Annotated in this window: 232 protein-coding genes, 8 tRNA genes and 1 other RNA gene (2 of these 241 cut by a window edge); 66 read left to right on the top strand and 175 right to left on the bottom strand. The window is 70.0% G+C overall.

The genetic code is table 11. The features are described from left to right. Positions 1-658: the 5' portion of a bifunctional sugar phosphate isomerase/epimerase/4-hydroxyphenylpyruvate dioxygenase family protein gene (locus IFU19_RS04490; RefSeq protein ID WP_192013028.1), read on the bottom strand. 1,163 nt of this gene lie to the left of the window's left edge; 658 of the gene's 1,821 nt are visible here — the first part of the coding sequence; it begins with the start codon at positions 656-658; its stop codon lies off the left edge, out of view. A 50-nt stretch (positions 659-708) separates the two neighbouring features. On the opposite strand from IFU19_RS04490, the gene IFU19_RS04495 reads away from it, so the two are divergent. The 3 genes from IFU19_RS04495 to IFU19_RS04505 all read left to right on the top strand — a co-directional run bounded on the left by IFU19_RS04495 (position 709) and on the right by IFU19_RS04505 (position 4,192). Further along, positions 709-1,341, top strand: a complete 633-nt coding sequence (locus tag IFU19_RS04495; RefSeq protein ID WP_055837357.1) for a TetR/AcrR family transcriptional regulator — start codon at positions 709-711, stop codon at positions 1,339-1,341. Positions 1,342-1,953: 612 nt separating this feature from the next. Then, positions 1,954-2,859: a shikimate dehydrogenase gene (locus IFU19_RS04500; protein WP_191915112.1), complete on the top strand. Its 906-nt coding sequence runs from the start codon at positions 1,954-1,956 to the stop codon at positions 2,857-2,859. Between the two features lie 13 nt (positions 2,860-2,872). Further along, positions 2,873-4,192, top strand: a complete 1,320-nt coding sequence (locus IFU19_RS04505) for an MFS transporter (RefSeq protein ID WP_055837349.1) — start codon at positions 2,873-2,875, stop codon at positions 4,190-4,192. A 107-nt stretch (positions 4,193-4,299) separates the two neighbouring features. On the opposite strand, the gene IFU19_RS04510 is transcribed toward IFU19_RS04505, so the two are convergent. The 11 genes from IFU19_RS04510 to IFU19_RS04560 all read right to left on the bottom strand — a co-directional run bounded on the left by IFU19_RS04510 (position 4,300) and on the right by IFU19_RS04560 (position 16,313). Then, complete coding sequence (locus IFU19_RS04510) at positions 4,300-4,830, bottom strand: GNAT family N-acetyltransferase (protein WP_192013029.1); 531 nt, start codon at positions 4,828-4,830, stop codon at positions 4,300-4,302. Next, positions 4,827-5,903: a 3-dehydroquinate synthase gene (gene aroB, locus IFU19_RS04515; RefSeq protein ID WP_191915110.1), complete on the bottom strand. Its 1,077-nt coding sequence runs from the start codon at positions 5,901-5,903 to the stop codon at positions 4,827-4,829. The genes IFU19_RS04510 and aroB overlap by 4 nt, the downstream gene beginning before the upstream one ends. Then, positions 5,900-6,388, bottom strand: a complete 489-nt coding sequence (locus IFU19_RS04520; protein WP_055837939.1) for a shikimate kinase — start codon at positions 6,386-6,388, stop codon at positions 5,900-5,902. The genes aroB and IFU19_RS04520 overlap by 4 nt, the downstream gene beginning before the upstream one ends. 79 nt (positions 6,389-6,467) lie before the next feature. Then, on the bottom strand, positions 6,468-7,694 hold the full coding sequence (aroC, locus tag IFU19_RS04525; protein ID WP_055837339.1) for a chorismate synthase: 1,227 nt from the start codon (positions 7,692-7,694) through the stop codon (positions 6,468-6,470). A gap of 4 nt (positions 7,695-7,698) precedes the next feature. After that, a complete protein-coding gene (locus tag IFU19_RS04530) occupies positions 7,699-8,541 on the bottom strand; it encodes a shikimate dehydrogenase family protein (protein WP_191915108.1) in 843 nt (280 codons plus the stop codon). After that, complete coding sequence (mltG, locus tag IFU19_RS04535) at positions 8,535-10,385, bottom strand: endolytic transglycosylase MltG (RefSeq protein ID WP_192013030.1); 1,851 nt, start codon at positions 10,383-10,385, stop codon at positions 8,535-8,537. The genes IFU19_RS04530 and mltG overlap by 7 nt, the downstream gene beginning before the upstream one ends. Before the next feature lies 1 nt (position 10,386). Continuing rightward, positions 10,387-10,860 carry a Holliday junction resolvase RuvX gene (ruvX, locus tag IFU19_RS04540; protein WP_192013031.1) on the bottom strand — a complete coding sequence of 158 codons (474 nt, stop codon included), beginning with the start codon at positions 10,858-10,860 and terminating at the stop codon, positions 10,387-10,389. After that, positions 10,857-13,526: an alanine--tRNA ligase gene (alaS, locus tag IFU19_RS04545; RefSeq protein WP_191925657.1), complete on the bottom strand. Its 2,670-nt coding sequence runs from the start codon at positions 13,524-13,526 to the stop codon at positions 10,857-10,859. The genes ruvX and alaS overlap by 4 nt, the downstream gene beginning before the upstream one ends. 62 nt (positions 13,527-13,588) lie before the next feature. Next, positions 13,589-13,876: an ATPase gene (locus tag IFU19_RS04550; protein WP_192013032.1), complete on the bottom strand. Its 288-nt coding sequence runs from the start codon at positions 13,874-13,876 to the stop codon at positions 13,589-13,591. Positions 13,877-14,068: 192 nt separating this feature from the next. Further along, complete coding sequence (gene rpsD, locus IFU19_RS04555; RefSeq protein ID WP_055837326.1) at positions 14,069-14,698, bottom strand: 30S ribosomal protein S4; 630 nt, start codon at positions 14,696-14,698, stop codon at positions 14,069-14,071. A gap of 187 nt (positions 14,699-14,885) precedes the next feature. Further along, complete coding sequence (locus tag IFU19_RS04560; protein WP_156459430.1) at positions 14,886-16,313, bottom strand: replication-associated recombination protein A; 1,428 nt, start codon at positions 16,311-16,313, stop codon at positions 14,886-14,888. 143 nt (positions 16,314-16,456) lie between these two features. Between IFU19_RS04560 and IFU19_RS04565 the strand changes: the two genes are divergently transcribed. The 3 genes from IFU19_RS04565 to IFU19_RS04575 all read left to right on the top strand — a co-directional run bounded on the left by IFU19_RS04565 (position 16,457) and on the right by IFU19_RS04575 (position 19,304). Further along, complete coding sequence (locus IFU19_RS04565) at positions 16,457-16,735, top strand: dioxygenase (RefSeq protein WP_192013033.1); 279 nt, start codon at positions 16,457-16,459, stop codon at positions 16,733-16,735. 534 nt (positions 16,736-17,269) lie between these two features. Further along, positions 17,270-18,562, top strand: coding sequence for a DUF349 domain-containing protein (locus IFU19_RS04570; RefSeq protein WP_192013337.1), 1,293 nt, complete (start codon positions 17,270-17,272; stop codon positions 18,560-18,562). A 64-nt stretch (positions 18,563-18,626) separates the two neighbouring features. After that, positions 18,627-19,304 (top strand): hypothetical protein, encoded by a 678-nt coding sequence (locus IFU19_RS04575; protein WP_070407996.1) that lies wholly within the window; start codon positions 18,627-18,629, stop codon positions 19,302-19,304. Here IFU19_RS04575 and IFU19_RS04580 read toward each other — a convergent pair. From IFU19_RS04580 to pdxS, 10 genes are all read right to left on the bottom strand, one after another. Continuing rightward, positions 19,283-21,532 (bottom strand): RelA/SpoT family protein, encoded by a 2,250-nt coding sequence (locus IFU19_RS04580; protein WP_070407995.1) that lies wholly within the window; start codon positions 21,530-21,532, stop codon positions 19,283-19,285. The two genes, IFU19_RS04575 and IFU19_RS04580, sit on opposite strands and share 22 nt — an antisense overlap. 61 nt (positions 21,533-21,593) lie before the next feature. Continuing rightward, positions 21,594-22,580, bottom strand: a complete 987-nt coding sequence (gene secF / locus IFU19_RS04585; RefSeq protein WP_070407994.1) for a protein translocase subunit SecF — start codon at positions 22,578-22,580, stop codon at positions 21,594-21,596. Next, complete coding sequence (gene secD / locus IFU19_RS04590) at positions 22,580-24,286, bottom strand: protein translocase subunit SecD (RefSeq protein ID WP_055837311.1); 1,707 nt, start codon at positions 24,284-24,286, stop codon at positions 22,580-22,582. The genes secF and secD overlap by 1 nt, the downstream gene beginning before the upstream one ends. 50 nt (positions 24,287-24,336) lie before the next feature. Continuing rightward, positions 24,337-24,813 carry a preprotein translocase subunit YajC gene (locus IFU19_RS04595; protein ID WP_192013034.1) on the bottom strand — a complete coding sequence of 159 codons (477 nt, stop codon included), beginning with the start codon at positions 24,811-24,813 and terminating at the stop codon, positions 24,337-24,339. 80 nt (positions 24,814-24,893) lie between these two features. Continuing rightward, positions 24,894-25,940, bottom strand: a complete 1,047-nt coding sequence (gene ruvB, locus IFU19_RS04600) for a Holliday junction branch migration DNA helicase RuvB (RefSeq protein ID WP_055837305.1) — start codon at positions 25,938-25,940, stop codon at positions 24,894-24,896. Continuing rightward, a complete protein-coding gene (gene ruvA, locus IFU19_RS04605; protein ID WP_192013035.1) occupies positions 25,933-26,553 on the bottom strand; it encodes a Holliday junction branch migration protein RuvA in 621 nt (206 codons plus the stop codon). Before ruvA ends, ruvB begins: the two co-directional genes overlap by 8 nt. 9 nt (positions 26,554-26,562) lie before the next feature. Beyond that, complete coding sequence (gene ruvC / locus IFU19_RS04610; RefSeq protein ID WP_055940465.1) at positions 26,563-27,165, bottom strand: crossover junction endodeoxyribonuclease RuvC; 603 nt, start codon at positions 27,163-27,165, stop codon at positions 26,563-26,565. Positions 27,166-27,213: 48 nt separating this feature from the next. After that, positions 27,214-27,972 carry a YebC/PmpR family DNA-binding transcriptional regulator gene (locus IFU19_RS04615; RefSeq protein ID WP_055837296.1) on the bottom strand — a complete coding sequence of 253 codons (759 nt, stop codon included), beginning with the start codon at positions 27,970-27,972 and terminating at the stop codon, positions 27,214-27,216. A gap of 10 nt (positions 27,973-27,982) precedes the next feature. Further along, on the bottom strand, positions 27,983-28,600 hold the full coding sequence (pdxT, locus tag IFU19_RS04620) for a pyridoxal 5'-phosphate synthase glutaminase subunit PdxT (RefSeq protein ID WP_082516573.1): 618 nt from the start codon (positions 28,598-28,600) through the stop codon (positions 27,983-27,985). Further along, positions 28,590-29,474, bottom strand: coding sequence for a pyridoxal 5'-phosphate synthase lyase subunit PdxS (gene pdxS / locus IFU19_RS04625; protein ID WP_055837293.1), 885 nt, complete (start codon positions 29,472-29,474; stop codon positions 28,590-28,592). Before pdxS ends, pdxT begins: the two co-directional genes overlap by 11 nt. 96 nt (positions 29,475-29,570) lie before the next feature. On the opposite strand from pdxS, the gene IFU19_RS04630 reads away from it, so the two are divergent. Together IFU19_RS04630 and pdxY are read left to right on the top strand one after the other, a co-directional pair. Next, positions 29,571-30,926: an aminotransferase class I/II-fold pyridoxal phosphate-dependent enzyme gene (locus IFU19_RS04630; RefSeq protein ID WP_192013036.1), complete on the top strand. Its 1,356-nt coding sequence runs from the start codon at positions 29,571-29,573 to the stop codon at positions 30,924-30,926. Beyond that, positions 30,923-31,777: a pyridoxal kinase PdxY gene (gene pdxY, locus IFU19_RS04635; protein ID WP_192013037.1), complete on the top strand. Its 855-nt coding sequence runs from the start codon at positions 30,923-30,925 to the stop codon at positions 31,775-31,777. Before IFU19_RS04630 ends, pdxY begins: the two co-directional genes overlap by 4 nt. A gap of 62 nt (positions 31,778-31,839) precedes the next feature. On the opposite strand, the gene IFU19_RS04640 is transcribed toward pdxY, so the two are convergent. From IFU19_RS04640 to thrS, 3 genes are read right to left on the bottom strand one after another with little or no spacing between them, the layout of a single operon-like run. Then, on the bottom strand, positions 31,840-32,451 hold the full coding sequence (locus IFU19_RS04640) for a hypothetical protein (protein ID WP_192013038.1): 612 nt from the start codon (positions 32,449-32,451) through the stop codon (positions 31,840-31,842). A 56-nt stretch (positions 32,452-32,507) separates the two neighbouring features. After that, positions 32,508-33,074, bottom strand: a complete 567-nt coding sequence (locus tag IFU19_RS04645; protein WP_192013039.1) for an HIT domain-containing protein — start codon at positions 33,072-33,074, stop codon at positions 32,508-32,510. Further along, positions 33,071-35,056 (bottom strand): threonine--tRNA ligase, encoded by a 1,986-nt coding sequence (gene thrS / locus IFU19_RS04650; protein ID WP_192013040.1) that lies wholly within the window; start codon positions 35,054-35,056, stop codon positions 33,071-33,073. The genes IFU19_RS04645 and thrS overlap by 4 nt, the downstream gene beginning before the upstream one ends. An 82-nt stretch (positions 35,057-35,138) precedes the next feature. On the opposite strand from thrS, the gene IFU19_RS04655 reads away from it, so the two are divergent. Next, complete coding sequence (locus IFU19_RS04655; protein WP_191925665.1) at positions 35,139-36,290, top strand: SLC13 family permease; 1,152 nt, start codon at positions 35,139-35,141, stop codon at positions 36,288-36,290. Positions 36,291-36,293: 3 nt separating this feature from the next. Here the strand turns inward: IFU19_RS04655 and IFU19_RS04660 are convergent, their stop codons facing one another. The 3 genes from IFU19_RS04660 to IFU19_RS04670 form a co-directional block, all read right to left on the bottom strand. After that, complete coding sequence (locus IFU19_RS04660) at positions 36,294-36,686, bottom strand: TIGR03618 family F420-dependent PPOX class oxidoreductase (RefSeq protein ID WP_070407986.1); 393 nt, start codon at positions 36,684-36,686, stop codon at positions 36,294-36,296. A 39-nt stretch (positions 36,687-36,725) separates the two neighbouring features. Further along, a complete protein-coding gene (locus IFU19_RS04665; RefSeq protein WP_192013041.1) occupies positions 36,726-37,109 on the bottom strand; it encodes a DUF7882 family protein in 384 nt (127 codons plus the stop codon). A gap of 200 nt (positions 37,110-37,309) precedes the next feature. After that, positions 37,310-37,717, bottom strand: coding sequence for a PPOX class F420-dependent oxidoreductase (locus tag IFU19_RS04670; protein WP_070409789.1), 408 nt, complete (start codon positions 37,715-37,717; stop codon positions 37,310-37,312). A 150-nt stretch (positions 37,718-37,867) separates the two neighbouring features. Here IFU19_RS04670 and IFU19_RS04675 point away from each other — a divergent pair, with 150 nt between their 5' ends. Then, positions 37,868-38,050 (top strand): hypothetical protein, encoded by a 183-nt coding sequence (locus IFU19_RS04675; RefSeq protein ID WP_192013042.1) that lies wholly within the window; start codon positions 37,868-37,870, stop codon positions 38,048-38,050. A gap of 423 nt (positions 38,051-38,473) precedes the next feature. Continuing rightward, complete coding sequence (locus tag IFU19_RS04680) at positions 38,474-38,683, top strand: hypothetical protein (protein WP_192013043.1); 210 nt, start codon at positions 38,474-38,476, stop codon at positions 38,681-38,683. Positions 38,684-38,833: 150 nt separating this feature from the next. Here IFU19_RS04680 and IFU19_RS04685 read toward each other — a convergent pair. From IFU19_RS04685 to IFU19_RS04695, 3 genes are all read right to left on the bottom strand, one after another. Then, positions 38,834-38,905 (bottom strand) — tRNA-Val (locus tag IFU19_RS04685). A gap of 26 nt (positions 38,906-38,931) precedes the next feature. Beyond that, positions 38,932-39,002 (bottom strand) — tRNA-Cys (locus tag IFU19_RS04690). A gap of 65 nt (positions 39,003-39,067) precedes the next feature. Then, positions 39,068-39,139 (bottom strand) — tRNA-Gly (locus IFU19_RS04695). 163 nt (positions 39,140-39,302) lie between these two features. Between IFU19_RS04695 and IFU19_RS04700 the strand changes: the two genes are divergently transcribed. Continuing rightward, positions 39,303-39,375: transfer RNA gene (locus tag IFU19_RS04700), tRNA-Val, on the top strand. Positions 39,376-39,640: 265 nt separating this feature from the next. Beyond that, entirely contained in the window at positions 39,641-41,722 is a 2,082-nt protein-coding gene (locus tag IFU19_RS16990) for an SGNH hydrolase domain-containing protein (RefSeq protein WP_192013044.1), read from the top strand. A gap of 3 nt (positions 41,723-41,725) precedes the next feature. Here the strand turns inward: IFU19_RS16990 and IFU19_RS04710 are convergent, their stop codons facing one another. The 3 genes from IFU19_RS04710 to zapE form a co-directional block, all read right to left on the bottom strand. Next, positions 41,726-42,244: a type II toxin-antitoxin system PemK/MazF family toxin gene (locus tag IFU19_RS04710; protein ID WP_192013045.1), complete on the bottom strand. Its 519-nt coding sequence runs from the start codon at positions 42,242-42,244 to the stop codon at positions 41,726-41,728. A 72-nt stretch (positions 42,245-42,316) separates the two neighbouring features. Then, complete coding sequence (locus tag IFU19_RS04715) at positions 42,317-43,591, bottom strand: ammonium transporter (RefSeq protein ID WP_192013046.1); 1,275 nt, start codon at positions 43,589-43,591, stop codon at positions 42,317-42,319. Between the two features lie 166 nt (positions 43,592-43,757). Further along, positions 43,758-44,795 carry a cell division protein ZapE gene (zapE, locus tag IFU19_RS04720; RefSeq protein ID WP_192013047.1) on the bottom strand — a complete coding sequence of 346 codons (1,038 nt, stop codon included), beginning with the start codon at positions 44,793-44,795 and terminating at the stop codon, positions 43,758-43,760. 120 nt (positions 44,796-44,915) lie between these two features. Here zapE and IFU19_RS04725 point away from each other — a divergent pair, with 120 nt between their 5' ends. Both IFU19_RS04725 and IFU19_RS04730 read left to right on the top strand, forming a co-directional pair. Next, positions 44,916-45,818 (top strand): rhodanese-like domain-containing protein, encoded by a 903-nt coding sequence (locus IFU19_RS04725; RefSeq protein WP_192013048.1) that lies wholly within the window; start codon positions 44,916-44,918, stop codon positions 45,816-45,818. Positions 45,819-45,852: 34 nt separating this feature from the next. After that, complete coding sequence (locus tag IFU19_RS04730) at positions 45,853-46,293, top strand: SufE family protein (RefSeq protein WP_181015961.1); 441 nt, start codon at positions 45,853-45,855, stop codon at positions 46,291-46,293. 43 nt (positions 46,294-46,336) lie between these two features. Here IFU19_RS04730 and IFU19_RS04735 read toward each other — a convergent pair whose 3' ends face one another. Then, positions 46,337-47,554: an alpha/beta hydrolase family protein gene (locus tag IFU19_RS04735; protein ID WP_192013049.1), complete on the bottom strand. Its 1,218-nt coding sequence runs from the start codon at positions 47,552-47,554 to the stop codon at positions 46,337-46,339. Positions 47,555-47,579: 25 nt separating this feature from the next. Here IFU19_RS04735 and IFU19_RS04740 point away from each other — a divergent pair, with 25 nt between their 5' ends. The 4 genes from IFU19_RS04740 to IFU19_RS04755 all read left to right on the top strand — a co-directional run bounded on the left by IFU19_RS04740 (position 47,580) and on the right by IFU19_RS04755 (position 52,775). Beyond that, positions 47,580-48,170 (top strand): DUF3000 family protein, encoded by a 591-nt coding sequence (locus IFU19_RS04740; protein ID WP_192013050.1) that lies wholly within the window; start codon positions 47,580-47,582, stop codon positions 48,168-48,170. Next, positions 48,163-49,359, top strand: a complete 1,197-nt coding sequence (locus IFU19_RS04745) for an HRDC domain-containing protein (RefSeq protein ID WP_191915090.1) — start codon at positions 48,163-48,165, stop codon at positions 49,357-49,359. The genes IFU19_RS04740 and IFU19_RS04745 overlap by 8 nt, the downstream gene beginning before the upstream one ends. 72 nt (positions 49,360-49,431) lie before the next feature. After that, a complete protein-coding gene (locus IFU19_RS04750; RefSeq protein ID WP_192013051.1) occupies positions 49,432-50,640 on the top strand; it encodes an acetyl-CoA C-acyltransferase in 1,209 nt (402 codons plus the stop codon). Next, positions 50,637-52,775, top strand: a complete 2,139-nt coding sequence (locus IFU19_RS04755) for a 3-hydroxyacyl-CoA dehydrogenase NAD-binding domain-containing protein (protein WP_192013052.1) — start codon at positions 50,637-50,639, stop codon at positions 52,773-52,775. The genes IFU19_RS04750 and IFU19_RS04755 overlap by 4 nt, the downstream gene beginning before the upstream one ends. A gap of 176 nt (positions 52,776-52,951) precedes the next feature. Here IFU19_RS04755 and dxs read toward each other — a convergent pair whose 3' ends face one another. From dxs to dut, 5 genes are all read right to left on the bottom strand, one after another. Next, complete coding sequence (gene dxs / locus IFU19_RS04760) at positions 52,952-54,898, bottom strand: 1-deoxy-D-xylulose-5-phosphate synthase (RefSeq protein ID WP_191915087.1); 1,947 nt, start codon at positions 54,896-54,898, stop codon at positions 52,952-52,954. Between the two features lie 166 nt (positions 54,899-55,064). Further along, positions 55,065-57,905 (bottom strand): aconitate hydratase, encoded by a 2,841-nt coding sequence (locus IFU19_RS04765; RefSeq protein ID WP_055837237.1) that lies wholly within the window; start codon positions 57,903-57,905, stop codon positions 55,065-55,067. Between the two features lie 133 nt (positions 57,906-58,038). After that, a complete protein-coding gene (locus IFU19_RS04770) occupies positions 58,039-58,794 on the bottom strand; it encodes a DUF3159 domain-containing protein (protein ID WP_055837234.1) in 756 nt (251 codons plus the stop codon). Next, entirely contained in the window at positions 58,791-59,414 is a 624-nt protein-coding gene (locus tag IFU19_RS04775) for a DUF3710 domain-containing protein (protein ID WP_055940281.1), read from the bottom strand. Before IFU19_RS04775 ends, IFU19_RS04770 begins: the two co-directional genes overlap by 4 nt. Then, entirely contained in the window at positions 59,411-59,866 is a 456-nt protein-coding gene (gene dut / locus IFU19_RS04780; protein ID WP_191915085.1) for a dUTP diphosphatase, read from the bottom strand. Before dut ends, IFU19_RS04775 begins: the two co-directional genes overlap by 4 nt. Before the next feature lie 12 nt (positions 59,867-59,878). On the opposite strand from dut, the gene IFU19_RS04785 reads away from it, so the two are divergent. Further along, complete coding sequence (locus IFU19_RS04785) at positions 59,879-60,370, top strand: DUF3093 domain-containing protein (protein ID WP_055837225.1); 492 nt, start codon at positions 59,879-59,881, stop codon at positions 60,368-60,370. Here IFU19_RS04785 and IFU19_RS04790 read toward each other — a convergent pair. After that, on the bottom strand, positions 60,345-60,638 hold the full coding sequence (locus IFU19_RS04790; protein WP_055837222.1) for a DUF4193 domain-containing protein: 294 nt from the start codon (positions 60,636-60,638) through the stop codon (positions 60,345-60,347). The two genes, IFU19_RS04785 and IFU19_RS04790, sit on opposite strands and share 26 nt — an antisense overlap. 222 nt (positions 60,639-60,860) lie before the next feature. Here IFU19_RS04790 and sepH point away from each other — a divergent pair, with 222 nt between their 5' ends. Next, positions 60,861-61,898 carry a septation protein SepH gene (gene sepH, locus IFU19_RS04795; protein WP_192013053.1) on the top strand — a complete coding sequence of 346 codons (1,038 nt, stop codon included), beginning with the start codon at positions 60,861-60,863 and terminating at the stop codon, positions 61,896-61,898. Positions 61,899-61,968: 70 nt separating this feature from the next. On the opposite strand, the gene IFU19_RS04800 is transcribed toward sepH, so the two are convergent. Continuing rightward, complete coding sequence (locus IFU19_RS04800) at positions 61,969-63,096, bottom strand: alkaline phosphatase family protein (protein WP_192013054.1); 1,128 nt, start codon at positions 63,094-63,096, stop codon at positions 61,969-61,971. 70 nt (positions 63,097-63,166) lie between these two features. On the opposite strand from IFU19_RS04800, the gene IFU19_RS04805 reads away from it, so the two are divergent. Continuing rightward, positions 63,167-65,626: a DNA gyrase/topoisomerase IV subunit A gene (locus tag IFU19_RS04805; RefSeq protein ID WP_192013055.1), complete on the top strand. Its 2,460-nt coding sequence runs from the start codon at positions 63,167-63,169 to the stop codon at positions 65,624-65,626. A gap of 75 nt (positions 65,627-65,701) precedes the next feature. Here IFU19_RS04805 and IFU19_RS04810 read toward each other — a convergent pair whose 3' ends face one another. Beyond that, entirely contained in the window at positions 65,702-67,774 is a 2,073-nt protein-coding gene (locus tag IFU19_RS04810; protein ID WP_156458891.1) for a DNA gyrase/topoisomerase IV subunit B, read from the bottom strand. Between the two features lie 161 nt (positions 67,775-67,935). Here IFU19_RS04810 and IFU19_RS04815 point away from each other — a divergent pair, with 161 nt between their 5' ends. Further along, complete coding sequence (locus tag IFU19_RS04815; RefSeq protein ID WP_055837203.1) at positions 67,936-68,157, top strand: DUF7455 domain-containing protein; 222 nt, start codon at positions 67,936-67,938, stop codon at positions 68,155-68,157. A gap of 90 nt (positions 68,158-68,247) precedes the next feature. On the opposite strand, the gene IFU19_RS04820 is transcribed toward IFU19_RS04815, so the two are convergent. Continuing rightward, positions 68,248-69,291 carry an alanine racemase gene (locus IFU19_RS04820; protein WP_192013056.1) on the bottom strand — a complete coding sequence of 348 codons (1,044 nt, stop codon included), beginning with the start codon at positions 69,289-69,291 and terminating at the stop codon, positions 68,248-68,250. After that, positions 69,288-69,938 carry an alanine racemase C-terminal domain-containing protein gene (locus IFU19_RS04825; protein ID WP_192013057.1) on the bottom strand — a complete coding sequence of 217 codons (651 nt, stop codon included), beginning with the start codon at positions 69,936-69,938 and terminating at the stop codon, positions 69,288-69,290. Before IFU19_RS04825 ends, IFU19_RS04820 begins: the two co-directional genes overlap by 4 nt. Positions 69,939-69,983: 45 nt before the next feature. Here IFU19_RS04825 and IFU19_RS04830 point away from each other — a divergent pair, with 45 nt between their 5' ends. Next, the gene (locus IFU19_RS04830) at positions 69,984-71,006 is read left to right on the top strand and encodes a sugar-transfer associated ATP-grasp domain-containing protein (RefSeq protein ID WP_055837192.1); all 1,023 of its coding nucleotides are present in this window, start codon (positions 69,984-69,986) and stop codon (positions 71,004-71,006) included. Between the two features lie 137 nt (positions 71,007-71,143). On the opposite strand, the gene IFU19_RS04835 is transcribed toward IFU19_RS04830, so the two are convergent. The 3 genes from IFU19_RS04835 to IFU19_RS04845 all read right to left on the bottom strand — a co-directional run bounded on the left by IFU19_RS04835 (position 71,144) and on the right by IFU19_RS04845 (position 74,413). Continuing rightward, a complete protein-coding gene (locus IFU19_RS04835; protein ID WP_055837189.1) occupies positions 71,144-71,842 on the bottom strand; it encodes a coenzyme F420-0:L-glutamate ligase in 699 nt (232 codons plus the stop codon). After that, complete coding sequence (locus tag IFU19_RS04840) at positions 71,839-73,167, bottom strand: RNA polymerase sigma factor (RefSeq protein ID WP_055940294.1); 1,329 nt, start codon at positions 73,165-73,167, stop codon at positions 71,839-71,841. The genes IFU19_RS04835 and IFU19_RS04840 overlap by 4 nt, the downstream gene beginning before the upstream one ends. A 319-nt stretch (positions 73,168-73,486) precedes the next feature. Beyond that, positions 73,487-74,413 (bottom strand): PAC2 family protein, encoded by a 927-nt coding sequence (locus IFU19_RS04845; RefSeq protein ID WP_192013058.1) that lies wholly within the window; start codon positions 74,411-74,413, stop codon positions 73,487-73,489. 86 nt (positions 74,414-74,499) lie between these two features. On the opposite strand from IFU19_RS04845, the gene IFU19_RS04850 reads away from it, so the two are divergent. From IFU19_RS04850 to sucB, 3 genes are read left to right on the top strand one after another with little or no spacing between them, the layout of a single operon-like run. Continuing rightward, positions 74,500-75,966, top strand: a complete 1,467-nt coding sequence (locus IFU19_RS04850) for a leucyl aminopeptidase (RefSeq protein ID WP_070407972.1) — start codon at positions 74,500-74,502, stop codon at positions 75,964-75,966. After that, complete coding sequence (gene lpdA, locus IFU19_RS04855) at positions 75,963-77,336, top strand: dihydrolipoyl dehydrogenase (RefSeq protein WP_191915078.1); 1,374 nt, start codon at positions 75,963-75,965, stop codon at positions 77,334-77,336. Before IFU19_RS04850 ends, lpdA begins: the two co-directional genes overlap by 4 nt. A gap of 54 nt (positions 77,337-77,390) precedes the next feature. Then, on the top strand, positions 77,391-79,112 hold the full coding sequence (sucB, locus tag IFU19_RS04860; RefSeq protein WP_192013059.1) for a 2-oxoglutarate dehydrogenase, E2 component, dihydrolipoamide succinyltransferase: 1,722 nt from the start codon (positions 77,391-77,393) through the stop codon (positions 79,110-79,112). 17 nt (positions 79,113-79,129) lie between these two features. Here the strand turns inward: sucB and IFU19_RS04865 are convergent, their stop codons facing one another. After that, positions 79,130-80,134, bottom strand: coding sequence for a hypothetical protein (locus tag IFU19_RS04865; RefSeq protein WP_192013060.1), 1,005 nt, complete (start codon positions 80,132-80,134; stop codon positions 79,130-79,132). Positions 80,135-80,256: 122 nt separating this feature from the next. On the opposite strand from IFU19_RS04865, the gene IFU19_RS04870 reads away from it, so the two are divergent. Then, positions 80,257-80,967 carry a DUF4191 domain-containing protein gene (locus tag IFU19_RS04870; RefSeq protein ID WP_055837167.1) on the top strand — a complete coding sequence of 237 codons (711 nt, stop codon included), beginning with the start codon at positions 80,257-80,259 and terminating at the stop codon, positions 80,965-80,967. A gap of 44 nt (positions 80,968-81,011) precedes the next feature. Here the strand turns inward: IFU19_RS04870 and IFU19_RS04875 are convergent, their stop codons facing one another. Next, the gene (locus IFU19_RS04875; protein WP_055837162.1) at positions 81,012-81,470 is read right to left on the bottom strand and encodes an RDD family protein; all 459 of its coding nucleotides are present in this window, start codon (positions 81,468-81,470) and stop codon (positions 81,012-81,014) included. A 101-nt stretch (positions 81,471-81,571) separates the two neighbouring features. Between IFU19_RS04875 and glnA (IFU19_RS04880) the strand changes: the two genes are divergently transcribed. Beyond that, positions 81,572-82,996 carry a type I glutamate--ammonia ligase gene (glnA, locus tag IFU19_RS04880; protein ID WP_055837159.1) on the top strand — a complete coding sequence of 475 codons (1,425 nt, stop codon included), beginning with the start codon at positions 81,572-81,574 and terminating at the stop codon, positions 82,994-82,996. A gap of 93 nt (positions 82,997-83,089) precedes the next feature. Here glnA (IFU19_RS04880) and IFU19_RS04885 read toward each other — a convergent pair whose 3' ends face one another. Continuing rightward, a complete protein-coding gene (locus tag IFU19_RS04885; protein WP_192013061.1) occupies positions 83,090-84,052 on the bottom strand; it encodes a hypothetical protein in 963 nt (320 codons plus the stop codon). An 85-nt stretch (positions 84,053-84,137) separates the two neighbouring features. After that, positions 84,138-84,530, bottom strand: a complete 393-nt coding sequence (locus IFU19_RS04890) for a hypothetical protein (protein ID WP_055837153.1) — start codon at positions 84,528-84,530, stop codon at positions 84,138-84,140. A 162-nt stretch (positions 84,531-84,692) separates the two neighbouring features. Between IFU19_RS04890 and phoA the strand changes: the two genes are divergently transcribed. Beyond that, positions 84,693-86,594, top strand: a complete 1,902-nt coding sequence (phoA, locus tag IFU19_RS04895) for an alkaline phosphatase (RefSeq protein WP_192013062.1) — start codon at positions 84,693-84,695, stop codon at positions 86,592-86,594. Positions 86,595-86,668: 74 nt separating this feature from the next. Here phoA and IFU19_RS04900 read toward each other — a convergent pair whose 3' ends face one another. After that, on the bottom strand, positions 86,669-86,980 hold the full coding sequence (locus tag IFU19_RS04900; RefSeq protein ID WP_070407963.1) for a DUF2277 domain-containing protein: 312 nt from the start codon (positions 86,978-86,980) through the stop codon (positions 86,669-86,671). 116 nt (positions 86,981-87,096) lie between these two features. On the opposite strand from IFU19_RS04900, the gene IFU19_RS04905 reads away from it, so the two are divergent. Beyond that, the gene (locus IFU19_RS04905) at positions 87,097-88,791 is read left to right on the top strand and encodes a long-chain-fatty-acid--CoA ligase (protein ID WP_192013063.1); all 1,695 of its coding nucleotides are present in this window, start codon (positions 87,097-87,099) and stop codon (positions 88,789-88,791) included. Positions 88,792-88,845: 54 nt separating this feature from the next. On the opposite strand, the gene IFU19_RS04910 is transcribed toward IFU19_RS04905, so the two are convergent. Genes IFU19_RS04910 through IFU19_RS04920 form a run of 3 tightly spaced genes read right to left on the bottom strand, consistent with a single transcriptional unit; the run spans position 88,846 to position 93,424 of the window. Then, entirely contained in the window at positions 88,846-91,836 is a 2,991-nt protein-coding gene (locus IFU19_RS04910) for a bifunctional [glutamine synthetase] adenylyltransferase/[glutamine synthetase]-adenylyl-L-tyrosine phosphorylase (RefSeq protein ID WP_192013064.1), read from the bottom strand. Between the two features lie 11 nt (positions 91,837-91,847). Then, a complete protein-coding gene (glnA, locus tag IFU19_RS04915; protein ID WP_055837906.1) occupies positions 91,848-93,188 on the bottom strand; it encodes a type I glutamate--ammonia ligase in 1,341 nt (446 codons plus the stop codon). A gap of 26 nt (positions 93,189-93,214) precedes the next feature. Next, positions 93,215-93,424, bottom strand: coding sequence for a hypothetical protein (locus IFU19_RS04920; RefSeq protein ID WP_055837140.1), 210 nt, complete (start codon positions 93,422-93,424; stop codon positions 93,215-93,217). Positions 93,425-93,521: 97 nt separating this feature from the next. Here IFU19_RS04920 and ppgK point away from each other — a divergent pair, with 97 nt between their 5' ends. Continuing rightward, positions 93,522-94,307, top strand: coding sequence for a polyphosphate--glucose phosphotransferase (gene ppgK / locus IFU19_RS04925; protein WP_055837137.1), 786 nt, complete (start codon positions 93,522-93,524; stop codon positions 94,305-94,307). A 69-nt stretch (positions 94,308-94,376) separates the two neighbouring features. Further along, positions 94,377-94,778, top strand: coding sequence for a DUF732 domain-containing protein (locus IFU19_RS04930; RefSeq protein WP_192013065.1), 402 nt, complete (start codon positions 94,377-94,379; stop codon positions 94,776-94,778). 1,030 nt (positions 94,779-95,808) lie between these two features. On the opposite strand, the gene rnpB is transcribed toward IFU19_RS04930, so the two are convergent. The 3 genes from rnpB to IFU19_RS04945 form a co-directional block, all read right to left on the bottom strand. Then, positions 95,809-96,181: RNase P RNA component class A (rnpB, locus tag IFU19_RS04935), an RNA gene on the bottom strand. 85 nt (positions 96,182-96,266) lie between these two features. Next, positions 96,267-97,973 (bottom strand): bifunctional 3'-5' exonuclease/DNA polymerase, encoded by a 1,707-nt coding sequence (locus tag IFU19_RS04940; protein ID WP_192013066.1) that lies wholly within the window; start codon positions 97,971-97,973, stop codon positions 96,267-96,269. Between the two features lie 15 nt (positions 97,974-97,988). Continuing rightward, on the bottom strand, positions 97,989-98,717 hold the full coding sequence (locus IFU19_RS04945) for a zinc ribbon domain-containing protein (RefSeq protein ID WP_055837130.1): 729 nt from the start codon (positions 98,715-98,717) through the stop codon (positions 97,989-97,991). 94 nt (positions 98,718-98,811) lie between these two features. Here IFU19_RS04945 and IFU19_RS04950 point away from each other — a divergent pair. After that, a tRNA-Val gene (locus IFU19_RS04950) sits at positions 98,812-98,884 on the top strand. Between the two features lie 6 nt (positions 98,885-98,890). Here the strand turns inward: IFU19_RS04950 and IFU19_RS04955 are convergent. Further along, positions 98,891-99,586 carry a DUF1345 domain-containing protein gene (locus IFU19_RS04955; RefSeq protein WP_192013067.1) on the bottom strand — a complete coding sequence of 232 codons (696 nt, stop codon included), beginning with the start codon at positions 99,584-99,586 and terminating at the stop codon, positions 98,891-98,893. 206 nt (positions 99,587-99,792) lie between these two features. Here IFU19_RS04955 and aceE point away from each other — a divergent pair, with 206 nt between their 5' ends. The 6 genes from aceE to IFU19_RS04985 all read left to right on the top strand — a co-directional run bounded on the left by aceE (position 99,793) and on the right by IFU19_RS04985 (position 107,473). Further along, positions 99,793-102,519, top strand: coding sequence for a pyruvate dehydrogenase (acetyl-transferring), homodimeric type (gene aceE, locus IFU19_RS04960; protein WP_055837128.1), 2,727 nt, complete (start codon positions 99,793-99,795; stop codon positions 102,517-102,519). A gap of 157 nt (positions 102,520-102,676) precedes the next feature. After that, positions 102,677-103,846 carry a PucR family transcriptional regulator gene (locus IFU19_RS04965; RefSeq protein WP_055837903.1) on the top strand — a complete coding sequence of 390 codons (1,170 nt, stop codon included), beginning with the start codon at positions 102,677-102,679 and terminating at the stop codon, positions 103,844-103,846. A gap of 82 nt (positions 103,847-103,928) precedes the next feature. Next, entirely contained in the window at positions 103,929-104,849 is a 921-nt protein-coding gene (locus tag IFU19_RS04970) for an acyltransferase domain-containing protein (RefSeq protein WP_192013068.1), read from the top strand. After that, a complete protein-coding gene (locus tag IFU19_RS04975) occupies positions 104,846-105,850 on the top strand; it encodes a beta-ketoacyl-ACP synthase III (RefSeq protein WP_191915062.1) in 1,005 nt (334 codons plus the stop codon). The genes IFU19_RS04970 and IFU19_RS04975 overlap by 4 nt, the downstream gene beginning before the upstream one ends. 68 nt (positions 105,851-105,918) lie before the next feature. Continuing rightward, positions 105,919-106,167: an acyl carrier protein gene (locus IFU19_RS04980; RefSeq protein WP_022880558.1), complete on the top strand. Its 249-nt coding sequence runs from the start codon at positions 105,919-105,921 to the stop codon at positions 106,165-106,167. A 67-nt stretch (positions 106,168-106,234) separates the two neighbouring features. Further along, positions 106,235-107,473 carry a beta-ketoacyl-[acyl-carrier-protein] synthase family protein gene (locus IFU19_RS04985; protein ID WP_055837117.1) on the top strand — a complete coding sequence of 413 codons (1,239 nt, stop codon included), beginning with the start codon at positions 106,235-106,237 and terminating at the stop codon, positions 107,471-107,473. A gap of 140 nt (positions 107,474-107,613) precedes the next feature. Here IFU19_RS04985 and IFU19_RS04990 read toward each other — a convergent pair whose 3' ends face one another. From IFU19_RS04990 to IFU19_RS05000, 3 genes are all read right to left on the bottom strand, one after another. Then, the gene (locus IFU19_RS04990; RefSeq protein ID WP_055940363.1) at positions 107,614-108,117 is read right to left on the bottom strand and encodes a DUF3145 domain-containing protein; all 504 of its coding nucleotides are present in this window, start codon (positions 108,115-108,117) and stop codon (positions 107,614-107,616) included. A 171-nt stretch (positions 108,118-108,288) separates the two neighbouring features. After that, positions 108,289-109,083 carry a hypothetical protein gene (locus IFU19_RS04995; RefSeq protein WP_199858600.1) on the bottom strand — a complete coding sequence of 265 codons (795 nt, stop codon included), beginning with the start codon at positions 109,081-109,083 and terminating at the stop codon, positions 108,289-108,291. 192 nt (positions 109,084-109,275) lie between these two features. Continuing rightward, positions 109,276-109,836 carry a hypothetical protein gene (locus IFU19_RS05000; RefSeq protein WP_192013069.1) on the bottom strand — a complete coding sequence of 187 codons (561 nt, stop codon included), beginning with the start codon at positions 109,834-109,836 and terminating at the stop codon, positions 109,276-109,278. 145 nt (positions 109,837-109,981) lie between these two features. On the opposite strand from IFU19_RS05000, the gene IFU19_RS05005 reads away from it, so the two are divergent. Continuing rightward, entirely contained in the window at positions 109,982-110,656 is a 675-nt protein-coding gene (locus IFU19_RS05005; protein WP_192013070.1) for a response regulator transcription factor, read from the top strand. Further along, on the top strand, positions 110,653-112,071 hold the full coding sequence (locus tag IFU19_RS05010; protein ID WP_192013071.1) for an ATP-binding protein: 1,419 nt from the start codon (positions 110,653-110,655) through the stop codon (positions 112,069-112,071). Before IFU19_RS05005 ends, IFU19_RS05010 begins: the two co-directional genes overlap by 4 nt. A 59-nt stretch (positions 112,072-112,130) precedes the next feature. Here the strand turns inward: IFU19_RS05010 and IFU19_RS05015 are convergent, their stop codons facing one another. Beyond that, entirely contained in the window at positions 112,131-112,472 is a 342-nt protein-coding gene (locus IFU19_RS05015) for a DUF7882 family protein (RefSeq protein ID WP_070407949.1), read from the bottom strand. A gap of 232 nt (positions 112,473-112,704) precedes the next feature. On the opposite strand from IFU19_RS05015, the gene IFU19_RS05020 reads away from it, so the two are divergent. The 5 genes from IFU19_RS05020 (at position 112,705) to IFU19_RS05040 (ending at position 117,364) form a co-directional block, all read left to right on the top strand. Then, on the top strand, positions 112,705-113,103 hold the full coding sequence (locus IFU19_RS05020; protein WP_055837101.1) for a GntR family transcriptional regulator: 399 nt from the start codon (positions 112,705-112,707) through the stop codon (positions 113,101-113,103). Beyond that, positions 113,100-114,011, top strand: a complete 912-nt coding sequence (locus tag IFU19_RS05025; protein ID WP_055837098.1) for an ATP-binding cassette domain-containing protein — start codon at positions 113,100-113,102, stop codon at positions 114,009-114,011. The genes IFU19_RS05020 and IFU19_RS05025 overlap by 4 nt, the downstream gene beginning before the upstream one ends. Beyond that, a complete protein-coding gene (locus IFU19_RS05030; RefSeq protein WP_191915057.1) occupies positions 114,008-114,703 on the top strand; it encodes a hypothetical protein in 696 nt (231 codons plus the stop codon). Before IFU19_RS05025 ends, IFU19_RS05030 begins: the two co-directional genes overlap by 4 nt. Before the next feature lie 238 nt (positions 114,704-114,941). Beyond that, entirely contained in the window at positions 114,942-116,345 is a 1,404-nt protein-coding gene (locus tag IFU19_RS05035) for a hemolysin family protein (RefSeq protein WP_192013072.1), read from the top strand. Next, positions 116,342-117,364 (top strand): CNNM domain-containing protein, encoded by a 1,023-nt coding sequence (locus IFU19_RS05040; RefSeq protein ID WP_191915055.1) that lies wholly within the window; start codon positions 116,342-116,344, stop codon positions 117,362-117,364. The genes IFU19_RS05035 and IFU19_RS05040 overlap by 4 nt, the downstream gene beginning before the upstream one ends. Positions 117,365-117,708: 344 nt before the next feature. On the opposite strand, the gene IFU19_RS05045 is transcribed toward IFU19_RS05040, so the two are convergent. From IFU19_RS05045 to IFU19_RS05065, 5 genes are all read right to left on the bottom strand, one after another. Beyond that, the gene (locus IFU19_RS05045; protein WP_192013073.1) at positions 117,709-117,948 is read right to left on the bottom strand and encodes a DUF3263 domain-containing protein; all 240 of its coding nucleotides are present in this window, start codon (positions 117,946-117,948) and stop codon (positions 117,709-117,711) included. Positions 117,949-118,297: 349 nt separating this feature from the next. Next, positions 118,298-118,480: a hypothetical protein gene (locus IFU19_RS05050; protein ID WP_192013074.1), complete on the bottom strand. Its 183-nt coding sequence runs from the start codon at positions 118,478-118,480 to the stop codon at positions 118,298-118,300. A 72-nt stretch (positions 118,481-118,552) separates the two neighbouring features. Further along, the gene (locus IFU19_RS05055; RefSeq protein WP_192013075.1) at positions 118,553-118,744 is read right to left on the bottom strand and encodes a hypothetical protein; all 192 of its coding nucleotides are present in this window, start codon (positions 118,742-118,744) and stop codon (positions 118,553-118,555) included. 110 nt (positions 118,745-118,854) lie between these two features. Then, on the bottom strand, positions 118,855-120,963 hold the full coding sequence (locus tag IFU19_RS05060) for a hypothetical protein (RefSeq protein WP_192013076.1): 2,109 nt from the start codon (positions 120,961-120,963) through the stop codon (positions 118,855-118,857). Between the two features lies 1 nt (position 120,964). Then, positions 120,965-121,525 (bottom strand): hypothetical protein, encoded by a 561-nt coding sequence (locus tag IFU19_RS05065; RefSeq protein WP_192013077.1) that lies wholly within the window; start codon positions 121,523-121,525, stop codon positions 120,965-120,967. A gap of 53 nt (positions 121,526-121,578) precedes the next feature. On the opposite strand from IFU19_RS05065, the gene IFU19_RS05070 reads away from it, so the two are divergent. Beyond that, a complete protein-coding gene (locus IFU19_RS05070) occupies positions 121,579-121,977 on the top strand; it encodes a hypothetical protein (RefSeq protein ID WP_192013078.1) in 399 nt (132 codons plus the stop codon). A 92-nt stretch (positions 121,978-122,069) separates the two neighbouring features. Here IFU19_RS05070 and IFU19_RS05075 read toward each other — a convergent pair whose 3' ends face one another. From IFU19_RS05075 to IFU19_RS05105, 7 genes are all read right to left on the bottom strand, one after another. After that, on the bottom strand, positions 122,070-122,252 hold the full coding sequence (locus IFU19_RS05075) for a hypothetical protein (RefSeq protein ID WP_192013079.1): 183 nt from the start codon (positions 122,250-122,252) through the stop codon (positions 122,070-122,072). Between the two features lie 11 nt (positions 122,253-122,263). After that, positions 122,264-123,160, bottom strand: coding sequence for a hypothetical protein (locus IFU19_RS05080; protein ID WP_192013080.1), 897 nt, complete (start codon positions 123,158-123,160; stop codon positions 122,264-122,266). Beyond that, positions 123,157-123,594, bottom strand: coding sequence for a hypothetical protein (locus tag IFU19_RS05085; RefSeq protein ID WP_192013081.1), 438 nt, complete (start codon positions 123,592-123,594; stop codon positions 123,157-123,159). Before IFU19_RS05085 ends, IFU19_RS05080 begins: the two co-directional genes overlap by 4 nt. Positions 123,595-123,705: 111 nt before the next feature. Then, on the bottom strand, positions 123,706-124,242 hold the full coding sequence (locus IFU19_RS05090; RefSeq protein WP_199858601.1) for a holin: 537 nt from the start codon (positions 124,240-124,242) through the stop codon (positions 123,706-123,708). Positions 124,243-124,255: 13 nt separating this feature from the next. Next, complete coding sequence (locus IFU19_RS05095; protein ID WP_192013082.1) at positions 124,256-124,711, bottom strand: hypothetical protein; 456 nt, start codon at positions 124,709-124,711, stop codon at positions 124,256-124,258. Beyond that, positions 124,699-125,172, bottom strand: coding sequence for a hypothetical protein (locus IFU19_RS05100; protein WP_192013083.1), 474 nt, complete (start codon positions 125,170-125,172; stop codon positions 124,699-124,701). Before IFU19_RS05100 ends, IFU19_RS05095 begins: the two co-directional genes overlap by 13 nt. A 2-nt stretch (positions 125,173-125,174) precedes the next feature. Next, on the bottom strand, positions 125,175-125,963 hold the full coding sequence (locus tag IFU19_RS05105; protein ID WP_192013084.1) for a hypothetical protein: 789 nt from the start codon (positions 125,961-125,963) through the stop codon (positions 125,175-125,177). 56 nt (positions 125,964-126,019) lie between these two features. Here IFU19_RS05105 and IFU19_RS05110 point away from each other — a divergent pair, with 56 nt between their 5' ends. Both IFU19_RS05110 and IFU19_RS05115 read left to right on the top strand, forming a co-directional pair. After that, complete coding sequence (locus IFU19_RS05110) at positions 126,020-126,166, top strand: hypothetical protein (RefSeq protein WP_192013085.1); 147 nt, start codon at positions 126,020-126,022, stop codon at positions 126,164-126,166. Continuing rightward, a complete protein-coding gene (locus IFU19_RS05115; protein WP_192013086.1) occupies positions 126,163-126,576 on the top strand; it encodes a DUF732 domain-containing protein in 414 nt (137 codons plus the stop codon). Before IFU19_RS05110 ends, IFU19_RS05115 begins: the two co-directional genes overlap by 4 nt. On the opposite strand, the gene IFU19_RS05120 is transcribed toward IFU19_RS05115, so the two are convergent. The 54 genes from IFU19_RS05120 to IFU19_RS05385 form a co-directional block, all read right to left on the bottom strand. After that, positions 126,573-127,274: a polymer-forming cytoskeletal protein gene (locus tag IFU19_RS05120; RefSeq protein WP_192013087.1), complete on the bottom strand. Its 702-nt coding sequence runs from the start codon at positions 127,272-127,274 to the stop codon at positions 126,573-126,575. The genes IFU19_RS05115 and IFU19_RS05120 overlap by 4 nt on opposite strands. Next, positions 127,261-128,310: a hypothetical protein gene (locus IFU19_RS05125; RefSeq protein ID WP_192013088.1), complete on the bottom strand. Its 1,050-nt coding sequence runs from the start codon at positions 128,308-128,310 to the stop codon at positions 127,261-127,263. Before IFU19_RS05125 ends, IFU19_RS05120 begins: the two co-directional genes overlap by 14 nt. 9 nt (positions 128,311-128,319) lie before the next feature. Beyond that, complete coding sequence (locus tag IFU19_RS05130; RefSeq protein ID WP_192013089.1) at positions 128,320-129,087, bottom strand: hypothetical protein; 768 nt, start codon at positions 129,085-129,087, stop codon at positions 128,320-128,322. Further along, positions 129,084-131,873, bottom strand: coding sequence for a tape measure protein (locus IFU19_RS05135; RefSeq protein ID WP_192013090.1), 2,790 nt, complete (start codon positions 131,871-131,873; stop codon positions 129,084-129,086). The genes IFU19_RS05130 and IFU19_RS05135 overlap by 4 nt, the downstream gene beginning before the upstream one ends. A 17-nt stretch (positions 131,874-131,890) precedes the next feature. Further along, entirely contained in the window at positions 131,891-132,037 is a 147-nt protein-coding gene (locus IFU19_RS05140) for a hypothetical protein (protein ID WP_192013091.1), read from the bottom strand. Between the two features lie 161 nt (positions 132,038-132,198). Then, positions 132,199-132,612, bottom strand: coding sequence for a hypothetical protein (locus IFU19_RS05145; RefSeq protein ID WP_192013092.1), 414 nt, complete (start codon positions 132,610-132,612; stop codon positions 132,199-132,201). An 82-nt stretch (positions 132,613-132,694) separates the two neighbouring features. Beyond that, on the bottom strand, positions 132,695-133,507 hold the full coding sequence (locus tag IFU19_RS05150) for an IPT/TIG domain-containing protein (RefSeq protein WP_192013093.1): 813 nt from the start codon (positions 133,505-133,507) through the stop codon (positions 132,695-132,697). A 50-nt stretch (positions 133,508-133,557) separates the two neighbouring features. After that, positions 133,558-133,986 (bottom strand): hypothetical protein, encoded by a 429-nt coding sequence (locus IFU19_RS05155; protein ID WP_192013094.1) that lies wholly within the window; start codon positions 133,984-133,986, stop codon positions 133,558-133,560. Continuing rightward, a complete protein-coding gene (locus IFU19_RS05160) occupies positions 133,979-134,248 on the bottom strand; it encodes an HK97 gp10 family phage protein (RefSeq protein ID WP_192013095.1) in 270 nt (89 codons plus the stop codon). The genes IFU19_RS05155 and IFU19_RS05160 overlap by 8 nt, the downstream gene beginning before the upstream one ends. After that, positions 134,245-134,598 carry a hypothetical protein gene (locus tag IFU19_RS05165; protein WP_192013096.1) on the bottom strand — a complete coding sequence of 118 codons (354 nt, stop codon included), beginning with the start codon at positions 134,596-134,598 and terminating at the stop codon, positions 134,245-134,247. The genes IFU19_RS05160 and IFU19_RS05165 overlap by 4 nt, the downstream gene beginning before the upstream one ends. Further along, positions 134,595-134,963 (bottom strand): hypothetical protein, encoded by a 369-nt coding sequence (locus tag IFU19_RS05170; RefSeq protein ID WP_192013097.1) that lies wholly within the window; start codon positions 134,961-134,963, stop codon positions 134,595-134,597. The genes IFU19_RS05165 and IFU19_RS05170 overlap by 4 nt, the downstream gene beginning before the upstream one ends. A gap of 12 nt (positions 134,964-134,975) precedes the next feature. Next, entirely contained in the window at positions 134,976-135,419 is a 444-nt protein-coding gene (locus IFU19_RS05175) for a hypothetical protein (RefSeq protein WP_192013098.1), read from the bottom strand. Continuing rightward, the gene (locus IFU19_RS05180; protein WP_192013099.1) at positions 135,419-136,324 is read right to left on the bottom strand and encodes a major capsid protein; all 906 of its coding nucleotides are present in this window, start codon (positions 136,322-136,324) and stop codon (positions 135,419-135,421) included. The genes IFU19_RS05175 and IFU19_RS05180 overlap by 1 nt, the downstream gene beginning before the upstream one ends. Before the next feature lie 16 nt (positions 136,325-136,340). Beyond that, on the bottom strand, positions 136,341-136,721 hold the full coding sequence (locus IFU19_RS05185; RefSeq protein ID WP_192013100.1) for a capsid cement protein: 381 nt from the start codon (positions 136,719-136,721) through the stop codon (positions 136,341-136,343). Between the two features lie 11 nt (positions 136,722-136,732). Further along, positions 136,733-138,013 (bottom strand): head maturation protease, ClpP-related, encoded by a 1,281-nt coding sequence (locus IFU19_RS05190; RefSeq protein ID WP_192013101.1) that lies wholly within the window; start codon positions 138,011-138,013, stop codon positions 136,733-136,735. Further along, the gene (locus IFU19_RS05195; RefSeq protein WP_192013102.1) at positions 138,010-139,470 is read right to left on the bottom strand and encodes a phage portal protein family protein; all 1,461 of its coding nucleotides are present in this window, start codon (positions 139,468-139,470) and stop codon (positions 138,010-138,012) included. The genes IFU19_RS05190 and IFU19_RS05195 overlap by 4 nt, the downstream gene beginning before the upstream one ends. Positions 139,471-139,487: 17 nt before the next feature. Beyond that, positions 139,488-141,143 carry a terminase gene (locus IFU19_RS05200; protein ID WP_192013103.1) on the bottom strand — a complete coding sequence of 552 codons (1,656 nt, stop codon included), beginning with the start codon at positions 141,141-141,143 and terminating at the stop codon, positions 139,488-139,490. Beyond that, positions 141,097-141,726, bottom strand: a complete 630-nt coding sequence (locus IFU19_RS05205; protein ID WP_192013104.1) for a terminase small subunit — start codon at positions 141,724-141,726, stop codon at positions 141,097-141,099. The genes IFU19_RS05200 and IFU19_RS05205 overlap by 47 nt, the downstream gene beginning before the upstream one ends. Beyond that, positions 141,713-143,020: a DNA methyltransferase gene (locus IFU19_RS05210; protein WP_192013340.1), complete on the bottom strand. Its 1,308-nt coding sequence runs from the start codon at positions 143,018-143,020 to the stop codon at positions 141,713-141,715. Before IFU19_RS05210 ends, IFU19_RS05205 begins: the two co-directional genes overlap by 14 nt. A gap of 145 nt (positions 143,021-143,165) precedes the next feature. Beyond that, positions 143,166-143,519, bottom strand: coding sequence for a hypothetical protein (locus IFU19_RS05215; RefSeq protein ID WP_192013105.1), 354 nt, complete (start codon positions 143,517-143,519; stop codon positions 143,166-143,168). Further along, the gene (locus tag IFU19_RS05220) at positions 143,516-143,875 is read right to left on the bottom strand and encodes a hypothetical protein (protein WP_192013106.1); all 360 of its coding nucleotides are present in this window, start codon (positions 143,873-143,875) and stop codon (positions 143,516-143,518) included. The genes IFU19_RS05215 and IFU19_RS05220 overlap by 4 nt, the downstream gene beginning before the upstream one ends. 11 nt (positions 143,876-143,886) lie before the next feature. Beyond that, entirely contained in the window at positions 143,887-144,243 is a 357-nt protein-coding gene (locus IFU19_RS05225) for a hypothetical protein (RefSeq protein WP_199858603.1), read from the bottom strand. Positions 144,244-144,443: 200 nt separating this feature from the next. Next, positions 144,444-144,731 carry a hypothetical protein gene (locus IFU19_RS05230; RefSeq protein WP_192013107.1) on the bottom strand — a complete coding sequence of 96 codons (288 nt, stop codon included), beginning with the start codon at positions 144,729-144,731 and terminating at the stop codon, positions 144,444-144,446. Between the two features lie 254 nt (positions 144,732-144,985). Then, the gene (locus tag IFU19_RS05235; RefSeq protein WP_192013108.1) at positions 144,986-145,243 is read right to left on the bottom strand and encodes a hypothetical protein; all 258 of its coding nucleotides are present in this window, start codon (positions 145,241-145,243) and stop codon (positions 144,986-144,988) included. Then, on the bottom strand, positions 145,240-145,518 hold the full coding sequence (locus tag IFU19_RS05240) for a WhiB family transcriptional regulator (RefSeq protein ID WP_441004766.1): 279 nt from the start codon (positions 145,516-145,518) through the stop codon (positions 145,240-145,242). The genes IFU19_RS05235 and IFU19_RS05240 overlap by 4 nt, the downstream gene beginning before the upstream one ends. Before the next feature lie 214 nt (positions 145,519-145,732). Continuing rightward, positions 145,733-146,338 carry a hypothetical protein gene (locus IFU19_RS05245; protein WP_191925762.1) on the bottom strand — a complete coding sequence of 202 codons (606 nt, stop codon included), beginning with the start codon at positions 146,336-146,338 and terminating at the stop codon, positions 145,733-145,735. Continuing rightward, entirely contained in the window at positions 146,335-146,886 is a 552-nt protein-coding gene (locus IFU19_RS05250) for a hypothetical protein (protein WP_192013109.1), read from the bottom strand. The genes IFU19_RS05245 and IFU19_RS05250 overlap by 4 nt, the downstream gene beginning before the upstream one ends. 2 nt (positions 146,887-146,888) lie before the next feature. Continuing rightward, complete coding sequence (locus tag IFU19_RS05255; protein WP_192013110.1) at positions 146,889-147,077, bottom strand: hypothetical protein; 189 nt, start codon at positions 147,075-147,077, stop codon at positions 146,889-146,891. Continuing rightward, positions 147,074-147,313, bottom strand: a complete 240-nt coding sequence (locus IFU19_RS05260) for a helix-turn-helix domain-containing protein (RefSeq protein WP_192013111.1) — start codon at positions 147,311-147,313, stop codon at positions 147,074-147,076. Before IFU19_RS05260 ends, IFU19_RS05255 begins: the two co-directional genes overlap by 4 nt. Then, complete coding sequence (locus tag IFU19_RS05265) at positions 147,310-149,169, bottom strand: DNA cytosine methyltransferase (protein ID WP_192013112.1); 1,860 nt, start codon at positions 149,167-149,169, stop codon at positions 147,310-147,312. Before IFU19_RS05265 ends, IFU19_RS05260 begins: the two co-directional genes overlap by 4 nt. Then, on the bottom strand, positions 149,166-151,796 hold the full coding sequence (locus IFU19_RS05270) for a DNA methyltransferase (protein ID WP_192013113.1): 2,631 nt from the start codon (positions 151,794-151,796) through the stop codon (positions 149,166-149,168). The genes IFU19_RS05265 and IFU19_RS05270 overlap by 4 nt, the downstream gene beginning before the upstream one ends. Beyond that, entirely contained in the window at positions 151,793-152,059 is a 267-nt protein-coding gene (locus IFU19_RS05275; protein ID WP_192013114.1) for a glutaredoxin family protein, read from the bottom strand. Before IFU19_RS05275 ends, IFU19_RS05270 begins: the two co-directional genes overlap by 4 nt. Next, positions 152,056-152,310: a hypothetical protein gene (locus tag IFU19_RS05280; protein ID WP_192013115.1), complete on the bottom strand. Its 255-nt coding sequence runs from the start codon at positions 152,308-152,310 to the stop codon at positions 152,056-152,058. Before IFU19_RS05280 ends, IFU19_RS05275 begins: the two co-directional genes overlap by 4 nt. Continuing rightward, positions 152,307-152,567: a hypothetical protein gene (locus IFU19_RS05285; RefSeq protein ID WP_192013116.1), complete on the bottom strand. Its 261-nt coding sequence runs from the start codon at positions 152,565-152,567 to the stop codon at positions 152,307-152,309. The genes IFU19_RS05280 and IFU19_RS05285 overlap by 4 nt, the downstream gene beginning before the upstream one ends. After that, the gene (locus tag IFU19_RS05290; protein WP_192013117.1) at positions 152,564-152,887 is read right to left on the bottom strand and encodes a hypothetical protein; all 324 of its coding nucleotides are present in this window, start codon (positions 152,885-152,887) and stop codon (positions 152,564-152,566) included. The genes IFU19_RS05285 and IFU19_RS05290 overlap by 4 nt, the downstream gene beginning before the upstream one ends. Continuing rightward, positions 152,884-153,138: a hypothetical protein gene (locus tag IFU19_RS05295; protein WP_192013118.1), complete on the bottom strand. Its 255-nt coding sequence runs from the start codon at positions 153,136-153,138 to the stop codon at positions 152,884-152,886. Before IFU19_RS05295 ends, IFU19_RS05290 begins: the two co-directional genes overlap by 4 nt. A 2-nt stretch (positions 153,139-153,140) precedes the next feature. Continuing rightward, on the bottom strand, positions 153,141-153,527 hold the full coding sequence (locus IFU19_RS05300) for a single-stranded DNA-binding protein (protein ID WP_192013119.1): 387 nt from the start codon (positions 153,525-153,527) through the stop codon (positions 153,141-153,143). Next, positions 153,518-154,855: a replicative DNA helicase gene (locus IFU19_RS05305; RefSeq protein WP_192013120.1), complete on the bottom strand. Its 1,338-nt coding sequence runs from the start codon at positions 154,853-154,855 to the stop codon at positions 153,518-153,520. The genes IFU19_RS05300 and IFU19_RS05305 overlap by 10 nt, the downstream gene beginning before the upstream one ends. Beyond that, positions 154,848-155,216, bottom strand: a complete 369-nt coding sequence (locus IFU19_RS05310) for a hypothetical protein (RefSeq protein WP_192013121.1) — start codon at positions 155,214-155,216, stop codon at positions 154,848-154,850. Before IFU19_RS05310 ends, IFU19_RS05305 begins: the two co-directional genes overlap by 8 nt. Further along, entirely contained in the window at positions 155,213-155,986 is a 774-nt protein-coding gene (locus IFU19_RS05315; protein ID WP_192013122.1) for a hypothetical protein, read from the bottom strand. Before IFU19_RS05315 ends, IFU19_RS05310 begins: the two co-directional genes overlap by 4 nt. Continuing rightward, entirely contained in the window at positions 155,983-156,270 is a 288-nt protein-coding gene (locus IFU19_RS05320) for a hypothetical protein (RefSeq protein WP_192013123.1), read from the bottom strand. The genes IFU19_RS05315 and IFU19_RS05320 overlap by 4 nt, the downstream gene beginning before the upstream one ends. A gap of 119 nt (positions 156,271-156,389) precedes the next feature. Next, complete coding sequence (locus IFU19_RS05325; protein WP_192013124.1) at positions 156,390-156,872, bottom strand: hypothetical protein; 483 nt, start codon at positions 156,870-156,872, stop codon at positions 156,390-156,392. Further along, a complete protein-coding gene (locus tag IFU19_RS05330; RefSeq protein WP_192013125.1) occupies positions 156,869-157,243 on the bottom strand; it encodes a hypothetical protein in 375 nt (124 codons plus the stop codon). The genes IFU19_RS05325 and IFU19_RS05330 overlap by 4 nt, the downstream gene beginning before the upstream one ends. Continuing rightward, positions 157,240-158,148 (bottom strand): phage recombination protein Bet, encoded by a 909-nt coding sequence (gene bet, locus IFU19_RS05335; protein ID WP_192013126.1) that lies wholly within the window; start codon positions 158,146-158,148, stop codon positions 157,240-157,242. Before bet ends, IFU19_RS05330 begins: the two co-directional genes overlap by 4 nt. After that, entirely contained in the window at positions 158,145-159,206 is a 1,062-nt protein-coding gene (locus tag IFU19_RS05340) for a YqaJ viral recombinase family protein (RefSeq protein WP_192013127.1), read from the bottom strand. Before IFU19_RS05340 ends, bet begins: the two co-directional genes overlap by 4 nt. Beyond that, positions 159,203-159,658 carry a DUF7448 domain-containing protein gene (locus IFU19_RS05345; protein ID WP_192013128.1) on the bottom strand — a complete coding sequence of 152 codons (456 nt, stop codon included), beginning with the start codon at positions 159,656-159,658 and terminating at the stop codon, positions 159,203-159,205. The genes IFU19_RS05340 and IFU19_RS05345 overlap by 4 nt, the downstream gene beginning before the upstream one ends. Further along, positions 159,658-159,966 (bottom strand): hypothetical protein, encoded by a 309-nt coding sequence (locus IFU19_RS05350; protein WP_192013129.1) that lies wholly within the window; start codon positions 159,964-159,966, stop codon positions 159,658-159,660. Before IFU19_RS05350 ends, IFU19_RS05345 begins: the two co-directional genes overlap by 1 nt. Beyond that, positions 159,963-160,439 (bottom strand): RusA family crossover junction endodeoxyribonuclease, encoded by a 477-nt coding sequence (locus IFU19_RS05355; RefSeq protein WP_192013130.1) that lies wholly within the window; start codon positions 160,437-160,439, stop codon positions 159,963-159,965. The genes IFU19_RS05350 and IFU19_RS05355 overlap by 4 nt, the downstream gene beginning before the upstream one ends. Further along, a complete protein-coding gene (locus IFU19_RS05360; protein WP_192013131.1) occupies positions 160,436-160,633 on the bottom strand; it encodes a hypothetical protein in 198 nt (65 codons plus the stop codon). Before IFU19_RS05360 ends, IFU19_RS05355 begins: the two co-directional genes overlap by 4 nt. Before the next feature lie 105 nt (positions 160,634-160,738). Then, positions 160,739-160,993: a hypothetical protein gene (locus IFU19_RS05365; protein ID WP_192013132.1), complete on the bottom strand. Its 255-nt coding sequence runs from the start codon at positions 160,991-160,993 to the stop codon at positions 160,739-160,741. Then, the gene (locus IFU19_RS05370; protein WP_192013133.1) at positions 160,990-161,265 is read right to left on the bottom strand and encodes a hypothetical protein; all 276 of its coding nucleotides are present in this window, start codon (positions 161,263-161,265) and stop codon (positions 160,990-160,992) included. The genes IFU19_RS05365 and IFU19_RS05370 overlap by 4 nt, the downstream gene beginning before the upstream one ends. Then, positions 161,262-161,501 carry a hypothetical protein gene (locus IFU19_RS05375; RefSeq protein WP_192013134.1) on the bottom strand — a complete coding sequence of 80 codons (240 nt, stop codon included), beginning with the start codon at positions 161,499-161,501 and terminating at the stop codon, positions 161,262-161,264. Before IFU19_RS05375 ends, IFU19_RS05370 begins: the two co-directional genes overlap by 4 nt. Beyond that, the gene (locus IFU19_RS05380; RefSeq protein ID WP_192013135.1) at positions 161,498-161,746 is read right to left on the bottom strand and encodes a helix-turn-helix transcriptional regulator; all 249 of its coding nucleotides are present in this window, start codon (positions 161,744-161,746) and stop codon (positions 161,498-161,500) included. The genes IFU19_RS05375 and IFU19_RS05380 overlap by 4 nt, the downstream gene beginning before the upstream one ends. Next, positions 161,743-162,003, bottom strand: a complete 261-nt coding sequence (locus IFU19_RS05385; protein WP_191925785.1) for a helix-turn-helix domain-containing protein — start codon at positions 162,001-162,003, stop codon at positions 161,743-161,745. The genes IFU19_RS05380 and IFU19_RS05385 overlap by 4 nt, the downstream gene beginning before the upstream one ends. A gap of 89 nt (positions 162,004-162,092) precedes the next feature. Between IFU19_RS05385 and IFU19_RS05390 the strand changes: the two genes are divergently transcribed. The 3 genes from IFU19_RS05390 (at position 162,093) to IFU19_RS05400 (ending at position 164,275) form a co-directional block, all read left to right on the top strand. Continuing rightward, positions 162,093-162,596 carry a hypothetical protein gene (locus IFU19_RS05390; protein WP_192013136.1) on the top strand — a complete coding sequence of 168 codons (504 nt, stop codon included), beginning with the start codon at positions 162,093-162,095 and terminating at the stop codon, positions 162,594-162,596. Positions 162,597-162,615: 19 nt separating this feature from the next. Further along, the gene (locus IFU19_RS05395) at positions 162,616-163,041 is read left to right on the top strand and encodes an ImmA/IrrE family metallo-endopeptidase (RefSeq protein ID WP_342343390.1); all 426 of its coding nucleotides are present in this window, start codon (positions 162,616-162,618) and stop codon (positions 163,039-163,041) included. Positions 163,042-163,102: 61 nt separating this feature from the next. Next, a complete protein-coding gene (locus IFU19_RS05400; RefSeq protein WP_192013138.1) occupies positions 163,103-164,275 on the top strand; it encodes a tyrosine-type recombinase/integrase in 1,173 nt (390 codons plus the stop codon). A gap of 50 nt (positions 164,276-164,325) precedes the next feature. On the opposite strand, the gene IFU19_RS05405 is transcribed toward IFU19_RS05400, so the two are convergent. Together IFU19_RS05405 and IFU19_RS05410 are read right to left on the bottom strand one after the other, a co-directional pair. Continuing rightward, positions 164,326-164,399 (bottom strand) — tRNA-Ile (locus IFU19_RS05405). Positions 164,400-164,496: 97 nt separating this feature from the next. After that, the gene (locus IFU19_RS05410; protein ID WP_181015958.1) at positions 164,497-165,459 is read right to left on the bottom strand and encodes a DMT family transporter; all 963 of its coding nucleotides are present in this window, start codon (positions 165,457-165,459) and stop codon (positions 164,497-164,499) included. 41 nt (positions 165,460-165,500) lie between these two features. Between IFU19_RS05410 and def the strand changes: the two genes are divergently transcribed. Continuing rightward, positions 165,501-166,067 carry a peptide deformylase gene (gene def, locus IFU19_RS05415; RefSeq protein ID WP_192013139.1) on the top strand — a complete coding sequence of 189 codons (567 nt, stop codon included), beginning with the start codon at positions 165,501-165,503 and terminating at the stop codon, positions 166,065-166,067. Positions 166,068-166,082: 15 nt separating this feature from the next. On the opposite strand, the gene IFU19_RS05420 is transcribed toward def, so the two are convergent. From IFU19_RS05420 to recO, 12 genes are all read right to left on the bottom strand, one after another. Then, positions 166,083-167,387, bottom strand: coding sequence for a glutathionylspermidine synthase family protein (locus IFU19_RS05420; RefSeq protein WP_192013140.1), 1,305 nt, complete (start codon positions 167,385-167,387; stop codon positions 166,083-166,085). Beyond that, the gene (locus tag IFU19_RS05425; protein ID WP_055837084.1) at positions 167,387-167,761 is read right to left on the bottom strand and encodes a hypothetical protein; all 375 of its coding nucleotides are present in this window, start codon (positions 167,759-167,761) and stop codon (positions 167,387-167,389) included. The genes IFU19_RS05420 and IFU19_RS05425 overlap by 1 nt, the downstream gene beginning before the upstream one ends. A 117-nt stretch (positions 167,762-167,878) precedes the next feature. Continuing rightward, complete coding sequence (glsA, locus tag IFU19_RS05430) at positions 167,879-168,808, bottom strand: glutaminase A (protein WP_192013141.1); 930 nt, start codon at positions 168,806-168,808, stop codon at positions 167,879-167,881. Between the two features lie 37 nt (positions 168,809-168,845). After that, the gene (locus IFU19_RS16995) at positions 168,846-171,194 is read right to left on the bottom strand and encodes an acyltransferase family protein (RefSeq protein ID WP_192013142.1); all 2,349 of its coding nucleotides are present in this window, start codon (positions 171,192-171,194) and stop codon (positions 168,846-168,848) included. Positions 171,195-171,404: 210 nt separating this feature from the next. Further along, positions 171,405-171,477: transfer RNA gene (locus IFU19_RS05440), tRNA-Asn, on the bottom strand. A gap of 62 nt (positions 171,478-171,539) precedes the next feature. Continuing rightward, positions 171,540-172,313 (bottom strand): ATP-binding cassette domain-containing protein, encoded by a 774-nt coding sequence (locus IFU19_RS05445; protein ID WP_055837073.1) that lies wholly within the window; start codon positions 172,311-172,313, stop codon positions 171,540-171,542. Positions 172,314-172,359: 46 nt separating this feature from the next. Then, a complete protein-coding gene (gene dnaG, locus IFU19_RS05450; protein WP_055837070.1) occupies positions 172,360-174,213 on the bottom strand; it encodes a DNA primase in 1,854 nt (617 codons plus the stop codon). Further along, the gene (locus IFU19_RS05455; RefSeq protein WP_156784929.1) at positions 174,213-175,535 is read right to left on the bottom strand and encodes a deoxyguanosinetriphosphate triphosphohydrolase; all 1,323 of its coding nucleotides are present in this window, start codon (positions 175,533-175,535) and stop codon (positions 174,213-174,215) included. The genes dnaG and IFU19_RS05455 overlap by 1 nt, the downstream gene beginning before the upstream one ends. Before the next feature lies 1 nt (position 175,536). Further along, positions 175,537-176,703, bottom strand: a complete 1,167-nt coding sequence (gene dusB / locus IFU19_RS05460; protein ID WP_070407940.1) for a tRNA dihydrouridine synthase DusB — start codon at positions 176,701-176,703, stop codon at positions 175,537-175,539. Between the two features lie 80 nt (positions 176,704-176,783). Next, positions 176,784-177,467: a DsbA family oxidoreductase gene (locus tag IFU19_RS05465; protein ID WP_055837060.1), complete on the bottom strand. Its 684-nt coding sequence runs from the start codon at positions 177,465-177,467 to the stop codon at positions 176,784-176,786. A 57-nt stretch (positions 177,468-177,524) separates the two neighbouring features. After that, entirely contained in the window at positions 177,525-178,328 is an 804-nt protein-coding gene (locus tag IFU19_RS05470) for an isoprenyl transferase (protein ID WP_192013143.1), read from the bottom strand. Further along, positions 178,325-179,053, bottom strand: a complete 729-nt coding sequence (gene recO / locus IFU19_RS05475; RefSeq protein WP_192013144.1) for a DNA repair protein RecO — start codon at positions 179,051-179,053, stop codon at positions 178,325-178,327. Before recO ends, IFU19_RS05470 begins: the two co-directional genes overlap by 4 nt. 423 nt (positions 179,054-179,476) lie before the next feature. On the opposite strand from recO, the gene IFU19_RS05480 reads away from it, so the two are divergent. Next, positions 179,477-180,181: a trimeric intracellular cation channel family protein gene (locus IFU19_RS05480; protein ID WP_192013145.1), complete on the top strand. Its 705-nt coding sequence runs from the start codon at positions 179,477-179,479 to the stop codon at positions 180,179-180,181. 64 nt (positions 180,182-180,245) lie between these two features. Here the strand turns inward: IFU19_RS05480 and IFU19_RS05485 are convergent, their stop codons facing one another. From IFU19_RS05485 to lepA, 15 genes are all read right to left on the bottom strand, one after another. Beyond that, positions 180,246-181,028, bottom strand: a complete 783-nt coding sequence (locus tag IFU19_RS05485) for an MOSC domain-containing protein (protein WP_192013146.1) — start codon at positions 181,026-181,028, stop codon at positions 180,246-180,248. 41 nt (positions 181,029-181,069) lie between these two features. Continuing rightward, the gene (locus IFU19_RS05490) at positions 181,070-181,858 is read right to left on the bottom strand and encodes a methyltransferase domain-containing protein (RefSeq protein ID WP_192013147.1); all 789 of its coding nucleotides are present in this window, start codon (positions 181,856-181,858) and stop codon (positions 181,070-181,072) included. A gap of 23 nt (positions 181,859-181,881) precedes the next feature. Then, positions 181,882-183,642 (bottom strand): 2-isopropylmalate synthase, encoded by a 1,761-nt coding sequence (gene leuA / locus IFU19_RS05495; protein ID WP_055837043.1) that lies wholly within the window; start codon positions 183,640-183,642, stop codon positions 181,882-181,884. A 186-nt stretch (positions 183,643-183,828) separates the two neighbouring features. Further along, positions 183,829-184,776 carry a quinone oxidoreductase family protein gene (locus tag IFU19_RS05500; RefSeq protein ID WP_192013148.1) on the bottom strand — a complete coding sequence of 316 codons (948 nt, stop codon included), beginning with the start codon at positions 184,774-184,776 and terminating at the stop codon, positions 183,829-183,831. 73 nt (positions 184,777-184,849) lie between these two features. Beyond that, the gene (era, locus tag IFU19_RS05505; protein ID WP_055837036.1) at positions 184,850-185,743 is read right to left on the bottom strand and encodes a GTPase Era; all 894 of its coding nucleotides are present in this window, start codon (positions 185,741-185,743) and stop codon (positions 184,850-184,852) included. Next, positions 185,740-187,050, bottom strand: a complete 1,311-nt coding sequence (locus IFU19_RS05510) for a hemolysin family protein (RefSeq protein ID WP_191915032.1) — start codon at positions 187,048-187,050, stop codon at positions 185,740-185,742. The genes era and IFU19_RS05510 overlap by 4 nt, the downstream gene beginning before the upstream one ends. After that, on the bottom strand, positions 187,047-187,514 hold the full coding sequence (gene ybeY / locus IFU19_RS05515; protein ID WP_055837030.1) for an rRNA maturation RNase YbeY: 468 nt from the start codon (positions 187,512-187,514) through the stop codon (positions 187,047-187,049). Before ybeY ends, IFU19_RS05510 begins: the two co-directional genes overlap by 4 nt. Continuing rightward, positions 187,511-188,533, bottom strand: coding sequence for a PhoH family protein (locus IFU19_RS05520; RefSeq protein ID WP_199858648.1), 1,023 nt, complete (start codon positions 188,531-188,533; stop codon positions 187,511-187,513). The genes ybeY and IFU19_RS05520 overlap by 4 nt, the downstream gene beginning before the upstream one ends. Positions 188,534-188,582: 49 nt before the next feature. Then, positions 188,583-188,930, bottom strand: a complete 348-nt coding sequence (locus IFU19_RS05525; protein WP_070407930.1) for an HIT domain-containing protein — start codon at positions 188,928-188,930, stop codon at positions 188,583-188,585. Positions 188,931-189,141: 211 nt separating this feature from the next. After that, positions 189,142-189,876: a 16S rRNA (uracil(1498)-N(3))-methyltransferase gene (locus IFU19_RS05530; RefSeq protein ID WP_191915030.1), complete on the bottom strand. Its 735-nt coding sequence runs from the start codon at positions 189,874-189,876 to the stop codon at positions 189,142-189,144. Positions 189,877-189,878: 2 nt separating this feature from the next. Then, positions 189,879-191,006 (bottom strand): molecular chaperone DnaJ, encoded by a 1,128-nt coding sequence (gene dnaJ, locus IFU19_RS05535; protein ID WP_055939967.1) that lies wholly within the window; start codon positions 191,004-191,006, stop codon positions 189,879-189,881. 49 nt (positions 191,007-191,055) lie between these two features. Further along, complete coding sequence (hrcA, locus tag IFU19_RS05540; RefSeq protein WP_192013149.1) at positions 191,056-192,096, bottom strand: heat-inducible transcriptional repressor HrcA; 1,041 nt, start codon at positions 192,094-192,096, stop codon at positions 191,056-191,058. A 140-nt stretch (positions 192,097-192,236) separates the two neighbouring features. Further along, on the bottom strand, positions 192,237-193,454 hold the full coding sequence (gene hemW, locus IFU19_RS05545; protein ID WP_192013150.1) for a radical SAM family heme chaperone HemW: 1,218 nt from the start codon (positions 193,452-193,454) through the stop codon (positions 192,237-192,239). Further along, a complete protein-coding gene (locus IFU19_RS05550; RefSeq protein ID WP_055939964.1) occupies positions 193,454-194,098 on the bottom strand; it encodes a DUF1990 family protein in 645 nt (214 codons plus the stop codon). Before IFU19_RS05550 ends, hemW begins: the two co-directional genes overlap by 1 nt. Positions 194,099-194,120: 22 nt before the next feature. Next, positions 194,121-195,965, bottom strand: coding sequence for a translation elongation factor 4 (lepA, locus tag IFU19_RS05555; RefSeq protein ID WP_055837006.1), 1,845 nt, complete (start codon positions 195,963-195,965; stop codon positions 194,121-194,123). Between the two features lie 173 nt (positions 195,966-196,138). Between lepA and IFU19_RS05560 the strand changes: the two genes are divergently transcribed. Further along, a complete protein-coding gene (locus IFU19_RS05560) occupies positions 196,139-196,861 on the top strand; it encodes an alpha/beta fold hydrolase (protein WP_191915027.1) in 723 nt (240 codons plus the stop codon). A 117-nt stretch (positions 196,862-196,978) separates the two neighbouring features. Continuing rightward, positions 196,979-197,239, top strand: a complete 261-nt coding sequence (rpsT, locus tag IFU19_RS05565) for a 30S ribosomal protein S20 (protein ID WP_055836993.1) — start codon at positions 196,979-196,981, stop codon at positions 197,237-197,239. A 440-nt stretch (positions 197,240-197,679) separates the two neighbouring features. On the opposite strand, the gene holA is transcribed toward rpsT, so the two are convergent. The 5 genes from holA to IFU19_RS05590 form a co-directional block, all read right to left on the bottom strand. Beyond that, a complete protein-coding gene (holA, locus tag IFU19_RS05570) occupies positions 197,680-198,717 on the bottom strand; it encodes a DNA polymerase III subunit delta (RefSeq protein ID WP_192013151.1) in 1,038 nt (345 codons plus the stop codon). Positions 198,718-198,878: 161 nt separating this feature from the next. Continuing rightward, entirely contained in the window at positions 198,879-201,179 is a 2,301-nt protein-coding gene (locus IFU19_RS05575) for a ComEC/Rec2 family competence protein (protein ID WP_342343377.1), read from the bottom strand. 44 nt (positions 201,180-201,223) lie between these two features. Continuing rightward, positions 201,224-201,865, bottom strand: a complete 642-nt coding sequence (locus tag IFU19_RS16575; RefSeq protein WP_342030233.1) for a helix-hairpin-helix domain-containing protein — start codon at positions 201,863-201,865, stop codon at positions 201,224-201,226. A gap of 226 nt (positions 201,866-202,091) precedes the next feature. After that, complete coding sequence (leuS, locus tag IFU19_RS05585) at positions 202,092-204,665, bottom strand: leucine--tRNA ligase (RefSeq protein ID WP_192013153.1); 2,574 nt, start codon at positions 204,663-204,665, stop codon at positions 202,092-202,094. A 67-nt stretch (positions 204,666-204,732) separates the two neighbouring features. Beyond that, entirely contained in the window at positions 204,733-205,983 is a 1,251-nt protein-coding gene (locus IFU19_RS05590; RefSeq protein ID WP_191915023.1) for a chorismate-binding protein, read from the bottom strand. A gap of 41 nt (positions 205,984-206,024) precedes the next feature. Here IFU19_RS05590 and IFU19_RS05595 point away from each other — a divergent pair, with 41 nt between their 5' ends. The 5 genes from IFU19_RS05595 to IFU19_RS05615 all read left to right on the top strand — a co-directional run bounded on the left by IFU19_RS05595 (position 206,025) and on the right by IFU19_RS05615 (position 209,651). Then, entirely contained in the window at positions 206,025-206,705 is a 681-nt protein-coding gene (locus IFU19_RS05595; protein WP_055836975.1) for a DedA family protein, read from the top strand. A gap of 5 nt (positions 206,706-206,710) precedes the next feature. Next, positions 206,711-207,742: an App1 family protein gene (locus IFU19_RS05600; RefSeq protein ID WP_055836972.1), complete on the top strand. Its 1,032-nt coding sequence runs from the start codon at positions 206,711-206,713 to the stop codon at positions 207,740-207,742. Positions 207,743-207,920: 178 nt separating this feature from the next. Further along, on the top strand, positions 207,921-208,631 hold the full coding sequence (locus IFU19_RS05605; protein WP_191915022.1) for an SOS response-associated peptidase: 711 nt from the start codon (positions 207,921-207,923) through the stop codon (positions 208,629-208,631). After that, entirely contained in the window at positions 208,628-209,536 is a 909-nt protein-coding gene (locus IFU19_RS05610; protein ID WP_192013154.1) for a 3-methyladenine DNA glycosylase, read from the top strand. Before IFU19_RS05605 ends, IFU19_RS05610 begins: the two co-directional genes overlap by 4 nt. 42 nt (positions 209,537-209,578) lie before the next feature. After that, positions 209,579-209,651, top strand: a tRNA-Ala gene (locus IFU19_RS05615). Positions 209,652-209,805: 154 nt separating this feature from the next. Here the strand turns inward: IFU19_RS05615 and IFU19_RS05620 are convergent. Next, positions 209,806-211,170 (bottom strand): MFS transporter, encoded by a 1,365-nt coding sequence (locus IFU19_RS05620; protein ID WP_055836964.1) that lies wholly within the window; start codon positions 211,168-211,170, stop codon positions 209,806-209,808. Positions 211,171-211,362: 192 nt separating this feature from the next. Here IFU19_RS05620 and IFU19_RS05625 point away from each other — a divergent pair, with 192 nt between their 5' ends. Genes IFU19_RS05625 through IFU19_RS05635 form a run of 3 tightly spaced genes read left to right on the top strand, consistent with a single transcriptional unit; the run spans position 211,363 to position 214,324 of the window. Further along, positions 211,363-212,019, top strand: a complete 657-nt coding sequence (locus tag IFU19_RS05625; RefSeq protein ID WP_055939947.1) for a response regulator transcription factor — start codon at positions 211,363-211,365, stop codon at positions 212,017-212,019. Then, complete coding sequence (locus IFU19_RS05630; RefSeq protein ID WP_192013155.1) at positions 212,016-213,404, top strand: ATP-binding protein; 1,389 nt, start codon at positions 212,016-212,018, stop codon at positions 213,402-213,404. The genes IFU19_RS05625 and IFU19_RS05630 overlap by 4 nt, the downstream gene beginning before the upstream one ends. Further along, positions 213,401-214,324 (top strand): TAXI family TRAP transporter solute-binding subunit, encoded by a 924-nt coding sequence (locus tag IFU19_RS05635; protein WP_192013156.1) that lies wholly within the window; start codon positions 213,401-213,403, stop codon positions 214,322-214,324. The genes IFU19_RS05630 and IFU19_RS05635 overlap by 4 nt, the downstream gene beginning before the upstream one ends. A 100-nt stretch (positions 214,325-214,424) precedes the next feature. On the opposite strand, the gene rsfS is transcribed toward IFU19_RS05635, so the two are convergent. From rsfS to rplU, 9 genes are all read right to left on the bottom strand, one after another. Further along, positions 214,425-214,805 carry a ribosome silencing factor gene (gene rsfS, locus IFU19_RS05640; protein ID WP_055836953.1) on the bottom strand — a complete coding sequence of 127 codons (381 nt, stop codon included), beginning with the start codon at positions 214,803-214,805 and terminating at the stop codon, positions 214,425-214,427. Further along, positions 214,802-215,989, bottom strand: a complete 1,188-nt coding sequence (locus tag IFU19_RS05645) for a hypothetical protein (RefSeq protein ID WP_192013157.1) — start codon at positions 215,987-215,989, stop codon at positions 214,802-214,804. Before IFU19_RS05645 ends, rsfS begins: the two co-directional genes overlap by 4 nt. Next, a complete protein-coding gene (nadD, locus tag IFU19_RS05650; protein WP_192013158.1) occupies positions 215,986-216,582 on the bottom strand; it encodes a nicotinate-nucleotide adenylyltransferase in 597 nt (198 codons plus the stop codon). Before nadD ends, IFU19_RS05645 begins: the two co-directional genes overlap by 4 nt. A gap of 10 nt (positions 216,583-216,592) precedes the next feature. Beyond that, positions 216,593-216,817, bottom strand: coding sequence for a hypothetical protein (locus tag IFU19_RS05655; protein WP_055836944.1), 225 nt, complete (start codon positions 216,815-216,817; stop codon positions 216,593-216,595). Positions 216,818-216,868: 51 nt separating this feature from the next. Further along, positions 216,869-218,128 (bottom strand): glutamate-5-semialdehyde dehydrogenase, encoded by a 1,260-nt coding sequence (locus IFU19_RS05660; RefSeq protein ID WP_192013159.1) that lies wholly within the window; start codon positions 218,126-218,128, stop codon positions 216,869-216,871. Between the two features lie 4 nt (positions 218,129-218,132). Beyond that, positions 218,133-218,969: a glutamate 5-kinase gene (gene proB / locus IFU19_RS05665; RefSeq protein ID WP_055836938.1), complete on the bottom strand. Its 837-nt coding sequence runs from the start codon at positions 218,967-218,969 to the stop codon at positions 218,133-218,135. Further along, the gene (gene obgE / locus IFU19_RS05670; RefSeq protein ID WP_055836935.1) at positions 218,966-220,510 is read right to left on the bottom strand and encodes a GTPase ObgE; all 1,545 of its coding nucleotides are present in this window, start codon (positions 220,508-220,510) and stop codon (positions 218,966-218,968) included. Before obgE ends, proB begins: the two co-directional genes overlap by 4 nt. Positions 220,511-220,605: 95 nt before the next feature. Next, positions 220,606-220,866, bottom strand: a complete 261-nt coding sequence (rpmA, locus tag IFU19_RS05675; protein WP_055836932.1) for a 50S ribosomal protein L27 — start codon at positions 220,864-220,866, stop codon at positions 220,606-220,608. 18 nt (positions 220,867-220,884) lie between these two features. Further along, a complete protein-coding gene (gene rplU / locus IFU19_RS05680; protein WP_055836929.1) occupies positions 220,885-221,193 on the bottom strand; it encodes a 50S ribosomal protein L21 in 309 nt (102 codons plus the stop codon). Positions 221,194-221,405: 212 nt separating this feature from the next. Here rplU and IFU19_RS05685 point away from each other — a divergent pair, with 212 nt between their 5' ends. After that, the gene (locus IFU19_RS05685; protein ID WP_055939938.1) at positions 221,406-221,672 is read left to right on the top strand and encodes a DUF4031 domain-containing protein; all 267 of its coding nucleotides are present in this window, start codon (positions 221,406-221,408) and stop codon (positions 221,670-221,672) included. 81 nt (positions 221,673-221,753) lie between these two features. Here the strand turns inward: IFU19_RS05685 and IFU19_RS05690 are convergent, their stop codons facing one another. Continuing rightward, positions 221,754-224,113 carry the 3' portion of an Rne/Rng family ribonuclease gene (locus IFU19_RS05690; protein ID WP_191915016.1) on the bottom strand. The gene runs 310 nt beyond the window's last position, so only the last 2,360 of its 2,670 coding nucleotides appear in the window; its start codon lies off the right edge, out of view — the gene reads right to left on this strand; its stop codon occupies positions 221,754-221,756.

Raw genomic sequence — 224,113 nt, forward strand, 5'->3', positions numbered from 1 at the left:
GGTCGAACTCGCCCTCGCCGGGGAACAGGCGGTGGTGGCGGCTCCACGAGAGCACGTCCATGCTCAGGCGCGGGGCGTCGGCGAGCTGGACGAAGAAGATCTTGTCGCCGGGGATCGCGGCGATCCCGGCGGGGTCGTGCCCGCGCGAGAGGATGTGGAATGAGTCGAGGCAGACACCCACCGCGGGGTGGTCGGCCTGCTCCACGATGCGCCACGCGCGCCGGTAGTCGTCGACGTACCGACCCCAGGCGAGGGCTTCGAAGGCGATCCGGATGCCGTATCCCGCGGCCAGGTCGCCGAGGCGTCGCAGCTGGTCGGCGGAGACGGCGTCGTCGTCGATCGTGGCGGTGCCGACGTTGCTGCAGCAGAGCACGAGGTCCATGCCGAGGCGCCGCATGAGCTGGAACTTGGCCTCGGCGCGGCGGAGCACCGCGGCGAAGGCGGCCTCGTCGACGCCCTCCACGTCGCGCATCGGCTGGTAGAGGTCGAGGCTGAGCCCGAGGCGCCCGGCCAGTGCCGCGATCTCCTCGGGGCTCTCAGGGGCGGCGAGCAGGTCGGGCTCGAAGATCTCCACCCCGTCGAAACCGGCGTCGGCGCAGGCGTGCAGTTTGTCGGCGAGGGTTCCGCTGATGCAGACGGTCGCGATGGAGGTCCTCATGGCGGCCGAATGTACCATCTGGTACAAAGCGGGTCCACTAGTCTGACCGAATGGCCGAGGCACGTCGAGACGCCGAGCGCACCCGCGCCGAACTCCTCGCGGTGGCCACCGAGGTCTTCGCCGAAGACGGCTTCTCGGGAGCGCGGGTCGACGAGATCGCCGCCCGCACGCGCACCACGAAGCGCATGATCTACTACTACTTCGGCGGCAAAGAGGGCCTGTACCGGGCCGTGCTCGAAGAGGCGTACCGCGGCATCCGCGAGGCGGAGCGGGCGATCGACGTCGATCACGCCGACCCCGTGGATGCCATCCGCTCGCTCGCCGAGCTGACCTTCGACCACCACGTCGGGCACGACGCCTTCATCCGTCTCGTCGCGATCGAGAACATCCACCGCGGCGAGTTCATCCGCCAGATCGAGGGGCTCCGCACCCTGTCGCAGCCGGCGAAGGGCCTGCTCGACGAGATCCTCGAGCGCGGGCGCACCGCGGGGGTCTTCCGCTCCGACGTCGACGCGATCGACGTGCACCTCGTCATCAGCTCGTACTGCGTGTTCCAGGTCGCCAACCGCTACACGTTCGGCCACCTCTTCGACGTCGATCTCACCTCGCCCGACCGGCGCTCGCACCTGCGCGCGGTCATCGGCGACGTGGTCGTCGGTTGGCTGACGGCCCCCGCCCGCTGACCGCGCCCCCGCTCGGCTCCCGCGCGCTGACCGCGCTCGGCCCCCTCCGCGGCCCAGACCCTCGTTGAGTGTCCACGGCATGCCGTGTCGGGCCGGCGGCGTGCGCCGTGTCTTGGACACTCGACCATCCGGGCGCGCCGTGCGCGCTGACCGCGCGCCGGGCGGGCTCCGTGCGCTGAGCGTGCGCCGGGCGGGCCCCGCGCCCCTCCCCTCGGCCCCCTCCCCGGCCCAGACCCCCGTTGAGTGTCCACGACATGCCGTGTCGACCCTGGGGCGTGCGGCGTGTGTTGGACACTCGACTATCCGGGCGGGCCGCGCGCGCTGACCGCGCGCCGGGTGGGTCCCGCGCGCTGAGCGTGCGCCGGGCGGGCCCCGCGCCCCTCCCCTCGGCCCCCTCCCCGGCCCAGACCCCCGTTGAGTGTCCACGACATGCCGTGTCGGTCCGGCGGCGTGCGGCGTGTCTTGGACACTCGACCATCCGGGCGCGCCCGGGCGTCCGGGTCCCGGCAGCGGCGCCATACCGAAGTCGTCGTTGACACGATGCGCTTCCGCATGGTTTCCTCTGAACGTACCGGTTAGTACATAACCGGCTCGCGGAAACGAAGGAGTACCGTGATCGACGCGCACCCGTATCTCGTCGGCCTCATCGGCACGGGGGTCCTCCCCTCGTTGACGCCGCCGATGCACATGGCCGAGGCGCGCGCTCTCGGACTCACTTACGTCTACCGTCCGCTCGACCTCACCGCCCTCGGCATCGATCCCGAGCGCATCGGCGATGTGCTGGCGTGGGCCGAACGGCTCGGCTATGACGCCGTCAACGTCACCCACCCGTGCAAGCAGAGCGTGCTCGCGCACCTCGATCGCATCGACTCCGTCGCCGCCGCCCTCGGCGCGGTCAACACCGTGCTGTTCACCCCCACCGGACGCGTCGGGTACAACACCGATACGACGGGCTTCGCCGCCGCCTTCACCGACGGACTCCCGGATGCCGCGACCGACCACGTCGTCCAGCTCGGCGCGGGAGGTGCGGGGTCGGCCGTCGCCGACGCGCTGCTGCGCCTGGGTACCGCGCGGTTGAGCATCGTCGACCTCGACCCCGTGCGCGCCGCGGCCCTCGCCGACGACCTGGCGTCACGGCATCCGCTCGCCGTCGTCGACACCGCCGCCCCCGACCGGCTCGCCGACGTGCTCACCGGCGCCGACGGCCTCGTGCACTGCACCCCCGTCGGAATGGCCGAGCACCCGGGGCTCCCCCTCGACGCCGCGCTCCTCCGCCCCGAGCTGTGGGTCGCCGACATCGTCTACCGCCCGCTCGACACCGAACTCCTCGTCACCGCGCGCGAGCGCGGCTGCCGAACACTCAGCGGCGGACGTATGGCGGTCCACCAGGCCGTCGACGCGTTCGCCCTCATCACGGGGACGCGACCCGACCCCGACCGCATGACCGCCCACTTCCTCGACCTCGTCACCACCGACAGCATCCCCGACACGACCGCCGACCCGGCCGTCGCCCGATAAGGAGCACACTCGCATGACCACCCCCGCAACGACGCGGAAGACTCCCGTGAAGGCGGCCACCGCCAGCTTCATGGGCAGCGCCGTCGAGTACTACGACTTCTTCCTGTTCGGCTCCGCCGCCGCCCTGATCTTCCCGACGGTCTTCTTCCCGTCGGGCGATCAGGCGGCGCTCGTGATGTCGTTCGCGACCTTCGGGTTCGCCTACATCGCGCGCCCCTTCGGCGCCGTCATCCTCGGCCACTTCGGCGACCGCATCGGGCGCCAGAAGGTGCTGATGTTCACCCTGCTGCTGATGGGCCTGTCGACCTTCATCATCGGCTGCCTCCCGGGCTTCGCCCAGATCGGGTGGTTCGCTCCCGCGCTGCTGGTGCTGTGCCGTCTCGCCCAGGGGCTGTCGGCCGCCGGCGAGCAGGCGGGGGCCTCGTCGCTCACGCTGGAGCACGCCCCCGACTCGCGCCGGTCGTTCTTCACGTCGTGGACGCTCACCGGCACCCAGGGCGGGCAGATCCTCGCCGCCCTCATCTTCATCCCGGTGGTCGCCCTGCCCGACGACATCAAGTTCTCGTGGGGCTGGCGCATCCCGTTCTGGCTGAGCGCGGTGGTCGTGGTCGTGGCGTTCTTCATCCGCCGGAGCCTGCACGAGACTCCCGAGTTCGAGCAGGCCAAGGCCGACGGGAAGATCGCGCGGATGCCGCTGGTGCCCCTGCTGAAGAACCACTGGCGCGACGTGCTCCGCGTGATCTTCTGCGCCTTCATCGCCGCGGTGTCCACCGTGTTCGGCACGCTCGCGATCGCCTACGGCAAAGAGGTCGGTCTCGCCGCCAGCGTGACGCTGTGGCTCGTCGTCGTCGCCAACGTCGTCGCGCTGTTCACTCAGCCGCTGTTCGGCAAGCTCGCCGACCGCATCGGCCGCAAGCCCGTCTTCATCTACGGCGCGCTGTCGTCGGCGGCGTTCATGCCGTTCTACATGCTGTCGATGGGCGCCGGGAACGACCTGCTCACCTTCGGCCTGGCCATCTTGACGTTCTCGTGCGGGTATGCCGCGGCCAACGCCGTGTGGCCGTCGTTCTACGGCGAGATGTTCAGCACCCGGGTGCGTTTCTCGGGCATGGCGATCGGTACGCAGCTCGGCTTCCTGATGGCCGGCTTCGCGCCGAGCATCGTCGCCGCCCTCGGTGGTGGCGGTGCGGGCGGCTGGGTCGTCATCAGCATCTTCACCGCGGTCATCGCGATCATCGCCTCGGTCAGCGCCCTGACCGCTCGAGAGACGAAGGACGTCCCCACCGACCAGCTGGGTCTGTCGTCGCGCGAGCGCGCGACCGTCTCGGTCTGACGCCCGACCTCGGCCCCGCCTCCCCCCGGGAGGCGGGGCCTTCGTCGTTCCCGCGCGCGGTCGAGGGTGCGGGGCCGCGACGGATGAGCCGGGCGCCGGCGGCCGTGTCAGCGCAGCGAGCGGGTCATGGCGAGCTCGCGGCCGATCGACGTGGTGAACTCTTCGCCCGTCGCGATGAATCCCGCGCGACGATACGCGGCCTGGGCGCGCCCGTTGTCGACGTGCACGTCGAGCGACAGCGTCTCGAATCCGAGCGCGCGGGCCCAGTCCGCGGCAGCGTCGAGCAGGGCGTCGATGGCCCCGGAGCCGCGGTGCGCCGGGTCGACGAAGACGCCGACGATCCCGGCGTGCGCCTCGGTCCGCCGACGGCCCGTGTGGTCGACGTCGCCGGCCCGGCGCACGAGCACCGTCGCCGATCCCGCCCACTCGCCCGCGGTCTCGACCACGAACATCGCGCCCGCGTCGCCGCTCGCGCCGCTCGCCGCGCGGGCATCCCAGAACGCGGGATCGCGCGCGATCTCCTGCTCGTAGGTGGTCAGGAACGCCAGGGCGGCGTTCGGATCACGGACAGCACGCAGCCGCAGTTCCCGGACGCGCGCGCCCTCGTCCGCGCGCACACGGCGCGCGGCGGGGGTCACGCACCGACCTCCTGGTAGGCCGCGAAGAGCAGTGACTCGTCGGGAGCCTGCAGCACGGTGGGTCGAGCGAGGTCGTCGAGCACGATGAAGCGCAGCATGCCGCCGCGGCTCTTCTTGTCGCGCTGCATCGTCGCCTTGAGCGTCTGGAAGGCGCCCGCACGGTACGACGTGGGAAGACCCAGCGACTCCAGCACCGTGCGGTGACGCTGCGCCACCTCGTCGGGAAGACGGCCGGCCAGGCGCGACAACTCGGCGGCGAACACCATGCCGACCGAGATGGCGGCACCGTGGCGCCAGCGATAGCGCTCGGCGTGCTCGATGGCGTGGCCCAGGGTGTGACCGTAGTTCAGGACCTCGCGCAGACCCGCCTCGCGCAGGTCTTCGCCGACGACGCGCGCCTTCATGTCGATGGCGAGCTCGATGCAGCGGCGGAATCCGTCGCCCCGCGGATCGACGATGTTCTCGGGGTCGGCTTCGATGAGGTCGAGGATCTCGGGATGCCAGATGAAGCCGGCCTTGACCACCTCGGCGAACCCGGCGGTCGACTCGTTTCGCGACAGGGTCTCGAGCAGGTCGAGGTCGCAGACGACCGCGACGGGCGGCCAGAAGGCGCCGACGAGGTTCTTGCCCTCGGCGGTGTTGATCCCGGTCTTGCCGCCCACGGCGGCGTCGACCATGCCGAGCACGGTGGTGGGCACCTGCACCAGCGCGACGCCGCGCAGCCAGGTCGCGGCGACGAAGCCCGCGAGGTCGGTCACCGCTCCCCCGCCGAAGCCGATGACCGCGTCCGTGCGGGTGAAGTCCGCCTGCCCCATCACCTGCCAGCAGAACGCGGCCACTTCCACGCGCTTGCCCGCCTCGGCATCCGGGATCTCGGCGAGCAGAACCTCGCGATCGCCCACGAGCTGCGCCCGCAGCGCCTCGGCTTGAGCCGCGAGCGTCGGCGGGTGCACGATGAGCACCTTGCGGGCCGCCGGCGGCAGCTTCTCGCCGAGCGAGGCCAGCAGGCCGCGTCCGACGGTGATGTCGTAGCCGGGGTCGCCGGCGACGCTGATGGTGGTGGTGTCGGTCATGCCGTCTCTCCGGCCGGCACACGGCGTGCCCAGGCCACGATGTCGTCGACGACCCGCGCGAGCGGGCCCGACGAGGTGTCGAATACGATGTCGGCGGCCTCTTCGTACACGGGCCGTCGTTCATCGAAGATGCGCTGCCACCGGGCCACGGGGTCTTCGCCGCCCAGCAGGGGTCGCTCGTCGCCATGGATCCGCGACGCCACGACGTGCATCGCGACGGTGAGGAGCACGACGCGGTGCGCGTGGAGCCGCTCGCGGGTCACGGGGTCGAGCACCGCTCCCCCACCCAGCGCCACGACGCCGCCGCGGGCCAGTGCCTCGGCCACGGCGTCGCGCTCGAGCGCGCGGAAGTGGGCCTCTCCGTGCGCGAGGAACAGATCGCGGATCGGCCCGTGGTCGCGCACGACGATCTTGTCGGTGTCGGCGAAGGGCTCGCCGAGCGCGCGCGCCACACGGCGCCCCACGCTCGTCTTGCCCGCTCCCATGGGGCCGATGAGCACGAAGGCGCGGCCGTTCGCGTCAGCGCCGGTCGAGAGGCCGCCCGTCGCGTGCTCGGGCGCGACCTCAGGCGAGGTCATGCGCGAGCAGCGCGGCGTCGGACGCGTCGGTGGTGCGCAGCGTCTCGGGCAGGTGGGCCAGGTACGTCTCGAGGTTGCGTCGCGTCTCGGCGATGTTGTCGCCGCCGAACTTCTCGAGCACCGAGTCCGCGAGGGTGATGGCCACCATCGCCTCGGCCACGACACCCGATGCGGGCACGGCACAGACGTCGGAACGCTGGTGGTGGGCGGCGGCGGTGTCACCGGTGGCCACATCGACCGTGCGCAGGGCCTTGGGGATGGTCGCGATCGGCTTCATGCCGGCGCGCACGCGCAGCACGGTGCCGGTCGACATGCCGCCCTCGGTGCCGCCCGCGCGGTCCGACGAGCGCGTGATGCCCTCGCCGGTGGCGAACAGCTCGTCGTGTGCCTGCGAACCGCGGCGCGTGGTCGTGAGGAAACCGTCGCCGACCTCGACACCCTTGATCGCCTGGATGCTCATGATGGCCTGGGCGAGCTTGGCATCGAGGCGCCGGTCCCACTGCACGTGCGAGCCGAGCCCCGGGGGCAGGCCGTAGGCGAGCACCTCGACGACGCCGCCGAGCGTGTCGCCGTCCTTCTTCGCGGCGTCGACCTCGGCGACCATCGCGGCGCTCGTGTCGGCGTGGAAGCAACGCAGCGGATCGGCGTCGAGCAGGTCGACGTCGTCGGGGGTCGGCAGCGCGGCGTCGTCGGGAACGCGCACGGGGCCGATCGAGAGGGTGTGGCTGACGAGGCGGATGCCGAGCTCGCCGAGGAACGAGCGCGCGATCGCGCCGAGCGCCACGCGGGCGGCGGTCTCACGGGCCGATGCGCGCTCGAGGATCGGACGGGCCTCGTCGAAGCCGTACTTCTGCATGCCCACCAGGTCGGCGTGGCCCGGGCGCGGGCGCGTGAGGGCGGCACCGCGTCCGCGTGAGCGGTCCGACAGCTCGACGGGCTCGGGGCTCATCACCTCGGTCCACTTCGGCCACTCGGTGTTGCCGATGCGGAGCGCGATGGGGCTGCCGATGGTGAAACCGTGCACGATGCCCGTCGACAGCGACAGTTCGTCTTCTTCGAACTTCATGCGCGAGCCGCGGCCGTAGCCCAGTCGGCGTCGCGCCAGTTCGGCGCGGATCTGCGCGGACGAGATGGGAACGCCGGCGGGCATCCCCTCCATGAGGGCGATCAGTTCGGGGCCGTGGGATTCGCCGGCCGTGAGAACGCGAAGCATGGACCTAGTCTCCCATGAGCGCGGTGCGCATCGCGGCCAGGACGGCGTCCTCGCGATCCACGGGGCGCGAGGGGTCGCCCCCGACGAAGACGCGGACCTGCAGTAGAGCCTGGTGCAGCAGCATCGTCAGACCGTCGTGGGCGGGTCGACCGGCGCGTTCCCACTCCCGCGCGAGCGGGGTGGGCCAGCCGCCGTAGACGACGTCGACGAGGGGTCCCGACGTGGATGCCAGGGCCTCGGCGAGGGGTCCGAGATCGGTGCCGCCGGGAAGAGCCGCGATCGTGGCATCCACGGGCTCCCCGTCCGAGGCGGGGTCGGCGAGGGCACGGACGCGCACGTCGATCCCCAGCTCCGGCCCGAGCGCGCGGAGCGACGCGGCCGCCTCGACGCGCCGGGCGCGCACCTCGACGACGCCGGCGCCCGCCCGCGCCGCGGCGACGACGGCCGAGGTGGCGGTCGCTCCCGCACCGAGCACGCGGATCACGCCCGGCGCGCGAACCCCGAACTCGTCGAGCGCGCGCGCGAGCCCGCCCACGTCGGTGTTGAAGCCGCGCGGACCATCGGCGTCGAGCAGGTAGGTGTTCACCGCCCCGGTCCGTCGGGCGTCGTCGTCGAGCGAGACGGCACTGCGAGCGGCGACGTGCTTCAACGGCATCGTGAGCGAGAGGCCGCGCCAATCGGCATCCAGTCCGCTCAGCGCAGCCGGGAAGCCCGCCTCGTCCACCCGTTCGCGGCCGTAGTGCCAGTCGAGTCCGAGCACCTCGTAGGCCGCCGCGTGCAGTCGGGGCGACCGCGAATGCGCGATCGGGTCGCCCCACACGGCGAGGCGCGTGCGATCGGTCAGCATCCGCCGTCGGGGTTCGCCGCGCACCACGCCTGCCACTGGGCGACGGCCTTCTCGTGCTCGCTGTAGGTCGAGGTGAAGACCGTCTCACCGGTGTCGAGGTTGACGGTCACGAAGTACAGCCACGGACCGTCGGCGGGCTTCATGGCCGCGTCGATCGCGAGGTCGCCGGGGTTCGCGATCGGACCGACGGGCAGGCCCGGGTACATGTACGTGTTCCACGGGTTGTCGGAGTTGCGCGCCTCGGTCGAGGTGCTCACCGAGCCGCTACCCATCTCGCCCGCGCCGTACTGCACGGTGGAGTCCATCTCGAGCTTGCCGAACGTCTCTTGGTTCGTCGGCTGCAGACGGTTCTCGATCACGCGCGAGACCTTGTAGAAGTCCTCGCTGCTGCGCGCCTCGCGCTCGATGATCGAGGCGACGGTGAGGATGCGCTCCCGATCGGCTTCGGGCACCCCGGCGGCGTCCAGCGACTGGATGGTGCGCTGCACCATGCGCGTGATGACGTCTTTCGCGGTGACGCCCTCGTCGAAGTCGTACGTGGCGGGGAAGATCCACCCCTCGAGGGTGCCGGCGGGCACGCCGTACTGCGAGGGATCGGCGGCCGCGGCGGTGAGCTCCTCACGCGGGATGCCGATCTGCTCCGAGATCAGGTCGAGCGACTGGTTGAGGGTGAGCCCCTCGCGCAGCTGCACGGAGTTGTCGAGACGGTTCGCCGGGTCGCGGAGCGCCGTGAGCACGGCCTCGGACGTCATCTGCTGCTGCAGCTGGTAGATGCCCGGCTGGAACGTGAAGACGACGGAGTTGTCGAGCATGTACTTGTACAGCGAGTTCGAGGCCTTGGTGATCCCCGCGTCGAAGAGCTTCGGCGAGACCGACTCGCCGGTGTCACCCGCGACGATCGTGACGCGGGCTTCGCCCGTCGCCTGACCGGCGTCGAACTCGATCGGCTCGCTCGTGCCGAAGAACGCCTGTACGCGCGTGCCGTAGGTGTTCCACAGCGCGAAACCTCCACCCACGATGCCGGCGAGGAGGAGAAGGACCACGCCGAGGGCGATCCAGCCGCCGATGCGACGGCGCTTCTTCGGCGGACGCGGCGGCGGGGAGCCGATGTCGTGCGTGGTGGTCTCGCCGGTGAAGAGCTCCTCGAGTGATCCGGATGCCACCGGACCCCGCGACGCGGACGCGGCCGACGCACCGACGCCGGCGCCGACCAGAGCGGGCTCACGGTCGCGCGACGGCTCGGTCGTCCGGGGCGTCTCGGTACGGCGAGCGGCGTCGGGACGCCGGGCGGCGGGGACGTCGGTCGACGCGCGGCGCGGCGACTCGGCGGAACGCGGGGGGGCGGCGGGGGCATCGGCGCGTCGGGCGGCGTCGAAGCGCCGTGTGACGGGGGGCTCGGCCGCTGCGGTCGGGCGGGGAGCCTCGGCGCGAGGCGCGGAGACGTCATCGCGCGCCGCGGCCACGGCCGGGAGGGGCGCCGGGGCGTCGCCGGCGGCCGGGCGTGACGCGTCGTCGCCGACGGCGGATCGCGGGGCGTCCACGGGGCGCGGGGCGGCGTCGGGAGCGCCCGCGGCGGGCGCGGGGGACGACGGCGTGGCGGTGTCCCCGACGGTCGAATCGCCCTGCGCGGGGGTTTCCGACACGTTCGAGTCCGCCGCCGAGGTGGCGGTGGGACCGGTCGCGGCGCGGCGGGCCTCGCGGGCGGCGCGGCGCGGCGAGAGGGTCTCTCCCTCGGCACCGTCCGGCGTCGAGGCGGCAGACGGGCGTGCGCCCGTGCGCGGGTCGGGAAGGCGCCCGTACAGATCAGCGAACGGATCGTTCTCGGGAGGCTGGTTCTCGGGCATGTCAGGCGGGCTCCTGTCCCGGTGAGACGGTGGGTCCGGCCGGCTCGCCGGACTGTCGCTCCACGTCGAGCGCCTGCTGCAGCAGCACCACGGCGGCGACTTGATCCACAATGCTACGAGACGCTCGCTGGGAACGGCCTGCCTCTCGCAGGACGCCGTGCGCCGACACCGTGCTCAGACGCTCGTCGACCAGGCGCACCGGCATCGGCAACGCCTCGGCGAGGGCGGCGGCGAACGCGCGGGCGTCGGTCGTCGACGGGGTGTCGTCGCCCCGGAGGTTCAGCGGCAGGCCGACCAGCACCTCGAACGCCTCGTACTCCGCCGCGAGCCCGACGATCCGCCGCACCGGCTCACCCTTTCGCGGCACGGTCTCGACGGGCACGGCGAGCACGCCGTCGGGGTCGGAGCGGGCTACGCCCACCCGGGCGCGCCCGACGTCGATCCCCAGGCGGATACCGCGCCGGAATCCCGTCACGCGGCGGTCGCCCGCACGTCGGTGACGATGCCCTCGAGCGCCGTCGGCAGGGCCGCGGCATCCGTTCCGCCGCCCTGGGCGACGTCGGGGCGTCCGCCACCTCCACCGCCGAGCACGCCCGCGGCATTCTTGGCGAGGGCACCCGCGGCGAGGCCGCGCTCGCGCGCGCCCTCGTTGGTGACGACGACCACCGTGGCGCGCCCGCCGGCGACCGAGGCGAGAGCCACGACGGCGGGGTCGGACCCCAGCCGATCGCGCACCTGCAGGGCGAGCGAGCGCACATCGTCGGCCGAGGCCCCCTCGCCGAGGCTCTGGGCGACGACCCGCACGGCGCCGACCGCGACGGCCGACTCGACGAGCTGCGGCAGACGCCCGCTCAGGGCCTGAGCCTCGAACGCGGCGATCTTCTTCTCGGCGGCCTTGAGGCTGGCCGCGAGGTCGGCGATGCGGGTGGTGAGCTGTTCGCGCGGCGTCTTCAGGCTCGAGCTCAGCTGCGACACGATCGCCCGCTCGGCGGCGAGATCGCGGAACGCGTCGAGCCCGACGAGCGCCTCGACGCGGCGGTTGGAGGCACCGACGGACTGCTCCCCCACCAGGTTGACCAGGCCGATCTCGGAGCTGCGGGCGACGTGCGTGCCACCGCAGAGCTCGCGCGACCACGGTCCGCCGACGTCGACCATGCGCACAGTGTCGCCGTACTTCTCACCGAACAGCGCCATGGCACCCGCGGCCTTCGCCTCGTCGAGCGACATCACGCGCGTGGTGACCTCGAGGTTGTCGCGGACGGCGTTGTTGGCGATGTCCTCGATCTCGGTGCGCGTCTCGGGAGACAGCGCGGCGCCCCAGCTGAAGTCGAAGCGCATGTAGCCCGCGCGGTTGAGCGAACCGGTCTGCGTGGCGCTCTTGCCGAGCGTGTCGCGGATCGCGGCGTGCACGAGGTGGGTGGCGGTGTGCGCCTGCTGCGCCGAGTGGCGGTTGAGGGCGTCGACGACGGTCGTGGCGCGGGCGCCCACCGACACCTCGCCGGTGCTGACCTCGACGGTGTGGCTGACGAGGCCCGGAACGGGACGCTGCACGTCGAGCACCTCGAGCTCGTACCCGGGGCCGACGATCACGCCCTTGTCGGCGACCTGGCCACCCGACTCGGCGTACAGCGCGGTCTCGGCGGTGATGATCTCGGCGATCTGTCCCTCGGCGGCGCGGTCGGTGCCGCGGCCGTCGATCAGGATGCCGAGCACCGTCGACTCCGTCTGCAGTTCGGTGTAGCCGGTGAACACCGTCTCTCCGAGCGCGCGGAACTCGCGGTAGGCGCTCTGGTCGGCGATCGTTCCCTTGCGGGCGCGGGCATCGGCCTTGGCGCGGGTGCGCTGCTCGAGCATGAGCTCGTCGAAAGCGGCGCGGTCGACGGACAGGCCGGCTTCTTCGGCGATCTCGAGCGTCAGGTCGATCGGGAAGCCGTAGGTGTCGTGCAGGAGGAAGGCCTCCGAGCCCGACAGCGTCGTGCCCCCGTCGTTCTTCGCCTCGACGACGGACTGATCGAGGATCGCCGAGCCGGCGGCCAGCGTGCGCAGGAACGTCTGCTCCTCGGCGATCGCGTAGGCCGAGAGGCGCGCGTAGTCGGTGCCGACCTCGGGGTAGGACTCCTTCATCGCATCGCGCGAGGCGGCGAACAGCTCGGGGAAGGTCGCACCCTCGACGCCCAGCAGGCGCATCGAGCGGATGGCGCGGCGCATGATGCGACGCAGGATGTACCCGCGGCCCTCGTTCGAGGGCGTGACGCCGTCGGCGAGCAGCATGAGCGAGGAACGCACGTGGTCGGCGACGATGCGCAGGCGAACGTCGTCCTCGTGCGACTCGTGGCCGTAGGCCTTGCCGGCCAGCTTGGCTGCCAGGTCGAGCACGGGGCGCACCTGGTCGGTCTCGTACATGTTGTCGACGCCCTGCTTGAGGAACGCGATGCGCTCCAGGCCCATGCCGGTGTCGATGTTCTTGGCGGGGAGCTCGCCGACGATGTCGAAGTCGTACTTCGAGCGCACGTTGGTGATCTCGTACTGCATGAACACGAGGTTCCAGATCTCGACGTAGCGGTCGTCGTCGGTGGCGGGGCCGCCGTCGATGCCGTACGCGGGTCCGCGGTCGAAGAAGATCTCGGAGCAGGGGCCGGCGGGACCGGGAAGACCGGTGGACCAGTAGTTCGTGTCCTTGCCCAGACGCTGGATGCGCTCCTCGGGCAGGTCGGTGAGCGAGCGCCACAGATCGTGCGCCTCGTCGTCTTCTTCGTAGACGGTGACCCACAGGTCTTTCGCGTCGAAGCCCAGGCCGCCCTCGGATTCGGGCGAGGTCAGCAGTTCCCAGGCGAAGCGGATCGCGTCTTCTTTGAAGTAGTCGCCGAACGACCAGTTGCCGAGCATCTGGAAGAACGTCCCGTGGCGGGGGGTCTTGCCGACCTCTTCGATGTCGTTGGTGCGGATGCACTTCTGCACGTCGGCGGCCCGGGGGTACGGCGGCGGAACGACACCGCTGAGGTACGGGATGAACGGCACCATGCCCGCCACGGTGAAGAGCAGGGCCGGGTCGTCGGTGACGAGCGAGGCCGACGGGACGATCGTGTGATTCTTCTTCTCGAAGAAGTCGAGGAAGCGCTGGGCGATCTCGGCGGTTTTCATGGCGGGTCTTTCCGTGCGCGTGAGGTATCGGCCCCGCCACGCGGAACCCGATGCCGGGGAGGTCAGTCGGAGGGCGAAGCGGCTTTCTTGGCGGCTGCTGCGGCCTCGTCGACGGCGTCCGCTGTCTTGTCGACCGCCGAGGAGGCCACGCTCTTGACGTCGTCGATGATCTCCGACAGACGCGTCTCCTGCTGGCGGTACGCGTCGCTCATGTGATCGGTGAACTCGCCGATGCGCGAGTCGAGCTGGGCGAGGACTTCCTGCCCGCGGGGGTCCTTGTTGACCATGTGGGCGGCGACGAATCCGCCGACGATGCCCAGGGCGAACCAGACGAGGCTTCTCACGATCACCACTTCTTCCTCGATACGACGCCGCGGTCGCGGCATCCCTCATCGTAGGCGACCACCCCTGTCCGCCGCGAAAGAGGGATCGATGGATGCCGTGCCCGCCGGCATCCGAGGGCGATCGGGCGGTGAGCGGGGAGCGCGTTCGGAACGAAAGAAGGGCGCCGGGAGAACCCGGCGCCCTTCAGCTCGCTGAGATCAGCGGGCGGCGTAGTACTCGACGACGAGCTGCACGTCACACGTGACGGGCACCTCGGCGCGCTTGGGGCGACGGAGCAGGCGAGCCTGCAGCGTCGCCAGGTCGACCTCGATGTAGCCCGGAACGGGGGGCAGCACTTCGGCGTGCCCACCGGCGGCGGCGACCTGGAAGGGCTCGAGGCCCTCGCTCTTGGTCTTGACGTGGATCATCTGGTTCGGCTTGACGCGGAACGACGGGCGGTCCACGAGCTGGCCATCGACCATGATGTGGCGGTGCACGACGAGCTGGCGAGCCTGCGCGGTGGTGCGGGCGAAGCCCGCGCGCACGACGAGGGCGTCCAGACGCATTTCGAGCAGCTCGACCAGGTTCTCACCGGTCAGGCCGTCGGTGCGGCGGGCCTCGTTGAACGCGATGCGCAGCTGCTTCTCGCGGATGCCGTACTGCTCGCGCAGACGCTGCTTCTCGCGCAGACGAACGGCGTAGTCGCTGTCGGCCTTGCGCTTGGTGCGACCGTGCTCACCCGGAGCGTAGGGACGCTTCTCGAGGTAGCGGGCGGCCTTGGGGGTGAGCGCGATGCCGAGGGCTCGCGACAGACGCACCTTACGGCGGTCCTGAGACTTCGTGGTCACGAAGTGCTCCTTCCGATGACGCGGCCGCGCCTTTCGCGGCTCGCGGGCGTATCGCCCCCTTCCGCCCGATCCGAAGCGCACGCCGGGGCGCACCGGAAGGTGATCACTGGAAGGAGGGGATGCCCGAAAACCCTGTTTCGAGCCGGTTCATGCTATCAGAGCACTCGGCGAGACCCCTGCGCGGGTGTCACTGCCCGTCGAGGATGCGGCGGATCTTCTCGAGCCGTGCCGAGACATCGCGCTCGGTGCCGTGGTTCGTGGGCTCGTAGTAGCGCTTGCCCCGCAGCTCGTCGGGAAGGTACTGCTGCGTCACGATGCCGATCTCGCTGTCGTGGGCGTACTTGTAGCCCTTTCCGTGGCCCAGGCGCTTGGCGCCCGGGTAGTGGGCGTCGCGCAGGTGCATCGGGACGCGTCCGAAACCGCCGGCGCGCACATCGGCGATCGCCGCATTGATGGCGTTGTACGCGGCGTTGGACTTGGCCGTGGTCGCGAGGTACACGGTCGCCTCGGCGAGCGGGATGCGCCCTTCGGGCATGCCGATGAACGCCACGGCGTCGGCCGCGGCGACCGCGATCTGCAGGGCCTGCGGGTCGGCCATGCCGATGTCTTCGGCGGCCGAGATGACGAGGCGTCGGGCGATGAAGCGCGGGTCCTCCCCCGCTTCGATCATGCGGGCGAGGTAGTGGATCGCGGCGTCGGGGTCGGAGCCGCGCACCGACTTGATGAACGCGCTGATCACGTCGTAGTGCTCGTCGCCCTGACGGTCGTATCTGAGCAGAGCGCGGTCGACGGCTTGGGCGATGTGGTCGGCGGTGATGACCGGCAGATCGTCGGCGGGACGCGAGGGGTCGTCTGTCCCGGCATCCGATTCGTCGTCGTCGTCATCGTCATCGCCGTCGGCGGCACGGGTGGCCACCGGCGCGGCGACGCCGCCGTCGTCACCGGCGACCGCGGCGGCGGCCTCGAGGGCGGTCAAGGCGCGACGGGCGTCGCCCGATGCCAGGCGCACCAGCGTGGCGCGGGCCTCGTCGTCGAGCACGACGCGCCCCGCGAGTCCGCGCGGGTCGGTCACCGCCCGATCGACGAGGGCGCCGAGGTCGTCGTCGCCCAGGGGGCGCAGCGTCAGCAGCAGGGAGCGCGAGAGCAGCGGGGAGATCACCGAGAACGAGGGGTTCTCGGTCGTCGCGGCGATGAGCACGACCCACCCGTTCTCGACTCCCGGGAGCAGGGCGTCCTGCTGGGCCTTCGTGAACCGGTGGATCTCGTCGAGGAAGAGGATGGTCGACTGCCCGTACAGGTCGCGCTGCGTCAGCGCCTCTTGCATGACCTCGCGAACGTCCTTCACACCCGCGGTGATCGCCGACAGCTCGACGAAACGACGCCCCGACGAGCGCGCGATGGCCTGTGCCAGCGTGGTCTTGCCCGTTCCGGGAGGACCCCAGAGGATGACCGACACCGCCGAGACGGATGCCGAGGAGTCGGTGGTCGCGAGGGTGACCAGCGGAGAGCCGGGGCGCAGCAGGTGACCCTGGCCGGCGACCTCATCGAGGCTGACGGGTCGCATTCGCACCGCGAGCGGGGTTGAGCCCTGGAAGAGGGCGGAGGCACGGGTCACTGCTCCAGGCTAACCGGGGCCTCCGACACCGGAGCGAGCAGCGGTCCCCGCCGCTCTCGTCGGAGGCCGCCGGACGACCGCCGGCACCTCGGTCCGTGGGGCCCGTGCGTAGGATCGAGGCGTCCGAGCGCGAGGAGGTCGATGTGGCGACGCGGGGGAAAGACCGTCAGACACGGGAGCAGCGCGAGCGCGCGCGGGTCTACCAGGCGCGCCTCGAGCTGCACGAACGCCAGGGGCGTCGGCGTCGCCGCGACACCGTGATCGGCGTCGTCGTCGGACTCGCGGTCATCCTCGGTGCCGGGGCCGCTCAGACGTTCTACTTCGTCGCGGGTCCGGGCGCACCCGTGCCCGCCGTCACCGATGTGCCGACCCCGGCGCCGACGGCCGTTCCCGAGACGCCCGCACCGGTGCCGACGGAGTGAGCCGGGGCGGCATCCTGTTCCGCGGGTGCGGCCCGTACTAGGCTCGGAGAGTCCTACTCCCCCAGGCGGTTCTGCCGCGATGAGGTGCTACCCGTGACTTCCGCTCCCACCCCCGAGACCTCCGACCCGCGCGACGGCGCGAGTGATGCCGAGGTCGAACCCACCGCCGCGCCCGAGGGCGCGACGGCCGCCGAGGCCGATTCCGCGCCCGGCCTCGACTCGCCCGTCGCCTCCGACGATCACGGCGCCGACTCCGTCCCCGACGTGGACCCGTCCGCGGCATCCGATGACACGGACGACGGAGCCCCCGATGCCGACGCGGTCGACGCCGCGTTCGGCACCCCCGCCGCGACCGACGGCGATGAGCCCGGTGCCGATGAGCCCGGTGCCGATGAGCCCGGTGCCGATGAGCCCAGTGCCGATGAGCCCGGTGCCGATGAGCCCAGTGCCGACGAGCCTGCCGCCGCCGAACAGTCGGAGGAGCCCGCCGCGCCTCGCACGCCGGCGCCGTCGCCGCGTCCCGCCGCCACCCCCATGGCTCGTCCGCGCCCGGGTGCCCCCGTTCCCTCGAAGCCCGCCGGCGCCCCCGCGTCGAGCACGCCCACCGAGCCGTGGGGCCGCGTCGACGACGACGGCACCGTCTCGGTGCGCGAGGGTGACGACTGGCGCGCCGTGGGACAGTACCCCGACGGCACGCCCGCCGAAGCACTCGCCTACTTCGAGCGCAAGTACTCCGACCTCGCGAGCGAGGTGACCCTGCTCGAGGTGCGCCACCGCCGCGGCGGTGCGTCGGCCGGCGATCTGCGCTCGACGGCCAAGACGGTGCGCGGCAAGCTCGACGGCGCCGCCGCGGTCGGCGACCTCGCCGCCCTGGTCGCGCGCCTCGACGCCCTCACGTCGCAGCTCGCCGAAGCCAGCGAGACCGAAGCGGCCGCCGCGAAGGAAGCTGTCGACGAAGCCGTGCGCGAGCGCACGGCCATCGTCGAGCAGGCCGAGGCCCTGGCCGCCCGCGACCCGCAGACCGTGCAGTGGAAGCAGATGACCGCCGACATGGCGGCGCTCTTCGACCGCTGGCAGGCCCACCAGCAGAACGGGCCCCGCCTGTCGAAGTCGACCGCGCAGCAGCTCTGGCGCCGGTTCCGCGACGCCCGCGCGACGGTCGACCGCCACCGCCGCGAGTACTTCTCGCAGCTCGACGACACCCACAAGGTCGCGCGCGACGCCAAGACGCGTCTCGTCGAGCGCGCCGAGGCCCTGGCCCCGCGCGGCGAGGACGGCATCGGCGCCTACCGCGACCTGCTGGACGCCTGGAAGGCTTCGGGCCGCGCCGGCCGCAAGGTCGACGACGCTCTGTGGGCGCGTTTCAAAGCCGCGGGTGACGCCCTGTACGGCGCACGCATCGAGCGGGAGTCCGCCGAAACCGAGGCCTCGAAAGAGAAGATCGAGCAGAAGAAGGTGCTCCTCGCCGAGGCGGCTCCGCTCGTCGACGAGAAGAACCTCGCCACCGCGCGACAGAAGCTCACCGCCATCCAGCGCCAGTGGGACGAGATCGGTCGCGTGTTCCCGCGCGACAAGGAGCGTGCCCTCGACGACGACCTGCGCAAGATCGAGCAGAGCGTGCGCACCCGCGAAGACGCCGACTGGAAGCGCAACGATCCCGAGCAGAAGGCGCGTGCCAACGACATGACGCGCCAGCTGTCCGACGCGATCGACAAGCTCGAGGCCGAGCTCGCCGACGCCACCGCGCGCGGCGACAAGCGCGCGGCGGCTCAGGCGTCCGAGGCCCTCGAAGCGCGACGGACCTGGCTGCGCGCCCTCGGCGGCTGAGCGGGTTCTCCACAGATCTCTACGGTCAACAGGAAGGGCGACACCCTCGCGTCACACTGACGGGATGGTGTCGCCCTTCCTGTTCTTCGCCGACGAGCGCATGGCCCTGGCCGAGCTCACGGCCGCGTGCCTCGACGGCATCCTGGTCGCCCTGGGCGAGGGGTTCATGCCCGCCGATGCCGTCGAGAGCCCGTGGATGCGTGCGCGAAGCCTCCGTCCGCTCCTCGGAGACCGCTGGGCGGCGGTACGCGCGAGCGCGGCGTGGATCCACGGTGGACAGACCGTCGAGCCGACCCGCCACCACGCGCAACGTGTGAGCGCGATACGCCACATCGTGCGGGGAACTGCCCGCGCGCAGTATCACGAGGTGCGTCTCGGGGCGGCCGACGTCGTCACCGTCGCGGGGGTTCACGTCACCACGCCGGCGCGCACCCTGATCGATCTCGCTCGCTCCGGCGACGCCGCCGAGCGAGCCGTGGCCTGCGCGTGGGCCGCCGAGGAGCCGAGGATCGCCGCCGCGGCGACGCTCTGGCTGCGGGCGCACCCGCGCTTCCCCTACGGTCGGCGAGCCGTCGACGCGCTGCGGTGCGCACACGGATCCGCAGAGCCTGGCGACGCCGCGCAGCACGAGGCACGGAGCAGCGACATGTCCCACGGTCACCCGGGATCACCGGGTACGGCCATCGCCCGTGCCGGCGCGGACGAGGACCGCGTCGCCCCTCAGGAAGAGGTGACGCGGTAGACGTCGTAGACCGCGTCGATGCGGCGCACCGCGTTCAGCACCCGATCCAGATGCACGGTGTCGCCCATCTCGAACACGAACTTGCTGAGCGCGAGTCGGTCGTTCGTCGTCGACACGGTGGCCGAGAGGATGTTGACGTGGTGCTCGCTGAGCACCCGCGTGACGTCGCTGAGCAGGCCCGAGCGATCGAGGGCCTCGACCTGGATCTGCACGAGGAACACGCTCTTCGAGGTCGGCGCCCACTCGACCTCGATGAGTCGATCGGGCTCTTCTTTGAGCGACTTCACGTTCGTGCAGTCGCCCCGGTGCACCGAGACGCCGCTGCCGCGCGTCACGAAGCCGACGATCTGATCGCCCGGCACGGGGGTGCAGCACTTGGCCAACTTGACCAGGATGTCGGGCGCGCCGCGCACGAGCACTCCCGAGTCGCCACCGCGCGGGGCCCGGCTGCGTCCGACGGGGATGTCGATGGGGCCGGTGTTCGACTCCTCGACGTTGACCAGAGCCGTGACCTTCTCGATCACCGACTGGGTCGAGACGTGACCCTCGCCGACGGCGGCGTACAGCGCCGAGACGTCTTCGTAGTGGAAGAGCCGCGCGACCTCGGTGAACGAGTCCTGGCTCATCAGACGCTGCAGGGGAAGGTTCTGCCGGCGCATGGCGCGGGCAATGGAGTCCTTGCCCTGCTCGATGGCCTCTTCGCGACGTTCCTTCGTGAACCACCCGCGGATCTTGTTGCGCGCGCGGGTGCTCTTGACGAAGCCGAGCCAGTCCTGGCTGGGGCCGGCGTCGGGGTTCTTCGACGTGAAGACCTCGACCACGTCGCCGCTCTGCAGGGCCGACTCGAGGGGCACCAGGCGACCGTTGACCTTCGCCCCCATGGTGCGGTGGCCGATCTCGGTGTGCACGGCGTACGCGAAGTCGACGGGCGTCGCCCCCGTGGGCAGACCCACGACGCGCCCCTTCGGCGTGAAGACGTAGACCTCTTTCGCGCCGATCTCGAACCGCAGCGAGTCGAGGAACTCCCCCGGGTCGGCGGTCTCTGCCTGCCAGTCCGAGATGTGCGCGATCCAGGCCATGTCGGCGTCGACGGCCTTGGCATCCGTCTTGCCGCCGGCCATGCGCTCTTTGTACTTCCAGTGGGCCGCGACACCGAACTCGGCCTGCTGGTGCATCTCGTGCGTGCGGATCTGGATCTCGACCGTGCGGCCACCCGGTCCGAGCACCGTCGTGTGCAGCGACTGGTACAGGTTGAACTTGGGAGTGGCGATGTAGTCCTTGAAGCGCCCCGGCAGCGGCGTCCACCGCGCGTGGATCGCACCGAGCACGGCGTAGCAGTCGCGCACCGTGCCGACGAGGATGCGGATGCCGATGAGGTCGTAGATGTCGTCGAACTCGCGCCCGCGCACGACCATCTTCTGGTACACCGAGTAGAGCTGTTTGGGTCGCCCCATGACCCGGCCGCGTACCCGCAGTTCGCGCAGGTCGGCGTCGACGGAGTCGATGACGTTCTGCACGTACTGCTCGCGCTGCGGAGTGCGCTGCCTCACCAGGCTCTCGATCTCGGCGTAGAGCTTCGGGTGCATCACCGCGAACGAGAGGTCTTCGAGCTCGCTCTTGATGGCCTGGATGCCGAGACGATGCGCCAGCGGGGCGTAGATCTCGAGCGTCTCGGTCGCCTTCTTCGCGGCCTTGTGCGGGGGGACGAATCCCCAGGTGCGCGCGTTGTGCAGGCGATCGGCGAGCTTGATGAGCAGTACGCGGATGTCTTTCGACATCGCGACGATCATCTTGCGCACCGTCTCGGCCTGGGCACTGTCGCCGTACTTGACCTTGTCGAGCTTGGTGACGCCGTCGACGAGCATGGCCACCTCGTCGCCGAAGTCGGCGGCGAGTTCGTCGAGGGGGTAGCCGGTGTCTTCGACGGTGTCGTGCAGAAGCGCCGCCGCGATCGCCTTGGGCCCCAGACCCAGCTCGGCGAGGATCTGGGCCACCGCCAACGGGTGGGTGATGTACGGCTCACCGCTCTGGCGCTTCTGTCCGTCGTGTGCCTTGTCGGCGACCGCGTAGGCCCGTTCGACGATCGCGAGATCGCCCTTGGGGTGGTGCGTGCGGACGGTGCGGAGCAGCTTGTCGACGTCGTCGCGGCGGGCAGCACGTGAGAAGATGCGCGGCACCAGGCGACGCAGTGACGACGGGGGCGGCGTGGACGACGTGGTCTCGGTCATCGCCACCTCTTCCTCACGGCCAGTCGATCAAGTCTACGCCCCGCGGGGCGGGGCCCCGGCGTCAGGCCGGGACGCCCGCCTTCTCGCGTGCGGCCACGACGCGGGCGTCGCGATCGGCGATCGGCTTCTCTTTCTCGCGCAGGAGGGCGTACATCGGGACGGCGACGAACAGCGTCGAGTACGCCGCGACGATCGTGCCGACGAAGATCGACAGCGAGATGTCGCTCAGGGTGCGCGCGCCCAGCGGCACTCCGATGAAGAGGATGGCGCCGACGGGGAGGATGGCGACCACCGTGGTGTTGATCGATCGGATCAACGTCTGGTTCGCGGCGAGGTTGACCGACTCCGCGAACGTGCGGCCGGAGATCTCGCCGTCATCCCGGGTGTTCTCTCTCACCTTGTCGAAGACGACGGTGGTGTCGTACAGCGCGTACGAGAGGATCGTCAGGAAGCCGATGACGGCGGCCGGCGAGATTTCGAAGCCGAAGAGCGCGTACACGCCGATCGTGATGACGAGCACGTCGACGAGGCCGATGATCGCGGCGACCGACATCTTCCACGTGCGGAAGTACAGCGCGAGGATCAGGAAGGTCAGCGCGAGGAAGATCGACAGACCCCACAGCGACTGGCGCGTGACGTCGTTGCCCCAGGTGGGTCCGATGAACGAGTTCGTGATCTCGGACGCATCGACGCCGTAGGCGGACGCCAGGGCGGCGGCCACCGCCTGGGTCTCGTCGTTGTCCATCTGGTCGGTCTGCACGCGCACGGCCTGGTCGCTGATGGTGCTGACGCGCGTACTCGCACCGGGCACGACCGAGGTCACGGCGTCGGTGGCGAGCGACTGGTCGAACGAGGCCGGGTTCGACACCGTGAACTGCGAGCCGCCGGTGAACTCGATCGAGAACTGCACCGGGCGGATGAGCGGCACGAGGGCCGCGCCGATCACCAGCACGGCGGCGATGATGAACCAGAGTCGACGGCGCTGAACGAACGGGAACGAGGTCTTCCCGGAGTAGAGGTCGTTGCCGAGCTGCGTCATGGAGCGCATCAGACGTCTCCCTCTTTCGTCGAGCGGCTATCGCTGCGCGCGGCGGCGAGCTCGGCCTGCTTGCGTTCGGCGATCGTCTGGCGGCGCTGGGCCTCACCGCGCGAGCGCTTCGCACGGCCGGCGTCGGCGACGGGAGCACGGAACTCGGCGCGGCCGCGGTAGACGGCTCCCAGCGCGTGCGGGTCCATTCCCGACAGGGGGTGTCCCGACCCGAAGAACCGGGTACGTGCCAACAACTGCATCACGGGGTGGGTGAACAGGATGAAGATCAGGATGTCGATCGCGGTGGTGAGCCCCAGCGTGAACGCGAAGCCCTTCACCGTGGAGTCGGCCAGGATGTACAGCACGACGGCGGCGAGGATGTTGATCGACTTCGAGATGTAGATGGTGCGCTTGGCGCGCGACCATCCGTCTTCGACGGCGGCCGTGATCGACTTTCCGTCGCGCAACTCGTCGCGGATGCGTTCGAAGTAGACGATGAACGAGTCGGCCGTGAAGCCGATCGTCACGATCAGACCGGCCACACCGGCGAGCGACAGGCGGAAGCCGGCCCGCCACGCCAGGATGCACAGGGCGAGATAGGTCAGCACTGCCATCACGCCCAGCGAGGCGATGATCACCGTGCCGAGGGCCCGGTACACGATCAGGGAGTAGATCGCGACGAGCCCCAGACCGATCAGACCGGCGATGAAGCCCACCTGGAGCTGCTGCGAACCCAGGGTCGCCGACACGGTGTCGGAGCTGACCACCTGGAAGCTCAGCGGCAGGGCGCCGTACTTTAGCTGGTCGGCCAGGGCCTTCGACGACTCCTGCGTGAAGCTTCCCGTGATGCTCGGGCGGCCATCGACGATGATGCCGTTCATCGACGGGGCCGACAGCACGCTGCCGTCGAGCACGAAGGCGAACTGGTTGAGCGGGGCCTGAGCGCCGTAGAGGCGCTGGCTGATCTCGGCGAAGGTCTGCGTGCCCTGGTCGTTGAAGACGAGGTTGACGGCCCACTGGCCGGTGTTCTGCTCCTGGCCGTTGGTGGCGTTGGAGATGTCGGTGCCGTCGAGCTCGACGGGACCGAGGATGTACTTGGTCGAATCGCCCTGACCGCACGTGATCATGGGCTGATCGGCGGGAGCCTGCGCGGGGTTGCTCGGCGGGTTCGCGCAGTCGTACGAGAGGAACTGCGCCTGCAGCGCCGGGGTGATCCACGCGGGGTCGCTGCCGTTGGTGGGCGACGCGGTCGGGGTCGCGGGCAGCGACGGGTCGGGCGTCGGATACGGCGTGGTGTTGCCGTCCTGGCCGACGAACGTCGTGGCGGGCGACCCGGTGAACAGCACCGGGCGCAGCTGCAGCTGAGCCGAGCTCTGGATCCGTTCGCGGGTGGCCTCGTCGGCCTCGCCCGGGATCTGCACGACGATGTTGCGGCCGCCCTCGGTGGCCACGTCGGCCTCACTCACGCCCGAGGCGTCGACGCGCTGGCGGATGATCGAGACGGCCTGCTGCAGCTGTTCGCTGTCGGGGTTGGCCCCGTCGGTGGTCTGGGCCTGCAGGATGATCTGCGTGCCGCCCTGGAGGTCGAGCGCGAGCTCGGGGGTCCAGGAACTTGCGGAGAAGGCGTACACGCCCAGCGCGTTGATGCCGAAGAGCACGCCGGTGATGGCGAGCAATCCGGTCAACACGCGCCAGGCATGACGGACAGGAGTCGAGGGCGCCACGGAGTCGGCTTTCTGTGCGGCGGTGAACGAGGAAGGGGCCGGTGAGGGCGTCAGACCTGCGGGCGGTCCTTGTCGGCGCGCTCGGCGTCGGTGAGGCCGGCCTCGGTGTGCTCGTCGTGACGCGCGGCGCGGCGGTCGTCGCTGATCGAGGTGATGTCGCCGTCGGCGACCCCGGCGATGTACTCGGCCTCGGCCTCTTCGGCGTCGATGAAGTCGTCTTCGGTCACGAAGCCCTCGGCCGGGTTGACGATGCGGAGCACGGCCTGGCTGTGCACCTTGATCACGACGCCGGGAGCGATCTCGACGTGCGCGGGCTTGTCGAGGTCTTCACCGTCGTACTCGACGATGGTGCCGTACAGGCCGCCCTGAAGGAGGACCTCGGCGCCGGGAACGGTCTCGCGTGCCTTCTGCTCGATGTCGGCCTTCTGCTTCTTCATCCGACGGCGCGAGCTGTAGAACATGAAGACCAACAGTCCGATGAGCAGGATGATGATGCCGTAATCGGCGAAGAACCGGGCGATATCCATCGAGGCGGTGCACCTTTCAATTCAGGCGCGCCGTGCGGCACTGCCTAGCGGGGGTCGGGGAATCCCTCGCCGAGTATAGGTCATGACCCCTGGCTGAACCGGAGGACGCCGTCGGGGTGGGGAGCGCCGAGGTGGTCGTACGCCTCGGGGGTGGCGACGCGTCCGCGGGGAGTGCGCCCCATGAAACCGATGCGCACGAGGTACGGCTCGACCACCGACTCGATGGTTTCGGGCTCCTCGCCGACGGCGACGGCGAGGGTGCTCAGCCCCACCGGTCCCCCGCGGAAGCGGCGGACGAGCGCGTCGAGCACCGCGCGGTCCAGGCGGTCGAGTCCGATGGCATCCACGTCGTACAGGTCGAGGGCGGCGCCCACCGTCCGCACGTCGGCGTCTCCCTCGGCGGCGCCGTCGGAGGGGCCGTACACGACGAGGTAGTCCCGCACGCGGCGCAGAAGGCGGTTGGCGATGCGGGGCGTCCCGCGCGAGCGACGGGCAATCTCGGACCGAGAGGTGCCGGGCAGGCCCACGTCGAGCATGGATGCCGATCGGGACACGACCCGCTCGAGCTCCTCGGGTTCGTAGTACTCCAAGTGCGCGGTGAAACCGAAGCGGTCGCGGAGGGGGTTGGGGAGGAGCCCCGCGCGTGTCGTCGCCCCGACGAGGGTGAAGGGGGCGAGATCGAGCGGGATGCTCGTCGCGCCCGCGCCCTTGCCGACCATGATGTCGATGCGGAAGTCCTCCATCGCGAGGTACAGCATCTCTTCGGCCGAGCGCGCCATGCGATGGATCTCGTCGATGAAGAGCACTTCGCCGGGGGTGAGCGACGACAACAGGGCCGCCAGGTCTCCCGCGTGCTGGATCGCCGGTCCGCTCGACAGACGCAGCGGGCGTCCGCTCTCGTGCGCGACGATCATGGCGAGCGTCGTCTTGCCGAGACCCGGGGGGCCCGACAGCAGGATGTGGTCGGGCGAGCGCTGCTGGATGCGGGCGGCGTCGAGCAGCAACTGCAGCTGCCCGCGCACCTTCTGCTGGCCGACGAACTCGGCGAGCGAGGTGGGGCGCAGGGCGCCCTCGATCGCGAGCTCGATCTCGTCGTCGGGCGTGCCGGCGTCGCGCACGTCAGCCACTCACCGGCTCCTTGCGCGCGGGGCCGAGCAGGGCGAGGGTGAGGCGCAACAGCGCCTGCACCGACGCGCGGTCGGCCTCGGAGGCGTTCTCGGCGACGGATGCCACGGCTTCGGCGGCGGTCCGCTCCGTCCAGCCCAGACCGATGAGCGCCTGCGTCACCTGCGCGGGCACGGCGCCGCGGACCGAGGCGACCGCGGGGGCGGCGGCGGCGACCACGGCGAGCTTGCCGGCGAGCTGCACGACGATGAGCTTCGCGGTCTTCGGGCCGATGCCCGACACGCGACGGAACGGGGCGTCGTCGTCGTCGGCGACCGCCTGCGCGATCTGCGGCACGGTGAGCGACGACAGTACGCCGAGCGCCGACTTGGGACCCACCCCGGTGACGCCGATCAGCTGGGTGAACACCGTCAGCTCCTCGCGGGACTCGAAGCCGAACAGCGAGAGCGCGTCTTCACGCACGATGAGGTTCGTGTGCAGGTACACGTCGTCGCCGATGTGCACGGTGCGGGCGAGCTGGGAGGTCACGGCCACCGAGAAGCCGACGCCGCCGACCACGATGACCAGTGAATCGTCGGCGACGTGGGCCGCCGAACCGTGCAGCGAGGAGATCATCCTCCGAGCCTAGGGCGCGGTTCGTACATGTGTTCGAGCGACACGCGTGGGGGGCGTGCGTCGCTTCTCGGCGTCGCGCCAGGCGCGCTGCGCGGGGGTGAGTGCCGAGTCGTCCGAGGGGGATGCCGCTCCCCCGCGCCACGCGTGGCAGAGGGCGATCGCCAGGGCGTCGGCGGCATCGGCGGGCTGTGGCAGGGCGTCCAGGCGCAGCACGCGGGCGACCATCGTCTGCACCTGCAGCTTGTCGGCGGCGCCGTACCCCGTGACCGCGGCCTTCACCTCGCTGGGGGTGTGGGTGGCTGCCGGGATGCCGTGTTCGGCGGCCAGCAGCAGGGCGATGCCGCTGGCCTGGGCGGTGCCCATGACCGAGTGGCGGTTGTTCTGTGCGAAGACGCGCTCGACAGCGACGACGTGAGGATCGTGCGCGTGCAGCACCTCGCGGATCCCCGCGGCGATGGCCGCCAGGCGCTTCTCGATCGGATCGGTCGGCGCGGACCGCACGACGCCCACGTGCACGAGCGACGCCGTGCGGGTGGGCGAGACGTCGACGACGCCGATGCCGCAGCGGGTCAGGCCGGGGTCGATGCCGAGGACGCGGAGGGAACGGGACACGGCCCCCACGCTAAGCGTAGGAGCCGTGTCGCAAACGAGGGCGCGCCCTTACTCGTCGTTCTCGAGCTCGGCCTGCACCTCGGCGCTGAGGTCGAAGTTCGTGTAGACGTTCTGCACGTCGTCGCTGTCTTCGAGCGCGTCGATGAGGCGGAACACCTTGCGGGCGGTGTCGGCGTCGACCTCGACCTTGAGCGAGGGGACGAACTCGACGTCGGCCGAGTCGTACTCGATCCCGGCGTCCTGCAGGGCGCTTCGTACCGACACGAGGTCGCTCGCCTCGGTGATGACGCCGAAGCCTTCGCCGTGGGGCTCGACCTCTTCGGCGCCGGCCTCGAGCACGGCGAGCATGACGTCGTCTTCGCTGGTGCCCTCGGAGGGAACGACGATGACGCCCTTACGAGCGAAGTTGTAGGCGACGCTGCCCGGGTCGGCGAGGGTGCCGCCGTTACGACTGAGGGCGGTGCGCACCTCGGCCGCGGCGCGGTTCTTGTTGTCGGTCAGACACTCGATCAGGAACGCCACGCCGTTGGGTCCGTAGCCTTCGTACAGGATCGAGGCGTACTCGACGGCCTCGCCGCCGATCCCGGCGCCGCGCTTGATCGCACGGTCGATGTTGTCTTTGGGGACCGAGGTCTTCTTGGCCTTCAGCACCGCGTCGAACAGCGTCGGGTTGCCCTGCATGTCGGCCCCACCGAGCTTCGCCGCGACCTCGATGTTCTTGATGAGCTTGGCCCACGACTTGGCGCGGCGGGAGTCGATGACCGCCTTCTTGTGCTTGGTCGTGGCCCATTTGGAGTGTCCGGACATGCGTTCCAGTCTAGAGCGCGGGCGCGCCCGCACCGCGTCGGGCGCGAACGCGATCCAGGAAGCGACGGTGGAAGCGCAGCTCCCCGGTCGACTCCGGGTGAAAGGCGGTGCCCAGGAGCGAGCCCTGTTCGATCGCGACGACGCGTCCGTCGGGAAGCGCGGCGAGGGGTTCGGCATCCGGACCCCACTCGACGACCGCGGGGGCGCGGATGAAGACGGCGTGCACGGGAGGGGCGCCGAGGGCGGGGACCTCGAGGTCGGTCTCGAACGAGGCGGTCTGGCTGCCGAAGACGTTGCGCGCGACGCGGGCGTCGAGGCCGCCGAAGGTCTGCTGGCCCTCGATCGCGCCGTCGAGGCGATCGGCGAGCAGGATCAGGCCCGCGCACGTGCCGTACATCGGCATGCCGTCGGAGATCGCCGCGCGGATCGGCGCCTGCATCCCGAACGCGCGGGCCAGCTTGTCGATGACGCTGGACTCGCCGCCGGGAAGGACGAGTCCCTCCACTGCGGCGAGCTCCTCGGGCCGACGCACCGGACGGGCGTCGGCGCCGAGGGCCGTCAGCGCGGCGAGGTGCTCCCGCACGTCGCCTTGCAGGGCGAGGACGCCGACGCGGGGACTACCAGCCACGCTCGGAGAGTCGGTGCGGGGCGGCCAGATCCGACACGTTGATGCCGACCATCGCCTCGCCGAGCCCGCGCGACGCCTCGGCGACGATCTTGGGGTCGTCGTGGAAGGTGGTGGCCTTGACGATGGCCGCGGCGCGCTGGGCGGGGTTGCCCGACTTGAAGATGCCGGAGCCCACGAAGACGCCGTCGGCGCCGAGCTGCATCATCATGGCGGCGTCGGCCGGGGTGGCCACTCCCCCGGCGGTGAAGAGCACGACGGGCAGCTTTCCGGTCTCGGCGATCTCGGCGACGAGGTCGTAGGGGGCCTGCAGCTCCTTGGCGGCGACGTACAGCTCGTCCTTGGTCTTGGCGCGCAGGGCGTTGATCTCGCCGCGGATGGTGCGGATGTGCTTGGTCGCCTCCGAGACGTCGCCGGTGCCGGCCTCGCCCTTCGAGCGGATCATCGCGGCACCCTCGGTGATGCGGCGGAGCGCCTCGCCCAGGTTGGTGGCGCCGCAGACGAACGGCACGGTGAAGTCGTACTTGTCGATGTGGTTCACGTAGTCGGCGGGCGAGAGCACCTCGGACTCGTCGATGTAGTCGACCCCGAGCTCCTGCAGGATCTGCGCCTCGACGAAGTGGCCGATGCGGGCCTTGGCCATGACGGGGATCGACACCGACGCGATGATGTCGTCGATCAGGTCGGGATCGCTCATGCGCGCCACGCCGCCCTGGGCCCGGATGTCGGCGGGCACGCGCTCGAGCGCCATGACGGCGACGGCGCCGGCGTCTTCGGCGATGCGGGCCTGGTCGGCCGTGACGACGTCCATGATGACGCCGCCCTTGAGCATCTCGGCGAGACCGCGCTTGACGCGGGAGGTTCCGGTGTCGGTCATGTCCACTCCGTTCCGCGCTTCGGGGCGCGTTCATTGACTTAGGCCAAAACGTAGCATGGCTCAGGACATAGGCTGGACGCCGACCCAGGGGGGCGTATGACCATCGACATGACCGGCCGGTCGGCATCCGGAATCGCCGCGGACCTGCGCACGCGCATCGAGCGCGGGGAGCTCGCCCCCGGCACCCTGCTGCCATCGGTGCGGGCCGTGGCCGCCGACCTCGGGGTCAACCGCAACACCGTCGTCGCCGCCTACCGTCAGCTCGCGCAAGCCGGCCTCGTCGAGGCGCGGGGCCGCGGCGGCACGCGTGTCGCCGACCGCGCCGCCGTCGCTCAAGAGGGGTACGCGCCCGACACCGTGCTGCGCGACGTCGGCACGGGGAACCCCGACCCCGGGCGCATCCCCGACCCCACCGCGGCCCTCGCGCGCTCGACCCGACCCGTGCTGTATGGCGAACCGGTCATCGACCCGGGCCTCGAGGCCTGGGCGCGCGAGTGGATGGCCGATCAGCTCCCCCACGACGAACTGCGCATCACCGTCACCAGCGGTGCGAGCGACGCGATCGAACGCCTGCTGGCCCAGTCCCTGCAGCGCGACGACGCCGTCGCCCTCGAAGACCCCTGTTTCCTGTCGGCGTTGCACACCGTGCGCACCGGCGGGTATCGCGCGGTGCCCGTGGCGGTGGATGCCGAGGGCATGACCGTGGAGGGGCTCCGCTTCGCACTCCAGGCGGGGGTGCGCGCGGTCATCTGCACGCCCCGCGCACACAATCCCACGGGGGCCAGCCTCACCGCGGAGCGCGCGGCGGCGCTGCGCGCGGTGCTCGCCGAGCATCCGTACGTGCTCGTCATCGAGGACGACCACTTCTCGCTGCTGTCGCGGGCGGCACTGCATTCGGTGATCGGCCCGGGTCAGCGCCGGTGGGCGCGTATCCGGTCGATGTCGAAGTTCCTCGGACCCGACACGTGCCTGGCGGTCACGGCATCCGACGTCGACACCGCCGACGGCCTCGCCGTGCGCCTGACCCCCGGCACCACCTGGGTCAGCCACCTGCTGCAGCGCATGACGCTCGCGCTCGTCACCGACGACGCGGTGCGCGCCGGCATCGAACGGGCGGCGGCGCACTATGCGCACCGCAACGCGGCCTTCGCCGAGGCGCTGAGTGCGCGCGGGCTGCCGGTGACCCCGGGCGACGGCCTGAACCTCTGGGTTCCGCTCCCCGTTCCCGCAGCCGCCGTGCGCGAGGAGCTCATGCGGCGCGGCTGGCTCGTGCGCGAGGGCGATCCGTTCTTCCTCGCGCCCGAGCACGCGGGATCGTTCCTGCGTCTGACCGTGCACGACCTCGACGCGGACTCGGCCGACTCCCTCGCCGACGACATCGCGATCGCCGCGGGCGCACTGTCGGCGGGCGTGCTCCCCGCGCGGGCGCGAAGTGGGAGGATCGAGGCATGAAGGTGCTTTCGATCCAGTCGGCCGTCGCGTACGGGCACGTCGGCAACTCCGCAGCCGTCTTCCCGCTGCAGCGCATCGGCGTCGAGGTCCTGCCGGTCTACACGGTCAACTTCTCGAACCACACCGGATACGGCGCGTGGCGCGGACCCCTCATCGCGCCCGACGACGTGGCCGGGGTGATCGCCGGCATCGAGGACCGCGGGGTGTTCCCCGAGATCGACGTGGTGCTCTCGGGCTATCAGGGCGGCGAGGGCATCGCCGACGTCATCATCGACACCGTCGCGCGGGTCAAGCGGGCGAACCCGGATGCCGTGTACGCCTGCGACCCCGTCATGGGCAACGCCAAGTCGGGCTGCTTCGTGGCACCGGCCATCCCCGAGCTGCTGCGCGAGCGCGTGGTGCCCGTCGCCGACATCCTCACCCCCAATCAGTTCGAGCTCGGTTTCCTCACCGGCACCGAGCCCGGCAGCATCGACTCGACGCTCGACTCGGCCGACGCGCTGCGCGATCGCGGTCCGCGCACGATCCTCGTCACCAGCGTCGAGCGCCCCGACCGCGAAGCCGACACGATCGAGATGATGGTCGTCGACGACAACGGCGCGTGGATCGTGCAGACCCCGCTCATCCCGATGAAGGCCAACGGCTCGGGCGACGTCACGGCCGCCCTCTTCACCGCGCACTACCGCCGCAGCGGCGGCGACGCGGCCGACGCGCTCGCGCGCACGGCGTCGAGTGTGTTCGACCTGCTCACCAACACCTACGAGTCGGGCTCGAGAGAGCTGCGTCTCATCGAGTCGCAGGAGGCGTACGCGCACCCGCGCCTGCAGTTCTCGGTGCGCCAGGTGCGCTGAGCGGCAGTCGCTCCGCGATCGCCCGCGCGGCGCGGTCCGGTTGATCGCTCCGGCGGCCGGCGTCAGCCGCCGTAGACCTCGAGATACGCCGCCTGCCACGCGGGGGCGTCGTCGGGGCAGAGGAACGACGTTCCGAAGATCATCACGCTGGCGACGTTGCGCTCGCCCGCGGCCCGCGTCGCGGCGTCGGTGTCTTTCGGCACGATCGCGGCGAACAGCGGAGACGTGTCGACGTGGGTCTGCAGGGTGGTGGCGTCGACCTCGTGCGCGCTGAGGATGGCGGTCTCGCACGCGTCGGCCGCCAGTGCGAGCGTGATGCTCTCGTCTTGCGCCGACCAGGACGCCCCCTGTCCCTCGACGTACGCGCGCTGCTCGGCGATGAACTGCTTCTGCGCGGGCGTCACCGCGACCAGGGGCGTACCGTCCATCGGCAGTTGCTGGGCGCGGAAGAACTCCTCGCGTTCGGCGAACGCGTCGCCCAGCTCGTCGGCGTCGGTGTCGTCGTCGGGTGCCGCGGACGACGACCCCTCGGTCGGCGACTCCTCGGTGGTCGGCCCGGGAGTAGCGACGCTCTCGGCATCTCGCGGGCTCGGGAGCGGGATGCAGGCGGTCGCGCCGAGCAGCACGCCCACAAGCGTCAGCGACAGAACGAGAGGGCGGAGGCGAAGGTCCATCCGCTCACGCTAGTCACTGCGCGACGTGTGCGCCGACGGGGTGTGGATGAATCCGCTCAGGCGTTCCACGCCTCGGCCACCGTGCGGCGCACGTCTCCCAGAAGCTGCGGGAGCGCCTTCGTCTTGGCGATGATCGGGAAGAAGTTCGCGTCGGATGCCCAGCGCGGAACGATGTGCTGGTGCAGGTGCCCGTCGACTCCGGCGCCGGCGATCGCGCCCTGATTCATGCCCAGGTTGAAGCCGTCGCAGTTCGACACCGCGCGCAGCACGCGCATGCCCCGCTGGGTGAGCGCGCCGATCTCGGCGACCTCATCGTCGGTCGCCTGGTCGTACGTGGCGATGTGACGGTACGGGCACACCAGCAGGTGGCCCGAGTTGTACGGGAAGAGGTTGAGCAGCACGTACGCGGTCGTGCCGCGCGCGACGATGAGCCCGTCTTCGTCGGACTTCTCGGGCGCCGCGCAGAACGGGCAGTTCTTCTCCATGGGCTCGCGGCCCGCCGAGATGTACGCCATGCGGTGCGGCGTCCACAGTCGCTGGAACTCGTCGGGCACGCCCGCGAGATCCGCGGCGTCGACGATCGACGGCTCGGCCGCCGCCCCGGCATCCGGATCGTGCGTCACGCCAGATCCTCGGCGGTGTTCACGAGCGTGCGGCCCGCGATCGCGCCGGTGATGCGGGCGACGGCCTCGGCGACGGGGACACCGTTGAGCTGGGTGCCGTCGCGGAAGCGGAACGAGACCGTGCCGGCGGCGCGGTCTTGCTCGCCGGCGATCAGCATGAGCGGCACCTTGTGGGTGGTGTGCGTGCGGATCTTCTTCTGCATGCGGTCGTCGCTGTGGTCGGCCTCGGCGCGAACGCCCTTCGACTTCAGATCGGCGACGATCCCGGCCAGGTAGTCGCCGTACTCGGCCGCGACGGGAACCGCCACGACCTGCACCGGTGCGAGCCACACCGGGAACGCACCCGCGTAGTGCTCGAGCAGGATCGCGAAGAAGCGCTCGACCGAGCCGAAGAGGGCGCGGTGGATCATCACGGGGCGGTGCTTCTCGCCGTCGGGACCGGTGTACTCGAGCTCGAAGCGCTCGGGCTGGTTGAAGTCGAGCTGGATCGTCGACATCTGCCAGGTGCGACCGATGGCATCGCGCGCCTGCACCGAGATCTTGGGACCGTAGAACGCCGCCCCGCCCGGGTCGGGCACGAGCTCGAGTCCCGAGGCCTCGGCGACCTCGCGCAGCGTCTCGGTCGCCTCGACCCAGAGCGCGTCGTCACCGATGAACTTCGGGTTGCCGTCTTCTTTCGTCGACAGCTCGAGGTAGAAGTCGTTGAGGCCGTAGTCGCGCAGGGTCTGCAGCACGAAGTCGAGGCTGTGGGTCAGCTCGCCCTTCACCTGCTCGGCGGTGACGTAGATGTGCGTGTCGTCCTGGGTCATGCCGCGCACGCGGGTGAGGCCCGCGAGGGTGCCGCTCTTCTCGTAGCGGTAGACCGATCCGAACTCGCTCAGGCGAAGCGGCAGCTCGCGGTAGCTGCGGCCGCGCGAGCGGAAGATGAGGTTGTGGAACGGGCAGTTCATCGGCTTGAGGTAGTACGCCTGACCCTCGCGCGAGACGTGACCGTCGGCATCCACCACCTCGTCGAGCACCATCGGGGGGTACATGCCGTCGGCGTACCACTGCAGGTGACCGCTCGTCATGAACAGGTCGCCCTTGGTGATGTGCGGGGTGTTCACGACGTCGTAGCCGTTGGCGAGCAGGCGCCCGCGCATGTAGCGCTCGATCTCGTAGCGGATGATGCCGCCCTTGGGGTGGAACACCGCCAGCCCCGGGCCGATCTCGTCGGGGAACGAGAACAGGTCGAGCTCCTTGCCGAGCTTGCGGTGGTCGCGCTTGGCGGCCTCTTCGAGGCGGTGCTGGTGCGCGCGCAGCTCGTCTTTCGTGGGCCACGCGGTGCCGTAGATGCGCTGCAGCTGCGGGTTCTTCTCACTGCCGCGCCAGTACGCGCCGGCGATGCGGGTGAGGTCCCAGCCGTTGCCGATCAGGCGGGTACCGGGAACGTGGGGTCCGCGGCACAGGTCTTTCCACGCGGTCTCGCCGTCGCGGGTGACGTTGTCGTAGATCGTCAGCTCGCCCGCGCCGACCTCGACCGAGGCTCCCTCGGCGGCTTCGGCGGAACCGCCCTTGAGTCCGATGAGCTCGAGCTTGAACGGCTCGTCAGCGAGTTCGGCCCGCGCCTCGTCGTCGGTGACGACGCGGCGCACGAACCGCTGGTTCTCTCGGACGATGCGCTCCATCTCCTTCTTGACGACCTTGAGGTCCTCGGGAGTGAAGGGCTCGTCGACCTGGAAGTCGTAATAGAAGCCGTCGGTGACCGGGGGGCCGATACCGAGGTTGGCCTGGGGCTTGACGCGCTGGACCGCCTGCGCGAGCACATGCGCGGTGGAGTGGCGCAGGATCGAGAGTCCGTCGGGGCTGTCGATCGTGACAGGCTCCACCTGGTCGTCGGCCGTCACGGTCGTGGCCAGGTCTTTCAGTTCCCCGTTGACGCGCAGAGCGACGACCGAACGGTCGGGGAAGAGGGCGAAGCCATCGGCGGGGAAATCAGTCACAGAACATCTCCTGAAGGGGTCGTTTCCAGGCTACCCGGCGGGCGTGGTCTCGACCGCACCCGACGTGCCCCATAGTGGAGCGGTGACTCTGGCCATCATCGGCGGCGTGCTGTGGATCCTCGGGATCATCGCACTGCTCACCGGCATCTTCCCCGCCGACGACGCCCTCGCCGTCGCCGATCGCGTGTGGCCGATCCTGCTGTTCGTCGTCGCGGTCACCGTCGTCGCCGAACTGGCGTCCAAGGCCGGCCTGTTCGACGTCGTCGCCGCGCGCCTGGCCCGGATCGCCCGGGGACGCACGGCGCTGCTGTGGGTGCTGGTCGTGGCCCTCGCGACGGTGGCGACGGCCTTCCTGTCGCTGGACACCACCGCGGTGCTGTTGACGCCGGTCGTGGTGTCGATGGCGGTCGCGCGCAAGCTCGATCCGCTGCCGTTCGCGTTCGTGACCGTGGTGCTGGCCAACACCGCCTCGCTGGTGCTGCCGGTGTCCAACCTCACCAACCTGCTGGCATCCGAGGCTCTCGGCGGTGGGCACGACCCGGTCGCGTTCCTCGCTCTGCTCGGACCCTCGGCGTTCATCGCCATCGCGGTGTCGGTCGTGGTGCTGACGCTGGTGTTCCTGCGTCGCCTGCCCAAGACGTACCCGGATGCCGCCTCCCCCACCGTCTCGGATCCCGTGCTGCTGCGCGTATCGGGGGTGGTGACCCTCGCCCTGCTGCCGCTGCTCGTGATCGGTCTCGAGCCGTGGATGCCGGCCGTCGGCGCTGCCGTCGTGCTCATCGCGGTGTTCGCGTGGCGGGCGCCCCGGACTCTCGGCATCCGGCTGGTGCCGTGGTCGCTTCTCGTGTTCGCGGGCGGTCTGTTCCTGGCGGTGGGCGCGCTGGAAGCCCTGGGGATCGGGCGGATCACCTCGGTGCTCGCCGGAACGGGCGACGACCTCGTCTCGCTCTGGCAGCTCGCCGGGGTGGGGGCGCTGGCGGCGAACGGCATCAACAACCTGCCGGGCTACCTGGCGCTCGAGTCGGTCGCCGGGTCTCCCGTGCGGTTGGCGGCCCTGCTCGTGGGTGTCAACGCGGGACCGATCGTCACGCCCTGGGCGTCGCTGGCGACCCTTCTCTGGCACGACCGGTTGGTCGCGGCGGGCGTCGAGGTGCGCTGGAGCCGCTTCGTGCTCCTCGGCGCGGTGATCGCGCCGATCATCCTCGTCCTCGGCGTGCTGCCGCTGGCGTTCTGAACGTCAGCTCTCGTACGCGCGCGCCCACGACTTGCGGGGCTCGATGAACCACACCGCCAGTCCCTCGCGCATCTCATACGGCGCGCCGGTGTACAGGGTAGAGATGCGGTCGACGTACGGCAGGGCTGCGTCGCCGTCGATGCGTCCCCCCGCTTCGCCGCGCACGAACGCCATCGCGTAGGCGTTGTCGGCGCCCGTGACCGAGATCGCCACGCGGGGGTCGCGGAGCAGGTTGCGGTCCTTCAGCGTGTCCACCTCGGTGAAGATCATGAGGCGATCGCCGTCGACGCCCACCCACAGCGGGACGGAGTGCGGGGACCCGTCGCGCATGAGGGTTGCGAGGTGCGCGATCGCGTCGGTTTCGAAGTAGGGCTTGGCTTCGGTCCAGTCGCTCATGCCCGTCTCAACCGTCGCCGTCGGGTGGGCTATTCCCGCTCAGGGTTTCGTGAACGCGGGATGCTGGTCGTTCGGCACTTCGCGAAAGACCATCTCGTCGCGCGGGGCGCTGTCGCGCGGCGTGGACTCATCGGGTTCGGGAACGACGTACAGGCCGCGGCCCGAGTTGGCGTTGTGGGTCAGCGCGTGCAGCCAGGCCGAGCTCAACTGGGGGGTGCGGCTGCCGTGGTACTTGAACACGAGCGAGACGTGGGGGTGGACGTACACCGTCGTCCGGCCGCCGCCGGTGCTGATGTCGTCCTTCCAGGTGAACGGAAAGCTCTCCCCGCGACGTACCTTGGCCATGATCACGGCCTGCAGGTGAGCGAGGAGACGGTCCTCGAAATCGACCTTGATGTTGCTGTCGTAAATGAACTTGCCCATGATGCCCCCCGCAGATCGACGCCGGACCGCGCTTCCCTCGGCGAGAAATGTCGAGCGCGGTGGCCGGCGGTGTCGACCGGTTCTCCCCCTCTAACGTCTCGCGGATGCTCGGCAGTCGAGAACACCCGCGCGTCGTCGTGCGGAATCTGGCCAGGCCGCGGCGCTCCGCGGCCTGGCCGCCGCCGACGGTCGCTCCGTGCTCAGCGCGAGATGCGGATGATGACGCGGTCGCCGGGCTTGCGCTGGACCCGGCGCACGAGGGCTTCGAATCCGAGGATCAGCCGGTACTGCAGACGATACTTGCGGCGCAGGGCCGCGTCGGCGTGCGCGTCGTCGGTCGCGGCCGCAGCGATGCGGCCGTGCGCCTCGACCGTGATGGCATCCGGCTCCACCGCTCCCATCCGACTGCAGGGGCGCAGGGTCACCCGCTGGTCGTTGCGCAGGCGCTTCACCTTGCCCGTGTTGCGCTCGCTCGTCACGACGAGCTCGTCGCCGTCGCGGGCGACCCACACCGGAACCGCGACGAGGGCGCCGTTCTTGCGATAGGTGCCGAGGGAGACGAACGGGGATGCCGCGATCTCGCGCCAGAGGGTGTCGGGAACGGTCATGTCGCCCACGGTACTGCGCGGTTCCCGCGCGCTCACCGGGGTTGCGCTCGTCGATGAGTGTTCCCGGACCAATCGCGCGCGCCCTGTGCACTTCGCGCACATGTCATGGGAGCGCTTCCATGGCACAGATGAACGCTCTACGGTGAGGACATGGGGAGCTATATGGTGCCGCGCGTGGGGGCTGTCGTGGTGTCGTTGCACACCCACGAGTTCGGGCTGTCGAACGACTCCGTGACGCTTCTGACGGCCGTGCGGCGCCCCGGCGGCCAATCGGTCGACACCGTCGCGCACGAACGCGTCGCGCAGTACCTGGAGAGCATCGGGGTGCTCTGATCCCGACGTCGAGCGACCGGGACGTGCAACCTCAAGGTCGACTGAAGAGAACCTCAAGGTGGGCGCAAGCCTGCCCGCTACCCGTCCCCCACTTGGGGGACATGCCCTAGCGTCAGAACGTTCCCGCCGTCAGGCACTTCACCAGCCCCCCTTACTGGCGGCGGGAACGATTCCCCCCTCGCCCAGATCCGCCGTGCGCCCCGCGCGCCGTGTGTCATCGCGCGACACGCACCGACGGAGCGAGAGGGGTCCGTGTCCCCCGTTTGGGGGACAATCGTGTAGCCTCGTCAAGGCTCCCGCCCCGCCCCCTCGGCACCCCCCTGCCTGGGGCGGGAGTCTCCACCTCGGATTCCCGGGTGCGCCGGTGGGATATCCCCCTCCCGGCGGAGGTCGCCGTCGATGGTCCTGCCTATCGTGGGGCTCATGACGGACAAGAAGGACACTCCCCCGGAGATCGCCGGGTGGCTCTTCCTCGCGGCGATCCTCGCCTTCGCCTCGTCGTCTCTCTTCGACGGGGAGGGGCTGTGGCGGTGGAACGTGGTGGTGCTCGGTTTCGCGTTCATCATCATCGGTTGCGTGCGCCTCGGCGTCGAGCTGGGCGCCCGTCGTCGGCGCAAGCCGCCGGAGGCGTGAAACCGGCTCGAAGCGGGTCGCTCCCCCACGGCACGGTGCCGGCACTCGTCGACGGGATGCCGATCTCCGGCGAATCGCGATCGTCGAGGGTGCCGTGTCGTAACGCAAAAAACCCCCGGAAGTCCGGGGGTTTTCGACGATACTGAGCTGTGCGCGATACTGGGATCGAACCAGTGACCTCTTCCGTGTCAGGGAAGCGCGCTACCGCTGCGCCAATCGCGCCTATACAGGCTGTTCTGTTATGAGCGAGGTGGCGACGGGATTCGAACCCGTGTAAACGGCTTTGCAGGCCGGTGCCTAGCCGCTCGGCCACGCCACCGTGTGTGGTTCGACCCACGTGTCGTGATCTTCCGTCGGTTTCCCTGACGAAGACCTCTTCACTCGAGCGGATGACGAGATTCGAACTCGCGACCCTCACCTTGGCAAGGTGATGCGCTACCACTGCGCTACATCCGCATTTCGTTCCCGGGGCTTGCCCCGAGCACTCGTAAGACATTACCTGATCTGAGCGCCGGCGCAAAACGGGGCGCGCCCCGCGCGTGTCTGTTTCTGCTGCGCGGCCTATGGTTCGGAGCACTCCTCGGCATCCGGTACGATCGATGAGTCCCGTACGAGATGCGGGCGATTGGCGCAGTTGGTAGCGCGCTTCCTTCACACGGAAGAGGTCGTCGGTTCGAGTCCGGCATCGCCCACCGAAAGCCCCCGGTCCGCCGGGGGCTTCTTCATTTTCGCCGCACATTGTCGTCGACCCGAGAAGTCCGACGTACGGCGAAAGCCCCTGCGATGGGCGAGGCGGTGGGTGAACCGCCGATCTATCCGGAGCATGGCCTCGCCGCCGCCAGCGGGTGACCTGCCGGGCCCACCGGCACAGAGGAGAAACGTCGACGCGTCCCTCATCCGTGCTTCTCGGCTTGTTCGAGAGCCGAGAGCAGCGCTCCCGCTTCTTACGCTGTGCGGGTGTCTTCCGCCATACCGCGCGCCGTCGATCCTTCCGGGCCGGCAACCTCGACGTTCCTCCCCCACGTGCAGGGCCTTCGCGCCATTGCCGTGCTGGCCGTGGTGGTGTTCCACATGTGGCCGACGGCCCTCCCGGGCGGCTTCGCAGGAGTCGACGTTTTCTTTGTCATCTCGGGCTTCCTCATCACCGCGCACCTGGCTCGGGAGATCGCGGGCACCGGAACCGTGCGCCTCGCGCGGTTCTGGGCGCGACGCGCACGAAGACTCCTGCCCGCCGCCCTGACCGTCCTGGTGTTCTGCGCCGTCGTCGTCTCGTCGCCCTGGTTCGTCCCGGTCGCAGCGATGCCTTCCCGGCTGAAGGAGATCCTCGCCTCGACGTTCTACGTCGAGAACTGGTATCTCGTCGCCACCTCGGCCAACTACCTCGGACACTCGGGGGATCCGACCCTCGCGCAGCATTACTGGTCGCTGTCGGTCGAGGAACAGTTCTATTTCGTCTGGCCGCTGCTGCTGGTGGGAGCGGCGCTGCTCACTCGGCGGGCTGGCCGTGCGGGGCGCGGGGTCCTCCTCGCAACTGTCGGGACTGTCACGGTCGTCGGGTTCATCGCGTGCGTGTGGTTCACCGCCGTCGATCCGGCGGCGGCGTACTTCGCGACCTTCACCCGGGTATGGGAGTTCGGAGTCGGCGGTCTCCTGGCCCTGTTCCCGGGCCTGCGCGCCGTACATCCCGTCGTCCGCTTCACGATCGGTTGGGGCGGGGTGGCCGCTCTCGTGGCCTCGTTCACACTCTTGAACGGTCAGATGGATTTCCCCGGATATCTGGCGCTCGTCCCGGTCGTCGGGGCCGCGCTGGTCATCGCCGCCTCCCCCGCGGGGCGGCCGTGGTTCGCGACCCGCGTGATCGCGCTCCCGCCCTTCTCGTTCCTGGGCGCCATTTCCTACAGCCTGTACCTCTGGCACTGGCCCCTCATCCTCGTCGCTCCCGCTCTGCCCTTCTGGACGGGCGACCTCGTCCAGCGTCTGGGGCTGTTGATCGTCACAGGGAGTGTGGCCTGGGTGACGCAGCGCTTCGTAGAGGAGCCGATCCGCGCCCTCCCCGCCCTCGTCTCCGCCCGTCCGCGCCGGACGCTCTGGATGACCGCCGGTGCGATGGCGGGCGTCGCGGTCCTTACCGTGGGGCTGGCTGCGGTGGCGATGCCGCGCTACGACGCCGCACGCCAGGAAATCAAGGCTGCCCGCGCCGCCCCCACGGACTGCTTCGGCGCAGCCGCCGTGCTCGACTCATCGTGCGCGTCGGCCGGTTTCGAGACCTACACGCCCTCCGCCTCGGCCATGGGTATGGACGCTCCCTCAGCCGGCGAATGTCTCGTGCAGTTCGACGGCGACGACGCCCGCACCTGCACGCGGGGATCCGAAGCGCCCGGCGCCCCGGAGGTGTTCCTGATCGGCGACAGCCACGCGTTCCAGTACGTCGACGCGCTGGCGGACATCGCGGAGCGCGAGGGATGGCGGCTGACCACACTCTTGAAGGGTGGTTGCCCGTGGAGCACGACCCCGCTCGCCGACGACGGCCCGTTCGGCTCCGCCTGTGACACGTGGCGAGCACAGGTCGCCGACACGCTGATGCGCCGCGAACCGGCAATGATTGTCACCACGGCCTTCTCGGGCACCTCCTATGCCACGGCGGGGTTCTCTGAGGCACAGGATGCCGCCGTGCGCGGCTTCCGAGCGGCCTGGGCGCCGGCAGCGACCCGAGGCATCCCGATCGTCGCCCTCGTAGACAACCCCGCTCTCGAGACGAATCCCGCCGTATGCCTCCTCAACCGTGCGCCGAGCGACTGCTCGACCGAGCGGCGCACCGCGCTCCCCGAAGACGAGCCGTTCGCGCGCGCGGCGAGGGGATTGCCATCCGTCCGCGTGCTCGATTTCACCGACGTCTACTGCGATGCGACGACGTGTTCGCCCGTGATCGGTGGCGCCGGGGCCTATCGCGACGCCGACCACCTCACGGCGAGTTTCGTCGACTCGCTCGCCCCGTGGCTGGGCGCCTCCCTGGTCTCGACGCTCGACCGTCGGGAATGAAGTTCACTCCCGACGCCACCCGTGTCGGGCGGCCAGGGCGGAAGCGATGGCGTTGAACCGCTTTCGGTCGAGGGCGGCGGCTTCGCGCCGCATGCCGACGTCGTAGACGAGGTACAGCTGCTCGATGTCCACCCATGAGGGTCGCCCCTGCGGGTCCCATTCACCCGTACCGAGTGCGAGGTACTGCCGGTCGCCCTCGTGCGATTTGCTCGTCAGACGCACGGCATACGCGCTGCGGGCATCCGCTCGGCTGATGATGAGGACCGGCCGATCCTTGCCCCGGCCGTCACGCTCTTCGAAGGGCACCCAGGTCCAGACGATTTCGCCCCCGTCGGGCGCCTTGTCGCGTTCGGGAGCATACGACAGGGTGAGGCGCCGTGGCGGGTCGATCTCGATGGTCCGAGCGCCCGCGGGAGAGGGCGTCGGCGGCACCGGTTCGGGGCGCGGTCCCCGAGGTGGTGCGGCGGTGGATGGCCGCAACATCCCGAGCAGCGCCGACACGAGACGAGACGTGGTTCCCATACCCACACCCTAGGCACCCCGAACGGGGCGCCACCGACGAATCGGTGACGCCCCGTTCGGGGTGAGGCGGTATCAGCCGCGCACGTCCGAGAGCACGTAGCCCTCTTCACCGTGCACGACGGTGTCGATGCCGGCGATCTCGTCTTCGTTCTTCACGCGGAAGCCGATCGTCTTCTCGATCGCGAGACCGATGACGAAGGCGAGCACGAAGGAGTACACCAGCACCGCGAGGGCGGCGATCGCCTGAACGACCAGCTGGTTGAACGAGCCGCTGTAGATGAGGCCGGTGTTGTTGGCGAAGATGCCGAGGTACAGCGTTCCGATCAGACCACCGACGAGGTGGATGCCGACCACGTCGAGCGAGTCGTCGAAGCCGAGCTTGAACTTCAGCTCGATCGCCAGGGCGCAGACGGCGCCGGCGACGAGACCGAGCACGATGGCCCACACGGGCGTCAGCGCGGCACACGCCGGGGTGACGGCGACGAGGCCCGCGACGGCACCCGAGGCGGCGCCGACCGAGGTGGGCTTGCCGTCCTTGATCTTCTCGACGATCAGCCAGGCGAGAAGAGCGGCGGCGGGGGCGGCGATCGTGTTGACGAAGGCCAGGGCCGCGGTGCCGTCAGCGGCGAGCTCGGAGCCCGCGTTGAAGCCGAACCAGCCGAACCACAGCAGACCCGCGCCCAGCAGCACGAACGGCGGGTTGTGGGGGACGTGGGCGCCCTTCTGGAAGCCGACGCGCTTGCCGAGCACGATCGCCAGGGCGAGGGCTGCGGCACCGGCGTTGATGTGGACCGCGGTTCCACCGGCGAAGTCGATCGCCCCGACGCCGAACACGTCCTGAAGGCCCTTGGTGATCCAGCCGCCGTACGAGAACGAGCCGTCCTCGGCCAGGCCGAAGTTGAAGACCCAGCTGGCGACGGGGAAGTAGACGACCGTGGCCCAGATGCCGGCGAAGATCATCCACGCACCGAACTTGGCACGGTCGGCGATGGCGCCCGACACGAGCGCGACGGTGATGATCGCGAAGGTCGCCTGGAAGGCGACGAAGGCGAGCGGCGGGTAAGCGGCGCCCTCGGGGGTCTCGAGCACGCCCGTGAGGCCGAGTTCGTTGAAGTCGAGCATCCAGGGGAAGTTGGTGACCCCGGAGTCGGTTGCGGGGAACGCGATGGCGTATCCGTAGAGGACCCAGAGGACCCCCATCAGACCCATTGCGCCGAAGCTCATCATCATCATGCTGATGACGCTCTTGGCCTTGACGAGGCCGCCGTAGAAGAACGCGAGTCCTGGCGTCATCAGCAGCACGAGGGCGGCTGCTATCAGGATGAATGCGGTGTTGCCTTGATCCATCTCGGAGGGAACCTCTCTGCAGGGACGCAGGTAAAGCGTCGGGTCCCCTCAGTGTCGTCAGCCCGGGTTACCGTCGTCGTTCGCCTCGTGTTACCGGCGGGTTACAGCAGGCCCGCCCCGGTAAACATCACGTTTCGTCGGGCCGAGAGGCGGTGATGAGAGAGCTTCAGGAGTGCGTGAGCGCGACCAGGCGCGAGACGGCGCGCAGGTACTTCTTGCGGTAGCCGCCCCCGAGCATCTCTTCGCCGAACACCGTGTTCAGCGGCACGCCGGTGGCCCGGATCGGGATCTGCGCGTCGTACGCGCGGTCGATGAAGGCGACCAGTCTCAGCGCGGCCGACTGATCGTGCAGCACCTCGACGTCCCGCAGGCCGATGGTGTCGACACCGTCGATGAGGCGGATGAAGCGCGAGGGGTGCACGCGGGCGAGGTGGGCGACGAGGTCCGAGAACGCGTCGTCGGATGCCACTCCCCCGGCCGCCGCGGCATCGATCGCCGCACGGTAGTCGTCGTCCGACAGCACCTTGGCGGAGCCGTCGATGGCGCGCTGGCGGAAGTCGGTGCCGTCGATGCGGATCGTGCGGAAGCTGTCGGACATGGACTGGATCTCGCGCAAGAAGTCCTGGGCGGCGAACCGGCCCTCGCCCAGGGCGTTGGGCGGGGTGTTGGAGGTGGCGGCCAACCGGGTGCCGGATGCCACGAGCTCACCGAGAAGTCGCGTCATCACCATCGTGTCGCCCGGGTCGTCGAGCTCGAACTCGTCGATGCACAGCAGGTCGGATCCGCGGAACAGCTCGACGGCCTTGGCGTAGCCGAGCACGCCGACCAGGGCGGTGTACTCGATGAAGGAGCCGAAGTACTTCCGGCGCGCGGGCATGGCGTGGTAGATCGATGCGAGCAGGTGGGTCTTTCCGACGCCGAAGCCGCCGTCGAGATAGACGCCGGGTTTGACGGCCGGAGCCTTCTCGGCGCGGCGGAAGAACCCGCCCTTCTTGGCCGGAGTCGACTGCTTGCCGGCGAACGCCTGCAGCAGTTCCTTCGACTCCTGCTGCGACGGGTACGCGTCGTCTGCCCGGTACGACTCGAACGTCGCGCCGTCGAACTGCGGGGGCGGCACCAGGGCGTTCACCATCTCGGCACCCGTGACCGCGGGCTCGCGGTCGCCGAGGTGGATGAGGCCGGTCGTCGCGGGCGTAGAAGTCATGGTCGTCCTGTGTCCGAGTCTTACGAGAGGGGTGCTGGCCCCGACACAGCCGATCTAGGGTCGGAGGTGCGGTGTCCACCCTATGCCGCCGCATCCGACACCCCGACCGAGGAGACACCTGTGACCGTCGAGTTCGACACCACCTCCCCCAAATTCGCCGATTACGCCGAGCCCGGTCGGCTCGTCACCGGCGATTGGCTCCAGGAACGCCTCGGTCAGCCGGGCCTGGTCGTCGTCGAATCCGATGAAGACGTGCTCCTCTACGAGGTCGGTCACATCCCGGGCGCGGTCAAGGTCGACTGGCACACCGAGCTGAACGACCCGGTCGTGCGCGACTACGTCGACGGAGAGGGCTTCGCTGAGCTGCTGAGCCGCAAGGGCATCTCGCGCGACGACACCGTCGTCATCTACGGCGACAAGAACAACTGGTGGGCCGCGTACGCCCTGTGGGTGTTCTCGCTCTTCGGTCATGAAGACGTGCGCCTGCTCGACGGCGGACGTGACAAGTGGATCGGCGAGGGGCGTCCGGTCACGACCGACAAGACGGTCGTCGAGCCCACCGACTACCCCGTGGTCGAGCGCGATGACTCCCTCCTGCGCGCGTACAAAGACGACGTGCTCGCGCACCTCGGCAACCCGCTCATCGATGTGCGCTCCCCCGAGGAGTACTCCGGCGAGCGCACCACCGCGCCCGCGTATCCCGAAGAGGGCGCGCTGCGCGCGGGCCACATCCCGAGCGCCCAGAGCGTGCCGTGGGGCAAGGCGGTCGCCGAGGACGGCGGGTTCAAGTCGCGCGCGGAACTGGATGCCATCTACCGCGACGGAGCCGGACTGGCCGACGGCGACAAGATCGTGGCGTACTGCCGCATCGGCGAGCGCTCGAGCCACACCTGGTTCGTGCTGAAGCACCTGCTCGGCTTCGAGGACGTGCGCAACTATGACGGGTCGTGGACCGAGTGGGGCAGTGCCGTGCGCGTGCCGATCGTCGCGGGGTCGGAGCCGGGCGAGGTGCCCGCGCGCTGACCGCGGTCGTCGCGGGCGTGGGAAGATGACGGAGATGTCCGACAACGCCCTCCCCGCCCGCCTCGCCGAGATCCGCGAGGAGTTCCTCGAGCTCGACGAGCCCGACCGGTTGCAGTTGCTGCTGGAGTTCTCGCAGGAGCTGCCGGCGGTGCCGGCCGAGTACGCCGACCACCCCGAGATGCGTGAACGCGTCGTCGAGTGCCAGTCGCCGGTGTACATCATCGTCACGGTCGACGCCGAGGATCGCGTCGCGATGCACGCGACCGCTCCCGCCGAGGCGCCGACCACGCGCGGGTTCGCGAGCATCCTGTCGCAGGGGCTCACCGGGCTGAGCGCCGATGAGATGCTGGCCGTGCCCGACGACTTTCCGCAGAGCATCGGGTTGACGCGCGCGGTGAGTCCGCTGCGCATCGCGGGGATGACGGGCATGCTCATGCGCGCGAAGCGTCAGGTGCGCGCGAAGCGCGCCGGCTGAGACCCGCCGCACGCGTGCGCTCGGCGAGCGCGCGGGGAGGTGTTCAGTCCTCGGGATCGCCGACCGCGAGGCCCTGGGCGCGCACCCACGAGCGGATGGCATCCGTCCACCGCATCTCGTCGTAGTTCCACAGCTTCGTGTGGCGCGCCACCTCGAAGGTCTCCATGGTGACGAGGTCGGGCCGCGCGGCCGCCAGGGCGTGCGAGGCGTCGGCGGGGACGAACCCGTCGTCGTCGCTGTGCAGCAGCAGCACCGGATGCCGCAGCTCGGCCGCCCGGGCGACTCCATCGAGGCGGTCGAGCGGAATGGGTTCGCCGCTGCCGAGCAGGGCGGCGCCCCAGGTCGACCCGATGAGGTGCTGGGCGAGGCCGAACACCGGCGCGGGCAGGCGCATCAGACGCCCCTGATAGGCGAGGACGGTGCGCCAGTCAACGACGGGCGAGTCGAGCACGAGACCGGCGATGACGTTGCCGTGCGGTGAGTCGAACGCCGCCTGCAGGGCCAAGGCTCCGCCCATCGACCAGCCCATCACGATGACGCGGTGCGCGCCGTGCGCGCGGGCGTACCCGATCGCGGCATCCAGGTCGCGCCACTCCGTCGCCCCGAGCGCATACGTGCCGGTGGCGCTCGGCGCGGCCTCGCCGTCGTTGCGGTACGACACGACCAGGCTCGTGATGCCGAGGTCGTGGAAGACGGGGACGGCCCGCAGCGTCTCGGCGCGCGTCGTGCCGCGCCCGTGCACCTGGATGACCCACACGTCGGTGTCGGCGGGCGCCGGGAACTCCCAGGCGGGGCAGGCGCCGACCAGGGTGTCGATCGTCACCGAACGCACGGGGAGGTGAAGGTCTTCCGGCTGGTCGTAGTACCAGCCGCTGAACGCGGCCTCGGGCGCCAGGTCGCCGTCGGCGGGCACGTGCGTCAGCAGCTTGCGGGTGACGGTCGTCGCGTCGCTGCCGACGATGGACCCCACCCGCAGGTAGTCGACGCTCCCCACGGTGAAGAGGCCGTACCGGCCGGGCAATTCGGTGTCGGGGGTGCGGTCGAGGGTGATCGTCTGCGCCGCCGCGTCGACCGAGGCGATGCGCACGTTCGGAACCCGACCGGCGGGCGTGACCACGGTGCGGGCGACGCGCAGCGACACGGCGGCCAGGGCGGCAGAAGACACCCCGAGAGCGAGGGAGAGGGAGGACAGGGCGAGGCGCACACCGGCGACCGTGCGCCGCGATGCGCGCGGACGCGCGGCGCGCCTGGGAGCGTTCATCGTGGCCTCACTCTAGTCTGTGGCCGTGACTGACCAGCGCCCCGGGGACGCCGCCAGCCCCTTCGTGCGCGCGGGCGACGAGGTGCGCGCGACGATGTTCCGCGACGATCTGGTCGTGCGCGAGATCGCCTCCCCCGCGGGACTGGCGCCCTTCTCACTCGCGCTGGCCGGCGATGTGCGGCCCGAGGCGCACGCGACGGATTCGCCCTTCGGCACCGGGCGTTTCATCCTGTTGCACGACCCCGAGGAGCCCGAGCCGTGGGGTGGGGCGTGGCGCATCGTCTGCTTCGCGCAGGCACCGCTCGAGCCCGAGATCGGCATCGACCCGCTGCTCGCCGACGTCGCGTGGTCGTGGCTCATCGACGCCCTCGACTCACGCGGCGCGGAGCGTCACTCGGAGTCGGGCACCGCTACCAAGACCCTCTCGACCGGCTTCGGCGCCCTCGCCGCGCAGGGCGAGGGGTCGCAGATCGAACTTCGCGCGTCATGGACGCCGCGCGGTCCCTTCCGCCCGCACCTCGAGGCGTGGGCGGAGCTTGTGTGCATGCTCGCCGGCCTCCCCCCGGGGTCGGAGGGTGTTGCCGTGTTCGGAGCCCGGAGGCCCACGCGTGGTTGAGTACATCGTCATCGAGGATGCCGCGGGGCTGAGCTCCGCGTGCGAGAGTCTGGCGGCGGGCACGGGTCCCGTGGCCGTCGACGTCGAACGGGCGTCGGGTTTCCGCTACTCGCAGCGGGCCTACCTGATCCAGGTGTTCCGCCGCGGCGCCGGAGTGTTCCTCTTCGACCCGTCCACCATCGACGACTTCGCGCCCCTGCAAGCGGCGATCGGCGATGCGGAGTGGGTGTTCCACGCGGCGAGCCAGGATCTCCCGTCGCTGCGGGAACGGGGTCTCGAGCCCCCGCACATCTTCGACACCGAGTTGGGCTCGCGCCTGTTGGGTCACGAGCGCGTCGGCCTCGGGGCCGTGGTGGAGCACACGCTCGGCATCACGCTGGCCAAGGCGCACTCGGCCGCCGACTGGTCGACGCGTCCGCTTCCGGCATCCTGGCTCGAGTACGCCGCTCTCGACGTCGAGCACCTGATCGACGTGCGCGACGTGCTGGTCGCCGAGCTCGAGGAGCAGCAGAAGACCGAGTTCGCCCGCCAGGAGTTCCAGGCGGTGCTCGAGCGTCTGCCCAAGCCCGCGCGTGAAGACCCGTGGCGCCGCCTCAGCGGCCTGCACTCGGTGCGCGGTCGACGATCGCTCGCCATCGCCCGCTCGCTCTGGCAGGCGCGCGAAGACTTCGCGCGGGAGCAGGACATCGCCCCCGGGCGACTCGTACCCGATCGCGCTCTGGTCGCCGCCGTGATGGCCGACCCGGCGACCAAGCAGGCCCTCGCGGGCATCAAGGAGTTCAACGGCCGAGCGAGCCGGACGCAGCTCGACCGGTGGTGGAACGCCATCGTCGCCGGGCGCGAGGCGACCGAGCTGCCCGCCGACCGGGTGCCGAGCGATACGCTTCCCCCTCCCCGCGCGTGGGTCGATCGCAACCCCGATGCCGACCGCCGTCTGAAGGCGGCGCGTCCCGCCGTCGAGGAGCGCGCCGAAGCGCTGCACATGCCGACCGAGAACCTGCTCACCCCCGAGACGTTGCGCCGCGTGGCGTGGGCTCCCCCCGCCGAGCTCACGGCCGACGCCGTCGGCGCGGCGCTGGCGGAGTGGGGTGCTCGACCCTGGCAGATTGATCAGACCGCACAGGTGATCGCCGATAGCTTTGTAGCTTCCCTCAACACGGAAGACGACGTCCCCGTCACGGATTCGTAGGTTCGGACAACCGATTCTCGGGCGCCGAACCGCCTTCCTAGGCTGGGGGTCATCCCAAACAATGGAGGCAGAGTGGCCGAGATGACGGACGTCTTCTTCGTCGACGGAATGCGTACCCCCTTCGGGCGCGCCGGCGAAAAAGGCATGTACTGGAACACGCGTGCCGACGATCTGGTGGTCAAGGCGATCATCGGGCTGATGGAGCGCAACGGCGACGTGCCGAAGGACCGGATCGACGACGTGGCCATCGCCGCCACCTCGCAGACCGGTGACCAGGGGCTGACCCTGGGACGCACGGCGGCGATCCTCGCGGGTCTGCCGATGACGGTGCCCGGCTTCGCGGTCGAGCGCATGTGTGCGGGAGCCATGACGAGCGTCACCACCATGGGTGCCTCGATCGGCGTCGGCATGTACGACCTCGCCCTCGCGGGCGGTGTCGAGCACATGGGCCGCCACCCCATCGGCGCAGGCGCCGACCCCAACCCCCGCTTCGTCGCCGAGAAGCTCGTCGACCCGGGCGCGCTCAACATGGGCGTGACGGCCGAGCGCATCCACGACCGCTTCCCGCACCTGACCAAGGACCGCGCCGACCGCTTCGGGGTCGCCAGCCAGCACAAGGTGCAGGCCGCCTACGAGGCCGGCAAGATCCAGCCCGACCTGGTCTCGGTCGCGGTGAAGAACGCCGAGGGCGCGTGGGGACTCGCGACCGAAGACGAGGGCCGCCGACCCGAGACGACCCTCGAGGGACTCGCGACGCTCAAGACACCGTTCCGCCCGCACGGACGGGTCACCGCGGCCACGTCGTCGCCGCTGACCGACGGTGCGACCATCAGCCTGCTCGCCGGTTCCGGTGCCGTGAAAGAGCTCGGTCTCACTCCGAAGATGCGCATGGTCTCGTTCGCCTTCGCCGGCGTCGAGCCCGAGATCATGGGCATCGGACCCATCCCCTCGACCGAGAAGGCGCTCAAGAAGGCCGGGCTCACGATCGACGACATCGGTCTGTTCGAGCTCAACGAAGCCTTCGCCATCCAGGTGATCTCGCTGCTCGATCACTTCGGCATCGCCGACGACGATCCGCGCGTGAACCCGTGGGGCGGCGCCATCGCCCTGGGCCACCCGCTCGCGGCATCCGGAGTCCGTCTCATGATCCAGCTGGCCGCTCAGTTCGCCGAGCGTCCGGACGTGCGCTACGGCCTCACCGCCATGTGCGTGGGACTCGGTCAGGGTGGCTCGGTCATCTGGGAGAACCCGTTCTTCGACGGAAAGAAGAAGCGCAAGTGACCGACTACGCCGCCATCGACTTCTCGCCGCTCGACGCCCTCACCGGCGACGAGGTCGTGACCCACTCCCCCGTCCGTGACGTGCGCCTGCCCTCGGGTAACGTGGTCGCCCTGGTCACGCTCGACAACGGTCGCGACCACACCCGCCCCAACACCCTGGGGCCGGCGACGCTCGCCGAGCTCGGGCGCACGCTCGAGACTCTGAAGAGCCGGGCCGCGGCCGGCGAGATCCACGCCGTCGCCATCACGGGCAAGCAGTACATCCTCGCGGCCGGCGCCGATCTGTCCGACGTGGCGAAGCTGCCCTCGAAAGACGTCGCCCGATTGATCGCCCAGCGCGGACATCAGGTGATCGGCTCGCTCTCCGAGCTGGGCGTGCCCTCGTTCGCCTTCGTGAACGGCCTCGCACTCGGCGGCGGTCTCGAGATCGCGCTGAACTCGACGTATCGCACGGTCGACGCCTCGGCCGCGGCGGTGGCCCTGCCCGAGGTGTTCCTCGGCATCATCCCCGGCTGGGGCGGCGCCTACCTGCTGCCGAACCTGATCGGCATCGAGAACGCGCTCGAGGTCGTCATCTCGAACCCGCTCAAGCAGAACCGCATGCTCAAGCCGCAGCAGGCTTTCGACCTCGGGATCATGGATGCCATCTTCCCGGCGGCCTCGTACCTCGAGGACTCGCTGCGGTGGGCCGACGGCGTGCTCACCGGCCGGGTGAAGGTCGAGCGCAAGAACGAGCCGGGCAAGCTCGAGCGCCTGACCAAGTGGCCCATCGCGATCAAGATGGCCCGCGGCATGCTCGAGTCGAAGATCGGCACCGTCCCCCGCTCCCCCTACGTCGCGCTCGACTTGCTCGACAAGGCCAAGAGCGGCACGAGGGCCGAGGGCTTCGCCCGCGAAGACGAAGCTCTCGCCGATCTCATCACGGGCGACCAGTTCGCGGCATCCATGTACGCCTTCGACCTCGTGCAGAAGCGCGCGAAGCGTCCGGTCGGGGCCCCCGACAAGGCGCTCGCGAAGAAGGTCACCCAGGTCGGCGTCATCGGCGCCGGTCTCATGGCGTCGCAGTTCGCGCTGCTGTTCGTGCGCAAGCTCCGGGTCCCCGTGATCATCACCGACCTCGACCAGGGGCGCGTCGACAAGGGCGTGGCATCCATCCGCGAAGAGATCGGCAAGCTCGAAGCCAAGGGCCGCCTCGACGGCGACACCGCCAACCAGCTGCGCGCCCTCGTGCACGGCACGACCGACCGCTCGGAGTTCGCCGACTGCGACTTCGTCATCGAGGCGGTGTTCGAAGAGGTCGGGGTCAAGCAGGAGGTGTTCTCGGCCATCGAGAAGATCGTCGCCGACGACGCGATCCTCGCCACGAACACCTCGTCGCTCTCGGTGGCCGAAATCGGCTCGGTGCTGCAGAACCCCGAGCGTCTCGTCGGCTTCCACTTCTTCAACCCCGTCGCGGTGATGCCGCTCATCGAGGTCGTGAAGACGGCTGCCACGAGCGACGCCGCCCTGTCGACGGCGTTCGTCGTCGCGAAGGGCCTGGGCAAGAACGCGGTGCTCACCGCCGATGCACCCGGCTTCGTCGTGAACCGTCTGCTGGCGAAGGTCATGGGCGAGGCGGCACGCGCGGTCTACGAGGGCACCCCGATCGCGACGGTCGAGAAGGCGTTCGCACCTCTCGGCCTGCCGATGGGGCCGTTCCAGCTCATCGACCTCGTGGGATGGAAGGTCGCCGCCCACGTGCAGGACACGATGGCGCACGCGTTCCCCGACCGCTTCTTCTCGTCGGAGAACTTCCACGAGCTCGCCGCGCTCCCGGAGGTCGTCGAGAAGGACAAGGGCGGTCGCGTGACCGGCTGGACGAAGGCCGCGCAGAAGGTTCTCGTCACCGGGAAGACGCCGGTCGCGCCCGAGACGATCCTCGCCCGCGTGCAGGACGGCCTCGCACAGGAGATCAAGATCATGCTCGACGAGGGCGTGGTGCCCGAGGTCGAAGACATCGACCTGTGCCTCATCCTCGGCGCCGGATGGCCCTTCATCGACGGCGGCGCCTCGCCGTACCTCGATCGCGAGGGAGCGTCGGATCGCGCCTTCGGCGACACGTTCCACCACCCGCCCATTCGCGGCATCGGAGCCTGACGCACCACAGCGGCGCCGTCCCCGAGGGGGCGGCGCCGCTGTCGTGCCCGCGGAGCGGGGCGCCGTCTCGGGGCGTGCAGCGTCGTGGGAACGACCCGCACGACGAGATCAGGCCGGAAACCGTGCGGTCCGGCCTGATCTCAGCCCGTCACGAGGCCAGCGTCACAGGGTCGGCGTCACGGGCGCGACTTCTCCCAGTCGAACGTGGGGATCGACCCGGTGGGCGTCTGTCGGGCCATGGGGATGCGGGTGCCGAGCACCTGGGCCACCACGTCGTGGGCGATCTTCGACGCCGTGAGCCCGGCATCCTCGAGGATCTGCTCGCGCGTCGCGTGGTCGATGAAGGCGTCGGGGATGCCGAGTTCGTCGACCGCCGTGTCGACGCCGGCCTCACGGAGCACCTGACGCACACGGGTGCCGACTCCGCCGACTCGGATGCCGTCCTCGATCGTGATCACCAGACGATGCGTACGGGCGAGTTCGACGATCGACGGCTGCACCGGGATGGCCCAGCGGGGATCGATCACCGTCGCGCCAATGCCCTGCGCGCGAAGCCGCTCGGCGACCTCCATCGCCAGGTGCACCATCGGGCCGATGCCGACGAGCAGCACATCTTCTGACGAGCCGCGCGCGAGCACGTCGACGCCGTCGGCGAGACGCTCGATCGCATCGAGGTCGTCGGGGATCTTGCCCTTCGGGTACCGCACGACGGTGGGGGCGTCTTCGACGGCGGTCGCCTCGCGGAACTCCTCGCGCAGACGGCTCGCGTCGCGCGGCGCGGCGATGCGGATGCCCGGGACGAGTTGCAGCATCGCGAGATCCCAGATGCCGTGGTGGCTGGGGCCGTCGGGACCCGTCACGCCGGCACGGTCGAGAACGAACGTCACCCCCGCCTTGTGCAGGGCGACGTCCATCATGACCTGGTCGAACGCACGGTTCATGAAGGTGGCGTAGATCGCCACGACGGGGTGCAGGCCGCCGAAGGCGAGGCCGGCGGCCGAGGCGACGGCGTGCTGTTCGGCGATGCCGACGTCGTAGACGCGCTCGGGGAACCGCTCGGCGAACTGCTGCAGCCCGGTCGGCCGCAGCATCGCGGCCGTCATGGCGATGACGTCGTCGCGCTCGGCACCGACGGCCACGAGTTCCTCGGCGAAGACGTCGGTCCACTGCGGGCCGCCGCCCGAGCCGACGGCCTCGCCGGTGATCGGGTCGATCTTGCCCACCGCGTGGAACTGGTCGGCGGTGTCGCTGAGTGCCGGGGCGTATCCGCTGCCCTTGTCGGTGATCGCGTGGACGATGACGGGAGCGCCGTACGACTTGGCCAGCTCGAGCGTCTCGATCAGCACGTCGAAGTCGTGCCCGTCGACCGGGCCCAGGTACTTGATGTCGAGGTTGCTGTACAGCGCCTCGTTGTTCGTGAAGCGCGAGAGGAACCCGTGCGTGCCGCCGCGGACGCCGCGGTACACGGCGCGAGCCGCGGGGCCTAAGCGCCGGAACAGCGTGTCGGAGCCGCGGTGCAGTGTGCGGTAGGCGTCGTTCGTACGGACACGGTTGAGGTAGCGCGCCATGCCGCCGATGGTCGGGGCGTAGGAGCGCCCGTTGTCGTTGACGACGATGACGAGGTTGCGGTCGTTGTCGTCGCTGATGTTGTTCAGCGCCTCCCACGTCATGCCGCCCGTGAGCGCGCCGTCTCCGACGACGGCGACCACGTGACGATCGGTGCGTCCGGTGCGCGAGAACGCGCGCGAGACCCCGTCTGCCCAGCTCAGCGAGCTCGACGCGTGCGAGGACTCGACGACGTCGTGCTCGCTCTCGGAGCGCTGCGGATACCCGGCCAATCCCCCGCGCGAGCGGAGGTTGGCGAAGTCCTGACGCCCGGTGAGCATCTTGTGGACGTACGACTGGTGACCGGTGTCGAAGATGATGGGATCGGCGGGCGAGTCGAACACCTTGTGCAGGGCGATCGTCAGTTCGACGACGCCCAGGTTCGGACCGAGGTGGCCGCCGGTGCGCGAGACGTTCTCGACGAGGAACGACCGGACCTCAGCGGCCAGCTGACGCAGCTGCGCGGGGCCCAGGTCGTCGAGGTCACGGGGACCGTGAATGCCGGGTAGGAGAGCCATGCGACTCCTCTCGTGCGGTAGACGCAGTGGTGCGAATACCTGTCGATTCTAGTCTCGGGGGGCCGGTCGGGCCCGGCAACGCCTTGCGATCACGGTCGTTTCGTGGTCTCCGTAAACGCCGCGTGCCCCGGGAGCGAGGCTCCCGGGGCACGACGGTGCGGGTGTGTCAGACCAGCGAACGCAGCACGTACTGCAGGATGCCGCCGTTGCGGTAGTAGTCCGCCTCACCGGGGGTGTCGATGCGCACGACCGCGTCGAACTCGATCGGCTGCTTGCCCTCGGGAGAGAACTCGCTCGGGGTCGCGATGACCTTGACCGTCTTGGGCGTGACACCCTCGTTGAGCTGTTCGAGGCCCTCGATCGAGACGATCTCGGTGCCGTCGAGACCCAGGGTCTTCCAGCTCTCGCCGGCGGGGAACTGCAGCGGGACGACGCCCATGCCGATGAGGTTCGAGCGGTGGATGCGCTCGAAGCTCTCGGTGATGACGGCCTTCACGCCGAGGAGGTTCGTGCCCTTGGCCGCCCAGTCACGCGACGAGCCGGAGCCGTACTCCTTGCCACCGAAGATGACGAGCGGGGTGCCCTGCTCCTGGTAGTTCATGCAGGCGTCGTAGATGAACGTCTGCGGGCCACCGGCCTGGGTGAAGTCGCGCGTGTAGCTGCCCTCGATGATCTGACCGTCGTTGACGGCGGCGACCAGTTCGTTCTTCAGGCGGATGTTCGCGAACGTGCCACGGATCATGATCTCGTGGTTGCCGCGGCGCGAGCCGTAGGAGTTGAAGTCCTTCTGCGCGACGCCGTGGTCCATCAGGTACTGCGCGGCGGGCGTGCCCGCCTTGATGTTGCCGGCCGGGCTGATGTGGTCGGTGGTGACCGAGTCGCCGAGCGTCGCCATGACGCGCGCGCCACTGATGTCGCGCACGGCGTCGGGCTCCATGGTCATGCCCTCGAAGTACGGAGCCTTGCGCACGTAGGTCGAGTCGGCGTCCCACTCGAAGGTCGGGCCGGTCGGGGTGGGCAGGTTCTTCCAGCGCTCGTCACCCTCGAAGACGGTGGCGTACTGGGTGATGAACTGCTCACGCGAGATCGACGCGTCGATGATCGACTGCACCTGGTCGGGGGCCGGCCAGATGTCCTTCAGGAAGACGTCTTCGCCGTTCTGGTCGGTGCCGAGCGCGTCGGTCTCGAAGTCGAAGTTCATCGAGCCGGCCAGCGCGTAGGCGACCACCAGCGGCGGCGAGGCCAGGTAGTTCATCTTCACGTCGGGGCTGATGCGACCCTCGAAGTTGCGGTTGCCCGAGAGCACCGCGGTGACCGCCAGGTCGTGCTCGTTGACGGCCGTGGAGACCTCTTCGATGAGCGGACCCGAGTTGCCGATGCAGATCGTGCAGCCGTAGCCGACGGTGTAGAAGCCGAGGCCCTCGAGCGACTTGTCGAGGCCCGACTTCTCGTAGTAGTCGGTGACGACCTTCGAGCCCGGTCCGAGCGTCGTCTTGACCCACGGCTTGCGCTTCAGGCCCTTGTCGACGGCGTTCTTGGCGAGCAGGCCCGCCGCGATCATGACCGAGGGGTTCGAGGTGTTGGTGCACGACGTGATGGCGGCCAGGGTGACGGCGCCGTTGTCGAGCAGGTACGACTGCCCGTCGGGCGTCGTCACGCGCACCGGGTTCGAGGCGTTGACGGGGTGCCCCGACGAGATGAGCACCTCGCTGTCGGTGACGTCTTCCTCTTCTTCGCCGGGGACCGAACCGGGGTCGGAGGCGGGGAAGGTGCCGTCGACCTCGAGGTCGACGATCGAGTCCGAGACCGACGCGTCGGCGTAGTTCAGGATGTCCTTCTCGAACTGCGACTTCGCCTCGGACAGCAGGATGCGGTCCTGCGGGCGCTTCGGGCCCGCGATCGAGGGGACGACGGTCGAGAGGTCGAGCTCGATGAACTCGCTGAACGACAGTTCGCGCGACGGGTCGTGCCACAGCTTCTGCTCTTTGGCGTACGCCTCGACCAGGTCGACGGTCTGCTCGTCGCGGCCGGTGAGGCGCAGGTACTCGAGGGTGACGTCGTCGATGGGGAACATCGCAGCCGTCGAGCCGAACTCGGGGCTCATGTTGCCGATGGTGGCGCGGTTGGCCAGCGGCACCGAGGCGACGCCCTCGCCGTAGAACTCGACGAACTTGCCGACGACGCCGTGCTTGCGCAGCATGTCGGTGATGGTGAGCACGACGTCGGTCGCGGTGACCCCGGCGGGGATCTCACCGGTGAGCTTGAAGCCGACGACGCGCGGGATGAGCATCGACACGGGCTGGCCGAGCATGGCCGCCTCGGCCTCGATGCCGCCGACGCCCCAGCCCAGCACGCCCAGGCCGTTGACCATCGTGGTGTGCGAGTCGGTGCCGACGCAGGTGTCGGGGTACGCACGCAGCACGCCGTCGACGGTGCGGTCGTAGACGACCTTGGCCAAGTGCTCGATGTTGACCTGGTGCACGATGCCGGTTCCCGGGGGGACGACCTTGAAGTCGTCGAAGGCCGTCTGGCCCCAACGGAGGAACTGGTACCGCTCGCCGTTGCGCTCGTACTCGATCTCGACGTTGCGCTCGAGGGCGTTCTCGCTGCCGAACAGGTCGGCGATGACCGAGTGGTCGATGACCATCTCGGCGGGCGAGAGCGGGTTGATCTTGTTGGGGTCGCCGCCCAGGGCGGTGACGGCCTCGCGCATGGTGGCGAGGTCGACGATGCAGGGCACACCGGTGAAGTCCTGCATGACCACGCGGGCCGGCGTGAACTGGATCTCGGTGTCGGGGTCGGCCGTGGGGACCCACGAACCGAGCGCCTGGATCTGCTCCTTGGTGACGTTCGCGCCATCCTCGGTGCGGAGCAGGTTCTCGAGCAGCACCTTGAGGCTGAACGGGAGCTTCTCGTAACCGGCGACCGTGTCGATGCGGAAGATCTCGTAGTCGGTGCTGCCGACCGTCAGGGTGCTCTTGGCACCGAAGCTGTCAACCGTGGACACGATCGTCTCCTTCGTCGGCGAATGCGCAGGCGTAGACCCGCAGTTTCCCATCTTCCCCGCGCGGAGACGTCGATGCCAGGAAGGTCGACCTAACCGTCTGGGGCGACGGATTTATCTTGATGTCAAGATATTATCAGGACTCTCGGCGAGGAGTGAGAGCGCGCACCACGAGCCACGTCACGGCGAGCATCGGGGCGAACAGCGGCAGGCCCATGACGATCTTCAGCGTGCCGAGCGCGGTGACGTCGCCGGCGAAGTACAGCGGAAGCTGCACGATCAGGCGCGCCGCGAACAGTGCCGCCCAGGCGATCGAGAGCCAGGTGTAGGCCCGACGTTTGCGGCGGTCCGCCCGCCAGGCCGTGCCCTCGCCCAGCAGGTAGCCCGCCGCGAGGCCGATGAGCGGCCAGCCGATGAGGGCCGAGACCAGGAAGGCCGTGCCGTACGCGCCGTTCGTGAAGAACCCGAGCACGAAATTGTCCTGACCGCGGCCCGTCACCAGGGCCAGGATCGCGGCGCCCGCGGTGGCGAGCAGACCCCCGATGGCGGCGCTGGGCGGAGACTTCGCGATCAGGCGCGCCAGCGTGAAGACCACGGCGAGACCCACCGACACCCCGAGGCTCACCCAGAGGTTGCCCTGGCGCGTCTCGGGATCGATCGTGACCGTGAACAGCACGACGAACGCCAGCGACGGCAGCACCGATTCCAGGATGCCGCGCCACCCGCCCATCGCCGACCACACGGCAGCGCCGGTGGAGCTGTGCTTCGCGGGGTCGAGGCCCGCGCGACGCGCGGCGTTCCCCAGCGCGGCTCCGACGCTGTCTGCGGCCGAAGGCGGCTCGAGGGGGACGCGGGCGTCGTCGTGCGCCGGGCGCGGCGAGTCGTCGCTCATGCGGTGCCGGGGGTCGCCGGCATCCGGAGGGGGATCAGATCGCGCGGCGGCATGGGCGAGGTGCCCCGCACCACGACGATCGAGCGGAAGAGGTCTTCGACGGCGGCGGCGGCCGCGACGTCGGAGGTCGCGGCTCCCCCGATCACCCCGCGCAGGAACCAGCGCGGGCCGTCGACGCCGACGAAGCGGGCCAGACGCTTGGCCGAGCCGTCGGCGCCGGCCATGACGGGCACCTCGGCGAGCAGCTCGGGACCCAGCGGGCCCTCGCGCTCCTCGACGCGGCCGCCCTGCTGCTTGACCTGCTGTCGGATCTGCTCGCGCGTCTCTTCCCACAGGCCGCTGGTGCGCGGGGCCGCGAAGGGCTGCACCTGCAGGGTGGACTCGGAGTAGTCGAGGCCCACGGCCACGATGCGCTTGGTCTGCTCCTCGACCTCGAGGCGCAGGTTGAGTCCTTCGCGCGGGAGGATCTTGATGCCGCCCAGGTCGATGTAGGGGCGTACCGGGTTCGCTTCGGATTCGTCGAAGGGGCCGGCGCTGTCGCGATCGGCCGGGGCGCTCTTGGCCGCCGTGACGACCTCGGTTCCGGGCTGGTCTGTGCCGGGCTGGTCGTTGTCGGTCATCGTGTGCTCCCTTGAAGGCTCTGGTATCCGCTCGATCCGAAACCGCCGTCGCCGCGCACGCTGTCGGGAAGTTCGTCGACGGGGACGAAGCGCACGGGCGGGACGGGCATCACGATGAGCTGGGCGATGCGGTCTCCGACCGCGATGTCATAGGCCTCGTCGAGGTCGGTGTTCAGCAGGGCCACCTTGATCTCGCCGCGGTACCCGGCGTCGATCGTGCCCGGGGAGTTGAGGACGGTGATGCCGTGCTTCGCAGCGAGCCCGCTGCGGGGCACCACGAAGGCCGCGTGGCCCTCGGGGAGGGCGATGCGCACGCCGGTGGACACCAGCGCGCGGCGCCCGGGTTGCAGGCACACGGCCTCGGCGGCGATCAGGTCGGCACCGGCGTCGCCGGGGTGGGCGAAGACCGGGGGCTCGGATGCGACAATTGGGACGTCCACCGTTTCGGTCACCCCACGAGGGTAATGCAGAAGAGGGGGTGCGGCATCCGCACCGCAGCCGACTATCGAGAGCGTCTGAGCCCGTCGCTCTGGGCGCTCGTCGCCGCCGCCGTGTGCGGCCCCATGGCCGCCCTGGTGTTCTCGCCGCTCGACACCACGCTGGCCCTGTTCATCGGGCTCCTGGTGTCGGTGGCGATCGTGGTGGGTCTCGTCGCCATCTCCCCCGTCGTCGAGATCCGCGACGGCGAGTTGCGCGCGGGGCGCGGCCACATCCCGGTGGAGTTCTTGGGGACCCCCGTCGGCGTGGCCGCTGAAGAGGCGCGCACGGCCCGCGGGAGTGGTCTCGACCACCGGGCCTGGCACGTCATCCGGGGTGGTGTCGACGGTGTCGTCACGATTCCCGTGACCGACCCCGACGATCCGACCCCGTCGTGGGTGGTGTCCACCCGCACGCCGGATCGCCTGGTGGCGGCGATCCAGCGTGCTCAGGTCAGGCTGCGCACTCCAGGCAGATGAAGCCGGGGCCGCTCTCTTCTGCGATCTGGGAGCGGTGCTTCACGAGGAAGCAGTTCATGCAGGTGAACTCGTCTTCCTGAGCGGGGAGAACGACGACATCGAGCTCGATGTCGGAGAGGTCGGCGCCGGGCAGTTCGAAGCCCGAAGGGTTGTCGGCGTCCTCGTTGTCGATCGACCCCGACGCCTTGTCGGGCACGCGCTCCTTGAGGGCCTCGATCGACTCGCTGTCGTCCTCGGTCTTGCGCGGTGCGTCGTAATCCGTTGCCATGCGTGCAGGTCTCTACTTCCAGTGTTTTGTGGTGCTGTGCCCCATCGGGTGCCCGATCGGGCGGCCATAGTTTGCATGACCCGACCTCGATAAGCAAATGCTCGGGGGACGGGTTGCGTATTGGGCGAGGCGTGAAACTCGCGGCGCGCCCGCGATATTCCCGGAACCACGCGGCGAGCGTGTCAGCATGGGCCTCGACCGCAGATCGGAGGGGTGTTTCGCATGGAACAGCTCAAAGTCATCGGCACCGAGGACGACGTCCTCGTCGTCGCGACTCAGGCGGGCGAGCGCTTCGCGCTGCCGCTCGACGACGTGCTGCGCGCCGAGGCGCGCCGCGCCCGTCGTGATCGCAGCGACGACGGCCGTGCCCCGCGCCCCAGCCCCCGCGAGATCCAGGCGCACATCCGCGCCGGGATGTCGGCCCGCGAGGTGGCCACCCTGCTGAACGCCCGCGTCGAAGACGTCGAGCGTTTCGAGCGCCCGGTCCTCGCCGAGCGCGAGCACGTCGTCGGTCAGGCCCTGGCCGTCCCGGTGCTGCTCGGCGGTGCCCTCGAGCACGACGCCCCCATCACCTTCGGTGCGGCCGTGCGCGCCAAGCTCGGCGAGGCCGGTGCCTCAGCCGAGCGCTGGACCAGCTGGAAAGAGGGTTCGAGCTGGCTGGTGAAGCTCGAGTTCACGGCCAACGGCATCGACCACGACGCGCGGTGGGGCTTCGACCCGCGCCGCAGCAGCCTGTCGCCGCAGAACGCAGACGCCATCCAGCTCTCACGGCAGGGGTCGCTCCCCGAGGGGCTCATCCCGCGCCTCCGCGCCCTCGACACCGTCTCGAAGGACGACTCGCGTTTCGACAGCGGGTCGTTCGGTCCCCGTCGCCTCGACATCGAGGACGAGCCGGGAGTCGAAGGCACCGGCCCCATCGCCCCCGCCGTGCAGGCTGCGGCCATCAACCGTGCTCCCGACGCCCCGGTCGCCTCGTCGGAGACGGCCGACCTGCTCGAGGCCCTGCGCCGTCGTCGTGGGCAGCGCGAACCGCTCCCCGGCATGACCGAGAGCGAGCCGTCGCCGGAGCGGCGTCCGTCGGGCCCTCCGGTGTCGCTGTTCGACGCGGTCGAGCCGACGCCGTCCACTGACGCGGACTCCCCCGCCGACCCGGATCGTTCGTCTTCGTCGTCGGCGGATTCCGCGCGGCGCAGCAAGGGGCGCCCGTCGATGCCGTCGTGGGACGAGATCGTGTTCGGGGCGCGCACCGACGAGAGCTGACGCTCTCTCCCCGGTCCCGCACGCGGATGGTGCGCGGGCGGATGCCGGGACCCCGCCCGCACGAGACCGCTCAGGCGAAGGCGCCGAGGCGCAGCAGCGGCACCGTGCGTTCCTCTTCGGTCAGCGAGCCGTGCTGGCCGATCATGCGCTGGGGTCGCTTGTCGGCCTCTCGGTCGTCGTAGTAGGCGAAGCGCCCGCGCGCCGCGACGACGACGTCGCCGATCCGCTCCCGTACCTCGTCGTCGACCTGACCGAACAGGCCCGCCGCGATCGCCTCGTCGCGGGTCAGCACCCAGGCGCGCGACGCCTCGCGGGCCTTCCAGGCCGCAGCTACGGCATCCGCTCGCCCCTCGTCGGCGTAGAGGTGCAGCATGCGGGGTTCGCCCCCGAGCAGGTCGACGCCGTCGAGCAGCTCGTCGCCGTCGCGCAGCAGCACGTGCTTGTGCGCGGGGACGTCCACCATGCCGTGGTCGGCGGTCACGAGCACGCCGGTGCCCGCGTCGATCGACTCGCCGAGGCGGCGGGCGGCGGCATCCACCGTCTCGAGCGCGTCGGTCCAGCGATCCGACTCCCAGCCGTCGCGGTGGCCCGCCGTGTCGAGTTCCGGGGCGTAGAGGTACACCAGGGCTCCGGCATGCCGGGCCGCCAGGTCGGCCGCGAGGCGCACGCGTTCGTCGATGTCGTTCGACGAGACGAGCTCGGCGCCGCGCAGCGTCGCTTCGGTGAAGCCGGTTCCGGCGTAGGCCGGGCGCGACACGACGAAGCACGGGTGCTCCGCATCGACGCGCTGCTCGAGCAGGGGCCGGCTGCGCTGCCACGTGTGCGGATCGAGGCCGTCGGTCTCCCAGCCGTGCAACTGGTTGGGGGCGGTGCGCGTGCCCGGGACGCGGGCGCGGTAGCCCACGATGCCGTGCACACCGGGGTCGGTGCCGGTCAGCAGACTCGTCAGGGCGGCGGCGGTCGTCGAGGGGAACACCGTGCGCGCGACGTCGCGACGCCCGCCCGCCGACGACAGGAAGCGCGCGTGTCCGCGACGCGCGGCGAGGTTGTGGCTGCCCAGGCCGTCGACGACGAACACGATCGCGCTGCGCGCGGGGGCGAGCCAGTCGGACTCCCCCGACAACGCGGCGATGGTCTGCGTCACCACACCGGTGAGGCTCCGGGAGCGCGGCGGGTCCGCCGGTAGGCTGAGTGACATCGGAGCAAGTCTTCCACACGGCTCCGATCCCCGTCCGATCCGGACGCCCGCCCGACCCGAGGCCTCCTCTATGCCCGATTCCCGTTCCTCCGCCCCCGTGACCGAGCGCATCGAAGACGTCGATGTCTCCACCGAGATGCAGGGGTCCTTCCTCGAGTACGCCTACTCGGTCATCTACTCGCGCGCCCTTCCCGACGCGCGTGACGGGTTGAAGCCCGTGCAGCGGCGCATCCTGTACCAGATGGCCGAGATGGGCCTCCGGCCCGACCGCGGGCACGTGAAGAGCGCCCGTGTCGTGGGCGAGGTGATGGGAAAGCTGCACCCCCACGGCGACGCCCCGATCTACGACGCGCTCGTGCGCCTCGCGCAGGCGTTCTCGCTGCGCGTGCCGCTGGTCGACGGTCACGGCAATTTCGGTTCGCTCGACGACGGCCCCGCAGCCCCCCGGTACACCGAGGCCCGTCTGGCCGCGGCCGCGCTGGCGCTGACCGAGAACCTCGACGAGGACGTCGTCGACTTCATCCCCAACTACGACGGCCAGTTCCAGCAGCCCGAGGTGCTGCCCGCCGCCTTCCCGAATCTGCTCGTGAACGGCGCGACCGGCATCGCGGTGGGCATGGCGACCAACATGGCGCCCCACAACCTCATCGAGGTCGTGGGGGCCGCCACGCACCTGCTGCAGAATTCGGATGCCACGGTCGAGGAGCTCATGGAGTTCGTCCCGGGCCCCGACCTCCCCTCGGGGGGGATCATCGTGGGCTTGGACGGCATCAAGGACGCCTACACGAACGGCCGCGGCAGCTTCCGCACCCGGGCGAAGGCGTCGATCGAGTCGCTCGGCCCCCGGCGTACGGGCATCGTCTTCACCGAGCTGCCCTACCTGGTCGGACCCGAGCGGGTCATCGAGAAGATCAAAGGCGCCGTGCAGGCGAAGAAGCTCACCGGCATCGCCGATGTGACCGACCTCACCGACCGCAACCACGGTCTGCGCCTAGTCGTGGGCATCAAGACCGGTTTCGACCCGAAGGCCGTGCTCGAGCAGCTGTACCGGTTGACCCCCCTCGAGGACTCGTTCGGCATCAACAACGTCGCCCTTGTCGACGGTCAGCCGCAGACGCTGGGGCTGCGCGACATGCTGCGCGTGTACATCGAGCACCGCATCCGGGTGGTCACGCGCCGCAGCGAGTACCGCCTGGCGCGCAAGCGCGAACGCCTGCACCTGGTCGAGGGCCTGCTGATCGCGATCCTCGACATCGACGAGGTCATCCAGGTCATCCGCTCCTCGGACGACGGCGACCAGGCTCGAACCAAGCTGCGGGAGGTCTTCGACCTCTCACATCTGCAGGCCGAGTACATCCTCGAGCTGCGCCTGCGGCGCCTGACGAAGTTCTCGCGCATCGAGCTCGAGGCTGAGCGCGATCAGTTGCACGCCGAGATCGCCGCGCTGGTCGAACTGCTCGGCAGCGAGACGCTCTTGCGACAGTTGGTCGCGACCGAACTCGATGCCGTCGCCGAGGCGTACGGCACGCCCCGGCGCACGATGCTGCTCAACGGCGGGCCGGTGCAACCCCGGTCGGCCCGTGCTGCCGCAGCCGCCGCCGCCGACCTGCAGATCGCCGACGCCCCGTGCCGCGTCTACCTCTCGTCGACCGGTCGCATGGTGCGCGCCGAGCTCATCGCCGACGCGCCCGCCGGCGGGGTGGTGCCCCCGGCCCGTCGGTCCAAGCACGACGCGATCCGCTCGTCGGTCGACACGACCACGCGTGGCGACATCGGCGCCGTGACCTCGGCGGGGCGCCTGGTGCGTTTCTCTCCCGTCGACCTTCCCTCGGTCCCGGCCAACGCCGTGCAGGTGGCCGCCGGCACGAAGGTGGAGCAGTACCTCACCCTCGCCAAAGGCGAGACGGTGGTCGCACTCGTCCCCCTCGCCGGGGGCCCCATGATCGCACTGGGCACCGCGCAGGGCGTGGTCAAGCGCGTCGCCGCGAGCGAGCTGGGAACCAAGCCCGACATCGAGATCATCTCGCTGCGCGACGGTGACCGCGTCGTCGGCGCCGCACCCGCGGGAGACAACGCCGAGCTCGTCTTCGTCGCGAGCGACGCGCAGTTGCTGCGTTTCGAAGCCTCGTCGGTGCGCCCGCAGGGCCGTTCCGCGGGGGGCATGGCCGGCATCCGGCTCGCGGACGGCGCTCACGTCATCGCCTTCGCGGTCGTGGGGGCGTCGGCGTTCGACGCGGTCGTGGTCACCGTCGCGGGTTCTTCGGCCGCCCTCCCCGGCACCGATGCGGGCAGCGCGAAGGTCTCGGCGTTCACCGAGTACCCGGCGAAGGGCCGTGCCACCGGTGGCGTGCGCGCGCAGCGCCTGCTGCGCGGCGAAGACGCCCTCGTTCTGGCCTGGGTCGGTACCGATCCCCGCGCCGTCGGCGCCGATGGTGCCGTGCGGGCTCTGCCCGAGGCGGGCGCGAAGCGCGACGCGTCGGGTCAGCCGCTCGACGCCGTCATCGGTGCGATCGGCACCGCCATCCGCTGACGCGCGCCGACGGCGCCGCGCCGCACGGCGCGCGCCGTCTGGTCCACGACGGGCCGACGAAGCGTCGTCCGAGACTCAGACGTCGATGCGCTCCCGTGCCAGGCGGTCGCTCGACTCGATGATGAACTCCCGGCGCGGAGCGACGTCGCTGCCCATGAGCAGGTCGAAGACCTCGGCTGCCTGCTCGATGTGCTCGGCGTGAACACGGCGCAGCATGCGGCCCGCCCGGTCCATGGTCGTGGTCGCGAGCTGGTCGGCATCCATCTCGCCGAGGCCCTTGTACCGCTGCACGGGCTCCTGCCAGCGCTTGTTGCTGCGCTTGAGCTTCGTCAGCAGGGCGTGGAGCTCCTGCTCGCTGTAGGTGTAGATCGTCTCGTTGGGCTTGGTACCCGGATTCATGACGACGACGCGGTGCAGGGGCGGCACCGCGGCGTAGACGCGGCCCTCTTCGACGAGCGGTCGCATGTACCGGAAGAAGAGCGTCAGCAGCAGGGTGCGGATGTGCGCCCCGTCGACGTCGGCGTCGCTCATGAGGATGATCTTGCCGTAGCGCGCGGCGCTCAGGTCGAACGAGCGCCCGGAGCCCGCGCCGATCACCTGGATGATCGAGGCGCACTCGGCGTTCGACAGCATGTCGCTGATCGATGCCTTCTGCGTGTTCAGGATCTTGCCGCGGATCGGCAGCAGCGCCTGGTATTCGCTGTTGCGGGCGAGCTTCGCCGTTCCCAGGGCCGAGTCGCCCTCGACGATGAAGAGCTCGGAATCGTTGACGTCGTTCGATCGGCAGTCGACGAGCTTCGCGGGCAGCGACGACGATTCGAGGGCGTTCTTGCGGCGCTGGGTCTCTTTGTGCGTGCGCGCCGAGATGCGGGCCTTCATCTCGGAGACGATCTTCTCGAGCAGCTGGGCCGTCTGCGCCTTGTCGTCGCGCTTGGGCGAGGCGAAAAGCGCCGTGAGCTCCTGGGTGACGACGGATGCCACGATCTGTCGCACCGCGGGGGTGCCGAGCACCTCTTTGGTCTGGCCCTCGAACTGCGGCTCGGGCAGGCGCACCGTGAGCACGGCCGTGAGACCGGCGAGCAGGTCGTCTTTCTCGACCTTGTCGTTGCCCACCTTGAGCTTGCGCGCATTCTGTTCGACCTGTGCGCGCAGCACCTTCATCAGGCCCTGTTCGAAGCCCTGCTGGTGCGTGCCGCCCTTGGGCGTCGAGATGATGTTCACGAAGGAACGGCTGGTGGTGTCGTAACCGGTGCCCCAGCGCACGGCGATGTCGACCTCGCACGCGCGCTCGACCTCGGTGGGCACCATGGAGCCGCCGGGCTGCAGCACGGGGACGGTCTCGGTGAACGATCCGGTCCCCGTCAGCCGCCAGATGTCGGTGACCGCGGCGTCGGGGGCGAGGAACTCGGCGAACTCCGAGATGCCGCCGTCGAAGCGGTAACTGGTCTCGACGCGTTCTTCGGCACGATCGTCGAGCACCACGATCTCGAGGCCCGGCACGAGGAAGGCCGTCTGGCGCACGCGCTGCACGAGATCATCGAGGCCGAAGGCCGCGTCTTTGGTGAAGATCTGCCGATCCGCCCAGTACCGGATGCGGGTTCCGGTCACCCCGCGCGGGGCTTTGCCGATGACCCGCAGCTCGCTGCTGCGCTCGAACGGAGTGAAGGCCGAGTCGGGAGTGTCGCCCGCGAACCGGCCCGGTTCACCGCGGTGGAACGACATCGCGTAGGTCTTGCCGGCGCGGTCGACCTCGACGTCGAGTCGTTCCGACAGCGCGTTCACGACCGAGGCGCCGACGCCGTGGAGTCCCCCCGAGGCCGCGTACGAGCCGCCGCCGAACTTTCCTCCGGCGTGCAGCTTGGTGAAGACCACCTCGACGCCCGTGAGACCGGTACGCGGTTCGACGTCGACGGGGATGCCACGTGCCCGGTCGCGCACCTCGACACTGCCGTCGGCGTGCAGCACGATGTCGATGCGCGAGCCGTGGCCGGCAAGGGCTTCGTCGACGGAGTTGTCGATGATCTCCCACAGGCAGTGCATGAGGCCCCGGGAGTCGGTCGAGCCGATGTACATACCCGGGCGCTTGCGCACGGCTTCGAGGCCCTCGAGGACCTGCAGATGATGGGCGGAGTACTCGGACGTCACGATCTCCCAGCGTAATCGGGGCCGCCGACATCGCTTGCAGACACACAGCGAGGTCGGGTCGTCGTACGCGCACAGCGAAATGTGATCACGCCGCGGCATAGGGGAAACATCCGCGTGGTTGTATATGGGGACTCGCCCAACGACCACTGAGGAGGGCACCCGAGATGACCACTACGACTGCACCCGAAGCGTCAGCCGTCCTCGACCACCGCCTGACGGCGGCTGATCGCTGCGACTCGTGCGGAGCGCAGGCCTACATCGCCGCCGAGGTGAACGGCAGCGAGCTGCTGTTCTGCGCGCACCACGGCCGCAAGTACGAAGAGAAGCTCCGCAGCATCGCCACCTCGTGGCACGACGAGACCGCGCGTCTCACCGCCGCCGACTGAGCCGGTACGTCGAAACGGGCCCCGCACCACTCCTCCGGGAGTGGGACGGGGCCCGTTTCGCGTTCGCGGTCCCTGGCGTCGGTCGCGAGTTCAGCGCCCGTCGGCGTCGTAGACCCGGGGAAGGCTCGGCGAGACGCGGAGGGCGATCTCTTCGCCGATCGTGTCGATGAGCTCGGCGAGGTCGGTCGCGCTGCTGCGGGCTCCCCGACCGAAGATCACGATCTCGTCGCCGGGTGCCGCGTCATCCCACGGCGCGAGGACGGTCTCGGTCGCGCGGATCGCCTCGACCCGGCGGGGGCCCCCGGGGGTGTCGACGTCGAAGCGGGCGGCCAGGGTGCAGGGAAGGCCGTGAAGACTGCCGACGTCGAGGTGGACGCCCGCCGTGTCGACGATCGTCACGGTCGCCGTGAGACGGGCGATGGGCTCGATACCGAGGTCCGTCTCGCTCGGGCCGCCGGCGGGACGGATGCCGTACGAGAACGCCCCCACCCGCACGAGGTCTTCGCGGAACTCCCCGCGTGCGAATCCGGCCGCGCTGGCGGCGAGGTGCGAGAAGCGCGGGTCGAGGCCGACGGAGCGCGCCTGATCGCGCGCGGCGAGGAACAGGGCACGGGCGTCGTCGTCGTCGGCATCCGAGGCCTCGGAGATGTGCGACCAGATCCCCTCGAGCACGGCGCGTCCGGAATCGACCAGCGCGGCGGTGCGCGCGAGGGCTCCCTGCCACCGCTCGGGTCGGATGCCGTTGCGATGCAGCCCCGTGTCGATCTTGAGGTGCACGCGCGCCGGGCGGTCCGCCGCAAGACGCGCGAGGTCGTCGAGCAGGGCCTCGTCGCCGAGGCCGAGGTCGAGGTCGGCCGCGATGCCCGCGGCCAGGTCGTCGGCTCCCCCGATGAGCCAGACGAAGATGCGCGCGTCCGGGCCGGCGATCGCGCGCACCGCGGCGCCGGTGACGACGTCGAACGCACCGAACCAGCGGACGCCCTCCTCGCCCGCGCGCCGCACGATCCGCTCGAGCCCGTGGGCGTAGGCATCGTCCTTCACGACGAGCATGGGGACGGCGGGGGCGACGGCCTCGCGCACGCGGCGCAGGTTGCGGGCGAAGGCGTCGAGGTCGACGCGGTAGACGGCACTCACGCGGCCACCCTGCGGTCTGCCCGGGCGCCGACGATCGCGACGATCTCCGCGGCGGTGAGACCGGTGGCATCCGTCCACTCCTCGAGCGACGGGTGGCCGTCGGCAGGATCGCCGAAGAAGACCACCTCGGCCCCCCGGGCGACGAGCGCGTCTTCGACGTCGACGACGCAGACGTCCATGGCCACGCGGCCGACGATGCGGTGACGGCGCCCGTCGATGGCGACGGTCACCGCGTTGCCGAGCGAGCGCACGACGCCCTGGGCGTAGCCGCCGGTGACCAGCGCGATGGTCGTGTCGTGGGGGGCGCGGTGCGTGTACCCGTACGAGACGCCCTCCCCGCGCAACAGGGGCTTGGAGCCGAGGGATCGTCCGCGCAGCGACAGCACCGGGCGCGCGTGCGAGCCGGGCAGGCCGAACAGGATCGCGGCGTCGAGGGCGGCGGCATCCATGTCGAGATCGGACAGCACGGATGCCACCCACGCCGCGCCGTGCCCCCAGCCGTCGGCCGTGAGGACGTCATCGGCGCCGGAAGCCGCACCGGCCGCGAGAGCGAGGGGCGCGTTGGCGCGCAGAGCGGACTCCGAGACGAGGGCCACGGGCGCGACTCCCCCGGCCGCGGGCGTGCGGGCAGGGAGCGTGGAGGTCACACATCTAGACTAACGGGGTCCTTCTCCCCCGATCCCGGAGCGTGCATGCCTACCCAGGGCTTCTCCCCCGTCACCCGCCTCCGCTACCTCGCCGGACGCGCCCGTCGCATCGACGTCGGCTCGGTGGTCGAGCGTGCCAAAGAAGCCGCGGAGCAGCACGGCAAGTCGCTGCCGCTCGTGGTCGCCGACATGCTCTTCCAGGCCGGTGTGAAGAACGTCGGCTTCCAGGACTACATCGATTACGACTTCGCGATCCTGACGCCCGCCGAGCGCGAGACGTACATGACGCACCCCGTGTCGAATCAGATCTCGCAGAAGTACGACCACCCCGACTACCGCGGGATCTTCCAGGACAAGGTCGAGTTCGACCGTCGGTTCAGCGAGTTCCTGCGCCGTGAATGGATGGTCGTGGATGCCGACAACGCCGACGCCCTGAAGTCGTTCACCGAGCGACTGGGCACCATCGTCACCAAGGAGCCGGTCGGCCAGGCCGGGACCGGCGTGCACCGCTATCACGCGGCCGAGGTCGAGGACTGGAGTGCCTTCCACCGGGGCCTGCTCGAGCGCGGGGAGATCCTCGTCGAAGAGGTCATCCGCCAGCACGACGATCTCGCCGCGGTCTGCCCCGGCACGGTGAACACCACGCGCGTCACGGCGTTCTTCGACGGCTCGACCACGCACATCCTCGCGATGGCGCAGAAGTTCGGCCGGGGAGCCGTGAGCGACCAGATGACCTTCGGCGGCTTCTACACGATGCTGGACGAGAACGGCCACGCGCTCGGCGCCGGCTACGACTCGCACGGGCACGTGCACGAACTGCACCCCGACTCGGGAGCCCGCATCGCCGACTTCCAGCTGCCGATGATCGACGAGGTGAAGGCGTTCGTCGACCAGGTCGCACGCGTCGTGCCGCAGGTGCAGTACGTGGGCTGGGACATCGTCGTCGGTCCCGACGGCCCCGTGCTCGTCGAGGGCAACTGGGGTGCGGGCGTGTACGAGAACAAGCCGAGCGTCACCGGGATCCGCACCGGTCACAAGCCGCGCTACCGCGCCGCGATCGGTTTCTGACGCAGGACCTTGAGAAGGCCCGCTCCCGTAGGGGGCGGGCCTTCGGTTTCTGATCGCGCGCCGGTGACGCAGGAGTTGTGCCGCACGGACGACGAAAAGCCCGCTCCGAGACCGGAGCGGGCTTTCGACGGGTGGTGTCAGCTGTGGCGCACGATGCCGAGCGGGGTGGACTCGTGTCCCTGGCCCAGCGGGTTGTCCTTGAGGATCGCGACGAGACGCTTCTCGCCGGCCTTGTCCATCGTCGAGCCGAGGATGTTGCCCCCCAGGTCGTTGATGTCGACCACGGCGACCTGCAGGTCGACGCCGAGCAGCGACTTCAGGTGAGCGGCGACCTCGCGCGGGCGCTCCGGACCGAGCACCACGGCCTGGTTGTACGGCGGGATCGTTCCCTTGGTGGGGCCGTCGATCGCGCGGGCCTTGTCGCCGGCGATGCGGTAGAAGTCGCCCTTCCGGCCGAACGCCTTGGTCACGGCCGAGACGGCCGCGGCGAACAGGATGCGCGGGGTACCGCACTCGCGCAGCGCCATCTCCATGGTCTCGGGCATGCCGAGACCGATGCCGTAGGGCGTGCGGGTGACGTACTTCGACAGGAACAGCGCGAGCTTGCGCGGCGTGATCGTGTCGAGCTTGTACGACCGGCCCTGCGTGATCGCGACGATCTTCTCGGTGACGAACAGCAGGTCGCCCGGCTGCACGGCATCCTTCGCGTACTCCAGGACGAAGGCGTCGAGGTCGTCTCCCGGCATGACGACCCGCGTGCGGATCGGGATGCGGGCGTACGAGGTGCCCTCGACGGTGACGGTGAGCGCCTTGCCGGCGTTGGCCTCGCCGCTCATTCGAGGTAGTCCCGAAGCGACTGCGAGCGGCTCGGGTGACGCAGCTTGGCCATCGTCTTCGACTCGATCTGGCGGATGCGCTCGCGCGTGACGCCGAACGTGTCGCCGATCTGGTCGAGCGTCTTGGGCTGACCGTCGCCGAGGCCGAAGCGCATGCGGATGACACCCGCTTCACGCTCGCTGAGCGAGTCGAGGAGGGACTCGAGCTGACGCTGCAGCATGGTGAAGCCCACGGCGTCGGCGGGGACGACGGCCTCGGTGTCCTCGATGAGGTCACCGAACTCGCTGTCGCCGTCTTCACCCAGGGGCGTGTGCAGCGAGATCGGCTCGCGGCCGTACTTCTGCACCTCGATGACCTTCTCGGGGGTCATGTCGAGCTCACGGCTGAGTTCTTCGGGCGTGGGTTCGCGACCGAGGTCCTGCAGCATCTGACGCTGAACACGCGCGAGCTTGTTGATGACCTCGACCATGTGCACCGGGATGCGGATGGTGCGGGCCTGGTCGGCCATGGCGCGCGTGATGGCCTGACGGATCCACCAGGTGGCGTAGGTCGAGAACTTGAAGCCCTTGGTGTAGTCGAACTTCTCGACCGCACGGATCAGGCCCAGGTTGCCCTCCTGGATGAGGTCGAGGAACTGCATGCCGCGACCGGTGTAGCGCTTGGCGAGCGACACGACCAGGCGCAGGTTGGCGCCCAGCAGGTGGCTCTTGGCGCGCTGACCGTCACGAGCGACCCACTGCAGGTCGAGTCCGACCTGGTTGGTCTTCTCGGCGGCCGACATGTTCGACAGCTTCTCTTCGGCGAAGAGACCCGCCTCGATGCGCATCGCGAGCTCGACCTCTTCGGCCGCGTTCAGCAGTGGGACTTTACCGATCTGCTTCAGGTAGTCCTTGACGGGGTCGGCGGTGGCGCCGGTGATCTGCGCGGAGTAGACGGGGACGTCGTCTTCGTCGCTCGACGAGATGACGATGGCGCCGGTCGGCAGCGCTTCGGCGGGAGCCTTCGGGCTCTCGTCGTCGTCGTCGGTGTCGTCGTCGGACTTCTTCGTCGCGGTCTTGGCCGCGTCGGTGTCGGTGTCGTCGCTGTCGTCGACCTCGACCTCGACATCGCCCTCGTCTTCGACCTCTTCGTCTTCTTCGAGGTCGTCGTCTTTCTTCGCCTTGGTCTTGGCCTTCGCGGGCGTCGCCTTGGCCTTGGCGGGGGCCTTCTTGGCGGGAGCCTTCTTCGCGGTCGTCGTCGTCGACGCCGTCACGGTCTCCTCGGAGTTCGCGAGCTCGGCGTCCTTCACACTCTTGGAGCGGGTCTTGGTCGTCGTGACTGCCACGTTTCGCCTTTCACCGGGAACGTACGCTGCACGGCCGCCGGTCGTTCTCGGACACTAGTAAGACCCTTGTCAAGTCCCGAACCGAGGAGCGGGGGCTCCTGGTCCGGTTGACAACGGGTCAGGTTCTTCATTGTCTCACATCCCCCGCCCGGGACTTGACGTGGGCCGGGGATCTATGCGTAGACAACGCCACGCACGCGGCGATCATTCCCCGGGTGCCCAGTCGTGGGCGCGTACGGACCGGCGACGCGTCGACTGTCAGGGAACCCGACCGCAGGCCGGGCGGCTGCGGCGCCGCCTGGACGACCGCGTCGGCGGGTCAGCCCAGGCGACCCCGGCGGTCGTCGTCTCCGGGGCGGGTGGCCAAGAATCGTTCGAGCTCGGCCGCCAGCTCGTCGGCGCTCGGCAGATCACCGGTGTGGATGATCGGCGTGGCCGACGTCGATCCGGCCATGTAGGCGTCGTAGCGCTCTTCGAGGTTCTCGAGCATGCGGGTGAGCTCGTCGCTCCCCTCGACCTGCTCGGAGACCTTGCCGAGGAACTCACGGTTCTCTTCGCGCAGCACCTCTCCCGAGAAGACGAGCCCGGTCGCGACCGTCAGGCTGTCGAGGGCCGCGAGGGCTGCCGCGGGGTACTCGGTGTCGCCGAGATAGTGCGGAACCAGAAGGGCGAAGCCGGCGACCTTGGCGCCGGCCTCGGCGAAGCGGAATTCGAGCAGGTGACCGACGGTCGAGGGAACCTGGGTGTGCGGACGCCAGACCGAGTGCGCCTCGGCCAGGTCTGAGCGGGTGCCGCTGACCGTCGTGCCGATCGGGCGCGTGTGCGGAACCGGCATGGGGATGGCGTGCACCCAGGTGATCGACGAGACCTGGAGGCCGGCGGAGAGCTCGAGGATCGTCTCGGAGAACGACTCCCAGAGGAAGTCGGGCTCGTATCCGGCCAGCAGCAGGAACGGGTGCCCCAGCGAGTCGTGGGCCAGCGACAACTCGAGCTTCGACGGGCGGTAGTCGGTGAGGTGGTCCTCGACGAAGGTGATGAGGGGGCGCCGCGCACGGTAATCGAGCAGCATCTCGTTGTCGAAGACGTAGAGCGGGTTGGGCTGGAGGTCGGCGCGGAAGTACTCGACGAGCCGGGTCACGGCCCCGCCGGCGTCGGTGAAGCCGGTCAGGGCGATCACCAGCGGCAGGCCCGACGGCACGGGCGGCGCGGCGGGGGCGCGGTCGTACAGCGGGGCGATGTGGGGCATGGATCCACTCTACGAGCCGTCTCGGATGCGCCGGGCGACGGAGCGTCCCGCTGCTAGCGAACACGCGCGAACCTAGGATGGAGCCCATGCCCTTTCCCTCCGTGGCGCATACCGACGCCCCCGTCCGTGACATCCCCTCCGACGCGATTCTGCTGATCGCCGCCACCGTTTCGGAGGGATCCCCCGATCCCGACGGGTGGGACGGCCTCGGTGCCGCTCTCTCGGCCGTGGGTTTCACCGGCGCCGTCGGATCGTTCCAGCGCGTGCACGTCCCCGGTGTGACGACGCCGATCGCGGTCGTCGGCGCCGGTGCCACGCCGGATGCCGCTGCGCTCCGCGACGCGGCCGGTACGGGCCTTCGTCAGCTCACGGGCTTCGAACACGTCGCGGTCGCATCGCTGGTGCCCGCGCCCTGGCGGGCCCTCGCCGAGGGTGCGGCGCTCGGCGGTTACCGGTTCGCCGCGTACAAGAAGAAGGCGCCGAAGCCGCGCGCCTCGCGCGTGACGGTCTCGACGGCCGAGGCTCCCTCCGAGGCCGACACGGCCGCGGTGTCCGCCATCTCCGGCGCCGTGGCGCTGGTCAAAGACCTGGTCACCACGCCCGCCGAATGGCTCGGGCCCGCCGACTTCGCGGACGCCGCCGTCGAGGCCGTCGCCGGCCTCCCGGTCGAGGTCGAGGTGCTCGACGAGGTGGCTCTGCGCGAGGGCGGCTTCGGCGGCATCCTGGGCGTCGGCCAGGGTTCCGACCGGCCGCCCCGCATGGTGCGCCTCGATTACTCCCCCGCCGGCGCCGAGCGTCATGTCGCGCTCGTCGGCAAGGGGATCACCTTCGACACCGGTGGACTGTCGCTGAAGCCTCCGGCATCGATGGTGGGCATGAAGTACGACATGTGCGGAGCCGCGACCGTTCTGGCCGTCCTCAAGGCCGCGGCCGAGATGCAGCTGCCCGTTCGCGTGAGTGCGTGGTTGTGCATCGCCGACAACATGCCGTCGGGTCGCGCGATCCGCCCCGGTGACGTGCTGCGCACTCTCGACGGCACGACGGTCGAGGTGCTGAACACCGACGCCGAGGGCCGTCTGGTCCTCGCCGACGGTCTGGCTGCTGCCAGCCGCGAGAACCCCGATCTCATCGTCGACGTCGCGACCTTGACGGGGGCCATCACCGTGGCCCTCGGCAACCGGCACACCGGCGTGATGGGCGACGACGAGGCCGTGGCCACGTACCTCGCCGCCGCGGGCCGCGTGGCCGAGCTCGCGTGGCAGCTTCCGCTGCCCGACCACATGGTCGACGACCTGGACTCCCCCATCGCCGATCTGCAGAACGCGAAGATCGGCGATCCCGCCGGTGGGTCGCTGTTCGCCGGCCTCTTCTTGCGCCACTTCGTCGGTCGCGTCTCGGACGCCGCCGACGCCGCCCGCATCCCCTGGGTGCACCTCGACATCGCCGGTGTGGGCATGAACAAGTCGGCGCCGTTCGGGTTCACCGACAAGGGCGTCACGGGCGCCACGGTCCGTTCGCTGGTCGAGATGCTCGCCTCGGACGCCGCACGATGACCGAGGTCACCGCCGACGTCGTCGTGCTGGGTGGAGGCAGTGGCGGTTACGCCGCGGCCCTGCGCCTCGCCGAGCTCGGCAAGGACGTCGTGCTCGTCGAGAAGGACAAGCTCGGCGGAACGTGCCTGCACCGCGGGTGCATTCCGACGAAGGCGCTCCTGCACGCCGCGGAGGTCGCCGACGCGGCGCGCGGCGCGGCATCCATCGGTGTCGAGGTCACCCTCGCGGGCATCGATCCGCTGCGCGTGCGCGCGTATCGCGAAGGCATCGTCGCGAAGAAGTTCAAGGGCCTCGAGGGGCTCGTCTCGGCGCGCGGGATCCGGGTCGTCCACGGCGAGGGCACGCTCGTCGAGGGTCCGGCCGTCCGCGTCGGCGACGACGTGTACCGCGGAACCGACGTCATTCTCGCGACGGGCTCGTACAGCCGAAGCCTGCCGGGGCTCGAGATCGGCGGACGCGTGCTCACGAGCGAGCAGGCTCTCGACCTCGACGTGATCCCCGAGCGGGTCGTCGTGCTCGGCGGGGGCGTCATCGGCGTCGAGTTCGCGAGCGTGTGGCGCTCGTTCGGCGTCGAGGTGACGATCGTCGAGGCGCTCGATCACCTGCTCCCCGCTGAAGACGTGGCCTCGAGCAAAGCCCTGGAGCGCGCGTTCCGCAAACGCGGCATCGCCTTCCATCTCGGTCGGCGTTTCACCTCGCTCGCCTCGACCTCCGACGCGGTCACCGTCACGCTCGACGACGGTTCCGACCTCGTTGCGGACTACGTGCTGGTCGCCGTGGGTCGCGGGCCCGTCACAGCGGACCTCGGCTACGAGGAGGCCGGCGTCGTGCTGGACCGCGGGTTCGTCACGACCGATGAGCGCCTTCGCACGGCGGCTGCGCACGTGTGGGCGGTCGGCGACATCGTCCCCGGCCTCCAGCTGGCCCATCGCGGGTTCCAGCAGGGCATCTTCGTCGCGGAGGAAATCGCGGGCCTCTCGCCGGTTCTCGTCCCCGACGTCGACGTGCCGCGGGTCGCCTATTCGCACCCCGAGGTGGCCTCGGTCGGCCTCACCGAAGCGCAGGCGCAGGATCGTTACGGATCCGAGGCCGTCCGTGCCTACGAGTACAACCTCGCCGGCAACGGGCGCAGTGAGATCATCGGCACGTCGGGCATCGTGAAGATCGTCCGACGCGTGGACGGGCCCGTCGTCGGCGCCCATCTGGTGGGCGACCGCGTCGGTGAATTGATCTCCGAAGCGCAGCTCGCCGTCGGCTGGGAAGCGCATCCCGAAGACATCGCACCGTTCATCCACGCCCACCCCACCCAGAGCGAGGCGCTCGGCGAGGCCTTCCTGGCCCTCGCCGGCAAGCCCCTGCACGCACTCTGACCACAAACCGGTCACTAAGCTAGGTACCGCATCCGGTACGAAGGAGACATATCCATGAGCACTTCCGTCGTCCTCCCCGCTCTCGGCGAGAGCGTCACCGAGGGAACGGTCACCCGCTGGCTCAAGCAGGTCGGTGACACCGTCCAGGAGGACGAGGGTCTGCTGGAGATCTCGACCGACAAGGTCGACACCGAGATCCCGTCGCCCGTCTCGGGCGTCATCGAGGAGATCCTGGTCCAGGAAGACGAGACCGTCGAGGTCGGCGCCATCCTCGCCAAGATCGGCGACGGTTCCGGCTCCGCGTCGTCGGACGACGCTCCCGAGGCCGCCCCCGCCGAGCCTGAGCAGGCCCCCGTCGAAGAGGCCGCGCCGGCCGCGGCACCCGCCGCCGAGCAGCCCGCCGCAGAGGCGGCGCCCGCCGCATCCGCAGACTCGACCGAGGTGAAGCTCCCCGAACTGGGCGAGAGCGTCACCGAGGGCACCGTCACCCGTTGGCTGAAGGCGGTCGGCGATGACGTCGCCGTCGACGAGCCGCTGCTCGAGATCTCGACCGACAAGGTCGACACCGAGATCCCCTCCCCCGTCGCCGGCACGCTGCAGGAAATCCTGGTGCAGGAAGACGAGACGGTGAACGTCGGCGCGGCGCTCGCCCGCATCGGCAGCGGCGCCGCCCCGGCCGCGGAGCCCGAGGCCCCCGCGCAGCCCGCTGCCGAAAAGAAGCCCGCTGCCGAAGAGAAGCCCGCCGAGCAGCCGGCTCCCGCCGCGCCCGAGAAGCCCGCTCCCGCCGCGGAGAAGCCGGCCGAGAAGCCCGCTCCGGCCGCGGAGAAGCCTGCCCCGCAGGCCTCGGCCTCGTCGAACGACGACGTCACGTACGTGACGCCGCTCGTGCGGCGCCTCGCTCAGCAGCAGGGCGTCGACCTGACCTCGGTCAAGGGCAGCGGTGTCGGTGGACGAATCCGCAAGGAAGACGTCCTCAAGGCTGCCGAGGCAGCCAAGGCCGCTCCCGCGGCAGCTCCCGCCGCCGCGCCTTCTGCCGCTCCGGCTCCCGTCGAGGCCTCGCCGCTGCGTGGAACCACCCAGAAGATGTCGCGTCTGCGCAAGGTCATCGCCGAGCGTGCCGTGGCGTCGATGCAGGCGACCGCGCAGCTCACGACCGTGGTCGAGGTGGACGTCACCAAGCTGTCGTCGCTCCGCGACCGCATGAAGGGCGAGTTTCAGCAGAAGACGGGAGACAAGCTGTCGTTCCTGCCGTTCTTCGCGATCGCTGCGGTCGAGGCGCTCAAGGCGTTCCCGATCATCAACTCCACCGTCGAGGGCGACGAGATCGTCTACCCGGCGCACGAGAACGTGTCGATCGCGGTCGACACCGAGCGCGGACTGCTCACGCCCGTCATCAAGGACGCCGGTGAGAAGAACATCGCCGAGCTCGCTCGCGAGATCGCCGACCTGGCTGCCCGCACGCGCGACAACAAGCTGAAGCCCGACGAGCTCGCCGGCGGCACGTTCACGCTGACCAACACCGGTTCGCGTGGGGCGCTGTTCGACACGCCCATCGTGTTCCTGCCGCAGTCGGCGATCCTCGGCCTCGGTGCCGTCGTGAAGAAGCCCGGCGTGGTGTCGGTCGACGGCAAGGACGCCTTCGCGGTGCGCTCCTACGTCTACCTCGCGCTGTCGTACGACCACCGCATCATCGACGGTGCCGACGCCGCCCGCTTCCTCGGCGCCGTCAAGGCGCGCCTCGAGGCTGCGCAGTTCGAGGGCGACCTCGGCATCTGACACCGCTGAACACCAGCTCATGATGGCTGGTCCGTGATCGTCTTGACGGTCCGGACCAGCCATCTGTCGTTTCTGCGCACGAGGGTGACGTACTGGGCGCTGCTGCTGTCGGAGACGCGCACGACGCTCACCCCTCCGAAGTCGTCCACCATCTGCACGGCGGTCGCGTCCGTCACGGGGATCAGCGCGTCGCCCCGCGGGCTGCCGTGTTCCCACGTCTCGCTCTCGCAGTCCGTGTCGGCCTGACACTGCGCCACTCGCTCAAGGGTGATGCGGGCGTTCTCTGCCACGTCGTCCGACAGGGGTACGCGGGGATCGACGGTGGGCGCCGCGGCCGCGGCGGGTGTCGCGGCGGCGCTGACGGCGGCGCCGGGGACGACGGAGGTCGATCCCGATCCGCCGTCTCCGGAGGGCATCAGCATGGAGACGCCGAGGACCAGCGCCGCGGCGCACACCCCCACGACCGTGAGACGCAGGGGCCGCGAGGCTCTCCAGCGTTGCGCGAGATCGCGTACGGCCGCCCACACGGCATCCGAGAGGTCGGCGTCGACGAGGGCGACAATGCCTCCGGCCTTCGTCGGGAGTGTGGTCACGGCCTCTGCGGGCCGGTCCACGGGAGCCAGAGGGCCCAGGATCAGCGGGAGCGGCGACGCGTGGCGGAATAGTCGTCGTTCCACCGCCTCCCACTCGCGGGGCGGTCGGGTGAGCACGCTCTCGCGAGCGGACTGCACGAGCTGACGGGTCGGGGCGTCGGGGATCACCGCAGCCAGCTCCGAAAGGCTCTCGGCCGTGGCGGCGATCGGGTCGGCTCCGCCGTCGTCGAAGACCGCGGAGGGTCGCCCGGTGGCGCTGAGCCACCACCGCATGAGGTGTGCGGGGGGCTCCACCCGGCGGCATCCGCGGAGGAGTCCCACGGCGGCGGTGACCGCCTCACCCGGCGAGACGTCGACGGAGCTGCGGGCACGCCGCTGCAGGTAGGCACCGAACGGTTCGACGAGGACGGATGCGGCGGAGCTGCTCATGCCCCGATGGTGCTCGACCAGGCGGGCGCGGGGAGCGGGAAGAACGCCGAATCGGGGACGATCCGACGAATCAGGCCCCTGGGGAGGAAGGGCGAGCCGAAGGCGAAGATAAGATCGTTCCCATGGCCGCTCGCACTTCCACGCCCGAGAAGCGTCCGGGATTCTTCTCGCAGCTCCGCACCCTGTACACCTTCACGCAGAAGGAGTACCGCTGGCTGCCGTTCCTGCTGGCCGGCATCGTTCTGGTGGGCATCGCCCTCGGCGTCGTCATCGGATTCCTCATCCCGCCGCTCGCGGTGTGGAGCGTCATCCTGTGGGGCTTCACCGGTCTGCTCGCCGGCGTCCTGGCATCCATGATCACGATGACCCGCCTGTCGACGACGGCCATGTACAAGAAGATCGACGGCATGCCCGGTGCGACCGGTCACGTGCTGTCGTCGTCGCTCGGACGCCACTGGCAGGCCTCGGACACCCCGGTCGGCGTGAACCCCCGCACCCAGGAGGCGCTGTACCGCGCCGTGGGCCGCGGTGGAGTGGTTCTCATCGGTGAGGGTGCGCGCAGCCGCCTCACGCGCCTGGTCGGCGAGGAGCGAGGCCGTGTGCAGCGTGTCGCGTCCGGCGTTCCCGTGACGGTGTTCTACGTCGGACATGGTGAAGACGAGGTCGAGATCGCCAAGCTCGCCTCCGCCATCAAGGGTCTGCCCAAGAAGGTCGACCGCGCCACGATGGCGGCCGTCATCAAGCGCATCTCGTCAGTCTCGCCGGGGCTGACGTCGCTCCCGATCCCGAAGGGCGTCGACCCGACGAAGATGCGGTCCCCGCGTCCCCGCTGAATTTCAGAAGAAAGGCCTCCGCCACGGCGGGGGCCTTTCTCGTGTCAGCTGCGAACGAGGATCGTGCCGACGGCCTTGTCGTGCAGGCCGCGCTGGTCGGAATCCCACACAACGGCCGGGATGATCAGCGCCAGCAGCACCGTGCGCACGATCGGGCGCCAGAGGCCCACCCATCCCCCGGATGCCAATTCCAGACGCATTCCCAGGAGTCGGTGCCCGGGGCTGCCGCCGATCAGCGGGATGAAGAGGATCTGCGCGACGAAGAAGATGAGGTTCGACGCGACCGGGTTCGCGAACGGGACGCCGGTGACGGCATCGGGCGTCGAGAAGAAGGCGAATCCGATCAGCCCCGCGGTGGCCACATCGATCAGCAGCGCCGCGATCCGGCGCCCCGGACGGGCAATCGAACCGCGACCCTCGCGGGGAAGGCCGAGCCGCTGGCCCGGATAGTCGTTCTCGGCAGGGACGCTCACGGACCCAGCGTAATCGGCACCGCGTAACATGCTCGAAACATGCGAGATATGACCGGGACACCGGTTCTGGGTATGGTCGAGGAGGCTGGGCGAAGCCCGCCGATCCCGAATGTTCTACCTCTGGAGTCTTCATGTTCAAAGATTCGTCCGAGGTGCTCACCTTCATCCAGGACGAGGACGTCAAGTTCCTCGACATCCGTTTCACGGATCTTCCTGGTGTGCAGCAGCACTTCAACATCCCCGCCTCGACCGTCGACGAGGAGTTCTTCACCGTCGGACAGCTGTTCGATGGCTCGTCGATCCGCGGGTTCGCGAACATCCACGAGTCCGACATGCAGCTCATCCCGGACGTGACGACGGCATACCTCGACCCGTTCCGCGAGGCGAAGACCCTCATCATGGTCTTCGACATCTACAACCCGCGTAACGGCGAGATCTACGGCAAGGACCCCCGTCAGGTCGCCAAGAAGGCCGAGAAGTACCTCGCCTCCACCGGCATCGCCGACACCGCGTTCTTTGCCCCCGAGGCCGAGTTCTACATCTTCGACGACGTCCGCTTCGAGGTGAAGCAGAACTCGAGCTTCTACTCGGTGGACTCCGAGGAAGGCGCCTGGAACACCGGCCGCGTCGAAGAGGGCGGCAACCTCGCCAACAAGACCCCGTACAAGGGTGGCTACTTCCCGGTTTCGCCGGTCGACAAGACCGCCGATCTGCGCGACGACATCACCCTCAAGCTGATCGACGCGGGCTTCGTGCTCGAGCGCTCGCACCACGAGGTCGGCACGGGCGGTCAGCAGGAGATCAACTATCGCTTCGACACGATGGTCCACTCCGCCGACGACATCCTGAAGTTCAAGTACATCGTCAAGAACACCGCCGAAGAGTGGGGCAAGGTCGCCACCTTCATGCCGAAGCCGCTGTTCGGCGACAACGGCTCGGGCATGCACACCCACCAGTCGCTCTGGCTCGACGGCAAGCCGCTGTTCTACGACGAGGCCGGCTACGGCGGCCTGTCCGACGTCGCTCGTTGGTACATCGGTGGTCTGCTGGCGCACGCCCCCGCAGTGCTCGCGTTCACCAACCCGACCCTCAACAGCTACCACCGTCTGGTGAAGGGCTTCGAGGCGCCGGTCAACCTGGTGTACTCGGCCGGTAACCGCTCCGCGGCCATCCGCATCCCGATCACGGGCACCAACCCCAAGGCCAAGCGCATCGAGTTCCGTGCGCCCGACGCCTCGGGCAACCCGTACCTCGCCTTCGCGGCGCAGCTCATGGCGGGCCTCGACGGCATCAAGAACCGGATCGAGCCGCACGAGCCCGTCGACAAGGACCTGTACGAGCTTCCCGCCGAAGAGGCGAAGAACATCCCGCAGGTTCCGAACTCGCTGCTCGACTCGCTCGAGGCCCTCCGTGCCGACCACGAGTTCCTGCTCGCCGGTGGCGTCTTCACCGAGGAGCTCATCGAGACCTGGATCGAGTACAAGATCGAGAACGAGATCCAGCCGATGGCCCAGCGTCCGCACCCCTTCGAGTACGAGCTGTACTTCGGGGTCTGATCGCCCGCATCACGTCGACGCCCGTCCCCGCCACTGCGCGGGGGCGGGCGTCGTCGTTTGCGCTCCTCCGCTCGACCCGTCGCCTGCCGACCCTCAGGCCGCGCCCCGGCGACGCAGCGTGTCGCGGCTGACCCCGGTGACCGCGCTCACGGCGCGCTGACTGAGATCCCCGAGCCGAAGGAGCGCGAGGGCGGCATCGCTCCGCCGCCGGGGCGACCACGTCGAGAACCTCTCCAGCGTCACCGCGCGCAGCGCATCGGGGACGCTGACCTCGGTCATTGACGAGAAACGTTGAGCTCTTTCGATTCCGCGCGCGATCGACGCCGGGGTCTCCCCCAGGCTCAGCGCCGCGAGAACGCGAGCCGTCCGCGCGTCGACATCGCACACGTCGGTTCGCAGAAGCGCTTCGATGGCGGCGATGTCGGGGAGCTCGAGCGTGACGACCTGATCGACGAGGTGGGCGGCATCCGGAGCCTCCGAAGCCACCACCGTCACACAGTGCTCGGGGGTCGCGCCGACGAGGAGGCAGAGCGCGGCCGGCCCGCGGAGATGGGCGTTGTCGATGAAGAGGGTCATCCCGGCGGTGGTCCCCCGTCGGATCTCATCGGCGAGGGACGCGGCCGAACGGTCCCCCGTGGTCGCGAGGTCGAGCGTCGCGAGCGGCCGACCACGGCGGTGGGCCAGCCACCGCGCGAGCGTCGTCTTGCCCCAACCGGCCCCGCCCACGAGCAGCAGCGAGGTCGTCCGGGCGCCCAGCAGGCGCGCGCGCAGATCGTCGTCCACGACGGGGAGACGGTCGATCTCGACGGTCTGCTCGATCCGGATGCCGTGCGGGCGGGCCCGCGCCGGAGCGGCGGTCCGCTCGAGCAGGACCGTGACCACCTCCGCCGCGCCCCCACCGTCGGCGTGGCGTCCGACCGTGACCCGGGCGGCGGGCCCGTGGGCGGGCGCGGCGCGCTCGACGAGGTGGGCGACATCATCGGCGACCGCTCTCACGTGGCGGCGACCCCGCGACGTCGAGCGGGCGCTGCGATGGGTGTGGGCGGCAGCTGACACGGTGAGTCTCCCGATCCTGGTTTCCGACACGATCGGTCGTCGGCGGACGACCGCGACCCGCCGGCGAGCGGCGGGGTGTCGGGACTCAGGTGCGGGAGATGGTGTGGAGAAGGAGCGGATGCCGCGGCGGCGGCGGATCGAGAGACGGTTCCGCCCTCGTGTCGGCGTTCACCGTCGAGACCGTCGCGCGGGCGACGGCGTCGACGGCAGCGAGCACGACTGCCGTCGTGCCGTCCACGGCCATGACGCTCGTCGCGTCGGCCTCGACGGGAGGAACGACTCCGGCGGTCGGCGCGTCGTCGACGTTCATCAGGGAGCCGACCGTGAAGGCCGTATGAGCGGTGCCCTCGTGATCGCCGACGCCGTCGTCGACGTGCGTCGTCGCCCACGCGCTGAACACGAGGAACAGCGCGAGCATCAGCCGCATGCCGCGCCCGACGGCGCGTCGGCCGGGGGGAGGCGAGACGGCGATGGTCATCGTGCCCGAGCCTAGGCGGGCGCACCCCTCCGATCGGGGTCGGTGGACGAGTGACTACCGTCTGGACACCCGATCTTCATCTGAGCATGGTGCGGAGGTGTCCTCACACCGGTGGGCTGAATGCGCGATCGACGACCGCACCGACACGACGAAGGATCCCCCATGCACTCACGTACTTCCCGGCGTCTCCGAACGGCCGTCGCGGCCGTTGCGGTGGCGCTGACCGCCTCGACCTCCGTGGCGCTCGTGGCCGTTCCGGCCCTCGCCTCCACCCCCGGCGACATCACCGAGCACGGCGGCGCCGCTCGGAACGACGGTGACATGACCGAGGCGCTTCGTGCGTCGCTCGTCGACGGGCCGGCCAAGAACGTCATCCTGCTCATCGGCGATGGGATGGGTGACTCCGAGATCACCGTGGCGCGCAACTACGCGGAAGGCGCGGGCGGACGCTTCGCCGGGATCGACGCCCTCCCGCTCACCGGGCAGTACACGACCTACTCGGTCAACGAGGAGGGACAGCCGAACTACGCGTCGGAGTCGGCGTCGACGGCCAGTGCCTGGGCGACCGGGACGAAGACGGTCAACGGTCGGCTGAGCGTCGACTACCAGAACACGGCGCAGTCGACCCTGCTCGAGATCGCGAAGGCGAACGGTCTGAAGACCGGCAACGTGTCGACGGCGGAGATCCAGGATGCCACCCCCGGCGCGCAGATCTCGCACATCTCGGCACGCGGATGCTACGGCCCCGACCAGACGTCGGAGAAGTGTGCGACGGAAGCGTTGGAGAACGGCGGGCTCGGCTCGATCAGCGAGCAGCTGCTGAACGTGCGTCCCGACGTCACCCTCGGTGGAGGCTCGGCGAGCTTCGCGCAGACCGCGAAAGCCGGTCCGTGGGAGGGCGAGACGCTCTTCGCCCAGGCGGAGGACCGCGGGTACACGCTCGTCGACGACGCGGCGGCTCTCGACGCTGTCACCGTCGCGGATGCCGACCAGCCCCTGCTGGGCCTGTTCACCGAGGGGAACTTCCCGGTGCGCTGGTCGGGACCGGAGGCGACCGACCTCACCGCGGGCGGAGAGCTGCCCGCCCCGACGTCGTGCGCCGAGAACCCCGAGCGTCTGGCGACCGGCTTGTCGCTGGCATCCCTGACCTCCAAGGCGATCGACCTGCTCGACGGCGACGACGGCTTCTTCCTGCAGGTGGAGGGCGCGAGCATCGACAAGCAGGATCACGCCGCGAACGCCTGCGGTCAGATCGGCGAGACCGTCGACCTCGACGAGGCCGTTCAGGTCGCGCTGGACTTCGCCCGCACCCAGGGTGACACCCTGGTCGTGGTGACCGCCGACCACGCGCACACGAGCCAGATCGTCGGTTCGGCGATCCCCGGCCTGAACACCCACCTGCTGACGGCCGACGGCCAGCCGATGATCGTGGCGTACGGCACGTCGGCGCCAGGCGAGTCGCAGCAGCACACCGGCACTCAGGTGCGCATCGCGGGCTACGGCCCCGAGGCGGCGAACGTCGTGGGCCTGACCGACCAGACCGACCTGTTCTTCACCGCGGCGAACGGTCTCGCCCTCTCACCCGATCTCGCCTCGCTCAGTGCGAACGCGTCGATCTCGGTGCCGGCCGAGGTGCGCCCCGGAGACACGATCACGGTGTCCGCCGAGGGCTTCTCGGCTGACTGGCAACTGGTCGGTTCCGCCGGGGACTCCACGGCTCTCGGCCAGCGCGACGCCCTGCGGGGTGCGGCGCGCTTCGAGACGACCGCCCCGACCACCGAGGGCGCATTCGAGATCGCCGTGCGCGGTGCGCAGACGGGCGTGCTGAAGACCGCGACGGTGACCGTCTCGGCCGCCGCCGCCCCGGTTCCCCCGATCGCCCCGAGCCCGACCCCGTCGTCGTCGGCGGGTGCCGGCGGTGGTGGCGGAGCAGCGGGCAACGGTGGTCCGCTCGCGTCGACCGGCGCGGCACTCCCCCTCGGCGCAGCGGTCCTCGCGGTGGGCCTGCTCGCCACCGGTGCGTACCTGCGCGCGCGTCGTCGCCGTCACACCGAATTCGTCTGAGCCCGAGTCGTCGACGCCCGTCCCCACCGCTTCGCGGGGGCGGGCGTCGTCGCGTTCGGCCGACGGTCTCGGGCTCAGCCGGCGCGCTCGCTGCGTTTCTGCGCCTGGAACACCCGAATCGCCTCGTAGCGCTCCGCCGAGCGTGCCTGCCGCTTGGCGGCCTCGTCCTCGCGCACTTTCGGCGGGGCGTTCGTCACGAGTTCGTCGAGCAGGTGGCGAACGGATGCCGCGACCTCGCCCACCGCGCGATCGAACACCTCCTGATTGGCCCGTGAAGGCTTCGTCGTGCCCACGATCTTGCGCACGAACTGCAGCGCGGCGTCGTGGCACTCGTCGTCGGTGGCGGGTGGGGTGAAGTTGTGCAGGGGAACGATGTTGCGGCACATGCCCGAAAGGGTAGGCCGCGACGCCGGTGGGCGGAAGATTCGCGTCGGTCGAGTTCCCGGCATCCCCCCAGGTCAAGGTGCGCGGCCATATTGGTGGGGCACGGAAGGATGGAAACATGTCGACCTTCCCCTACGCCTCGCGTCCGTGGTTGAGCTCCTACGCCGAGGGTGTGCCGCACGAGATCGACGAACCGTCGCAGACCCTGTCCGAGATGCTGGCCGCCGCGGTGACGCGGTACGGCGCGCAGACGGCGCTGGAGTTCTTCGGAGCGACGACCACGTACCGAGACCTGGGCGCGCAGGTCGAACGGGCGGCCGAGGGCCTGCGTCGTCTCGGTGTGCGCGCCGGCGACCGGGTGGCCCTGGTCCTGCCGAACTGTCCGCAGCACGTGGTGGCTTTCTACGCCGCGCTGCGGCTGGGGGCCATCGTGATCGAGCACAACCCGATCTACACCCCGCGCGAGCTGCGTCACCAGTTCGAGGATCACGGTGCGCGCTTCGCGATCGTGTGGGACAAGCTCGTCGACACGGTCGCCGAGTTCCCCTCCGACCTGGCTCTCGAGCACATCGTGAGCGTCGACATCACCGCGGCGTTCCCCCTCGGCAAGCGGGTGGCTCTGCGCCTGCCGGTCGCCAAGGCCCGCGCCGCGCGGGCGCAACTCACCGCCACGCCGCAGTCGAAGCGCGCCGTCGCGTGGGAGAAGGTGCTCACGCACGGCACGCTGTCGCGCAAGCACCGCGGCCCCGTTCTCGATGACATCGCGCTGCTGCAGTACACCAGCGGGACGACCGGTACTCCGAAGGGCGCGGTGCTCACGCACCGCAACCTGCGCGCCAACGCCATGCAGGGTCGGGCGTGGGTGCCCGGTCTGCGCGATGGCGAAGAGACCTTCTACGGCGTCCTCCCCCTTTTCCACGCGTACGGTCTGACGCTCTGCCTGACGTTCGCGATGAGCATCGGCGCGAAGCTGGTGCTGTTCCCGAAGTACGACCTCGAGCTCGTGGCATCCGCGGCGAAGAAGAGCCCGCCGACCTTCCTGCCGGCGGTGCCGCCGATCTACGACCAGCTCGCGCGAGCCGGAGCGCGCGGCACCATCGACCTCTCGACCGTGCGCTTCGCGATCTCGGGGGCGATGAGCCTGCCCGTCGCCACCGTCGACCGCTGGGAGGCGACCACCGGCGGTCTGCTCGTCGAGGGGTACGGGATGACGGAGTCCTCACCGGTCGCGCTCGGCAACCCGATCGGTCCCTCACGGCGGCCGGGAACGGTGGGCGTGCCGTTCCCCAGCACCGACATCCGCGTGGTCGACCCCGAGAACCCGTCGCACGATCTGCCGCTCGGCGAGACGGGCGAGCTGCTGCTCCGCGGCCCGCAGGTGTTCCAGGGGTACTGGAACCGCCCCACCGACTCCGCGGCGACGCTGCTCGACGGGGGGTGGCTGCGCACGGGTGACATCGCCTCGGTCTCGCCCGACGGGTTCGTCACGATCGTCGATCGCCTGAAAGAGATCATCATCACCGGTGGCTTCAACGTCGCCCCCAGCGAGGTCGAAGACGTGCTCACTTCGCACCCCGACATCGAGGGGGCCGCGGTCGTCGGCCTGCCCAAGGCGCGCGGCGGCGAAGACGTGGCGGCGGCGATCGTCGTGCGCGACGGGGTCGAGATCGCTCCCGACGCCGTGCGCGACTACTGCAAGACGCGACTGGCCGACTACAAGGTGCCGCGTCGGATCGTCGTCGTCGACGACCTGCCACGTTCGCTCATCGGCAAGGTGCAGCGGCGAGAGGTGCGCGAGCGCCTGATGGCCTGACGGCCGGAGGGATGCCACGGCGTCGAGCCGTCGGCACCCCCCACGCCCCTCGCGTCAGCCGTAGAACAGCTTGTCGAACACGCGGCGGGCGCGTCGCGTGGCGCCGAGGTAGTCCTCTTCGACCTGCGTCGCGGAGCGCGGGGCGTACTCGAGGATGCGTCCGATCCCGTCGAGTCGCAGGCGGTCCGTGGGAAGCACGTTGCTGGTCTGTCCCGACAGCAGGGTGTTGGCCGAGCGCAGGCGACTGGCGAGATGCCACGCGGCCGCGAGTTTCTCGGCAGCGTCGGGCTCGACGATTCCCGCCTCGACGGCGGCCTCGAGAGCCCCCAGCGTCGAGGTGGTGCGCATTCCCGGAACGGTGCGCGCGTGCTGCAGCTGCAGCAGTTGCACGAGCCACTCGACGTCGCTCAGCGAACCCGGACCGAGCTTGAGATGGCGCGCGGGATCGGCGCCCTGCGGGAGGCGCTCGTTCTCGACGCGGGCTTTGATGCGCCGGATCTCGCGCAGGCCGTTCTCATCGGCGGTGACGGGGTAACGCACCTCATCGGCCAGCTCCATGAACGCGTTGATGAGCTTGACGCTGCCCGCGACGCCACGGGCCCGCAACAGCGCTTGGGCCTCCCACGACAGCGACCAGCGCCGGTAGTACTCGGCGTAGGACTCGATCGAGCGGACCAGCGGTCCGCTCCGCCCCTCGGGACGCAGCTCGGCGTCGAGGTCGAGCGGCAGTCTGTGGTCTTCGGAGTGCTCGCGCAGGCCCGCAACGAGCTTGAGAGCCAGGGTGCCGGCCCGCTGCGGATCGACGCCGTTCGAACGGTAGACGTACATCACGTCGGCGTCGGAGCCGAAGCCGATCTCGCGCCCGCCGAAGCGCCCCATGGCGATGACCGCGAAATCGAGGTCGTCGTCTTCGGGGGGAACGACCACGCGTCGCACGGCCCGCAGGGTCGCCTGGATCGTGACCTCGGTGATCGTCGACAGCGCGTCGGACAGCTCCTCGAGCGAGACTGTGCCGAGCACGGCCGCCATCGCCACGCGCAGCATCTCGCGGCGTCGCAGCGCACGCACCGAGCGCATCGCGTCGTCGATGTTCTGCCAGCGCGTCTGAATCGCCCGCGCCTCTTCTTCGAGAGCCTTGCCGGAGCGGGGCCGCAGCAACGCGTCGTCGTCGAGCCATGCGACCGACTCGGGGATCCACTCCATCAACTCGCCGATGTATCGCGAGCCCGAGAGCACGCGAGTGAGGCTCTCGGCGGCGCCGGCGGAGTCGCGCAGCATGCGCAGGAACCAGGGCGTGTTGCCGAGGCGTTCGCTGATGCGGCGGAAGACGAGGAGGCCGTGGTCGGGATCCACGCCGTCGGCGAACCACCGGATCATGATCGGCATGAGGTGCCGCTGGATGGTCGACTTGCGGCTCAGTCCGCTGGTGAGGGCGGCGATGTGACGCAGGGCGCCGGCCGGGTCGCGGAAGCCGATGGCCGCGAGACGATCACGCGCCTGCTCGGTCGACAGGGTGCGCTCGCCCTCGGGCAGCGCCGCCACCGCCGACAGCAGCGGGCGGTAGAACAGGCGCACGTGGATGTCGCGCACCTCGCGCTTGATGCCCTCCCACACCGTCTGTACCCCGGAGGCCGAGTCGGCCAGCCGAGACGCGCGCGCGAGGACCCGCAGGTCGTCGTCCTTCTCGGGCAGCAGAGCGGTACGGCGCAGGCCGCGCAACTGCAAGCGGTGCTCGAGTAGACGCAGCAGGCGATAGTCGCGGCCGAACGCCTCGGCCTCGGAGCGGCCGATGTACCCCTCGGCGACGAGGGCGTCGAGGGCGTCGAGCGTGCCGCGCTGACGGATGCGCTCGTCGGTCAGGCCGTGCACGAGCTGCAGCAGCTGCACGGTGAACTCCACGTCGCGGATGCCGCCGGGACCGAGCTTGAGTTGGCGGTTCACCTCGCTGGCCGGGATGTGGTCGGTGACCCGCTCGCGCATGCGCTGCACGCCCTCGACGAAGTTCTCGCGCGCGGCGCTGTGCCAGACGAGCGGCTGCACCGCGGCGACGTACTCGGCGCCGAGGGTGGCATCGCCCGCGAGCGGGCGCGCCTTCAGCAGCGCCTGGAACTCCCAGCTCTTGGCCCAGCGGGCGTAGTACTGCTCGTGAGAGGCGAGGCTGCGCACGAGAGCGCCCTGCTTGCCCTCGGGGCGCAGGTTGGGGTCGACCTCCCACAGGGGCGGTTCGATCTCGGGCCCCGAGATGCCCCGCATCGTCTGCACGGCGAGGCGTGTGCCGATGTCGATGGCGCGCGCTTCGGTGACGATGTCTTCGTCGGCGGAGCCGCCGACGAAGATCACGTCGACGTCGCTGACGTAGTTGAGTTCACGGGCGCCGGTCTTGCCCATCGCGATGATCGCGAATCGGGTGGCCTCGACCTGCGCCCTCGGGAACGCCGCCGGGCCCGTGCCGCTCACGCGGCCGCGCGCCACGCTCAACGATGCCTCGAGGGCGGCGCCGGCCAAGTCGGCGAGCGAGGCCGAGACGATGTCGATCGCGCCGGCGGGATCGTCTTGACCGAGGTCGTAGGCGGCGATGCGCGCCAGAAGACGCCGGTATCGCACGCGGAGCGCGACCCAGGCGGCATCCGAGGTATCCGTCGCGAAACCCTCGACGTCGCCGACGGATGCCAGCAGCTCGGCCCGCATGGTCGGCTCGTCGGGCAGGGTCAGACCCGCACCCGAGAGGTGACGCAGTTCGTCGGGATGACGCAGGTAGAACTCCGCGAACCCGTCGGAGGCGCCGACGATGTCCCACAGGGCCCGCCACGCGCCCGGATCGCCCGCCGCACCGCGCACCGCGTCGGCGTCGCGGCGCGCCACCTGCACGATCGCCCACAGGGCGCGATCGGGATCGGCCACGCGCTGGGCGAGCTGCATGGCGCCGGCCCGCTCCACGCCCACCAGCTCCGCGAGCTCGCCGAGCAGGGTGTCTGCTTCGGCGAGCTGCGAGAATCCGGTGCGGGCGAGTGCGGTGAGCGCGGTCGTGCGGTCACCTGAGGTCATGGCGGCTTCCGTCAGAGCGCTTCGAGGTTGCTCTCGAGCTCGAACGGCGTGACCTGGGCGCGGTACTGCTGCCACTCGCGTCGCTTGTTGAGCAGCACGTACTTGAAGACCTGCTCCCCCAGCGTCTCGGCCACGAGCTCGGACTCCTCGAGGTACTCGAGAGCGTGGTCGAGGCTCGCCGGCAGCGGCGCGTAACCCAGGGCGCGACGCTCCGCATCGGTGAGCGACCAGACGTTGTCTTCGGCCTCGGCCGGCAGCTCGTACTCCTGCTCGATGCCCTTGAGCCCGGCCGCGAGCATGAGCGCGTACGACAGGTACGGGTTCGCCGCGGAGTCGAGCGCGCGGTACTCGACCCGCGTTGACTGCCCCTTGTTGGGCTTGTACAGCGGAACGCGCACGAGGGCCGAACGGTTGTTGTGACCCCAGCAGATGAAGCTCGGAGCCTCGTCGCCGCCCCAGAGGCGCTTGTACGAGTTGACGAACTGGTTGGTGACGGCCGAGATCTCGTTCGCGTGGCGCAGCAGGCCGGCGATGAAGTGACGGCCGACCTTCGACAGCTGGTACTGCGAGCCCTCTTCGTAGAAGGCGTTCATGTCGCCCTCGAACAGCGACAGGTGGGTGTGCATGCCGCTGCCGGGCTGGCCGCTGATGGGCTTCGGCATGAAGGTCGCGTACACGCCCTGCTCGATGGCGACCTCTTTCACCACCGTGCGGAACGTCATGATGTTGTCGGCCGTGGTGAGGGCGTCGGCGTACCGCAGATCGATCTCGTTCTGCCCGGGACCACCCTCGTGGTGGCTGAACTCGACCGAGATGCCGAGGTCTTCGAGCATGCGCACCGAGCGACGACGGAAGTCGTGCGCCGTCCCACCCGGGACGTTGTCGAAGTAGCCCGCCGAATCGACCGGCTGCGGGCGCCCATCCGCACCGAGCTGCGACGACTTGAGCAGGTAGAACTCGATCTCGGGGTGCGTGTAGAACGTGAACCCCGCGTCGGCGGCCTTCGCCAGCGTGCGCTTGAGCACGTGGCGGGGGTCGGCGACGGCCGGTTGTCCGTCGGGCGTGGTGATGTCGCAGAACATGCGCGCCGTCGGGTCGATCTCGCCGCGCCACGGCAGGATCTGGAAGGTCGTGGGATCGGGGTGCGCGAGCAGGTCGGACTCGTAGGAACGCGTCAGCCCCTCGATCGCCGATCCGTCGAAGCCCAGGCCCTCGGTGAAGGCCCCCTCCACCTCAGCGGGGGCGATCGCCACCGACTTGAGCGTTCCCACCACGTCGGTGAACCAGAGGCGGACGAACTTCACGCCCCGTTCTTCGATCGTCCGCAGGACGAAATCGCGCTGCTTGTCCATCGTCATCCCTCGTTTCGGTAAGGCTGTCAGGCCTTGACGCCGTCGGAGCCCCAGTCCGCGTCGCGGGCGTCGTCGTCATCCCACTTCTCGGAGCGCTGGCGCAGGATCTCGGGCGCACGTTCGGCTTCTTCGGCGGTGTCGAAGGGGCCGGCGCGGTCGGCCATCGGAGAGGCGAAGCCCTGCTCGACCTGCTTGGTCTCGAGGTTGTACCAGTACTTGTTGCTCTCGTCGCTCACGATGGCTCCTTCGGTGGGTATCGCGTCTCGGCGCGGAACCGCCGGTGCTCCCCCGATCCTACTGATCCCGACCGTGCGCCTGGATAGGCTGGGGGGTATGGCAACGAATGCATCGCGTGCGGTCGGAGTGGACATCGGCGGAACCGGCATCAAGGCGGGGATCGTCGACCTCGATGCCGGCGAACTCGTCAGCGATCGGGTGAAGGTCGCCACCCCCGCGGGGGCGGAACCCGCCGACGTGCTGGCCGCGGTGCGCCAGGTGCTCGACACCCTCGAAGCCCCGGCCGATCTGCCTCTCGGCGTCGCCTTCCCGGCGATCGTGAAGAGCGGCAAGACGCTGTCGGCCGCCAACGTGTCGTCGTCGTGGATCGGCTTCGAGGCCGAGAAGTTCTTCGAAGACGGGCTGTCGCGCGGCATCCACTTCGCCAACGACGCCGACGTGGCCGGTATCGCCGAGGTGCGCTACGGCGCCGCGAAGGGCGTCGACGGTCTCGTCATCCTCACCACCCTCGGCACGGGCATCGGCTCGGCCATGATCTACGACGGCGTGCTCGTGCCGAACAGCGAGCTGGGCCACCTGCAGCGCGCCGGGCACAAGAAGGACGCGGAGCACTTCGCCGCCTACTCGGCGATGGAGCGCGAGGAGCTGTCGTGGGACAAGTGGGCGAAGCGTCTGCAGTGGTACTACGACTACGTCGAGTTTCTCTTCAGCCCCGACCTGATCGTCGTCGGCGGTGGGGTTTCGAAGCACTCCGAGAACTTCCTGCCGCTGCTGAAGCTGCGCGCGCCCATCGTGCCCGCGAAGCACCGCAACAACGCCGGCATCATCGGTGCGGCCTCGCTCGCGGTGGCCGTGCCCGAGGCGCTGCCCGCCATCAAGTAGCCGTTTCGCGGCTGAGCTTGACGCCGGGTCGAGCTCCCAGGTGAATGTCAGGGTCGATAGGGTGACGGCATGAAGCGCCCCCTCGCCCTTGCCGCCGTCTTCCTCTCTCTCGTGCTCCTCGCGGGCTGTACCAGCGAGACGGCGTCCGAGACGATCACCATCACCCCCGGGCAGTCGGGAACGTTCACCAACGGGGATTCCACCATCGTCGTCGGCGGAGACGCGACCGATGCCCCGCGGGACGAGACTGCTTACCTGAGCGAGATCCGAGACGGCGGCGCGGCCGACAGCGTCCTCCTCTCCGCCACCGACGCCGACCTGCTCGCCGCCGGGCAGTCCGCCTGCGACCAGCTCGCCCAGGGAATCGACGACGACGACATCGCTCTCACGCTGGCGGGGCGGACGGTGAAGGCGGGTAGCGACGACGCCACCGCCATCGTCGACGCGGCGTCCGTCGCACTCTGCGGGTGACGGCGGTCCGGGCCGCGGGCGCTCGCGTCGGCGATGCCCGGGTGTCGGACGGCGACGACATTCGCGCCATCCGACGAGCGGCACGAAGCTCCGTCTGCGGCTGAAACCACGACGCGCGCCCGTTCGAGTGGCGGCCCGGTTCGACCCGGTGATTCACGCCGCTCCCGAGCAGGACATCGCTTGGGCGCAGTGTGGGGTGCGAATGGGCCGGCCTGCACGCAGCAGGCGACCGCTCTCGCCGGTGGCGGCACCGTACATCGCGCCGAGCACGGCGAGCAGGGTAAGAGCGCGAGGTTCCGGTGGTACGACCCCTTACCCGGCGCAATGTTGGCATTTTTCGATACGCGACAAGAAACTAGTAGCGGCGCGGGTCGAAGGGGCATGGAGCACGCCGGGCGAGTCAATGCACTCGTACGATCAGCGTATGGGCGTCCGCGATGGAAAGCTGACTGCAGAACGAACCGCGCCGAGCCTGATTGTTGGGACGTCGATCATGGTTCTGTGCGCAGTCGCCGCTGTCCTGCTGATCTGGTCCGTTGCCGTGCCCACGGGACCGGAGGTATGCGTCCTCACCTACCCCGGGCCACGAAACTGCTTCGTCAGCGATCGGCTTGCTGCGGCCACCGTATCGACGGTGGTACTGGGGTTGACGTTTGCGGTCGCGCTCATCGCGTCCGTCACGTTGTTTCGTCGGTGGTCTTGGGCGGTAGGAGCGGGAGTTGCGCTGGTGCTTTTGGCTGGTCCCGTTGCGTTCGTAGCGGTTGCGTGGATTCCCGCCTGGGCGTGAAACCATGCTCTCCGGCACTACTACGCGAGCCTGCTCATCCGGTACGGCGAGAGCGTCAAGACCGTGCAGGGGCGTCTCGGGCACAAGTCCGCGACCGAGTCTCTCAACACCTACGGCCACATGTGGGCGGACTCCGACGATCGGACGCAGGAATCCGTGGGCAGCGTTCTCGGCGCTCGCGCGGACTCTCTGCGGAATGCAAACGGTGTCGTCTGAGGAAACCGCAGGTCACGGGGAATAGGGCGAATGGGCCGGCCTGTACGCCGGGTTCTGTCCGGGGGCCGAAGCCCCGTGGACGGTCATCTCTCTCGGCGACACGTTGCCGTGCCACTCCAGCGGCCTACCCGGGGACTCGGCGAGCCGCGTCAACATCCCCTGTCTGGCCTTGCTCCGGACGAGGTTTACCTCGCGGGTCGTGTCACCACGACCCCGGTGGTCTCTTACACCACCCTTTCACCCTTACCCGCTCCCACGACGAGCGTGGTGCGGGCGGTCTACTCTCTGTGGCACTGTCTCGCGGATTGCTCCGGGTGGGCGTTACCCACCGTCCTGCCCTGTGGAGCCCGGACGTTCCTCGGCACGGGCGAACCCGTGACGCGACCGTCCAGCCGACCCATTCGCGTCATTCAGTCTACCGGCGGGTCCGCCGTCGCCCCGCCGCCGCCTCGGTCGGGCCGACCCCGGGCGATCCGGGCGATGGCTCAGCCCTTCTCGGCCGTCTCCGAGATGCGCAGATCGAGCGGGAAGTCGATGGGGAATGCGCCGAAGAGCAGTCGCCCCGCCGACGCGGCGGAGGCACGAACGGCGTCGGCAACCGCATCGGCGTGCACGGCCGGGGTGTGGACGACGATCTCGTCGTGCAGGAAGAACGCCAGGTGCGGCACCCGATCGAAGACCGGGCCCGACGCGGGCGCCGCGTCGGCGGCATCCACCGCGGGGATCGTCGCCAGGCGCGCGCGCAGGTCGGCGAGCCAGGCCAACGCCCACTCCGCCGCGGTGCCCTGCACGACGAAGTTACGGGTGAAGCGTCCGCGGTCCCGAGCGGAGCGCCGGGCCCGGGTCTCGTCGACCCCCGATGCCTCGGCATCGCTCGCACGGGACTGCACCGCTCGCCAGTCCTCGCCCGCCGTGGGTGACGTGCGCCCGAGCCAGGTGTGCACGAGCCCGCCGTCTTCTCCCGTGCGCGCGGCGTCGTCGACGAGGCGCATGGCGCGGGGGAAGGTCCGCCGCAGGCGCGGCAGCAGACGACCGCTCTCTCCCGTGGTGGCGCCGTACATCGCCCCCAGCATCGCGAGCTTGGCCTCGGGGCGGCTGGCCACGGCCCCGGTGTCGACGATGCCCGCGTACAGGTCGCGACCGGATGCCGCCTCGGCCAGCGCCGTGTCCCGCGCCATGGCCGCGAGCACCCGCGGTTCGAGCTGCGCGACGTCGGCCGTCACGAGCGTCCAGCCGGGGTCTGCCCGCACGGCGGTGCGCAATTGCCGGGGGATCTGCAGAGCGCCGCCGCCCGACGACGCCCACCTTCCGGTGACGACGCCGCCGGGCACGTAGACGGGGCGGAAACGTCCGTCGCGCACCCACTCGGCCAGCCAGGCCCAGCCGTTCGCCGTGTAGAGCCGCATCTGCTTCTTGTACGCGATGAGCGGGGCGACCACCGGATGGTCGTGCTCGCTCAGCTCCCACCGACTTGTCGATTCGACGAGCAGACCGGCGCGGTGCAGCGACCGCAGCAGACGCGGGTGGGAGTCCAGCGACACCGAGGGATCGCCGAGGGCCGCGCGCACCGCCGCCGCGGTCTGCTCGATGCGGGCGGGCAGGCCGCCACCGTGCCGGGGGCCGAGCTCGTCGTGCAGGATCCGCTCGTGCGTCTCGACGCTCCACGGCACACCGACGGCGTGCAACTCGACGGCGATGAGCGCTCCGGCGGATTCGGCGGCGCAGAGCAGCCGGAGCGACCCCGCCCCCGGTGAGCCGTCGATGGCCGCGCGCTGACGCCGGTACTCCGCCAGCGCTTCGACGGCGGTGTCGGGCAGACCGGATGCCGCGTCGCCGAGGTCGAAGAGCGTGTCACCGCTCTCGGGGGCCGCGGCGGCGGCATCCCAGTGACGCGCATCGCGCAGGCTGTGGTCGGCGTCGATCGCCGCGGCGTCGCGGAGGAGGACGTGTACGAGCCGGAGGTCCCACGCTCGTGCGACCCGCACTCCCCCGGTCAGGAGCGGTCCGTACCAGGTGGGCGTGTCGGACCAGATCCACCGGATGTCGCCGGCCGCCTCACGCGCGGCGATGGTGGCGGCCAGCGCGTCTCGGGCGACCTCGGTCGTGCGGACCGGTGCCGCTCCGGCATCGAGGTCGATCAGGGCGATCTTTCCCGAGACCGCGCGTCCGACGACGACCGTGTCAGACGCCACGGACGTCGGCGGGGGTCACCGCGATTCTTCGGTGCGGACGAGGATGGCGCCGCACTCGGGGCAGAACACGACGTCGTCGGTCTGCGCGCGTCGGATCGTCGCGATGTCGCTCGGCGGGATCACCATGCGGCAGGCTTCGCAGGCGCCGGCGCGGAGCAGGCCCGCGCCGTTGCCGCGCGAGGCGAGGCGTTCGTAGAGCGCGAGGAGCGCGGCGGGGACCGAGGCCGCGACGGCGTCACGGTCGCGGCGGGCACCTTCGAGACGCGTCGTGGCGTCGGCGACGACGGTCTTGGCCTCGGCGCTGAGCTCGGCGCCGAGGGCGTTGGTCTCGGCGATCACGGTCTCTTGCTCGGCGATCGCGGCATCGGCCGTCTCGAGGCGCTCCATGAGCGCGATCTCCATGTCTTCGAGATCGCCCTTACGGCGGTTGAGGGAGGTGAGCTCGCTCTCGAAGCCCTGCGCCTGCTTAGGGTTGGTCGCGGCGGCGAGACGCTGGGTGTCGCGGGCGATGCGGGCGTCGACCACGGCGACGTCGGACTCGAGCCGCGCGATCTCTGCGGTGATGTCGTCACGCGCGTTGGCCCGCGCCGACAGCTCTTGCGAGAGCGTCGCGCGCTGCGCCAGCAGCTCCCGCACGCGCGGCGCCTGCGGAGGGTTCGCCGACAGGTGCTGATCACGGAGGATGCGGGCATCGAGATCGGCGAGATCGAGCAGTTTGCGCTGGTCGGCGGGATCGGCATTCACAGGACCCACGCTACCCCGGGGGTCCGACATCCGTAGCCGCGGCCGCCGCCGATGCACATCCGATGCGCGAAGGCTCGTAGACTCATGGCATCCCGGGCCTTTAGCTCAGCTGGTAGAGCGCCACGTTTACACCGTGGATGTCGTCGGTTCGATCCCGGCAGGGCCCACCGCACTCAGTTCAGGATGTTCACGCTGCGCGAGATCACCAGAGCGAGCAGGATGAACCCCGAGATGGCCTGCACCATCATGAACACCTTCGCGCGGCTGCTCAGCGGCATCACGTCGGTGGGGCTGAAGGCCATGGCGTTGGATGCCGAGAAGTACAGGTAGTCCACGTAGCCGGGCGCCCAGTCCTCGACGTCGGACGAGCGGCGGGCCACCTCGCTCACCGCGTCGCGGTCGGAGTCCTGGGGGAACTGGAAGTCCGCCGCGGGCAGGGCGTCGCGCGCGTCGCGGCGCCGGGCGATGGGACCGCCGCGGTCCATCTCCCAATAGACGACGGCGTAACCGATGACGTTGATCGCCCACACCTGCGCCGCGCCGAGCAGGGTGGTCGCCCCACTCCCCTCTCCGCGCAGCAGCTGCTGGACGAGCAAGAGGAGCGCCACCTGGTTCGCGAGCAGCAGCACCGTGGTGAAGGCGAGGGCAAAACCGCGCCCCACGCGTGACTCCCGGGTGAGCCGCGCCGGGTTGGTCACCACCATGGGGATCGCGCACAGCACACCCGCGATCACGACCACGTAGCGCAGGATGCCGGAGGCGTCGCTCGGGAGGACGGCGTAGAGCCCCGTGCCCACCCCGAGGGCGATCAGCACGGGCCACCGGTGCTCGGGGCGTGTGCGGAATCCCGCGCGATCGTGCGTGTTCACGCGCTCAGGGTATTCCTCTGCACGATGGCGGATGCTCGACATCGAGGCATCCGGGCACCCGGGAGAGTCGACTCGGTCTTCATGAACAGCCGATGTCGTCGGGACTCGCTAGGCTGGACGCTGGTTGATTGTGCGGAGCGAACAAGGGTTGCCGCACTTTTATGGCGATTCTCTGGCATGACCTGCCAGACGACGAAAGGTCTTCCGTGACTGTTCACGACCAGGATCCGTATTCGCAGGGGCCGCAGGACAGCGACCCGGAAGAGACCGGGGAGTGGCAGGAATCCCTGCGACAGCTCGTCCAGGCGAAGGGTCCGGCTCGCGCCCGCGAGATCATGCTGAGCCTGCTCAAGGGCTCCAAGGAACTGCACCTCAATGTGCCGATGGTTCCGACCACCGACTACATCAACACCATCGCGCTCAAGAACGAGCCCGAGTTCCCCGGTGATGAGGAGCTCGAACGCCGCTACCGCAAGTGGATCCGCTGGAACGCCGCGGTCACCGTGCACCGCGCTCAGCGCCCCGGGATCGGTGTCGGCGGGCACATCTCGACCTACGCCTCGTCGGCCGCCCTGTACGAAGTCGGTTTCAACCACTTCTTCCGCGGTCTCGACGACCCCTCGGGCGGCGACCAGATCTTCATCCAGGGCCACGCCTCCCCCGGTGCCTACGCCCGCGCCTACCTCGAGGGCCGCCTCACCGAGGCGCAGCTCGACGGCTTCCGCCAGGAGAAGTCGCAGGCGCCCAACGGCATCCCGTCGTACCCGCACCCCCGTCTCATGCCGGAGTTCTGGCAGTTCCCGACGGTCTCGATGGGTCTCGGCCCGATCAACGCCATCTACCAGGCGATGTCGAACAAGTACATCTCGAACCGCGGCATCAAAGACGTGGGCGACTCGCACGTCTGGGCCTACCTCGGCGACGGCGAGATGGACGAGGTCGAGAGCCGCGGTCAGCTGCAGGTCGCGGCCAACGAGGGCCTCGACAACCTGACGTTCATCGTCAACTGCAACCTCCAGCGCCTCGACGGACCCGTCCGCGGCAACGGCAAGATCATCCAGGAGCTCGAGAGCTTCTTCCGCGGTGCCGGCTGGAACGTCATCAAGGTCGTCTGGGGCCGCGAGTGGGACGACCTGCTCGCCCGCGACACCGAGGGCGCGCTGCTCAACCTCATGAACAGCACCCCCGACGGCGACTACCAGACCTACAAGGCCGAGAACGGCGCCTACGTGCGCGAGAACTTCTTCGGCCGCGACCCCCGCGCCCTCGAGCTGGTCAAGGACTTCACCGACGACCAGGTCTGGAACCTCAAGCGCGGTGGCCACGACTACCGCAAGGTGTTCGCCGCGTTCAAGGCGGCCAAGGAGCACAAGGGCCAGCCGACGGTCATCCTCGCCAAGACCATCAAGGGCTACGGCCTCGGTCCCCACTTCGAGGGCCGCAACGCCACGCACCAGATGAAGAAGCTGACGCTCGACGACCTCAAGTCGTTCCGCGACGCGATGGACATCCCGGTCACCGACGCGCAGCTCGAAGAGAACCCGTACCAGCCGCCGTACTACACCCCCGGTGAGCAGGACGAGACGATCCAGTACATGCTCGAGCGTCGTCGCGCGCTCGGCGGCTTCCTGCCCGAGCGTCGCACGACGCACGTCGGCCTGGAACTGCCCGGCGATGCCGCGTACGCGCTGCCCAAGAAGGGCTCGGGCACGCAGGAGATCGCCACGACCATGGCGTTCGTGCGTCTGCTCAAGGACCTGCTGCGGGTGAAGGACTTCGGTCACCGCATCGTGCCGATCATCCCCGACGAGGCGCGCACGTTCGGTATGGACGCGTACTTCCCGACGGCGAAGATCTACAACCCCAAGGGCCAGCACTACACCTCGGTCGACCGCGAGCTGCTGCTGGCGTACAAGGAGAGCCCGCAGGGGCAGATCATCCACGTCGGCATCAACGAGGCCGGCGCTCTCGCGGCGTTCACCGCTGCGGGAACGGCGTACTCCACGCACGGCGAGCCGCTCATCCCGGTCTACGTCTTCTACTCGATGTTCGGCTTCCAGCGCACGGGCGACGCCCAGTGGGCGGCGGGCGACCAGATGGCGCGCGGCTTCATCATCGGCGCGACCGCCGGTCGCACGACGCTGACGGGCGAGGGCCTGCAGCACGCCGACGGACACTCGCAGCTGCTGGCGTCCACCAACCCGGCGACCGTGTCGTACGACCCCGCCTACGGCTACGAGATCTCGCACATCGTGCGTTCGGGTATCGAGCGCATGTACGGCGGCAACCACCCCGACCCGAACGTCATGTACTACATGACGGTCTACAACGAGCCCTACGTGCAGCCGGCCGAGCCCGAGGGTGTCGATGTCGACGGCATCGTCCGCGGCATCCACCACATCTCCTCCGGCGAGGGCGATGGCCCCCGCACGCAGCTCCTCGCGTCGGGTGTCGGTGTGCCGTGGGCGCACGAGGCCCAGCGCCTGCTGAAGGACGACTGGGGCGTGGTCGCCGACGTGTGGTCGGTCACCTCGTGGACCGAGCTGCGCCGCGACGGCCTGGCCGCCGACGAGCACAACTTCCTGCACCCCGAAGAGGAGCCCCGCGTGGCCTACCTCACCGACAAGCTGAAAGAGGCCGAGGGCCCGGTCGTCGCCGTGAGCGACTGGATGCACGCCGTCCAGGACCAGATCCGCCAGTGGGTTCCGCAGAACTACTGGACGCTCGGTGCCGACGGCTTCGGCTTCTCGGACACGCGCGCCGCGGCCCGTCGCTTCTTCAAGATCGACGGCCCCTCGCTCGCCGTTCGCGCCCTGCAGGCGCTGGCCGAAGAGGGCAAGGTCGATCGCGCCGTCGTCGGACAGGCGATCGAGAAGTACCGACTGCACGACGTCAACGCCGGCACCAGCGGTAACGCGGGTGGCGAGGCCTGATCGCGTGAGCGATCCGGAGATCGGGACCGGCCCCGCCCTTTCGGGTGGGGCCGGTCCCGATCGCGTTTCCTCCGGCGGTGGCGAGACCGGCGCCCCGCCCGCCGGCTCCGACCGCGTCGCGCGCGACAAGGCCGAGACTCTCGCGTGGCTCCGCCGCATCTCGGGCGACCTCGCCACGGCGACCATCCAACGTCTCGAAGACACGCTCCCCTGGTACGCCGGCATGCCCCCGGCGCGCCGCTCGGCCGTCGGACTCGTCGCCCAGGCCGGCATCACCTCGTTCACCCAGTGGGTCGAGGACCCGGCGCAGACCCCCGCGATCGCCTCCGACATCTTCGCCGCCGCGCCCCGCGAGCTGTTGCGCAGCGTCAGCCTCACCCAGACGCTGCAGCTGGTACGCGTGACCGTCGAGGTCATGGAGGAACGCGTCGCCGGGCGCAGCAAGACCGTGCGCGAGGCCATGCTGCTCTACTCGCGCGAGGTGGCGTTCGCCGCGGCCGACGTGTACGCCCGCGCAGCCGAAGCCCGAGGCCTCTGGGACGCCCGGCTGGAAGCCCTCGTCGTCGACTCGATCCTCACCGGCGAAGCCGATGACGAGCTCCCCAGCCGCATCGCGGCTCTCGGCTGGCACGGCCACGGCGAGGTCGCGGTACTGGTGGGCACCACTCCCCCGCAGTTCGACGTCGACCAGGTGCGCCGCACCGCGCGCAAGCTCGGCGTCGACGTGCTCATCGGTGTGCAGGGGTCGCGGCTCGTGCTGGTGCTCGGACGCGCCGACCTCCCCGCTCGCGGGGGTGACGAGGTCACCGAGCTCGCCTTCACCGAGATCGCCAAGCGCCTCGAGCCCGGCTTCGGCACGGGGCACCTCGTGCTCGGGCCTCCCGTCGCCGCTCTCGTCGATGCGGGACAGAGTGCCCGCGCCGCGCTGGCGGGCTTCGCCGTCGCGCGCGCGTGGCGGAACGCCCCCCGCCCCGTCGAGGCCGACGACCTTCTGCCCGAGCGGGCCCTCGCCGGCGACGCCGTGGCGAAGCAGACGCTGGTGGAGCGCGTCTACCGCCCCCTGCAGGCGCACAGCGCCGACCTGGTCGCCACGCTCTGGAGCTACCTCGACAACGGTCGGTCTCTCGAGGCCACCGCGCGCGAGCTCTACGTACACCCCAACACCGTGCGGTACCGCCTCAAGAGGGTGTCGGAGGTCATCGGATGGGATGCCACGGGGCCCCGCGAGGCGCTCATCCTGCAGACCGCGTTGATCCTCGGATCGATCGGAACCGACGCCACGCGTCGCCGTGGACCCGCCGGTCGGCGCTCCTCTCTGCCGCGCTGATGCACGGCGCGCACAAAGACACGCCGCATTTCTGTGTCGATATCTCCAGAACGCGGCGCCTGATCCTTGGCAGGATGGAACGGTGATCATCGCCGTCTTCCCCGGGCAGGGCTCGCAGACTCCTGGGTTCCTCTCCCCCTGGCTCGAACTCGACGGAGCGCGGGAGCGCCTCGAGGCCTACTCCGAGCAGGCCGGCGTCGATCTCGTCGCCGCCGGAACCGAGTGGGACGCCGACCGTATCCGCGACACCAGCGTCGCGCAGCCGCTCATCGTCGCGGCGAGCCTGCTGTCGTGGTCGGCCCTGACGGCATCCGACGCCCCTCGACCCGCCGGTGTCGCGGGGCACTCCGTCGGAGAGATCGCCGCCCTCGCGGCATCCGGCGTCCTCGACGAGGCCGACGCCCTGCGCCTGGTCGGACTGCGCGGGCGCGCCATGGCCGAGGCGGCCTCGGCCGTCGAGACGGGCATGAGCGCCGTGGTCGGAGGAGACGAGGCGGCCGTGCTCGAGCGTCTCGAAGCGCTCGGGCTCACCCCGGCCAACTACAACGGCGGCGGTCAGATCGTCGCCGCCGGCGAACTGCCCGCTCTGGCGGAGCTCGCCGCCGACGCCCCGCGCGGCACCCGGGTGATCGCCCTGCAGGTCGCCGGTGCGTTCCACACGCGCTTCATGGAACCCGCCGTCGAGACGCTGCGCTCCGCCGCCGCCGACGTGTCGGTGTCGGACCCCTCGACGACGCTCTGGACCAACTCCGACGGCACGACCGTCGACCAGGGGCGCCGCGCGCTCGACCTCGTCGTCGCCCAGGTGGCGTCGCCCGTGCGCTGGGACCGTTGCATGGCGTCGTTCGCCGAGCAGGGTGTGACCGGCATCATCGAACTCTCGCCCGCGGGCGCCCTGACCGGGCTCGCCAAGCGCGCCCTGCGCGGTACCCCGACCGTGGCGGTCAAGACCCCCGACGACCTCGACGCGGCCGTCTCACTCCTGAAAGAAGACCAGGCATGAGCACCCCCACCCTCCGTCAGCTGCAGGGCCCCGCCCACACGCGCATCTACGCGTACGGCGCCGCGCGCGGCGAGAACTTCGTGCCGAACGACGACCTTGTCGGCCCCATCGACTCGAGCGACGAGTGGATCCGCCAGCGCACCGGCATCGTCACGCGCGTCCGTGCGAACGCCGAGACCGACGTCATCGACCTCGCCACCGATGCCGCCCGTGAGGCCGTCGAGAAGTCGGGCGTCGCGCCGGCCGACATCGACGCCGTGATCGTGGCGACCATCAGCAACCCCAAGCAGACGCCCTCGGCCTCGGCGATCGTCGCGGACCGGATCGGCGCCAACCCCGCGGCGGCGTACGACCTCAACGCGGCCTGCGCCGGCTTCGCCTACGGCGTCGCCCAGGCAGACGCCCTCGTGCGCGGCGGTCTCGCGAAGCACGTGGTCGTGGTGGGCGCCGAGAAGCTCAGCGACATCGTCGACCCCACCGATCGAAGCATCTCGTTCCTCCTCGGCGATGGTGCCGGCGCGGTCGTCATCGGCCCGAGCGACACCCCCGGCATCGGTCCCACCGTGTGGGGATCCGACGGATCGAAAGCGGATGCCGTGGGCATGAACGCCACGCTGACGCAGTTCCGCGACGGAGCCGCGCCGTGGCCGACGCTGCGCCAGGAGGGTCCCACCGTGTTCCGCTGGGCCGTCTGGGAGATGGTCAAGGTCGCGCGTCAGGCGATCGAGGCGGCCGGCATCGAGCCGTCGGACCTCGCCGCCTTCGTGCCGCACCAGGCGAACATGCGCATCATCGACGAGTTCGCCAAGCAGTTGGGCCTGCCCGAGACGGTGGTCATCGGCCGCGACATCGAGACCACGGGCAACACCTCCGCGGCATCCATCCCGCTCGCCACCCACCGCCTGCTCGAGGAGCACCCCGAGCTCAGCGGCGGGCTCGCCCTGCAGATCGGCTTCGGAGCCGGTCTCGTGTTCGGCGCGCAGGTCGTCGTCCTTCCCTGACGCAGCGTCGCCGAACTCTAGACTGGTCGGGGCCCGTCAGGGTCCACCCCTAACAAACAGGAGACATCATGGCATTCACCAACGACGAGGTTCTCGCCGGCCTTGCCGAGCTCATCACCGACGAGACCGGTATCTCGGCCGACGAGGTCGCCCTCGAGAAGTCGTTCACCGATGACCTCGACATCGACTCCATCTCGATGATGACAATCGTCGTCAACGCCGAGGAGAAGTTCGGCGTCACCATCCCCGACGACGAGGTCAAGAACCTCAAGACCGTCGGCGACGCTGTCACGTTCATCACGTCGAACCAGTCCTGACTCTCCCGGTGGGGGCTTCGGCCCCCACCGGTCATGTCTTTCCGGTCGGACCAAGGATCCTTCACCCATGAGCACATCCCGCATCGTCGTCACCGGCATCGGTGCCACCTCGCCCATCGGCGGTACCGCCCCCGAGAGCTGGTCGGCGCTGCTCGCCGGCACCTCCGGCGCGCGCACCCTCGAGCACGAATGGGTCGAGAAGTACAACCTGCCCGTCACCTTCGCCGCCGAGGCGCTCGTGCGACCCGAGACGGTTCTGGATCGTCCCGTCGCCAAGCGTCTCGACCCCTCGGCGCAGCTGGCCATGGTCGCCGCCAAAGAGGCCTGGGAAGACGCGGGCTCGCCCGACGTCGACCCCGATCGCCTCGGCGTCGACTTCGCCACCGGCATCGGCGGCGTGTGGACGCTGCTGGACGCCTGGGACGTGCTGCGTGAGAAGGGCCCGCGTCGCGTCATGCCGATGACGGTGCCGATGCTCATGCCGAACGCGGCCGCCGGCAACCTCTCGCTGCACTTCAACGCCCGGGCGTTCGCGCGCACCGTGGCCTCGGCCTGCGCCTCGAGCACCGAATCGATCGTGAACGCCGTGCAGCACATCCGCGACGGTCTGGCCGACGTCGTGATCGCGGGCGGAAGCGAGTCGGCGATCCACCCGATCACCATCGCCTCGTTCGCGTCGATGCAGGCGCTGTCGAAGCGCAACGACTCCCCCGAGACGGCCTCGCGTCCGGCGAGCATCGACCGTGACGGTTTCGTCATGGGCGAGGGCGCGGGCGTGCTGATCCTCGAGACCGAGGAGCACGCCCTGGCCCGCGGCGCCAAGATCTACGCCTCGATCGTGGGAGGCGGCGTCACCGCCGACTCGTACCACATCACCGCCAACGACCCCGAGGGCACGGGAGCCGCCCGCGCGGTGCGCCTGGCGCTCGAGATGGCGGGAGCGTCGGCCGACGACGTCACCCACATCAACGCCCACGCCACCTCGACCCCCGTGGGCGACCCGAACGAATACAAGGCCCTCCACACGGTGTTCGGCGACCGGATCGACGAGATCCCCGTGTCGGCGACGAAGGCCTCGACGGGTCACCTGCTGGGTGGCACGGGAGCGCTCGAGGCCATCTTCACGGTGCTGGCGCTGAAGAACCGCGTCGCGCCTCCGACCATCAACCTCACCGAGCAGGACCCCGACGTGCCCTTCGCGCTCTCGGGTGCGCCGGTCGAGCTGGGCTCCGGCGACCAGCTCGCGATCAGCAACTCGTTCGGCTTCGGCGGTCACAACGCCGTCGTCGCGATCGCCTCGGTCTGACGCACGAAGAACGCCCCCGGCATCCCGAATCGAATCGGGACGCCGGGGGCGTTCTGCCTTTGTCGAGCGAGGGATACGCGGTCTCGATGCCGGGTGCGATCACCGGCCTCCGGTAGTGGCGCCTCCCCCGCCCGACGTCTTCACCCCACCTTGTGCAGCCAGACGATCTGCTGGTCGTCGCTGGCGTGGCGGAAAGGTTCGAGCTCTTCGTCCCAGGCGGAGCCGAGCGCGATGTCGAGTTCGCGCTGCAGCTCGAGAGCGTCGCCGCCGGCGACGTCCATCGCGTAGCGCACGCGGTCCTCGCCGATGACGACGTTGCCCGCAGCGTCCGTCTGCGCGTAGTGGATGCCGAGACCCGGCGTGTGCATCCAGCGGCCGCCGTCGCTGCGGGGCGTGGGATCTTCGCTCACCTCGAAGCGCAGGTGCTCCCACCCGCGGATGGCACTGGCCAGGGCGGCGCCGGATCCGACCGGGCCCTCCCAATAGAACTCCGCGCGGCGGCTGCCCGTCAGCACGGGCTGTTCGGCCCAGTCGAAGTTGACGGCGCGGCCGAGAGCGCGTCCGACCGCCCACTCGAGGTGGGGGCACAACGCGCGGGGCGCGGAGTGGATCAGAATCACTCCGCGCGAAGACGTGATCGCCATGGTCTCTCCTTCGTCAGGTACGTCTTCCCCTACGACCTGTGATGGAGTGCCGGCGATTGTTCGGTTGTCCGGCAATTATCGCCCGTTCATAACGAAATCACAACACTGTGATTTCGCTGCAGATGGTCAGGTCGTACGGCATGCTCCGCGCGGCGTCGGGGTCGCCGCAGATCAGCCGAACCAGAGGGCCCAGTACAGGGCGAAGTTGCGGTTGCCGTAGGCCGAGCATGCGTCGCCCGTCCCCCAGCGTGCCGCGAGAGCCGCGGCGTTGGGTTGGTAGGGCGTGTAGTTGTACAGCGCCGCGGTGGCCTCGTTGGTGATCGTCACGTCGGAGCCGCCGCACGCGGCATCGGGCGAGTAGGCGATGTAGTGCGTTCCCGGTTGCCGCATGAAGTCGGAGGCGCTGTACGACTTCAGGTCGGTCGCGCCCTGGGCCACCTGGGCGGCGAAACCCTCGGCGCCCGTGTCGCACGCGGCGTCGTCGGGGCATCGAGCCCCCATCGCCGCTCCGAGCTCGCGCGGTTCGGGGGCTCGGGCGGTGCGACCGGCGACGAGGCTCTGTTCTTTCTGCAGCGTGACCAACAGCACCTTCGCCGAGATGCCGCACGCGCGCTGGACGCGGTCGATGATCTCGGCCGCCGTCAGCTCCCCGCCGTCGTAGCCCTCGCAGACCGTCTCTCCCGTGGCATCCGAGACGATCGGCCCCCGAGGAGGAAGGGTGGTCCGCAGGACGGCGAGGCAGGAGTCGTTGCGACACTCGCCCACCTGTGCGTCGAGGAAATCCTGGATCTCGCCGGCTGACAGGGCGTTCGCGTCGTAGAAGTCGGCGTCGCTGATGAGGGTGCCGGGATCGAATGTCGTCAGATCGATGGCCTGGCGACGCGTCTCGGCGTTCCAGGCCGAGACGAGGCCGGCCAGCGGCACGATCGCCAGCACGACGAGGCCCGCGAGCAGGATGCCGACCACACCGACGATGATGCGCCGGCGACGCAGGACACGTGGTGCGGGCCGACGTCGACGAGAAGGGCGAGCGCGGGGGCGTCCGGGGGTCGGGCGGCGGGTCCGCGTGCTGTTCGCCACCCCTCGATCGTGCCCCACCGCGCTGACCGCGTGCTGCACGCCGATGGGCGTGGCGCGGCGATCAGCGCGGGTGAGGTGTCACGAACCGGGCTGGGCCGGAGGCGTGGCGCCGGTGCCGGGCTCGGTGCCCGGGGCCGGCGGGGTGGGAGCGGTGCCGTCGGTCGGGGGCGTGGGGCGCTCCCCGGCGCCCGGCCCGGAGCCCGGGGTCGGCGGGGTGGGGGCGGTGCCGTCGGTGGGCGGGGTCGGGGCCGTGCCGTCGGTGGGCGGGGTCGGCGCGCCGGGACCACCGGGTGCGCACTCGCCCGGCTTGGCTCCGGGACCCGGGGCCGCGGGGGCCGTGCCGTCGGCGGGAGGCGTGGGGGCCGTACCGTCGGCCGGTGCGGTCGGGGCACCGCTCGGGGTCGTGCCCGGGGTGGGCGTGGTCGTGCTCGGCGAGACGCCGTCGGCGCTCGGCGCCGACGTGACCGACGCGACGGGCGTCATGCCGCCCGACGATGCCAGAGCGGCGGTGCCGCCGGTGAGGCCGGCGGCCACGATGACCGCGCCGGCGATGAGGGCGGGACGCTTCCACGACCGACGACGCGGCTCGTGCGCGTCGTCCATGCGGGGCAGCGGGAGGGTGGGGTTGTCGTCGTTCATGATCTCTTTCTGCGGCGGTGTCGGTCACCGTCTCGAGTACCAGCCTTCGAGCGGGGACTGAAGCGAACCTGAAGCCGCCGACCGTGCGGTCAACCCAGGCCGTTCGCATAACAGGCGCGCAGCGATGTGCCCTAGCGTGGGGCGGATGTCCTCCGCTGCCCGCGTGCTCGTGCTCGACGACGACGAGACCATCCGTGTCGCCGTCGCGACCGCCCTGCGCGCCGACGGATTCGTCGCCGAGGCCGCGCCCGACGGCACCGACCTCGCCGTGCGCCTCGAGGCGTTCCGCCCCGACCTGGTGGTGCTCGACTGGATGATGCCCGGGCCCTCCGGCATCCGGTTGCTCCCGCTCGTGCGCTCCCGCAGCGACGCGGCGGTCATCATGCTCACCGCCCGCGACGAGGTCGACGATCGTCTTCGCGGCTTCGCCGAGGGCGCCGACGACTACGTCGTGAAACCGTTCACCATGGCCGAGCTCATCGCGCGTACGAGCGCCGTGCTCCGTCGCCGCGGTCGTCTGCCGCAGACCATCGAGGTGGCCGACCTCGTGGTGGATCCGGATGCCACGACCGCGCGCCGCGCCGGATCGTCGCTCGATCTGACCGCGACGGAGTTCCGCCTGCTGCGGCTGTTCGCCGAGAGTCGTGGTCGCACGCTGTCGAAGGCGCAGATCCTGACGCAGGTGTGGGGGTACGACGACTACGACCCCAACCTGGTCGAGGTGCACCTGAGCGCGCTGCGCCGCAAGATGGAGGCGCACGGTCCCCGGCTCATCCACACCGTGCGCGGGCTCGGCTACCGCCTGAGCGTGACGCCGTGAGCGACACGCGGCCGCTGCGCGCGGGGTCGCTGCGGCGGCGCACCATCGTCGCGGTCGTCGCCCTCGTGGCGCTGCTGCTCATCGTGCTCTCGGTCGTCGTCGACGTCGCCCTCGGCGCCCGCCTGCGCGGCCAGATCGAGGAGCGCCTGCGCGACCGCGCCGCCGCGGCCGCCTCGCTCGTCGGCACGGTCGACGACGAGGACCTGGCCGAGCGACTGTCGGATCAGGGCCTGTCGGTGCGCATCGACAGCGCGGGCGGCGACTCGGTCGTCGCGGGGCCGAGCCCCGAGCAGCTGCGCGACGGGCCGCCCGGTCCCGGCGGCCCCGATCCCGCCGAGCGGTCGGTGCCCCTCCCCTCGGCGTCGACCGACGTGAGCGTCGTCGCCTCGGCCGTGACGGGCGACGCCGACCTCGTGACGCTGACTTCCACGCTGAGCGACGGTTCGACACTGAGCCTGACCGCATCCGCCGCCGGGATCGGCGAGACGCTCGTCCAGGTGCGGTGGATCATGGCGATCGCCTCGGTCGGCGTGCTCGTGGTGGCCGCCGGAGCGGTGACCTTCGTCGTGCGTCGCACGCTGCAGCCCCTGGACCGGGTCTCGGAGGTGGCCCGCTCGATCGGGGCCGGTGAACGCGGGCGACGCCTGCACCCCACGCGATCCGACACCGAGATCGGTCGGGTCGCGACGGCACTCGACGACATGCTCGACGACGTCACGGGAGCCGAGCAATCCGCGCGCGAGGCCGAGGCCCGCCTGCGCGCGTTCCTCTCGGATGCCGCACACGAGCTGCGGACGCCGGTCGCCGGCATCCGCGCCGCCGCCGACACGCTGGTGCGCGCCGATCTCGACGGACCCGAGCGCGAGATGCTCGCCGCGCACGTCGCCCGCGAGGCCCAGCGCGCCTCCCGTCTGGTCGACGACCTGCTCACGATGGCCCGGGTGGATCAGGGGCTCGAGCTGACGCGGAGCTCTGTCGATCTGCGGACGATCGTGGCAGCCGAGATCGAACGCGCCCAGCTCGTGCACCCGTCGCTGCAGGTGTCGTCGGTGGTTCCGGATGCCGCCGTGCCGGTGCGCATCGACGCGGGGCGCATCGCGCAGGTGCTGTCGAACCTGGTCGAGAACGCCGCGCGCGCGACGAACGGGCGCGGCACGGTCGTCGTCGAGGCCGCGGTGACGGGCGGCGCCGGCACCGTCGCCGTCAGCGACGACGGTCCGGGCGTGCCGGCCGAGGAGCGGGAGCGCATCTTCGACCGTCTCGTGCGCCTGGACGCCGCGCGCTCGCCCACGGGCGGCGTGGGCCTCGGCCTGCCCATCGCGCGCGGGATCGCCCGAGCGCACGGCGGTGAGGTACGAAACGTTCCCCGTGATGCCGGGGCGCGTTTCGAGCTGACGCTGCCGGTCTCGGACTGACCGGGCGCCGTCGCGACCGACCGCACCGGCGGACGCGATGACCACCGGTGCGAAGCGGGTCAGCGTCCGGCGCGCACCCCCGCGGGTTGACGGGTCGCGATCGGCAGCGGGGCGATGCCCGCCGCGGTGAGCGTGAGCCCATCGGCGCCGCTGGCGTCGTGCATCATCTGGTCGACGAGTTCGCGGTCGATGGCGGGTTCGCGTCCCCCGTAGAACTGCATGACGAGCGCGTTGGAGGCGTGGATCCAGAGGCTGGCCTGCCGAACGCCCTCGTTCACCGGCAGCTGGAGCATGAAGCCCTCGTTGCGGCGGAGCTTGTTCATCACGACGATGCGGAGATGGGCGAGGATGCGGTCGTCGATATCGAACGACGCGCGGTCACGGTAGATGAGGCGTCCCACGGCGGGTCCATTTCCGGCGCGACGAAGCGCACCTGTTGAGCAAGGGCGGGACCACGCCGGGAAGCGAGGCAATGCGGGGACTTCTATTGTGCCACCCGGATCGGGGGTGGGGCGCGTTCGGGCGAGGCCATCCACGGGCCGGGCGTGTTGTGTCAGAACTCGCTCTTGACACGCGCACCACCCCTGTTAGATGGTTACTTAGTCAAGTAGGTAACCAACAGACGGAGGTCGCATGATCGACGACGGCCGAGCGCTGTTCCTCCAGATCGCCGAGAGCGTCGAGGACGCGATCGTCGACGGTTCGCTGGCCGAGGAGAGCCGTGCGCCCTCCACCAACGAACTGGCGGCATTCCACCGCATCAACCCCGCCACCGCAGCGAAAGGAATCACCATGCTCGTCGACAAAGGCGTGCTGCAGAAGCGACGCGGCATCGGCATGTTCGTCGCGGTCGGAGCACGGGAACAGCTCCTGGGCGAGCGTCGCTCGGCATTCGCCGACCGCTTCGTCGAGCCCCTCCTCACCGAGGCCCGCACGCTGGGCCTCGGCCCCGACGATCTCGCCGACCTCATCCGCGAGCGCGCGGCGCTCGGCTCCTCCCCCGCCCACACCAACGAAGGGATCGCCCGATGACCGCTGTGATCGAGGTCGCCGGCCTCCACAAGCGCTACCGTGACGCCGCCGCCCTGAACGACGTGTCGTTCCGCATCGAGAAAGACGCCATCTACGGCTTGCTGGGGCGTAACGGCGCCGGCAAGACCACCCTGATGTCGATCCTGACCGCGCAGAACTTCGCCACCGAGGGGCGCGTGCGCGTGTTCGGCGAGGACCCGTACGAGAACCCGCGGGTGCTGTCGCGGATGTGCTTCGTGCGCGAGAGCCAGAAGTATCCCGATGACGCCAAGCCCGCCCACGCTTTTGCGGCCGCGAAGATCTTCTTCCCGAACTGGGACGACGAACTCGCCGCCGATCTCATCCGGCAGCTCCAGATCCCCGTGACTCGAACCATCAAGAAGCTGTCGCGCGGTCAGCTCTCGGCCGTGGGAGTGGTCATCGGGTTGGCATCGCGCGCCGAGATCACCTTCTTCGACGAGCCGTACCTCGGACTCGACGCGGTGGCCCGTCAGATCTTCTACGACCGTCTGCTCGAGGACTACTCCTCCCATCCGCGCACGATCATCCTCTCGAGCCACCTCATCGACGAGGTCGCCAACCTGCTCGAACGCGTCATCGTGCTCGACGGCGGCCGCGTGGTGATGGACGAAGACACCGACGCCGTGCGGGAGCGGGCAGCGACCGTCGTCGGAGACGCCGCCGCCGTCGACGCCTTCTGCGCGGGCCGTGAGGTGCTGCACCGGGAAACGCTCGGAGGCGTCGCCTCGGTCACGATCCTGGGCGCCCTGACCCCGGTCGATCGGCGCGCCCTCGCCGAGGCGCGGCTCGAGGTCTCGCCCGTCTCGCTGCAGGAGTTCATCGTCCGAGCCACCCCGCACGCGGCGAGCGCGTCGGCCGCCACTCTTCCGGAAGGAGCGCTGCGATGAACCGCGCGCTGAACGTCGTCCGTCTGCAGCTCATCAACCGCCAGACCTTCGTCTGGATCCCCCTGATCATCCTGTTCGGCTCTCTCGCCATCAGCCTGCTGCTCTACGGCATCATCCAGTCGGCGGGGGCGCGCGGCGTGATGATCAGCGGCGGGGTGCAGGCGCCCCTGTGGTACTTCGGCGTCATCGGGGCCCAGTCGCTGACGCGGACGTTCCCGTTCTCGCAGGCGATGAGCGTCACCCGTCGCGACTTCTTCGCCGGCACCCTCCTGACCGCTGCGCTGACGGCGGCGCTGCTGTCGGTGGTCTTCGTCCTCGGCGGCATGATCGAGCGGGCGACCAACGGCTACGGGATGAACGGGTGGTTCTTCTACATCCCGTGGGTGTGGGAGGCCGGTCCGCTCGCCGCGGGGGTCGCCTACTTCGCCCTGGCGATGTTCTTCTTCGTCATCGGTTTCTGGGCCGCCACCGTGTTCAAGCGCTTCGGCGGCCTGGTCACCACGGTCACCCTGGTCGGCGTCGGCCTGCTCCTCGTGCTCGTGGTGTGGCTGATCACGGTGACACGGTCGTGGCAGGGGGTGGCCGACATCGTTCTCGCGCTCGGCGCCCTCGGCATCGCGGTCTGCGGGATCGTGCTCACCGCGGTGCTCGCGACGTCGTCGTTCGCGACGTTGCGACGCGCCGTCCCCTGACCCGGATGCGATCGGGCCGGACCGTCTCGGCGGCCCGGCCCTTTCGCGTTCCCGCGCGGGCGGCGAGCCCCGGCGGCGAGGCGAATCCCCAGCTACGCGGGAGCGGCCTCGGTAGCATCGAAGGGATCTGCGATCACCCGACCCACGAGAGAGACAACCCCGTGAGCCCTCACCGCACCTCCACCGACCAGGAGGGCCGATCTTCGAGCCCCCTCTTTCCGAGAGGGGGTGAGATCTGATGCTGGCTGCGGCCCTGACGCTCCTGGTGGGCGTCATCGTGACTCTGGCGATCATCGTGGCGTGCGGCTTCTTCGTCGCGCAGGAGTTCGCGTACATGTCGGTCGACCGCTCGCGCATGGCGGCGTTGGCCGAGAAGGGTGACGCCCAGGCGAAGCGCGTCCTCGGCATCACCAAGCGCACGTCGTTCATGTTGTCGGGCGCGCAGCTCGGCATCACCGTCACCGGTCTGCTGATCGGCTACGTCGCCGAACCGCTCATCGGTGAATCTCTCGGGACGCTGCTCGGCGGGATCGGGATCGATCCGGCCGTCTCGGTGCTGATCGGCACCGTCGGTGCCCTGCTGCTCGCCACGATCGTGACCATGATCTTCGGTGAGCTGTACCCGAAGAACCTCGCCATCGCCGACCCCGAGCCGCTGGCGCGCGCCCTCGCCGTGCCGACGCGCATCTACCTCCTGCTGTTCGGCTGGTTGATCTCGGTCTTCGACCTCGCCGCCAACGCCCTGTTGCGGGTGCTGCGGATCGAGCCGCTCGAAGACGTCGACGAGAGCGCGACCGCGCGCGACCTCGAGGCCATCATCGAGGAGTCCCGCGCGAGCGGTGACCTGCCCGACGATCTGTCGATGATCATCGACCGCATCCTCGACTTTCCGCACCGCGACGTCGAGCACGCGATGATCCCGCGTTCCCAGATCGATTCGGTCACCCCCGAGACCACCGTGGGCGAGGTGCGCGCCCTGATGGCCACCGGGCACACCCGCTACCCCGTCATCGGTGACGAGGACTCCCCCGTCGGCGTCGTCGAACTCATCGACGTGCTGCGCGAGAACCCGTCGGACGAGACCCCTGTGGCCGCCGTCATGCGCGCCGCGGTCGTGCTGCCCACCTCGATGCTGCTCCCCGTCGCGTTGGATCGCATGCGCCAGACGCGCAATGAACTGGCGTGCGTCGTCGACGAGTACGGCAACTTCGACGGCATCCTGACCATCGAGGACCTGACCGAAGAGGTCATCGGCGAACTCTCCGACGAACACGACGTCGAGGTCGCCGAGGCCGCCTCGGTCGGCGACGACGCGTGGAGCGTTCCCGGCGATCTGCATCTCGACGAGCTCGAGCGACTCATCGGCCACGACCTCACCCAGGGCGACGTCGAGACGGTCGCCGGTCTCGTCATCGAGACGCACGGCGATCTTCCGACCGTCGGCGTCATCGTGCGCGTGGATCTGCCCGAGCGTGCGTCCGAGACGGTGCAGGGTCTCGACATCGAGCGCTGGCTCGCGATCGAGGTCGTGGAGGTCGACCGGCACGTGCCCTCGCAGCTGAAGGTCGACCTGCACGAGGTGGACCGGGATGCCGAGCCTGCCGACGACGTCGTCGCGATCGACCGGGAGGTGGCCCGATGAACGGCTGGACCATCGCTCTCATCACCACCGCGCTCATCGTCGCGAGTGCGTTCTTCGTGATCGTCGAGTTCGCGCTGCTCGCCGCCCGGCGTCACCGGCTCGAAGAAGAGGCAGCGACAAGCGCCTCAGCGCGTGCTGCCCTGCGCGGCGTCAACGAGCTGACCGTCATGCTCGCCTTCGCGCAGTTGGGCATCACCGCCTGCACGTTCCTGCTCGGCGCGATCACCAAGCCGGCCATCGATTACGCCCTGGCACCCGTGCTCGAGCAGTGGGGACTTCCTCCCGTCCTGTCCGGGGTCATCGCGTTCATGCTGGCGCTCATCGTGGTGACGTTCCTGCACCTGGTGATCGGCGAGATGGCGCCGAAGTCGTGGGCGATCGCCCACCCGGAGACGGCGGCGAAGGCCACCGGCATCCTGGCCCGCGCCCTCACCTGGCCGCTGCGCCCGTTCCTGCTGTGGATCAACCACATCGCCAACCGCCTCGTGAAGGCCTCGGGCGTGGAGCCCGTCGACAAGGCCGCCGCCGGTGGGCAGGATGCCGACACGATACGCGAACTCGTCGCCCACTCGCGTCGGGCGGGCACGCTCGAGAAGCAGTACTCCGAGCCGATCGCGCAGGCGATCGCGCTGGGGACGCTGACGGTCGGCGACATCGTGCGCACCGATCGCACGCCGACGTCGGTCGCCGCGGATGCGACGGTCGCCGACATCCAGGCGGTCGCCGCCTCGTCGACGCACCTGCGCATCCTCGTCGGCGCGGGTGCGACCTCGCGCGTCGCCCACGTGCGCGACACGCTCACCGTCGACCCGACGACCCCGGCGCTCGAGATCGCGCGCGAGCCCCTGGTGCTGGAGCCGTCGGCGTCGGCGTACGACGCTCTGGCGCGCATGCGGCGCGGTCGCGTGCAGTTGGCGACGGTCGTCGACGGCGAGCGGTTGATCGGGGTGGTCACCCTCGACGACCTTTTGCGCGAGATCCTGCCCGGCGCGGGGGAACTCGTTCCGCTCGCACGGTAGGTGGTGCGGGTCCCGCTTCGCGCTGGGCGGAGCGGGACCGTTGCGCCACTCGTCGTGAGCGGTTGGCGCGCATGCGACCACTTCTCGTATCGAACCCGCCCGACCAGTGACTACCGTCCTGTCCGGGAGATGGTTCGGCAGCCCACGCGACGGTGTGAGGGCAGAGAAAACGCCCTCCGATCATGCGCGGCCTGACGGAGGGGAACGTAGGGCGGGTGGGACTTGAACCCTGTCCACGGATGCGGCACGGCGCGAAAACCGCGGAAATACGCCCCATCGGGGCTCGGCAGAGCACATCGGAAAACGACGGTGGACGGTGAGCCTGTGGGCAGAATGTGGGCAGATCAGCTCGCGTGCCGACGGCTTATTTCAGCCCGACCGGCATCCCGTCGACGGCGGATACGCCGCACCAGCATGGGTTTGGCCTCGAGCGCCTCGGCCGTATCGATCGCCCGGTGCAGGAGCTGGAAGTACCGCGCTGGTGGGGTGTCGAACCGCGCGCGGATGGCGATGTCTTTCCGGCTCGACCAGCGGGGCCACTGCTCCTCGAAGTCGAGCAATTCGATCGTGTCGATGCTCGTCATGATGACCATGATGCTCGGGGGGTCCGACATTCGGGATGTCGGAGGTGGCGCGTAGCCTGTTTCCTGGCCGGGGAAGGGGACCGGTCTATGGGTTCGACGAAGGTCAGCGATGAGAAGATCGCGAAGGCGGCGGCCGCGGTCGCGCCGGTGACGCTCCCCCCGCAGGCGTGGGGGCCGGCGCAGGTCGAGTGGTTCGACTCACCGCGGCCGGTGTGGGTGTGGGTCTCGTGGCCGAACCGTGCAGCGGAACGATGTGAAGGCTGGGCCATCGGGGCTACTGATCGCGTCGTCATCGTGAACGTGCCCTGCGACGGAGGCCACTGGCAACCCGTCGTATGGCGGAACGCCGTCACCGTCCGGACAGCATGATCGGACCGGGGTCTCCGTCCGACTTCTTCACGACCCACCCGCAGTCAACGCATCCGTTCTTCTCCCGGTTGTCGATGACGGTTACCCACCGGTGCGCGCAGTAGGTTCCCCCGGACACCTCCCACGCAGTTCGGATGACGTTGAACTCCTGTGTCGTCGGCATGCCGCCACCGTAACGACGAAATGCCCCCGGCGTCACCTCCGAAGAGGGACGCCGGGGGCGTTGTCGTGCTGGCTAGCTGGCGCGACGCTCAGACCCCATCACCTCGCCGTCGACGATGTCCGGGAGTCGCTCGCCGTTGATCGTCACGTTGACCACCGTGATTCCGCGCAGGTCGGCGTCGCCGAACATGAACCGTCCGAGCTGTCGCTCACGGTCCGTGAGGCCTGAGATGGTGCTCCAACTGATGGGCTTCGATTCTGACACTGGAGTGCATCCTCTCCGCCCCCCTTCGAGACCGAAGCTACTCTCAGTGCCGAGCGTCGGGTAGGGGGTATCTCCGAAGAGGGATGCCGGGGGCGTTATGTCGTGCAGGGTCAGGCGGCGGTGTCGTACAGGGCGATCTCCGCGATGCGGTGGGTGCCCGCGCCGGCGTCGGAGTAGATGCCAAATGCTTCGACCGTGCCGTTGGGGATGTTCTCGGTCGTGGCGGTGGCGTCGAGCGAAAGCCCCGAGGGAATCGGGACCGGTTGGGTGCCGGCGAAGTGGGTGGGCGGCAGGTAGCTGCCCTCCACGAGCATCGGCTTCTTGAGGTCGAGCTTGTCCGCTGCCACCCAGGGCACACCATCACCCGCAGCGCGTACGAACAGGCGTGCTCGCACCGCGCCTGCCGGCGCGGTCGCGACGTAGCTCGTCCGCACCTGACCGAAGGCGTTAGCCGTAAGCTGCGTAGCCGGGCCATTGCGGGAGCCGATCACGACGCCGTCTGCATTCACGAACTGCACCTGCAGGATCACCGTCTGATTCTTCGAGCAGCGCACCGGCAGCCCAGCTGAGTACGACTTGCCTGGCGTCACCAGGTTGTCGCCCGAGACGATGACACCCCCGGAGACGTCCGTCGATCCCGTCGTCCACGTCGTGCGCCAGAAGGGCTCACTGTCGGCCCCACCAGCGGGCTGCGGGGCACCGGACGCAGCAGCACCGGTGCCCGGAACCGAGATGAACGACGAGCCCGACCCCTGCGGGTCGGCCATCAGGTTCGTCATCAGCACTGGTGTCGCGTCGCCGGGGGCGAGGGTCAGCTTCCGCCAGATACCCGCCTCGAGCCCGAGCGCAAGGATCTTCTGCTCCGCGGTGGTCGCCCACGATGTGCCGGACGCGCCGTCCTTGCTCATCGCCGCGGTCTGGTGGGTGGCGTACCACTGTCCGCCCACGCACAGCACGAACCGCACTTGGGCGGTCATGGCGGAAGAGTTGAGCAGCAAGCGAACTCGCCGGAGCTGCGAGGCCCGGAACGACTTCTCCGTGGGGAAGAACGCCAGTCCGGGGGTCTCCGCCGAACGGAACAGGAAGTCGCGCCCCGACGCCTGAGACGTGCCGTTGAGCCGCCACCCGTTGCCGGTGGTGAGGTCGTGCGTCGGGGTTCCCGCGGTGCCCTCGTAGCCGCGGAGGCCGAGCAGGGACAGGGGGCGGGTGCCGTTGGCGTCGCGGATGTTGAAGTCCAGCCAGGTGAACGGCTGCACCACGCCGAGCTGCTTCGACAGGCGGCGCTGCAGCTGAATCTGCACGCCCATGATCTCCTCCGGAGTGAGCGCCCGATTGAAGAAGGCGAGGACCGCGAGGCTGCCTTTCATCATGTTGATCGGGAGAAGTGCCCCCGTGTCCAGGCGGTTCGTCGCACCGCCGATGGAGAAGTCCTTCGGTGTCGACGATCGGTTGAGGCCCTTGTCGAGCGGATACGGGTTCTTACTGACGGTGAGCTGTAGGCCGTCGGGCTCGGTGAACGACGGGTATGAGTCCGTGAGTCCGTCGAGGTAGGCACGGATCTGCTGCCCGTCGTAGGTACCCGCGATGGTTCGGAGGATGTCGTAGCCGTCGGCGGCCCCGAACAGGGGGCCGTGGTGGCGAGCCGTGGCACCGTAGTTGACGTTGTAGGGGTAGAACGGCGTAGCGCCGTCCTGGGCTCCGATGTGAGGGCTGACCCGGAAGGCGCCCCCGTAGGCGGGAGCGTTGTCGTAGAGGGCGAACTGGCGCGATGGCTGGAACGAGCCCTCGCGGTGAACACCGCCCACGCACCAAATACCGGAGTCCTTCTTGTTCTTCACCATCGCGATCGCCGTGACCTGGTCGCCATACTGTGCGAGGTCGAGGATTCCCGGGTCGTTCTCCAGCGCGAACAGGGTCGCCCCGTCCAACTCGAGCATGGGCCCGAACGGTCCGAGCTCGGTCGACTTCGCGTGCACCCCGTTGCGCAGCGGCACGGTGATGGAGCGCATACCCGCGTCGGATGTGACGCTGCCGGTGCCGGCCGCCTCTCCGAAGGTGAATGCGGCGACGAGCCCACGCGGCCACGAAATCTCCGGACGACCGAACACGGTGTCCATCGTCCCGCGGGTCACGGAGGTGGGGGTTTTAACGAGCGTCGCCGTGCCGGTGTCGGTGGGTCCGGGGGGCAGGAGGATCTCTCCGGCGAGGGTCTTGGTCACGTCAGTCCTTCCTGAAGAAGCGGATCACCGTGTCGCCGTTCGGCTTGGTGAAGGGGGTGAAGTCGACGCCCCAGTCGCCGACGGCCGCGCCCGGCGGGAAGTCGTCGAGGCCGGTGAGATCCCAGAGCGCTGCCGAGGTCAAAGGTGAGGGAGCGAGTCCTAAGAAGCGCAGCAGCTCGCCGTCCAGCGGCGTGATGCCGGCAGGGACGACGTACGGGCCGACCTCGTAGTCGTTGACCAGGCGGTCCCCGTCGAAAACGCGCACGCGTGTCGTGTAGGTGTGCGTCGGTCCTGCCGTCGGGTCGACGGGGTCGCCCGTCGCCGGGTCCACCCATCCGGCGAGGTAGGTGCTCGGCACCTCGATGACTGCTTCCACCCCGACCGGGGGCGTGCGCACTTCCCCGGCCGGGAAGAACGGTTCCGCCGTCTCCGCCCACACGAGACTGCGCGACGCGCGCGTCTCCGTCTCGATACGCAGAGGCCGGGTCGTCTCCATTTGCAGAGCCCGGCCCCACACGATCGTGCGGAGGGGGATGTACGGCGGGTACGGGGACTCAGCCATGAGGCGGTCTCCTCTCTATCGGCGCACGCGCCGAAGTCGATAGCGTGTGCACCATGAGAGTGCGCAGTTTCTTCATCGCCGACGGCGTGGACGATCCCGAGTTTGGCTCGACCTCAGCTTCGGGACTGTCGAGCCAGATCGTCGCTGCCAGTAGCGTGCCGTTCGGCCGTGAATGGTTCTTTGTCTTCCAGGTAGAGCACGAGGACGCCGGCGACTCAGCGACCTTGCGTCTGTGCGTCCACCAGGTCGGGGCTGCGTGGGACGAAATTGGGACAATCCCTGTCGACGTGGCGGTCGACTTCGAGCCATTCGCTGACGGGACCCTCTACAGATGGATCACAATTCCGCTGCCATTCACGTTCACAGCGTTCGGGTTCTTCGAGTTCGGCTTGTTCAGAGGTGACGAGTCACTCGCGACCACCAAGCTCGGCATCCGCGAACTCGCACGCTGACACCGAGGCGATAGGGGCCGCGCATCGATGCGGTCGGGTGGACGATGAGACCGACACCGTTCGTCTTGTTCACGAGTGCGCGCGGCGTTCCCTCACTCATCAGTCGCCTCCGCCGTGTTGAGCGCCGCGATCTTCGACGGGAGGTCGGTCGCGAAGTCGAGCAGTTGCGCGGCGGTGAGCGCCTGGGCGGGCTCGGGGCTGATCGGGGTGAGGGTCTCGCCGTCGTCATCCACCAGGACTGGCTGAACAACAACGTGCAGGATACGAACGGTCACGGGGTCTCCAATTAGGTGTTGGCGTGGATGAGGCCGAGCTCGATGAGCGTGCCGATGATTTTGTTGGTCGCGTCCTGCATCGCGGCGGGGTCCGCGCTCGTGAAAGGAATGCGAGGCTGACGCCCGGTGGGGGTCTTGCCGAAGAAACCGAGCCCGCCGTTGCCGTGTAGCTCGAGGATGGGCGCGTTGGCTTTCCCGTAGAACGCGGCGAGTGTCCCGGGGTTGGTGATGGACGCGTCCACCCGCATCACCATGAGGGCGCCGGCGGCGTTCTTGGCGGTGACGAAGTCGAACAGTGATGCGTCGGAGCGTTGCGCGGCGAACATGCCGACCCCGGTGGCGCTGGGGTGGTTGTCGAGGTAGAGCCCCACCCCGCCGGCCTTGTTGGCGAGATGCAGAGCGGTCGTCGCGCCCCAGTCGTTGCCGAGGCCGACGAGATAGGGGCCGGTGAAGCCGGGGCCGTTGGAGGCGTGGAACGCGGCGAAGGCGCCTGCGACTCCCGTCCACTCAATGAGCGGGGCTGTGTTGTTGCCGACGCCGAGGATGCTCGCCACCGGGAACACCGACCGCAGCGCGTCGCGAACTGGCCCAGCACCGTTGATGAGCGGAGCCACGGTTGCCGCGACGTCGGCGCGCGGGAGCAGGAACGACCGCAGCGCCGTGTTCGTCGCCGACCCCTGAGCGGTCGAGTAGGTGGCGAATGCAGCGTCCGCGGGGAGGGCGTTGACGCCGGGGAGTCCGCGAGGTGCGTACACGTCGAGGAGGGTGATCTCCCCAACCTTCCGGGTGAGCACCCGGCCCTGCTCTCCTGCGGGGATGGACACGAAGTCACCCGCGCTGACCGAACCGGCCGGCCCGACGGGCCCGCGGTTGTTGGCGATCTTCGCCACGCCAGAAGGCAAGCTCATGAGGGTTCCTTCCATCCGATGTCACCGGTCACGGTCTCGATGTACAGACCGGGCGGGGTGTTGGCGGGCCACGGCGGGCCGTAGAAGATCGCGGATGCGGGGACGTCGCCCATCGTGCGGATGTCGCCACCACCAGCGACGGCAGTGAACTCCCACTCCGAACCCCACGCGGCGATCTCCTGACCGGACTGGGTGGTGGTGAGCCAGTCGACGACGAGCCGATACCGGGTTGCCGGTGCGGTGTCGACCGACGCGACGAGGTCGAACGACCCGAACCCGGAGGCGTCCAGGGTGACGGGGACGTCGCGGGCGGCGAGCATCCCGTCCGGCCCCGACGCGTCCCGTACGGGCCGGATGCGGGCGCGGGGTACAGCACCAGGGAAGGGCGACCCCGAGAAGTCGGTCACGCGCATCGTGTACGGGTAAGTAGCCATGCGGCGACGCTCCTCTCAGCCCTCACCCGTGGGTGACGGCACAGGGGTGGGAATGTGGGAGTAGAGAGCGGCGGCGGCCCACACGAAAGAGGACCGCCGCCAGGAACCGGATCATTCGTTGTGCGCGCCGGGATCGCGGTAGCGCGCCGTGTGCGGGTCGGCGGGCGTAGGGACGAGGACGGGAGGCATTTCGGTCGTCACGGTCCCGCCCTCGAAGTACGCGACACCCTCCACGCGGATGGAGGTCCCCTTGGTCGGGTCGGCAGGCAGCGTGGCGAGAATGAGGCGCACGAGCGAGGTGAGCGCGGCGAGGGCGGCCGCCTGCAGGGCGAACGCCCAGTCGACGTCGGTGATGAGCACCGCGCCGACGAAGCCCGCGGCGAGGGACTGGGCGAACGTCTTCACGACGCGCTCGACGGCGGCGAGCCACCAGGGCAGGTGCACGCCCTCCACCTCGGGCAGGCCGGCGAGGCTGGTGACGATCGACGCGAGGAACGCGAGCGCCGCGGTGAGCAGCAGCGTCACCCACGGCACCTCGGCGATGAGCGACCCGGCGAGGTAGGGCACGGCGACGGCGAGGGCGGTGTACGCGGCGCGCATGCCGGCGTCCTTCCACCACAGCGGGTTGGTCAGGTTTGAGAGCTTCACGGGGGGTGTCCTTTCAAGACGAAGACCCCGGGGGCCCGGGGTTGGGAATGGCGAGGTCGTCCCCGCCAGCGAGGTGGAGGATGCCGAGCTTCTCGAGGATTGGCTCCGGCAGCCCGGGCATCGGCCCCTGCCTGTTGCGGATGTTCCACAGCCAGAGCTGCGTCTCACGCGATCGGATCGCGTCGTTCATCTCGTGGGACTCGTCGCTCATCCGCTTGACGATGAGGCCCATCTCGTCGAGATCGCCTTGCATCTTCGCTACGGCAGCGGCGACGCGCTGGTCGACTACGCCATCGACGTACGCCTGGAACGCGGCCTGACCCTTGAGGAACGCATCGGCGGCGTTGGCTTCGACCTCGGCCTCAGCGACCTCGGTCTCAGCCTTCTTCCCCCGGAGGAGGAAGTACGCTCCGAGGATGGTCGCGGCGCTGCCCCCGAGGGCGGATACGACTGGGGTCAGCCACTCCATTTGCGCCCCTTCCGCGTGCGGCGGGCGCGGCGTTCACGACCCAGGCGCACGAGATTCCAGAGGGGCAGCGCCAGGAGTCCGGAGAACGCACCGGCAGTGAGTGCACGGCCAGCGCTTCCCTCGCCGACGAGCGCCCACAGAGCGCCCGCGTAGGCGCCGAGGATGAGCAGCACGACGAGTTTCCCCGCCGCCTCCGCCACCCACAGTCGGGGGAACACGACACCGAACAGCGCACTCGTGCCGCCGACGAGAAGTGCCCACCCGGCGACCGCGGAGATGAGGTGGTTGTGCACGAGGTCGAAGCTCGGCATCCCGCCCGCGAGGGCGGCGACGCCCATGACGATCAGAGCGACGTCGAAGAGGGGCAGCACCACGCGTTTGAGATCGCGTGAGATCTGCCCCTCGATGACGGGAATCGCTTCGGGATGCCAGATGCTCGCCCGCCACATGCGAGCGAACACAGCTACTTCCCGTCGGTGATGTCGCGGTAGCCGGCGATCGTGAACGGCGCCTGATCCCCACCCAGGGTGGGGATGCCCTGCGCGTTCAGCCAGTCGACGTAGGCATTCACCTCAGCGTCGCTGGACAGTCCGGTGTAGGCGTTACGCTTCGTGCCGGCACCGTGATCGAGCACCCACGTCGTGCGGACGCCGTTCTCGTCGACGACTCGCGCGACGACCACATCGCGGCGATCGTGGATCTCCGCCTGCAGCTTCGTGATGCTCGCGATGATCTCGTCTTTTGCAGCCATGAGTTCGTCCTCCTCAGACGGTGTAATGGTGCCGGCCGGCGCGGGCGCGCCAGCTCGGGGGTTCATGTCGATGACGTGCCATGGCTCGTCGGGGTACCCACGGCGGGGCTCGATCATCCCGGGGGTGAGTCCGACCGCCCAGCAGTCGGCGTAGAACGCGGCACGGTCGCCGCCGTAGACCCATGACCAGTTCGAGAAGTCGATCGCGAGAGTCTCGCGGCCCTCCCAGAACCCGCCGTGCGACGAAGCTCCCGGGGTGGCGGCGAAGATGCCATGGATGCGGCGTGCGATCTCCTGCGCCCATAGGGGTCGGTACGTGCTCCAGCCGTCGCCGGGCGAGAGGCGCCGGCCAGTGTGGAGGAACGCGAGGGCGATGAGCGCAAGCACCCGCGCGTAGGTCCCTGGGGTGAGGCCCCAGTACCAGTTGCGGTCGGTGTCGTTGTAGCCCCGCTCGAAGATGACGAGGTCACCCTCCGGGATGTTGCCGTTGCGCCATGCCATGCAGGCACCTCTCTTTCCATATTGCATGTAGGTACAGATGTAGGTACAGTGTCGGCATGGCCCCGACACCACTCAGGAACGTCCGCATCTCGGACGAGATCTGGCAGGCGGCCAAAGACCGCGCCGACCAGAACGGCGACAACCTCAGCGACGTCATCCGACGCGGGCTCGAGGACTACGTGAACGGAACGGACGAACGATGAAGCGCACAGCCCTCGCCGCCACCGCGGTCGCCGCCCTGCTCCTCCTCGCTGGGTGCACGAGCACCACGACGACGGAGACGGTCACCGTCACCCCCGGTTCGAGCGGCGCGTACGGCGCTGGTAACACCACCGTCGAGGTCGAACCGCTCACCGCAGAGACGCCCGCCGCCCTGGATTTCGAGGCGACTTACCTCGAGATCGTGCGAGCCGAACTCCGACCGGACAACGTCATTCCGAACGCCACGGACGAGCAACTCCTTGAGGCTGGCCGCAAGGCATGCGAAGAACTCGCGGCTGGGACTCCGAGCGATCAGATTTCGGTCATCGAAGGGGAGCCCGCGAACGGTCTCGGCTACTTCTCGGACAGCGGAACAATCATCACGGCCGCGGCCACCACTCTTTGCCGCTAAGCGCCGGCGATCACGCGTAGGAGCAGACCGCTCGAATCGATGACCGCAGCGCCGAGGAAACTGTCGGGCACGTCTGCCTGAGCGATGGTGCCCGCGCCTGTCACGCGGATGCCTGCAGGGCCAACCGCAAGCGAACGGCCACCCGCGACGAGGGTGACGCCGGACAAGTTGAAGATGATCTGACGGTCGCCGTCGTAGACGCCGAGGAACCCCGTGCCGGCGTTGATGGTGCGGCCGTCGCCGAACTCGATCTGACCGCCGTTCACGTCGGGGTTGATCGTCATGCCGCCGGCTTTGATCTTGCCGTCCTCGATGATGATGTTGCCGACGGTGATCTTGCCCGACCCCGTCACCTCGACGTCGCCCGTGACGGTCATCGTGCCCGTGAGGTCGACGTCGCCGCTGATCTCCACCGGCCCGGAGATCTCGACGCGACCCGTGATTGTGCCGTCCCCGGTCAACGACCACGGGCCGGCCACGGTGAACTCGCCGGTGACGGTGGAGGTGCCGTCGACCTGCAGGGTGCCCACGATTTCGACACGACCACCGGAGTCCACCCGCAGCAGCCCGCCGATGAACCGCATGCGGCCGTTGCTGATGGACGAGTTCTCGAGCATTGCACCGCTCTCGAGGCGGTCGACGCGGAAGATCAGACGACGAATCCACCAGAACGCGTCGGAGAGGTCACGAAGCTGCATTCTGCACCTCCGTCTTGAGCTCGCGTCCGTTGCTCCCGGACACCTTGATCACTCGTAGCGAGTGCACGGTCGGCGTCTCGAGCACCCACCCGCTTCCGGGCAGGGCAAGCATCGGAGGATTTTCATCGCTGATCGTGAACGACCCGACGGTCCACTGGGTGACCGGCCCGGAGTTTGCCTCGTAGTACCGCGTCACGGCGGCCTGCAACGCGTCGCCAGTCAGGTCGGGGAACGACTCTTTGGTGTCCCGGATCGGGCCAGCGGGCGAGCCAGCCCAGCGGGTCTCCTGGTCATGCCCGGTGCCGTTTCCGACGCCGAGGATGCCGGTGACCTGGCGGCGCCAGCTCTTCCGACGCTTCACCCCGGATAGGGGGCTGTCGTCCGCTTTGAGCTTGAATACCGTGCTCCCGTAGACGATCGGGGTGCCGACCACGACTCGGAATCGAATGTCCCGACCGCCGGGGCTGTAGACCTGCAGGAACGTCTCACATCCGGTTCGGTCCTCGATCTGCTTGAGGATGTCGGAGATGCGAAACTTCTCCCAGAACCTCCACGTGCCGCCGACATCACCCGCACCGTCCGGGGGAAGGTCCAGCGGGTACTTCCACTCCGGACCCCACTGCATCATCCGCTCGAACACAGCGCGGACCGCGCCGGCCGCGGACCGGTTCGCGATGGTCAGCGTGGAGTCCTTGTCCGCGAGCACTCCGTCGATCATTCGCCAGTCGGCCTCCCGGATGAGGTCGGACGCTGGCACCTTGACTTTCCCGGTGTCGTAGTCGATCTCGTTTTCGTCGATCTTCTGCGCGTAGATGGGGGTGTCCCCCCACCACCGGACGAGGAGTCGACTGTTCCCCTCGAACGTCTGGTCGATCTGCTCCTCGGTCCAGGGTTCGTCGGCGTCACCCATCACGAATGTTTCGGTGCTGGTGCCGTCGCCGGCGAGGCTTGTGGACCAATCCGACTCGGCGGGCTGCACGTGCGAGCGGAACGTCCCGGTGATGGAGTCGTTCACGGTGAGGGACCACTCGGTCACGGTGCCTCCTCAGATCCAGGTGGGGTCCAGCAGGATGCGTCCGGGGACGGACAGGGAGTGCTCCCACTCGGTCCCGTTCGGTACGGCCCAGAGGGGGCCCGTTCCGGCGTCTTGCAACCACACGCCGTCGCGGTAGACGCGGCCAGTGCGGGTTTCGAATCGATGCAGTCCCCCAGCAGGGACGCCCGAGACGGTGAACGTGCCGGCGGGTGAGGTCACGCTCCACGCGGACGGCGCGTCAGGGATTTCGACGGTGGGGTGGGCGGGATAGTTTCCCCGCGACTCGACCTTCACCGTGCCACCGGGCGCTAGTACCGGGTACGCCTCCGTCGCCCCGTACTGGCGGGGGTCGGCCGCATGGAACTGCACCATGAACCGGCCGTAGAAGTGCTCCCCGACACGACGCTGCTCATTGACACCTTCCGCGGCGATGACCCGGACGAAGCTGATGCGGGTCTTCCCGCCGACGTTGTGCGTCAGCGGGAACCGCTCACCCGATGCGCCCCACCCGTTGACGGAGTCACACTGGCGCTGCAGATCATCCTCGGAGGACCCGATGATCACCCCCGGCTCGATGGTGATGATGCGCGACGGCAGCCGCACGGGGACGTCATACTCCCCCGCCGACAGGGGCCGAGAGAGCGCCTCACGGCGTCGAGCGGGCAGACCCTGCATGCCCTTCAATCCATTCGGCCCGATGAACAGGCCCGTCCGATGTGCGGAGGAGGGGACGCCGCGAACGACGCGCCCCTCCCCGTGAATCTCGACCACGCTCACACGCCCACCGCTTCCGCTATCGCCTCTGCCCGATGGCTCACCGCCTCGATCGCGTCGGTCGGGTCCATCGCAGCGAACTGGTTGATCTGCTGGAAGGCCGGACCGCGGTCACCTTCGGTCGTTGCCTGGGCGCTCCGCGCCTGCGGCGAGATCGCTGATGCGGGCGGAACGGCCGACAGGGCGACCATCGCGCGCTGAACTACGGTCGACGAGTCGGTGACGCCGAGCGCCATTCCTTCGCCGACCATCTGGCCGACTTCGGTGCGGAACACCCGCGAGGGCGACTGGATGCCGAGGGTGTCCTTGGCCCAGCCGATGACGCCGTCGAAGAACCCGCCGACCTGCTCCATGAGCCAGCCGCCCATGCCGGAGATGCCCTCCCAGAATCCGCGGACGACGTCGGCGCCCGCGTCGAGCAGCCAGGTGCCGGCGTTGCCGATGGCGCCCATGACGGTGTCGAAGATGCCGCCGACGAACCCGCCGATCTGAGCGATCGCGCCGGAGACGGCGCCGACCATCCCGTTCCAGATGCCGGCGAAGAACCCGCTGATCGCGGACCACACGCCGTTCCACCAGTCGGACATCGCCTGCACGGGCCCCTGCACGGCTCCGATGACGGCCGCGATGATCGGGACGAGGAACGCGACGAGCGCGTTCCACACGCCGGTGAAGAAGTCCACGACCCCGGTCCACACGGCCACCCAGAAGGCCCACAGCCCGGTGAAGTAGCTGACGACCATGCCGACGATGAACTCGACGATCGGCGCTAGGAAGGCGACGATCGCGTTCCACACGGTGGTGACGACGGAGACGATGCCGTTCCAGATCGTGACCAGCACCGCGGCCATGACGAGGATGATGTTTATCCACGTCTCGACGTACACCCGGATGAGGGTGGCGATGAAGTCAAAAATCGGCCCGAGGAACCCGGAGACGTTGTTCCACACCGTGGTGACGACGTCGACGATCCCGTTCCACACGTCCGTGAAGAACGACGCGAGCGCCGTGAACACCGTCGTCGCGACGGAGACGATGTTCGCCCACGCCTCACCGAGGAAGCGGGTGAACTCACCCCAGATCGCCTGACCGAGCTCGGTCTGCGTGAAGAACCACACCAGCCCCGCCACCAACGCCACGATGGCGGCGATGATGAGCCCGATCGGGTTCGCGGTCATGGCGGCGTTGAGCAGCCACTGCCCGGCCGCCGCGACACGGGCTGCCGTGTTCGCCGCGATCGTCGCGATCGTGCCGCGCGCAGTGGCGGCCGTGTTGACCGTCGTCGCCGTGGTGGCCGCGCTCGTGGAGCCTGCGGCCGCGGCCTTCGCGATCGCGAGCTGCCGCTCGATACGCACCGAGTTGTTGCGCATGACGTTGTTCGCGAAGTACACCGGCGTCGCCGCGAGCTCCCCGGCGCGCAGCGCGAGGGTGGCGTTGGCAACGGCCGCGGAAGCGACGCGCCAGGCGATGAACCCGGCGACGATCAGCGGCATGAACTGGATGATGGTGTCGACGTTGTCGGCGAGGAACGACAGCACCTGCGTGAGCACGGTGATACCGCTCGCGGCGAGCTTGCCGATCGCCTCACCGATTTTCGGCATCTGACCGGCGAACGACGCGAACGCCGGCTGCAGCGTCGCGAGGGACGCGCCGACGGATCCGATGGAGGTCGAGACGCCCTCGACTCCACCGCTGCCGCCGCGGAACGCGTCGAACATGCTGCGCACGACACCCGCGATGCTGGCGAAGACGTCGTGCGCGATGCGCAGGCCCTGCACGACACCGTCGGGCAGGAGCGTCTCGTTCTCGGTAAACCCGGTGAGCAGGAGATCTTTGACGTCGACGGCGCCGAGGTAGAACTCGCGGATGCCGTTGACGATGGCAGAGAAGTCGATGGAGTCGACCCATGCGCCCATCGCTGCCATCGCGGGCCCGATGCGCTCGGAGAGGGACGCGGCGAAGGGCTTGAGCGACTCGGCGGCGCGGTCGACTGCGTTGGCGATCGTCGTGAACAGCGACGGCGCGTTGTCCACGCCGGACTGCACGAACATCGCGCCGAGGCGGGAGAACGCCGCGCCGATGTTGGCGAGCGCGCCGCGCGCGGTGGTGCCCGACGATAGGGCGGCCCCACCGACAGCCGACTCGAGAGCGGTCTGGAAGGCGGCGAAGTCGACCTCGCCGCGAGACACCATGTCTGCCGCTTCGTCGGCGGTCACACCAAACTGGTCAGCCACGGCCTGCAGAAGGGGAATGCTGCGGTTCTGAAACTGCTGCATCGTGTCGGTCGTGAGGCGCTGGTTCGTCGCGACCTTGTTGATGATCTCGCCCATCTCGGAGAGGGGCTTTTTCGCGATCGTCGCGGAGTCGGCGGTGAGCTTGAGTGTGCGGGTGAGCGCTTCGCCGGGGGCGATGCCGGCGGCGACGGATGACGCGGCGATCTGCGCCGACTGGTCGAGCCCGAACGCGGTGCCCTTCACCGATGCGAGGGCGGATTCCATGATCGTGCCGACAGACTCGGCCGAGTGGCCCAGACCGGTGAGCTGCGCCTTCGCGTCCTGGATGTTCAGCGCACGGCTGAGGCCCTGTCCGCCGATCGCGGCGACGCTGGCGGTTGCCGCGGCGACGCCGACGGCGATGCCCGCGCCGATGCCGCGCGCCGCGGCGCCGAAGGCTGCCTTGAAGCGGCCTCCGGCTTCCGAGGCGGTCGTGTTGATCTGGTCGAGCACGTCGCCCCGGAAGCCGGGGAAGGTGGGGCTGATGGGGACTTCGCCCGCGCCGACAATCGTCATCAGCACCCCCGTGTGGATCAGTGAGCGAACGCGGACCGCGCCTTCAGCTCGGCGCGCAGCTCGGCGCGTTCTTCCGGCGTGACGTCGACCGCCTGCGTGTCAGGCCAGGGGGTCGGCAACTCCACCGGATCGGGGTGGGTCGTCGTGTCGCGGTTGGCGTTCATGAACGCCGTGGCGTGCGTCCAGGCGAGGAACTCGCCGTAGGTGACGGTGTGCTTCCACCCCGCGACGGACGCGTTCGTGTGCGACCCGAACTCACGCTCGAGCTCGGCGACGTAGTCGAGCGCCTTCCGATAGGAGAGGGATCGACCGATGTCCTCGAGCTCTAGGCGGAGGTAGCGTCGGAAGTCGAAGCGGACTGCCCCTCGGTGTCTTCCGACGAAGACGTAGAGGGCGAGGATTCCCCCAGGCCGGCTCCCATCCGCTTGCCGACCTCTTCGGCGTAGCGCATGAGCATGGCGAACGCCTTCGCACCGTCGCGCATGTTGACGATCTTGTCCCGGTCCTCGGGCCAGAGGATCTCGTCGCGGAGGTACTTCGGGAGCAGCTTCTCGTCGATCTCGTCCATGTTCATGAACAGCTCGAGGCGCTCGATCGGGATGCGCAGGTCGAGGGAGACCTCCCCCTCGGGGGTCTGGCACTTCAGGTGGTCTTCGACGACGAAGAAGTCGGGCTTGGGGCCGGGCTCGGGCTTCGCGCGCGGCGGGCGCTTCGTGACGGTCTTGTCAGCGGTGGTCATGATGGGCCTTTCGGTTCGCGATGGGCGGGGTGGGTGCGACTGCTGGCCGGGGTGCCCATCACGGCCCCGGCCAGCAGGTAGGTCACGCGCGGGTGTACGCGCGCGCCGTCGACGCGCCGGCGGGGCCGGTCACGACGATGGGAGCGGAGCCGGCGGAACCGGCGGGCAGGGCGGCCTTGATCTGCGTGGACGAGGTCACCTGGAACAGCGGCGACTCGACGCCACCGAACGTCACCGACGTCGCACCGTAGAAGTTGGTGCCGGTGATCGTGACCGTCTCGCCGGCGCCCTTCGCGGTCGGCAGGGCCGATGTGATGGTGGGAGCGACCGTGCTGACGGGCGGGATCAGCCACTCGCCGACGTGCTCGTTGTTCAGGCGCGGCGAGCGGCGCAGACCGAACGTCAGCTCGAGGCCGCGGACCTTGCCGCGCTCGGACTTGTCCATCTTCGCCTTCATCAGGAAGACGTCCGCGACGCGGCGCACGATGACGCCGCCCTTGAAGATCTCCTCGGTGAAGACGGAGAGATCCTGGACGTAGCCGCCGGCGTCGATGGTGAGGTACCCGTTCGCGTCGGGCGTCTTGCCCCACGCGATCTTCCGGGCGAGGCGGTCGTACTGGGCGAGCTTGACGACGAGCGTCGGCTCGGACAGGCCGCTGGGGATCGAGTAGCCCTCCTGGAAGAACTTCTGGCGGTCGCCGTCGGGTTCGAGCATCCACTCGAAGCCGCCGTCCTCGGTGAGCAGACCCGCCTTCTCGAACGCGGGATCGAGGCTGAGGGACTGGGCGGCGCCTTCGGCCGCGGTAGGGAAGGTCGTGCCTCCCGGGGCGATGCCGAGGGACCCGGTGACCGGGATACCGACGGCGGAGATGTCGTTGCCGAACGCGTCGACCATGCTGGTGCTCCTTCGAAGCGGTGGGCCCGTCCGGGCCTGGGTGGGTGGGGTTACAGCGCCTTGCCGACGACGCTCAGGGAGAACGTCATATAGCGCCGGGCGCGCGGCTGAAACTCGGGCACCCGGTAAGGGCCGAGCGACCCGAGCACCGCCGCAACGGGGTTGTCGGGGTCGGTGCTGGGGATCTGGGTGCGGAGGGCGTAGACGATCTCGGCGAGGTCGGCGGCGTCCTGCGGGTTCTCGGGGTCGCCTGCGAGCACGGAAAGCCCGACGTTGCGGCGGCCGGTGAGGAGTGAGGTTTCAGGGCCGCCGTCGTTGCGGATGACGAGCAGACGTTCGGGGAACTGCTCCCCGCCTGGTTCGCGGTTGTCGACCTCGACGCCGCGGCACACGTCCTCCGGGCGAGCGGCGAGGGCGGCGCGGTACCAGCGGGTGAGGAAGAGTTCGAGGTCGGCGTGGATGACCGCGGGGTCAGGCACGGCTCGCTGCCTTGCCGAGCGCGCGGGCCAGGGTTCCCTCGCGAGATTCGACGATCATCGCGTGGCGCACGTCGGCGACGACGGTGGCGACGACGCCCTTGACCTCGACATGGATGCTGTCGCGGTACTCCCCCGACGCGACCGGAGCATCGGCGCGGGCAATGTCCGCGACCGTGTCTGCGGCGTCGGTGACGACGCCTCGGACGCCGGCGGACTGCGCAATCTCGTCCAGGGCGTCGTCGAAGAACTGCGCGGCCATCATCCCTCCCGATCTTCGAGTGGCACTTCGAGGTGGGGCTGCCACCCCGTGAACGGGTTGCGGTCCGCCGCGGGCTTCACGTGGACGAAGTACTCGACGCCGTCGGCGCGGATGCGGTCGCCAGGGAGCACATCGTCATCGGGCTGGCAGAAGAGGCTCTTCTCGGTGAGGATCTGCGCGCGCGTCGCCGTCTCGGAACGCGTGCTCGAGCTGGAGGCGACCCATGCCCCGTCGATGGTGATCGTCGTGGCTTCCGACCAGGGCCCAGGCACGGTCCGGGCCGGGTTGTACGGGTCGGGGCGCTGATCACGGCGATCGCGCTCGACGGTCTGACCGAAGGCGAAGCCGGTCATGAGTACTTCTCCGGCCACAGGCGGCTGATGCCGGACGGATCGGGGAAGCTCCCGACCGGGAGCGCTCCGCTCGTCGTCGCGCCGCACAGCGAGCGCAGAGACGCTGTGGCGTCCCCGTCGAAGGCAGACGCGATGTCGCGGTACTGCACGGAGGCGTTGTTCACGGCCTGCGAGCGCACGTTCCGCGTGCCGGGCTTGGGTAGCTCAGCGATGACGCCCTTGAGGATCGCGACGACGTCTTTCCGTTCGTCGCTACCCTCGTCGAAGCCGTCGAGGCAGGGGGCGATGGTGCGTGCGCGCACCAGCACTCGGCGGGCGAGATCCTCGTCCTGGATGCCGAGCTCAGCGGGTGTGATCTTCACCATCGCCCCCTTCTCTCACGCCTGGGCCTTGGGGGCCCGTGCGGCGGTCTTCTTCTCGGGCTCGGCCTGAGCAGCTGCGGCCTTCTCCGCCTCGAAGGCCTCGCGCTCGCGCGCCAGCTCTTCCTTCGCGGCGACGACGTTCGCCACCTCAGCTTCGATCGCCCGACGTGCGGCGACCTCGGTGGCCTCCAGCTGCTCGGCGTCAGCGGAGAGCGCCTCGCGCGCCGCGGCGAGCTCGGCTTCCTTCGCTTCGACGGCGGCGGCGACCGCCTCATCGAGGTCGGTCTGCGTGGGGGCGGCCGCGGCCACTCCGACGACGTCGGGCACCACGTTGAGTCGGTCGAAGCGCTCGAGGTCGTCCTCGTGCACGTCGACCTCGTCACCGAGGTGGCCAGTTTCGGGTCGGCCGTAGACGTCGGTGTAGACGACGAAGCCGAGCTTGATGGTCCGGGCGGCCATCAGCCGGCCAGTCCCGTCAGCTTGAACACCGAGTAGGGATCGGTGATGTAGGACACGAAGCGCGCGTCGGTCTGCACCCACGTGCGCTGCGAGCCGGGCTCCCGCCACGTCTCGGTGCCCAGCGGCTTCTCGGGGCGCATCTCGCCGGGCTGCTGCGCCGCGAGGGCGAAGGCAGTGCCGGGAGCGACACGGTTCGACGCCCGGAGGTTGTCGATCCCCGAGCTCTCCAGCGCGTCGGTGAGGTCGTCGCCGTAGACGATGCGAAGCAGCACCGCCTGGTTCGGGTTCACGATGAGCGTGTCGATCTCGACGCCCAGCTCCTGGGTGTCGGCGAGACCCTGCACGCGGGCGATGTCCGACGCGGGCCACAGGGCCGCGTTGGTCTGACCGGCGCCGCCGGTCACGACGTTGCCCCAGTTCGAGCCGACGACGGTCTGAGACGGGAACGCGGAGAGGGCGGCATCCAGGATCGCGATGCTGCGAGCGTCCTGACGGCGAACCATCGCGTTCATGATCTTGCGACCCTCGCGCTGGATCTTGCCGCCGTCGTTGCGGTCGCGAGCCTCGTCGGTGACGAAGAACTTGCCACCGTGCTTCTCGACAGCGGCGACCTTGGGCTCCCCGTCCTCCGAGGTCAGGTTCGGGAACTCCGAGCCGGGCGCGACCTCCTGCACGTCACGCGTCGGGAACAGGTCGTTCAGCGTGAGCTGGTCGTAGATGACCGCACCGCCCGAGACACCTCCCGGCGTGGAGAAGATCAGCGGGCTGATGTAGTTCCGCAGGGCGATGTCCGACAGGTAGCGCGTGATGCGCGTCGGCTGGTTGAGCATCGTCTCCACGGTGATGGTGGAGCCGTTGACGGTGGGCGCCGCGAAGGGGTACGCGGTGGCGCTGGCGTTGGCCATGGTTCGCTCTCCTTTCTCAGTAGAGCTCGATGAAGACGTCGGATCCGGCGGCGCCGGTCGACCAGGCACGCCCGCGGGGCTTGCCTGCTGCGAGCGTGACGGCTCGCCCGTTCGCGCCGACCTCGACATCGGCGCCGACGGCGATGTTGCCGCCCGCCGTGACGGGGACGACGGACCCCTTGCCCCGGAGGACGTGGAGCTTCGCACCGGAGGCGGTGTCGCGCGAGGCGACGCCGACGGTGGCGCCCGCGGCTGTGGCGGTGACGACCGTGAGGGTCGTGCCGGCGGCGGCGTTGACGCCCGCGGAGATGTCGACGAACGTCTTACCGGTGATGGCGCCGGAGGCGGTCGCGGTGACGTCATCACCGGGGCGGTACAGCGGGATGGTTTCGTTCATGGCGTCGCTCCTCAGCGCTTCCAGTTGGACGGGTAGGCGGTGTCGTCGTCGGTGAGGCCGACGCCGTGGCCGATCTCCTCGACGGGGAGCGCGGTGTTCGGCTGCAGCGACGCGATCGCGGCGGCCGTTCCGGTCTCGTCGGTGTCGAGCATCTTGCGGAAGTGCTCGCTCGAGGTGGGGGCGATGCGGCCCGCGGCGATCGCAGTCGCGATGATGCCGTCGCGGCGGGTCTTGTCCTGCTCGGCGCGTGCCAGGGCGCCGGCGCGGGCGTCGCGCTGCACCTGGTCCCAGACGTTCGCGTCGACGGCGACCGTGCCCGAGAGCAGGCCGGGGTTGGTGGGCTGGGCGGCGGTCGGGGCGGCGGCGGTCGAGACCGTCTCCGCCTCGGCGACGGGCTCGGGCGTGCCGAGCCGCTCGTCGACCGCAGCCGTGGGGGCGTCGTTCGTCACGACGTTCTCCTTTCGGATGGGGGTACCCGGCTCGGACGAGCTCGGGGGCTTGGGGGCCGATGCGCGGGCGGATGCCGCAACGGCACGGATGCGGTCGGTGACCGCGTCGTCGGGCTCGTCGTCGACGAGGATGACCGTGTCCACCTCGTCCTCCTCGACCCCGACAGTCGAGGCCGCGCCGGCGTCCATGACGACGCCGATGCGGTCGGCGAGGCCGAGCTCGACGGTCGCGGCCGCGGTCAGCCAGGTCTCGTCGGCGAGCATCGTCGCCCAGTCCTGCTCGCCGGCCTTCTCGGTGTAGATCTCGATCGAGGACGCTTCGACGACGTCGAGGAACGCGGCGACCTTCCGCATCTCGGCGGCGTTGCCCCAGGCGATGGACGAGGGTGAGTGGATCATCATCTGGCTGCCCTTGCTCATCACCGTCTCGTCGCAGCCAGCGGCGATGAAAGATGCGGCAGAAGCGGCGATCCCGTCGACGACGGCGATGACGCGGGCGCTGTTGGCGCCGAGCATGTTGAGGATGGCCATGGCCTCCCACACCTCGCCGCCGGGGCTGTTGATGCGGAGGACAATCTGCTCGACGGAAGTGGGAAGCGCGTCGAGCACTCGCGCGACGTCCTCTGCCGAGATGCCCCACCAGCCGCCCCACGAGTCGATCGGGCCGTAGAGGCGGATGGTCGCCACGGTGACGTCCTCGCCCTCGGGCGCCGGCGCCGTGACGGCGGAGAAGAACGATGCCTTCGACTTCGGCGGCTCCACTGACCCCCAGTAGCGGCGCTCCTGCCGCTCTTTGGCGTCCGCCGCGCGGGGGCGGACGGGCGGTGCGGTTCGAGTGGTCACGATGCCTCCTGGATCTGGGTGGACGGTTCGTCCGGGTCGAGAGCAGCGCCGGCACGACGAGCGATCGCACGGGCCTCACGGCGCGTGAGGAACGGTGCGCCGACGGCGGGGGTGGACTTCTGCACGGTCTCGGCGATCGCTCGCGCCGCGCGCGGGTCGACGTCGTCGTCCGGATGGTCGGCGCCGACGGCGCGGACGGGGATGCCGAACTGCGCGCGCAGGTGAGCCTCGAGCGCCGGGTCCCACTTGATGGCGCCGGAGTCGAGCAGGGCACGGATCGATTCGGCCGTGGCTGGGTGCTCGTTGCCGATCTTCGGCGGGACGAGCCGCGGAGCGGGCTCGTTGGGTCCCCAGTTCTTGTCGACGAGATCCTCGATCACGTACTGCTGGGTGATCGTCGCGATGTGCCGAGCGAGGGCGTTCAGCGACTTCGTGAAGAAGTCTCGGAACGTGTCGCCGAGCGCATACGAGCCGGTGGAGTTGTCGCCGCCGAGGTTGAGGAAGTTCGTCAGCGCCGCGCGGCCGATCTGCTCGTCGTAGTAGCGGATCTGCTTGTCGAGGTCGGGCAGGTTCCCCTCGACCCCGCTGAAGGTGAGCGTCGCGCCGTTCGGCAGCGAAGCGCCCGCAGTCTCGCCAGCGCGCGATCCCCTCGCGATCTGGATGCCGCGTTCGATCTCGGCGTCCAACCACGCCTTGACCTTCGCGTCGTCCTTGAAGTCCGGCGGCGGTGCGCTCGTGTAGATCGGGAGCCCGAGTCCGTTGCGGTCGGAGGCGAGCGCCTGGACGCGCAAGGCGCGGTCTTTGAGCAGCCACATCTTGTAGGCCGGGCGGAGCATCGAGACGCCCGCCCAGTTGGCGCCCTCGCGCTGGTGCACGTAGACCACCAGGCGGTTGACCGGGATCTTGGCATCCGGCGACGAGGTGAGCGTGAAGGTAGCCCGCTTCGGATCTGGGCTGGACAGTCCGATGCCGAACTGACGGATCGCGACGAGGCCGCCGTCGCGGGCGACGTCGAAGCTGGCGATGGTGCGGTGGGGGCGCCACGCCAGCTTCTTCAGGTGGGCCCGGCCGAACGAGTCGGGCTCGTAGACCTGCTCGAACACCGAATGCCCGAAGGCGAGCTCGAGCAGCGCGAGCGGAAGGTGCTCGTTCCACGAGAACCGCCCCTTGGTGCGGAGGGGCGCCTGCCACACCTCGCCCTTGATCTCGATGCCGAGATCCTGCGACACGTGACGGGACACCTCGGGCCGCACGCCGGCGCAGTCGAGCTGCCACTCGGATTCGAGCATCGGGAGCGTGACTGCGAGCAGGACGCTCGCGATCTGCGGGTCGTCGCGTCGCATGCGGTCCACGAGCGGGACGGACTTGGGCCACTGGAAGTCCGGGTCGGCTTCCGACTCGTCGATGAACGTGTTCCATCCGGCGAGCGGGGCGGTGACGTAGCCGATCTCGGTCAACGTGGGGACCTCCTGGTTCAGGGGCGGGAGAAGCTCGCCCAACCGGTCTGGGGCGTCACGTCGCGGGCGACGAGCTGCGCAGCAGGCGGTGGGGGCGCGACCCTCTCGGGCGGTGGAGGCGTGAGCATTTCGAGGCCGTACAGCGCCTCGCTCTCGGCGACGAGGCCGGAGATGTCGACGGGCTTCGACTTGCGACGCGACCACGCCTTGTTGTCGGCGTAATCCATGACCACGCCGCCCTCGACGGCCGTGTCGATGTCCGGCTGCTCGACGACGACGAGCTGGCGATCGCGGACGCGGTCACGCATGCGCGCGGTCGCGTGGGCGAACTGTCCGCCGTCGAGCGCGTGCACGACGAGGCCCGCCTCTTCGAGCAGGGGCGCGAACTCCGCGGCGCGGCATCCGCGGCTCTGCACGACCACCTCGCGGTGGCCTGACTTCTTGGCAAGGTCGGCCATGAACTTCGGCACCCACAGCATCCCGGTGCGCTTCACGCGCGTCGTGACGAACGGGCGGCCGTCGGTGGTGAGTACTGCAGCGGCCAGCCAGGTCATGTCGTCCTCGCTGGTGTCGAGCGCCCATACCGTGCGCGAGCCGCGCGCGACGCTGACCTCGGCGGGCAGGACGCGACGCGGCCGCCAATCCCGCGGCGAGATGTACGACTGGACCTTGGACGTGACCCACTGGCACAGCACCTCTGTGCGGTAGGACGCCTCGAGCATGTCGCGGGAGTCTTGGAGGCACATCTCGACGGTGATCTCGCCGTACCCGATGCTCGGGTTCGCCTGGAGGATCGCGTCGACGTCGTCGAGCCGGCATCCGTCGGGCGCCGACCATTCGAAGAGCGCTGAGGTGGGAGCGACCAGCTCGCCGTTGGCGTACGCCTCCAGCTCGTCGAGCCCGCGGGACAGCCAGTCCTCGATCTCGGCGATGCGAGTCTCGCGCTGCTTGCGGAGCACGACGGAGCGGACGTCGCCGGCGTTCGAGATGCCCCAGAGCTGCGAGTTGAACACGGCCTTGGTGGTCTGCGCGACCGAGTCCCACGCGTCCCACGTCTGCTGCTCGCGCATCTCGTCCATCAGGACTCGGGCGGCGGACTTGCCGCGGCCGCCCTTTCGGGATGCCGCGCGGACCTCGTAGTGGGCGCCGTTGCGGAGGTAGATGCCGGGCTGGCCGTTCTTCCGCTGGAGCTTCTGCACGGCCTTCGCGAGCGAGGGGACGTGCCCGTCGTTCTCGGTGTCGCACCAGCGGCCGGTGAGGTTCCACACGTCCTGGGCGGTGTCGAGGTTCTGCGCGGTGCCGAGCACCTTGAACCGGAACGGGGGTAGCCGTTCCTCGAAGCGGTCAGCGTCGACGAACAGCCACCAAGCGGCGAGCACCGCGGCGAGCATGCTCTTGCCGTTCTGGCGCGCGACGAGCACGATGACGCGGCGGAACCGGAAGGTGCCGTCGGGGTTCAGCTCAAGCGCGTGGATGAGCAGCCACTTCTGCCATGGGTACAGCGCGACCTTGAGGAACACGAGCGCGAACTCGATCACCTCGAACCCGAGCGACGTCTCCGGCGTCAGCGGGCGCAGCGGGCGCGTCCACAGGCGGGGCTCCTCGCTGCCGCGCAGGTCGGAGTAGTCACCCTGCGGATCCGCGGTTGCGGTTCTTCCAGTCGTCGAGGTCAACTGGGCCCTCCTTCGGAGGCTCGACCGCGGCCTCCGTGCTCGGGGGCGGGATCGACGCGTTGAGGGCGGCGCGAGCGGCGGGCGTGGCGCCCAGCTCGCGGAGCCCGTTCCACAGGTGCGGCAGCAGGTACAGCGCCTTCGTCGCTTCGAGCGACGTGCCGTTCGCGACGGCGTGGTCGATCTGGCGAGCCACCTGACGGCAGGACGCGATGAGCGCCTCGTCCGCGGCCGTGGTCGGGATCTCGCGCAACGTGTTCTCGAAGGCGTCGGTGATGGCGTCCTTGACCCGCGTGGGCTCGCCCAGCAGCCGTTGACGCTCCTGCATGAGCTTCACGACGCGGTCGGTCGCCGCGGCGTCGCCGTTGATGGCCTTCTGCCAGTGCGCGCGGTGCAGCGCGTCGATCCGCTCGAGGTCGATGATGCGGGCCGCCGTCTGGTCGAGCGCGACGGTGGATGCCGCGATCGCCTTCTGCACGGCCGCCTTGGCCTGCGTGAGCGTGCACGAGAGCTGCACGGCGATCTGCTCGTACGGCACCGCGGCACGGAACAGCGCGAACGCCTTCTTCTGGTCAGGCGCCGGCATCCGCGGTCCCGGTGAAGTCGACGGGCACACCGTCGCGGACGGGGACCGTCCCGGTGTGCTCCTGGAAGCGTCGGCAGATGACGTCGGCATACGTCGGGTCCAGCTCGACGAGCAGTGCCTTCCGGCCGAGTCGGTGCGCGGCGATCATGGTCGACCCTGACCCCCCGAAGCCGTCGATGACCCATGCGCCCGGGGCGCACGAGTTCGTCAGCATCGCCTCGACGAGCTCGACCGGCTTCATGGTCGGGTGCACCGCCGATCGCGACGGGCGCGCGATGTCGAACACGGTGGATGAGCGGTTGTCGCCGTGCCAGTGGTCGCCGCCGCGACCGAGCCGCCCCGTGCCGTCTGCGGTGAAGCCGTAGGCGATGGGGTCGAAGTCTCGGGGCGCGGCGTCGCCGATGACACCCTCAGCGATGGGCTCGGACTGGTAGTGGTAGTCGGCGCGCGAGAGGACAAACCGGTCCTTCACCCACATCAGCGTCTGGCGGTACCGGATGCCGAGGCGCTCCATCGCCGTCTGCAGGGGCACGCGCAGCACGTCGGAGTGCGCGACGTAGATGGGCGCGCCGGGACGGCACACGGCCGCGGCGACTTCGAGGAACGCCACGGACACAGCGATCGAGGCATCCGCGCCGTCGTTCTGGATGCGGAGGCCCGTGCCGCCCTTGTACTCGACGCCGTAGGGCGGGTCGGTCCAGCAGCAGTCGAAGGTGACGCCGGCGGCCGCGGCGCGCACGGCGTCGAGGTCGCCCGACGAGCCGACGAGCAGGCGGTGCTCGCCGAGGTGCCAGACGTCGCCAGCACACGAGATCGCGTCTGCCGGGTCCGGGCGGTCGGGCACGTCGTCGGGATCGGTGAGCGACACGGGCGTCGACAGCTCGGCGATCAGCGCGTCGAGGTCGCCCTGCGTGTAGCCGGTCCCGTCGAGGTCGCCCGCGGATGCCAGCGCGGCCACCAGGTCGGCGTCGTCGTACGAGCCGAGGTCGGCCAGCCGGTTGTCCGCCAGGACGATCCGCGTCGCCGTGACGTCGTCGACGTCGACCGTCGTGGCCTGCACCGTCTCCCACCCGAGCGAACACGCCGCGAGGAACGTGTGGTTCCCCGCCAGGATCTCGTTCGCCCGCCCCGTGAGCGTCCCCACGTTCACCACGAGCGGGCGGTACTGCCCGTGCGCGGTCAGCGACTTCGCGATCTCGCGCACGTCACCGCGACGAGGGTTCCGGTGGAACAGCGACAGCTCCCCCACGCCGAACTGGACGACCTGCAGGCGGCTCAGCGTCGATTCGTCCACCCAGATCACCGTCCTTCGAAGTCTCGTGCGTGCGCGCGTGCGCGATGGGGGTACCCACAACCCCAGGGGAGAGAGGAAGCGAGTCCGGAGGTCGCGTCCGTGGGTGTTGGGGATGCTGGATTTTTTGAGGGGGGCGGGTTGGTGGTCAGGAGCGGATGACCTCGGCGTGCTGGGAGCCGTTGAGGGAGGCGCACAGGGACTCCCACGCGTGCGTGTCGCGTACCAGGGCGTCCACTCCCTCGTCGAGGTACAGGACGTCGGCGCTCACGCCTCGGGTGCCCTGACGGTGCGAGCGGATGATGACCTCTCCCCCGGTGGTGGGGTAGCTGACTCTCTCTGCGCCGTTGGCTCGGCGGACGGTGACGTCGACGCCGAGGGGTGCGGCCTGGGCGATCTGGTCGAGTGCTTCTCGCGAGAGCGTCGTGTCCTGGGTGACGACGATGATCCGCTTCCCCTTGAAGGCGTCCGCGTTGATCCCGGCGGCGGCGTATCGGTTCATCGGTTCCTCTTCTCCTGGCCGCAGCGTTCGCAGCGGATGGTGGCGGGTGCCTGGGTGTAGGCGTTCCCGGAGTACCCCCAGCGGTGGATGCCGAGCGCGCAGCGGAGGCCGACCGTGTTGGGCTTCGCCGACAGGCCGCCGTATTCGCGTCGCCATGAGGGCTCAGGTGCCACCCGCACGGGCAGGCGGTCCCACTGCTTCGCCTCGTGCGGGCCGGCGGGATACGCAGGCTCGGGAGGCCAGTTCAGCATCGTGCGCTGCTGCGGCGGCAGGTACAGCACGTGGCCAGCCTGCTCCCACGGGTGCTCAGGGTGGTGGCTGTCGGTGCCGTCGGGGTCGAGTTCACGTCCGCTCATCGGAGACCTCCTCACCACCAGTCGGGGACGAGCTCGCCGAGCCCGCCACCGTCGATCGCGCCGTTGCCCCTGGTCTGGTTGCAGAGGGTGTGGCTGTGTCGGAAGTTGTCCCAGTCCTCGTACAGCTCGGGGTGCGTCGAGTACGGGTAGTAGTGGTCGAGGTTGTGGGACTCGGGAGTCGTGCCCGCACCGGCGTCGTAGTCGATGCCGCCCTTGCAGATGTGGCAGTTCGCTTCCGGGTCGCCCTCAGCGTCGAGACGCTTCCCCTCTTCGAAGAACTGCTGGCGCAGCTCGTGCATGCGGCGGCTGTCGCTGCGGGCCTTGACGGCGCCGGGACCGAGGGTGGCCGTGTCGGAGTACTCGTCCATCAGCACCTCCGAAGATGTGAGGGGCGCCGGCGCCGTGGTCGGTCCATCGGCGCCCCTCAGATGTGGCGCAGGTACCCCGCGGGGGTCCTTCGCGGCAGGCAGCTCCGCGTTGACGCCAGTCAGACACCGGCCGGAAGGAGTGGGAGGCGCGTCTCGATCATGCGCGCCTGCTCCGAAGTCTCGAACTCCCGGCCGGTGGATCAGAGGGCGACGTGGTCGCCGAGGTTCGTGGTGGCCGTGTGGCCGTCCGTGTCGATCACGACGCCCTCGAGCGGATATCCGTCGCGTTCGTATCGGAGGATGTCGCCGACGCGGATGCCGTGCGCGTCGCCCACGGTGACGGTGCGGGGGGCGGTGGCGTCGAGCCAGTCGACGGCGGCGCGCGCTTCCCGCGCGAGTTCGGGCCCGTCGGGGTGGGGTGACGTGTCGAGCACGTCGGCGAGTTGGGTGAGCCCGGCGCGGTCTCGCTGATCCTGCAGCAGGGTCATGTTGGCCCGGTTGATGGAGGCGAAAGAGCCATGTCGGGGGTCGCGGATAGGCTCCACGGCAGCCCTCCAATCGATTGCAGTCGATGGTGGGTCAGACCCCGATCGGCGTTGGCGCGCTGGTCGGGGTCGTCTCGTTCAGGTGGGATGCCGAAGGCCCCGGAGCGGATGTGCTCGGCGGGGCCTTCGGGGTGGTGTCCGTGTCAGACACCTTGCTAACCATGAATGTAGGGGCGGCCAACGGGATGCTGTCAACATCAGCTCGAAATTGGTTCTGGGGAGTCCTGTCCGGCTGTCTCCGCGGCTCGTTTCGCTCGGAGGCGCTGCTGGTGCACGGGGTCGTTCTTGAGCCTCTGTCGCCACCAGGCGAGCAGCACGCTCAGCTCGACGACGCGCACCCGCTGTCCCTCTCGGACCTCCCACCCCATGCGCATGCCGTTGAGGTGCCAGCGCCGGATGGAGCGGCGGGACCGCTTCACCCGCGCGGCGGCCTCACGGTAGGTGAGCTTCGTCATGGCTCCCGTTTCCGCAGAATGGCGCTGCGCTCGCGTCGCGACTTGCCACCCCAGATGCCGTCGGGCTCGTTCCTCCTAAGCGCGTACGCCAGGCACTCCGGCTGCACCGGGCACGAGCGGCAGATGCGTTTCGCGTCGACCGTCGAGTCGCCCCGCTCCGGGAAGAACGCCTCCGGGTCCATCTCCGCGCACGCGGCGTCCGCCACCCACGGCTCCGGCGCCAGCATCCCGCCATCTGACCACGCGCGCCGCGGTTCCCCCTCGGTGGCGAACATCAGCAAGCCCCCGCTGCCAGGTCGGCGCGGCGCGCGGCCTCGCAGTCGGAGCACGAGACCGCGCCCCATTCCGAGGTCGACTTCGCGGGTGTCGTCTTGCGGCCGCAGTAGCCGCGCCCCGTGTCTTTCACGCGGACGCACACCCGTGCGTTGTCCGCCGTCGACGAGAACGCCACGGTGTGCGCGCGACGGTCCTGCGCGATCGGACCCGCGCTCACGCGTCGCCCCCGGGACGGTGGTGGCACACCTGGCACGAGCGGAGCAGCACGGGACCGTCGGGGCCTTCCTCCCAGTCGACGGTCACGCCAGCCTCGCCGCAGAGCTCGCACACGGCAGGGCGGGCGCGGCGGACGGTGCCGGTGTCGAGGCGGGTTCGCGCGCGGCGGATGAGGCGGAAGAGTTCCCCTTCCTTCTCGGCGAGGTCGGGCCAGCTCAGGATGTGCTCGACCCATGCCGCCATCCACTCGTTCGCAGCGAACGCCCACTGCCGCGCGAGGTCCGGTTCGTCCGGGAGCGACGGCGGCAGCGCGGGCGCCTCCACGCCGAGTCGGGATGCTGCGACCGAGAGGTACGCGCGAAGGGCCTGCCAGACCGCGGCCGCGTTGCGGGACTCGGGGCCGTCGACGACCGGCATGTTGTCGATGAACCCTCCGCCCGAGACGCGCTCGCGGAGCTGCGCCGCGCGGAGCCGCTGCGGCGCCATAGCGACTGTTCCGACGGCCTGGACGACGTTGGGGAGCTGGTCGACGTGCCAGAGGTACTGCTCGACCCACTGGCGGTATCCGGCTTCCGGGTCGATCGCGTCGAGGGGAATGGTCATGCGGCTGCCTTCAGGTGAGCGGCGAGCTCGAACCCGCACATGGGCTCGTGCTGGTACGAGATGCGACCCGCTCCGCATGTGCAGCCGTCGACCTGCTCGATGAGCGTGTTCCCGTGGACGCTGAATGGCGAACGGCGGAGGCTGAGCCCGCCCTTCCACGGGATCGGCTCGTCCAGGGCGCGCGGGTTCGCCAGCACGAGGTGGTGGCCGGCGCGCTCGCTCCACTCGGTGCAGACCTTCCAGTCGCCATCGCGGTCCTGCGTCATGCAGTCGAGCGCGGCGTGCACATCGACGAGATCGACGACGCCGATGATTTGCCCGAAGTGCGCCCACATGGGGCTGAGCGGTCGGTAGAAGCTCTTGAGGGCCGTCATCGCTGGCGAGCTGGCCCACGCCTTCCGGAAGGTTGGGTCTTCCCATCCGGCTTCGTCCTCGCGCAGGGCGACGTGAATGGCGATCGGCCCCCTGTAGCTTCCCGCGAGGTTGCGGGTCCGGTTCTCGACGGTCTTGCCGCCGTGGACGATCGCCCACGCCCACGGCTGGCGCACGGTCAGGATTCGCACGAGCATGCTCCGTTCATGGCGACTTCGATGAAACAGACCGAGCAGACCTGCCGGGCCTGTGGGCACTGCGTGTGCTCCCATCCGTTGGGCGCCGGCGTGATGTTCTGCCCGGGGCGGATGCCGTAGGTGCAGGACTCGCACTCGCCTGGCTTCTGTGCTTCGATGACGACGCTCATCGGTTCCCCCTCTTTGCTGGTGCGATCTCGCAGTGCAGAGCGAACAGCTCCGCGTTGCGTCTGATGTGCTGGAAGTCGGCTCGCCACGCCGCTGCCTGAGCAGGATTCGCCGCCACGGCCAGTCGGATCGTGTTCGGGTGCACGCCGAGGTCTTCCGCGATCCACGTCGCGGGCATGCCCTCGGCGCGGAGTGCTTCGATTCGGGCGCGGTCGGCGTCCGTCAGGTGGCGGCTCATGCTGCGAGCGCCAGGGTCGAGCGAACGTCGTAGCCGAGGGACTCGACGCACGCGGCGATGATGTCGCGGGCAGCGTTCGGCGTGACAGCATTCCCCGCCATGCGGACCTGCTCGCGCTTGTTGCCGAGCAGCACGTATCCCGAGGCGAAGGCCATGCCGCGCTTGATCTCGTCGGGCTCGAGCATGCGGAACTCGGCGTCGTAGACGAGCTGCCAGATCTCGTCGTCGGTCAGCGTCGTCTCGACGACGGGCGGGTGATCGGTGTCGATGAGCGACTGGTGCCCGCCGGTCGTGAGGGTGCGCAGCGGCTCCGCGGCCGCCGTGGTCTGCCAGCCGGACTCGGCCGGGCCGCCGTTGTTCCGCATGACGAGTGCGTGGTGGTTGCCGGATGCCGCGACGGTGTCGATCGGCTCGGCGGCGGTCTTCGCGGTGCCGTGGTTCCGAAGCGGGACGACGAGCGCGTCGGTCTCGCGCGTGGTGCGGGAGGCGAGCGGTCGGGCGGTCGTTGCGGCGTCGCGGCGCCACGTCCCGCCGACGGGGACGAGCAGACCCGTCTCGTTCCTCGTCGACTGCGTGCGCATGGGCCCGGATGCCAGGCGCGCGGTCTTGCCGTCGCGCCCCTCCACCGGCACGAGCAGCGCCGCGCCGTCGACGGTCGTCACGGTCGGCAGCGGGGCATCCGCCGTGCGCGCGCGGCTACCGGAGCGATAGGGCACCACGAGCGGCGATGCGGCGAGGAACTGCGACCCGGCCGCGGTGATGGCGCCGATGGGCTCCTCTACGGCGCGCGCGGGCGTCGTGTTCCCCTCCCCACGGACGATGAGTCCCTTCGACGACGTCGTGTGGAGGGTGCGGAGCGGCTCGTCGGCGGGCCAGGCGCGGTAGTAGGCGTCCGGGTCGAGGTGCTGCGGGTGCCGCGGGCTCGTGGCGTCGTACGTGTTCCCGGCGGCCTCGATGACCATCGGCTGCGCCCAGTGGCGGCGCACGCCGTGGAAGGTGCGGAGCATGGTCTTGTCCGCGAGCTCGTCCATGCCGCGCGTCTTGCGGTCCCCGATGCGGATGCCGCGCTTCGACCAGTCGATGATCGTGTCAGCTCCGGCGACGGCGGGGAACACCTCGGTGTTGCATTCGACGTTGGGGCAGCGCAGGGTGTACTGCGCGCCGTAGGTCTTCATGGGCGACCCCTTCGGCTTCAGCACCTGGGCCGAGCGGATCAGACCGTGCTCGGGGCAGATCGCCTCGGGCCGGATCCAGCTGTCGAAGTCGGGGCGGCGGTTCCCGGCTTTCCAGAAGACGATGTAGACGCGGTCGCGGGACTGCGGTGCGGCGGGACCGGCGCCGGCGGCGTGCATGCTGTTGAGCCAGATGACCTCGTGGAGGTAGCCGAGGTCGTGCATGCTGCGGAGCCACGCGCCCCACTGGACGCCCTTGACGACGCGGGGCACGTTCTCGACGATGACGATCTCGTATCCGTGGTGCGCGGTGAAGCGCGGCACGTCCCACATGCCCATGCGGGAGCGGTCGGCGGCCTCGTTCGGGACGCTGTCGCCGAAGAAGTCCCACGCGAGCTGCCCGTCGGGGAGCTTCTCGCCGCGCGCCTGCGACCAGTAGGTGCACTCGGGTGAGAACCAGCCGATTGTGGTGCGCGGGTAGCGGGCGGGGTCGGCCTTGTTGATGTCGGCCTTGTCGTGGTCGGTGTCGGGGTGGTTCGTGTTGTGCGTGGCGATCGCCAGGTCCCAGTGGTTGACGGCCATGGCGACGCGGACGCCGACGGCGACGGCGCCCGTCGACGAGCCGCCGGCTCCGCAGTAGTAGTCCGACATGGTGACGTCGCTGGTGCCGATGCGCGGGGTCATGCTGCAGTCCATTCCTGGTCGAGCAGGTCGAACAGGGTCGGGACGCCCTGCTCGCGGTCGTGGCGCTCGAGGTAGACGAGCGAGTCGGCGACGGATGCCGGGTTCAGCTCGGATCCGTAGCCGCGGCGGCCCTGGCGCACGGCTTCGAGCACGGTCGACCCGAGTCCGCTGAACGGGTCGTAGACCAGGTCGCCGGAATTCGAGTACGTGCGGATGAGGCGGCGAGGGATGTCGAGCGGGAACGGGCAGATGTGGTTCTCGACGGCGCGGCGCTTCTGCTCTCCGTTGAGGGTTTCGATGCGGAGGATGTCGTGCCAGACGTTCGGCGCCGGCGAGCCGGGCACGAGCGCCGCGAAGGTGCCGGGCAGAGAGTTGACGGCCAGCATCCGCTCGGCGAGCGCGACGTGCTGCTCGTGGTCGTAGACCGACCGGAGCGACTGCTCGGTGAAGAGCTTCGTGCGCGCGCCGGGCGACAGCGCGGCGATCTCGTCGAGGGTGAGCAGACGGTCGCCGGATACACGCCAGTCCGCGGCCGCGTCGATCTGCCACCGGCCGACGGAGTACTGCGCGCGTTCCTTGACGACGCGGACGTCGCCCCAGCCCTTCGAGCGGTCGCTCTGCGGCTTGTGGAACAGCAGCACGTACTCGGGTGAGCCGACGCCCATCGGCGTGTGGTCCTTCAGCATCTTCGAGTACGCCAGTCGGTAGGTCTGGTTGTTCTCGCGGACGACGTCGGTGGTGACGGTTATGGCGCCGTAGTAGTCGAACCCGTGCTGGCGGTAGTGCGCGATCGCTTCGGCGTGCAGCTCGCTGACGGTGTAGACGCCGGCGCCGGTGACGGAGCCGAAAAGCTGCCGGTCCTTGACGTGCACGGCGAGGATCCGGCCAGGCATGAGCGCGCGGTAGAGCGACGGGGTGAGGTAGTCCATCTGCCACCAGAAGTGGGCGTTGTCGTCGGTGTGGCCGAAGTCGGCGTAGTTCGGGGAGTACTCGTAATGGTTGCCGAAGGGGATGCTGGTGACCATCAGGCCGACGGAGTCCGCCTCGAGGTGGTCGCGGGCTTCGACGACGGAGTCGTTCAGCGCGATCGTCCAGTCGTTGCCGGTGTGCGCCTGGCGCTCGACGCCCATCGCGCGGGTGAGCTCGGCGGAGATCGCGGATGCCGAGAGGCCGAACTCGCGGAGGACGTCGGACATGGTGTCGGTGAGGCGATCGTCCTCTACCCACTTCGTCTCGAGCACGGCGCGCACCTCCGACTCGGTCTCGGCGTAGATCAGGTGCACGTTGCACTCCTGGGTCTGGCCGAAGCGGTGGATGCGGTGCACGGCCTGGACGACCTGCTCGTACTTGTGCGTGATGCCGACGAACACCGCGGTGCTGCACTGCTGCAGGTTCAGTCCGCGGCCGAGCTGCACGGGCTTACCGATGAGCGCGTACGTCTCCCCCGCCAGCCACGAGCCGAGCTGCTGCTCGATCTGGTCGTCGGTGAGGCCCCCGTGCACGGACGAGTACGTGAGGCCCTCGTCGGCGAGCGCCCGCTCAAGCGCTGTCTGCTCGTCGTTCAGGTCGCACCAGAGCAGGATCTGACCGGGCAGGGGTCGCCCGAAGTGCTCGCGCACGATCGTCATCGCCCGGGCGACTCGGGCGTCGAGGGTGCGGCGCTTCTCGCGCGCGGCGTCCACGAGCGACATTGCGCCGCCGCGGACGAGCACGCCCTGCCCGTCGCGGTCGACCTGGTCGGAGAGGATGCCGACCTGCACCTCGTCCCAGTGCACGCGCAGCTCGGGGAGCGCGTAGCCGGCGTCGGAGTAGCCGAGGTCGGACGGCCGCTGTAGGAAGCATGCCCAGGTGTTGAGCCACAGCCAGAACTCGCGCTTCTTGTGCGGGTAGAGGGTGAGGTTCCCGGCCTTGGACGAGTCGCGCTGGAAGAACCGGGTGAGGGCGGCGCCGGTGTCCATGATGCCGAGGAACCCGGCGTAGTGGATCAGCTCCTTGTGCCGGTTCGGTGATGGGGTGGCGGTGGCGACGAACCGGAACGGGGTGTCGGCGAAGAGGACGAGGAACCGCTGGTAGGTCTCTGATCCGAACGATCGGAGTACTGCGGCCTCGTCGAGGGAGACGGCGGTGAACAGGTCGACGTCGAGCTTCCCGTCGCGGACCGACTCGTAGTTCGTGACGTACAGGCCCGACCAGGTGGGGTCGACCTCGGCGGTGGTGCGGACGAAGCGCACCTCGACGTCGAGCAGGTCGCGGCCGTCGCGCACGATGTCGAAGCGGACGCCGAGCGGCGCGACGATGAGGCCGCGGCGCACGAGCCGCCCGAACGCGTCGGGGGTGCCGTGGTCTGCGGCGTGCTCGACGATCAGGCGGAGTACTTCGAGCTGCATGACCGACTTGCCGAGCCCGTACCGGGCGAAGATCGCGCGCCGGCCGCCCTCGACGGCCCAGTGGACGACCGCGGCCTGGTGCGGCTGGTAGAGCGGGTGCTCCGGCTGAAAGATCGGCGACAGCGCTTCGTCGGGCACGGAGAATCCGTACGACCGGTCGAAGCGGACCTTCTCGCGGAGGAAGCCGTCGTAGTCGAGGGAGCCGTCGTTGCCGGTGTCGAGCTTGAGGAGGGTGTTCATGTCTGCTCCACGGGGTGGTCGGATCGCCATAGGTCGATGACCTCGCGGATCTCGGAAGGGAGAAAGCCGGGCACGGCCTTGTCGCCGTACTCGGTGATGGGCGCGGATGCCAGGCCGATGCTGCGGAAGTACTTCAGGTCGTTGGCGGCATCCGGCGCAGTGAGGTCGCGCTCGACGAACGGGACCTTCGCGGTGGTGAGCGCGGCCTTCACGGCGATGCACTGCCCGCAGATGGGCTTGGTCCAGACGGTGACGACGCTCATGCCTGCGGTCGATCTGCGGTGGGTCGCGTGCCGTTGAGGCGATGGATCGCGGCGTTCAGCTCGCCGACCTGCGCTTCCTTCTCCGCGACCTTGTCGCGAGCGGATCGTTCGAGCGCCTCGGAGTCGGCAAGAGCCTTGCGCGCATCCCGCGTCTTAGAGGCAAGACGCTGCACGTCAGCGCGGTCATACTCCTCAAGCTCGTGCAGGATCTTGTTGCGCTCGCGCTCGATGGCCGTGACTGCGAGGCTCATGACTGCACCGGCCAATCGATATCGAAGGCGTGCGACGCCGTGACGTCCGCGCGCGCGACGTCGTCCACCGCGCGCGCCTCGTTCGCCGCGGCTGCGGTCATGCGCAACTCGTCCGCGAGCTCCCCCGCCTGTGCCGGCGTCAGCGAGATCGTCGCCTGATCACCCGTCAGCGGATCCGTCGTCGTCAGCTCGACGTCGTAGTCGTTGCCGACCTCGACCTTCGCGACGACAACGGTGATATCGGCCTCGATGCTCACAGTCCGAGCCCCTCTCGGATGTCGCTGCGAATTACGGGGTGCTCATCCGGTCCACCGAACGGGGTCGCCGGAGTTCGCTCGAAGTCGATCAGAGCGTGCATCGCCTCTCCAGCGAGGTACTCCGTGGTCTCGTCGCACTCGGTCTGCATCTGCATCAACGAGATGAGATTGGCGATGCGCTGCTGCTCGACGAGCGCGAGAGTCGCGTGCACCAGAGCTGCGGTTGCGGTTACACTCGCCACCTCCGGGAGCATCGGCCTGCTGCCGACGACATTGAGGTTCTCCCGCGCAAGTCGCGCATGGTCGATTCGTTCGGTCATGACTGCTCCCATCCGAGGACGGCACGCACGTCGGCGCGGCGCCGGTTCTTCTCCTCGACCGCGGCCTTCGTGGCCGGGTTCGAGTACTGCTTGTCGTCGTGCCTCAGCACCGCCGCCGGGAGGGCGAGAGCGGTGAGCTGGTTGCTGAGACGGATCTGCGCGGTGAGGTCGTCGATCGCCTCGACCTGGGTGCGGTTGCGCTTCGCCCGGGAGACGCCGGAGCCTCCGGTTGGCGGGGTGTTCGATGCCATGGTCAGAACGCCTCCCCCGAGTTCGCGGGCGTCGTCCATCCGCCGCCGGCGGGGGCCTGCTGCTGCGGCGCGTCACGGACGACCGTGCCGACGGTGCTCGCGCGGACGATGATCTTGCGGACCTGCTTGCCTTCGCGGTTCTCGTACGACGCGTCGCGCTCCTCGCCCACGACGACGACGAGCGTGCCGCGCGTGAGCTGCGCCAGCGCATCCGCCCCCTGCCACGACTCGACGTCGTGCCAGATGGTGAACTCGTCCTCCCAGTCGTTCTTCTCGCGGTTGAAACGGCGCTTTGTGTCCGCGACGCTGAACGTCGCGACGTGCTTGCCTGCGGCGGCGCGGACCTCGGGGACTCCCCCGAGACGGCCGACAATCGTCTTCACTGCCATGTGCTGTTCCCTCCGTTGTCGTCGACGAGCGTCGACGGTGACCATGCGCGCGACACCACGCGGGAGAAGGTGCCCTCCCACTGCAGCGACATGCGCCCTTGCTGCCCCTGCCGGTTCTTGGCGATGTCCAGGTCGAGCCGGGACGGGGAGTTCTGTTCGTCGCGGTGCAGCAGGATCACTGCGTCCGCGTCCTGCTCGATGGCGCCCGACTCGCGCAGATCCGCGAGCGTCGGACGGTTCGACTTGCGCGTCGTGGAACCGCGGTTGAGCTGCGACAGCGCGATGACGGGCACGCCGAGCGACTGCGCCAGCAGCTTCAGCGCGCGGGAGAACCCGGCGACCTCGATCTGGCGGGACTCGACCCGCTCCCCCGACGTGAGCAACTGCAGGTAGTCCACGACGACGCCGGCGAGACGCTGCCCCTTCGGCGCGCGGCGCGCGACGGACCGGGCGAACGCACGGACCTGGGTGATCGTCGAGACCTCGTCGGACGTCGACACGAACAGCGGCGTGTCCGCGATCTGCGAGCGCACCATCGCCAGGTTCTGCCACGACGTCTTCGACACCTCGTGGTTCACGAGCGAGTGCAGCGACACCTGGGCGAGCTGCGCGACCCAGCGCGACATGATGTCGTCCTTCGACATCTCCAGCGAGCAAAACGCGACGGGCCCCTCCTTCGCGAGACGCAGCGCCATCTGAAGACCGAGGATCGACTTGCCCTGGCCGGGGCGCGCGCCGACGACGTACAGGCCGCCCGCGCGGAGGCCGCCGAGGTGGTTGTTGACCTCCCACCACGGGGTGGGCACGTACTTCGGTTTCTCATCCAGGCCCTGGACGTAGGACGCGAGGTAGTCGCCGAACTGTCGGACGTCGACCGCAGCGTTGGCGCCGATCGCATCGACCTTCTCGCGCGACAGCTCGACCGCTTCGAGCGCACCGATGCCCGTATCCGAGGCGATGTGCGCGATGTTCGTGCCGACCTCGAGCAGGCGCCGACGGATGGCGTGCTGGTGCACGATGTCGCCGTAGTAGCCGCCGTTCGCGGCCGTGGTGACCTGCGACGTCAGCTCGTGCACGTACGCGGCGTCCAGGGTGCCCTTCACGTCACCTGCGCGCAGTAGGTCGTCCACGACGGCGACGACGTCGGTCGGTGCGTTCGAGTCGTGCAGGCGGCGGATCGCGGCGAACACCGTCTCGTGCTTCGGGTCGTACATGTCGCCCGGCTCGACCACCGAGAGCACGTCGTCGAGCACGGCTGTCGACAGCATCGCCGCGCCGAGTACTGCGCGCTCCGCCGCGAGGTCGTAGGGCACCGTCACTTCACTCATCGCCCACCCCCGCGCCGAGCTCGCGCAGGATGCGCGTCGGACGCTCACCGGCCGCGAGACGCGCCTGGAACCGTTCGGCGTCCACGCCGTGCGCGCGGAGCCACTGGGGGCCGTCTGCGAGGCGCACAGCGGCGTCCGGGGCCATGTCGTCGGTGATGGCGCGCACGTCGGACGGCATGATCATCTGCGCGCTGCCGCGGTAGTGGATCCGCAGAGCGTCGATCGCCGGGCCGAGGTGCACGTCGCCGAGCACCAGCGACCACTCGATCGACATCTGCGCGAGATCCTCGGGCGCGCGACGGAACCGGCCGTCGAGCAGCGCCGCCTTCGTCAGCAGCACGTTCGCTTCCTGGGCGTTCATGCGCTGACCGCCAGACGGTCATGCTCAGCGATCAGCTCGGCGGCGCGGCGCCCAGCGTCGACGGCACCCAAGCGCTCAGCCCGAAGCTGCGGCAGCTCGTCGTTCCACCCCTCGCGGTTGATCCACGTGGCCGGATGCGGGATGAACTGCGTCTCGGGACGACCGGGGTTGTCGCGGTGGGCGACGGCCGCCGAAAGCACCACCTCACCCGAGACCTTCGCCAGCGCGCGGTCCCACGCCCGACGAGCATCCGGCTTCGCGACCTTCCGCGGCCATACCGCCCAAAAGTCGTCGAACGACACCGCCGCCACCAGCTCGATCGCACCTTCTGAGAGATGGTCTTCTTCCAGATGGTCTTCTAGAGGACTGGTGTTCTTATAGGCTGCGGATTTTCCGCTAGCGGTTGACCCGTCAGCGGGTGACCCGTCAGCGGACAATCCGTCAGCGGTGCCACCGTGGGCGGATAATCCGTCACCGGTCGCCGGATCGTGCAGCTCGTACTCGACTTCCTCGAACCGGCCACGCTCACCGCGACCCTGAGCCACGACCAGATATCCGTGGTTCTTCAGCTCGACCAGGCCCGACTTGATCGCGTCGCGACCCTCGACGCCGGCCTCTTGCAGGCCCGAGATAGACACGCGCCAGCCGACGCGGTGCGACATGATCTCGACCAGCAGCCCGCGCGCCTTCCGCGACAGCTTCTTGTCGCGCGCCCAGGCGTTCGGGACCTGAGTGAACTGCCCCTCGAACTCGAGGTGCGTACGCCTCACGCCCATGACTTCTCCACTTCTTTCGCCAGGCCGCTCTCGTCGAGCAGCCACCAAGTTCTGTCGTTCCTCTGCACCCGCACTCGCGGCGGGTCGAACTCCGCGCCGCGGCCGAGACGCGAGATCAGCACCCCGCGCTCGAGCGCCACGTCCCGGTTCTTCTCGGCGTCGCCGTGGCATCCGGTCGTCCCGGATCCGCAGAGCGTCAGCGCGTTCGCGGGGGACGCGAACACCTCGGCCCCGCGACCCTTCACACCGCCGGCGCCGCGCGGCTTCCGGTGGTGCATCGACCACCCCTCGCCGCGGTCCTCGAACCGGAGATGCCGACGGCACAGGAAGCACGCCTCCCCGTCCCGCTCGAAGAACACCTGGCGCACCGTGGCGTCCGTGAACTCGCCCGCGCCCATCACGCACCCCCGCCGAAGCCCTGCGCCGTGGCGCGGTCGACGGCGCGCGAGTCGGCGCGGTCGGTGCGGTGGTTGTCGAGCGCCGCGTCGAGCGCGTCCAGGAACTTCCGCATCGCGCGCTCGCGCTGCTCCGCCACCAGGTAGGTGAGCTTCAGCTCGTACAACTCCGCCTCGGCCATGTGCTCAGCCAGCCCGAGCGTGACCTTGCGGCCCTCCGCGAGCGCCGTCTCCGTGATCTCCACGACCCGCCGCGACCGCGTGCCCTCGTAGTCGCCCTTCGCTTCGCCGTATACCTTCCCGGCGTCGCGCAGCTCCCACACGAAGTCGAAACGCAGCGCCACGATCCGCTGCCCGTACGTCGCCCCAGGACCGAGGTCCGTGATCGTCGCAGCGAGCTTCTGGTGCAGGGCGTCCGTGTTGTCGACTTCGAGGCCGATGATGGCGCGCAGGGTCGCGGCCACGGCGGGGTGGATGTCGTTCACGCTGCCGTCGCCCCCGAGATCACGTGAACGCGCTCCGTGGAGCGGAACTCGTGGACGACCTCGGCGCCGTCGTCGGTGCGGGTGCCGATGTAGACCGAGCCGGGACGGCCGTGCTCGCGCTTCGTGATGACGGTCGCTTCGCCGTGCACGACGCGCACACGATCGCCGATGCTCAGCAGACGAGCCTCGACCGGCCCCGGAATCAGCCCGGCCAACACGCGACCGTCCGTGTGCGCCTGACCCCACGCGACGCCCGCACGGAACGCGTCCGCCTCAGCGAGACGCTGCTTCTCGGTGTCGGTCCCGAAGTTGATCGGCGTCCACAGGTAGTCGCGCACGCCGTCCTCGACGGGCGCGGTCAGCGCGCTCACGCGGGCACCTCCGCCGTGGGCCAGTCGTGCGTCGACTCGGCCGCGGGTTCGTCCGGTACGACCTCGGCGTCCACGACGTCCTCGGCCTTCTCGGGCAGGCGGTCGCGCAGCTCCCACAGGTAGGCACCGAGCGCACGGCCGTCGCCGATCATGACGTCGAGGTCGCCTGCAGCCTGCGCATCAGCGAAGATCGACCGCAGCTCGTCACGAGAACGGGCAGCGTTTGCCAGCGCGAGCCAGTCTTTCGACGGCTGCCGGGCCTGAGCAGGCTCCGACTTCGGCTCGGCCGCAGGGTGCCCCGACGGCGCGGTCGCGGACGAACGGGGCGGCGTCTGCTCTGGCCGAGCGGCCGGTGTCGCCTGGTCCATCTCTTCGGCGGAGTACAGGCCCGAGAGGTCCTGGGGGAACGCCTTGCGAAGCGCCAACATCTCGGCGCACTTGCCGAGCATGAGCGCCGGCATCTTCGACCACATGTTGCCGCCGGCCGAGTACGCCTTGAAGGTCGCTACGGCGAACAGCGGCTCCCGGAAGGAACGACGGTAGACGCCGACGCGCGCGGCGGCCGGAGGCTTCGACTCGTCCAACCACACGTCCACCCAGGTCGCGCCGTCAGCGGTCCACTGCGTCGGCGTCTGCCCCTCGTACTCCCGGGAGCGCTCAGCGACGAGACGGGCACCGTCGATGCTGATCTGCGTCGTCCATTTGCCGCCGCGCTCGATGCAGTAGATCTGCCGCGCGATCGGGTCGAGTCCCGTGCGGTGGCAGTGAGACAGGAACGCCTCCACCACCGGGCGCGGCGCGAGGTTCCCGCGCGACACCAAACCGGCCGCCTCGACGAGAGCCTTCTCTCGGTCCGTCCACTTCGCCTGATCCCCATCGGTGGGGATCGCCATTGCCGTGCTCACGACGTGGCCTCCTTCGTCTTCACTTCGGTGACCGTCAAGCTCGGCTTCGACGTCACCGTCTGATCGGTGGTGGTGGTGTGCTCGGCGAGGCACCCGACCCAGATGGCCTCGACCTCGGCGAGCTGCGCGCGGGCGGCCTCGAGCGCGGCCCACGCGACGCGATGCGCGACCTGCGCGGCCTCGCGATCGACGACGGGCTTCGGCACGATCGACTCGACGCCCGGCACCCACGTGACCTGCGCGGCCGACGAACGCTGCGACAGCTCGTCACGGTCGGCGAGCTCGGCCTGGAGCTTCTTCCAGGCCGCCTCCTTCTTCCGCTTCCCCGCGGCTTCCTCGCGGCGCCCGGCGAGCACGTCGAGCGCGAGCACGTCCAGCACCGGGTCGACGACCGCGGCGGTCACGTTCCCGGCCTCGACCTCGGCGCGCTTCTTGTCGAGCGCGGTCAAGAACCGCTTCGCGATCGTGATCAGGTGCTTGGCGAGGGCCTCGTCGAAGTCGATCCAGTGCTCGAACTGACGGCCCGCCTCGAAGCCCGTCTCCGGGGTTCCCAGGCGCTCCTCCCAAATGAACAGGCAGCGGCGGGCGCCGGCGACGAGCATCGCCCACGTCATCTGCTCGCGGTACCCCGTGCGGTCGAACGTCGGCGTGCCCGGCGTCAGGTCGTGACCCGACGTCTTGTACTCGCCGAGCAGCAGCACGCCGTCGAAGTCGGCGCCGACGCCGTCCGGGGACGCGAGCCAGCGACGGTTCTCGGCGTGGTGGAACACGCGCGACTCGGCACGGATGCCGCGACGCTCGGCGGCGGCCGCGAGGTAGGGCTCACGGAGCTTTCCCCACTCGGTGTAGGCGTTGCCGCTGAACGTGTCCTCCTTGAGCCCGAGCTTCAGGTCGACCAGCTCGCCCTGACGTTTCTTGCCGGTGGCAAGGCCAGCGATCTCGGTCGCGGTGAGGCCGGTGAGCCGTTCGGCGAGCCAGGCGGCGCGGTCGGTGTCGGAGGCGCCCGCACGCTCCATCAGCGCGGTGACAGCGGGCGGAAAGTACGTCGAGGTGCTCACGCCGTCACCTCGGGCTGCTGCACGCTGAGGAAGTAGCCCCAGCCGTAGTAGCCGTTGTCGCTACCCTCGGACTGAACGAGCGTGTGTTTACCGAGATCGTCGTAGACGAACAGACGCAGAACACCCGTGCCGTCGGAGATCGACCCAGGCGTAACCCCCGTCTCAGCGCCGTCCCATCTCTGCGACGATTCCGTCACCTCGACACCCAGGATCGTCCCGGACACCTGATCCGGGTTCGCGACCGTGAAGCATCCGTTGGAGCACGAGCATCCACCTTCTGTGGCGTGCGCTTTGAGCACGCTTCCGTCATCGAGGACGAACGAAATGACCTTCGAGTACTCGTCGCCGGCGACGCGCGTCTCAGTGATCGTGCGTCCGACGAGCACCGACCGGAGCGCTTCGACGTCGGTGTACTGGATGGCTGCTGCATCCCACTTGCTGATCTCGTCCATCAGCCGTCGACCTCAGCGATCTCGAGCGCGTCCTGGCCGGTGCGCTTCTTGTACGCGGAGTCGCGGAGCTCGATCGCCGCCGACGACGACTTCTCGTCCCACAGCGGCTCGAGGTGCTTCATCGCGACGACGGGCCACTCCTCCCCCGCGCGACGCTTCTCCATCACCTCGTCGACGGAGAACGTGACGACGGCGACGATCTGGTCGCCGGGCGCCATCTCGATGAGCCGGTCCTCGACGCCGTAGAGGCCGTTGGCCTGCTCGGCGGGGACGCCGCGCTTGAACGCGGTGGGCTTGATCTCGGTCATGCTGCTGTTCCTTCCTCGACGACGGGAGCCGTCTCACTGACCGACGGCACGAGGACCGTGATGCCGGAGATCGGGGTGATGGTCACGTGCACGCCGGGGGCGACGCCGTAAACCTTGGAGGTGTGCGCCTCGACGACGCGCGAGTCATCCGGCCAGACGTTCCCGGCCTGCGTGATGCCGTCGAACACAGCGCGCAGGAGCTTGTCCAGGTCGGGCGGGACCGCGGGCAGGTCCCGCTTCACCGACGGGGGCTTCGGCAGCACGAACGCCGCGTCGACCCGGCAGGGCCCGTGCACGACGCCGCGGAACGCGAAGACGCTGAACGCGACGCGGGCGACCTGGTCACGCCACGGGTGTAGCAGCGCCTTGTTGTCGTCGACGATCTGCACCAAGGACGAGTTCTTCCGCGAGAAGCCCTTCTTCGAGCCCTGCGGGATCGGAATGCCAGCGACGAAGAACGACGTCGGGGTCATGCGATCACCACCAGCGCGACGGCCAGCTCGACGATGACGAGCAGGGCGAGGACGGTGGCGACGATGACGAGCGCGCGGGGCGCCGCTCGCTCGGTCGAGTACTCGAACGGCCCGTGGATCACGGCGGCGACGCGGCGGGCGCGGTACGGGCGGCGGCGAAGCGACTTCGGGGCGCGCAAAAGAGGACGGTTCAACGGGTGCTCCTGAGAGAGATGAGGGTCGGGGTGGGAGGGCCGCCGGGGATGCCATCGGCGACCGTCGCCGGCATCAGAGAGGGGGCAGACACCCCCGGCGGAAGATCAGGGGGCGAGCGGGGTGTGCGGGCAGTGGGCGCACCAGCAGCCGTCGCACGCGGTGTGACGGCCGTCGCGGCAGTCGAACGAGATGTAGAGGGCCAGGCCCTCGACGATGTAGAGCACGAGCAGCGCGAGCCCGATGACGCAGGCGACGATGAACGCGAGCAGCGGCGAGACGGACATGAGCAGGATCAGGGCGTAGAGGGTGGCGATGAACACGACGAGGGCGCCCACGGGGTGCTTGGCGATGGCAATCACAGCGACACCACCCGGTAGACCTCGTCGAACTGGCTCCGCACGTACGGGGTGCCGCAGGTCGCGCAGAGGAACGCGTTCTGCTCGATCCGCATGCGTGCCATGCGGAGGTGTCGATCGCAGACGAGGTAGGACGCGCCACAGCACCTGACGACAAGGCTGGCGACGGCAGCGGCGTCGACCCTGTTGCAGACGGCCTCGTCATCGGACTCGATGAGGGCGCTGAGGTCAGCATCGGGGTCCACGACCGGCTGGCGTGTGTCGAGTTTGGTCATCGCGACACCTCGGCAGCGTCGTACTCGTCGCAGTAGGCGTGCGATTCGTAGAACTCGTCCTGGAAGCCGTCTTCTCCACCACGAGAGAAGGCGCGCGCCCCGCAAGAGCAGACCGCAACCGACCGCGCCGACGCCGGGATCCGCCCCGTCGCGAAGAACACCATGTCCTCACGACGCTGCAGCAGGACGCGCTTGCGACGGTCGTGCCGGCGCCGACGCCGCATCTTCGCGCTCATGACTGCTCCCGGGTGGCCTGGCGCTTTGACTGCACCCACGTGCGGACATCCGCTTCGAGGTACACGACCTTCCGAGGCGTCGGCCGCGAGTAGGCGGGACCGGTGCCGTTCGACCGCATGTCCTCGAGGTCACGGACGGTCAACACCGGGACGACCTCGCACACCTGCGCGGGAGACAACCACACCGGCGCCTCGGCGGAGGGCTTGGCCGATCGGATCGGCGTGACGGGAGCGACCGCGCTCACGATGCCACCGACACGGGCTCAGCAACCTCCGCCTGAACGGGCTCCGTCACCTCTCCGAACGCAAGCCCGAATGCCTGCATGATGCCGAGCACGGTGCGAAGCGAAGGCTCGTCGCCCGCCTTGATGCGAGCCAGAGTGGCGCGCGTGATTCCGATGGTTCGAGCGAACGCGTCATCACTTCGGATACCCGCGTTCGACTTGAGTCGGTCGAGCAGATCAGGACGGATTCTCACCGTCGTACCAAGTGGTTCAGTCATGAAACGATGGAAACATGGCTAAGACAATTGGTCAACCCGACTGCACCAAATGGTTTGACACTGAGACTGTCGTGTCTCATGATTGAGACATGCCCACCCCCCATGAATGGCTCAAGGCCATCGGTGCGACTGAGTCCCTGCGTGAAACGGCAGAGCAAGCTGGCCTGAGCCACGCGACGCTTTCGCGGCAGATCACGGCGGGCCGTTTCCTGATCGAGACAGCGATCGCTCTCGCCCGTGCGTACGGCACTTCGCCCGTGGCCGCACTCGTGGCCAACGGACACCTGACCGAACAAGAGGCTGGCTTGGACGGCATTCAGGTCGCGCTGGCCGCAGCATCTGATGAGCAACTCGTTGTCGAGGTCAGCAAGCGAATGGGCATCGAGGGCGCATCTACTCTCTTCGACGCTCCTGCTAGCCAGGCCGCCAAGGCCGCAGAGAACGTCGTGCGGGGACGATTCCCGAGCAATGTCGGTACCCCCGCTGATGATGAAACCTTGGGCGAACCGTCCGTGAAGCAACCGCCCTCGCGGAAGCGCACAGCGGCTCGCAAGGGGACACGAAAGGCGGACCAGGCTCCGCACGCAGACTGAGGGGGCGGGTTTGAAGTACGTGTTGCGGTACGCCGCGAGATTGGGGATCACGGTTCACGCCGCGCACCTCGAGGATGGGGTCCTCGGGGAGTGGTACGAGGAAGAGCGCGAGATCTACGTCGACCTGAAGCTCACCCCAGACGAGACGGTCTTCACGATCGCGCACGAGCTGGGGCACGCGCACAACGGCGACCGGTGCGAGGGCGATCCCGAGGTCGAGGAACGCGCGGACCTCTTCGCGGCGCAGCTGCTCATCGAGCCAGCACGGTACGCGCAGCTCGAACGTGATGGCATCCATCGCCATGACATCGCCGAAGAGCTGGGCGTGGCACCTAAGGCACTCGATCTGTGGCTGCGCTCGAGCATGCTCAAGCTGCGAGGGATCACGTACGTGAAAGCCCGAATGGGCGTGGGCCAATGGTTGCACCGGGAGCAGAGCGCATGACGCCGCCCGCAACGCTGTGCGCCTCACCGGCGCCCGAACACAAGTCGAAGGGGTCGCGGTAGTGGCCGGGACGATAACGCCGTACGACACGGCGAAGGGGAAGCGCTACCGGGTTCGCTACCGCAAGCCCGACAAGCAGCAGACCGACAAGCGCGGCTTCCGCACGAAGCGCGAGGCCGAACTGTTCCTCGCCTCCGTCACCATGTCGAAGGCCACCGGGCAGTACGTCGATCCGACCGCGGGCCGCGTCACTGTGGCACACCTCGGCCCGACCTGGCTTGAGAAGAAGGCAGGGCTCAAGCCGTCGTCATACCGGCCCCTCGAGATGTCGTGGCGCGTGTACGTCGAACCGAAGTGGGGCCGCGTCCCCGTCGCCGACGTAAAAGCCTCCGACGTCGAGGCGTGGATCACGCAGCTCGGGAACGGCAAGGCCCCTGCAGAACGCCTCGGCAACCGGAAGAACGGTCGGAAGCTGTCAGCGTCCAGCGTGCTCCGCGCCGTCGGCGTGCTCGCAGGGATCCTGGACGACGCGAAGCGCGACGGCCGCATCCATAGCAACCCCGCGCGCGGCGCCGAGAACCTCCCGAAGAAGACCGGCAAAGCCCACCGCAGGTATCTCACGGATGCCGAGGTCATGAGCCTCGCGGGGGCGATCGCGGACCCGACCCGGTCCACCCTCGTCGTCGTGCTGGCCTATACCGGCCTGCGCTGGAGCGAAGCGGTCGGACTGCGCGTTCGCGACCTCAACATGCTCCGCCGACGCCTGCACGTGCGGCGCCCCGTCGTCGAGCTCGACGGCATCTTCCACGAAGGCGAACCGAAGTCGTGGGAGCGTCGGACCGTCGCCTTCCCCGCGTTCCTCGACCACGCGCTCGCTGCGCTCTGCGTCGGCAAGGGCCCTGACGACACTGTCTTCACGGACGGGCCGAACTACCTCCGCCAGCCGCACACCTCGAAGTCGTGGTTCCTCACCGGGCTCAGGACCGCCGGCATCGAACGCCTCACACCTCACGACCTCCGGCACACCGCGGCATCCCTCGCCGTCTCGGCCGGCGCCAACGTCAAGGTGCTGCAGCGGATGCTTGGCCACAAGTCCGCGGCCATGACGCTCGACACCTACGCTGACCTGTTCGACGACGACCTCGACAACGTCGCCACGCTGCTCGACGCGCGCGCCACGGCCGCGACAGATGTGGGCAAAGTGTGGGCAGGCCTCGGCATCCGAGCTTCCTGAGGCAACAAAAAAAGCCCTCCGACCTGGCTTAACCAGTCGGAGGGCTTGAGTAGGGCGGGTGGGACTTGAACCCACGATCGTCGGGTTATGAGCCCGCTGCCTTGACCAGCTTGGCCACCGCCCCCAGCGACGACGAGCCTACCGGCATCCATCGTCCGCCGAGAAAAGCGGGGCTCAGGGCCGGACCGCCGCCGCAGCCCGGCGCGGGACCACCATCCAGCTCAGCGCACGCGCGGCTTGGCGGGCTTGCCGTCGCCGGCGATCTGCGGGTGGTGCTTGGTGAGCTGGATGACGCCCCACGTGGCGATCGCGCCGGCGATGACGAAGCCGATCAACGCCCACGCGGGGGCGGTCGACGCCTCGCCCAGCACCAGCAGGCCGATCAGCACGGCCACGATCGGGTCGATCACGGTGAGTCCGGCGATGACCAGGTCGGGCGGGCCGACCGAGTAGGCGGTCTGCACGAAGTAGGCGCCGACGGCGACGGCGGCGACCAGGGCGACGACGCAGAGAAGGGTGAGCCACTCGAAGTTGCCGGCCTGGATGCGGCTGATGATGACTTTGGCGAGGGTGGCCACGAAGCCGTAGATGACGCCGGCGGCCATGATGTAGAACAGGGCCTGCGCGCGGCGGCGCACCAGCATCCAGAAGGCACCGAAGACCACGACGACCACGGCCAGGATGCCGAGGATGATCAGCAGCTCGCGCTCGGTGACCACGTGCTCGGTGGCGAAGAACGCGGCGATGGTCACGAAGATGAAGATGCCGCCGACGCACAGGGCGATCGCGATGAGCGACTGCCGGGTGGGCTTGTGGTGAGAGACCCGGGCGTTCAGCACCGTCGTGATGACGAGCGCGATCGCGCCGAGCGGCTGCACCAGGATGAGCGGTGCGACCGAGAGCGCCCCGAGCTGGCAGACGATGGCGAGCGCGAGCATCACGGTGCCCGCGACCCACGACGGACGCGTCAGCAGCGAGGTGAGCTGCTTGCGCGAGAGGCCGCCGGTGGTCTTGCCCGAAAGGCGCTCCACCTTCTGCACGCCCCGGTGCTGGTACTGCGCTCCGAACGACATGAACACCGCGCCGAGAAGGGCGAGCGGGATGCCGAGAAGGATGCGCGGATCGCGGAAGATGCCGACGAGATCGTCGATACCGTCGGTCAGGGAGACGTCGAGCGGGATCACCCCTCGACGATAACGGTCCGCCCGCTGGTTAGGCTGGAGACGTGGCCGTACTCCCGATTCGCATCATGGGCGATCCCGTGCTGCACGCCCCCGCTGCCCTCGTCGACGAGATCACCGACGAGGTGCGCACCCTCGTGGCCGACATGTTCGAGACCATGGACGCCGCCCCCGGTGTCGGGCTCGCGGCTCCGCAGGTGGGTGTGGGCCTGCGCATCTTCACCTACACGTACGAGGACGACGAGGGACTCCCCTGGCGCGGCGTGGTCATCAACCCCGAGCTCTGGATCCGCCCGACTGAGCCGGGGTACCCCGATCCCGACGACGAGTCGGAGGGGTGCTTGTCGTTCCCCGGTGAGCGCTTCCCGCTGCGACGGTCCGAGGCCGCGCTGATGACGGGGACCGATCTCGACGGGCACTCGGTGCGCGTCGAGGTCACCGGGTGGCGCGCGCGCATCCTGCAGCACGAGTTCGATCACCTCGACGGCATCCTGTACGTCGACCGCCTCGACGACGAAGACAGCAGGGTCGTCGCGAAGATCGCGAAGAAGCGCAAGTGGGGCAAGCCCGGCGTCTCGTGGATGCCGGGCGTCGACGATATCGACGCCTGAGCGGTCCGCCCGGTCTCAGCCCTCGAGGATGTTCGGGGCGAAGCGGCAGTAGTAGTCGGTGATGGGTCCGTCGGATTCGCGGATGCCGACCCCGTACGCCTCGTCGTCGACCACCCACGACCCGAGCACGGGGTGGTTGCTGCCCCGCGACCCGCGGAAGTCGGGCAGCTCGTGGTACTGCTGCCACACGCGCTCGCGCCGGGTGCCTTCGCGCCGGTACTCCTGACCGTTCGAGGCGACGCTGCCGTCGGCGCGGTGCACCCGGATCCCGTCGCCCTCGCGGCCGAAGACGGGTTTGACCACGAAGTCGGTCATGCCGTTCGGGCCGTCGGCGTAGGCGGGCAGCAGGTTCGGGTGCCCGGGGTACATCCGCCACAGCGCGACCAGCAGCAGCTTGTTCGAGAGGAACATCTTCCACGCCGGTTCGTACCAGCGGCCGAAGAGTCCGCGTCCGGCGATGAGCAGGGCGCCGAACTCCTGGTCGCCGATGACCCGGTCCTCACCCGAGACCAGGTCTTCCCACGGGTACAGCTTGAAGAGGTTGCGGATGACGGGGTACTGGGTGCCCGGGGTGTCGCCGGGCAGCGCGGCGATGCTGCGCGACGAGCCCCACGCCTCGGGAACGCCGACGAACTGGCGCGCGCCGTGGTGCCAGCCGATGTCCTTCATCTCGATGCCGGTGTGCTCCCACCCCGCCTCGGCGGCGAGGTCGCGCATGTAGGCGACGGTGTCCCAGTCCTCGCCGTAGATGTCGGCATCCGAGTGCGCGACGAACAGGCGACCGCCCTCGCCCTCGTTCAGCGAGCGGTGCAGAAGGGTGCGCCACCGCGCGACGAGCGCTTCATGCAGGCCGTTCCACTGGTCGGTGTCGGCGGGGAGCGCACCGGTCTTGATGCGGTCCTGCAGCCAGAACCACTGCGTGAGCGAGGCCTCGATGAGTCCGGTGGGGGTGTCGGCGTTGTACTCGAGCATCTTGGCCGGGGTGCCGTCGCCGGCGTACGCCAGATCGAAGCGGGCGTACACGTCGGGTTCGTCCTGCTCGAGCGACCACTGCGCGAGCTCGAACGCTTTCGGGGTGAGCCCGAGCGAGCCGAGTTCTCCGGATGCCAGGTACCGGGCCGCCTCACGGCACATGCGGTGCAGCTCCTCGGTCTGCCGCTCCAGTTCCTCGACCTCGGCAAGGGTGAAGACGTACGCCGCGCCGTCGTTCCAGTACTCGACCGCCGTGCCGTCGTCGCGCAGGGAGCGGGAGTAGATGAGGCCGGACTGCTTGATCGTGCGTTCCCAGCCGGGGCGCGGCTCGAGCTCGATGCGGCGCATCAGCCGCCGTGGCTTCCGTCGGATCCCGAGCCGCCGAACCCACCGCGCGAGACGCTCGCGCCGTCGCCCGAGATGCCCTTGGCCGCGGTCTTTCCGCCCGGCAGGGTGTCGACGCCGCCCGAGACGGGTTGGCCGACGGCCGGGACCGCGCGACTCCCCGACCCGAGGGGCAGGAAGTACCAGTGCGCCCCGCCGCCGTGGTTGTTGCAGTCGTCGTCGGGCAGGCGCTTCTCGGTCGCGTTGTCCTGACAGATCTGGGCGTAGTCCTCCGAGACGTTCGTCCCCTGCCCGCAGCCCGTGAGGGTGGCGGCCAGGGCGGCGACGACGCCGACGGACACGCTGCGTGAGGCGCGGCGGCGCGCGACGGGGGGCATCGGTTCTCCTGCGAGATCAGGCGGGGATCGGGGGGTCACGCCGATGCTCTCACACGCACGGCCGGTGCGGGGCGAGATGCACGGGGCGCGCCCTCCGGCGTCGGTGGAGAAGCGCGTTCAGACCGCGAAGCTGTGCAGCTGCAGGTCGTCGCTGAGCATCTCGCTCGCCCGACGGCCGCGCACGCTCGTGCCCTGATCGTCGAGGGGCGGACTGACGACGGCCGCCCCCAGACGCCCCGGCGCCGACAGCACGATCGCCCCCGACACGCTCGACTTCGCGGGCACGCCGACCGCGCGCATCCACCGCCCCGACCCGTCGTACACCCCGCAGGTCGCCATGACCGAGACGACGTCGCGGGCCACGCGCGCGGAGACGACGCGTTCGCCGGTGCAGGGGTTCACGCCGCCGAGCGCGAGGGTCGCGCCCATGACCGCGAGGGTCTCGGCATCGACGAGGGTTGCGCACGCGCGGGCGTATACGGCCACCGCGTCGTCGGCCGAGGGCTGCAGCGCGCCTTCGGCCCGCATGAGGTGGGCGAGGGCGTGGTTGCGGTCGCCGAGCAGATGCTCGTTGTGTGCGACCTGCTCGTCGACGAGCAGGTCGCGGCCGGCGAAGGCCGAGAGGCCCCGGGCGATCCGCGCGCTGCGCTCTTCGGGGCCGTCTCCCTCGACGAGTGAGGCCGTCAGCAGCGCCCCCGCGTTGACCATGGGGTTCGGCGGCCGACCGGTGCCGCTTTCGAGCTTGATCGCGTCGAAGGCCTCACCGGTGGGTTCGATGCCCACGAGATCGAGGGCTTCTCCGTCGGTGTCGACGAGGGCGAGCGCGAAGAGGAAGGGTTTGACCGCCGACTGCACGCTGAACGGCACATCGGCCTGGGCGCTGGTGCGCACGGTGCCGTCGGGCAGCGCCAGGGCGAGAGCGCACAGGTCGGGATCGGCGTCGGCCAGCTGCGGGATGCTGTCGTCGACCGTGCCACCGCGCTCCGAGAGCAGGCGCGATCGGAGCGCGTCGAGGTCGAGGGAGCGGGGATCGGGGGGCGAGGTCACTCCCCCAGCCTGTCAGCCGAGCGAGCGCGCGGGGCCGTCAGTACAGTCCGCGGGCCGAGAGCTCGTCGCGCAGGATCGGCGCGAGGCGCTCGGCGAACGCCGGTGTCAGGTGCATGTCGTCGTACCGCACGGGTGTGTCGCCGGCGAACGCGGGGCAGACTCCCTGCCAGCACGAGAACGGCAACGCGTCGATCGCCGCCTCGCCGGTGGCGGCCGCCTGCGCCTCGGTGGCGGCCTGCATCTGCGTCCACACGTCGTCGACGGCGGCGAGGCACGCCGCCGGGCCCGTGAGCGGGGAGTAGCAGCGTCCCAGGTCGGCGCCGTGCGGCGGAGGCGCGAGGAACACTGTGTGCCCGGCCGGCGCCCACCCCGAGACCTCGTTCGCGACCCCGGATGCCAGCTCCGCGGCGTTGAGGTCTCGCCCGTCGACCGTGCGGGCGAGCGTGTAGGCGTTCGACACGACGAGCAGGTCGGCGGGGTCGGCCGCGACCATCGCGGCGATGTCGGACTTGCGCCCGGCGCACCCGGCCGTCACCGCGGGGTCGCGGCTCTCGATGAGGGCGTCGGTGAAACGGCATCCGTACATTCCGACGGTCGTGACGCGCCACGCTCCGCCGCTCGCGTCGGCGAGGGCTCGGAAGGCGGGCGCGTAGGCCATCGCGCTGGAATCGCCGACGAGGTACAGGTGCCGCGGAGCGTCGGCGTTCCCCCACGTGCAACGGCCGGCATCGGGAGCGATGTCGGGGGTGAAGCAGTCGTGCGCGGGATCGTCGGCCGAGGTGGCGCGCATCACCTCGTCGAGCGAGGGATGCAGATCGGGCCAGCTCGACGCCGTCGTCGCCGCGGCGAGCTCGCCCTGCAAAGCGGCGAGGGCGGCGCCGGCGTCGGCCACCGGAGCGGCGGCGGCGGGTGCGGCGGGCGCCACGATGACCGGCGCCCCGTACGCGACGAACACCGCGAGCACGGTCGCTCCGGCCCCGATCGCCAAGGTGGCGCCGGCCAGGGCGATGCGCGGGGCGAAGCGCGTTCTCCACTCGGCCCAGGAGTCACCGGAGCCTCGGGCCGGCGCCGGGGTGGGCACCGGCGCGGGCTGCGGCGGGGTGATTTCTGCAGCGGGGGCCGGTTCCGGAGCGACCGCCTCGGTGGTCGCGCTCTCGGTCGCTCGCCGTCCCGGGTAGTACCGCTGCCCGGGCACCCATCCGGCGGGGCGAGACGCGAGCGCGGCGGCCCGTGGCGTCGGCACCGCGACATCGGCGAGGGCAGGGGGCGAGGCGGCCGTGACTTCGTCGGCGGTCGGAGCGCCCCCGTTCGGGCGGACCAGCCACGGCGAGCGGTGCAGCGGCTGCTCGACGCCGAGGTAGGTCGCGACGGTGAGCACGACCATCACCAGTACGGTGATGCCGGTGGCCGCGGGCCCGGGCGCCAGCAGCGCCCCGGCGAAGATGATGACGGGGAGGTGCCAGAGGTACAGCGAGTACGACGCGTTGCCGATCGCGACCGCCAGCGGATTCGAGACGACGAAGAGGGAGCGGTGACGCGGGTCTCCCCCGGTGCCGCCCGCGATCACCAGCACCGCGCCCGCGACGGGCATCACGGCCCAGGGGGCAGGGAACGGCGCCGTCGGATCGACGACGAAGAACGACGCGACGACGAGCGCCACCCCGGCCCACGAGAGCAGGGCGCGCAGGGGGCTCGGCATCCGGAGCAGGAGCGGCACGAGGGTCGCGACGACGGCGCCGGTCGCGAGTTCGCCTGCGCGGGTTCCGGTCGAGAAGTACGCCACGCTCGGGTCGAGCGGGGTCTGCACCCAGGCGAGAGCAGCGGATGCAAGAACCACGGCGCTCGACAGCAGGCCCACCGCGACGCGCGCCCCCGTGCCCCGCCGACGCGCGACGGGGAGCACCAGCACGAGCAGCATGACGAGGAGGGGCCAGAGCAGCGAGAACTGCTCCTCGATCGACAGCGACCAGAAGTGCTGCAGCGGTGAGACGGCGATGGTGGAGAAGTAGTCGCGTCCCTCGAGGGCGAAGCGCCAGTTCGAGACGAGGCCGACCGCGGCGAGAGCGTCGCCCACGATGCTCTCGGCGCGGGTTCCGGGGAACACCACGAAGGCGGCGCCCACGGTGGCGGCCAGCACGACGAGGGCCGCGGGCAGGAGGCGTCGGAGGCGTCGGGCGAAGAACGCCGACAGGCGCACGGTGCCGGAGGCGTCCAGATCCCGCAGCACGATGCCGGTGAGCAGGAACCCCGAGAGCACGAAGAACACGTCGACGCCGACGAAGCCTCCGCGCGGCCATCCCGTCAGGTGCGTGGCGACCACGGCCACGACGGCGAACGCCCGGAGCCCCTGGAGATCGCGGCGCGCGGGGGCTGCGGGTGCGGTCACGGCGGCGTCCTCTCCGGCCGCCGAGCGACGGCCGGAGCGAGTCTAATGGAACCGCTCCCATACGCCGCGCACAGGTGGCCGCTGTTCAGAGCGCGAGACGTGCGACTCGCCCGTCGCGGGCCCAACGAGGGTCGCCCGGAAAAGAGGAAAGGCCCGGGGTGGAAGCCCGGGCCTAAGGTGAGAGCCACGTTAGATGACGCGGTACTCTCGCTCCCCGGCTTGGACTCGAACCAAGAACCTGTCGGTTAACAGCCGACTGCTCTGCCAATTGAGCTACCGAGGATCATGCGCACCTTGCGGTGGGCAACCCCACGATACTAACAGCACGCGGGGGCGTGCGAAAAATCAGCCCGCCGAAAGACGTCGCTCGGGCGTGCCGTCGGGTGTCCACTGCAGAGCCTCGACACTGTGGCCGAACGCGACGGCGTGCCCGGCGTGCAGAACCAGCACGTCGGCGTCGAGGTCACGGGGGGCATCGGCGTCGTTCGTGACGACCAGTGTCGCCATGCCGCGCTCGTCACGACGGCGCAGGATCGAGGCACGGGCGGCGGCGCGCACCTCGACATCGAGGTTGGCGTACAGGTCGTCGGCGACGAACAGCCGCGGTTCGAGCACGAGGGCGCGGGCGAGCGCCACGCGCTGCCGCATCCCCGCGCTCAGCTCGTACGGATACTTCGGAGCCGTGCCGAGCGGGAGCTCCATCTCGTCGAGCAGAGTCGCGACGCGCACCGCCAGCGCCCGGGTGTTGACCTTGCGATCGCGGCTCGTGATCGGCTCGGCGATGACGTCCTGCACGGTCAGGCGCGACGGGAGCCCCGCGCCGGCGCCCTGAGGCAGGTAGCCGGTGTGGAACGTCCACTCCCGGCGGGCGCGCCCGGGCCGGCGCGCCGAGATCCCGTGCACGCGGGCGTCGCCCCCGACCACGGTGAGCCCGTCGTCGGGGTGGCCGGCGAGCAACGACACCAGCGAGGTCTTGCCCGACCCCGTGGCGCCGCGCACGACGAGGGTCTGGCCCGCGCCCAACGAGAACGTGATCCCGTCGATGACGCGGACGCCGCTGCGAGCGAGCGAGAGGTCGTCGGCACGGAGGGCGACGTCGGTGTCGTGGGACCGGGGCATTCCTTCATCCTCGCCCACCACGGGGGCCGATGCCAGCAGCGCGTCCCTACTGCGCGACGAGTCGTTGGCGGTCGCCGTCCAGTTCGCGCAGTCGGATGCGCAGGCGGCGGCCCTCTTCGGAGTCCGCGGGAACCCGCTGGATGCCGCGCAGCAGCTCGTTCTTCTCCCGCTCCAGTTCGCGCACGAGGAGTCCTCGCGCCAGGTCGTTGGCCGAGGCGACCGCGCCGTCTTCGGTGCGGGCCGGGAACTCGGCCGTCAACAGCTCGGCGGCCAGGGTGCGGAAAGGCTCGCGCACCGCCTCGACGGCGGCCACGGCCCACCCGGGCTGCGACAGATCGGTGGCGGCCAGCGAGCTGCGCACGGCCTCGAGGGCGGGGTGTCCGAACGGCGACTGCAGGGCGCGCAGGAACAGGTCGGGCTCGATGCGATGCCCGTACTGCAGGAAGGCCATCATCGCGCCGCGTTCGAGGGCGACGTCGCGCGTGTTGGGCAGCGAAGCCAGGCTCACCGACTGCGCGATCACGGGGCGCTCCGTCTCGCCCGCTCCCCCGCGCTGCGTATCACGCTTCTCGGCACGGTCCGCGCCGCGCGCGGCACGCTCGACGGCGCTGCCGACCTCGGGCAGGTCGAGGCCGAGGCGTCGGGCGAGCACGCGGACGTAACCGGGGCGCAGCGCCGGGTCGCGGATGTCGGCCACGATCGGGGCCGCGGCGCGCAGGGCACCGGCGCGCCCCTCGACGCTCGACAGGTCGAAGTCCTTGAGCCGCTGATCGATGACGAACTCGAACATCGGCGCCTTGTTCTCCATGAGCGCGCGCACGGCACCGTCGCCGCGCTGCAGTCGCAGGTCGCACGGATCGAGGCCCTCGGGGGCCACGGCCACGTACGTCTGGGCGGCGAAACGCTTCTCGTCGGCGAAGGCGCGCAGCGCCGCCTTCTGCCCCGCGGCATCCGGGTCGAAGGTGAACACCACCTCGCCCGAGGCGCTGTCGTCTCCCATGACGCGGCGGAGCACCGTGATGTGGTCGCTGCCGAAGGCCGTGCCGCACGAGGCGATCGCGGTGGTGATGCCCGCCAGATGGCAGGCCATCACGTCGGTGTAGCCCTCGACGACGACCACGCGGTGCGAGCGCGAGATGTCGCGCTTGGCCAGGTCGAGGCCGTACAGCACCTGGGCCTTCTTGTAGACCGGCGTCTCGGGGGTGTTGAGGTACTTCGGGCCCTGGTCGTCGTCGTAGAGCTTGCGCGCCCCGAACCCGATGACCTGACCGGTGATGTCGCGGATCGGCCACACCAGCCGGCCGCGGAAACGGTCGTACACGCCACGCTGCCCCTGCGACACGAGTCCGGATTGCAACAGTTCATCGCGCGTGAACTTCTGGGCGAGCAGGTGGTCCATGAGGTGCGACCAGCCCTTCGGCGCGTACCCCACGCCGAAGTGCGCGGCGGCCCCCGCGTCGAATCCGCGGTCGCCGAGGAAGCGGCGCCCGGTCTCGGCCTCGGGCGTCATGAGCTGGGCGCGGAAGTACTCGGCGGCGGCGGCATTGGCCGCGTACAGGCGCGACCGCCCGGTCGTCTCGGGAGCCGGCCCGCCGCCGTCTTCGTAGTGCAGCGTGTAGCCGACGCGCGCCGCCATGCGCTCGACGGCCTCGGTGAACGAGACGTGGTCCATCGCGCGCAGGAACGAGTAGACGTCGCCCGATTCCCCGCATCCGAAGCAGTGGTAGTAGCCCACCTGCGGCCGCACGTGGAAGCTGGGGCTACGCTCGTCGTGGAACGGGCACAGGCCCTTCATCGACCCGACGCCCGCGGACTTCAGGGCGACGCGTTCACCGACGACGTCGGCGATGTTGACCCGCCCCTTGACCTCGTCGATGTCGGACTGGCGGATGCGCGCCATCAGGCATCCGCTCCGCGGGGTGCGCGGGTGCCCGGCGCCCAGACGCCCAGCTCGGCGGCGTCGACGTCGCCCACCAGGCGGTTGTGCCAGGCGATCGCGAGCTGGTCGGTGAGGCTCGCGACCTGGTCGACGACCACCCGGCGACGTGCAGTGTCGTCGGCGGCCGCCTCGAAGTCGGGGGCGTGCAGGGCGTCGAGCGCGCCGGGGTTCTCCCAGAGGGCGGATGCCAGGCGCTTCAGCACGTGGCGCTGCTCGCGGTAGAGCACCTTTCGGCCGTCGATCGACACGACGGTGGCCCCGATGATGCCCTTCAGCACGGCCATCTCGGTCTCGACCTCGGCCGGGACGATCACGTGGGCGCGGTAGCGGGTGAGCTCGTCGGCCGGGTAGGCCTCGCGCGTCGCCGCGGTCGCCGCGCGCGCGAAGCGGCCGATGAGGTCGGAGGTGAGGTTCTTCAGGCGAGCGAGGGCGGGGCGTGTGCCGTCGAACGAGGGGATCCACTCGGGCATCGACATGAGTCGCTCGAGCCCCTCGGCGAGGTCGTCGCGCACGAAGTCGTAGCCGACCCATCGCTGGATCGCGTCGAGCAGACCGTCACGGCCGACCCTGGATGCCAGGCGGGCGGGGTCGATGTAGCGGTTGACCATCGCGTCTTCGAAGTCGTGCACCGAGTACGCGATGTCGTCGGAGAGGTCCATGACCTCGGCCTCGATGCAGCGCTGGCGCGCGGGCGCTCCCCCGCGCATCCAGTGGAAGACGGGCTCGTCGTCGGGGTAGACGCCGAACTTGAGCCGCCCGCCCGGATCGGGGACGGGTTCGTCGACCGTCCAGGGGTACTTGCAGGTCGCGTCGAGACTCGCGCGCGTCAGGTTGAGCCCGAACGGCTCGCCGTCGGCGCCGAAGGTCTTGGGCTCCAGGCGCGTGAGGATTCGCAGCGTCTGCGCGTTGCCCTCGAAGCCGCCGATGTCGGCCGCCCAGTCGTTGAGGGCGCGTTCGCCGTTGTGGCCGAAGGGCGGGTGACCGAGGTCGTGGCTGAGGCACGCCGTGTCGACGACGTCGGGCGACAGCTGCAGGGCCGTCGCCAGCTCGCGGCCCACCTGCGCGACCTCGAGCGAGTGCGTGAGCCGGTTGCGGGCGAAGTCGGCGGGGCTGGCGGGGCTCAGCACCTGCGTCTTCGCCGCGAGGCGCCGCAGGGCGGCGGAGTGCAGCACGCGCGCGCGATCTCGGGCGAAGTCGTCGCGCTGCGAACGGTGCTTCTCGACGTGGAACCGGGCGGCGTCGGCATCGGCATAGCCGAGGGGACGAGCGGTCGCCGTGCTCAGCTCAGCCACCGCTGTGGTCCAGTTCGGCGTCGGCGAGGGCGCGGCCGGCGGCGTCGCCGATCTCGCGGGAGTCGAGCCATCCGTCGGGCAGGGCCGGGCGCTTGGGCGTGCCCGCCCGCCCGCGCTGCCCCTCGGCCGGGGCACCGGGGTACGGCGCGTCGAGCTCCATCGTGGCCAGCAGCTCGTCGATCTCGTCGAGGGTCGAGGCCGTCGCGAGGCTGGCTCGCAGCTCGCCGCCGACGGGGTAGCCCTTGAAGTACCAGGCGACGTGCTTGCGGATGTCACGGCATCCGCGCCCCTCGTCGTCGAAGAACTCCACGAGCAGCTCGGCGTGACGGCGGAAGGCGCGCGCGACGAACCCGAGGGTGGCGTCGACGGGGGCTCCGTGGGCGGCGTCGGGGCCGCCGAGGGCCCGCGCGAGATCGCCGAACAACCAGGGACGCCCGAGGCAGCCGCGGCCGACGACGACGCCGTCGCACCCGGTCTCGGCCATCATGCGCACGGCGTCCTCGGCCGACCAGATATCGCCGTTGCCCAGCACGGGCACGCCGGTCACGGTCTCTTTGAGCTTCGTGATCGCGCTCCAGTCGGCGTGACCCGAGTAGAACTCCGATGCCGTGCGGGCGTGCAGGGCGATGGATGCCACTCCCGCGCCCTCGGCGATGCGTCCGGCCTCGAGGTAGGTGAGGTGGTCGGGGTCGATGCCCTTGCGCATCTTGATCGTGAGCGGCTTGTCACCGGCGGCGCGCACGGCGCGCTCGACGATCTCACGGAACAGCGAGAGCTTCCACGGCAGGGCCGCTCCTCCGCCGCGCCGGGTGACCTTGGGGACCGGGCAGCCGAAGTTGAGGTCGATGTGGTCGGCGTGGTCCTCGTCGACGATCATCTGCACCGCCGCTTCGACCGTCGCGGGATCCACGCCGTAGAGCTGGATCGAGCGGGGGGTCTCGGACTCGTGGTGGCGGATGAGGCGCAGGGTGGTCTCGTTGCGCTCCACCAGGGCGCGCGTCGTGATCATCTCGCTGACGTACAGCCCTGCTCCGTACTCGCGGCACAGTCGACGGAACGCGGTGTTCGTGATGCCGGCCATGGGGGCGAGCACGACGGGGGCGTCGAGTTCGATGTTGCCGATGCGGAGCGTCCGCGCCGGAGCCAATGCCGTGTTCACTCGTTCATTCTCCCAGACCTCACGAGACAGCGGTGCCCGGTCCGGTCAGACGCCGGGGCGGGCACCGCTGTGAAGGAACCTCACGCGTCGGCGGTCTCCGACGCCTCGCGACGCTCGCCCCAGACCTGGCGGGCGATCTGCGTGAACGCCTCGACCGGCTGCGCACCGCTCACGCCGTACTTGCCGTCGATGACGAAGAACGGCACGCCGGTGATCCCGAACTGCTGCGCCTGCTCCTGGTCGGCGCGCACGGCCGCGCGGTAGCGCTGCGAGGCCAGGGCCTCGCGTGCCGCGTCGGCGTCGAGGCCCGCCTCGACCGCGAGGTCGACGAGGTCGTCGTCGCGGCCGACGTGGCGACCCTCGAGGAAGTACGCCGACATGAGCAGCTCGGCGAGCTCGAGCTGACGCCCGTTCTCTTTCGCGAAGTGCAGGAGCTCGTGCGCCTTCACCGTGTTGGTGTGCTTGAGGATGTCGAAGCGGTAGGTCAGCCCCGCGTCGGCGGCGACGCCGGTGACGCGGTCGAGCATCTCGCGCGCGGACTCGGGCGAGATTCCCTTGTGCTGCGAGAGGTAGTCGACCTCGCCGCCGTCGAAGTCCTCGGGGGTGTCGGGCGAGAGCTCGAACGAGTGGTACTCGATCTCGACGACGGGGGCGTCGTCATCGGCGGCGGTCGCGGCCAACCCGTTCTCGAGGTTGCGCTTGCCGATGTAGCACCAGGGGCAGGCGATGTCGCTCCACACGTCGATCTTGATGGCATCCGTCATATCGCGTGCAACCTCTCGAGCTTGTGATCTATTCCGTTGGCGGCATCTTCGCCGGAATCAGGCGGTGGGGGTGTCGATCGCGCCACCGAAGCGACGGTCGCGCGACAGGTAGAGCCCGATCGCGTCCCACAGGTGCGTGCGTCGGAAGTCGGGCCACAACGTGTCGAGGAAGACCATCTCGGCGTACGCCGACTCCCACAGCAAGAAGTTCGACGTACGCTGCTCGCCGCTCGATCGCACGAACAGATCCACGTCGGGCATGTCGGGCTGGTAGAGGTTCCTGCGGATCAGCTTCTCGGTCACCGCCGAGGGCTTGAGCCGGCCTGCGGCGATGTCGTCGCCGATGCGCCGCATGGCATCCACGATCTCGACGCGCCCGCCGTAGTTCACGCACATGGTGAGCGTCAGCGTGGAGTTGCCCTCGGTGAGGCGTTCGGCGTGCTGCAGCTCCTTGATGACCGAGCCCCACAAGCGCGGCTTGCGGCCCGACCAGCGGATGCGCACCCCCCACTCGTTGAGCTGATCGCGACGGCGGTGCAGCACCTCGCGGTTGAAGCCCATGAGAAAACGCACCTCGTCCGGAGAGCGCGACCAGTTCTCGGTCGAGAAGGCGTACACCGACAGGTGCTTCACCCCGGCCTGGATCGCGCCGGCGACGACGTCGAGCAGCGCCGCTTCGCCCGCCCGGTGGCCCTCGACGCGGGTGAGACCCTGCCGGTTCGCCCAGCGTCCGTTGCCGTCCATGACGATGGCGACGTGCTCCGGCACCGCGCCCTTCGGGTAGGCCGGTGGGTACTGCTCCGTCCAGTCGAGGGGACGGTAGGGCACGGCGTCGCGGTGGGTGAAGGGCTTCGGGGTCACGGACGCGCCTCCAGGTGCGAGAGGGAACGGATGCCCCGTTCGAGGTGGAACTGGGCGTAGGCGGCGACGAGCCCCGACGCGGCGGCGGTGGTGCGCCCGGCGGCGGCGTCGACGGCATCCCACTCCCCCGCCATGAGGGAGCGCAGCAGATCGACCGTGTCGCGGGCGACCCGGGGAGAGCCGGCCGGCGCGCACGTCGAGCAGATGACGCCGCCGAGCTGGGGAAGGAAGTAGTCGTGATCGCCGACGGTGCCGCAGCGCGCGCACTCGCCGAGTCCGGGCGCCCAGCCCGACAGCGCCATGGCGCGCAGCAGGTACGAATCCAGCACGCTCCGTGCCGCGTGGTCGCTGCGGGCGAGCGAGCGCAGCCCACCCACGAGCAGCAGATACTGCTGCGGGGTCGCCTCGGCCTCGTTCAACCGATCGGCGGTCTCGACCATCGCACTGGCGGTGGTGTAGCTGTCGTAGTCGGCGACGATGTCGGCACCGTACGAGCCGAGCGACTCGGCCTGCTGCACGATGTCGAGATTGCGGCCGGTCGCCAACTGCACGTCGGCCACCATGAAGGGCTCGAGGCGCGAGCCGAACCGCGACGAGGTGCGCCGCACGCCCTTCGCCACCGCGCGGATCTTGCCGTTGCGGCGGCTGAGCAGGGTGAGGATGCGATCCGCCTCCCCCAACTTCTGGGTACGCAGGACCACGACTTCATCGCGGTAGGTGGGCACAGTCCATTATCGTTCGGCGATCCCGTGAGAGGCCTGCGCGGCGCGCGCGCGGCCGGGTCTGCGGCGTGGAATGGTCCATCTGTCGGACCGCCCCACGCTGCGGTGGCGCACACGCCCCGATAGGCGCCACCAGCCCCACCGGTCAGACAGATGGACCGCGTCCCCGGCGGCGAGACCGGCCGAACGGGAGAGCCCATCCGCAGCGCGGAGTGGCCCGTCTGTCGGACCGCCACGCCTTGCGGTGGCGCACACGCCCCCGTAGGCGTCACCAGCCCCACCGATCCGACAGATGAACCACCCCCGCGGGCGGCGAGACCGGCCCGCCCCGCGTTGCGGTGGCGCACACGCCCCCGTAGGCGTCACCAGCCCCACCGGTCCGATAGATGAACCACCCCCGCGGGCGGCAAGACCGAAGGGGGGAGAATGGATGCCGTGAACTCGGTCTTCGTCATCCCCCTGTGGGCGGATCTCACCGCCGTCGCCCTGGGCGGCGTGCAGGGTGCGCTGTTCGCGTCGGGCTTCCAGGGGCAGCGGCGCCTCGATCTGCTCGGCGTCGCGATCATCGGCATCCTGCTGGGGATGGGCGGCGGTCTGATCCGCGACCTGCTGCTGGGGCTGACGCCCGCGACCCTGCAGAGCAATTGGTATCTCATCACCGCGACGTTGGCGTCGATCGTCGGCATGCTGCTGTCGGGGATCTTCCAACGTCTCAATCGCGCGATCGTCATGCTCGACGCGGTCGTGATCGGTCTGTTCGGTGCCTTCGGCACGTCGAAGGCGCTCGCCCTGGGCATGCCCGCCGTGCCCGCGATCTTCGTCGGCGTGGTCGCCGCCGCGGGCGGCAGCGTGCTGCGCGACGTGCTGATGGGCCTGCCGGTGGCGATCATGCACGTGGGCTCGCTCTACGCCGTCGCCGCGGGTGGCGGATGCGCGGTGCTCGCCATTACGGCCGCCTTCGGCGTGCCCCTGCCCCTCGCCGCGGTGATCGGCGTCGTCGTGACGACCGTGATCCGCGTGCTTGCGGTGCTGTTCGACCTCTCGCTCCCGGAGCAGCGCAAGCTCTACCGCCGCAAGGTCGCGGTCGAGACCACCGGCATCCCGATCATCCGCACCGACGACCCCGCCTGAACCGCGCGCAAGCCCATCCAGGTTTGTCGCTTGGCGCCGCCCCGAAGCAACGAATCCTGGCGACTCACGCGGCGACGACGACCTCGTCGCCCTCGCGGATCGTTCCGCCGCCGGCCACGGGGAGGAGCAAAATGCCGAGGGTCGGCTCGTCCTGAGTGAACTCGGTCGTGAGCACGCGCAGCAGTCGCGCGTCGCGCACTCCGGTGTCGGGGTTGGCGGTGATCGCGGCGCAGCGCTCGATCGGCTTCTGCACCTCGAACTCCACCTCGCCGATGCGTACGCGACCACGCCACTCGAGTTCGGTCCACGCGGCGGTGCCCCCGACCACGATGTTCGAACGGAATCGCCGATCGTCGACGGGCGCCGGCACCGTGGCATCCAGGGCCTCGACGGACGCGGCGCCGTGCAGCGACACGAAGCCGCGCGGGCGATCCTGGAACCGCGCGGTGCGGCCGTCGCCCAGCAGTCCGAGGGGAAGGATGCCGTCGGGGGCGAGCAGCTTCGCGTCGCTCGTCGTACGCAGATACGCCGTCACGGCGTCGGCGAGACGCGCGCGACCCGCGGGGCTGAGGTCGGCCTCGACGTCGATGTCGTCGACCCGGAGCCGCAATGTCTGCCTCTCGTCGTCGTACGCGAGGTCGATGCGCGCGAGCGTCGGAAACGTCATGAGGGCGAGTCCCCGGCTCTTCGGGAACGTCGCGTCTTCGGGCTCGATCGCGTCGGCGAAGCGGAAAACCAGCGCGCGATCCCCCTGCACGCGGCCGTCGTCCTGGATGACGAGGTGGTCGCGCCGTTCGGGGGTGAAGCCCTTCACGGGATAGCGGTACAGGGCGGAGACGGTGGGCACGGATTCATCCTCGCACCCATCGCTCCGCTCCCCCGCGCGGGTCAGGCCCGGGCGAGCACCTCGCCGTGCGGCAGCAGGATCCACCCGTCGGGGTGCGCGGCCCATTCGCGCCAGCCGTCGGAGATGCGCTGCAGCGCGGCGTCGTCGGCGAGTCCGAGTCTCTTCGCGTGCCCCGCGAACGCCGACGCGACGACGCGGTCAGCCCACATACCGCCCCACCAGGCCCGCTTCTCGGGCGTGTCGAAGACCCACACGCTCGCACTCGCCTCGATGCGGGCGAACCCCGCCTCGCGCGCCCACGCCTTGAGCCGCCGGCCCGCGTCGGGCTCGCCCGACACCCCGCGGTGCACCCCGTGGTAGATCTCGAGCCACTCGTCGAGGGCGGGGATCCGTGGATGCCAGATCACCCCGCCGTAGTCGACGTCACGCACCGCGACCAGGCCCTCGGGCCCCGCCACGCGGCGGAACTCGCGCAGGGCGTCGACGGGCCGGGCCAGGTGCTGAAGGACCTGATGCGCATGCACGATGTCGAATGACCCATCGGGGGCATCGAGGTCGTACGCGTCATCGGTGCGGAACTTGACGTTCGTGCGCTCCCCCGCGGTGGCGCGGGCGACCTCGACGACGTCGGGTGCGGCATCCCCCCCCACGACCCGCCCCGGGAAGACCCGGTCGGCGAGGTCGACGGTGATGGTGCCGGGGCCGGCGCCCACATCGAGGATGCGGGCGCCGGCGAACAGCGAAGACACCAGGTACGCCGCCGAGTCGGCGACGGTGCGTGCGGCGTGGGAACGCAGCACGCTCTCGTGGTGTCCGTGGGCGTAGGCCACGGCCGTGGTCTTCGGCGTCGAGGTCAGACGCCGGCGAGGGCGTCGGCCGACTGACGGGTGCGGATCGCGCGGTTCACGCCCGAGACGATCGCCTTCAGCGACGCCGTCGAGATGTCACCGTCGATGCCGACGCCCCACAGGCGCTGGTCATCGACCTGCAGTTCGACGTACGCCGCGGCCTGGGCGTCGCCGCCCGAGCTCAGGGCGTGCTCGACGTAGTCGTAGAGCGTGACGTCGAAGCCCTGCGCGCGCACGATCTCGAGGAACGCGGCCACGGGGCCGTTTCCGACGGCCGAGGCGGGGTGGGTCTCGTCGCCGTCGCGCAGGGCGACATCGAGGTGCACGTCGCCCGACATGTCACTCGACGAGCGCGTCGACAGCAGCTCGAAACGACCCCAGCGCTGGTCCTGGTCTTCGGCGGGCAGGTACTCGTCGGTGAAGATGTCCCAGATCTGGGCACTCGACACCTCGCCGCCCTCGGCATCGGTGCGGGTCTGCACGACGCCCGAGAATTCGATCTGCAGCTTGCGGGGCAGGTCGATCGCGTGGTCGGCCTTCAGCAGGTAGGCGACGCCGCCCTTGCCCGACTGGGAGTTGACGCGGATGACCGCCTCGTACGAGCGGCCCAGGTCTTTCGGGTCGATCGGCAGGTACGGAACCGCCCACTCGATGTCGTCGATGCTCTTGCCCTCGGATGCCGCACGGGCCTCCATCGCCTCGAAGCCCTTCTTGATGGCATCCTGATGCGAACCGCTGAAGGCGGTGAAGACCAGGTCGCCGGCCCAGGGGCTGCGCTCGGGCACCGGCAGCTGGTTGCAGTACTCGACCGTGCGCTTGACCTGGTCGATGTCGCTGAAGTCGATCTGCGGGTCGATGCCCTGTGTCAGCAGGTTGACGCCCAGGGCGACGAGGTCGACGTTTCCGGTGCGCTCCCCGTTGCCGAACAGGCAGCCCTCGATGCGGTCGGCGCCGGCCATGTACCCGAGCTCCGCCGCCGCGACGGCCGTGCCGCGGTCGTTGTGCGGGTGCAGCGACAGGATGACGTTCTCGCGGTGGTTCAGGTGACGCGACATCCACTCGATCGAGTCGGCGTAGACGTTCGGGGTGGCCATCTCGACCGTGGCGGGCAGGTTCAGGATGACCTTGCGCTCGGGCGTCGGCTGGAAGACCTCCAGCACCTCATTGCAGATGCGCAGGGCGAACTCGAGCTCGGTACCGGTGTAGCTCTCGGGCGAGTACTCGTAGTAGACCTCGGTCTGGGGAATGGTCGCCTCGTACTGCTTGCACAGACGGGCGCCCTCGAGCGCGATGTCGACGATCCCCTGCTGGTCGGTGCGGAACACGACCTCGCGCTGCAGCACGCTCGTGGAGTTGTACAGGTGCACGATGGCCTGCTTCGCACCGGCGATCGACTCGTACGTGCGGGCGATCAGGTGTTCACGCGCCTGGGTCAGCACCTGGATGGTGACGTCGTCGGGGATCAGGTTCTCTTCGATCAGCTGGCGCACGAAGTCGAAATCGGTCTGGCTGGCGCTGGGGAAGCCGACCTCGATCTCCTTGTAGCCCATCTTCACGAGCAGGTCGAACATCACGCGCTTGCGCTCGGGGCTCATCGGATCGATGAGGGCCTGGTTTCCGTCGCGCAGATCGACGGCGCACCAGCGGGGGGCGACTTCGATGCGCTTCGACGGCCACGTGCGATCGGGCATGTCGACCCGGATCTGCTCGTGGAACGGACGGTACTTGTGCACCGGAGCGGACGTGGGCTTCTGGGTGTTCTTCATGATGTGTCGCTTCTTTAGATTCGTTCGGTGGGGCCGACGACGATCTCCGCGACGAGGAAGGCCCTTAGAACGAGGACTCGTCGCGGCAGCTAAGAAGAAGAAGGCCACCGAAGCGCATGAAGCGATCGTAGCAGTCCCACGCGAAGGCCCCGCGTCGCTGGCGTCTGTACCCCAGCCGCGCCGCCGCTACGCCAGCAACGCCACCTTGCCGCCCGGGTGGCCGGTCATGACGAAGCCCACGGCGTCGATCGCATCGGCGAGCGGGTAGGTGCGCGCGACCGGCACCTCGAGAGCCCCGGATGCCGCCAGCTCCAGAACGCGGGCACGGGCGATGTCGCGGAACCGGGCGCTCTCCGGCCGCGAACCTGCGATCCACAGGAACCCGTCGGCCTCGGCGCGGTCGGGACGCACGATCGTGACGATGTGGTCGCGTTCCGACACCAGCGCGAGCGAGACGTCGATCGCCTCGTCGGTGCCCGCGGCATCCCACGCGGCGACGACGGGAGCACCCTCGGCTGCGGTCTCGACACGTTCGGCGAGGCCCTCGCCGTAGGCCACCGGAATGCCGCCGTAGTGGCGGACGCGCGCCGCCGAGTCGTCGGCATCCGGTCCCACCGTGCCGATGACGCGCACACCGAGCTCGCGCGCCTGCTGCAGCGGGCTCACGCCGACCGCGCCCGAGGCGGCGTGGAGCAGCACCGTGTCACCCGCGGTCACCCGCGTGACCTGGATCATCTCGGCCGCCGTCGTTCCCGCCAGAAGCAGGTTGGCCGCCTCGGCGTGCGAGAGCCGTGCGGGCTTGGCGAAGACGTCGCGAGCGGGCACCGTGATCTCGGTCGCGTACGCGCCCTGCACGCGGAACGCCACGACCTCGTCGCCGACGTGCAGCGCGCCGGATCCACCGACGGCATCGGGGCCGACGGCCGTCACCTCGCCGGAGAGCTCGTAGCCGATCGCGACGGGGAACTCAGCGCCCGGGCGCGCCTGGGCGACGTGCTTGGCATCGGCGGGGTTGATGCCCGCGGCGTGCACGCGGACGATGACCTCACCGGCGCCGGGCGGAGCCACCTCGACCTCGTCGAGAACCCACGTCTCGATCGGTCCTGCGGCCGGAGCCGTCCACCTCATCGCCATGGCTGCACCTTTCGTCGTGTCGTTCGTCTCATGTGCGCCCGCACACGCGGCACGGGTGCGGCGCGGCCGGGTGTCAGAAGCCCAAGCGCCCGAGCTGCTTCGGGTCGCGCTGCCATTCCTTGGCCACGCGGACGTGCAGCGAGAGATACACCCTGCTGCCCACGAGGGGCTCGATGCCCGCGCGCGCACGCGCACCGACGTCGGCCAGGCGAGAGCCCTTGTGGCCGATGATGATGGCCTTCTGACTGTCGCGCTCGACGACGATGTTGGCCCACACGTCGGTGAGGTCGCTGTTCTCGCGCGCGGCGACGTCATCGACCGTGACCGCGATGGAGTGCGGGAGTTCGTCGCGCACGCCGTGCAGCGCCGCTTCGCGGATGATCTCGGCGATGCGATCTTCGAGCGTCTCGTCGGTGACGATGTCGGCGTCGTACAGCGCGGGCCCCTGGGGCATGAGCGCGAGGAGCTCGTCGCTGAGCACGTCGAGCTGGTCGTGGGTGATGGCCGAGAGCGGGATGACCGCGGCCCAGTCCTCGCGCAGCGCGTCGACCTCGACGAGGCGCTGCGTGATCTGATCGCGCGAGGCGGCGTCGGTCTTGGTGACCAGAGCAACCTTCTTGGCGCGGGGGTACCCCGACAGCGACTCGGCGATACGACGGTCGCCCGGGCCGACCTTCTCGGTCGCCGGAACGCAGAAGGCGATGACGTCGACGTCGCCCAGCACCTGTTCGACCAGGTCGTTCAGACGTTGTCCGAGCAGGGTGCGCGGGCGGTGGATGCCGGGGGTGTCGACGAGCACGAGCTGACCGCCGGGGCGGTTGACGATGCCGCGGATGGCGCGGCGCGTGGTCTGCGGCTTCTCGCTCGTGATCGCGACCTTCTCGCCCACGAGGGCGTTGGTCAGGGTGGACTTGCCGACGTTCGGCCTGCCCACGAAGGTCACGAAACCGGATCGGGTGTCGGTCATCTGTCGTTCCTCTCACGCGCGGGGCCATCGGCCTCGGCGTTGTCGTCGTTCGGAGTCTCGGCGCGCTCCACGATCACCGTGGCGATGCCGCGATTGCGGCCGCGCGATGCCCCGCCGGTCATGACGAGACCGGAGTGTTCCGCCGTCGCCCCCGGTTGGGGAATGCGGCCGAGGGCCTTGCCCAGCAGTCCGCCGATCGAATCCACGTCTTCGTCGTCGAGCTCGAGACCGAAGAGGTCGCCGACCTCGTCGAGGCCAAGACGCGCGTTCACGCGGTACCGGTTGTCGTCGAGCTCGACGACCTCACTGGTGGGCGCGTCGTACTCGTCGGCGATCTCGCCCACGAGCTCCTCGATCAGGTCTTCGAGGGTCACCAGGCCGGCGACGCCGCCGTACTCGTCGACGACGAGGCACACGTGCACGGCGTCTTTCTTCATCTGCTGCAGCAGGGTCTCGGCCTTCATCGACTCGGGCACGAACACCGCCGGGCGGGCGATGCGGCGGATCGGTGCGTCGCGCCACCCCGCCTCGTCGCGGAAGCCGAACTGCACGAGGTCTTTGAGGTACAGCATCCCCACGACGTCGTCGGCCTCGTCGTCGGCGAGGGGAACGCGCGAGACGCCCTTCTCGAGGAAGAGAGCGAGGGCCTCACGCGAGGTGGCGCCGGCCCCGACGGTCACCATGTCGGTGCGCGGGACCATGACCTCGCGGACGTAGCGGTCGGTGAAGTCGAACACCGAGTGGATGAGCTCACGGTCGTCCTGCTCGATGAGCTCGTTCTCGGCCGCCTCGTCGATGATGCTGAGCAGCTGTTCCTCTGACGCGAACGACGTCGAGTGCGGCACTCCGGGGGTGACGCGGTTGCCGACGGCGACGAGGCCGTGCGCGAGGGGCCCGAGCAGAATGCGCATGCCCCGGATGACGGGTGCCCCGCCGCGCAGCAGACCACGGGCGTGCTGGCGGCCAACCGAGCGGGGACTCGCACCGACGGCGACGAACGAGATGCCCGTCATGAGCACGGCGGCGGCCGCGACGGCCAGCCAGATGTCGTCGAAGAGCAGCATGAACGCCGCGGTCACGAGCACCGCGGCGGTGGTCTCGGCGAGCACGCGGATGAACACGACCGCCGTCACGTGCGCACTGGTGTCGTCGGCGATGCGACGCAGCGACGTGGCGTTGCGCCCCGAGGCGCCCAGCTCGAGCAGGTCGGTGCGCGAGGTGACCCCGAGCGCGGCCTCGGACGCCGCCATCAGCCCGCCGAAGGCGACGAGCAGCACGGCGGCGACGAGCAGGAGCGCTTCGGTCATGCGCGGCGCTGGCGCTCGACGGCCTGGAAGCCGGCGATGAGCTCGCGCTGAAGACCGAACATCTCGCGCTCCTCGTCGGGCTCGGCGTGATCGAAGCCGAGGAGGTGCAGCAGTCCGTGGGTGGTGAGCAGGATCAGTTCGTCTTGCGTGGAGTGCTTCGCCGCGACCGCCTGGGTCTCGGCGACGGCGGGGCACAGCACGATGTCGCCGAGCAGACCCGCCGGGGTGGGCGCATCTTCCGACCCGGGTCGCAGTTCGTCCATCGGGAAGCTGAGCACGTCGGTCGGGCCGGGTTCGTCCATCCACTGCACGTGCAGGGACTCCATGGCGCCCTCGTCGACGAGCACGATGGCCACGTCGGCGTCGCCGCTGACGTGCAGCTCGCCGAGGTTGTACTCCATCAGGCGCAGCAGCACCTGCTCGTCGATCTGGTGGTCGGATTCGTTGTTGATCTCGATCGTCATGAGCGGTTTCGTCTCGGGAGGTGATCGCGGGGACCGGCGGCACTCGAGCCGCGTCGCTCCGCACGGGTGGCGAACTCGGAGGCCTCGTCGCGCTCACGGCGGGCGACGAGACGCTTCTCGTCGTACTCGCTGTACGCGTCGACGATGCGACCGACGAGGTTGTGACGCACCACGTCTTCGCTGGTCAGTCGCGAGAAGTGGATGTCGTCGATGTCGTCGAGCACGCGGGTGACGAGACGCAGACCCGACGCGCCCTGGGGCAGGTCGACCTGGGTGATGTCGCCGGTGACGACCATGCGCGTGCCGAAGCCGAGGCGCGTGAGGAACATCTTCATCTGCTCGGGCGTGGTGTTCTGCGCCTCGTCGAGCACAACGAACGAGTCGTTCAGCGTGCGTCCGCGCATGTACGCGAGAGGTGCGACCTCGATCGTGCCCGTCGCCATGAGCTTCGGCACGATGTCGGGGTCCATCATCTCGTTGAGCGCGTCGTACAGCGGGCGCAGGTACGGATCGATCTTGTCGGTGAGCGTGCCGGGCAGGAAGCCCAGACGCTCGCCGGCTTCGACGGCGGGGCGGGTGAGGATGATGCGGGCGACCTCTTTGCGCTGCAGCGCCTGCACGGCCTTGGCCATGGCGAGGTAGGTCTTGCCGGTACCGGCGGGGCCGATGCCGAACACGATGGTGTTCTCGTCGATCGCGTCGACGTAGGCCTTCTGCCCGGCGGTCTTGGGGCGGATGACCTTGCCGCGCGACGACAGGATCGCTTCGCCCATGACCTCGGACGGACGGGGACCGCCGTCGGAGAGCATGCGGTTCGAGCTCTTCACGTCGGAGGGGTCGAGGCCATGACCCGAGCGGGTCATCGCGAGCAGCTCGTCGACGAGGCCCCGCGCCGCGGCGACGGCGGAAGCGGTGCCCGACAGCGTGATCTCGTTGCCGCGGACGTGCACGTCGACCTCGGGGTGCTCTTTCTCGACGACGCGCAGCAGGCGATCCTGCGGTCCGAGGAGCTGCACCATGGCCACGCCGTCGACCTCGATGCGGTCGACGACGGATTCTTCGGCGGAGTCAGACACCCACGCTCTTTTCGTTCAGGCCACCCGCGAGGACGTGGGCGTGCACATGGAAGACGGTTTGGCCGGCGCCCTCGCCGGTGTTGAAGATCAGCCGGAAGTCGCCGTCGGCATGCTCGGCGGCGACGCTGTTCGCGAGCCCCACGACCTCGGTGAGCAGGTCGGGGTCGCCCGCCGCCAGCTCGACGACGTTGCGGTACTGCTGCGTCTTGGGGATGACGAGCAGGTGCACCGGCGCTTGCGGGGCGATGTCGCGGATCGCGAAGGCGTTCTCGGTCTCGGCGACGATCTCGGCGGGGATCTCGCCCTGCAGGATGCGCGTGAAGATCGACGGTTCGCTCATGGCATCCAGTCTAGTGACGGGCTCCGACACGCAGGTCGGGGGGGTGCGGGCTCGACGGGCGAGGTGGTGCGTCGAGCCGCGCGACTTGTGGACGGGGCGTGAACCGTGCACCGGGGCGGTTGTTGTGCGCCCCGGTGCACATTCCGCGCCCCGGACGGGCGGGGCGGGACGTTTCGCGCCCCGGACGGGAGGATCGGAACGCGGCGGGAGGTCACCAGCGCCCGTGCGCCGCCGAGAGCACCGAGATCGCCGCCGCCCCCGCGGTCGAGGTGCGCAGCACCGTGTCGCCCAGGCGCACGAGCCGCGCACCGGCGCCTTCGAGCGCGGAGAGCTCCTCGGGGGCGATCCCGCCCTCGGGCCCGACCACCAGCACCACGTCGCGACCGTCCGAGGCTTCGACGGCGACCGCGGTGAGGCGATCGGATGCCGAGGGCTCGAGCACCAGCACCAGGTCGGTGCCGGCGCGGCGCACGAGGTCGGCCGTGCGGGCGACGCCCTCGACGTCGGGGATCCACGCGCGGTGCGCCTGCTTCGCGGCCTCGCGCACGATGGTGCGCCAGCGGGCCAGACCCTTGTCGGCCTTGGCATCCCAGCGCGAGACGCTCCGCGCCGCCTGCCAGGGAACGATCGCGTCGACGCCGAGTTCGGTCGCCGCCTGCACCGCGAGCTCGTCACGGTCGCCCTTGGCGAGCGCCTGCACGAGCACGAAGCGCGGCGACGGGGCCGGATGCTGCTCACGGCCCGTCACCCGCACGTCGACCTGCTTGGGCGTCGCGGCCGTAACGAAACCTTCCAGCCATGCCCCGCGCCCGTCGCCCAGGGTGACCGCCTCGTCGACGCGCACGCGGCGGACGGCCGCGGCGTGGTGCGCCTCTGCTCCGGTGAGCGTGACGGCATCCCCTGGCTGAGCGGATGCCGCCTCGTCGGTGACGAAGTGCAGCGCCACGGTCAGTGCCGGAAGCGGTCGCGGAACTTCGAGAACATGCCCTGCTGGTGCTCGGCCAGGCGCGGCTGGGGGGCCTTCGTGCGCTTGGCGAACTCCTCGATGAGGGCGCGTTCCTTGTGGTCGAGGCGCGTGGGCGTCACGACGTGCACGCCGACCTTCAGGTCGCCGCGCTGGCTTCCGCGCAGCGGCGTGATGCCGCGGCCCTTGATGGTGAGCACGTCGCCCGACTGCACGCCCGGGCGCACCTCGAGCTCGACGGCTCCATCGAGGGCGTCGATCGTCGTGGTGGTGCCGAGGATGGCATCCGGCATCGACACCTCAAGGGTGGCGAGCAGGTCGTCGCCCTCGCGGCTGAAAGCCTCGTGCGCGTCGACGGTGATCTCGAGGTACAGGTCGCCGTTGGGGCCGCCGGCGGGGCCGACCTCACCCGAACCGGGAAGCTGCAGGCGCAGGCCCGACTCGACGCCGGCGGGGATGTCGACCGACACGGTACGGCGGGCGCGTACGCGCCCTTGCCCCTGGCAGGTGCCGCAGGGGTAGGGGATGGTCGTGCCGTGTCCGTGGCACACGTTGCAGGGCTGGCTGGTGACGACGTTGCCGAGCAGGCTGCGCACCGTGCGCTGCACGTGACCGGAGCCGTGGCAGATGTCGCAGGTGACTTCGCTCGTGCCGGGCTGCGTGCAGGCTCCCTGGCAGGTCTCGCACAGGACGGCGGTGTCGACGTCGAGGTCGCGGTGCGTGCCGAAGACGACGTCGCCGAGATCGAGCGTGACGCGCACGAGGGCGTCCTGCCCGCGCTCGCGACGCGAACGCGGACGCGGTCCACGCCCGCCTCCGCCGCCCTGGGCACCGCCGAAGAACGTCTCGAAGATGTCGCTGAAGCCGCCGAAGCCGGCCGCTCCCCCGCCCCCGCCGAAGGGGTTCTGGTCGCCGCCCATGTCGTAGCGGCGACGCTGCTCGGGGTCGCTGAGCACGTCGTACGCGTGCGTGACCAGCTTGAAGCGTTCGGACGCGTCGTCACCGGGGTTCACGTCGGGGTGCAACTGACGAGCGAGACGGCGGTACGCCTTCTTGATCTCGTCGGCGCTGGCGTCTCGTTCGACGCCGAGGACCTCGTAGTGGTCAGCCACAATCGCCTTCCTGTCCGCGGGTGCGGGGTCGTTCTCGGTGGGGTGCTCGTCAGCGCGCGCTGTCGTCGTCTTCGAGCATCCGGGTCAGATAGTGCGCGACGGCGCGAACCGCCGCGAGGTTGGAGGAGTAGTCCATGCGGGTGGGGCCGAGCAGGCCCACGCGGGCACCGCCCGTCGAGCCGTCGTACCGGCTGGCGAGCACCGAGGCCTCGATGAGTCCGAAGGGTTCGTTCTCGCGGCCGATGCTGGCCGACAAGCCCTTCTCGTCGGCGACCATCTCGGTCATGAGCCGCAGCAGGGTCACCTGCTCCTCGATGGCTTCGAGGAGCGGGTAGATGCTGCCGCGGAAGTCGGACTCGCGCTTGGCGAGGGTCGCCGCCCCAGCCATGACGAGGCGATCCTGACGGAACTCCTCGAGCTCCTCGCCGACGACGCGGAACACGGCGTCGGCGACGGCGTCGAGGGCGATGCCGGGGCGGGGTCCGTCGGCGACGACCGCGGAGACCTGCTGAGCGCAGTCGGCGACGGAGCGCCCGACCAGCACCGCGCCCACACGCGCGCGCAGCTGCACGATGTCGGCCTCGGCCGGCTCGGCCGGGACGAGCGCGATCCGCTGCGAGACGCGGCCGGTGTCGGTGACGAGGATGACGAGCACGCGGGGACCGCCGAGAGCCACGAGCTCCACGTGCGAGAGGTTGGCGCGCGCGAACGACGGGTACTGCACGATCGCGACCTGGCCGGTCAGCTGCGTCAGGGCACGCACCGTACGGGCGAGCAGGTCGTCGAGATCGCCCGCCTCGTCGAGGAACGAGGTGATCGCGCTGCGCTGCGCTCCCGAGAGCGGGCGCAGTTCGGCGAGGTGATCGACGAACACGCGGTAGCCCTTGTCGGTGGGCACGCGGCCCGACGAGGTGTGGGGGGCGACGATGAGGTCTTCGTCTTCGAGCAGCGCCATGTCGTTGCGGATGGTCGCCGCCGACACACCGAACGCGTGCCGGTCGACGATCGCTTTGCTGCCGACGGGTTCACGCGTGTCGACGTAGTCCTGCACGATCGCGCGGAGCACTTGGAGGCCGCGTTCCGACACCATGCGCTGCTCCTCCCCGTCTGGCACTCGACTTGACTGAGTGCCAATTCTACGCCGATCGACGGCCTGCCCCGTCGGGGGCTCGCGGATGCCAGATCCTCCGCGCGTGCGTGCGGTCCCGCCGCGGGATGCGACGGCGCGGATCAGACCGTGAGGGCTCGCACCACGGCGTCCGCCAGCAGGCGTCCGCGGCGGGTCAGGACGATGCGGCCCCGGATGGCATCCGCCCCCTCGATGAGCCCGTCGGCGATGAGCGACGCCACGGCCTTGCGGCCCTCGCCGTGCAGCTCGCCGACGGCGAGACCCTCACGGATGCGGCTACGCAGCAGCACCGACTCGAGTCGTCGGGCGGTCTCGTCGGGGCGCTCGCGCGCGGCGGCCGGCGACTCGTTCGCCGCGAGGCGCTGGGCATAGGCGGCCGGGTGCTTGACGTTCCACCAGCGCAGCCCCGCGACGTGGCTGTGGGCGCCCGGTCCGAACCCCCACCAGTCCGTGCCGCGCCAATAGGCGAGGTTGTGCCGCGAACGGTGGGCGACGCCGCGCGACCAGTTCGACACCTCGTACCAGTCGTACCCGGCGTCGGCGAGCATCTCGTCGGCCAGCTCGTACATGTCGGCCTGCAGGTCGTCGGACGGCTCCGCGACCGCGCCCGAGCGGATCTGGCGGGCGAGCTTCGTGCCGTCTTCGACGATGAGCGCGTAGGCCGAGATGTGATCGGGAGCGAGCGAGACGGCGGCCTCGAGAGACGCCCGCCAGTCGTCGAGCGACTCCCCCGGTGCGCCGTAGATGAGGTCGAGCGACACGTCGAGCCCGGCGCGGCGGGCCGCGGCGACGGCGGTCGAGACGTTCGCGGGGTCGTGGGTGCGGTCGAGGGCGGCGAGCACGTGCGGGCGGGCCGACTGCATGCCGATCGACACGCGCGTGACGCCCGCCGCGGCCAGTGTCTCGACCACGGCGTCGTCGACGGTGTCGGGATTGGCCTCGACGGTGACCTCGGCCCCCTCGGCGATGCCGAACTCCGCGCGCACGGCGTCGAGCATGCGGGCCAGATCGCCGGGAGGCAGAAGCGTCGGCGTACCCCCGCCGAAGAAGACCGTGGATGCCGTGCGGCGGCCACCCGTGGCATCCATCACCCCGCCCGCCAGGCGCACCTCGGCGGCGAGCGTGTCGGCGAAGTCGTCTTGCCGCGCGCCGCGCAGTTCGCTGGCCGTGTAGGTGTTGAAGTCGCAGTAGCCGCAGCGCACGCGGCAGAACGGCACGTGCAGGTAGACCCCGAAGTCGACCGACGGGTCGATGGTCAGGTCGTCGGGCAGACGACCGTCGGTGGGCGCGGGGTCTCCGAGGGGAAGCGGTCCGCCCATCAGGACGTGTACAGCGGCGAGATCGCGCGCAGGTACCGCGTGAACAGCGCCTTGCGGCGACGACGCACGCGGCTGGTGAGGAGCTTGTAGGACGGCGCGGTGGGGCGGTCGAACGCGCGCACGACGAACCAGACCTCGTCGTTGTCGCGCCACTCGAGCGAGAACAACTCTTCGCCGCTCACGATGGAGTGTCCGACCGTGCCGAGGATGAATCCGACGCGGCGCGGCTCCTCGAACACCGAGATGACCCGCAGCTCGGCGTCGGCGCGGTGGCCATCGACCTTGCCGTGCAGGCGCACGCCCGTTCCGGGGCTGACGAACGGGGTGCCGTCGGCGGCGAAGCGCTGCTCGGCCTCGAGGCGGCTGGGGGCGACGGGAGCGCCCTCGGCGTCGAAGCCGACGCCCGCGTAGCCGGCGCCCGACGCGGGACGCACGTCGGTGATGCTCAGCTCTTCGCTGCGCAGCGGCGCCCACGCGAGCAGCAACTCGCCCGCGGCGACGAAGCGCTCTTCGCCGCTGCCGATACGCCACGCATCTTCGGCGGGCACGGAACGCTCGGGCGGATACTGCATGAGGTCGGGGGCCTGAGTGGCGCCCACCGCCGCGTAGTCGACCGTGTCGTCGGTGAAGTTCTGCCGGCGCATGATCTTCCTCTCGAATCGGTCGTTACTTCTTGGCCTCGACGTCGCCCGAGAGGGCGGCGATGAAGGCTTCCTGCGGCACCTCGACGCGGCCCACCATCTTCATGCGCTTCTTGCCCTCTTTCTGCTTCTCGAGCAGCTTGCGCTTTCGGGTGATGTCACCGCCGTAGCACTTCGCGAGGACGTCCTTGCGGATGGCGCGGATCGTCTCGCGCGCGATGATGCGGGCGCCGATCGCGGCCTGGATGGGCACCTCGAACTGCTGGCGCGGGATGAGTTTGCGCAGGCGCTCGGCCATGAGCGTGCCGTAGGCGTAGGCCTTCTCGCGGTGCACGATCGAGCTGAACGCGTCGACCTTGTCGCCCTGCAGCAGGATGTCGACCTTCACGAGGTCGGCGGTCTGCTGACCGGCGGGTTCGTAGTCGAGGCTCGCGTAGCCCTGCGTGCGCGACTTGAGGTGGTCGAAGAAGTCGAACACGATCTCGCCGAGGGGCATGTGGTACCGCAGCTCGACGCGGTCCTCGCTGAGGTAGTCCATGCCCAGGAGCGTTCCGCGGCGCGACTGGCAGAGCTCCATCACGGTGCCGACGTAGTCCTTGGGCAGCAGGATGCCGACCTTGACGATCGGCTCCGAGACCGAGGCGACGCGACCGTCGGGGTACTCGCTGGGGTTGGTGACCGAGACGGTGTCGCCCGTGTCGGTGGTGACCTCATAGGTCACCGACGGGGCGGTGGTGATGAGGTCGAGACCGAACTCCCGCGAAAGGCGCTCGGTGATGATCTCGAGGTGCAGCAGGCCGAGGAACCCGGCGCGGAAGCCGAAGCCCAGCGCGACCGAGGTCTCGGGCTCGTACTGCAGCGACGCATCGGACAGCTTGAGTTTGTCGAGGGCTTCGCGCAGCTCGGCGTAGTCGCTGCCGTCGATGGGGTAGATACCCGAGAAGACCATGGGCTTCGGATCGGTGTACCCGGGCAGCGCCTGGGTGGCGGGCTTGCGGTGCGTCGTGATCGTGTCGCCGACCTTCGACTGGCGCACGTCTTTCACACCGGTGATGAGGTAGCCGACCTCGCCGACGCCGAGACCGCGCGTGGGCACGGGCTCGGGGCTCGACACACCGATCTCGAGCAGCTCGTGCGTCGCGGTGGTCGACATCATCTGGATGCGCTCGCGCGGCTGCAGCGAGCCGTCGATCATGCGCACGTAGGTGACCACGCCGCGGTAGGCGTCGTAGACGGAGTCGAAGATCATGGCGCGCGCCGGGGCGTCGGGCTTGCCGACCGGGGCGGGAATCTTGTCGACGATGAGGTCGAGCAGCTCCTCGACGCCCATGCCGGTCTTGCCGCTGACGCGCAGCACGTCTTCGGGCTTGCCGCCGATGAGGCCGGCGAGCTCGGCCGCGTACTTCTCGGGGTCGGCGGCCGGCAGGTCGATCTTGTTCAGCACGGGGATGATCGTCAGATCGTTCTCGAGTGCGAGATAGAGGTTGGCCAGCGTCTGCGCCTCGATGCCCTGCGCCGCATCCACGAGCAGGATCGCTCCCTCGCACGCGGCAAGCGAGCGGCTGACCTCGTACGTGAAGTCGACGTGGCCGGGCGTGTCGATCATGTTGAGGGCGAACGTGCCGTCGGCGGTGGCCCACGGCATCCGCACCGCCTGCGACTTGATCGTGATGCCGCGCTCACGCTCGATGTCCATGCGGTCGAGGTACTGCGCCCGCATATCGCGGTCGCTGACGACGCCGGTGATCTGCAGCATGCGGTCGGCCAACGTCGACTTGCCGTGGTCGATGTGAGCGATGATGCAGAAGTTGCGGATCTGCTCCGGCGGAGTGGCAGACGGCTCGAGGGGCTTCAGGGCGCGCGGTGACATGTTCCGTCGATTCTACGGTGGCGCGCCGACATCGCCGTCCGCGTATGCCCGGGGTCCGGCATCCGGGGGTCCCCCACGGGTCGAGATCACCCGTTCCACGCGCGGGAACGTGCGGCGCGTGGGGGACGCGACGCACAGCCGGTCGGCAGCGAACGGCTTCTACCCTGGATGCCATGACGGTCCAGGTCGTGTTCGTGCACGGTATCCGCACCTCGGCGACGATGTGGCGCGCGCAGCTCGCCCACCTCGAGGAGCGCGGCAACCCGGCCGTCGCCGTCGACCTGCCCGGACACGGCACCCGCCGCGGCGAGGAGTTCACTCTCGACGAGGCGTTCGCCACGATCGACCGGGCGGTGCAGGATGCCGCGACCCGCGGCCCCGTGCTGCTCGTGGGCCATTCGATGGGTGGGTTGCTGTGCATCGAGTACGTGGGGCGCGAGGACCCGCCGCCGGTCGCGGCGTTCATCGCCGCATCGTGCACCTCGATCCCGCGGGGTGTGGGCCTCGCGGCCTACCGCTTTCTCGCGCGGCGCTTCGACAGCCTGCCCGACCGCGGGCTCGGGCTCACCAACCGCGTGCTCGACCGCACGCTCCCGCCCGAGACGCGGCCCGACTTCGGTGCGGGCGGATACGCCTTCGAGGCGCAGGACACCGCCCTGGCGAGCCTGTCGGTGCTCGACCTTCTGGCGTCGCTGTGCCGCATCGAGGTTCCGCTGTGGTTCATCAACGGGCAGTGGGACCAACTGCGCGCCAACGAGAAGCTGTTCGTGTCGGTGGCGCGTGAGGCCGAGCTCATCGTCGTCCCCCGCACCACGCACCTGGTGACGGCGATGCGGCCCCGCGTGTTCAACGCGCTGGTCGACGTGGCGCTCACCACCGTCGAGGCGTCGACCTGATAGAGTTGGTCCTTGGCTTGCGTGTGGGGTTTTTCCCGACCTCCACGATGCCGGTGCAGCGTCCCTCTACCGCTCGCCCGGCTCTTCCATATTCACTTCAAACGAAAGACCGTCGACGTGGCGAATATCAAGTCGCAGATCAAGCGCAACAAGACCAACGACAAGGCGCACGAGCGCAACAAGGCCGTCAAGAGCGAGCTGAAGACGCACGTGCGTCGCACCAAGCAGGCTGTGCTGGCCGGTGACAAGGAAGGCGCTCTCAAGGCGCTCGCCACCGCGACCAAGAAGCTCGACAAGGCCGTGAGCAAGGGTGTCATCCACCAGAACCAGGCCGCGAACCGCAAGTCGGCCATCGCGAAGTCGGTCGCCGCTCTCTGAGTCGCACCTTTTCGACAGCCCGTCCCGCATCATGCGGGGCGGGCTTCGTCGTTTCCGGGGTAGGGCGCGAAAGCGTAGGGGGCGTCGGGGTGGGTGCTGTGGACTGCGCGGGGGCCGATGAGGCGTGGCGAGCGGAGGGATGGGGGCGAGCGGAGGACGCGCGGCCTCGATCCGGTCCTCCGTTGAGCCCGGGCCCTCCCCTGGTCACGGATCTGCGCCGCGCAGCAGGTGTGAGCTCGCGCGTGCCTCGTCGCGTGGATGCCAGGAGGTGCGGGCGTCCCCGTCCGCTGGAGCTCGTGGGCCGACGAACCGTGGCGAGCGGAGGGGCAGGGGCGAGCGGAGGACGCGCGGCCTCGATCCGGTCCTCCGCTCAGCCCACGCCCTCCCCTGCTCACGGATCTGCCCTGCGAGCCCAAGGCCGGCGAGACGACCGTGCGCGGTCAGCCGCCGTACGGTGCGCGGGTGGCGATGATCGTGATCATTCGCTCGAGCGCGAAGACCGCGTCGCGCGACGCGCCCTTCACCTCGGCGTCGGCGCGGGCGGTGGCGTGGATCGCCATGCCGAGGGTGTTGCCGGTCCACCCGACCAGCTCGCGCCGCGCACGGTCGACCTGCCAATCCTTCATGCCGAGGCGTTGAGCGGCCGCCGACGAGGACTCACGGGTTCCGGCGACCCGGGCCATGGTGCGGAGCTTCATGGCGACCGCGGCGACGAGGGGCACGGGGTCGGCTCCGGATGCCAGCGCGTGCCGCAGCGCCAACATGGCGGGGCCGTAGTGCCCGGCGATGGCGGTGTCGGCGACCGTGAACGCCGAGGTTTCGACCCGCCCGCCGTAGTACCGCTCGACGATGCGCTCGTCGATATCGCCGGGGACGTCGGCGATGAGCTGCTGGCACGCGGCGGCGAGCTCGGTGAGGTCGTCGGCGAACGCCGAGACCAGGGAGCGGAGGGCGACGGGGGCGATGCGCTTGTGCGCGGCCTTGAACTCGCCCACGGCGAAGTCGAAGCGGTCGGAGTCGCGCTTCACCGCCGCACACGGGATCTCGATGCCGGCGCCCTGCCCGGCACGGATGGCGTCGAGGAGCTTCTTGCCGCGCACGCTCGCCCCGGTGTGGCGCAGGATGACGGTGGCGCCCTCTTGCGTCTGCGAGAGGTACGACACGGCTTCGCTGAGAAACGTGTCGCTGCACTTCTCGACGCCGCTCACGCGGACCAGGCGGGGCTCGCCGAACAGCGAGGGAGACGTGACGCCGAGCAAGGTGCCCGCGGCGTAATCGTCGGCGCGGATGTCGGTGACCTCGAGGCTCGGGTCTTCGCTCTTGAGAAGTGCCCGGATGCCGGCGGTCGCGCGCTCGGCGCACACCTCTTCGGGACCGGAGATCAGCACGACGGGCGCGGGCTGCGGGGTGCGCCAGGACACCTGGGGAATGGCCGACTTGGTCTTCGCGGGGGCGGAGCGTCGGGGTGCCGGGGTCACTCCCCCAGCCTACCGACCGGGTCCGACATCGGAGCCGCGGTGCGGAGGCGCGGAAGCCCCACGACGGCGCGGCAACGGGCGTCGCCCCGCGGTGGCTCGCCGCGGCGTTCCTTTCCCGGTGCGGCGAGACACCGACGCGACCTGAACCGGCGCACGCACGGCTACCGGGGCGCAGACGATGTCGGGCTCGGAACGCCGTCGACAGCGGGACCGTTCTCGCGCCAGAGCGACAGGCGGCCCTGCTCGTCGATCCACACGGCGAGGGCTCCGTCTCGGTCCGTGCGACCCACGCTCGTGCCTTCGCTCTCGAGGATCGACAGGAGGGATGCCGTGGGATGGCCGTAGCGGTTGTCGGCACCGACGCCGATCAGTCCGATCTCCGCGTGGAGTCGCCGGTAGAGGTCGGCGTCCTGGTCGGCGCTGCCGTGGTGCGCGACTTTGACGACCTGCACCGGCGTCACGTCGGCGCGTCGGAGCAGGGATTCCTGCGCGTCCTCGCCCAGATCGCCGAGCATCTCCGTGCGGGGGAAGCCGGGGCCGGCGACGTCGAGGGCGACGCTGGCGTCATTGCCCGGCTCCGCTCGCGGCGGTGGGTGCAGAGCCTGCCAGCGCGTGGCGCCCAGCGTGCCGGTCATCCCGGCCGTCGCCTGCGTGAGCGAGGCACCCGCGGCGGCGAAGCGCTCGAGCAGCCGCTGGTCGGCGCCCCCGTCGGTCGGGCCGTGGAGGACGAGGTCGGTGCGCCCGAGCACCGCCGGCGAGCCACCGACGTGGTCGAGGTCGAAATGGGTCAGCACGACGAGGTCGAGGCGCTCCACCCCGAACTTCTCGAGGCAGCCGGTGAGCGCCGCCGGGTCGGGCCCGGTGTCGACGAGCGCGATGGCCGCTCCGGATCGCCAGAGCGTGGCATCGCCCTGCCCCACGTCGCACATGACCACCTGCCACGCCGCGGGGACGGTGAGCGGCCCCGCGAACGTGCGGACGGCCGATTGACCGAGCATCAGGCCGAGACTGACGGCGGAAGCCACGGCGGCGAGGGCTGCGGTGCGGGGCAGACGGCGGGGGCGGACGACCGCGACGAACACGGCGGCGCCGACAAGCCCGAGCAGCCCGGCGCCGAGCAGGCCGTCGGGCCACGGAATGTTCTGCGCCGAGATGCCCGCGGTCGTGTGCGCGACAGCGGCGATCCACGAGGCGGGGATCCACGCCAGGGCGGTGAGTCCGTCTTGCAGCCAGGGGAACGGGGCAATGGCGGCGAGAGCGCCCGCGATGGTGGCGGGGGCGGCCGCCGGATCGGCGAGGAGGTTCGCGACGATGCCCAGGAGCGGCACGTGCGGATCGATCAGCACGATCAGCGGGCCGCAGACGAGCTGCGCCGAGGCCGGCACGGCGATCGCGAGCGCCAGAGCCCGCGGCATCCAGCGCTCGAGACCGGCGGCGAGGGGCCGCGCGAGGACGAGCAGGGCGGCGGTGGCCGCGGCCGAGAGCGCGAAGCCGATGGACCGCGAGAGCCAGGGGTCGAGGATCAGCAGCACGGTCGTCGCCAGCGACAGCACGGCGATCCCGACCGCCGGTCTGCCCAGGGCCAGGGCAAGGAGTGCCACCGATGCCATCGCCGCGGCACGCACGACGCTGGGTTCGGGGGTGACCAGCGCGACGAAGCCGGCGAGCACGAGCAGCGCCCCGACGATACGTGCTCCCCGTGGTGCGCGGCAGAGGGCGAGCAGGGCGAAGGCCGCCCCGACCACGATGACGCAGTTGGCCCCCGACACGGCCGTGAGGTGCGAGAGCGACGAGACCGTCATCGCGGTCTCGGTCGCCGCGTCGAGGCTAGAGGTGTCGCCCACCGCGAGGCCCGGCACGAGGCCGGCACCAGGCTGCGGGAGTCCCTCGGTCGACGCGACGAGGCGGCTGCGGAGCCCCTCCAACCATCCCCAGACCCCGCTCGGCGGTGCCGCTCTCGCGACCTCCTCGGCCCGGACGACGAGCACCGCCCGCTCCCCCGGCTCGGCGGGCAGAGCCCGACCGACGACCTCTACCTCGCTGCCCATCGCGGCCTCGGCGAGGACCCGGCGCCCCTCGGCATCCACTCCGATGCGGGCCGGGATGTCTCCCGAGAGCTGCACGCTCCCGGCGCGGACCTCCGTGGCGACGGCGTCGAACCACGCCCCGCCGTCCGGGGCGCCGTCTATGCGTCCGGTCACCGTGAGCTCGAGCACGAGCTGCCGGCCGCCCTCCACCTGCAAAGCGTCGACCTGCTCGCGTACGGCGTCCACGAAAGCCACGCTCGACACGGATGCCGCGGCGCAGGCGACGGCGATGGTGGCGACGGCGAGGACCGCGTGCCGTCTGCCCAGAAAGGCGAGGGCGGTGAGACCCGCCCCCGCGGCGAGGACGAGAGCCAGGACGCGGGCGTCGGGGAGCCCGGTGGCGAGCCCCGCGAAGCCCCAGGTGGAGACGGCCACCGAGATCGGCCGGAGTGCCCGTCTCCGCAGCGCACGCCGCTCGCTCACACCCGCACCAGGTCGCGCAGGGCCTCGATCATCTTGTCGCCGAACCCCGGTATCGACGACAGGTCGTCGACGCTGGTGAAGCGGCCGTTCTCGTCGCGCCACGCGATGATGCGGTCGGCCAGAGCGGGGCCGATCCGCGGGAGCGTGTCGAGCTGCTCGCGCGTCGCCGTGTTCAGATCGACGACGCCGTCCGAGGCTCCCGAGGCCGGAGCGGCTCCCCCGGCGCCGACGTCGGCTCCTGCCACCGGGACGACGATCTGCTCGCCGTCCGCGACGGGCCGCGCGAGATTCACCCCGTCTCGTGCGGCGTCTTCGGCGAAGCCGCCCGCGCGCGCGACCGCATCGGCGACACGGTCGCCGACCTCGAGCCGGTAGAGCCCGGCCTCGCGCACCGCGCCCGCCACGTGCACGTAGACACCGACCTGCGGGACGGCGGCCGAGGGGGGTGACGCCGACACGGCGGGCTCGACGACCTCGGTCCCGGTCGCACCCCGCAGCATGCCGATCCCGATCGTGACGGCGAACGCCAGCAGCACCAGCACGACGACCGCCCCGATCCCCAGCCGCGTCCGCGCCGGAAGATGCTCGCCCGGGAGGGGCGGGTGGGCCTCGGCGGGGACGACGACGTTCTCGGTCACACCGCGACAGTAGGCAGCGCCCCCGCCCGCCCGTGCCCCTCCGACGGCGATCGGTGAACGCTCGCGCGAGAAGCCCTCCTGGGGAGGAGCGGCATCTCGCCCGCCCTGACGAACGCGAACGGCGGCCCGAGGTCGCCGCCGGCGGATCAACGGTCGGGTCGGAACGACGGATGCCACGCCCCCGCGCTCCGTGGAGCGCCGGGGACGTGGCATCCGGAACCAGAACCTACTTCGTCGAGAAGCTGACCACCTTCGGCGGACGCACGACCGCGCGCACGATCTCGCGCTCACCGAGCGCGCGGAGCACGCGCTCGTCGCCGCGGGCGAGGGCTTCGAGCTCGTCGCCGCCGATCTTGGCCGACACCTCGAGCGTGGCGCGCACCTTGCCGTCGATCTGCACGACGGCGGTGACGGTGTCTTCGACCAGCAGCGTCGGGTCGGCCTGGCGCCAGGTCGCGAGCCCCACGAAGCCGGTGTAGCCGAGCGTCTGCCACATCTCTTCGGCGGTGTGCGGGGCGAACAGGTCGAGGGTCATCGCGATGACCTCGGCCGCCTCGCGCACGGCGGGGTCGCTCGCGCCGGCCTTTCCGTCGATCGCCTTGCGGGTGGCGTTGACCAGCTCCATCAGGCGGGCGACGACGACGTTGAACTTCGTCTGCTCGACGAGGTTCGGCGCCTCGGCCAGCAGGCGGTGCGTGACGCGGCGGAGCGAGGGGTCGCCTTCGGCCCACACCACGTCGGTGTCGCTGTCGACGTCGTGCGCGATGCGCAGGGCGCGGGCGAGGAACTTCGCCGCTCCGGTGGTCGAGACGTCGTTCCAGTCCTTGTCGTCTTCGACCGGGCCGGCGAAGGCCAGCGCCACGCGCAGGGCGTCGGCACCGTGCGCGTCGAGCTCTTCCTGGAACAAGACCAGGTTGCCCTTGCTCTTCGACATCTTGGTGCCGTCGAGAATGACCATGCCCTGGTTGATGAGGCTCGAGAACGGCTCGGTGAACTCCACCAGGCCCATGTCGAACAGCGCCTTGGTGATGAACCGCGCGTACAGCAGGTGCAGGATGGCGTGCTCGACGCCGCCGATGTAGAAGTCGACGGGGCCCCACTTGTTGGCCTCGCGAGCCGAGAACGCCTCGGTGTCGCTGTTCGGCGACAGGAAGCGCAGGTAGTACCACGAGCTGTCGACGAAGGTGTCCATCGTGTCGGGGTCGCGCAGCAGCGTCTGGCCGGTCTCGGGGTCGGTGACCTCGACCCATTCGGTCGCGGCCCCCAGCGGCGAGGTGCCCTTGGGCTTGAGGTCGAGGCCCTCCACCGACGGCAGGGTGACCGGCAGCTGGTCGGCGGGGACCGGCGTGATCGAGCCGTCTTCGCCGTGCAGCATGGGGATGGGCGTGCCCCAGTAGCGCTGGCGCGAGATGAGCCAGTCGCGCAGGCGGTACGTCTTGGCGGCACGGCCGACGCCCTTCGCCTCGAGCTCCTCGATCATGCGGGCGATGGCGTGGCGCTTGGACAGGCCGTTCAGCGAACCCGAGTTGACCATGCGGCCATCTCCGGTGAGGGCGATGCCGGTCTTCACCGGGTCGGTCTCGTCGAGGTCGCCCAGCGGGTCGATCGGCACGCCGTCATCGTCGAGCTCGATGACGGGGATCGCCCCGGTGACGGGTGCGAGGGTGTCGACGACGACCCGCACGGGCAGGTCGAAGGCGCGCGCGAAGTCGAGGTCGCGCTGGTCGTGCGCGGGCACGGCCATGACGGCACCGTGACCGTAGTCGGCGAGCACGTAGTCGGCGGACCAGATCGGCAGCTTCTCGCCGTTGACGGGGTTGATCGCGTGATGCCCGAGGAACACGCCGGTCTTCGGCCGGTCGGTGGCCTGGCGCTCGATGTCGGTCGCACGCTGCACCTGGGCGAGGTACGCCTCGAAGCTCTCGCGCACGCCCTGATCCGCGGATGCCGCGAGCTCGGCCGCGAGGTCGGACTCGGGCGCCACGACGAAGAACGTCGCACCGTGCAGCGTGTCGGGGCGGGTCGAGAAGACGGTGATCTTCTCGGCGCGGCCCTCGATCTCGAACTCGATGTCGGCGCCGATCGAGCGTCCGATCCAGTTGCGCTGCATCTGGATGACCTTGCTCGGCCAGAAGCCCTCGAGCTGGTTCAGGTCGTCGAGCAGGCGGTCGGCGTAGTCGGTGATGCGCAGGAACCACTGCGTCAGCTTCTTCTTGACCACGACGGCACCGCTGCGCTCGCTGGTGCCGTCGGGCAGCACCTGCTCGTTGGCGAGCACGGTCTGATCCACCGGGTCCCAGTTGACGAGGGCGTCCTTGCGGTAGGCGAGGCCCTTGTCGTAGAGCTTCTGGAACAGCCACTGGTTCCACCGGTAGTACTCGGGGTCGCTGGTGTGCAGCACCCGGCTCCAGTCGAACGAGACGCCGTAGTCCTTCAGGCTCTCCTTCTGCTGCGCGATGTTCGCGTAGGTCCACTCGACCGGGTCGGCACCGCGCTTGATGGCGGCGTTCTCGGCCGGCAGGCCGAACGAGTCCCACCCGATCGGGTTGAGCACGTTGTAGCCGCGGTGACGCCAGAAGCGCGCGACGATGTCGGAGTAGAGGTAGTTCTCGGCGTGACCCATGTGCAGGTCGCCCGAGGGGTACGGGAACATCGCCAGCACGTACTTGCGGGGGCGCGTGTCATCGTCGCCGCCGGCGCGGAAGGGATCTTTGTCGGCCCACGCTCGCTGCCACTTCGCCTGGATGGCGTGGATGTCGAAGCCACCCTCGCGGGGGTCGGGTGCGGAATTCTGAGACACGGGTGAAGCCAATCGTGAAGGTCGGGGAGGCCGCGGGGGCCAGCGTCCAGGCTATCGGACCCGGACGTCACCACCCGGGCGGTACCTCGGCGCCGAGGGCGGCGAGGGGCGCTCGCGCCTTGATCCCCACCTCGGCGACTTCGGATGCCGCGACCGAACGCCACGTGATCCCCCCGCCGGCGCCGACCCAGGCGGCATCCGCGTCGACGACGACACTGCGGATGACCATGGCGAGATCGGCCGCGCCGTCGTCGCCGATCCACCCGAAGGCGCCGGAGTAGACGCCGCGCGGGGCTTCTTCGAGGCCGGCGAGGATCTGCATCGCCGACTGCTTGGGGGCGCCCGTCATGCTGCCCGCCGGAAAGGTCGCCTCGAGCAGCGCACCGACGCGTGTGCCGGGGAGCAGGCGCCCCGACACCTCGCTGACGAGCTGGTGCACGTGCGGGTAGCTCTCGACTTCGAGCAGACGGTCGACGCCGACGGTCGACGGCTCGCACACCCGCGACAGGTCGTTGCGCATGAGGTCGACGATCATGACGTTCTCGGCGCGCTCCTTGGCATCCGTCCGCAGGGCGTCGGCCAGGGCGGCGTCGCGCACCGGGTCGGTCGAGCGCGGACGCGTGCCCTTGATGGGGTGGGTGTGCACGGCCCCGCCGCGCACCTCGAGGAAGCGCTCGGGCGACGCGCTCGCCAGCGCCGTGTCGCCGGAGCGCACGAAGCCGGCGTGGTGCGAGGTCGAGGCGCGGCGGAGGCGCCGGAACACCGCCACGGGGTCGACGGCTCCGGGCACGGTGAACCGCGTGGTGAGGCACAGCTGGTAGGCGTCGCCCTCGCGGATGCGCGCGCGGCAGGCCTCGATGAGTTCCGCGTAGCGGGTGGGTGTCACGCGACCGGATGCCGCACCCCGACGCTCCGCGACGGGCACCGGCGGCGGCACGGGGGCCTCGGCGGCGCGCCGGGCGATCTCGGCGTCGCCGAACGCCCACACGCGCCGTGCGGCGTGGTCGAACGCGAGGAACGTCTCCACCCGCAGCCAGACCGGGTCACCCTCGTACGTGAGCCAGCCGACCCATCCCCCGCGGAACGCCCCGGCTTCCTCTCCGGGTGATCCGGGGGCGCGGCCGGGCGAGGTGGCATCCTGATCCATCGGCGCCGACGACGAGTCGGGAACGCCCGTTCCCATCCAGCTCCACCCGGTCGACGCGTCGACCCCGGCATCGAGCCAGAACGCGTGATCGGCGTCGGCGAGAAGGTGCAGGAACACCGCCTCGGGGTCGACCCACGCGGGGAGGGCGACCGGAGCGGAGGAGTGCGGCACGCTCCCAGGCTAGGCGTGGCCGACGGCCATAGGGTGACGGGGTGAACGAGATCCTCACGTGGCTGCTCGACGTCGTTCAGAACGTCGACCCCGTGCTGCGCACGATCGTCGCCGGTGTCGCGATGGTGCTCGAGACGAGCGTGCTGGTCGGTCTGATCGTTCCCGGCGACACCATGGTCATCGTGGCGGGCACCGCTATCGCGTCTCCCCTCGAAGGAGTGCTGCTGGGCGCAGCCGTCGTCCTGGGCGCGCTGATCGGCGAGAGCCTCGGCTTCTGGCTGGGCCGGTACTTCGGCCCCCGCATCCGTGCCTCGCGGCTGGGCCAGAAGCTCGGCGAACGCAACTGGGATCGCGCCGACCGGTATCTCCGCCGACGCGGCGGACCGGCGATCTTCCTCTCTCGTTTCCTCCCCGTGCTGCACTCGCTCGTGCCGTTGACGGTGGGGATGAGCGGGTACAGCTACCGCCGGTTCCTGGCCTGGACGACCCCCGCGTGCCTGATCTGGGCCGGGCTGTACATCACGGTCGCGGCCACCGCCGCGGGCACCTACCGCGAGCTCGCCGATCAGTTGCACTACGCCGGCTACCTCTTCGTCGGCATCCTCGTGGTGTTCCTCGTGCTGGTCTTCGTCGCCAAGAAGCTGATCGAGCGCGCGGAACGTCGCCATCTGGCCGAGGAGACGACTTCCCTCGGACCAGCGGACGGCGACGTGAAAGACTGAGCGGAATGTCTCGCTCCTCTCGCGCCAAAGTGCTCTGGTTCGCCCGACTCGAGCGCCGGTTCCACCGCTGGCGCGAACGTCGGGCGCGCGCCCGCCACCTGCGTCCCGTGGTCACCGGCTTTCCGGGCTATGGAACCGAGGAGTGGGTGCGCGTGCTCGGTCGCGTGCTGATCGCCCCGCCGATCAAGCGCACCTCGACCGGAGAGTCCGCGAGCCTGCGCGGCTGGCGTGCGTTCGCCGCCGTTCCGGTGGGGATGGCGCGCGTCGACATCGTCATCGACGGGGTGACGCACGAGGTCACCGCCGACCGTGGCGGAGTGATCGACGCCAAGCTCCCCGCGACGCTCGCGCCCGGCTGGCAGGACATCACCATGTCGGTCGAGGGCAGCGAGCCCACCGAGACCCGCGTGTTCATCGTCGGCTCCGACGTGCGCTTCGGCGTCGTGAGCGACATCGACGACACCGTCATGGTCACCGCCCTTCCGCGTCCGCTTCTCGCGGCCTGGAACTCCTTCGTGCTCGACGAACACGCCCGCCAGCCCGTTCCGGGGATGGCGGTCATGCTCGAGCGGCTGACGCGGGAAAACCCCGGTACGCCGGTCATCTACCTGTCGACCGGTGCCTGGAACGTCGCCCCCACACTGACCCGCTTCATGCGTCGGCACCTGTTCCCGGCGGGCTCGTTCCTGCTCACCGACTGGGGTCCCACGCACGACCGCTGGTTCCGCAGCGGTCGCGACCACAAGGAGCAGAACCTCCGCCGTCTCGCGCGGGAGTTCCCCCAGGTGAAGTGGCTGCTCGTCGGTGACGACGGTCAGCACGACGACGCCATCTACACCGGCTTCGCCATCGAGAATCCGCGGAGCGTCGCCGCCGTCGCCATCCGCCGGCTGCTGCCCGCCGAGGCCGTGCTGGCCGGTGGGCGCACCGTGGTCGACGATCACTCGGCCGCCGAGGTGCCGTGGGTGAGCGAGTCCGACGGCGCGGGCCTGCTCGAGCGACTGCAGGATGCCGGGGTCATCTCGCGAGAGGGCTGAGCGCGGGCGGGGCGACGCTGGTCGTAGCCTCCGCGATGCGGACAACCTCCGTGGCATCCGGGCCGTTGGGGCTGAGGATGCGCGCATCGCTGACCACACGCACGCACGCGGGGCGAAGGCCGTCAGCTCCGGAGGCCGCACACGGCTCGATGTCGGAGGGGGCGCGTACGGTGGAAGCATGTGCGGTCGTTTCGTCGTAGCCAACGTGGCCTCCCAGCTCGTGGGGGTGCTGCGCGTCGACGTCGAGGCCGACGAGCTGCCCCCGCCGTCGTACAACATCGCTCCCACGTCGCGCGTGGGCATCGTGCTCGACTCGATCAAGAGCGAACCCCCCGTCCGACGCCTCGAGGTCGCGCGCTGGGGGCTCGTGCCCGGGTGGGCCAAAGACGTCAAGATCGGCGCCCGCGCGTTCAACGCCCGCGCCGAAGAGGTCGAAGACAAGCCGATGTTCCGCACCGCGCTCATCAAGCGGCGCGCGGTGATCCCGGCATCCGGGTACTACGAGTGGAAGACCACCGACGAGGGCAAGACCCCTCACTACATCCACCCGGCCGACGGTTCACCGCTGTTCTTCGCCGGGCTGTACGAGTGGTGGAAAGACCCCTCGCTCGCCGACGACGACCCCGCCCGGTGGGTGCTCAGCTGCACGATCCTCACCCGCGACGCCATCGGCCGCCTCGGATCGATCCACGACCGCATGCCGCTGTTCCTCGACCCCGATTTCGCCGACGCCTGGCTCGACCCGACCACCGAGAACGTCGGCGACGTGCTCGACGCCGCGATCGACGCGGCACCCGACGTCGCCGAGACGCTCGACGACCACGTCGTGTCGTCCGACGTCGGCAATGTGCGCAACGACTCCCCCGCGCTGATCGACGCCGTCGAGTGAGCACCGTCCTCGACACGACGACGCTCTCGCGCGCCGAGTGGAGCGTTCTCGCCGATGCGCACGCCGCACGCGCCGACGCGCTGACCGCCGACCATCGCGCGCGGGCGAGTCGGGCCGAGAAGCACCCGGTCGAAGACTTCCTGTTCACCTATTACTCGTACAAGCCGGCGATCCTGCGGCGCTGGCACCCCGGCATCGACGTCGTGCTCGCCGACGCCGACGAGCGCGCCGCCTGGCGCTGGTACCGCAGCGACCGTGACGGCGTGCGAGTGGATGCCGAGAGCTTCCGCACCGAGCGCGGATCCCTGTATCGCGGCATCGTCTCGCTGCTGCGGGCCACCGCCGACCGACCGGCGCAGTTCGGCTGCTTCGGGCTGCACGAGTGGGCCATGGCCTACCGCGCCGACGAGGTGCGGCACGCGGTGCCCCTGCGGCTCGGCCGCGACGGCACCGACGCGGTGGTCGACGCCCACGACCTGCGCTGCACGCACTTCGACGCGTTCCGCTTCTTCACGCCCGATGCGGTGCCGCTGAACCGTACGCCCCTCTCCCGCGACGACCAGGCCGAGCGCGAGCAGCCCGGTTGTCTGCACGCGGGCATGGACGTGTACAAGTGGGCCGTCAAGCTCGGTCCTCTCGTTCCCGGCGCCCTGCTGCTCGCGGCGTTCGAGCTCGCCCGCGACATCCGCACCCTCGACATGCAGGCCTCGCCCTACGACCTGCGCGGCTGGGGCTACGTGCCCGTCCCCATCGAAACGGCCGAGGGCAAGGCCGAATACGTGGCCCGTCAGAGGAGCCTGAGCGAGCGTGGTCAGGGTCTGCGGCGCGACGTCATCCGCGCGGTCACGGGCACCGACGACACGCCCGGCCGCGCCGATTTCTTACGCCCGCGATCTGTGTTGTAAGCTCATGGAGTTGCCTCGAAGGGGGCGGAAAACAAAATATCCGGGCCTGTGGCGCAGCTGGTAGCGCACCTGCATGGCATGCAGGGGGTCAGGGGTTCGAGTCCCCTCAGGTCCACCCAGAGAGAAAGCCTCCGCTTCGGCGGGGGCTTTCGTCGTTCCGGTCGGTGGCGGATCCCGGTCGCGTCGGCGGGCTCACGGCATCCGTTCCCGGCTCTCCGCCACACGGCGGATGCCCCTCCCGCGTGGGAAGGGGCATCCGGTGAGACGACTCAGCGCGACGAGACCGGCACGCGCGTCTTGGCCTGCTGGGCCTCGCGCATGAGGAGCTCATCGTCGAGCCAGTTCGGGGCCTTGTTGCGCAGGGCGAAGATGTACACCGCGAGCGAGGCCGCAATGATGACCGTGACGTAGACGATGAACACGGGCACCTGCTCGGCGCTCTGCGCCCCGGCGTACAGCAGGGGGGCCGTGCCGCCGAACAGCGAGTTCGCCAGCGCGTAGCCGAGGCCCACGCCGAGCGCCCGCACGTGGGTCGGGAACAGCTGGGCCTTCACCAGCGCGTTGATCGAGGTGTACCCGGTGAGGATGATGAAGCCTCCGAGCAGGATCGCGAACGCCGCGAACTCGTTCGTCTGCTGCGGGAGCATCGTGATCAGGAACCACGTGTAGAGCACGCCGCCGACGCCGAAGAACACCAGGAGCGACTTGCGGCCGACCTTGTCGGAGAGCCAGCCGCCGATGGGCTGCATGAGCATGAGTGCGGTCAGGGCGACCAGGTTGATGATCGTGCCGGCCACGACGTCGCCGCCCGAGAAGGCGGTCTTGACGATGTTCGGTCCGGTGACCGAGTAGGTGTAGAAGGCGACGGTCCCGCCCGCGGTGACGGCGAAGCAGAGCAGCAGCGGACGCCAGTTGTTGACGAGCAGGTCGCGCATCGAGCCGGACTCCTTCGAACGGCCCGACTTGTTGTCGGTGATGACGCTCTGCTCGAGCGACTCGTCCATGGTGCGGCGCATCCAGAACACCGCCACCGCGGCGACCCCGCCGATGGCGAAGGCAACGCGCCAGCCCCACGCCGAGATGGCCTCGTCGTCGAGGGTGAGCACCATGACGAGCAGGGTCGTCTGGGCGAGCACATGCCCACCGACGAGCGTGACGTAGTGGAACGACGACAGGAAGCCACGACGACCGGGCATGGCGGCCTCGGACATGTACGTCGCGCTCGTGCCGTACTCGCCGCCGGTGGCGAAGCCCTGCACCAGGCGGGCGAAGACCAGGATGACGACGGCTCCGGCGCCGATCGCCTCGGCCGTCGGGGCGAGGGCGATGACGAGCGAGCAGAACGCCATCAGCGACACCGACACGGTGAGAGACAGGCGGCGTCCGTGGCGGTCGGCGAAGCGGCCGAAGAACCACGATCCGATCGGACGCATGAGGAAGGTGACGGCGAAGATCGCCCACACGTAGAGGGAGGAGTTCTTGTCGTCGGAGTCGAAGAACTGCGACTCGAAGTACACCGCGAACACCGAGTAGACGTAGACGTCGTACCACTCGACCAGGTTGCCGGCCGAGCCTTTCAGCGTGTTCGATATCGAGCGTCGCAGGCTCGTGGGGATCGTCGTCGTCGTTGACATGGGTAATCCGATCGGTCGATGGACGGTTCTCGTCTCGTACGCCGTCGAAGACGGGGCCCGGCGGCGGCGACGAGTCGTATCCCGTTATCGTGGCGGCGCGCGGGGGCCCGTCCCGAGATCCTTACATGCGCCTTACATTGGCCCCGGCCCGCCGCCGCGGGCGACCCCGGCGCGTGAGCCTACGATGGGGCCATGCACGTACTCGTAGCCGAGGACGACGGCTCGGTCGCCGCGGCGCTCGTCTCGGCGCTCACGCGCGCCGGGCACGCGTGCACCCGTGTCGCGCGGGGCAGCGACGTGTTGCTGCGCCATCGCGACGCCCAGGTCGTGCTGCTCGATCTCGGGCTGGAAGACATGGACGGGCTCGACGTACTGCGCCAGCTGCGCGAGGTGAGCCAGCTGCCCGTCATCGTCGTCACGGCCCGCGGCGACGAGCGCTCCACCGTGCGGGCACTGTCGCTCGGCGCCGACGACTACCTCGTGAAGCCGGTGCGGCTCCACGAGCTGCTGGCGCGGCTCCTGGCCGTCACCCGTCGCTACAGCCCACCCGACGAGCCCCAGCGCGTGCGGGTCGGGTCGGTCGAGATCGACATCGACGCCCACCGCGTGCACGCCGCCGACCGCGAGGTCGCGCTGACGCCCAACGAGTTCGGCATCCTGTACGCCCTCGCCCGACGCGCGGGGCAGGCGGTGAGCCGTCGGCAGATCCTCGACGAGGTCTGGGGAGACGCGTACGTGGCATCGTCGCGATCGTTCGACGTGCACCTGGGGCAGGTGCGCCAGAAGCTCCCCGAGGTGACCATCACGACCATCCGCGGCCTGGGCTACCGCCTCGAGGATGCCGCGTGAAGCTGCGGGTGCTGCTCCCCCTGCTCGTCTTCGGTCTCATCGCCGTGATCGCCGTGCTCATCCCCGTGGCGCAGTCGCTCGCCGACTCCCGCACGCAGCAGCTCGCCCTGCAGCGCACCGCGGCGCTCGACCAGGTCGTGCAGCGTGCCCGGACGGCGCTGGTGCAGTCCGACGCCGAAGGACTCCAGGCCTACCTCGAGCGCTTCCACGCGGTCTACGCGGAGTCGGTGCTCGTCCTCGACGAGAGCGGGGAACCGGTCGCCTCGGCGGGCGAGCTGCACCGCGATGCCGACGTCGATCAGCTCGTCACCGCGGCTTCGCGGGCCATTCCCCAGCTGTCGCTCCCCCGGGTCACCCCCTGGGGACCCCGCAGCGCCCTCGTCGCGGTGCCCGTGATCGCGGCCGGTGATCTGTCGGCTGGCGTCGTGGTGCTCGCGGTCGACCTGCGGGGCGCGCAAGCCGACGTCTCGCGCGCGTGGGCCGTGATCGCCGCGATCGGGGTGCTGCTGCTCAGCGTCCTCATGGTCGCCTCGCTGCTGTGGACCCGCTGGATCCTGCGCCCGGTGCGCGCGCTCGATTCCGCGGTCGCCGACCTCACCGCCCACCGCGGTCCCGCACCGCTGCGTCCCTCGGGACCGCCGGAGCTGCGCCGCCTCAGCCGGGCGTTCGCGACGATGGCCGATGAGGTCGAAAACAGCCTCGAGCAGCAGCGCGGTTTCGTCGCCGATGCCTCGCACCAATTGCGGACGCCCCTCGCCGCCATCCGACTGCGCGTGGACGGCCTCACCCGCGACGGTGACGCGGCCGACGACCTCTCCGCCGTCGACGACGACCTCGATCGCCTCGAGCACACCGTGGAACGCATGCTGACTCTCGCCAACGCGGAGCACCGCGCTGCCGCGCGAACCCAGGGTCACGACGACGCCCGAGACGAGGGCGCTCCGCGCGAATGCTCGGTCACCGCGGCCGACCTGGTGCAACGCCACCGCGCGCGCCTGCACGCCGCGGGACTGACGCTCAGCATCGACGACTCCCCGGCGGTCGTGGTCCCCTGCGGCCGCGCCGACCTCGACGAGATGCTCGATGTGCTGCTCGACAACGCGGCGAAGTACGCCGGTGCGGGCGCGCGGGTGCGGGTGAGCGTGGAACAGGATGCCGGACGCCTCGAGGTGCGCGTGGAGGACTCGGGCACGCAGCTCGACGACGCGCACCTTCCGCGCCTGGGCACGCGTTTCTGGCGCGCCGGTCTCGACGGCGGCACCACCGGCACCGGCCTGGGGCTCGCCATCGTCGCGCAGCTGATGCGGGCCGCCGGCGGACGGCTGGAGCTGGGGCGCTCGCAGGAGGGCGGACTCGCAGCGCACCTGATCTGGGACAGAACGTGACGGGGGTCTCGCGTCGCAGCTTCCTGTGGGCGGGCGCCGCGGCGGGCACCGTCGTGCTGGCGGGGTGCGTGCCCACCGCGCCGACCGTGCTGACGCTGGGCTGCGGCGAACCCGGCGGCAGCTACCTGCAGTTCGGCCAGCTGCTGAGCGACGTCGCCCGAGGGTCCGGGGCGTTCGAGATCACCGCCCTGCAGACCGAGGGCAGCGTCGACAACCTCGCCCTGCTGTCGCAGGGTCGCGTGGAGCTCGCCCTCTCGCTGGCGGATTCGGCGGCGGCGGCGTCGACGAGCGGTGAAGTCGTCGCGATCGGGCGGGTCTATCAGAACTACCTGCAGTGCCTCGTCCGCGCACCCGACGGCCCGCGCTCGCTCGCGGAGCTCGCCGGAACGCGCGTCTCGCTGGGTGCCCCCGGCTCGGGGGCGGCCGCGACCGCGCGCCGCGTGATGGATGCCGCGGGACTCTCGCCCGCGTCGGCGACCGAGCGGCCGCTTCGCGATGCCGTCGTCGATCTGGAGCGGGGCTGCATCGATGCGCTGTTCTGGTCGGGCGGGGTGCCGACGCCCCAGATCGCGGAGCTCGCCGCCCGCACCCCCATCGCGGTGCTCGACACGACGCCCGTGCTGCCGACGCTCCTGCAGCGCTACCCCGACGCGTACGTCGCCACGACCATCCCCGCCGGCGTGTACGGCGCGGACTCCCCGGTTCCCGCCATCGGCGTCGCCAACCTGCTGCTCGCCCGCCCCGACCTCGACGACACGCTCGTGGAGCGCGTCGTCGACGTGCTCATCGACGACGCGGCGCGCCTCGTGGCGCCCGGGGCCCTCGGCATCCAGTACCTGACTCCGGCGAGCCTCATCGACACCCTGCCGATCGCCCTGCACGCGGCGGCCGAGCGGCGGTATCGCGAACGCTACGGGTGAGTGATCGGGCGGGCACAGCGCGAACAGGCCGGCGCGAACACGCCCCACGCACACAGAACGCCCCCGGCCGTGAGGGCCGAGGGCGTTGTCGTGGGGGTCGTTACTCGGGCGCGCCCGCGGGCGTCGGCAGCTCGATCGGAACGACGGGGCAGTCCTTCCAGAGGCGCTCCAGGCCGTAGTAGACACGTTCTTCCTCGTGGAAGACGTGGACCACGAGGTCGCCGAAATCGAGCAGCACCCAGCGCGACTCCTGACGCCCCTCGCGGCGCAGACGCTTGTGGCCGTGCTCGAGCAGCTTGTCTTCGATCTCGTCGGCGATCGCGGCGACGTTGCGCTCATTGCGACCGGTGACGAGCAGGAAGATGTCGACGAGCGGAAGGGGCTCGGAGACGTCGAGGGCGACGATGTCGTCGCCGCTCTTGGCGTCGGCGGCGAGAGCGGCGATCTGCGCCATCTCCCGTCCGTTGGCGGTGGCGGTCATCGGAAGACTCCTGTCGTGAAGGCGAGCACGAGGGTGACGGCCACCGCCAGCGCCAGCGCGCCGGTCGTGATGATGAGGCCGATGAGGAGCTTGCTCCCCTTCTCGGGCGCCGGGGGGCGAATGATCTCGCCGGGCTGTTTGACGGTGCTGATGGCGGCACTGGCCGCGATCGGGGTGGGAGACGAGGCGGGCGGGAGCTCGCCGTCGAGAAGAACGGCATCGGCGTCGCGACCGTCGGTCGTGCCCGGGGCGTGACCGACGGAGCCGAGGCCCTCGGGTAGCTCGAACGTGCCGGTGATCATGACCTCGCCCGTCGCGGTGATGGGGCCGACCAGCGGCACGCCCGAGGGCGTCTGCGAGAGGATCAGCGCGTTCGGCGTCGACACCGCGCCGCTCGCCGAGGCGTTGCGCGCGATGAGCTGGTCGAACGAGTCGGGCAGGGTGACGTCGGGCTTGGCGCCGTCGAGCAGCTCGGAACCGAGCGCCGGGTTCACGACCGACGCGCCGGGGGCGTCATCGGCCGCGGCGGGCGTCTCGGCGGTGTCGGGCGCCGACGGGCGGAAGATCGCCGGACGCGTCGGCTCGGCCTGGGGCAGAGGAGCGAACGGGGAGTTCTGGCGCGGCAGGGCGGGCTCGAGGTCGGGCGTGATGACCGGAACCGCGGCAGTGCGGATCTTCTCCTGCGCGCGCGCCTGGCGGCGCGTGAGTCCCGGAACGCCGAAGTCGGCGCCGTGGTCGCTGAACGGAGGCTCGAAGGCCGAGGGGCGCGCGGCGGCCGGAGTGTCGTCGCGCGCGGTGTCTTCGCGTGCGCTGTCTTCACGTGCGGTTTCGTCGGCACCGGATGCCGCGGGCGCGGGCTCGTCGGTGGACTTCGCCGCGGGGAACAACGCGGTCGGGGCCGCGTCGTCGACCGCCGGGGTCTCGGCAGCAGGTACGTCGGCAGCCGCGACGTCGGCAGAGGCATCGTCCACCGGGGTGTCGGCCTCGGCGGCATCGTCGACGACCGGTGCACTCGACGCCGTGGTCTCGGCGGGCGCCGCCGTCTCGGCGGTGCTGTCGGTCGCTGGCGCCGAGGACTCGGCATCCGTCTCGGGCGCGATGATCGGCGTCGCGCCGGTGTGGCGGAGCTCGCGCAGCTGACGGCGGGTCAGCGCGGGGGTCTCGGGGTTCTCGGAAGTGCTCATGCATTGCTCCGGTAGAGGTGGTGCTTCGCGATGTACTGCACGACGCCGTCGGGCACGAGGTACCACACGGGGTGTCCTCGGCGCACACGGGCGCGGCAGTCTGTGGACGAGATCGACAGCGCCGGGATCTCCAGCTGGCTCACGTTTTCGATGGGCAGGCCTTCGGTGGTGAGCACGTGTCCGGGCCGCGAGACGGCCACGAAATGCGCGAGATCCCACAGCTGCTGATGGTTTCGCCACCCCAGGATCTGCGCCACGGCGTCGGCACCGGTGATGAAGAACAGCTCGGCTCCCGGACGCTGCTCCTGCAGATCGCGCAGCGTGTCGATCGTGTAGGTGGGGCCTTCCCGATCGATGTCGACGCGGCTCACCGTGAACTGGGGGTTCGAGGCCGTCGCGATCACCGTCATGAGGTAGCGGTGCTCGCTCTCGGTGACGTCGTCCTTCTGCCACGGGCGACCCGTGGGCACGAAGACGACCTCGTCGAGGTCGAACGACTGCGCCACCTCGCTGGCCGCGACGAGGTGACCATGATGGATGGGATCGAACGTCCCACCCATGACCCCGATCCGAGGGGCGCGCGTCACCGACATACGGTGGGCCTCAGTGGCCGTGCGCCTCGGGGGTGGGCGTCCCGTGCTTCTTCGTGTAGGCGTCGGCCTTGTGCGCGTGGCGGTTGGCGACGTTGCGGTACGACAGCGTGACCAGGCTCAGCGACACGAACACGACGAACGCGACGGCGCCGAACCAGAAGGTCTGGGCCTGCACGTTGCCGCCGTGGTGGGCGCCTTCTTCTGCAGCGTGGGCGAGAAGTGAGACGAAAGTCATCTGTGCTCCGTTCGAGAGGTCTGCGCGGGGCGCGCAGCCCATTTTAGGCGGTCAGGCGCGGACCTGGCCGTCGCCGCGCCCGAGCCACTTGGTGCTCGTGAGTTCGGCGAGGCCCATGGGACCGCGGGCGTGCAGCTTCTGAGTCGAGATGCCGACTTCGGCGCCGAAGCCGAACTCTCCCCCGTCGGTGAAGCGGGTGGAGGCGTTGACCATGACGACGGCCGAGTCGACCTCGGCGAGGAACCGGTCGGCCGAGGCCTGATCGGCCGTGATGATCGACTCGGTGTGGTGGGTCGAGTAACGGCGGATGTGGGCGAGGGCGTCGTCGAGGTCGTCGACGACACGCACGGCGAGGTCGAGCGTCCCGTACTCACGCGCCCAGTCGTCTTCGGTCGCGGTGACGACGCGCGCGTCGTGTGCCCGCGTGACGTCGTCGCCGTGCACGGTCACCCCGGCATCGGACAGTGACGCCAGCAGCTCGGGCAGCAGGCGATCGGCCGCGTCGCGGTGGACGAGCACCGTCTCGACGGCGTTGCACACGCTCGGCCGCTGGGTCTTGGCGTTGAGCACGATGTCGCGCGCCCAGTCGTCACGGGCCGTGGCGTCGAGGAAGACGTGGACCACGCCGGCCCCGGTCTCGATGACCGGAACGGTCGACTCGGTCACGACCGTCTCGATCAGCGACGCGCTTCCGCGTGGCACGAGCACGTCGACCAGCCCGCGCGCGTTCATGAGCGCACGCGCGCCGTCGCGGCCGAAGTCGTCGACGCTCTGCACGGCCTCGGGGCTGACACCCTGGGCCTGCAGCGCCGCGCGCATGACCGAGACGAGGGTCGCGTTGGTGCTCTGCGCCGCGGAACCGCCGCGCAGCACGACCGCGTTTCCGGAACGCAGGGCGAGAGAGGCGATGTCGACCGTGACGTTCGGGCGCGCCTCGTAGATCGACCCGACGACGCCGAACGGCACCGCCACCTTCTCGAGCGCGAGTCCGTTGGCGAGCGTCCGCCTGTCGAGCACGCGGCCGACGGGGTCGGGCAGGCCGGCGACATCGCGCACCGCCGCCGCCAGGGCTGCGACGCGTCCGGCATCGAGGCTCAGGCGGTCGAGGAGGGCGTCGCCGATGGCATCCGCTCGTCCGCGTTCGAGGTCGTCGGCGTTGGCCGCGACGATCTCGGCGGACGCCGCCTCGATCGCGTCGGCGACCGCATTGAGCAGAGCGGTCTTGCGCTCGGAATCGAGCAGACCGATCTCGCGCGCGGCGTCTTTGGCCAGACGCAGGCGCTCATCGACGGAGGCGGCGATCGTGGTCATGCGCTCAGTGTACCGGCGCGCCCACGGCGCCCACGGGGCCGGTGGCGAGGGTGACGGGGTCGGGATTCGGGGCGAACCAGGTGCCCACCGCATCGCCCGCGAGAGCGGACGAGACGAGGTCGGCGCTGGTGACGAGCACCCCGACGCCGGCGGTGGAGGCCAGCTTCGCGGCCGACGCCTTGGTCGCCGCTCCCCCGGTCCCCACGCCGTTGACGACGCCGGCGCCGAACTCGAACTGCGACAGGTCGTCGCCCCACGCCACATCGACGATCGGGCGCGCTCCGGGCTCGCTCGGCGGCAGCGTGTACAGGCACTCGATGTCGCTCAACAGCACGAGTGCGTCGGCACCGATCAGCTGCGCCACGAGAGCGGCGAGCCGGTCGTTGTCGCCGAAACGGATCTCGTGGGTCGCGACGGTGTCGTTCTCGTTGACGATGGGCAGGATGCCGAGACCCAGCAGCCGTTCCATCGCCCGGCGCGCGTTCGAACGGTGCGTGGCGTTCTCGAGGTCGCCCGCCGTGAGCAGGACCTGCCCGGCGAGCAGTCCGAAGCGGTCGAGCGAGGTCTGGTAGCGCCACATGAGCACGTTCTGACCGACGGCGGCCGCGGCCTGCTGCGTCGCCAGGTCGTTGGGTCGGCCGCCGAGGTCGAGCAACGGCAGGGCCGTCGCGATCGCCCCGGACGAGACGAGTACCACCTCGGTCCCCGCGCCGCGCGCGTGGGCGAGAGCCTCGACGATCGTGTCGATCCGGTGCGCCCCGTCGCCGCTGATCGACGACGAGCCCACCTTCACCACGACGCGGCCGGCTCCCGGGATCGCGGAGCGCGAGGTCGCGCTCACCGCTCCTCGTCCTCGGCGGACGACAGCGAGGGATCCCCGTCGGCGCCGATGCCCACGGCGCGGGCGGCACGCCGCTCGGTCTCGAGCTCGGCGCGGGCCTCGGCCTTGGCATCCATGCGCTCGTGGTACCGCTCGCGGCGCTCCGACGAGGTGCGGCGCGGGTTCTGCACGAGACGGGGGTCGGTGCCGCGGGGGGCCGTCATGAGCTCGGCCGCCGAGGTGAGCGTGGGCTCCCAGTCGAAGACGATCCCGTCGCCGGGGCCGATGACGACGGTCGCACCGGCGACCGCACCGGCGCGGAACAGGCCCTCTTCGATGCCCAGGCGCGCGAGACGGTCGGCGAGGTAGCCCACGGCCTCTTCGTTCTGGAAGTCGGTCTGCTGCACCCACTTGACCGGCTTGTCGCCGAGCACGCGGTAGACGGGACCGTAGGTGCCGCCCTCGACCTTGATCTCGAAGTCCTTGCGAGTGCCCTGCGGGCGGATGACGATGCGCTCCACCGGGGCCTCGTCGATCGACGCCAGGCGGTGCTGCTCCACCACGTCGGCCAGCGCGAAGGTGAGTTCGCGCAGGCCAGTGCGGCTGACCGTGGAGATCTCGAACACGCGGAAACCACGGGCCTCGAGGTCGGGACGCACGAAGTCGGCGAGCTCGCGGGCCTCGGGCACATCGATCTTGTTCAACGCGATGATCTGCGGGCGCTCGAGGAGCGGGGTCTGCCCCTCGGGCACGGGGTAGGCGCCGAGCTCGGCGAGGATGACGTCGAGGTCGGTGAGCGGGTCGCGACCGGGGTCGAGCGTCGCGCAGTCGAGCACGTGCACGAGAGCCGTGCAGCGTTCGACGTGGCGGAGGAACTCCAGGCCCAGGCCCTTGCCCTCGCTCGCGCCCTCGATGAGACCCGGGACGTCGGCGATGGTGAAGCGGATGTCACCCGACTGCACGACGCCCAGGTTGGGGTGCAGCGTGGTGAAGGGGTAGTCGGCGATCTTCGGTCGCGCCGCCGAGACGGCCGCGATGAGGCTCGACTTTCCCGCCGACGGGAAGCCGACGAGGGCGATGTCGGCGACGGTCTTGAGCTCGAGGACGACGTCGCCCTCCCACCCGGGCGTTCCGAGCAGCGCGAAGCCGGGGGCCTTGCGCTTGGGCGACGACAGCGAGGCGTTGCCGAGGCCGCCGAGACCACCGGGGGCGACGATGAAGCGCATGCCCGGGGTGAGCATGTCGACGAGCACGGTGCCGTCGGGGTCCTTCACGACCGTGCCGAGCGGCACGGGGAGCTCCTGGTCTTCGCCCATCGCGCCCGAGCGGTGGTCGCCCATGCCGAAACCACCGTTGCCGGCGGTGCGATGCGGCGAGTGGTGGTACGACAGCAGCGTGGTGACCTGGGGGTCGGCGACGAGCACGACGTCGCCGCCGCTGCCGCCGTTGCCGCCGTCGGGGCCGGCCAGAGGCTTGAACTTCTCGCGGCGCACCGAGACGCAGCCGTTGCCGCCCTTGCCCGCACGGAGGTGCAGGGTGACGCGGTCGACGAAGGTGACCATGAGTGTCCTTTCAGGACGGACCGGCGGGTGCCGGGAAGAAAAGAAGAGGGGGCGGGCTGTGTGCCCACCCCCTCTGAAGCGCTGAGCGCTCGGTATTACTCCGCTGCTGCGGTGACGATGTTGACGACCTTGCGGCCGCCCTTGGCACCGAACTGAACCGCACCGGGGGCCAGGGCGAACAGGGTGTCGTCGCCACCGCGGCCGACGTTGGCGCCGGGGTGGAAGTGCGTGCCACGCTGGCGGACGATGATCTCGCCGGCGAGGACGACCTGACCGCCGAAGCGCTTCACGCCGAGGCGCTGTGCGTTGGAGTCACGACCGTTACGGGTGGAGCTTGCGCCCTTTTTGTGTGCCATCTCTGCGTCTCCTGGCTCTTACTTGATGCCGGTGATCTTGACGCGCGTGAGGTCCTGGCGGTGGCCCTGGCGCTTCTTGTAGCCGGTCTTGTTCTTGAACTTCTGGATCACGATCTTCGGACCGCGCTCCTCGCCGAGGACCTCGGCCGTGACCGAGACCTTCGCGAGCTTGTCGGCGTCGGTCGTGACCGCGTCGCCGTCGACGAACAGGACGGCGGGCAGCTGGATGCTCTCGCCGATCTTCGCCTTCTGGCGGTCGAGCACGACGACCGTGCCGACCTGGACCTTCTCCTGGCGGCCGCCGGCGCGCACAACTGCGTAAACCACTTCACACCTGTTTTCGTTCGGGAGCGCGGAGCTCCGGTTGTCTGATGACGTCGGGAGGGTCTGGCGACCCAAGTCTCGGTGCGATCCGGCGAGCAAAGCCCGCGGGGTCACGCTCCAGTAAGGGCGGACGCGACGCACCAAGGGTCAAGTTTAGCTCACCGGGCGGCATCCGGCAAAAGCATTCGGCCCGCGTGTCGACCTAGGATCGCGGGATGGTGATTCTGATCGACGATCCGCAGTGGCCCGCGCACGGACGACTGTGGGCGCACCTGGTCAGCGACAGCGACCTCGACGAATTGCACGCCTTCGCCGCCGCGGCCGGAATCCCCCGCCGCGCGTTCGATCTCGACCACTACGACGTGCCCGATGAGCGGCACGCCGACCTGGTCGCCGCCGGAGCCCAGCACGTCGGCGGCAAAGAGCTCGTTCGACGCCTGCGGGCCTCGGGCCTGCGGATCACGGCGCGCGAACGCCGCTGACACGCGTGTGGGACCGCGACCCGTCGCCCGACCGAAGTCGGGAACGATGGGTCGCGGCCCCACACGCACGAGGGAGCGGACTCAGGCCTCGCTGGAGGGCTGGGCGTTGACGGGGGTGCCGGTGAGCGCCGCGGTCGTCACACGGCGCCGTGAGCGGCCCTGACCGGGCGCCTTGGGCTCGGGGAGGGCCTCGAGCACCGACTCGAGAAGGGCGTCCTTCTCGGTACGGGGCGCCTTGGGCTCGCGCTTCTTGCGCGGACGCTTTTCGCGGACCGGTGCGGGTGCCTCGGCCTGGGCCTCGACGACGGCCTCCACCGACGCGACCACGGCCGCCTCGACCACGGCGGGGTCATCGAGGGTCGGCTTCACGGTGGATGCCGCGATCTGAGCGAGAGCGGACTTCACGCCCTCGGTGATCACGTGGGTGCCGCCGGTCGGCGCCGCTCCCCCGTTGCCGGTGGAGGAAGCTCCGGCCGACGCGCCACCGCCGTGTGCGGCATGGCCGTTCGATCCGTTGCCGTTCGCGGGAGTGTTGCCCCCGCGACCGCGGCGGTTCGACGAGCCGGTGTTGCCGCCGCCGTTGCTGCTGCCGTTCCCGGCCGGGCGGTGCTTGACGACGGGGTCGTGGTGCACGACCACGCCGCGACCGGCGCACACGTCGCACGCCTCGCTGAAGGTCTCGAGCAGGCCGAGTCCGAGCTTCTTGCGGGTCATCTGCACGAGGCCGAGCGAGGTGACTTCGGCGACCTGGTGCTTCGTGCGGTCGCGGCTGAGGCATTCGATCAGGCGACGCAGCACGAGATCGCGGTTGGATTCGAGCACCATGTCGATGAAGTCGACGACGATGATGCCGCCGATGTCGCGCAGGCGCAGCTGGCGCACGATCTCTTCGGCCGCCTCGAGGTTGTTCTTGGTGACGGTCTCTTCGAGGTTGCCGCCCGAGCCGACGAACTTGCCGGTGTTGACGTCGACGACCGTCATGGCCTCGGTGCGGTCGATCACGAGCGAGCCGCCCGAGGGCAGCCAGACCTTACGGTCGAGAGCCTTCTCGATCTGCTCGGTGACGCGGAACGCGTCGAACGGGTCCTGCTCGCCCTCGTACTTCTCGACGCGCTCGAGCAGGTCGGGGGCGACGCCCTGGAGGTAGCTCGAGATGGTCTGCAGCGCCTCGTCGCCCTGGATGAGCATGCGCGTGAAGTCCTCGTTGAAGACGTCGCGCACGATCTTGACCAGCAGGTCGGGCTCGGAGTGCAGCAGAGCGGGGGCCTGGATGGTCTTGATCTGGCTCGAGACGTGCTCCCACTGCGAGGTGAGGCGCTGCACGTCGAGGGTGAGCTGCTCTTCGGTGGCGCCCTCGGCAGCCGTGCGGACGATGACGCCCGACGATTCGGGGAGCACCTCCTTGAGGATCTTCTTCAGGCGCGCGCGCTCGGTGTCGGGGAGCTTGCGCGAGATGCCGTTCATCGTGCCGTTGGGCACGTAGACGAGGTAACGGCCGGGCAGCGAGATCTGGCTCGTCAGGCGGGCGCCCTTGTGTCCCACGGGGTCTTTGGTCACCTGCACCAGGACGCGGTCGCCCGACTTGAGCGCGAGCTCGATGCGACGCGGCTGGTTGTTGGTCTCGACGCCGTCCCAGTCGACTTCGCCGGAGTACAGCACGGCGTTGCGGCCGCGGCCGATGTCGACGAACGCCGCCTCCATGCTGGGAAGCACGTTCTGCACGCGACCCAGGTAGACGTTGCCGATGAGCGAGGCGTCCTGGTTGCGGGCGACGTAGTGTTCGACGAGCACGTTGTCTTCGAGCACGGCGATCTGGATGCGGCCGGCCTTGGACCGCACGACCATCACGCGGTCGACGGCCTCGCGACGGGCGAGGAACTCGGCCTCGGTGACGACGGGGCGGCGACGGCCGGCCTCGCGGCCATCGCGGCGACGCTGCTTCTTCGCCTCGAGGCGCGTGGAGCCCTTGATGCGCTGCGGCTCGGTGATGAGCTCGACCGCGCGCTGTCGCACCGGGGCTGCGGGGGCCTCGTGCTGCTCGGCGGGGGCGACGTCGACACCGCCGCGTCGGCGGTTGCGGCGACGGGCGTTGGCGGAGCCGCGCTCGAGGGGGCCGTCGTCGTCGCGGTCGTCGCGCTCGTCACGGTCGTCGCGGTCATCGACGTCGTCGCGCACCGGGAAGGCCGGCAGCGCGGGGGCGTAGAAGTGCAGCGCCGTCGACACGGCCGAGACGAAGACCTCAGGCAGCAGTCCGAGCGAGACGGCCGTGGGACGCGCGGGAGCTTCGGGCTCGGTGGCGGCCTCGGGCTGAGCGGAGACCTCGGGCTGCGCGGGAGCCTCGGGCTGAGCGGCGACCTCGGGCTGAGCCGGAGCCTCCGGCTCAGCGACGTCGGGAGCGGCGACCTCGGCAGCGGATGCCGTGGCGTCGGCGCCCTGGTCCG

The organism is Microbacterium sp. CFBP 8794 (assembly GCF_014841235.1).
Classification (GTDB): Bacteria; Actinomycetota; Actinomycetes; order Actinomycetales; family Microbacteriaceae; genus Microbacterium.

What these genes read in the sequence shown, in the direction of transcription:
- IFU19_RS05295 (WP_192013118.1), bottom strand. Translation starts at nt 153,138, where the DNA reads ATGGCATCGAACACCCCGCCAACCGGAGGCTCCGGCGTCTCCCGGGCG.
- IFU19_RS05270 (WP_192013113.1), bottom strand. Translation starts at nt 151,796, where the DNA reads ATGAACACCCTCCTCAAGCTCGACACCGGCAACGACGGCTCCCTCGAC.
- IFU19_RS04495 (WP_055837357.1), top strand. Translation starts at nt 709, where the DNA reads ATGGCCGAGGCACGTCGAGACGCCGAGCGCACCCGCGCCGAACTCCTC.
- IFU19_RS05215 (WP_192013105.1), bottom strand. Translation starts at nt 143,519, where the DNA reads ATGAACCGATACGCCGCCGCCGGGATCAACGCGGACGCCTTCAAGGGG.
- IFU19_RS05510 (WP_191915032.1), bottom strand. Translation starts at nt 187,050, where the DNA reads ATGACCGAAGCGCTCCTGCTCGTCGCCGCCGTGCTGCTCGTCGCCTTC.
- IFU19_RS05230 (WP_192013107.1), bottom strand. Translation starts at nt 144,731, where the DNA reads ATGACCCTGCTGCAGGATCAGCGAGACCGCGCCGGGCTCACCCAACTC.
- IFU19_RS05480 (WP_192013145.1), top strand. Translation starts at nt 179,477, where the DNA reads ATGGATGCCGTGAACTCGGTCTTCGTCATCCCCCTGTGGGCGGATCTC.
- IFU19_RS04775 (WP_055940281.1), bottom strand. Translation starts at nt 59,414, where the DNA reads ATGACCGACAACGACCAGCCCGGCACAGACCAGCCCGGAACCGAGGTC.
- IFU19_RS04595 (WP_192013034.1), bottom strand. Translation starts at nt 24,813, where the DNA reads ATGGATATCGCCCGGTTCTTCGCCGATTACGGCATCATCATCCTGCTC.
- IFU19_RS05345 (WP_192013128.1), bottom strand. Translation starts at nt 159,658, where the DNA reads ATGGACGAGATCAGCAAGTGGGATGCAGCAGCCATCCAGTACACCGAC.
- glnA (WP_055837906.1), bottom strand. Translation starts at nt 93,188, where the DNA reads ATGGACAAGCAGCGCGATTTCGTCCTGCGGACGATCGAAGAACGGGGC.
- IFU19_RS05525 (WP_070407930.1), bottom strand. Translation starts at nt 188,930, where the DNA reads ATGAGCGAACCGTCGATCTTCACGCGCATCCTGCAGGGCGAGATCCCC.
- IFU19_RS05520 (WP_199858648.1), bottom strand. Translation starts at nt 188,533, where the DNA reads ATGGTGCAGCTCCTCGGACCGCAGGATCGCCTGCTGCGCGTCGTCGAG.
- leuA (WP_055837043.1), bottom strand. Translation starts at nt 183,642, where the DNA reads ATGAAGAACACCCAGAAGCCCACGTCCGCTCCGGTGCACAAGTACCGT.
- IFU19_RS05290 (WP_192013117.1), bottom strand. Translation starts at nt 152,887, where the DNA reads ATGACCGAACGAATCGACCATGCGCGACTTGCGCGGGAGAACCTCAAT.
- IFU19_RS05255 (WP_192013110.1), bottom strand. Translation starts at nt 147,077, where the DNA reads ATGAGCGTCGTCATCGAAGCACAGAAGCCAGGCGAGTGCGAGTCCTGC.
- IFU19_RS05095 (WP_192013082.1), bottom strand. Translation starts at nt 124,711, where the DNA reads ATGGAGTGGCTGACCCCAGTCGTATCCGCCCTCGGGGGCAGCGCCGCG.
- IFU19_RS05185 (WP_192013100.1), bottom strand. Translation starts at nt 136,721, where the DNA reads ATGAACGAAACCATCCCGCTGTACCGCCCCGGTGATGACGTCACCGCG.
- IFU19_RS04875 (WP_055837162.1), bottom strand. Translation starts at nt 81,470, where the DNA reads ATGTTACGCGGTGCCGATTACGCTGGGTCCGTGAGCGTCCCTGCCGAG.
- IFU19_RS04865 (WP_192013060.1), bottom strand. Translation starts at nt 80,134, where the DNA reads ATGAGCAGCTCCGCCGCATCCGTCCTCGTCGAACCGTTCGGTGCCTAC.
- lepA (WP_055837006.1), bottom strand. Translation starts at nt 195,965, where the DNA reads ATGTCACCGCGCGCCCTGAAGCCCCTCGAGCCGTCTGCCACTCCGCCG.
- IFU19_RS04615 (WP_055837296.1), bottom strand. Translation starts at nt 27,972, where the DNA reads ATGTCCGGACACTCCAAATGGGCCACGACCAAGCACAAGAAGGCGGTC.
- IFU19_RS04630 (WP_192013036.1), top strand. Translation starts at nt 29,571, where the DNA reads ATGACCATCGACATGACCGGCCGGTCGGCATCCGGAATCGCCGCGGAC.
- IFU19_RS05275 (WP_192013114.1), bottom strand. Translation starts at nt 152,059, where the DNA reads ATGAGCGTCGTCACCGTCTGGACCAAGCCCATCTGCGGGCAGTGCATC.
- IFU19_RS04570 (WP_192013337.1), top strand. Translation starts at nt 17,270, where the DNA reads ATGGCTCGTCCGCGCCCGGGTGCCCCCGTTCCCTCGAAGCCCGCCGGC.
- IFU19_RS04665 (WP_192013041.1), bottom strand. Translation starts at nt 37,109, where the DNA reads ATGGGCAAGTTCATTTACGACAGCAACATCAAGGTCGATTTCGAGGAC.
- aroC (WP_055837339.1), bottom strand. Translation starts at nt 7,694, where the DNA reads ATGCTTCGCGTTCTCACGGCCGGCGAATCCCACGGCCCCGAACTGATC.
- zapE (WP_192013047.1), bottom strand. Translation starts at nt 44,795, where the DNA reads ATGACTTCTACGCCCGCGACGACCGGCCTCATCCACCTCGGCGACCGC.
- dxs (WP_191915087.1), bottom strand. Translation starts at nt 54,898, where the DNA reads ATGGCTCTCCTACCCGGCATTCACGGTCCCCGTGACCTCGACGACCTG.
- IFU19_RS04890 (WP_055837153.1), bottom strand. Translation starts at nt 84,530, where the DNA reads ATGACCATCGCCGTCTCGCCTCCCCCCGGCCGACGCGCCGTCGGGCGC.
- IFU19_RS05135 (WP_192013090.1), bottom strand. Translation starts at nt 131,873, where the DNA reads ATGACGATTGTCGGCGCGGGCGAAGTCCCCATCAGCCCCACCTTCCCC.
- IFU19_RS05605 (WP_191915022.1), top strand. Translation starts at nt 207,921, where the DNA reads ATGTGCGGTCGTTTCGTCGTAGCCAACGTGGCCTCCCAGCTCGTGGGG.
- IFU19_RS04770 (WP_055837234.1), bottom strand. Translation starts at nt 58,794, where the DNA reads ATGAGCGACGACTCGCCGCGCCCGGCGCACGACGACGCCCGCGTCCCC.
- IFU19_RS05165 (WP_192013096.1), bottom strand. Translation starts at nt 134,598, where the DNA reads ATGACCGGCTTCGCCTTCGGTCAGACCGTCGAGCGCGATCGCCGTGAT.
- IFU19_RS04730 (WP_181015961.1), top strand. Translation starts at nt 45,853, where the DNA reads ATGTCCGACAACGCCCTCCCCGCCCGCCTCGCCGAGATCCGCGAGGAG.
- IFU19_RS04680 (WP_192013043.1), top strand. Translation starts at nt 38,474, where the DNA reads ATGACGGACAAGAAGGACACTCCCCCGGAGATCGCCGGGTGGCTCTTC.
- IFU19_RS04835 (WP_055837189.1), bottom strand. Translation starts at nt 71,842, where the DNA reads ATGAGCGGCGAGGCCAACGCCGGCAAGGCGCTCACCGTCACCGTCGAG.
- IFU19_RS04530 (WP_191915108.1), bottom strand. Translation starts at nt 8,541, where the DNA reads ATGCTGACCGATCGCACGCGCCTCGCCGTGTGGGGCGACCCGATCGCG.
- IFU19_RS05625 (WP_055939947.1), top strand. Translation starts at nt 211,363, where the DNA reads ATGCACGTACTCGTAGCCGAGGACGACGGCTCGGTCGCCGCGGCGCTC.
- secF (WP_070407994.1), bottom strand. Translation starts at nt 22,580, where the DNA reads ATGCGCTCCATGACGCAGCTCGGCAACGACCTCTACTCCGGGAAGACC.
- IFU19_RS05180 (WP_192013099.1), bottom strand. Translation starts at nt 136,324, where the DNA reads ATGGCCAACGCCAGCGCCACCGCGTACCCCTTCGCGGCGCCCACCGTC.
- IFU19_RS05050 (WP_192013074.1), bottom strand. Translation starts at nt 118,480, where the DNA reads ATGCCGACGACACAGGAGTTCAACGTCATCCGAACTGCGTGGGAGGTG.
- IFU19_RS04985 (WP_055837117.1), top strand. Translation starts at nt 106,235, where the DNA reads ATGAGCACATCCCGCATCGTCGTCACCGGCATCGGTGCCACCTCGCCC.
- IFU19_RS05260 (WP_192013111.1), bottom strand. Translation starts at nt 147,313, where the DNA reads ATGAGCCGCCACCTGACGGACGCCGACCGCGCCCGAATCGAAGCACTC.
- IFU19_RS05465 (WP_055837060.1), bottom strand. Translation starts at nt 177,467, where the DNA reads ATGACGGATGCCATCAAGATCGACGTGTGGAGCGACATCGCCTGCCCC.
- IFU19_RS04735 (WP_192013049.1), bottom strand. Translation starts at nt 47,554, where the DNA reads ATGAACGCTCCCAGGCGCGCCGCGCGTCCGCGCGCATCGCGGCGCACG.
- rsfS (WP_055836953.1), bottom strand. Translation starts at nt 214,805, where the DNA reads ATGACCGCCACCGCCAACGGACGGGAGATGGCGCAGATCGCCGCTCTC.
- IFU19_RS04975 (WP_191915062.1), top strand. Translation starts at nt 104,846, where the DNA reads ATGAGCACCCCCACCCTCCGTCAGCTGCAGGGCCCCGCCCACACGCGC.
- IFU19_RS05115 (WP_192013086.1), top strand. Translation starts at nt 126,163, where the DNA reads ATGAAGCGCACAGCCCTCGCCGCCACCGCGGTCGCCGCCCTGCTCCTC.
- IFU19_RS05560 (WP_191915027.1), top strand. Translation starts at nt 196,139, where the DNA reads ATGACGGTCCAGGTCGTGTTCGTGCACGGTATCCGCACCTCGGCGACG.
- era (WP_055837036.1), bottom strand. Translation starts at nt 185,743, where the DNA reads ATGACCGACACCCGATCCGGTTTCGTGACCTTCGTGGGCAGGCCGAAC.
- IFU19_RS05220 (WP_192013106.1), bottom strand. Translation starts at nt 143,875, where the DNA reads ATGAGCGGACGTGAACTCGACCCCGACGGCACCGACAGCCACCACCCT.
- IFU19_RS04520 (WP_055837939.1), bottom strand. Translation starts at nt 6,388, where the DNA reads ATGGGAGCGGGCAAGACGAGCGTGGGGCGCCGTGTGGCGCGCGCGCTC.
- mltG (WP_192013030.1), bottom strand. Translation starts at nt 10,385, where the DNA reads ATGCCCGAGAACCAGCCTCCCGAGAACGATCCGTTCGCTGATCTGTAC.
- IFU19_RS05645 (WP_192013157.1), bottom strand. Translation starts at nt 215,989, where the DNA reads ATGAGCACTTCCGAGAACCCCGAGACCCCCGCGCTGACCCGCCGTCAG.
- IFU19_RS05110 (WP_192013085.1), top strand. Translation starts at nt 126,020, where the DNA reads ATGGCCCCGACACCACTCAGGAACGTCCGCATCTCGGACGAGATCTGG.
- IFU19_RS05500 (WP_192013148.1), bottom strand. Translation starts at nt 184,776, where the DNA reads ATGGCGATGAGGTGGACGGCTCCGGCCGCAGGACCGATCGAGACGTGG.
- IFU19_RS04930 (WP_192013065.1), top strand. Translation starts at nt 94,377, where the DNA reads ATGAAGCGCCCCCTCGCCCTTGCCGCCGTCTTCCTCTCTCTCGTGCTC.
- IFU19_RS04870 (WP_055837167.1), top strand. Translation starts at nt 80,257, where the DNA reads ATGGCCGCTCGCACTTCCACGCCCGAGAAGCGTCCGGGATTCTTCTCG.
- rpmA (WP_055836932.1), bottom strand. Translation starts at nt 220,866, where the DNA reads ATGGCACACAAAAAGGGCGCAAGCTCCACCCGTAACGGTCGTGACTCC.
- IFU19_RS05020 (WP_055837101.1), top strand. Translation starts at nt 112,705, where the DNA reads ATGATCGACGACGGCCGAGCGCTGTTCCTCCAGATCGCCGAGAGCGTC.
- IFU19_RS05080 (WP_192013080.1), bottom strand. Translation starts at nt 123,160, where the DNA reads ATGAGCTTGCCTTCTGGCGTGGCGAAGATCGCCAACAACCGCGGGCCC.
- IFU19_RS05175 (WP_192013098.1), bottom strand. Translation starts at nt 135,419, where the DNA reads ATGGCCGCCCGGACCATCAAGCTCGGCTTCGTCGTCTACACCGACGTC.
- alaS (WP_191925657.1), bottom strand. Translation starts at nt 13,526, where the DNA reads ATGAAAACCGCCGAGATCGCCCAGCGCTTCCTCGACTTCTTCGAGAAG.
- IFU19_RS04830 (WP_055837192.1), top strand. Translation starts at nt 69,984, where the DNA reads ATGCCTACCCAGGGCTTCTCCCCCGTCACCCGCCTCCGCTACCTCGCC.
- IFU19_RS05105 (WP_192013084.1), bottom strand. Translation starts at nt 125,963, where the DNA reads ATGGCATGGCGCAACGGCAACATCCCGGAGGGTGACCTCGTCATCTTC.
- IFU19_RS05300 (WP_192013119.1), bottom strand. Translation starts at nt 153,527, where the DNA reads ATGGCAGTGAAGACGATTGTCGGCCGTCTCGGGGGAGTCCCCGAGGTC.
- IFU19_RS05375 (WP_192013134.1), bottom strand. Translation starts at nt 161,501, where the DNA reads ATGAGCGCGAAGATGCGGCGTCGGCGCCGGCACGACCGTCGCAAGCGC.
- IFU19_RS04660 (WP_070407986.1), bottom strand. Translation starts at nt 36,686, where the DNA reads ATGAGCGACTGGACCGAAGCCAAGCCCTACTTCGAAACCGACGCGATC.
- IFU19_RS05370 (WP_192013133.1), bottom strand. Translation starts at nt 161,265, where the DNA reads ATGACCAAACTCGACACACGCCAGCCGGTCGTGGACCCCGATGCTGAC.
- IFU19_RS05425 (WP_055837084.1), bottom strand. Translation starts at nt 167,761, where the DNA reads ATGCCCCCCGTCGCGCGCCGCCGCGCCTCACGCAGCGTGTCCGTCGGC.
- IFU19_RS05620 (WP_055836964.1), bottom strand. Translation starts at nt 211,170, where the DNA reads ATGTCAACGACGACGACGATCCCCACGAGCCTGCGACGCTCGATATCG.
- IFU19_RS05310 (WP_192013121.1), bottom strand. Translation starts at nt 155,216, where the DNA reads ATGAACGCCCAGGAAGCGAACGTGCTGCTGACGAAGGCGGCGCTGCTC.
- IFU19_RS04845 (WP_192013058.1), bottom strand. Translation starts at nt 74,413, where the DNA reads ATGCCCCACATCGCCCCGCTGTACGACCGCGCCCCCGCCGCGCCGCCC.
- aroB (WP_191915110.1), bottom strand. Translation starts at nt 5,903, where the DNA reads ATGACCGACACCACCACCATCAGCGTCGCCGGCGACCCCGGCTACGAC.
- IFU19_RS04805 (WP_192013055.1), top strand. Translation starts at nt 63,167, where the DNA reads ATGCCCGATTCCCGTTCCTCCGCCCCCGTGACCGAGCGCATCGAAGAC.
- IFU19_RS05240 (WP_441004766.1), bottom strand. Translation starts at nt 145,518, where the DNA reads ATGTTCGCCACCGAGGGGGAACCGCGGCGCGCGTGGTCAGATGGCGGG.
- IFU19_RS05280 (WP_192013115.1), bottom strand. Translation starts at nt 152,310, where the DNA reads ATGAGCCTCGCAGTCACGGCCATCGAGCGCGAGCGCAACAAGATCCTG.
- IFU19_RS05205 (WP_192013104.1), bottom strand. Translation starts at nt 141,726, where the DNA reads ATGCCGGCGCCTGACCAGAAGAAGGCGTTCGCGCTGTTCCGTGCCGCG.
- IFU19_RS05070 (WP_192013078.1), top strand. Translation starts at nt 121,579, where the DNA reads ATGAGAGTGCGCAGTTTCTTCATCGCCGACGGCGTGGACGATCCCGAG.
- IFU19_RS05420 (WP_192013140.1), bottom strand. Translation starts at nt 167,387, where the DNA reads ATGCGCCGCATCGAGCTCGAGCCGCGCCCCGGCTGGGAACGCACGATC.
- sucB (WP_192013059.1), top strand. Translation starts at nt 77,391, where the DNA reads ATGAGCACTTCCGTCGTCCTCCCCGCTCTCGGCGAGAGCGTCACCGAG.
- IFU19_RS05390 (WP_192013136.1), top strand. Translation starts at nt 162,093, where the DNA reads ATGCCCACCCCCCATGAATGGCTCAAGGCCATCGGTGCGACTGAGTCC.
- IFU19_RS05660 (WP_192013159.1), bottom strand. Translation starts at nt 218,128, where the DNA reads ATGACCACGATCGCCGCCTCCGTCGATGAGCGCCTGCGTCTGGCCAAA.
- IFU19_RS05160 (WP_192013095.1), bottom strand. Translation starts at nt 134,248, where the DNA reads ATGATGGCCGCGCAGTTCTTCGACGACGCCCTGGACGAGATTGCGCAG.
- IFU19_RS05685 (WP_055939938.1), top strand. Translation starts at nt 221,406, where the DNA reads ATGGTGATTCTGATCGACGATCCGCAGTGGCCCGCGCACGGACGACTG.
- ruvA (WP_192013035.1), bottom strand. Translation starts at nt 26,553, where the DNA reads ATGATCTCCTCGCTGCACGGTTCGGCGGCCCACGTCGCCGACGATTCA.
- IFU19_RS04815 (WP_055837203.1), top strand. Translation starts at nt 67,936, where the DNA reads ATGACCACTACGACTGCACCCGAAGCGTCAGCCGTCCTCGACCACCGC.
- nadD (WP_192013158.1), bottom strand. Translation starts at nt 216,582, where the DNA reads ATGTCGGTGACGCGCGCCCCTCGGATCGGGGTCATGGGTGGGACGTTC.
- IFU19_RS05245 (WP_191925762.1), bottom strand. Translation starts at nt 146,338, where the DNA reads ATGACCATTCCCCTCGACGCGATCGACCCGGAAGCCGGATACCGCCAG.
- IFU19_RS04785 (WP_055837225.1), top strand. Translation starts at nt 59,879, where the DNA reads ATGCAGAAGAGGGGGTGCGGCATCCGCACCGCAGCCGACTATCGAGAG.
- IFU19_RS04505 (WP_055837349.1), top strand. Translation starts at nt 2,873, where the DNA reads ATGACCACCCCCGCAACGACGCGGAAGACTCCCGTGAAGGCGGCCACC.
- IFU19_RS05170 (WP_192013097.1), bottom strand. Translation starts at nt 134,963, where the DNA reads ATGGTGAAGATCACACCCGCTGAGCTCGGCATCCAGGACGAGGATCTC.
- IFU19_RS04800 (WP_192013054.1), bottom strand. Translation starts at nt 63,096, where the DNA reads ATGTCACTCAGCCTACCGGCGGACCCGCCGCGCTCCCGGAGCCTCACC.
- IFU19_RS05235 (WP_192013108.1), bottom strand. Translation starts at nt 145,243, where the DNA reads ATGACGAAGCTCACCTACCGTGAGGCCGCCGCGCGGGTGAAGCGGTCC.
- IFU19_RS05600 (WP_055836972.1), top strand. Translation starts at nt 206,711, where the DNA reads ATGTCTCGCTCCTCTCGCGCCAAAGTGCTCTGGTTCGCCCGACTCGAG.
- pdxS (WP_055837293.1), bottom strand. Translation starts at nt 29,474, where the DNA reads ATGACCGACACCGGAACCTCCCGCGTCAAGCGCGGTCTCGCCGAGATG.
- IFU19_RS05000 (WP_192013069.1), bottom strand. Translation starts at nt 109,836, where the DNA reads ATGAACGACGACAACCCCACCCTCCCGCTGCCCCGCATGGACGACGCG.
- dnaG (WP_055837070.1), bottom strand. Translation starts at nt 174,213, where the DNA reads ATGGCGCGCATCCGCCAGTCCGACATCGACGAGGTCAAGGGGCGGGTC.
- IFU19_RS05065 (WP_192013077.1), bottom strand. Translation starts at nt 121,525, where the DNA reads ATGGCTGAGTCCCCGTACCCGCCGTACATCCCCCTCCGCACGATCGTG.
- ybeY (WP_055837030.1), bottom strand. Translation starts at nt 187,514, where the DNA reads ATGACGATCGAGATCAACAACGAATCCGACCACCAGATCGACGAGCAG.
- IFU19_RS05005 (WP_192013070.1), top strand. Translation starts at nt 109,982, where the DNA reads ATGTCCTCCGCTGCCCGCGTGCTCGTGCTCGACGACGACGAGACCATC.
- hemW (WP_192013150.1), bottom strand. Translation starts at nt 193,454, where the DNA reads ATGGGCGGACCGCTTCCCCTCGGAGACCCCGCGCCCACCGACGGTCGT.
- IFU19_RS05550 (WP_055939964.1), bottom strand. Translation starts at nt 194,098, where the DNA reads ATGCGCCGGCAGAACTTCACCGACGACACGGTCGACTACGCGGCGGTG.
- lpdA (WP_191915078.1), top strand. Translation starts at nt 75,963, where the DNA reads ATGACCGAGGTCACCGCCGACGTCGTCGTGCTGGGTGGAGGCAGTGGC.
- hrcA (WP_192013149.1), bottom strand. Translation starts at nt 192,096, where the DNA reads ATGGTGTCGGAACGCGGCCTCCAAGTGCTCCGCGCGATCGTGCAGGAC.
- ppgK (WP_055837137.1), top strand. Translation starts at nt 93,522, where the DNA reads ATGGCAACGAATGCATCGCGTGCGGTCGGAGTGGACATCGGCGGAACC.
- IFU19_RS05150 (WP_192013093.1), bottom strand. Translation starts at nt 133,507, where the DNA reads ATGGTCGACGCGTTCGGCAACGACATCTCCGCCGTCGGTATCCCGGTC.
- IFU19_RS05040 (WP_191915055.1), top strand. Translation starts at nt 116,342, where the DNA reads ATGAACGGCTGGACCATCGCTCTCATCACCACCGCGCTCATCGTCGCG.
- IFU19_RS05140 (WP_192013091.1), bottom strand. Translation starts at nt 132,037, where the DNA reads ATGAACGCCAACCGCGACACGACGACCCACCCCGATCCGGTGGAGTTG.
- IFU19_RS05025 (WP_055837098.1), top strand. Translation starts at nt 113,100, where the DNA reads ATGACCGCTGTGATCGAGGTCGCCGGCCTCCACAAGCGCTACCGTGAC.
- IFU19_RS04905 (WP_192013063.1), top strand. Translation starts at nt 87,097, where the DNA reads ATGTCGACCTTCCCCTACGCCTCGCGTCCGTGGTTGAGCTCCTACGCC.
- IFU19_RS05085 (WP_192013081.1), bottom strand. Translation starts at nt 123,594, where the DNA reads ATGGCTACTTACCCGTACACGATGCGCGTGACCGACTTCTCGGGGTCG.
- IFU19_RS04675 (WP_192013042.1), top strand. Translation starts at nt 37,868, where the DNA reads ATGGGGAGCTATATGGTGCCGCGCGTGGGGGCTGTCGTGGTGTCGTTG.
- IFU19_RS04670 (WP_070409789.1), bottom strand. Translation starts at nt 37,717, where the DNA reads ATGACCGTTCCCGACACCCTCTGGCGCGAGATCGCGGCATCCCCGTTC.
- IFU19_RS04715 (WP_192013046.1), bottom strand. Translation starts at nt 43,591, where the DNA reads ATGGATCAAGGCAACACCGCATTCATCCTGATAGCAGCCGCCCTCGTG.
- IFU19_RS04900 (WP_070407963.1), bottom strand. Translation starts at nt 86,980, where the DNA reads ATGTGCCGCAACATCGTTCCCCTGCACAACTTCACCCCACCCGCCACC.
- IFU19_RS04790 (WP_055837222.1), bottom strand. Translation starts at nt 60,638, where the DNA reads ATGGCAACGGATTACGACGCACCGCGCAAGACCGAGGACGACAGCGAG.
- IFU19_RS05045 (WP_192013073.1), bottom strand. Translation starts at nt 117,948, where the DNA reads ATGACGAGCATCGACACGATCGAATTGCTCGACTTCGAGGAGCAGTGG.
- pdxY (WP_192013037.1), top strand. Translation starts at nt 30,923, where the DNA reads ATGAAGGTGCTTTCGATCCAGTCGGCCGTCGCGTACGGGCACGTCGGC.
- IFU19_RS05655 (WP_055836944.1), bottom strand. Translation starts at nt 216,817, where the DNA reads ATGACTTTCGTCTCACTTCTCGCCCACGCTGCAGAAGAAGGCGCCCAC.
- IFU19_RS05225 (WP_199858603.1), bottom strand. Translation starts at nt 144,243, where the DNA reads ATGGACGAGTACTCCGACACGGCCACCCTCGGTCCCGGCGCCGTCAAG.
- sepH (WP_192013053.1), top strand. Translation starts at nt 60,861, where the DNA reads ATGGAACAGCTCAAAGTCATCGGCACCGAGGACGACGTCCTCGTCGTC.
- IFU19_RS05445 (WP_055837073.1), bottom strand. Translation starts at nt 172,313, where the DNA reads ATGCCCCGGTCCCACGACACCGACGTCGCCCTCCGTGCCGACGACCTC.
- IFU19_RS04580 (WP_070407995.1), bottom strand. Translation starts at nt 21,532, where the DNA reads ATGACCGAGACCACGTCGTCCACGCCGCCCCCGTCGTCACTGCGTCGC.
- phoA (WP_192013062.1), top strand. Translation starts at nt 84,693, where the DNA reads ATGCACTCACGTACTTCCCGGCGTCTCCGAACGGCCGTCGCGGCCGTT.
- IFU19_RS05145 (WP_192013092.1), bottom strand. Translation starts at nt 132,612, where the DNA reads ATGACCACCGCTGACAAGACCGTCACGAAGCGCCCGCCGCGCGCGAAG.
- IFU19_RS05385 (WP_191925785.1), bottom strand. Translation starts at nt 162,003, where the DNA reads ATGACTGAACCACTTGGTACGACGGTGAGAATCCGTCCTGATCTGCTC.
- IFU19_RS04575 (WP_070407996.1), top strand. Translation starts at nt 18,627, where the DNA reads ATGGTGTCGCCCTTCCTGTTCTTCGCCGACGAGCGCATGGCCCTGGCC.
- IFU19_RS04640 (WP_192013038.1), bottom strand. Translation starts at nt 32,451, where the DNA reads ATGGACCTTCGCCTCCGCCCTCTCGTTCTGTCGCTGACGCTTGTGGGC.
- IFU19_RS05035 (WP_192013072.1), top strand. Translation starts at nt 114,942, where the DNA reads ATGCTGGCTGCGGCCCTGACGCTCCTGGTGGGCGTCATCGTGACTCTG.
- IFU19_RS04990 (WP_055940363.1), bottom strand. Translation starts at nt 108,117, where the DNA reads ATGGCGATCACGTCTTCGCGCGGAGTGATTCTGATCCACTCCGCGCCC.
- IFU19_RS05305 (WP_192013120.1), bottom strand. Translation starts at nt 154,855, where the DNA reads ATGAGTGAAGTGACGGTGCCCTACGACCTCGCGGCGGAGCGCGCAGTA.
- IFU19_RS05265 (WP_192013112.1), bottom strand. Translation starts at nt 149,169, where the DNA reads ATGACCCCGCGCATCGGCACCAGCGACGTCACCATGTCGGACTACTAC.
- IFU19_RS05030 (WP_191915057.1), top strand. Translation starts at nt 114,008, where the DNA reads ATGAACCGCGCGCTGAACGTCGTCCGTCTGCAGCTCATCAACCGCCAG.
- IFU19_RS04910 (WP_192013064.1), bottom strand. Translation starts at nt 91,836, where the DNA reads ATGACCTCAGGTGACCGCACGACCGCGCTCACCGCACTCGCCCGCACC.
- obgE (WP_055836935.1), bottom strand. Translation starts at nt 220,510, where the DNA reads ATGGTCACCTTCGTCGACCGCGTCACCCTGCACCTCCGTGCGGGCAAG.
- IFU19_RS05350 (WP_192013129.1), bottom strand. Translation starts at nt 159,966, where the DNA reads ATGACCGAGATCAAGCCCACCGCGTTCAAGCGCGGCGTCCCCGCCGAG.
- IFU19_RS05355 (WP_192013130.1), bottom strand. Translation starts at nt 160,439, where the DNA reads ATGACCCCGACGTCGTTCTTCGTCGCTGGCATTCCGATCCCGCAGGGC.
- IFU19_RS05120 (WP_192013087.1), bottom strand. Translation starts at nt 127,274, where the DNA reads ATGCAGCTTCGTGACCTCTCCGACGCGTTCTGGTGGATTCGTCGTCTG.
- IFU19_RS04850 (WP_070407972.1), top strand. Translation starts at nt 74,500, where the DNA reads ATGCCCTTTCCCTCCGTGGCGCATACCGACGCCCCCGTCCGTGACATC.
- IFU19_RS04710 (WP_192013045.1), bottom strand. Translation starts at nt 42,244, where the DNA reads ATGGGAACCACGTCTCGTCTCGTGTCGGCGCTGCTCGGGATGTTGCGG.
- IFU19_RS04980 (WP_022880558.1), top strand. Translation starts at nt 105,919, where the DNA reads ATGGCATTCACCAACGACGAGGTTCTCGCCGGCCTTGCCGAGCTCATC.
- glnA (WP_055837159.1), top strand. Translation starts at nt 81,572, where the DNA reads ATGTTCAAAGATTCGTCCGAGGTGCTCACCTTCATCCAGGACGAGGAC.
- IFU19_RS05320 (WP_192013123.1), bottom strand. Translation starts at nt 156,270, where the DNA reads ATGCACCACCGGAAGCCGCGCGGCGCCGGCGGTGTGAAGGGTCGCGGG.